General features: G+C 33.3%; 243 protein-coding genes, 12 tRNA genes, 3 rRNA genes, 1 other RNA gene and 2 other annotated features (1 of these 261 cut by a window edge). Of the genes, 59 read left to right on the top strand and 200 right to left on the bottom strand.

The window, feature by feature from the left end; translation table 11 throughout:
• Positions 1-12 precede the first annotated feature (12 nt).
• The 15 genes from BK011_02090 (at position 13) to BK011_02020 (ending at position 17,817) form a co-directional block, all read left to right on the top strand.
• Positions 13-981, top strand: a complete 969-nt coding sequence (locus BK011_02090) for a hypothetical protein (protein AUD64525.1) — start codon at positions 13-15, stop codon at positions 979-981.
• Between the two features lie 72 nt (positions 982-1,053).
• Positions 1,054-2,094 (top strand): hypothetical protein, encoded by a 1,041-nt coding sequence (locus tag BK011_02085; GenBank protein ID AUD64524.1) that lies wholly within the window; start codon positions 1,054-1,056, stop codon positions 2,092-2,094.
• Entirely contained in the window at positions 2,091-3,272 is a 1,182-nt protein-coding gene (locus tag BK011_02080) for a proline/glycine betaine ABC transporter ATP-binding protein (protein ID AUD64523.1), read from the top strand. Before BK011_02085 ends, BK011_02080 begins: the two co-directional genes overlap by 4 nt.
• A gap of 126 nt (positions 3,273-3,398) precedes the next feature.
• Entirely contained in the window at positions 3,399-5,183 is a 1,785-nt protein-coding gene (locus BK011_02075; GenBank protein AUD64522.1) for a glutamine--fructose-6-phosphate aminotransferase, read from the top strand.
• Positions 5,184-5,194: 11 nt separating this feature from the next.
• Positions 5,195-6,505 (top strand): hypothetical protein, encoded by a 1,311-nt coding sequence (locus BK011_02070; protein ID AUD64521.1) that lies wholly within the window; start codon positions 5,195-5,197, stop codon positions 6,503-6,505.
• Entirely contained in the window at positions 6,498-7,883 is a 1,386-nt protein-coding gene (locus BK011_02065; GenBank protein ID AUD64520.1) for a UDP-N-acetylglucosamine diphosphorylase/glucosamine-1-phosphate N-acetyltransferase, read from the top strand. Before BK011_02070 ends, BK011_02065 begins: the two co-directional genes overlap by 8 nt.
• Before the next feature lie 104 nt (positions 7,884-7,987).
• Entirely contained in the window at positions 7,988-8,452 is a 465-nt protein-coding gene (locus BK011_02060; GenBank protein AUD64519.1) for a hypothetical protein, read from the top strand.
• Between the two features lie 35 nt (positions 8,453-8,487).
• Complete coding sequence (locus BK011_02055; protein AUD64518.1) at positions 8,488-10,332, top strand: hypothetical protein; 1,845 nt, start codon at positions 8,488-8,490, stop codon at positions 10,330-10,332.
• Between the two features lie 101 nt (positions 10,333-10,433).
• A complete protein-coding gene (locus BK011_02050) occupies positions 10,434-11,771 on the top strand; it encodes a type I glutamate--ammonia ligase (protein AUD64517.1) in 1,338 nt (445 codons plus the stop codon).
• A gap of 76 nt (positions 11,772-11,847) precedes the next feature.
• Positions 11,848-13,596, top strand: coding sequence for a hypothetical protein (locus BK011_02045; GenBank protein AUD64516.1), 1,749 nt, complete (start codon positions 11,848-11,850; stop codon positions 13,594-13,596).
• Between the two features lie 70 nt (positions 13,597-13,666).
• Positions 13,667-14,380, top strand: coding sequence for a hypothetical protein (locus BK011_02040; protein AUD64515.1), 714 nt, complete (start codon positions 13,667-13,669; stop codon positions 14,378-14,380).
• 1 nt (position 14,381) lies between these two features.
• Positions 14,382-15,131 (top strand): hypothetical protein, encoded by a 750-nt coding sequence (locus BK011_02035; protein ID AUD64514.1) that lies wholly within the window; start codon positions 14,382-14,384, stop codon positions 15,129-15,131.
• The gene (locus BK011_02030) at positions 15,131-15,805 is read left to right on the top strand and encodes a hypothetical protein (protein AUD64513.1); all 675 of its coding nucleotides are present in this window, start codon (positions 15,131-15,133) and stop codon (positions 15,803-15,805) included. Before BK011_02035 ends, BK011_02030 begins: the two co-directional genes overlap by 1 nt.
• Positions 15,806-15,889: 84 nt before the next feature.
• Positions 15,890-16,780 carry a hypothetical protein gene (locus tag BK011_02025; protein ID AUD64512.1) on the top strand — a complete coding sequence of 297 codons (891 nt, stop codon included), beginning with the start codon at positions 15,890-15,892 and terminating at the stop codon, positions 16,778-16,780.
• A gap of 20 nt (positions 16,781-16,800) precedes the next feature.
• Positions 16,801-17,817 (top strand): branched chain amino acid aminotransferase, encoded by a 1,017-nt coding sequence (locus BK011_02020; GenBank protein ID AUD64511.1) that lies wholly within the window; start codon positions 16,801-16,803, stop codon positions 17,815-17,817.
• Between the two features lie 161 nt (positions 17,818-17,978).
• Here BK011_02020 and BK011_02015 read toward each other — a convergent pair whose 3' ends face one another.
• The 4 genes from BK011_02015 to BK011_02000 are packed head-to-tail and all read right to left on the bottom strand — an operon-like array spanning position 17,979 to position 20,539.
• The gene (locus BK011_02015) at positions 17,979-18,974 is read right to left on the bottom strand and encodes a hypothetical protein (protein AUD64510.1); all 996 of its coding nucleotides are present in this window, start codon (positions 18,972-18,974) and stop codon (positions 17,979-17,981) included.
• A complete protein-coding gene (locus tag BK011_02010; GenBank protein AUD64509.1) occupies positions 18,967-19,197 on the bottom strand; it encodes a transcriptional regulator in 231 nt (76 codons plus the stop codon). The genes BK011_02015 and BK011_02010 overlap by 8 nt, the downstream gene beginning before the upstream one ends.
• Positions 19,194-19,739, bottom strand: a complete 546-nt coding sequence (locus tag BK011_02005) for a hypothetical protein (GenBank protein AUD64508.1) — start codon at positions 19,737-19,739, stop codon at positions 19,194-19,196. Before BK011_02005 ends, BK011_02010 begins: the two co-directional genes overlap by 4 nt.
• A complete protein-coding gene (locus tag BK011_02000; protein AUD64507.1) occupies positions 19,736-20,539 on the bottom strand; it encodes a hypothetical protein in 804 nt (267 codons plus the stop codon). The genes BK011_02005 and BK011_02000 overlap by 4 nt, the downstream gene beginning before the upstream one ends.
• A 322-nt stretch (positions 20,540-20,861) precedes the next feature.
• On the opposite strand from BK011_02000, the gene BK011_01995 reads away from it, so the two are divergent.
• On the top strand, positions 20,862-21,908 hold the full coding sequence (locus tag BK011_01995) for a hypothetical protein (GenBank protein AUD64506.1): 1,047 nt from the start codon (positions 20,862-20,864) through the stop codon (positions 21,906-21,908).
• A 67-nt stretch (positions 21,909-21,975) separates the two neighbouring features.
• On the opposite strand, the gene BK011_01990 is transcribed toward BK011_01995, so the two are convergent.
• On the bottom strand, positions 21,976-23,361 hold the full coding sequence (locus BK011_01990; protein AUD64505.1) for a hypothetical protein: 1,386 nt from the start codon (positions 23,359-23,361) through the stop codon (positions 21,976-21,978).
• A gap of 70 nt (positions 23,362-23,431) precedes the next feature.
• Positions 23,432-25,135: a hypothetical protein gene (locus tag BK011_01985; GenBank protein AUD64504.1), complete on the bottom strand. Its 1,704-nt coding sequence runs from the start codon at positions 25,133-25,135 to the stop codon at positions 23,432-23,434.
• Positions 25,136-25,295: 160 nt separating this feature from the next.
• Here BK011_01985 and BK011_01980 point away from each other — a divergent pair, with 160 nt between their 5' ends.
• Positions 25,296-28,109 carry a hypothetical protein gene (locus BK011_01980; protein AUD64503.1) on the top strand — a complete coding sequence of 938 codons (2,814 nt, stop codon included), beginning with the start codon at positions 25,296-25,298 and terminating at the stop codon, positions 28,107-28,109.
• 74 nt (positions 28,110-28,183) lie between these two features.
• Here the strand turns inward: BK011_01980 and BK011_01975 are convergent, their stop codons facing one another.
• The gene (locus BK011_01975) at positions 28,184-29,302 is read right to left on the bottom strand and encodes a hypothetical protein (protein ID AUD64502.1); all 1,119 of its coding nucleotides are present in this window, start codon (positions 29,300-29,302) and stop codon (positions 28,184-28,186) included.
• 159 nt (positions 29,303-29,461) lie between these two features.
• On the opposite strand from BK011_01975, the gene BK011_01970 reads away from it, so the two are divergent.
• From BK011_01970 to BK011_01895, 16 genes are all read left to right on the top strand, one after another.
• Entirely contained in the window at positions 29,462-30,745 is a 1,284-nt protein-coding gene (locus tag BK011_01970) for a trigger factor (protein ID AUD64501.1), read from the top strand.
• A 126-nt stretch (positions 30,746-30,871) separates the two neighbouring features.
• On the top strand, positions 30,872-33,181 hold the full coding sequence (locus BK011_01965) for an endopeptidase La (GenBank protein ID AUD64500.1): 2,310 nt from the start codon (positions 30,872-30,874) through the stop codon (positions 33,179-33,181).
• Between the two features lie 56 nt (positions 33,182-33,237).
• Positions 33,238-33,828 carry a hypothetical protein gene (locus BK011_01960; protein ID AUD64499.1) on the top strand — a complete coding sequence of 197 codons (591 nt, stop codon included), beginning with the start codon at positions 33,238-33,240 and terminating at the stop codon, positions 33,826-33,828.
• The gene (locus BK011_01955) at positions 33,821-34,678 is read left to right on the top strand and encodes a hypothetical protein (GenBank protein ID AUD64498.1); all 858 of its coding nucleotides are present in this window, start codon (positions 33,821-33,823) and stop codon (positions 34,676-34,678) included. The genes BK011_01960 and BK011_01955 overlap by 8 nt, the downstream gene beginning before the upstream one ends.
• 15 nt (positions 34,679-34,693) lie before the next feature.
• Positions 34,694-35,692, top strand: a complete 999-nt coding sequence (locus BK011_01950; protein AUD64497.1) for a UDP-glucose 4-epimerase GalE — start codon at positions 34,694-34,696, stop codon at positions 35,690-35,692.
• A 278-nt stretch (positions 35,693-35,970) separates the two neighbouring features.
• The gene (locus BK011_01945; protein ID AUD64496.1) at positions 35,971-36,531 is read left to right on the top strand and encodes a hypothetical protein; all 561 of its coding nucleotides are present in this window, start codon (positions 35,971-35,973) and stop codon (positions 36,529-36,531) included.
• Positions 36,506-39,082: a valine--tRNA ligase gene (locus BK011_01940; protein ID AUD64495.1), complete on the top strand. Its 2,577-nt coding sequence runs from the start codon at positions 36,506-36,508 to the stop codon at positions 39,080-39,082. The genes BK011_01945 and BK011_01940 overlap by 26 nt, the downstream gene beginning before the upstream one ends.
• Positions 39,075-40,313: a hypothetical protein gene (locus BK011_01935; protein ID AUD64494.1), complete on the top strand. Its 1,239-nt coding sequence runs from the start codon at positions 39,075-39,077 to the stop codon at positions 40,311-40,313. Before BK011_01940 ends, BK011_01935 begins: the two co-directional genes overlap by 8 nt.
• Before the next feature lie 34 nt (positions 40,314-40,347).
• Positions 40,348-41,040: a hypothetical protein gene (locus BK011_01930; protein ID AUD64493.1), complete on the top strand. Its 693-nt coding sequence runs from the start codon at positions 40,348-40,350 to the stop codon at positions 41,038-41,040.
• A 37-nt stretch (positions 41,041-41,077) separates the two neighbouring features.
• Positions 41,078-42,028 (top strand): hypothetical protein, encoded by a 951-nt coding sequence (locus BK011_01925; GenBank protein ID AUD64492.1) that lies wholly within the window; start codon positions 41,078-41,080, stop codon positions 42,026-42,028.
• A 6-nt stretch (positions 42,029-42,034) separates the two neighbouring features.
• Positions 42,035-42,829, top strand: coding sequence for a hypothetical protein (locus tag BK011_01920; protein AUD64491.1), 795 nt, complete (start codon positions 42,035-42,037; stop codon positions 42,827-42,829).
• Positions 42,830-42,974: 145 nt separating this feature from the next.
• Positions 42,975-43,283 carry a 50S ribosomal protein L21 gene (locus tag BK011_01915; GenBank protein AUD64490.1) on the top strand — a complete coding sequence of 103 codons (309 nt, stop codon included), beginning with the start codon at positions 42,975-42,977 and terminating at the stop codon, positions 43,281-43,283.
• A gap of 2 nt (positions 43,284-43,285) precedes the next feature.
• Entirely contained in the window at positions 43,286-43,600 is a 315-nt protein-coding gene (locus BK011_01910; protein AUD64489.1) for a hypothetical protein, read from the top strand.
• A 1-nt stretch (position 43,601) separates the two neighbouring features.
• Positions 43,602-43,880 carry a 50S ribosomal protein L27 gene (locus BK011_01905; GenBank protein AUD64488.1) on the top strand — a complete coding sequence of 93 codons (279 nt, stop codon included), beginning with the start codon at positions 43,602-43,604 and terminating at the stop codon, positions 43,878-43,880.
• Between the two features lie 42 nt (positions 43,881-43,922).
• Positions 43,923-45,179 (top strand): GTPase ObgE, encoded by a 1,257-nt coding sequence (gene obgE / locus BK011_01900; protein ID AUD64487.1) that lies wholly within the window; start codon positions 43,923-43,925, stop codon positions 45,177-45,179.
• Positions 45,180-45,305: 126 nt separating this feature from the next.
• A complete protein-coding gene (locus tag BK011_01895; GenBank protein ID AUD64486.1) occupies positions 45,306-46,286 on the top strand; it encodes an IS30 family transposase in 981 nt (326 codons plus the stop codon).
• Positions 46,287-46,325: 39 nt separating this feature from the next.
• On the opposite strand, the gene BK011_01890 is transcribed toward BK011_01895, so the two are convergent.
• The 17 genes from BK011_01890 to BK011_01810 form a co-directional block, all read right to left on the bottom strand.
• Positions 46,326-46,532, bottom strand: coding sequence for a hypothetical protein (locus tag BK011_01890; GenBank protein ID AUD64485.1), 207 nt, complete (start codon positions 46,530-46,532; stop codon positions 46,326-46,328).
• A gap of 16 nt (positions 46,533-46,548) precedes the next feature.
• Positions 46,549-46,938 carry a hypothetical protein gene (locus BK011_01885; protein AUD64484.1) on the bottom strand — a complete coding sequence of 130 codons (390 nt, stop codon included), beginning with the start codon at positions 46,936-46,938 and terminating at the stop codon, positions 46,549-46,551.
• A complete protein-coding gene (locus BK011_01880; protein ID AUD64483.1) occupies positions 46,935-48,320 on the bottom strand; it encodes a F0F1 ATP synthase subunit beta in 1,386 nt (461 codons plus the stop codon). Before BK011_01880 ends, BK011_01885 begins: the two co-directional genes overlap by 4 nt.
• 10 nt (positions 48,321-48,330) lie before the next feature.
• Positions 48,331-49,173, bottom strand: a complete 843-nt coding sequence (locus tag BK011_01875) for an ATP synthase F1 subunit gamma (protein ID AUD64482.1) — start codon at positions 49,171-49,173, stop codon at positions 48,331-48,333.
• A 1-nt stretch (position 49,174) separates the two neighbouring features.
• Entirely contained in the window at positions 49,175-50,656 is a 1,482-nt protein-coding gene (locus BK011_01870; protein AUD66118.1) for a F0F1 ATP synthase subunit alpha, read from the bottom strand.
• 37 nt (positions 50,657-50,693) lie between these two features.
• Positions 50,694-51,200: an ATP synthase F1 subunit delta gene (locus tag BK011_01865; GenBank protein ID AUD64481.1), complete on the bottom strand. Its 507-nt coding sequence runs from the start codon at positions 51,198-51,200 to the stop codon at positions 50,694-50,696.
• A 3-nt stretch (positions 51,201-51,203) separates the two neighbouring features.
• Positions 51,204-51,737 carry an ATP synthase F0 subunit B gene (locus tag BK011_01860; GenBank protein AUD64480.1) on the bottom strand — a complete coding sequence of 178 codons (534 nt, stop codon included), beginning with the start codon at positions 51,735-51,737 and terminating at the stop codon, positions 51,204-51,206.
• A gap of 20 nt (positions 51,738-51,757) precedes the next feature.
• The gene (locus tag BK011_01855) at positions 51,758-52,003 is read right to left on the bottom strand and encodes an ATP synthase F0 subunit C (GenBank protein AUD66117.1); all 246 of its coding nucleotides are present in this window, start codon (positions 52,001-52,003) and stop codon (positions 51,758-51,760) included.
• 76 nt (positions 52,004-52,079) lie between these two features.
• Positions 52,080-52,766 carry a hypothetical protein gene (locus tag BK011_01850; protein ID AUD64479.1) on the bottom strand — a complete coding sequence of 229 codons (687 nt, stop codon included), beginning with the start codon at positions 52,764-52,766 and terminating at the stop codon, positions 52,080-52,082.
• On the bottom strand, positions 52,750-53,178 hold the full coding sequence (locus tag BK011_01845) for a hypothetical protein (protein ID AUD64478.1): 429 nt from the start codon (positions 53,176-53,178) through the stop codon (positions 52,750-52,752). Before BK011_01845 ends, BK011_01850 begins: the two co-directional genes overlap by 17 nt.
• Positions 53,156-53,404, bottom strand: a complete 249-nt coding sequence (locus tag BK011_01840) for a hypothetical protein (GenBank protein AUD64477.1) — start codon at positions 53,402-53,404, stop codon at positions 53,156-53,158. The genes BK011_01845 and BK011_01840 overlap by 23 nt, the downstream gene beginning before the upstream one ends.
• Positions 53,391-54,017 carry a uracil phosphoribosyltransferase gene (locus BK011_01835; protein AUD64476.1) on the bottom strand — a complete coding sequence of 209 codons (627 nt, stop codon included), beginning with the start codon at positions 54,015-54,017 and terminating at the stop codon, positions 53,391-53,393. Before BK011_01835 ends, BK011_01840 begins: the two co-directional genes overlap by 14 nt.
• On the bottom strand, positions 54,010-54,456 hold the full coding sequence (locus BK011_01830) for a ribose 5-phosphate isomerase B (GenBank protein ID AUD64475.1): 447 nt from the start codon (positions 54,454-54,456) through the stop codon (positions 54,010-54,012). Before BK011_01830 ends, BK011_01835 begins: the two co-directional genes overlap by 8 nt.
• 85 nt (positions 54,457-54,541) lie before the next feature.
• Entirely contained in the window at positions 54,542-56,359 is a 1,818-nt protein-coding gene (locus tag BK011_01825; GenBank protein ID AUD64474.1) for a GTP-binding protein TypA, read from the bottom strand.
• A gap of 120 nt (positions 56,360-56,479) precedes the next feature.
• Complete coding sequence (locus BK011_01820) at positions 56,480-57,049, bottom strand: threonylcarbamoyl-AMP synthase (GenBank protein AUD64473.1); 570 nt, start codon at positions 57,047-57,049, stop codon at positions 56,480-56,482.
• Positions 57,046-57,894, bottom strand: coding sequence for a protein-(glutamine-N5) methyltransferase, release factor-specific (locus tag BK011_01815; protein AUD64472.1), 849 nt, complete (start codon positions 57,892-57,894; stop codon positions 57,046-57,048). The genes BK011_01820 and BK011_01815 overlap by 4 nt, the downstream gene beginning before the upstream one ends.
• Positions 57,891-58,958 carry a peptide chain release factor 1 gene (locus BK011_01810; protein ID AUD64471.1) on the bottom strand — a complete coding sequence of 356 codons (1,068 nt, stop codon included), beginning with the start codon at positions 58,956-58,958 and terminating at the stop codon, positions 57,891-57,893. The genes BK011_01815 and BK011_01810 overlap by 4 nt, the downstream gene beginning before the upstream one ends.
• Before the next feature lie 134 nt (positions 58,959-59,092).
• Here BK011_01810 and BK011_01805 point away from each other — a divergent pair, with 134 nt between their 5' ends.
• A complete protein-coding gene (locus BK011_01805; protein ID AUD64470.1) occupies positions 59,093-59,527 on the top strand; it encodes a DNA starvation/stationary phase protection protein in 435 nt (144 codons plus the stop codon).
• Between the two features lie 54 nt (positions 59,528-59,581).
• Here the strand turns inward: BK011_01805 and BK011_01800 are convergent, their stop codons facing one another.
• From BK011_01800 to BK011_01775, 6 genes are all read right to left on the bottom strand, one after another.
• Entirely contained in the window at positions 59,582-60,433 is an 852-nt protein-coding gene (locus BK011_01800; protein AUD64469.1) for a hypothetical protein, read from the bottom strand.
• Positions 60,430-60,777 carry a hypothetical protein gene (locus BK011_01795; protein AUD64468.1) on the bottom strand — a complete coding sequence of 116 codons (348 nt, stop codon included), beginning with the start codon at positions 60,775-60,777 and terminating at the stop codon, positions 60,430-60,432. The genes BK011_01800 and BK011_01795 overlap by 4 nt, the downstream gene beginning before the upstream one ends.
• 118 nt (positions 60,778-60,895) lie before the next feature.
• Positions 60,896-61,942 (bottom strand): hypothetical protein, encoded by a 1,047-nt coding sequence (locus tag BK011_01790; GenBank protein AUD64467.1) that lies wholly within the window; start codon positions 61,940-61,942, stop codon positions 60,896-60,898.
• Between the two features lie 37 nt (positions 61,943-61,979).
• Entirely contained in the window at positions 61,980-62,492 is a 513-nt protein-coding gene (locus tag BK011_01785; protein AUD64466.1) for a hypothetical protein, read from the bottom strand.
• A 55-nt stretch (positions 62,493-62,547) separates the two neighbouring features.
• Complete coding sequence (locus BK011_01780; GenBank protein AUD64465.1) at positions 62,548-63,000, bottom strand: GNAT family N-acetyltransferase; 453 nt, start codon at positions 62,998-63,000, stop codon at positions 62,548-62,550.
• A gap of 160 nt (positions 63,001-63,160) precedes the next feature.
• The gene (locus BK011_01775) at positions 63,161-63,712 is read right to left on the bottom strand and encodes a hypothetical protein (protein AUD64464.1); all 552 of its coding nucleotides are present in this window, start codon (positions 63,710-63,712) and stop codon (positions 63,161-63,163) included.
• 251 nt (positions 63,713-63,963) lie between these two features.
• Between BK011_01775 and BK011_01770 the strand changes: the two genes are divergently transcribed.
• Positions 63,964-65,130 carry a hypothetical protein gene (locus tag BK011_01770; GenBank protein ID AUD64463.1) on the top strand — a complete coding sequence of 389 codons (1,167 nt, stop codon included), beginning with the start codon at positions 63,964-63,966 and terminating at the stop codon, positions 65,128-65,130.
• Between the two features lie 460 nt (positions 65,131-65,590).
• On the opposite strand, the gene BK011_01765 is transcribed toward BK011_01770, so the two are convergent.
• The 7 genes from BK011_01765 to BK011_01735 all read right to left on the bottom strand — a co-directional run bounded on the left by BK011_01765 (position 65,591) and on the right by BK011_01735 (position 71,031).
• Positions 65,591-66,280 (bottom strand): hypothetical protein, encoded by a 690-nt coding sequence (locus BK011_01765; protein ID AUD64462.1) that lies wholly within the window; start codon positions 66,278-66,280, stop codon positions 65,591-65,593.
• A 302-nt stretch (positions 66,281-66,582) separates the two neighbouring features.
• A complete protein-coding gene (locus tag BK011_01760; protein AUD64461.1) occupies positions 66,583-66,903 on the bottom strand; it encodes a hypothetical protein in 321 nt (106 codons plus the stop codon).
• Positions 66,893-67,219 (bottom strand): hypothetical protein, encoded by a 327-nt coding sequence (locus BK011_01755; GenBank protein ID AUD66116.1) that lies wholly within the window; start codon positions 67,217-67,219, stop codon positions 66,893-66,895. Before BK011_01755 ends, BK011_01760 begins: the two co-directional genes overlap by 11 nt.
• A gap of 883 nt (positions 67,220-68,102) precedes the next feature.
• Complete coding sequence (locus BK011_01750; protein ID AUD64460.1) at positions 68,103-69,335, bottom strand: hypothetical protein; 1,233 nt, start codon at positions 69,333-69,335, stop codon at positions 68,103-68,105.
• Positions 69,328-70,008 (bottom strand): hypothetical protein, encoded by a 681-nt coding sequence (locus BK011_01745; protein ID AUD64459.1) that lies wholly within the window; start codon positions 70,006-70,008, stop codon positions 69,328-69,330. The genes BK011_01750 and BK011_01745 overlap by 8 nt, the downstream gene beginning before the upstream one ends.
• A gap of 80 nt (positions 70,009-70,088) precedes the next feature.
• Complete coding sequence (locus tag BK011_01740) at positions 70,089-70,700, bottom strand: hypothetical protein (protein ID AUD64458.1); 612 nt, start codon at positions 70,698-70,700, stop codon at positions 70,089-70,091.
• 1 nt (position 70,701) lies between these two features.
• Entirely contained in the window at positions 70,702-71,031 is a 330-nt protein-coding gene (locus BK011_01735) for a hypothetical protein (GenBank protein ID AUD64457.1), read from the bottom strand.
• A gap of 168 nt (positions 71,032-71,199) precedes the next feature.
• On the opposite strand from BK011_01735, the gene BK011_01730 reads away from it, so the two are divergent.
• The 3 genes from BK011_01730 to BK011_01720 all read left to right on the top strand — a co-directional run bounded on the left by BK011_01730 (position 71,200) and on the right by BK011_01720 (position 74,162).
• A complete protein-coding gene (locus tag BK011_01730; GenBank protein ID AUD66115.1) occupies positions 71,200-71,457 on the top strand; it encodes a transcriptional regulator in 258 nt (85 codons plus the stop codon).
• Between the two features lie 8 nt (positions 71,458-71,465).
• Positions 71,466-72,023: a hypothetical protein gene (locus BK011_01725; GenBank protein AUD66114.1), complete on the top strand. Its 558-nt coding sequence runs from the start codon at positions 71,466-71,468 to the stop codon at positions 72,021-72,023.
• An 87-nt stretch (positions 72,024-72,110) separates the two neighbouring features.
• Positions 72,111-74,162, top strand: coding sequence for a copper-translocating P-type ATPase (locus tag BK011_01720; protein ID AUD66113.1), 2,052 nt, complete (start codon positions 72,111-72,113; stop codon positions 74,160-74,162).
• A gap of 94 nt (positions 74,163-74,256) precedes the next feature.
• On the opposite strand, the gene BK011_01715 is transcribed toward BK011_01720, so the two are convergent.
• From BK011_01715 to BK011_01675, 9 genes are all read right to left on the bottom strand, one after another.
• On the bottom strand, positions 74,257-75,120 hold the full coding sequence (locus BK011_01715) for a prolipoprotein diacylglyceryl transferase (GenBank protein AUD66112.1): 864 nt from the start codon (positions 75,118-75,120) through the stop codon (positions 74,257-74,259).
• Between the two features lie 49 nt (positions 75,121-75,169).
• Complete coding sequence (locus tag BK011_01710; protein ID AUD64456.1) at positions 75,170-77,644, bottom strand: ATPase; 2,475 nt, start codon at positions 77,642-77,644, stop codon at positions 75,170-75,172.
• A 4-nt stretch (positions 77,645-77,648) separates the two neighbouring features.
• Positions 77,649-77,876, bottom strand: coding sequence for a hypothetical protein (locus tag BK011_01705; GenBank protein AUD64455.1), 228 nt, complete (start codon positions 77,874-77,876; stop codon positions 77,649-77,651).
• Between the two features lie 58 nt (positions 77,877-77,934).
• A complete protein-coding gene (locus tag BK011_01700; GenBank protein AUD64454.1) occupies positions 77,935-78,861 on the bottom strand; it encodes a hypothetical protein in 927 nt (308 codons plus the stop codon).
• A 209-nt stretch (positions 78,862-79,070) separates the two neighbouring features.
• Positions 79,071-79,298, bottom strand: a complete 228-nt coding sequence (locus BK011_01695; protein ID AUD64453.1) for a hypothetical protein — start codon at positions 79,296-79,298, stop codon at positions 79,071-79,073.
• Between the two features lie 139 nt (positions 79,299-79,437).
• Complete coding sequence (locus BK011_01690) at positions 79,438-79,968, bottom strand: hypothetical protein (GenBank protein AUD64452.1); 531 nt, start codon at positions 79,966-79,968, stop codon at positions 79,438-79,440.
• Positions 79,969-80,015: 47 nt separating this feature from the next.
• Positions 80,016-80,600: a hypothetical protein gene (locus tag BK011_01685; GenBank protein AUD64451.1), complete on the bottom strand. Its 585-nt coding sequence runs from the start codon at positions 80,598-80,600 to the stop codon at positions 80,016-80,018.
• Positions 80,601-80,610: 10 nt separating this feature from the next.
• Positions 80,611-80,820, bottom strand: coding sequence for a hypothetical protein (locus BK011_01680; protein AUD64450.1), 210 nt, complete (start codon positions 80,818-80,820; stop codon positions 80,611-80,613).
• Positions 80,821-81,232: 412 nt separating this feature from the next.
• A complete protein-coding gene (locus BK011_01675; protein ID AUD64449.1) occupies positions 81,233-82,390 on the bottom strand; it encodes a hypothetical protein in 1,158 nt (385 codons plus the stop codon).
• A 101-nt stretch (positions 82,391-82,491) separates the two neighbouring features.
• Here BK011_01675 and BK011_01670 point away from each other — a divergent pair, with 101 nt between their 5' ends.
• Positions 82,492-83,832, top strand: a complete 1,341-nt coding sequence (locus BK011_01670) for a hypothetical protein (protein ID AUD64448.1) — start codon at positions 82,492-82,494, stop codon at positions 83,830-83,832.
• A complete protein-coding gene (locus tag BK011_01665; protein ID AUD64447.1) occupies positions 83,825-84,145 on the top strand; it encodes a hypothetical protein in 321 nt (106 codons plus the stop codon). The genes BK011_01670 and BK011_01665 overlap by 8 nt, the downstream gene beginning before the upstream one ends.
• A 611-nt stretch (positions 84,146-84,756) precedes the next feature.
• On the opposite strand, the gene BK011_01660 is transcribed toward BK011_01665, so the two are convergent.
• The 7 genes from BK011_01660 to BK011_01630 all read right to left on the bottom strand — a co-directional run bounded on the left by BK011_01660 (position 84,757) and on the right by BK011_01630 (position 91,778).
• Positions 84,757-85,269, bottom strand: a complete 513-nt coding sequence (locus BK011_01660) for a hypothetical protein (protein AUD64446.1) — start codon at positions 85,267-85,269, stop codon at positions 84,757-84,759.
• 17 nt (positions 85,270-85,286) lie between these two features.
• Positions 85,287-85,499 carry a hypothetical protein gene (locus tag BK011_01655; protein ID AUD64445.1) on the bottom strand — a complete coding sequence of 71 codons (213 nt, stop codon included), beginning with the start codon at positions 85,497-85,499 and terminating at the stop codon, positions 85,287-85,289.
• A 486-nt stretch (positions 85,500-85,985) separates the two neighbouring features.
• On the bottom strand, positions 85,986-86,378 hold the full coding sequence (locus BK011_01650; protein ID AUD64444.1) for a hypothetical protein: 393 nt from the start codon (positions 86,376-86,378) through the stop codon (positions 85,986-85,988).
• 16 nt (positions 86,379-86,394) lie between these two features.
• Positions 86,395-86,616, bottom strand: a complete 222-nt coding sequence (locus tag BK011_01645; GenBank protein ID AUD64443.1) for a hypothetical protein — start codon at positions 86,614-86,616, stop codon at positions 86,395-86,397.
• Between the two features lie 219 nt (positions 86,617-86,835).
• Positions 86,836-87,372, bottom strand: a complete 537-nt coding sequence (locus BK011_01640; GenBank protein AUD64442.1) for a hypothetical protein — start codon at positions 87,370-87,372, stop codon at positions 86,836-86,838.
• Positions 87,373-87,980: 608 nt separating this feature from the next.
• The gene (locus tag BK011_01635) at positions 87,981-89,333 is read right to left on the bottom strand and encodes a replicative DNA helicase (GenBank protein ID AUD64441.1); all 1,353 of its coding nucleotides are present in this window, start codon (positions 89,331-89,333) and stop codon (positions 87,981-87,983) included.
• A 9-nt stretch (positions 89,334-89,342) separates the two neighbouring features.
• Positions 89,343-91,778 (bottom strand): 50S ribosomal protein L9, encoded by a 2,436-nt coding sequence (locus BK011_01630; GenBank protein AUD64440.1) that lies wholly within the window; start codon positions 91,776-91,778, stop codon positions 89,343-89,345.
• Between the two features lie 220 nt (positions 91,779-91,998).
• Here BK011_01630 and BK011_01625 point away from each other — a divergent pair, with 220 nt between their 5' ends.
• Genes BK011_01625 through BK011_01615 form a run of 3 tightly spaced genes read left to right on the top strand, consistent with a single transcriptional unit; the run spans position 91,999 to position 93,395 of the window.
• A complete protein-coding gene (locus BK011_01625; GenBank protein ID AUD64439.1) occupies positions 91,999-92,532 on the top strand; it encodes a hypothetical protein in 534 nt (177 codons plus the stop codon).
• Positions 92,533-92,541: 9 nt separating this feature from the next.
• Positions 92,542-92,988, top strand: coding sequence for a hypothetical protein (locus tag BK011_01620; protein AUD64438.1), 447 nt, complete (start codon positions 92,542-92,544; stop codon positions 92,986-92,988).
• Positions 92,985-93,395, top strand: a complete 411-nt coding sequence (locus BK011_01615; GenBank protein AUD64437.1) for a hypothetical protein — start codon at positions 92,985-92,987, stop codon at positions 93,393-93,395. The genes BK011_01620 and BK011_01615 overlap by 4 nt, the downstream gene beginning before the upstream one ends.
• 37 nt (positions 93,396-93,432) lie before the next feature.
• On the opposite strand, the gene BK011_01610 is transcribed toward BK011_01615, so the two are convergent.
• The 7 genes from BK011_01610 to BK011_01580 form a co-directional block, all read right to left on the bottom strand.
• The gene (locus tag BK011_01610; GenBank protein AUD64436.1) at positions 93,433-93,669 is read right to left on the bottom strand and encodes a 30S ribosomal protein S18; all 237 of its coding nucleotides are present in this window, start codon (positions 93,667-93,669) and stop codon (positions 93,433-93,435) included.
• 11 nt (positions 93,670-93,680) lie between these two features.
• Positions 93,681-94,121 (bottom strand): single-stranded DNA-binding protein, encoded by a 441-nt coding sequence (locus BK011_01605; protein AUD64435.1) that lies wholly within the window; start codon positions 94,119-94,121, stop codon positions 93,681-93,683.
• A gap of 1 nt (position 94,122) precedes the next feature.
• Entirely contained in the window at positions 94,123-94,410 is a 288-nt protein-coding gene (locus BK011_01600; GenBank protein ID AUD64434.1) for a 30S ribosomal protein S6, read from the bottom strand.
• A 110-nt stretch (positions 94,411-94,520) separates the two neighbouring features.
• Positions 94,521-94,982, bottom strand: a complete 462-nt coding sequence (locus tag BK011_01595) for a hypothetical protein (GenBank protein ID AUD64433.1) — start codon at positions 94,980-94,982, stop codon at positions 94,521-94,523.
• Entirely contained in the window at positions 94,979-96,061 is a 1,083-nt protein-coding gene (locus BK011_01590; protein ID AUD64432.1) for a hypothetical protein, read from the bottom strand. Before BK011_01590 ends, BK011_01595 begins: the two co-directional genes overlap by 4 nt.
• Positions 96,051-96,827: a hypothetical protein gene (locus BK011_01585; GenBank protein ID AUD64431.1), complete on the bottom strand. Its 777-nt coding sequence runs from the start codon at positions 96,825-96,827 to the stop codon at positions 96,051-96,053. Before BK011_01585 ends, BK011_01590 begins: the two co-directional genes overlap by 11 nt.
• Before the next feature lie 95 nt (positions 96,828-96,922).
• Positions 96,923-98,113: a hypothetical protein gene (locus tag BK011_01580; GenBank protein AUD64430.1), complete on the bottom strand. Its 1,191-nt coding sequence runs from the start codon at positions 98,111-98,113 to the stop codon at positions 96,923-96,925.
• Positions 98,114-98,226: 113 nt separating this feature from the next.
• Between BK011_01580 and BK011_01575 the strand changes: the two genes are divergently transcribed.
• On the top strand, positions 98,227-99,567 hold the full coding sequence (locus BK011_01575; GenBank protein AUD64429.1) for a hypothetical protein: 1,341 nt from the start codon (positions 98,227-98,229) through the stop codon (positions 99,565-99,567).
• A complete protein-coding gene (locus BK011_01570; GenBank protein ID AUD64428.1) occupies positions 99,560-99,880 on the top strand; it encodes a hypothetical protein in 321 nt (106 codons plus the stop codon). Before BK011_01575 ends, BK011_01570 begins: the two co-directional genes overlap by 8 nt.
• Positions 99,881-100,011: 131 nt before the next feature.
• Here BK011_01570 and BK011_01565 read toward each other — a convergent pair whose 3' ends face one another.
• The 10 genes from BK011_01565 to BK011_01520 form a co-directional block, all read right to left on the bottom strand.
• Positions 100,012-101,196 carry a translation elongation factor Tu gene (locus BK011_01565; protein ID AUD64427.1) on the bottom strand — a complete coding sequence of 395 codons (1,185 nt, stop codon included), beginning with the start codon at positions 101,194-101,196 and terminating at the stop codon, positions 100,012-100,014.
• A gap of 91 nt (positions 101,197-101,287) precedes the next feature.
• On the bottom strand, positions 101,288-103,360 hold the full coding sequence (locus BK011_01560; GenBank protein AUD64426.1) for a translation elongation factor G: 2,073 nt from the start codon (positions 103,358-103,360) through the stop codon (positions 101,288-101,290).
• Positions 103,361-103,378: 18 nt separating this feature from the next.
• Positions 103,379-103,849 carry a 30S ribosomal protein S7 gene (locus BK011_01555; protein ID AUD64425.1) on the bottom strand — a complete coding sequence of 157 codons (471 nt, stop codon included), beginning with the start codon at positions 103,847-103,849 and terminating at the stop codon, positions 103,379-103,381.
• Positions 103,850-103,902: 53 nt separating this feature from the next.
• Complete coding sequence (locus BK011_01550; GenBank protein AUD64424.1) at positions 103,903-104,316, bottom strand: 30S ribosomal protein S12; 414 nt, start codon at positions 104,314-104,316, stop codon at positions 103,903-103,905.
• A gap of 197 nt (positions 104,317-104,513) precedes the next feature.
• The gene (locus tag BK011_01545) at positions 104,514-105,179 is read right to left on the bottom strand and encodes a hypothetical protein (GenBank protein AUD64423.1); all 666 of its coding nucleotides are present in this window, start codon (positions 105,177-105,179) and stop codon (positions 104,514-104,516) included.
• A 93-nt stretch (positions 105,180-105,272) separates the two neighbouring features.
• Positions 105,273-106,124 (bottom strand): hypothetical protein, encoded by an 852-nt coding sequence (locus tag BK011_01540; protein ID AUD64422.1) that lies wholly within the window; start codon positions 106,122-106,124, stop codon positions 105,273-105,275.
• Positions 106,121-106,468 carry a hypothetical protein gene (locus BK011_01535; protein ID AUD64421.1) on the bottom strand — a complete coding sequence of 116 codons (348 nt, stop codon included), beginning with the start codon at positions 106,466-106,468 and terminating at the stop codon, positions 106,121-106,123. Before BK011_01535 ends, BK011_01540 begins: the two co-directional genes overlap by 4 nt.
• Before the next feature lie 97 nt (positions 106,469-106,565).
• Positions 106,566-107,189 (bottom strand): hypothetical protein, encoded by a 624-nt coding sequence (locus BK011_01530; GenBank protein AUD64420.1) that lies wholly within the window; start codon positions 107,187-107,189, stop codon positions 106,566-106,568.
• Between the two features lie 3 nt (positions 107,190-107,192).
• Positions 107,193-107,999, bottom strand: coding sequence for a hypothetical protein (locus BK011_01525; protein AUD64419.1), 807 nt, complete (start codon positions 107,997-107,999; stop codon positions 107,193-107,195).
• Entirely contained in the window at positions 107,992-109,179 is a 1,188-nt protein-coding gene (locus tag BK011_01520; GenBank protein ID AUD64418.1) for an 8-amino-7-oxononanoate synthase, read from the bottom strand. Before BK011_01520 ends, BK011_01525 begins: the two co-directional genes overlap by 8 nt.
• Before the next feature lie 250 nt (positions 109,180-109,429).
• Between BK011_01520 and BK011_01515 the strand changes: the two genes are divergently transcribed.
• A complete protein-coding gene (locus tag BK011_01515) occupies positions 109,430-110,596 on the top strand; it encodes a hypothetical protein (protein ID AUD64417.1) in 1,167 nt (388 codons plus the stop codon).
• Between the two features lie 442 nt (positions 110,597-111,038).
• On the opposite strand, the gene BK011_01510 is transcribed toward BK011_01515, so the two are convergent.
• The 9 genes from BK011_01510 to BK011_01470 all read right to left on the bottom strand — a co-directional run bounded on the left by BK011_01510 (position 111,039) and on the right by BK011_01470 (position 123,377).
• On the bottom strand, positions 111,039-115,211 hold the full coding sequence (locus BK011_01510; GenBank protein ID AUD64416.1) for a DNA-directed RNA polymerase subunit beta': 4,173 nt from the start codon (positions 115,209-115,211) through the stop codon (positions 111,039-111,041).
• Entirely contained in the window at positions 115,211-119,137 is a 3,927-nt protein-coding gene (locus tag BK011_01505; protein AUD64415.1) for a DNA-directed RNA polymerase subunit beta, read from the bottom strand. Before BK011_01505 ends, BK011_01510 begins: the two co-directional genes overlap by 1 nt.
• Positions 119,138-119,252: 115 nt before the next feature.
• Entirely contained in the window at positions 119,253-119,849 is a 597-nt protein-coding gene (locus BK011_01500) for a hypothetical protein (GenBank protein ID AUD64414.1), read from the bottom strand.
• Between the two features lie 66 nt (positions 119,850-119,915).
• Positions 119,916-120,290 (bottom strand): 50S ribosomal protein L7/L12, encoded by a 375-nt coding sequence (locus BK011_01495; GenBank protein AUD64413.1) that lies wholly within the window; start codon positions 120,288-120,290, stop codon positions 119,916-119,918.
• A 24-nt stretch (positions 120,291-120,314) separates the two neighbouring features.
• Entirely contained in the window at positions 120,315-120,803 is a 489-nt protein-coding gene (locus BK011_01490) for a 50S ribosomal protein L10 (GenBank protein AUD64412.1), read from the bottom strand.
• A gap of 143 nt (positions 120,804-120,946) precedes the next feature.
• Entirely contained in the window at positions 120,947-121,636 is a 690-nt protein-coding gene (locus tag BK011_01485) for a 50S ribosomal protein L1 (protein AUD64411.1), read from the bottom strand.
• A gap of 69 nt (positions 121,637-121,705) precedes the next feature.
• Positions 121,706-122,131 carry a 50S ribosomal protein L11 gene (locus BK011_01480; GenBank protein AUD64410.1) on the bottom strand — a complete coding sequence of 142 codons (426 nt, stop codon included), beginning with the start codon at positions 122,129-122,131 and terminating at the stop codon, positions 121,706-121,708.
• Between the two features lie 126 nt (positions 122,132-122,257).
• Positions 122,258-122,614: a hypothetical protein gene (locus tag BK011_01475; protein AUD64409.1), complete on the bottom strand. Its 357-nt coding sequence runs from the start codon at positions 122,612-122,614 to the stop codon at positions 122,258-122,260.
• A gap of 61 nt (positions 122,615-122,675) precedes the next feature.
• Positions 122,676-123,377, bottom strand: coding sequence for a hypothetical protein (locus BK011_01470; protein AUD64408.1), 702 nt, complete (start codon positions 123,375-123,377; stop codon positions 122,676-122,678).
• A gap of 155 nt (positions 123,378-123,532) precedes the next feature.
• On the opposite strand from BK011_01470, the gene BK011_01465 reads away from it, so the two are divergent.
• Genes BK011_01465 through BK011_01455 form a run of 3 tightly spaced genes read left to right on the top strand, consistent with a single transcriptional unit; the run spans position 123,533 to position 126,071 of the window.
• A complete protein-coding gene (locus BK011_01465) occupies positions 123,533-124,366 on the top strand; it encodes a hypothetical protein (protein ID AUD64407.1) in 834 nt (277 codons plus the stop codon).
• 60 nt (positions 124,367-124,426) lie between these two features.
• Complete coding sequence (locus BK011_01460; protein ID AUD64406.1) at positions 124,427-125,734, top strand: hypothetical protein; 1,308 nt, start codon at positions 124,427-124,429, stop codon at positions 125,732-125,734.
• Between the two features lie 4 nt (positions 125,735-125,738).
• Positions 125,739-126,071 carry a hypothetical protein gene (locus tag BK011_01455; protein ID AUD64405.1) on the top strand — a complete coding sequence of 111 codons (333 nt, stop codon included), beginning with the start codon at positions 125,739-125,741 and terminating at the stop codon, positions 126,069-126,071.
• Positions 126,072-126,191: 120 nt separating this feature from the next.
• Here the strand turns inward: BK011_01455 and BK011_01450 are convergent, their stop codons facing one another.
• From BK011_01450 to BK011_01380, 15 genes are all read right to left on the bottom strand, one after another.
• A complete protein-coding gene (locus tag BK011_01450; protein AUD64404.1) occupies positions 126,192-126,731 on the bottom strand; it encodes a transcription termination/antitermination protein NusG in 540 nt (179 codons plus the stop codon).
• Positions 126,728-127,147: a hypothetical protein gene (locus BK011_01445; GenBank protein AUD64403.1), complete on the bottom strand. Its 420-nt coding sequence runs from the start codon at positions 127,145-127,147 to the stop codon at positions 126,728-126,730. Before BK011_01445 ends, BK011_01450 begins: the two co-directional genes overlap by 4 nt.
• Before the next feature lie 237 nt (positions 127,148-127,384).
• Complete coding sequence (locus tag BK011_01440) at positions 127,385-127,900, bottom strand: hypothetical protein (protein ID AUD64402.1); 516 nt, start codon at positions 127,898-127,900, stop codon at positions 127,385-127,387.
• A gap of 4 nt (positions 127,901-127,904) precedes the next feature.
• The gene (locus tag BK011_01435; GenBank protein AUD64401.1) at positions 127,905-128,597 is read right to left on the bottom strand and encodes a 23S rRNA (guanosine(2251)-2'-O)-methyltransferase RlmB; all 693 of its coding nucleotides are present in this window, start codon (positions 128,595-128,597) and stop codon (positions 127,905-127,907) included.
• Positions 128,598-128,696: 99 nt separating this feature from the next.
• Entirely contained in the window at positions 128,697-131,141 is a 2,445-nt protein-coding gene (locus BK011_01430; protein ID AUD66111.1) for a hypothetical protein, read from the bottom strand.
• A gap of 193 nt (positions 131,142-131,334) precedes the next feature.
• The gene (locus tag BK011_01425) at positions 131,335-131,724 is read right to left on the bottom strand and encodes a hypothetical protein (GenBank protein ID AUD64400.1); all 390 of its coding nucleotides are present in this window, start codon (positions 131,722-131,724) and stop codon (positions 131,335-131,337) included.
• On the bottom strand, positions 131,725-133,038 hold the full coding sequence (locus BK011_01420; protein ID AUD66110.1) for a cysteine--tRNA ligase: 1,314 nt from the start codon (positions 133,036-133,038) through the stop codon (positions 131,725-131,727).
• A 135-nt stretch (positions 133,039-133,173) separates the two neighbouring features.
• On the bottom strand, positions 133,174-135,006 hold the full coding sequence (locus BK011_01415) for a hypothetical protein (GenBank protein ID AUD64399.1): 1,833 nt from the start codon (positions 135,004-135,006) through the stop codon (positions 133,174-133,176).
• A 76-nt stretch (positions 135,007-135,082) separates the two neighbouring features.
• A complete protein-coding gene (locus BK011_01410) occupies positions 135,083-136,606 on the bottom strand; it encodes a hypothetical protein (GenBank protein ID AUD64398.1) in 1,524 nt (507 codons plus the stop codon).
• On the bottom strand, positions 136,603-137,946 hold the full coding sequence (locus BK011_01405) for a glutamate--tRNA ligase (GenBank protein ID AUD64397.1): 1,344 nt from the start codon (positions 137,944-137,946) through the stop codon (positions 136,603-136,605). Before BK011_01405 ends, BK011_01410 begins: the two co-directional genes overlap by 4 nt.
• Before the next feature lie 69 nt (positions 137,947-138,015).
• Complete coding sequence (locus tag BK011_01400; GenBank protein AUD64396.1) at positions 138,016-138,543, bottom strand: hypothetical protein; 528 nt, start codon at positions 138,541-138,543, stop codon at positions 138,016-138,018.
• A gap of 1 nt (position 138,544) precedes the next feature.
• The gene (locus BK011_01395) at positions 138,545-140,137 is read right to left on the bottom strand and encodes a hypothetical protein (GenBank protein AUD64395.1); all 1,593 of its coding nucleotides are present in this window, start codon (positions 140,135-140,137) and stop codon (positions 138,545-138,547) included.
• 80 nt (positions 140,138-140,217) lie between these two features.
• On the bottom strand, positions 140,218-140,616 hold the full coding sequence (locus tag BK011_01390) for a 30S ribosomal protein S9 (GenBank protein ID AUD64394.1): 399 nt from the start codon (positions 140,614-140,616) through the stop codon (positions 140,218-140,220).
• A 3-nt stretch (positions 140,617-140,619) separates the two neighbouring features.
• A complete protein-coding gene (locus BK011_01385; protein AUD64393.1) occupies positions 140,620-141,048 on the bottom strand; it encodes a 50S ribosomal protein L13 in 429 nt (142 codons plus the stop codon).
• A 135-nt stretch (positions 141,049-141,183) separates the two neighbouring features.
• Positions 141,184-141,684 carry a bifunctional pyr operon transcriptional regulator/uracil phosphoribosyltransferase gene (locus tag BK011_01380; GenBank protein ID AUD64392.1) on the bottom strand — a complete coding sequence of 167 codons (501 nt, stop codon included), beginning with the start codon at positions 141,682-141,684 and terminating at the stop codon, positions 141,184-141,186.
• 206 nt (positions 141,685-141,890) lie between these two features.
• On the opposite strand from BK011_01380, the gene BK011_01375 reads away from it, so the two are divergent.
• A complete protein-coding gene (locus tag BK011_01375) occupies positions 141,891-143,189 on the top strand; it encodes a uracil permease (protein ID AUD64391.1) in 1,299 nt (432 codons plus the stop codon).
• Positions 143,190-143,220: 31 nt separating this feature from the next.
• On the opposite strand, the gene BK011_01370 is transcribed toward BK011_01375, so the two are convergent.
• Both BK011_01370 and BK011_01365 read right to left on the bottom strand, forming a co-directional pair.
• Positions 143,221-144,558 carry a hypothetical protein gene (locus tag BK011_01370; GenBank protein ID AUD64390.1) on the bottom strand — a complete coding sequence of 446 codons (1,338 nt, stop codon included), beginning with the start codon at positions 144,556-144,558 and terminating at the stop codon, positions 143,221-143,223.
• 124 nt (positions 144,559-144,682) lie between these two features.
• Complete coding sequence (locus BK011_01365; GenBank protein AUD66109.1) at positions 144,683-146,074, bottom strand: guanine permease; 1,392 nt, start codon at positions 146,072-146,074, stop codon at positions 144,683-144,685.
• A gap of 157 nt (positions 146,075-146,231) precedes the next feature.
• On the opposite strand from BK011_01365, the gene BK011_01360 reads away from it, so the two are divergent.
• Together BK011_01360 and BK011_01355 are read left to right on the top strand one after the other, a co-directional pair.
• Positions 146,232-147,572, top strand: a complete 1,341-nt coding sequence (locus BK011_01360) for a hypothetical protein (GenBank protein AUD64389.1) — start codon at positions 146,232-146,234, stop codon at positions 147,570-147,572.
• Positions 147,565-147,885: a hypothetical protein gene (locus BK011_01355; protein AUD64388.1), complete on the top strand. Its 321-nt coding sequence runs from the start codon at positions 147,565-147,567 to the stop codon at positions 147,883-147,885. Before BK011_01360 ends, BK011_01355 begins: the two co-directional genes overlap by 8 nt.
• 131 nt (positions 147,886-148,016) lie before the next feature.
• Positions 148,017-148,118: a binding site (purine riboswitch), on the bottom strand.
• Positions 148,119-148,149: 31 nt separating this feature from the next.
• Here BK011_01355 and BK011_01350 read toward each other — a convergent pair.
• The 15 genes from BK011_01350 to BK011_01280 all read right to left on the bottom strand — a co-directional run bounded on the left by BK011_01350 (position 148,150) and on the right by BK011_01280 (position 160,456).
• On the bottom strand, positions 148,150-149,139 hold the full coding sequence (locus BK011_01350; GenBank protein ID AUD64387.1) for a hypothetical protein: 990 nt from the start codon (positions 149,137-149,139) through the stop codon (positions 148,150-148,152).
• A gap of 2 nt (positions 149,140-149,141) precedes the next feature.
• Positions 149,142-149,456, bottom strand: coding sequence for a PTS fructose transporter subunit IIB (locus tag BK011_01345; GenBank protein ID AUD64386.1), 315 nt, complete (start codon positions 149,454-149,456; stop codon positions 149,142-149,144).
• Positions 149,449-149,919 (bottom strand): hypothetical protein, encoded by a 471-nt coding sequence (locus BK011_01340; GenBank protein ID AUD64385.1) that lies wholly within the window; start codon positions 149,917-149,919, stop codon positions 149,449-149,451. The genes BK011_01345 and BK011_01340 overlap by 8 nt, the downstream gene beginning before the upstream one ends.
• Before the next feature lie 97 nt (positions 149,920-150,016).
• Positions 150,017-150,976 (bottom strand): hypothetical protein, encoded by a 960-nt coding sequence (locus tag BK011_01335; GenBank protein ID AUD64384.1) that lies wholly within the window; start codon positions 150,974-150,976, stop codon positions 150,017-150,019.
• Complete coding sequence (locus tag BK011_01330; protein AUD64383.1) at positions 150,973-152,538, bottom strand: methionine--tRNA ligase; 1,566 nt, start codon at positions 152,536-152,538, stop codon at positions 150,973-150,975. The genes BK011_01335 and BK011_01330 overlap by 4 nt, the downstream gene beginning before the upstream one ends.
• A 286-nt stretch (positions 152,539-152,824) precedes the next feature.
• Positions 152,825-153,664 carry a 16S rRNA (cytidine(1402)-2'-O)-methyltransferase gene (locus BK011_01325; protein AUD64382.1) on the bottom strand — a complete coding sequence of 280 codons (840 nt, stop codon included), beginning with the start codon at positions 153,662-153,664 and terminating at the stop codon, positions 152,825-152,827.
• Positions 153,661-154,071, bottom strand: coding sequence for a hypothetical protein (locus tag BK011_01320; protein ID AUD64381.1), 411 nt, complete (start codon positions 154,069-154,071; stop codon positions 153,661-153,663). The genes BK011_01325 and BK011_01320 overlap by 4 nt, the downstream gene beginning before the upstream one ends.
• Complete coding sequence (locus BK011_01315; GenBank protein AUD64380.1) at positions 154,061-154,780, bottom strand: hypothetical protein; 720 nt, start codon at positions 154,778-154,780, stop codon at positions 154,061-154,063. The genes BK011_01320 and BK011_01315 overlap by 11 nt, the downstream gene beginning before the upstream one ends.
• Positions 154,777-155,571 carry a hypothetical protein gene (locus tag BK011_01310; GenBank protein ID AUD64379.1) on the bottom strand — a complete coding sequence of 265 codons (795 nt, stop codon included), beginning with the start codon at positions 155,569-155,571 and terminating at the stop codon, positions 154,777-154,779. Before BK011_01310 ends, BK011_01315 begins: the two co-directional genes overlap by 4 nt.
• A 4-nt stretch (positions 155,572-155,575) precedes the next feature.
• Positions 155,576-156,520: a hypothetical protein gene (locus BK011_01305; GenBank protein ID AUD64378.1), complete on the bottom strand. Its 945-nt coding sequence runs from the start codon at positions 156,518-156,520 to the stop codon at positions 155,576-155,578.
• Complete coding sequence (locus BK011_01300; GenBank protein AUD64377.1) at positions 156,517-157,119, bottom strand: dTMP kinase; 603 nt, start codon at positions 157,117-157,119, stop codon at positions 156,517-156,519. Before BK011_01300 ends, BK011_01305 begins: the two co-directional genes overlap by 4 nt.
• Before the next feature lie 13 nt (positions 157,120-157,132).
• Positions 157,133-157,855: a tRNA pseudouridine(38-40) synthase TruA gene (locus BK011_01295; protein ID AUD64376.1), complete on the bottom strand. Its 723-nt coding sequence runs from the start codon at positions 157,853-157,855 to the stop codon at positions 157,133-157,135.
• Positions 157,856-158,836: a hypothetical protein gene (locus BK011_01290; protein ID AUD64375.1), complete on the bottom strand. Its 981-nt coding sequence runs from the start codon at positions 158,834-158,836 to the stop codon at positions 157,856-157,858.
• On the bottom strand, positions 158,829-159,677 hold the full coding sequence (locus BK011_01285) for an energy-coupling factor transporter ATPase (GenBank protein ID AUD64374.1): 849 nt from the start codon (positions 159,675-159,677) through the stop codon (positions 158,829-158,831). The genes BK011_01290 and BK011_01285 overlap by 8 nt, the downstream gene beginning before the upstream one ends.
• On the bottom strand, positions 159,653-160,456 hold the full coding sequence (locus tag BK011_01280; GenBank protein ID AUD64373.1) for an energy-coupling factor transporter ATPase: 804 nt from the start codon (positions 160,454-160,456) through the stop codon (positions 159,653-159,655). Before BK011_01280 ends, BK011_01285 begins: the two co-directional genes overlap by 25 nt.
• A 195-nt stretch (positions 160,457-160,651) precedes the next feature.
• Between BK011_01280 and BK011_01275 the strand changes: the two genes are divergently transcribed.
• Positions 160,652-160,963 (top strand): thioredoxin, encoded by a 312-nt coding sequence (locus BK011_01275; protein AUD64372.1) that lies wholly within the window; start codon positions 160,652-160,654, stop codon positions 160,961-160,963.
• Positions 160,960-161,817, top strand: coding sequence for a hypothetical protein (locus tag BK011_01270; protein AUD64371.1), 858 nt, complete (start codon positions 160,960-160,962; stop codon positions 161,815-161,817). The genes BK011_01275 and BK011_01270 overlap by 4 nt, the downstream gene beginning before the upstream one ends.
• A 40-nt stretch (positions 161,818-161,857) precedes the next feature.
• On the opposite strand, the gene BK011_01265 is transcribed toward BK011_01270, so the two are convergent.
• The 5 genes from BK011_01265 to BK011_01245 form a co-directional block, all read right to left on the bottom strand.
• A complete protein-coding gene (locus BK011_01265; GenBank protein AUD64370.1) occupies positions 161,858-163,069 on the bottom strand; it encodes a hypothetical protein in 1,212 nt (403 codons plus the stop codon).
• Between the two features lie 78 nt (positions 163,070-163,147).
• On the bottom strand, positions 163,148-163,528 hold the full coding sequence (locus BK011_01260) for a hypothetical protein (protein AUD64369.1): 381 nt from the start codon (positions 163,526-163,528) through the stop codon (positions 163,148-163,150).
• Positions 163,528-165,219 carry an oligoendopeptidase F gene (locus BK011_01255; GenBank protein ID AUD64368.1) on the bottom strand — a complete coding sequence of 564 codons (1,692 nt, stop codon included), beginning with the start codon at positions 165,217-165,219 and terminating at the stop codon, positions 163,528-163,530. The genes BK011_01260 and BK011_01255 overlap by 1 nt, the downstream gene beginning before the upstream one ends.
• 55 nt (positions 165,220-165,274) lie before the next feature.
• Positions 165,275-166,873, bottom strand: coding sequence for a hypothetical protein (locus BK011_01250; protein ID AUD64367.1), 1,599 nt, complete (start codon positions 166,871-166,873; stop codon positions 165,275-165,277).
• A complete protein-coding gene (locus BK011_01245; protein AUD64366.1) occupies positions 166,870-167,583 on the bottom strand; it encodes an ABC transporter in 714 nt (237 codons plus the stop codon). Before BK011_01245 ends, BK011_01250 begins: the two co-directional genes overlap by 4 nt.
• Positions 167,584-167,720: 137 nt before the next feature.
• On the opposite strand from BK011_01245, the gene BK011_01240 reads away from it, so the two are divergent.
• Positions 167,721-168,314 (top strand): hypothetical protein, encoded by a 594-nt coding sequence (locus BK011_01240; GenBank protein ID AUD64365.1) that lies wholly within the window; start codon positions 167,721-167,723, stop codon positions 168,312-168,314.
• A 54-nt stretch (positions 168,315-168,368) separates the two neighbouring features.
• On the opposite strand, the gene BK011_01235 is transcribed toward BK011_01240, so the two are convergent.
• The 36 genes from BK011_01235 to BK011_01060 all read right to left on the bottom strand — a co-directional run bounded on the left by BK011_01235 (position 168,369) and on the right by BK011_01060 (position 189,532).
• Positions 168,369-169,352 carry an aldo/keto reductase gene (locus tag BK011_01235; GenBank protein ID AUD64364.1) on the bottom strand — a complete coding sequence of 328 codons (984 nt, stop codon included), beginning with the start codon at positions 169,350-169,352 and terminating at the stop codon, positions 168,369-168,371.
• A 32-nt stretch (positions 169,353-169,384) separates the two neighbouring features.
• Entirely contained in the window at positions 169,385-170,902 is a 1,518-nt protein-coding gene (locus tag BK011_01230) for a hypothetical protein (GenBank protein ID AUD64363.1), read from the bottom strand.
• A 110-nt stretch (positions 170,903-171,012) separates the two neighbouring features.
• On the bottom strand, positions 171,013-171,369 hold the full coding sequence (locus BK011_01225; protein AUD64362.1) for a 50S ribosomal protein L17: 357 nt from the start codon (positions 171,367-171,369) through the stop codon (positions 171,013-171,015).
• Positions 171,370-171,372: 3 nt separating this feature from the next.
• Positions 171,373-172,362 (bottom strand): DNA-directed RNA polymerase subunit alpha, encoded by a 990-nt coding sequence (locus tag BK011_01220; protein ID AUD64361.1) that lies wholly within the window; start codon positions 172,360-172,362, stop codon positions 171,373-171,375.
• A 19-nt stretch (positions 172,363-172,381) separates the two neighbouring features.
• Entirely contained in the window at positions 172,382-172,768 is a 387-nt protein-coding gene (locus BK011_01215; GenBank protein AUD64360.1) for a 30S ribosomal protein S11, read from the bottom strand.
• 13 nt (positions 172,769-172,781) lie between these two features.
• Positions 172,782-173,147 (bottom strand): 30S ribosomal protein S13, encoded by a 366-nt coding sequence (locus BK011_01210; GenBank protein AUD64359.1) that lies wholly within the window; start codon positions 173,145-173,147, stop codon positions 172,782-172,784.
• A gap of 12 nt (positions 173,148-173,159) precedes the next feature.
• The gene (locus tag BK011_01205) at positions 173,160-173,276 is read right to left on the bottom strand and encodes a 50S ribosomal protein L36 (protein AUD64358.1); all 117 of its coding nucleotides are present in this window, start codon (positions 173,274-173,276) and stop codon (positions 173,160-173,162) included.
• Positions 173,277-173,287: 11 nt separating this feature from the next.
• The gene (locus tag BK011_01200) at positions 173,288-173,509 is read right to left on the bottom strand and encodes a translation initiation factor IF-1 (protein AUD64357.1); all 222 of its coding nucleotides are present in this window, start codon (positions 173,507-173,509) and stop codon (positions 173,288-173,290) included.
• A 4-nt stretch (positions 173,510-173,513) separates the two neighbouring features.
• Positions 173,514-174,272 carry a type I methionyl aminopeptidase gene (locus BK011_01195; protein ID AUD64356.1) on the bottom strand — a complete coding sequence of 253 codons (759 nt, stop codon included), beginning with the start codon at positions 174,270-174,272 and terminating at the stop codon, positions 173,514-173,516.
• The gene (locus BK011_01190) at positions 174,269-174,919 is read right to left on the bottom strand and encodes an adenylate kinase (GenBank protein ID AUD64355.1); all 651 of its coding nucleotides are present in this window, start codon (positions 174,917-174,919) and stop codon (positions 174,269-174,271) included. The genes BK011_01195 and BK011_01190 overlap by 4 nt, the downstream gene beginning before the upstream one ends.
• Positions 174,920-174,934: 15 nt before the next feature.
• Positions 174,935-176,203, bottom strand: coding sequence for a preprotein translocase subunit SecY (locus BK011_01185; protein AUD66108.1), 1,269 nt, complete (start codon positions 176,201-176,203; stop codon positions 174,935-174,937).
• A 43-nt stretch (positions 176,204-176,246) separates the two neighbouring features.
• The gene (locus BK011_01180) at positions 176,247-176,684 is read right to left on the bottom strand and encodes a 50S ribosomal protein L15 (protein AUD64354.1); all 438 of its coding nucleotides are present in this window, start codon (positions 176,682-176,684) and stop codon (positions 176,247-176,249) included.
• 12 nt (positions 176,685-176,696) lie between these two features.
• Entirely contained in the window at positions 176,697-176,876 is a 180-nt protein-coding gene (locus BK011_01175) for a 50S ribosomal protein L30 (protein ID AUD64353.1), read from the bottom strand.
• A gap of 1 nt (position 176,877) precedes the next feature.
• Positions 176,878-177,387 (bottom strand): 30S ribosomal protein S5, encoded by a 510-nt coding sequence (locus BK011_01170; protein AUD64352.1) that lies wholly within the window; start codon positions 177,385-177,387, stop codon positions 176,878-176,880.
• Positions 177,388-177,401: 14 nt separating this feature from the next.
• Complete coding sequence (locus tag BK011_01165; GenBank protein AUD64351.1) at positions 177,402-177,755, bottom strand: 50S ribosomal protein L18; 354 nt, start codon at positions 177,753-177,755, stop codon at positions 177,402-177,404.
• 14 nt (positions 177,756-177,769) lie between these two features.
• Entirely contained in the window at positions 177,770-178,309 is a 540-nt protein-coding gene (locus tag BK011_01160; protein ID AUD64350.1) for a 50S ribosomal protein L6, read from the bottom strand.
• Between the two features lie 15 nt (positions 178,310-178,324).
• Positions 178,325-178,723, bottom strand: a complete 399-nt coding sequence (locus BK011_01155) for a 30S ribosomal protein S8 (protein AUD64349.1) — start codon at positions 178,721-178,723, stop codon at positions 178,325-178,327.
• Between the two features lie 16 nt (positions 178,724-178,739).
• On the bottom strand, positions 178,740-179,009 hold the full coding sequence (locus BK011_01150) for a 30S ribosomal protein S14 (GenBank protein AUD64348.1): 270 nt from the start codon (positions 179,007-179,009) through the stop codon (positions 178,740-178,742).
• Positions 179,010-179,020: 11 nt separating this feature from the next.
• A complete protein-coding gene (locus BK011_01145) occupies positions 179,021-179,560 on the bottom strand; it encodes a 50S ribosomal protein L5 (GenBank protein AUD64347.1) in 540 nt (179 codons plus the stop codon).
• A gap of 12 nt (positions 179,561-179,572) precedes the next feature.
• A complete protein-coding gene (locus tag BK011_01140; GenBank protein ID AUD64346.1) occupies positions 179,573-179,914 on the bottom strand; it encodes a 50S ribosomal protein L24 in 342 nt (113 codons plus the stop codon).
• A gap of 13 nt (positions 179,915-179,927) precedes the next feature.
• Positions 179,928-180,296: a 50S ribosomal protein L14 gene (locus tag BK011_01135; GenBank protein ID AUD64345.1), complete on the bottom strand. Its 369-nt coding sequence runs from the start codon at positions 180,294-180,296 to the stop codon at positions 179,928-179,930.
• A gap of 13 nt (positions 180,297-180,309) precedes the next feature.
• Positions 180,310-180,570, bottom strand: coding sequence for a 30S ribosomal protein S17 (locus BK011_01130; protein ID AUD64344.1), 261 nt, complete (start codon positions 180,568-180,570; stop codon positions 180,310-180,312).
• 10 nt (positions 180,571-180,580) lie between these two features.
• Positions 180,581-180,769 (bottom strand): 50S ribosomal protein L29, encoded by a 189-nt coding sequence (locus tag BK011_01125; GenBank protein ID AUD64343.1) that lies wholly within the window; start codon positions 180,767-180,769, stop codon positions 180,581-180,583.
• Positions 180,766-181,182: a 50S ribosomal protein L16 gene (locus BK011_01120; GenBank protein ID AUD64342.1), complete on the bottom strand. Its 417-nt coding sequence runs from the start codon at positions 181,180-181,182 to the stop codon at positions 180,766-180,768. The genes BK011_01125 and BK011_01120 overlap by 4 nt, the downstream gene beginning before the upstream one ends.
• Before the next feature lie 2 nt (positions 181,183-181,184).
• On the bottom strand, positions 181,185-181,925 hold the full coding sequence (locus tag BK011_01115; protein ID AUD64341.1) for a 30S ribosomal protein S3: 741 nt from the start codon (positions 181,923-181,925) through the stop codon (positions 181,185-181,187).
• A gap of 12 nt (positions 181,926-181,937) precedes the next feature.
• A complete protein-coding gene (locus BK011_01110) occupies positions 181,938-182,273 on the bottom strand; it encodes a 50S ribosomal protein L22 (protein ID AUD64340.1) in 336 nt (111 codons plus the stop codon).
• A gap of 15 nt (positions 182,274-182,288) precedes the next feature.
• Positions 182,289-182,570 (bottom strand): 30S ribosomal protein S19, encoded by a 282-nt coding sequence (locus BK011_01105; protein ID AUD64339.1) that lies wholly within the window; start codon positions 182,568-182,570, stop codon positions 182,289-182,291.
• 10 nt (positions 182,571-182,580) lie between these two features.
• On the bottom strand, positions 182,581-183,411 hold the full coding sequence (locus BK011_01100; protein ID AUD64338.1) for a 50S ribosomal protein L2: 831 nt from the start codon (positions 183,409-183,411) through the stop codon (positions 182,581-182,583).
• Between the two features lie 27 nt (positions 183,412-183,438).
• Positions 183,439-183,726, bottom strand: coding sequence for a 50S ribosomal protein L23 (locus BK011_01095; GenBank protein ID AUD64337.1), 288 nt, complete (start codon positions 183,724-183,726; stop codon positions 183,439-183,441).
• Positions 183,719-184,348 (bottom strand): 50S ribosomal protein L4, encoded by a 630-nt coding sequence (locus BK011_01090; GenBank protein ID AUD64336.1) that lies wholly within the window; start codon positions 184,346-184,348, stop codon positions 183,719-183,721. The genes BK011_01095 and BK011_01090 overlap by 8 nt, the downstream gene beginning before the upstream one ends.
• Before the next feature lie 11 nt (positions 184,349-184,359).
• Positions 184,360-185,001 (bottom strand): 50S ribosomal protein L3, encoded by a 642-nt coding sequence (locus BK011_01085; protein ID AUD64335.1) that lies wholly within the window; start codon positions 184,999-185,001, stop codon positions 184,360-184,362.
• Between the two features lie 25 nt (positions 185,002-185,026).
• Positions 185,027-185,335: a 30S ribosomal protein S10 gene (locus BK011_01080; GenBank protein ID AUD64334.1), complete on the bottom strand. Its 309-nt coding sequence runs from the start codon at positions 185,333-185,335 to the stop codon at positions 185,027-185,029.
• 188 nt (positions 185,336-185,523) lie between these two features.
• On the bottom strand, positions 185,524-187,143 hold the full coding sequence (locus BK011_01075; GenBank protein AUD64333.1) for a hypothetical protein: 1,620 nt from the start codon (positions 187,141-187,143) through the stop codon (positions 185,524-185,526).
• Positions 187,144-187,190: 47 nt separating this feature from the next.
• The gene (locus BK011_01070) at positions 187,191-188,129 is read right to left on the bottom strand and encodes a hypothetical protein (GenBank protein ID AUD64332.1); all 939 of its coding nucleotides are present in this window, start codon (positions 188,127-188,129) and stop codon (positions 187,191-187,193) included.
• 94 nt (positions 188,130-188,223) lie between these two features.
• Entirely contained in the window at positions 188,224-188,661 is a 438-nt protein-coding gene (locus BK011_01065) for a MarR family transcriptional regulator (GenBank protein ID AUD64331.1), read from the bottom strand.
• A gap of 19 nt (positions 188,662-188,680) precedes the next feature.
• Positions 188,681-189,532 carry a hypothetical protein gene (locus tag BK011_01060; GenBank protein AUD64330.1) on the bottom strand — a complete coding sequence of 284 codons (852 nt, stop codon included), beginning with the start codon at positions 189,530-189,532 and terminating at the stop codon, positions 188,681-188,683.
• A gap of 119 nt (positions 189,533-189,651) precedes the next feature.
• Between BK011_01060 and BK011_01055 the strand changes: the two genes are divergently transcribed.
• Complete coding sequence (locus BK011_01055) at positions 189,652-190,992, top strand: hypothetical protein (protein ID AUD64329.1); 1,341 nt, start codon at positions 189,652-189,654, stop codon at positions 190,990-190,992.
• The gene (locus tag BK011_01050; GenBank protein ID AUD64328.1) at positions 190,985-191,305 is read left to right on the top strand and encodes a hypothetical protein; all 321 of its coding nucleotides are present in this window, start codon (positions 190,985-190,987) and stop codon (positions 191,303-191,305) included. The genes BK011_01055 and BK011_01050 overlap by 8 nt, the downstream gene beginning before the upstream one ends.
• Positions 191,306-191,420: 115 nt before the next feature.
• Here BK011_01050 and BK011_01045 read toward each other — a convergent pair whose 3' ends face one another.
• The 45 genes from BK011_01045 to BK011_00825 all read right to left on the bottom strand — a co-directional run bounded on the left by BK011_01045 (position 191,421) and on the right by BK011_00825 (position 223,937).
• Positions 191,421-192,098, bottom strand: coding sequence for a hypothetical protein (locus tag BK011_01045; protein AUD64327.1), 678 nt, complete (start codon positions 192,096-192,098; stop codon positions 191,421-191,423).
• 97 nt (positions 192,099-192,195) lie between these two features.
• Positions 192,196-192,271, bottom strand: a tRNA-Phe gene (locus tag BK011_01040).
• A gap of 6 nt (positions 192,272-192,277) precedes the next feature.
• A tRNA-Asp gene (locus BK011_01035) sits at positions 192,278-192,353 on the bottom strand.
• Positions 192,354-192,355: 2 nt separating this feature from the next.
• A tRNA-Met gene (locus BK011_01030) sits at positions 192,356-192,432 on the bottom strand.
• A 27-nt stretch (positions 192,433-192,459) separates the two neighbouring features.
• A tRNA-Ser gene (locus BK011_01025) sits at positions 192,460-192,550 on the bottom strand.
• A gap of 39 nt (positions 192,551-192,589) precedes the next feature.
• Positions 192,590-192,666 (bottom strand) — tRNA-Met (locus BK011_01020).
• Between the two features lie 4 nt (positions 192,667-192,670).
• Positions 192,671-192,747, bottom strand: a tRNA-Met gene (locus BK011_01015).
• Between the two features lie 108 nt (positions 192,748-192,855).
• Positions 192,856-192,931, bottom strand: a tRNA-Ala gene (locus tag BK011_01010).
• A gap of 7 nt (positions 192,932-192,938) precedes the next feature.
• A tRNA-Leu gene (locus BK011_01005) sits at positions 192,939-193,026 on the bottom strand.
• An 8-nt stretch (positions 193,027-193,034) separates the two neighbouring features.
• A tRNA-Lys gene (locus BK011_01000) sits at positions 193,035-193,110 on the bottom strand.
• 6 nt (positions 193,111-193,116) lie between these two features.
• Positions 193,117-193,193: transfer RNA gene (locus BK011_00995), tRNA-Thr, on the bottom strand.
• Between the two features lie 7 nt (positions 193,194-193,200).
• Positions 193,201-193,276: transfer RNA gene (locus BK011_00990), tRNA-Val, on the bottom strand.
• Between the two features lie 15 nt (positions 193,277-193,291).
• A 5S ribosomal RNA gene (gene rrf / locus BK011_00985) occupies positions 193,292-193,400 on the bottom strand.
• Positions 193,401-193,447: 47 nt separating this feature from the next.
• A 23S ribosomal RNA gene (locus tag BK011_00980) occupies positions 193,448-196,288 on the bottom strand.
• Between the two features lie 147 nt (positions 196,289-196,435).
• A 16S ribosomal RNA gene (locus BK011_00975) occupies positions 196,436-197,963 on the bottom strand.
• Together the 16S, 23S and 5S rRNA genes with 12 tRNA genes alongside form the textbook arrangement of a ribosomal RNA operon.
• Before the next feature lie 209 nt (positions 197,964-198,172).
• Positions 198,173-198,256: transfer RNA gene (locus BK011_00970), tRNA-Tyr, on the bottom strand.
• A gap of 146 nt (positions 198,257-198,402) precedes the next feature.
• Positions 198,403-198,585, bottom strand: a complete 183-nt coding sequence (locus BK011_00965) for a hypothetical protein (GenBank protein AUD64326.1) — start codon at positions 198,583-198,585, stop codon at positions 198,403-198,405.
• Positions 198,582-199,409, bottom strand: coding sequence for a hypothetical protein (locus tag BK011_00960; GenBank protein AUD64325.1), 828 nt, complete (start codon positions 199,407-199,409; stop codon positions 198,582-198,584). The genes BK011_00965 and BK011_00960 overlap by 4 nt, the downstream gene beginning before the upstream one ends.
• On the bottom strand, positions 199,396-200,172 hold the full coding sequence (locus BK011_00955; protein AUD64324.1) for a sporulation initiation inhibitor Soj: 777 nt from the start codon (positions 200,170-200,172) through the stop codon (positions 199,396-199,398). The genes BK011_00960 and BK011_00955 overlap by 14 nt, the downstream gene beginning before the upstream one ends.
• Before the next feature lie 11 nt (positions 200,173-200,183).
• On the bottom strand, positions 200,184-200,882 hold the full coding sequence (locus BK011_00950; protein AUD64323.1) for a 16S rRNA (guanine(527)-N(7))-methyltransferase RsmG: 699 nt from the start codon (positions 200,880-200,882) through the stop codon (positions 200,184-200,186).
• Positions 200,869-202,740: a tRNA uridine-5-carboxymethylaminomethyl(34) synthesis enzyme MnmG gene (locus tag BK011_00945; protein ID AUD64322.1), complete on the bottom strand. Its 1,872-nt coding sequence runs from the start codon at positions 202,738-202,740 to the stop codon at positions 200,869-200,871. Before BK011_00945 ends, BK011_00950 begins: the two co-directional genes overlap by 14 nt.
• An 18-nt stretch (positions 202,741-202,758) precedes the next feature.
• On the bottom strand, positions 202,759-204,705 hold the full coding sequence (locus BK011_00940; protein AUD64321.1) for a transketolase: 1,947 nt from the start codon (positions 204,703-204,705) through the stop codon (positions 202,759-202,761).
• On the bottom strand, positions 204,705-205,343 hold the full coding sequence (locus BK011_00935) for a hypothetical protein (GenBank protein AUD64320.1): 639 nt from the start codon (positions 205,341-205,343) through the stop codon (positions 204,705-204,707). The genes BK011_00940 and BK011_00935 overlap by 1 nt, the downstream gene beginning before the upstream one ends.
• A 79-nt stretch (positions 205,344-205,422) precedes the next feature.
• Positions 205,423-205,517, bottom strand: an RNA gene (gene ffs / locus BK011_00930) — signal recognition particle sRNA small type.
• 16 nt (positions 205,518-205,533) lie between these two features.
• Entirely contained in the window at positions 205,534-206,025 is a 492-nt protein-coding gene (locus BK011_00925; GenBank protein AUD64319.1) for a tRNA-specific adenosine deaminase, read from the bottom strand.
• Positions 205,970-206,560, bottom strand: a complete 591-nt coding sequence (locus tag BK011_00920) for a thymidine kinase (GenBank protein AUD64318.1) — start codon at positions 206,558-206,560, stop codon at positions 205,970-205,972. Before BK011_00920 ends, BK011_00925 begins: the two co-directional genes overlap by 56 nt.
• Positions 206,561-206,614: 54 nt before the next feature.
• On the bottom strand, positions 206,615-206,839 hold the full coding sequence (locus BK011_00915; GenBank protein ID AUD64317.1) for a 50S ribosomal protein L31: 225 nt from the start codon (positions 206,837-206,839) through the stop codon (positions 206,615-206,617).
• 98 nt (positions 206,840-206,937) lie between these two features.
• The gene (locus BK011_00910; GenBank protein ID AUD64316.1) at positions 206,938-207,450 is read right to left on the bottom strand and encodes a hypothetical protein; all 513 of its coding nucleotides are present in this window, start codon (positions 207,448-207,450) and stop codon (positions 206,938-206,940) included.
• A 2-nt stretch (positions 207,451-207,452) separates the two neighbouring features.
• On the bottom strand, positions 207,453-207,929 hold the full coding sequence (locus BK011_00905) for a hypothetical protein (GenBank protein AUD64315.1): 477 nt from the start codon (positions 207,927-207,929) through the stop codon (positions 207,453-207,455).
• Positions 207,930-207,934: 5 nt separating this feature from the next.
• A complete protein-coding gene (locus tag BK011_00900; protein AUD64314.1) occupies positions 207,935-209,209 on the bottom strand; it encodes a hypothetical protein in 1,275 nt (424 codons plus the stop codon).
• Between the two features lie 70 nt (positions 209,210-209,279).
• Positions 209,280-209,600: a hypothetical protein gene (locus BK011_00895; protein ID AUD64313.1), complete on the bottom strand. Its 321-nt coding sequence runs from the start codon at positions 209,598-209,600 to the stop codon at positions 209,280-209,282.
• A complete protein-coding gene (locus BK011_00890; protein AUD64312.1) occupies positions 209,597-209,812 on the bottom strand; it encodes a hypothetical protein in 216 nt (71 codons plus the stop codon). Before BK011_00890 ends, BK011_00895 begins: the two co-directional genes overlap by 4 nt.
• Entirely contained in the window at positions 209,812-210,390 is a 579-nt protein-coding gene (locus tag BK011_00885; protein AUD64311.1) for an electron transport complex subunit RsxA, read from the bottom strand. Before BK011_00885 ends, BK011_00890 begins: the two co-directional genes overlap by 1 nt.
• Positions 210,390-210,974, bottom strand: a complete 585-nt coding sequence (locus BK011_00880) for a hypothetical protein (protein ID AUD66107.1) — start codon at positions 210,972-210,974, stop codon at positions 210,390-210,392. The genes BK011_00885 and BK011_00880 overlap by 1 nt, the downstream gene beginning before the upstream one ends.
• A 121-nt stretch (positions 210,975-211,095) precedes the next feature.
• On the bottom strand, positions 211,096-212,106 hold the full coding sequence (locus BK011_00875; protein AUD64310.1) for a hypothetical protein: 1,011 nt from the start codon (positions 212,104-212,106) through the stop codon (positions 211,096-211,098).
• Between the two features lies 1 nt (position 212,107).
• A complete protein-coding gene (locus tag BK011_00870) occupies positions 212,108-213,082 on the bottom strand; it encodes a hypothetical protein (protein AUD64309.1) in 975 nt (324 codons plus the stop codon).
• Positions 213,082-214,158 (bottom strand): hypothetical protein, encoded by a 1,077-nt coding sequence (locus tag BK011_00865; GenBank protein ID AUD64308.1) that lies wholly within the window; start codon positions 214,156-214,158, stop codon positions 213,082-213,084. Before BK011_00865 ends, BK011_00870 begins: the two co-directional genes overlap by 1 nt.
• Positions 214,159-214,170: 12 nt before the next feature.
• Positions 214,171-215,469, bottom strand: coding sequence for a hypothetical protein (locus tag BK011_00860; protein AUD64307.1), 1,299 nt, complete (start codon positions 215,467-215,469; stop codon positions 214,171-214,173).
• A gap of 3 nt (positions 215,470-215,472) precedes the next feature.
• The gene (gene glyA, locus BK011_00855; protein ID AUD64306.1) at positions 215,473-216,720 is read right to left on the bottom strand and encodes a serine hydroxymethyltransferase; all 1,248 of its coding nucleotides are present in this window, start codon (positions 216,718-216,720) and stop codon (positions 215,473-215,475) included.
• Positions 216,721-216,847: 127 nt separating this feature from the next.
• Positions 216,848-217,573, bottom strand: coding sequence for a transcriptional regulator (locus BK011_00850; protein ID AUD64305.1), 726 nt, complete (start codon positions 217,571-217,573; stop codon positions 216,848-216,850).
• Positions 217,574-217,584: 11 nt separating this feature from the next.
• The gene (locus BK011_00845; protein AUD64304.1) at positions 217,585-218,115 is read right to left on the bottom strand and encodes an inorganic pyrophosphatase; all 531 of its coding nucleotides are present in this window, start codon (positions 218,113-218,115) and stop codon (positions 217,585-217,587) included.
• A 169-nt stretch (positions 218,116-218,284) separates the two neighbouring features.
• Positions 218,285-218,384, bottom strand: a binding site (purine riboswitch).
• A gap of 45 nt (positions 218,385-218,429) precedes the next feature.
• Positions 218,430-219,281, bottom strand: a complete 852-nt coding sequence (locus BK011_00840) for a bifunctional methylenetetrahydrofolate dehydrogenase/methenyltetrahydrofolate cyclohydrolase (GenBank protein ID AUD64303.1) — start codon at positions 219,279-219,281, stop codon at positions 218,430-218,432.
• Positions 219,282-219,293: 12 nt separating this feature from the next.
• Positions 219,294-220,880 (bottom strand): formate--tetrahydrofolate ligase, encoded by a 1,587-nt coding sequence (locus BK011_00835; GenBank protein ID AUD64302.1) that lies wholly within the window; start codon positions 220,878-220,880, stop codon positions 219,294-219,296.
• Positions 220,881-220,942: 62 nt separating this feature from the next.
• On the bottom strand, positions 220,943-221,695 hold the full coding sequence (locus BK011_00830; GenBank protein AUD64301.1) for a pyruvate formate-lyase 1-activating enzyme: 753 nt from the start codon (positions 221,693-221,695) through the stop codon (positions 220,943-220,945).
• Complete coding sequence (locus BK011_00825; GenBank protein AUD64300.1) at positions 221,682-223,937, bottom strand: formate C-acetyltransferase; 2,256 nt, start codon at positions 223,935-223,937, stop codon at positions 221,682-221,684. The genes BK011_00830 and BK011_00825 overlap by 14 nt, the downstream gene beginning before the upstream one ends.
• A gap of 307 nt (positions 223,938-224,244) precedes the next feature.
• Here BK011_00825 and BK011_00820 point away from each other — a divergent pair, with 307 nt between their 5' ends.
• Complete coding sequence (locus BK011_00820; GenBank protein AUD64299.1) at positions 224,245-225,495, top strand: GTPase HflX; 1,251 nt, start codon at positions 224,245-224,247, stop codon at positions 225,493-225,495.
• A gap of 30 nt (positions 225,496-225,525) precedes the next feature.
• On the opposite strand, the gene BK011_00815 is transcribed toward BK011_00820, so the two are convergent.
• Positions 225,526-226,470 carry a tRNA dihydrouridine synthase DusB gene (locus BK011_00815; GenBank protein AUD66106.1) on the bottom strand — a complete coding sequence of 315 codons (945 nt, stop codon included), beginning with the start codon at positions 226,468-226,470 and terminating at the stop codon, positions 225,526-225,528.
• 135 nt (positions 226,471-226,605) lie between these two features.
• On the opposite strand from BK011_00815, the gene BK011_00810 reads away from it, so the two are divergent.
• The gene (locus BK011_00810) at positions 226,606-227,505 is read left to right on the top strand and encodes a hypothetical protein (protein ID AUD64298.1); all 900 of its coding nucleotides are present in this window, start codon (positions 226,606-226,608) and stop codon (positions 227,503-227,505) included.
• A gap of 10 nt (positions 227,506-227,515) precedes the next feature.
• On the opposite strand, the gene BK011_00805 is transcribed toward BK011_00810, so the two are convergent.
• Positions 227,516-228,991, bottom strand: a complete 1,476-nt coding sequence (locus BK011_00805; protein ID AUD64297.1) for a hypothetical protein — start codon at positions 228,989-228,991, stop codon at positions 227,516-227,518.
• A 2-nt stretch (positions 228,992-228,993) separates the two neighbouring features.
• Positions 228,994-230,686, bottom strand: partial view of a hypothetical protein gene (locus BK011_00800; GenBank protein AUD64296.1) — the 3' portion only. The gene runs 635 nt beyond the window's last position; 1,693 of the gene's 2,328 nt are visible here — the last part of the coding sequence; its start codon lies beyond the right edge, outside the window — the gene reads right to left on this strand; its stop codon occupies positions 228,994-228,996.

Raw genomic sequence — 230,686 nt, 5'->3', positions numbered from 1 at the left:
AGGAGAGATAACATGAAGAAACTATTATTAATATTTACAGTATTGCTTGCAGGAGTGTCACTTGCTGCTTGTCAATATGAATCAAACACGATTGTGATTGGTGAAGGCGACTGGCAATCCAATCAATTTTATAACCAAGTTGCAAAAATCATTATTGAAGAAGGTTATGGCGTTGAAGTTGAAGTAATGCAAGTGGATACACCACTACTCATAGCATCTTTAACAGATGGTTCAATTGATTTAAACTTAGAAACATGGTCTGACAATATGCCTACATATGAAAATGATATTGAAACTGGAAATTATCAAGAATTAGGACTTAATTTTAATGATAATTTTCAAGGTATTTATATACCAACATATTTAGCTGATCAATATGATATCGAATATATTACAGATTTAGTTGATCATAAAGAGTTATTTCCTGATCCAGAAGTAACAAACTGGGATCCAGCAACAGATAAAGCTGTTGTTTATGGTGGACCTTCAGGTTGGCAAGTAACAGCATTTTTAGTCAATAAATTTACCAATGATGAAGTCTATCCAGAGTTAGTAGAACATTTCGATTTTAGACCACTTGAATCAACTGCATTATTAGATGCGACATTAACTGACGCATATAATAGCGAAGAGCCTTGGGCTGGTTATAACTGGGAACCTACAACGATTATGGGTTTATTTGATATGACTTTATTAAAAGATCAAGCGGATTATGATAAAGATACAGGTGCTGGTATGGTGCCTACAAATGATGTAACTGTTGTTGCTTCTAATAATTTTGTAGAAACACATCCAGAAATTGCAGAGTTTTTAGAAAACTTTAGAACATCTGCACAAGTTGCATCTGATGCACTTGCATATATGGCTGAAAATGAATTATCTGCAGCTGACACTGCAGTATGGTGGTTAGCAAACAACAAAGATATGTGGACTGCTTGGGTTCCAGAAGATATTGTTACCAAAGTAGAAGCTTCACTATAAGAACAAAACAACTAATATGTAGTGCCACCGCACTACATATTATTTTTATGAGAAAAAGAGAGGATTGATTTTATGTTAAATTTTCCAGAGTTTTTGAATTTTGGAGATCAACTGGCTAATGCGATTGATGCAGCCTTTAATTGGATTAAAGAAGCTTTTAGCTGGTTGTTTGAATTTGTTAGAGTTGTGATTCTAACATCAATCAATATGATGAGTAATTTGCTAACGCAAACCCCTTGGTGGATTTGGGTGGTTGCAGTACTTGTTTATATTTTAGGAAAGAAAGTATTTAAGATGAAGTATGTTTGGGGTTATATTTTTGGATTATTACTTGTATGGTTACTTTTTTATAACATGGTTATAGAAAATCCAGCAATCGATCTTAATTTAGGAAACTTACAAACCCCTTGGTGGATTTTTGTAGTTTTATTATTTGCGTTTACCAAATACTTATATAATTATAAAACAGCAATTGTATTATCTGCTTTATTAGCATCCATAGGGATCTTTGGTGTATGGGATGAAATGATCTCAACTGTGACGATTATCATCATCGCTGTATTCATCAGTTTTTTAATCGGTATACCTTTTGGTATATGGATGGCAAAATCAGAACGTGTTGAAAGCATTTTAAAACCGATATTAGACATGATGCAAACCATTCCTTCATTTGTTTATTTAATTCCTGCCGTGATGTTATTTAAAGTCGGTAGAGTACCAGCGACGTTTGCAACCATCATTTATGCGGTACCACCTCTGATTAGATTAACATTCTTAGGAATTAGAAATGTTGATAAGGAAATGATTGAAGCAGGTAAATCTTTTGGTTCAACTTCAAAACAATTACTATTTAAGATCGAATTACCACAAGCTTTATCAACGATTGCGACTGGTTTAAATCAAACAACGATGATGGCTGTCGCTATGGTTGTTATTGCATCGATGATTGGTGCAGGTGGATTAGGATCAATCGTTTTAATAGCGAATAGAAACATTGATGTTGGTAGTGGCTTTGTCGGTGGATTTGCAATTGTCTTTTTAGCAATCATATTAGATAGAGTGTTACAAGGTGTTGCGAAGAAACTTGAAGAAAAAAGAGGTGAACAAAAATGAGTGTAGATATTACTGTTAAGAACTTATCTGTTATTTTTGGTACGCCTAAACAAAAAGAAAAAGCTTTAAAGCTGATTGATGAAGGTCTATCAGCTGCAGAAATTAAAAAGAAAACAGGCGCAACAGTTGCTAATAAAAATGTGAACTTTGAAATCAACAAGAATGAACTATTTGTGATTGTTGGTTTATCTGGTAGTGGGAAATCAACATTTATTAGAACGCTAAACCTTTTAAACAAACCGACAAGAGGAGAAATCCTTATCAATGGAAAAGATATTACAAAGTTATCTAAAGAAGAACTAAGAGATTATAGAAGAAAAGATGTTTCAATGGTGTTTCAACACTTTGGACTCTTTTCACATAGAACTGTTTTAGAAAACGTGCAATATCCATTAGAAATCCAAGGTGTTGAAAAAGAAGAAATGGTTAAACAAGCGATGATCGCAACCGAAAAGGTAGGACTTAAAGGTTGGGAGCACTACATGCCTTCTGAACTCTCAGGTGGGATGAGACAACGTGTAGGGCTTGCAAGAGCTTTAACCAATAACCCAGCTTTATTACTCATGGATGAACCTTATAGTGCGTTAGATCCATTAATTAGACGTGATATGCAAAATGAATTATTATCACTTGAAGATGAAGACGAAGATCGTACAATCGTATTTATTACTCACGATATGAATGAAGCATTTAGAATGGGTGATAAAATTGCACTCATGAAAGATGGAGAAGTTGTACAAATTGGAACATTCAATGATTTCTTTAAAACACCAGCAAATGATTATGTGAGAGATTTTATTGCAGATGTCGATCGTTCAAGAATCTTAAAAGTGAGAGGGATTATGCGAAAAGTGAAAAACGCACTTCATCCAACCGCATCGATTGAAGAAGCGAAAACTTTTATGGATGAGAAGGAAATTGATTCTGTTTATGTGACAGACGATAACAACATGCTTTTAGGCGTTGTTTTAAAAGAAGATGTTGAAAAAACAAGAAATAAGACCATTAAAGCATTAATCAAAGACGATACGTATCGTCCAGTCTTAAGAAATAGCTATATTAAAGACGTCTTAAAGGAACTCAAAGAATCAAACCATGATATTCCCGTTATTGATCAAAAAGGGCGTTTACGTGGCGTATTAGGTTATGATGACGTCATTGATGCATTAGCTGAATAGAAAAAAATGAAGATTGTTGTGAAAGTTTTTTTTCAATCAACAATCTTTTTTTCATAATGTATCAAATTTGAAAGAAATCTATTGTATAATAGACATAACACAAAGTGAAGCTGGAGGGAAACGCATATGTGTGGCATAGTTGGATTTATCGGACATAAACATGACGCAAAAGATGTCGTCTTAAATGGACTTACGAAATTAGAATACCGTGGATATGACTCCGCAGGTATTTCTTTATTTAATTCAAAGTTTAGAGCATTTGATATTTATAAAGATTTTGGACGCGTCTCAAAATTAAAAGAACTGACAAAAGATACATTGATTTCAAACATAGGTATTGGCCACACAAGATGGGCAACACATGGGAAAGTTACAAAAGAAAATGCACATCCCCATTATTCACAATCAAAAAGATTTATCATTGTTCATAATGGTGTGATTGAAAATCATGAGGAACTCAAGTCACAATATTTAGCAAACGCACTTTTTTACTCTGAAACAGATACTGAAGTGATTGCACAACTCATCGAATCATTTAGTGAAACTTTAAGTGTTGAAAATGCGATTTTAACAACACTTAAACTTTTAGAAGGATCTTACGCACTTTTAGTCATTGATACAGAATCACCACATACGATTTATGCAGCTAAAAACAAGTCACCACTAGTTTTAGGACAATCCGAAGATGGTGTAACGATTGCATCTGATTTGATGGCTCTAGTGGGGTATAGTGATCAGTATATTGCATTAGCGGATCATACGTTTGTTGTGTGTGAAGCTGATCGAGTAACCATGTATAATTTAAATCATGAACCATTACCGACTTCATTTTTAGACATTGACTTAGACGAAGCTGATGCCGATATTGGAGAATATCAGCATTATATGTTGAAAGAGATTTATGAACAACCATCAGTCGTTAGAAGAATTGTACAAAATTACTTTGAAGATGGAGAGATTAAGATTGCTAAGCAAGTCTTAAAAGATATCAAAGCATCTGATCGGATTTATATACTTGCTGCTGGAACATCCATGCATGCAGGTTATGTTGGAAAATATATTTTAGAAGAACTTGTAGAAATCCCAGTTGAAGTACATATTGCATCAGAATTTGCATATCATACACCACTTTTAACTGAAAAACCATTCTTTTTAATGATTTCACAGTCAGGGGAGACAGCTGATCTTAGAGCATGTCTCATGAAGACTAAAAAGATGAACTATAAAACTTTAACTGTAACAAATGTGAAAACATCAACACTCGCAAGAGAATCTAATTATTACTTAGAACTTTTTGCAGGTCCTGAAATTGCAGTAGCATCGACAAAAGCTTATGTTGCACAAATCGGTGTATTAGCAGTTTTAGCCTATGCTTTATCTGAACAAACCTTTGATTTAAAGAAAGCATTAACTGAAGTTGCATTATCCATTGAAGACTTCTTATCAACTCAAGATGTATCATCTTTGGTTCATAAGATTATCATTAAAAGAAATTGTTTTTATATCGGTAGAACGATCGATTACTATACTGCCTTAGAGGCTGCTTTAAAGTTAAAAGAAATATCATACATTCAAACAGAAGGGTTTGCTGCAGGTGAGTTAAAGCATGGAACGATTGCTTTAATTGAAGATGGAACACCTGTGATTGCTTTAATCTCAAATAAAGAAATATCAAGTAACACAAGATCGAACTTAAATGAAGTGATTGCACGTGGTGCATCAACCATTAAAATTTCATTGAAATCAACATCACATAAAGATGATGACATTATCTTAAAAGATGTACATCCATTGTTAACACCTATGGCGATGGTTGTACCGACACAACTTTTTGCATACTATGCAGCTTTAGAACGTGGTCTTGATATTGATAAACCAAGAAATCTTGCAAAAAGTGTTACGGTAGAATAAGGAGGAGTTAGATGGGAAAATATTTTGGAACAGATGGCGTTAGAGGCGTTGCATTTGAGAAATTGGATGCAAACCTAGCTTACAAAATTGGACAAGGATTATCACATGCAATTGAATCAAAAGAAGTGATTATTGGGTATGATACAAGATTATCATCACCAATGTTAGCTTATATGATTGCAGCTGGTGCATTGTCTGAAGGTTGCCATGTGAGATTTGCTGGTGTGTGTTCAACACCGATGGTGGCATATTATTCAAAAAGAAAAGAAATCATAGGAGTGATGGTGACTGCGTCACATAACCCATATACAGATAACGGTATTAAAGTTTTTAATAAAGGCTTTAAGACTACAGATGACGAAGAAAAAGTCTTAGAAAAGTTTATTGATGAACCTAAAGGAACCATTGAAACCTTTGGGACATTCGAATATGCAATTGATTTTAAAGAAACCTATTTAGAAGTTTATGATCAATTTGAGTTAAAACAAACAGATATTAAACTTGCATACGATAGTGCGAATGGCGCAAACTATCAAATCGCTCATGAACTTATATCTAAAGTTGCACCAAATAGTGTGCAAATTGGTAATGTACCTGATGGCCTAAATATCAATAAGGGTTGTGGATCAACGCATATGGAACTGATTCAAAGTTATGTTAGGGAAAATGAACTTGATTTAGGCTTTAGTTTTGATGGTGATGGAGATCGACTCCTTATTTGTGATAAAGATCGCGTTTATGATGGCGACGAAATCATCTATATCATTTCTAATTACTTAAAGAAAAAAGGATTGCTTGCTAAAAATCATGTTGTCTTAACAAAAATGAGTAATCCTGGTATACTTAAAGCACTTAAATTAAATGGAATTGATTATTCTTTAACCGATGTTGGTGATAAATATGTATCACTGGAACTCACCTCAAATGATTACATCATTGGTGGTGAAAATAGTGGACATATCATTATGAGAAACTTATTACACACTGGTGACGGCTTATTAGTTGCGATGTATCTCTTAGCAATTATCGCAGAAGAAGATAAATCTATTGCTGAGTTAACTGCAGATATTACATTATTTCCTTATCAACTCATTAATATTAAAGATGTTGATAAATCGATTTTAAAAACTGACGAAATGAAACGCTTTTTAGAAGATGTGAAACACTCATTAGGTGAAGATAGTCTACTTTTAGTTAGACCATCAGGCACTGAAAATTTGATTAGAGTGACTGTATCACATCAAAATGAACATATCATGAAACATACTATTTTAAGCATCGTATCAAAAATAAAAAACTGGGGAGATGAAAACTATGCCTAAAACTTATGGACTTGTGCTTGCAGCCGGCAAAGGCACAAGAATGAAAACAGAAATGCCAAAATGTGCGTATCCAATTTTGAAAAAACCAATGATTGAATATATCGTTGAAAAATTGGAAAAAACAAAGATTGAAGAGACAGTTGTTGTTGTGGGACACCAAAAAGAAGTCTTAATGGACATCTTAAAGGATCGTGTTCATTATGCTGAACAAACAGAACAATTAGGCACAGGCCATGCAGCTTTATCTGCAGCGCCGATTTTAGAAGATAAAGAAGGTGTCACTTTTATCTTGCCTGGTGATATGCCTTTAATGGAAATCAAATTAACAGATAAGATTTTAAAAGCACATGAGGAAATGGGTAATGATTTAACTGTGGTTTCCATGGTTTTTGATAATCCAAAATCATACGGTCGTATCGTTAGAGATCAGTATGGTGCGATTGCTGCAATCGTTGAGGATAAAGATTGTACTGGTGAACAAAAGAAAATCCAAGAAGTCAATTCTGGTGTTTATGTCGTTAATAATAAGGCTTTATTTAAAGTATTAAGAACGATTAAGAAAAATGAACGTAAAGGTGAGTATTATTTAACTGATATCGTTGCACTCATGAGGCATGATTACAAAATCGGATCATTTGTTGTGCGTGACGCATATCAAATGATGGGTGTAAATGATTTATATTCTGTAAGTATCGCTGAAAGATATTTAAGAGATGAAATCAATAGAAATCATATGTTAAATGGTGTTGAAATGGTATCACCAAATACCATTACCATTGGTCATAATGTCATTATTGAACCAGGTGTTACCATTTATCCAAATACAACCATCACTGGTGATTCTGTGATAAGAGAACGTGCAGTTATTGGACCAAACACGGAAATTCATAATGGTCGCATTGATGAGCATGCAGAAATTAAGCATTCATTAGTCTATGATTCTATCGTCGGAGCTTATACAACTGTGGGTCCATTCGCCCATTTAAGAAATCATGCAGAGATTGGTACGCATAATAGAATTGGTAACTTCGTTGAGGTTAAAAAATCCTCTACAGGCACAAATACAAAAGCTGCACACCTATCTTATATTGGTGATGCAGAAGTTGGATCGAATGTAAACTTTGGTTGTGGATCAATTACGGTTAACTATGATGGCGTAAATAAGCATAAGACTAAGATTGGTGATGATGTCTTTATTGGTTGTAATGTCAATATGGTTGCACCTCTTACCATCGAAGATGAAGTTTTTATTGCTGCTGGTTCAACAGTGACTACTGATGTTCCTAAAGGATCACTATCGATTGCAAGAAACCAACAAATCAATAAAGCAGATTACTATCATAACTTGATTAAACCAAAACCAAAAGCTGATAAATAATGTAAATAAATTTCAATAATTGTAAGAATGGCTTAAAGATGATTTAAGCCATTTTTTATATGATATAATCAAGGTATAAATATGAAAATAGGGAGATTATTAAAATGGCAAGCGATTCTAAAGATATGTTAGTTGATTTATATCAACCGATCATTAAAGATGTAGAGTGCAAATATGAGATCAAAAGAGTATTATCACCAAACAGTGATAAAGTTTTAAAGTTTATTGAAGAGAACTTCTCAGCAGGATGGGTATCAGAGGCGAAAGCTGGACTATACCAAAACCATCCAACATGCTATATTGCAGTTGATGAAGGTAAAATCATTGGATTTGCTTGTTATGACTCAACTGCTAAAGCATATTTTGGGCCAACAGGTGTAGATCAAACCTATCGTGGGCAAGGCATTGGAAAAGCATTACTCTTAAAGTGCTTAGTGTCAATGAAACATGATGGTTATGGTTATGCAATCATCGGTGGCGTTGAACCAAAGAACTGGGTGTTTTATGAAAAAGCTTCAGGTGCAGTACCTATTGATAACAGCAAAAAAATATATACACGCATGGTTTAGAAATAAGCCATGTTTTTCATTGAAGGGAGAACATTATGCAAATTAAAGAACTAGACATTAAAAAACAATTAGAAATGATTAAAAACTATAGTCAATTTGACTTTAATCAAGTTGATTCTATTCAGTTTGAACAATCAAATGATCAAGATTATCAAATCATTAAAAACAACAAAGACTACCAGGTTTTTTACCACAAAAAAAGAGATATCTTTGCAGCAATCGGTTATATCTTTAGTCATTTAGATGAAAATGATTATCATATCAAAAGAACTCGACAATTAAATGAACTTGGGTATATGATTGACTGTGCTAGAAATGCAGTACCAACCATTGAAACACTCAAAAGACAAATCGTTAATTTATCTTTAATGGGATATACCTATATTGGTTTATATTTAGAAGATTTATTTGAAATCGAGAGTGAACCTAAGTTTGGCTATATGCGCGGACGTTACACAAAAGCCGAAATCAAGGATTTAATCGCTTTTTCTAAACTGTTTGATATCAAGGTTATCCCATATATTCAAACACTCGCACACTTAAATGCAATCTTTAAGCATAAGGAGTACAATCAAATCTTAGATATTAACGATATTATGCTCGTAGATGAACCAAAAACTTATGAACTTGTTGAAAAAATGTTAGTGACAGTTAAAGATTTATTTGAAACACACATCATTAATATTGGTATGGATGAAGCTTGGATGTTAGGTTTAGGTAAATACTTATCGAAACATGGATATCAAAACCGTATGGATATCATGATTAAGCACTTAAATAAGGTGTTAGATATCTGCAAGAAACATGACATCAAACCATCCATGTGGGCAGATATGTTTTTTCATTTAAGAGGTGGACAATATTTTGCTAAAGGTGTCACATCATTTGATGACATCAAAGATATGATACCAAGTGATGTTGAACTTGTCTATTGGGATTATTATCACGTAGATCAAAAAGATTATGATGATAAATTTGATTCATTAAAAACATTAACCTCGAACTATGGGTTTGCTGGTGGTGCTTGGAAATGGGTAGGTTTTGTGCCATTTAACGGTTTTTCAAGAAGAAGTTCTATTCCAGCCATATCTGCATGTAAACGAGCGAACGTCAATCACTTTGTAGTTACATCATGGGGTGATAACGGCGCAGAAGCATCAATGTTTTCTATTTTGCCAAGTCTTTATTTTATTGCAGATCGTTTTTATGGTGATGAACTAGAAAATATGGATCATTTCTTATTAAATTTGACAGGTTATCCTAAACAAGCATGGTTAGATTTGGATTTACCTAATCAAATCTATCCAGCAAAAGAGATTAAAACCGTAAACCCTTCTAAATACTTATTATTTGAAGATGCACTTTTAGGTGATCCAAATATATATATGCATAAATCTTATGAGAAAACTTATCAAAAGATTAAAGATAAACTTAAACCATATACCAAAATTGAGTCAAGTTACCAGTATATCTTTGATACCATTTATAGACTTACTCATATTCTAGAGGATAAAGCATTATTGAGCTTGAAAATTTATGAAGCTTATCATCAAAAAGATGTGAATGTTTTAAAAGAGCTAGCCGAACACAAAATTGTAAAAATCGTTAAAGATATTAAGAAACTACTGTTTGTTTTTAGAAAACAATGGTACTTAGAAAATAAGATGTATGGATTTGAAGTTCAATCTTATCGTTTTGGTGGTCTAATTCAAAGACTAGAAGAAATTAAAGATATTATTTTGAGTTATACTGATGGACATATTTCATCGATTGATATGCTTGATGAACGTCAATTGAATATTGCAAACGACGATGATCCATATCTAGGATGTATTTATTACAATCAATTTATAAAATATGTAACTTATGGTACATTCTAAGCATATTAATGTAAAGAAATGACAATAATTTACATTTAGATTGACATTTTATCTCTTTTGACATACAATTTAATCAAAAAAAGGGGATAAAGTGTAAATTTATGAAAGAATATACAAGATTAGATATCTTAAGAGAAGCCAAAGAAAACAACGTTAAGTATGTAAGACTACAATTTACAGATATGTTAGGGACTGTAAAGAATGTAGAAATACCTGCAACCAACCTTGAACGTGCATTATCAAACGAAATTATGTTTGATGGGTCATCTATTCAAGGTTTTGTGCGTATCGATGAAGCAGATATGTATTTATATCCAGATTTATCGACTTGGTTAATTCTTGAGTGGGAAAGCCTTCCAGAAGGAAAAGTAGCAAGATTGATTTGTGATGTTTATACTACAGATCATGTACCTTTTGAAGGAGATCCAAGATACATTTTAAGAAAGAACTTAGAAAAAATGAAAGAGCTAGGTATTGAGAAGTTTAATGTCGGTGTTGAACCTGAGTTTTTCTTATTTAAACTTGATGAGCACGGAAAACCAACGATGGAATTTTCTGATTTAGGTGGCTATTTTGATTTAGCTCCAATTGATGGATCAGAAGATGTCAGACGTGATATCGTTTTAGAGCTTGAAAAAATGGGTTTTGATATGGAAGTATCGCACCATGAAGTGGCATTTGGCCAACATGAAATTAATTTCCATTTTGATAATGCACTTGAAGCATGTGATAATATTCAAACATTTAAGATTGTTGTCAAAAATGTTGCGAGACGCCACGGGTATCATGCAACATTCATGCCAAAACCTATTCAAGGCATTAATGGCTCAGGGATGCATACAAACTGTTCATTATCAACAGATGGTAAGAATTTATTTTATGATCCAACAACAGAAAACCAACTATCAGAAACCGCACTTAGATTCATTGCTGGTGTGATGAAATATGCTCAAGAATTTGCATTGCTTACAAATCCTACAATTAACTCATATAAACGTTTAGTTCCAGGATATGAAGCGCCATGCTACATCTCATGGAGTGATGCGAATCGTTCAACAATGGTTAGAATTCCAGCTGCAGGAGGTAACGCGACAAGAATTGAAGTGAGATCAGTTGATCCATCAGCTAACCCATATTTAGCAATGTCAGGATTATTGGCTTCAGGGTTAGAGGGATTGAAAAATGAGATGACTCCATTAAGCCCACTTAAGAAAAACTTATTTAAGATGAGTGACTCAGAACGTAAACGTTTGGGCATCAAAAATTTACCCGAATCATTAAAAGAAGCTGTTGAAAACTTTAGTAGTTCTTCACTCATGCGAGAAACAGTTGGAGATTTTCTTTTTACTAAATTGATTGAAGCAAAATCAAGAGAATGGGATGAGTATAAAGTTAGAGTGACAGCATTTGAACTTGAAAAGTACTTACCAATCATCTAAAAGGCGATATTTCGCCTTTTTTTAATATCACATTAGTGATATAATTTAAATAAGATAATCGTTTAGGAGGATTAAAATGAAAAATTGGGATTTAAATGATCTATATCATGGTTTTGATGATGCTTATGAGCGTGATCTAAAAAAACTTGAAGAAAAAATGGATGACCTAAAAAATTACATTCTATATCAAAAACAAGAAAACGATATGCAATATATCGAGGGTTATATTAAAAGAGAAGAAGAAATTGTAAAAACATCAAGATCTTTGGGAGCATTTGCTTCACTCACGATGGCTACTGATGTGAATCATGAGGTTGCACCTAGATATATGGCGAAACTCCAACAAATCTTTAGAAAAGTAACTGCAGAACAAGTCATTTTTCAAAGATACCTAGCATCTGTCGATCTTGACAAGGTAAAAGAACACTCTAGTCTTATTAGAAAATATTTATATCTACTTAAAAAAGATCAAGAAGATGCTACTCATCTTTTATCTGAGAAAGAAGAGGTTTTATATTCAAAGATGAGAGAGTTTGCTTCATCAGGATGGTCTCAACTTCACTCAATCACGACTGCTAACCTTCCAGTAGATTATGAAGGTAAAGAAATCACATTAAGTGAAATTAGAAATATGGCTTACGAAAATGATAAAGACGTAAGAGAAAAAGCATATCATGCTGAACTTAAAGCATACGAAAAAATTGAAGATCAAGTAGCTTTTGCTTTATCAAATATCAAACGTGAAGTCACTACAATGAATGAACTTCGAGGTTATGAATCAGCACTATCTAAAACTTTATCGCAATCTAATATGACAAAAGAAACATTGGATGCGATGATTGAAGCTATGCTGGAATATCGTCCTCATTTTGCGGCTTACTTAAAAGAAAAAGCACATTATCTAGGGCATAAAGGTGCACTACCTTTTTATGATTTGTTTGCGCCAGTTGGAAAACTTGCAAAAACTTATACATACGACGAAGCACAAAAAATCATTAAAGATGCTTTTTATGGATACTCTAAACATTTAGGTGATTTTGCTACAAAAGCATTTGACCATAACTGGATTGATCCATTTCCTAAAAAAGGTAAAAGAGGTGGAGCTTTCTGTTCTAATCAACCACAAATTAAACAATCTAGAATCCTATCTAACTTCACAGGATCGTTATCTGATGTGTTGACATTGGCTCATGAACTTGGTCATGGATATCATGGAGAAATTATTGCTAATAATGATCCTCTACATTGGTCATATCCAATGCCACTTGCTGAGACTGCTTCTATTTTCTGTGAAACGATTGTTAATAATTATTTATTAAAATCACTGACTAAAGATGAAGAAAAATTATCAGTTCTAGAAAATTCTCTTCAAGGAGATACTCAAGTCATTATAGATATATTGTCTAGATATATGTTTGAGTCTAAACTGTTTGAAAATTCAACGGGTCCAATCAATAAGAAACAAATGAAAGAGTGGATGCTTGAAGCTCAAAAAGAAGCATATACCGATGGACTTGATCACGAGGTCTTACATCCTTACATGTGGCTTAATAAAGGCCATTATTATAGTGCTGGTTTAAGTTTTTATAACTTTCCTTATGCATTTGGTCTTCTATTTGGTAAAGGGTTATATGCAACTTATTTAAAAGATCCAGATAAATTCTTACTACATTATGATCACTTACTTGAACTTACAACGAAAACATCAGTAGAAGAAGTTGCGAAAACTATGGATATCGATGTGACATCTAAAGATTTCTGGATTTCTTCACTTGAACAAGTCAAAAAGGATATCGATGAAGTAATCCTATTATTTAAAAAATAATATATGTTGTTTATGGTGATGAAAATGTGCTATAATCTATTTAAACAAATGTCCAAGGGAGGATTAGAAGATGAATGAGCAAAATATGGATATGCAAGAGAATGAAATTAGTTTGTTAGACTTATATTTAATCGTAAGGAAACATATCGTCCTCATCTTGACATTCACAACTCTATTTGCGATGATTGCTGCAGGATATGCATTTTTAATCGTAGATGAGACGTATGCATCCAATGCAGATGTGATGGTTCAAGTTCAAACAGATCAAACTGTTGATGGATCATATGATTACAATACAGCACAAAAGTTGCTTGCAACTATTACTGAGTTTATGAGTAAAGATGTTGTTTTAGATGAAGTGGTTAGAGATTTGGATTTAAGTTATACACCAAAACAAATTAGAAGTAATCTAACGATCACTTCGTCCAATACAAGTTTCTTTATTAACATAAAGTTTGTGGATGAAGATCCAGAACTCGCAAGACAAATCGTCGATGAGGTCATCAATAATGCTATTCAAGTAGCAAACGGAAATGATGCATTTTCTACACTTAAAAATAAAGTGACACGTACATCCTTTGCTGATGTTGGTGTCTATGAAGCACCAAATAAACCACTTTATGTCGTTATCGGTATTATCTTAGGTGGTATTACTGGATTAGGATTTGTGTTTATAAAAGAACTTATGAATAATTCATATAAATCAAAAGAACAACTTGAAGCAGCCTTTAAGATTCAAGTTTTAGGTGTAATTCCTGAGTTTGAAGTAAAGGAGGATTTCTAAGATGGCAAAAAAGAAGAATTTCTCATTAGAGCGTTTAATTAATGGTGAACGCGTTTCAAAATATGATTATTTAGTCACCAAACAAGATCCTCTATCATTTGTTACTGAATCATTTCAAAAAGTGATTATCAATATTGAATATTCTAATGTTGATGGTGATTATAAAGTGATTCAGTTTACATCAACACTTCCTTCAGAAGGTAAATCAACATTCGTATCTAATTTATCTTATTTGATAGGTCAAAAAGGTAAGAAGGTTATTTTACTTGATTTAGACTTAAGAAAACCTAAGATGAATAGAGTGTTTAATGTACCAAATAAGAATGGCTTAACTGATTATCTAGCTGGTAAAATCCCTCTAGATAAAGCAATTAATCATTCAGATGAAATTGGTATTGACTTTATCACTGCAGGTGAAAAAACAAGTGCTGTAGTTAATGTTTTAGAAGCAAAGAAATTAAAAGACTTAATTGCTCAATTAAGAGAAACATATGATTACGTATTACTTGATACACCACCAGTGATTTCTGTATCAGATGCACTTTATATTGCTAATTTAGCTGATGGTATCATTTATATTGTTGCTCAAAACAAAGCGAAAAAAGCACTTGTCAAAGAAGCAATATCTAGTTTAAAGGATCATGGTACACCGATATTGGGTATGGTTTTAACACAATTTGATATGAAATCTGGATATGGTTATAATAAAGATTATTCGTATTATAATTATTCAGAAGAAGATGATGAGTAATGATCGATATTCACACACATATCTTACCTAATGTGGATGATGGTTCTAAAGATTTAGAAACATCCATTCAAATGATTGAAAAAGAAATCGAACAAGGTGTTACTGATATTGTTTTAACACCGCATGTTCAATCAAGAGTAACAAAAGCAAATACAGCAAAGAGAAAAGCACAGTTTGAAATGTTAAAAGCAGAAGTTTCAAATCTAGGCTTAGCAGTGAACTTGCATCTAGGTGCTGAAATCATGTATCATTCACATATTGAAACTGATTTTAGCAAATATCAGTTTGGAGCACATAAATATGTTTTAATCGAGTTTTCAACAAAAGCTGAATCTCCGATTGAAGATGTATGTTATGATGTCATGGCGATGGGATATCAGGTGATTGTTGCCCATATCGAAAGATACAACTATTTAACCATAGAAGATATTGAAAAAATAAAGCTTTCAGGAGCTTTAATCCAAGTCAACGCATCAGCAATTCTAAATATTGATAAACTAGCAAATAAAAAGACTGTAAAAAAACTTATTAAGCTTAATTTAATAGATATCATAGCAACTGATACGCATAATATGGATAAAAGACCGCCTAATTTATTAGAAGCGAAAACCTATCTCAAAAAGTATTATGATCAGGATGCATTAGACTTATTATTCAATCGTATTCAGTTATAAACAACCACGTTTGTGGTTGTTTTTAAATATTTATATTTAAAATAGATTATGGTATAATCGAATTATGAAATGGGGCGAAAAGTTATGGGACAAGTTGGTTTATTTAATTTCTATTATTTTTTATATATAGCACTTGCAGTTGGGGTGACCATACTATCAGTTAAATTTCTAAAAAATAAAACAAATAGATTTAGAAGTCGTTTTATTTTTGGTCTTATTATGTTAAATTTTGTCATCCACTTTCTAAAAGTGATGATCTATCCATATACATTAGTGGATCATGTCTGGACTAAAGTGACATTTGAAAATATTTGTGCAACGAGTGTTTTGTTATTCCCATTATTATATTTTGTTAAAAACAAAACCATTAAAGATTATATGGTCATGGTTGGGATGGCATCTGGTGTGATTACATTTATAGCACCTGTCGATGCGATGAGTTCTATCTTTAATGGAACCATCTCAATTGGTGTAAGACCAGCATTTTTACTTGAGAACATTAGGTTTTATTTTGCACATTACCTGCTATTTTTAATCCCATTTTTAATGATGCATTACAAGATGCATGAAATATCCATTAGAAGAGCTTACCGAGCACCGTTTATGCTATTACTCATCTTCTTAGTTATCTTTATCAATGAGCTTATCATTACTGCTTTAGGATGGGTACCAAAAGAGCATTTATTTGATCCAAATAAAAGAAACCCTTCATTTATCTTTGGCACTAAAGAAGAGTTTACTGGTATAGGCATGATGGTAGGTGCATTAATACCAAGTTTCTTTGTCCTAACACACCCAGTTTATGAGTTCACATTTTTAATGCCAGTGATTTGGTTAATCTTACCAACCATTGTTTATGGTGGCATGATTGCACTGATTTTCTGTTTCATTTACGATAAAGAAGATACAAAATTATTTTTTAAACAAGTATTTAATCCGAGATCGATTAAGTCTGAAGAATCGCAAAAAATATAAGAAAATAACCGGAGGAGATTATGGAAAATAAGGCAAAAGGATTTACTTATGTTAAAACACCATACAACTACATATCCTATTTCAAGGATGGTAATTGGACTGAAGGGATTTTAAGAGAAGAAGACACATTTACAATAGCTGCAACATCGACATCACTTCATTATGGTCAACAAGCATTTGAAGGATTGAAAGCATACAGAAGAAAAGATGGTGACATCAACTTATTTAGAGTCATGGATAATGCAAAAAGGTTTCAGGAATCATGCGAACGCATGATGATGCCTAAAGTACCTTTAGATATATTTGTTGAAGCTGTTAAAATGACTGTTTTAGCAAACCATGAGTATGTACCACCTTATGGTACAGGTGCAACTTTATACATAAGACCATTTATGATTGGTGTAGGAAATAATTTAGGACTTCGTCCAGCGCCAGAATATATATTTAGTGTGATTGTATCACCAGTTGAAAAATATTTTGAAGGACCGATGAAACCTGTGAACATGATTACCTCTGAAATTGATCGAGCAGCACCACACGGGACTGGAGATGTCAAAGTTGGTGGTAATTATGCAGCTAGTCTTTATGCACAAGTAGAAGCTAGAAAAAAGGGATTTGCAGATACTATCTTTTTAGATCCAAAAACACATACTAAAATTGAAGAAGTTGGCGCAGCCAATTTCTTTGCGATTACCAAACAAAAGGCCTATATTACGCCTAAATCACCTTCGATTTTAAATAGTATAACCAATCGTTCATTAAGATATATTGCAAGACATATGTTAAATCTGGACGTTGAAGAAACAGATATATTTATTGAAAAACTTGATCATATTGATGAAGCTGGTGCTTGTGGCACAGCAGCAATCGTAACACCTATCGGATCGATTGAGCATCTTGGTCATGTGCATCAGTTTAAATGCCATAAAGACATGGGTCCTGTAACAAAACAACTCTTAGAGATTATCACAGGTATTCAAGTTGGCGATATTCCTGATCCAAGTAATTGGATCACCATTTTAAAACCTCACGAGTAAATACAAAATAGTTAGAAAAGGATTTAAAGACATGAAGAGAAAACACATTATATTAATTGTTGATTTATTGTTACTTGCTACTGGCTTAATTTACGCATTTGTAGCATAAAAATAGCGGAATTCCTAAGGGAGTTCCGCTTTTATTTTATGAGTGAAAATCTTTAATTGATATATGATTCCCAATCGTTAATATCGATGTTAGAAGTAATCGTTGTTTTATAAGGTCCTCTAATTTTGACGAGGTTTAAATCATTATCTACATAATATAAGCCATCACTAGTGAACTTTAAATAGCCTTCTTTCACATAGGTTTCATCTGTAAAATGATAACTTTTTCTAAACTGAACCCAGCCGCCTTGATATTCTAAATATCCATAATAAGCTTCCCCATAACTATCTTCGTAATAATACAAATCCTCATATAAAATGAAATCTTCAACCCAAGAGGGATCACCGAGTGTATGTGTATGACCAACCATGCCAATCCAATTACCACCCATAGGTTCAGAATGAAAATTCTCATGACTTTCCATTACTGAGTAGTCGTCTGTGTAACTGATATATCTTATATAAGATATTTTTTCTTCATATGGTAAAAACACATTAAATGTTACGATGTTATTGCCTTCTTGAAAACTCGTTAGATCAATCTCATGTCCGATAAGATCATAATGCGTAGTATGAAAGATGAATCCAGTATCTTTATTGATCACAACTAATCTATCGATGTCATCAAATCTTTCAAAATCACCTTGTCTAAATCTCAAATAAGATATGCTTTTATCCTTATTCTTACTAAATATGACAATATAATAGTTATCGATTTCATCCAAATAAATCGGATGCCATGCTTTAAGTATTTTTGGATTGTTGTCATAAAAATCTATGTATAAAGCTTCTTCATTATGATTTGATAGATAGTTACGATCAGCCGTTTCTTCTAGCAGAAGAGATAATCTTTTATCAGTGACTATTTGTGCTGGTACACTTTGATCATTTGAAAAACTAAATATATAAATTATAAAGAAAACGAGAATCAGCACATATCCACCAATGACACTATATCTATAATTTTTATGCTTCCAAAATTTTATTAATGTGACTAAACTTAAGACAAACAGTAAAATGATGACACTGCTTTGGATATTACTAATCATCTAAATCACCCTCTTCTAAATCCCCTTCAATGTATTCAAGAATATCTCCGGGCTGACAATGAAGCGCCTTACAGATACTATCTAATGTAGAAAAGCGAATAGCTTTCGCTTTTCCACTTCTTAATATTGACAAATTTGCTTCTGTGATATCAATAATTTGTGTCAATTCTTTAGATGACATTTGTCTATCTTTTAAAAGTTCTGACAGATTTATCTTTATCATATGGTTAATTGGTTTTCCTCATAAATATGGGTTGCTTTTTTAAGAAGTAGTGATATCACTTCAAGAACTAGAGCAATAATAACATATACAAAAATCGTATTATTTGTCGAAACATTGAAACTTCTAGTTGATGAGAACGTTATAATCGCAAAGAATAACCCGACAACAATTTCTGTGATGGATAAATATAAGAACATTAAGGCAATACGTTTAATAATGCTACTGTTATCTAAAGTGAAAATATGATTAACTTTAAGATTATATAATAATTTTGATGATAGTTGATATATGAAGATATAATAAATCGTTGTAATGATTTGCTTAATAATCATCGCAGTGATGAGTAACTCACTTGTTAAAGAAAAGATTGCAAATCCTGTAATAATCATGGATACAAGGATATATAATAATAGACCAAATTTCACAAAAATTGTAAGTAGTTTTAATATATCTTTGTTTTCTTTATTAATGATGTATGCTAAATAGATAATGAATATCCCAAATCCAAATACTAAAGCTGATATGATGAAAAATAGAGTCATTGGCTTATTTCCTTTCTATATTGAACAGATTTTCTTGTAACCAAGAAGATATGATTTGCTTCTTTAAACTCATTAAAACCAATTTGAACAGCATTGTTTGTATTTGGTTTTGGCATATATATATCAATATCCATACCTAAGTACATATCTATTCCAAGATCATTGTCACTTGTCGGATGAACATTAAAGATATATGTATATATTAACGATGGTTTTATGATTTGATTAATTGGTGTAGTATTCTGATAAATAGGAATCATTTCAAGATGATTATTTGGAAAGAGTGAAGTCGCAGATAAGATATATTCTTTATTATCGTCAACATAAGATATATGAAGACTTGATGATATATAAAAGTTATTAGAGTGTCTAATATCGATATACCCGATTTGATTTTGTGAAGTCGTATAAACATAGGGTATTTCAAATGTAAGTATAATCAAATACTGTTGATCAGATTCAAACAAAGAGATGTCAGTTTCTAGATCTAATGATTGATCCCAATCAACTTTTGAAGCTTCACCCCAGTCACGCATAAAGACTACTGGATTACTGCTTAGACCTGTATATGCTTCTTCATGAAATTTTTTTACATAACTTAAATCTTCTTGATTGTATATAACCCATGTTTGATAGGGTGTATAATCACTTTCATTTGCACCTGTTTTAATCAATGCTTCACTATAAATTTCAGTATCTTCATAGATAGGTAGAAAATTTTCATCATTGTTATTGTATGTCAGCATAAGTGTTAATATAACGAGTATACCGAGTATGATTAAGATCCATGGTCTTTTCATTGGATGTCCCCCTGAATTATTGTTTTTCGATAATATTGTATCTTATTCATCATTTTTAATCAATACTTTTTTTAAAAAATGTATAAAATTATTTTCGAAATAACTGTGTTCAAGATAAATACTGATTTTGTATAACTCATAATTGAATAATAACCTTACGTTTGGTAAAATGATTATGCCAAACAAGAATAGTGAATAGAATACCTTTTAAGTTGATGTCTTTAATCAACCAGCTTGGACACTATTTCTTGTTTGGCGATAAGAAAGTTCCTATTCAAGCTGGTTGCTTAAGGACATTTATCATTTAAGGAGTCTACCAAACATGAATCAAGCTATAACACCAGAAACATTGTACCCAATCATTCAAACTTTATGTGCTGATGATTATAATGAACTGCTTAAGAAAATGCAGCTGAATCAAAAGATAATCAATGATGCTGCGAATGCTCTTCATAAAATCATCTTTAGAGAGCGTCGAGTTCCTAACGGATATGTTAGAAACGGTAAGACACCTACTGGTCGTCAAAAGTATCTCAATCCTCAAACCAGTAGATCTATTTCAGATACCCATCATTCCATCGTTCGTTACTCCAAGAAGTCATATGAACAGTGGTTGATGTTTATCAAATGTATGCTCTATGGTCTATCTTTAAGAAAGAGTGCATCTGAAGTTGGGATTTCAACGACTACTGCCTTTGCGTGGCGTCATAAAGTCATCGAAGCGATGAAAGACTATCAGGAAGTTGTCAAACTGTCTGGGGAAATAGAGATTGATGAAACTTATTTTCTTCTTAACATGAAGGGTCCTTGGAAAGGTAAACAAATGCCAAGATCTGCTAAGAAGAAAGGTGAACCCGCCGTTTTACGTGGTGTTTCTAATGAACATGTTTGTGTTCTTATCGCACTTGATGAAAATGATCAGGTTTTAACGAAGGTCGTTGGTCAAGGAAATCCGTGGAAAGATGATATCTTCGATGCCATTAAAGGTAAGGTTAAAGCGGGTAGTCATATCACATCAGATAGTAAATCATCTTATTTTGATATTGCTCATCAATTAGAATGTTCAGTTACACAAATTCCTTCTGGTGAACACACCAAAGATGAATACAGTTTAGGAGTTATTAATAATTATCATAGTGAATTAAAAACCTGGTTTAGAAGATTTAGAGGCGTATCTACGAAACATTTAGAGGGTTACTTGATGTGGTTTAGGTTCATGAAGTATTTAAAGTATCAATTGGAGTATGACAAGCACTTAAATGCGGCATTAAAATATGTCATATCAAACCATGTTTCAATCAAATCAAGTGATATTCATCAAAGAGATTGGCCTATTGATATTTTTAAGCCATATCAGTATTTATCTTGAACACAGTTTTCGAAATAAAAAACGCATCTAAAGATGCGTATATTTTTCTGTTTTCTAATCAATGCTACTATATCAGTTCATATCTTAAATGTACGATATTAAAATCTGTTTGTTTTTCGCTGTTTTCCCATATTGCAAAGAAGATCACCATAATCAATGAATAAGGTACAGCATATTGAACATTATCGATTAACCCATGAACTTGACTAGCGAAATAACCAATGATAAATAAAGATTTTTCAAGCGTAATGTTTTTAAAGAAGAATAGTACTACTTGAGCGTAATGTATGAATAATGCTGCTAATCCAAATAACCCCATTGTAGCCAAAGACTGAATTGGTGTAGAATGGTACATAAATAGCCTTGAGCCGGGATTTAACTGTTGTAAGGATAACCAGCCACCACCAAAGAGTGGATGTGCTTTAAAGACCTCTAAGCCTTGTTGATAAATGGCGATACGACCTGTAGAAAAATCGTTGATATCATCACCTAGTGAATCTAGGAATATTTCCCACCATTTGATCAGTGCATCTTGATTGGTAAAAAATATAATGCCAATAATAGACAAGAAAACAATCATTTGAATAAACTGTACTCGGTGTCCTTTAACCGTATTAAATGCCAACACACCCAAGAAGCTTACTACAAATCCAATCATGCCACCTCTTGACTTGGTTAGTATAACCATGAGTAGTGGAATGACCATCACTAGCCACAAATACATATTGCGATATGGCTTTTTATAGATAAAGTAGATGTATGAAGGGAATGTTAATGCGATATAAAAACACATATCATTAACGTTTGCCCATCCAAGGTTTCTTCCCCATCCGATAAAAATACGATCGACAAATCCTAATTCAGGGTTATTCATATATCCCTGATAAACATAAAAACCAACTTGTAAAGATAATAAAATATTTGCAAATAACATGATCTTAAAAATATAAGATATGTTGCCTTTAACCGTAGAAGTTAAGAAAAGATAAAACCCAAGATATACAAACCCTAATATGGAAACAGGTATTGCTTGAATATCAAATGGTAGAAACAATAATGATGCAACATATGATATCGCAATCAGTGTTAATCCCAACGTAAAAAAGCCTTTCTTGAACTTAGGCTTATATCTTATGAAATGAATGATTGGACCTAAAAAAATGATGCCTAGTGCGATATAAATCCAACCAAAGGAAACAGTCGTCTCAAAGTTCATATCGCTTTTATTAACGATAAATAAAAAAGACATTAAAATAGGTGTTATATATAACGTGTTTTCAAAAAAAACAAGTATGATAAACATCAAACCAGCTAATATAAAGATGCCATATATATTATAAATATTAAATGCATGTGGTGGTGTTTCCTCGAAATTGGTCCAAGCAATAAAGGTAATTGCAAAGATGATTGCGATGAAAAGACCACTGTTTAAGAACTTTTCAAGTGCTTTCATGTGTGCCTCCTAAGATGACTTAAATCTATTATATTATGTTTTTGCTTGTAAATAAAGAAAAAGAGACTTTTTATATCTCTTTTGTTAAGAATTGTAATAATTTTTTAGCTGCCTCTATGGGCCCATCCATCTCTTTACCTTTAATTGCTAATCTGGTATAAAGCTCACCAACTTTGATGTTTTGATCGAAGAGTTTTGCGAAAACATGGTCAATTAAAAGATCTGTTTTTGCCTGTTCTTGAACTGGTCCAAATGGATTGGCAAAATAACTTTCTACTAAACCAACTTCAGCAGTGGTTCCTTTTGCGTATCTTTTACCAGATTTAAAAATAGCTTTTGCTTCATCTAAAGTATTAAAGTATCTTAATCCCTCGTTTGTATCTATATAATTGTTTGCATATAATAAGACATCGACTTTATGATCTAATGATATGAAATCATAGGTAGATACAGGCAGAATGACTCTAGCATTTGTTTGATCTGGATTTAAGAATATGGCTCTATCCATTTCTTGATATGCATATCCTGCATCTAGATCATCTAATCTTACAAATGCACCAATTTCTGTACCATTGGCATAAACTTCATTGTTCTTTATAAAGAAAGTCCCCATATCGTCAAATATGATGCGCATATCTTTAATATAGTCTTTACCAATGATTCTTAAAGCTTCTAAGGTTTCAGATTTACCTGCACCACTATCACCAATTACAGCAATATTTTTTGAGTTTCCATTGTTAAGGAGTACTCTAACCATTGCTCCATGGATTGGCAGTTGTCCATGATCGATTTGATAGATATTATGCAAAGTCAATAACATTTTCTTTAAATATCCAAAATAATCGTTCTTATCTAGTCTTGATACGATACCAACAATAAAATCAGTATCTTTATAATATGTACAGTCGAACTCATTTTCTCTTACACCATAAATATAAACTAAATTAGGATTTATATGCTCATATTCGCTAAATGCAGCAGGTTCAAATAGATTACTCAAAGCAATCCCATGATGGATAAAGTCTCTATGGATATAAACGAACGCAATGAGTTTACCCACTTTGATGGGATAAACAATATAGTGTAATCTATTGATGTTAAGTTTCTTTAATGGATTTTCTTTGATTTCTCTAAAAAGACCTTCACGTTTATTTGATTTTGAATAGATGATAAAAGGAGGTCTAGTCAGTATATCTTGAATGAAGTGAACATTTTGAATCATCTGATATTTAGGTAAGTTTGAAAATTTATGTGGCATTAAAACCATATTTGCATTTATACCTGCAGGTAGTTGTCTAAACGTTAAAAACTCCCTACCCAAAATGTTTTGAGCGATGGTTCTATATAAAAATAAGATTTTTTGATTAAAATTATCAGATTTAGTTATGAGATCTTGGGCATGTGATTGATAAGGATATCTCCTGTTTTTTAAAATCATCCCAAAACGTTCTAGTTTACGCCATTGATCATAAAACATTTCAGTGAATCGATAAAATGCTTGTCTTTCCTTGAGTAAAACCGAAAGAGAAGTATCTTTTTTTAATAAATGATCATAATCATAGATCAATAATTGTTTATAAGCATCGTGAAAAGTAGAGACTCTTACACCCTTTAGTTTAAGGATGGTTGGGTCTTTTCGTTTTCTTAGGTCTTTAATGTATTGAGCGAGCACCATCTCAAAACTCTTTGATGAAACAATTTGAATCTCGCTATCGCATAAGGATGCGTTAAAGTTGATTAAGACATAATTCTCTGTTAAATGAAATCTTTTCATTGGGCATCATTCCTTTATGTGTTTGGTCTATTTTACCATGTTTATTAAAAAAAATGATAATCGAAAGATGAGTTGAATAATTGTAAGTGTTTACATGATATCTATGTTATAATAGATTTAATATTATTTATAAAAACTATTATCAAGAGGGGATTTTATCATGGTTAAAAAGGGTTTTTTATTTATGACTTTCATTCTTTTTTTTCTATCTGCATGTCAAGATATAGATGATCCAAGTGATGATACACCAGTGGCTCAAACTTATCAACTAGAAACGATCAATTTTGAGAATTTTTATGAAGTTAAGTATCATTTGAGTTATGATGTAGAAGGGGCATATGAAGTCACTATAAACTTTGACACTTACTTTGACTTTGAAGTAGTAGACCTTGATGTCACCGTATATTTAGATGTCATAGAAGTCTATCAAGACAAAGATCGTATGGAACGGTATGAGTTAAACTTAGAGTCTATCAATAATGATGACCATGTTTATAAAAGTGAGCTTATATCTACCATGACAAATGCTTATATTTCAAGGTTCGACTTGTCAGTCAGTTCAGGAACTGTAACTACTACACATCAACTAACTCTAGAAAGTTTTACATATCCAATCAGATTTAACAATGAAGACAATAAACTTATTGATATTCAAGATCCAATAGAAAACAGAAAAAACTATGAACAATTCATGGATTTATTTGAATCTATGGATCTCATAAAATCGAATCACATGCAAGTTCGTACGACTCAAAAAACACGTGTGCTTCAAGATAATCAAACCTATGCAGAAGAAATATATTCACATATGCACATGCAAAATGATCCGTTTTATTTTGGATTTACTCAAAATGGTGCAACAACGCATATCGAACAGTTTGAAGATAGTGAACAATTCATAATTTATGAAACAAGTCATGAGTATATGCACGAAAACCAATATATTGTACATCCTACCCTTATTGATCGACACGCGATGATTAGTTTAATCGAGCAAATGGGAGGGATGAATGAATCTGAAATATCAGATGATTTTTATTATGATCCTGATAAAATGATATTTGATGAGATTGATTATGGCTATAGAGTTAATGCCTTGCTAAAAGATTTCATGCCAGAAGATGCATATCATGAACTTGTCTTGATTTATGAATCTCAAGGATTAGATCCAAGTGTATTAGATACATCACAAGTTACCATGCGACTAACCCAAATCGATAAAATATATGAGTTAACTATAACCATGGCTTTTAATTTTCTTGAACCAATCAAGCAAACGATTCGTTCAACAGTTATTTATAAGATTGATTATAGTGAGTTTACACCTAAACATATACTAGATGATGATCTCTTGATTGCGCCTGCAACATCGATGGAAGATGTTATCTTTGAAACAGATCCTCTTGTTTCAAATACCATTCACTTTTCACCAGAACCCCATGTTTATAAAGTATATTTAGAAGCTGGTCAGTATGTGATGCATATCGATAATGATTATGTTTTAATTGATGTATTAGACCAAGATGGTTTTGAAGGAAACACATTTATCGGATATCAAGATCCAAGCACTTGGGATTTTCAAGATACTTTTTTTATCAAAAATGATGGGTATTATTATTTTGTAGCTCACAGCAATTATTCAATAGATGAGTATACTTTTTATGCAGAAAAATTAGATTATGAAGCTGAAATATACGAACCTAAAACGTTAGTTTATGGAGAAAACCAGATCACAATCAATGAAAGATATGATTTGGATTATTTTGTTTTTGATGCACCAAAAGATATGTTTCTAGAAGTCACTAGCGATCAAACGACACTTCTGTTTTTCCAAAGCAAAACATATAAAAAGAATTATATCCAAAATTATTATCTCTTTGAGTTTGGAGTTGGTAGAAACTGGATCTATGTCGAAGAAGGATTAAATTATATATACTTCAATCATCCTACACCTATAGAAGCGACGATACATGTTAAAGATTATGGAGCATTAGCGCATAAGTCAAGTCAAATAGCTGAGATGGCTTCAATCAGTGATGCCTATTTAGAAGTTCCTATGCTACTTGGGCATCAAATGGGAAAAAGTTATCTGAAATTTGATGCAATCAAAGCAGTATATACATTTAGTTATGAATCTTCTAATCATATATTAACACCGAGCATAAGTATATATCGGGCATCGGATGATGAACTGATTGATTATGTCTATTTTGATCAAAAAGATCATTATGATGTCATTATGGAAGAAGGAACTTATTATATTGTGATTGCTGCTGGTAATTATGTAGAGTTTAATTTAAAAGCTACAGCAGTACCCATTGAAAATCAAGTTATAGATGAAACATTAGGTCATGTTTCAACATTTGATACCGCAATTGATCAGATACCATATGTGGAAGGTATGCTCATCAATTTCTATCATGAACCAAGACATCGATTTACTTTAGATGAACCTTCTACGATTGTTGTCGATACGATTCATTTTGGTCATAGATTATATGACGAACAAGGAAACCTTTTGACATTTAATCATGTCAATTACGGATTTACAAGAACGTTATATTTTTTAGAAGCTGGCACTTATGAAATTTCACCATTTTTGAAACATCCATATGATACATTTGTAGATTATCAGTTACCTGTTGCAATCGTAGATACGCCAGTCATCCAAGATACATATCATATTATTTCACCCATGCTTTATGAAGATATGGTATCTCCAATGACATTTACAACAAATCATTCATATGATTATGAAGTTATCAAATTAACTGTGGATGAAACGACTGATTATTATATTTCTGCAAATAAAACCATTTATATATATGATGCTGAATTAAAGCAAATAGGTGGAGTCTCTAGTAATGTGTCTAAATTTGTATCGTTTGAACCAGGTACTTATTATTTAGTATCTAGTCAGTATCCAATTGGGAATTTACGCATCAGTATTTACCCAAGAAGCTATTTTGAATAGAAATAAAGTAATATCATAAAAAAAATCCCATTATCTTATAACATCATATGTTTAGATAAGGGATTTTTATTTATTTAAATAGCTTTTCTGTAACAACGTCTACGCTTATGTTCTTTATACTCAAATGTTTTCCATTGATTTTGAATGCCTGCATTAAGTTCTAGCTCTGGTCCAGATTCAGCAAATCTAACACCATGTTGGTTACCAATTTTAATACCATCTTCAAACATCATCGCAATTAAGCCTCGTCCTTGATGTTTTGGATCAATAGCAATGAAATACAAATCAATGATATCGTAGTGTTTTAGCCCCCATAATAATCTGATCCAGCCAAATGGGAATAAATGACCATTGTTCTTTTTGTTTACCATTGCTAAACTTGGCATAATGACTGTAAATCCAACAACTTTTTTCTCTTTGTCTAAAACGAACCAAATATAATCAAGTTGAACAAGCGTAATCACTTGTTTGATATAATAATCCATGACTTTATTTGTGATTGGAAAGAAGCCGTAAAGTTCTTCAAATGCTACGTTATACATATCGAATGCTTCATACACATATTTAAATAAATCTTTTTTACGCGTGCATTTAATCAGTTCATAACCATAACGTTCACGAGCGATTTTAGCACCACGTGCCACTTTGTCAGGGACTTCATTCGGCCACTGAATTTGTTTTTCTGTCCAGTCAACATCTTTTAAGAAACCTAGTTTCTCTAAATGTTCCATATAATAGGGATGATTATAAATCGTAATAAACATCGATAACTGATCAAAACCATCAACAAGTAATCCTTGACGGCCTAAATCTGTAAAACCAATCGGTCCGATCATCTCCGTCATACCTTTAGCTTTACCCCAATCTTCAACTGCCTTGATTAATAATTTTGTTACTTCAAAATCATCAATCATATCAATTCTTGTAAATCTAACTTCCTTTTTGTTAAACGCTTCGTTGATTTTGTGGTTAACAATACCAGCGATACGACCTACAATTTTGCCATCTTTGTAAGCTAGAAAGCGAATTGAATCACAATAATCGTGTACAGGGTTTTTCTTTGTATTAAAGACATTTCTTTCATCTAAGGACAGAGCAGGAACGAAAGGATCGACGCCTTTATATAACTTATTTGGAAACTCTGTAAAACGAATACCATCTAACCAACTTTTAACTTCTTTAATTGTAATCATTGCTTGTAACCTCCATCACATAGGATTATTTTATCTCAATTTGGGAAATTGTGCAATCTTTATCTAAATTACTTTATTTAAAAATAATCTATGTTATAATAGAAAAGGTCGAATAAAAAATAGATACATACCAAAAAATATTTAAAGGAGTTATATAACATGAAAGTAGAAAAACTATCAACAAACCGTGTGAAATATACATTTGAAGTCACATCAGATGAATTTGAACATGGACTTGATCATGCATTTGATCATGTACAAAAAGATGTAGAATTAAAAGGATTTAGAAAAGGACATGTACCAAGAAAAGTTTATGAAACAAAATTTGGTGTTGAATCTTTATATGAAGATGCAATCAATCATGTACTTCATCATAAATATCATGAAGCACAACAACATCCTGATTTTGAAATCGTAGGTCAACCAGATGTAAACGTTGATTTTGCAAGTATCAAAAGAGGTGAATCATTTGAAGTTTCATTTGATGCACCAGTAAGACCAGAAGTTAAACTTGGTCAATATAAAGATGTTGAAGTAAAAGATATGAAAACTGATGTTACTGAATCAGAAGTTAACGCTGAAATCAAAGCCTTACTTGGTCAAAAATCTGAGTTAGTCTTAAAAGAAGAAGGATCACTAGAACATGGTGATACTGCAATCTTTGATTTTGAAGGTTTCTTAAAAGGAGAAGCTTTTGAAGGTGGAAAAGCAGAAAACTATCAATTAGAAATCGGATCTGGTCAATTCATTCCAGGATTTGAAGAACAAATGATCGGTATGAATACTGGCGAAGAAAAAGATTTAAATGTAACATTCCCTGAACAATATCAAGCAGAAAACTTAGCTGGTCAAGATGTTGTTTTCAAGGTTAAATTACATGAAATCAAAACTAAAAATTTACCAGAACTAAACGATGAGTTCGTTAAATCACTTGAAAAAGAAAACGTGAATACTGTTGAAGAACTAAAAGCTGTTACTAAACAAGAATTAGAAGACAAGAAGAAAACAGAAGTTCAAAACACAATTACCAATGAAGTCATTAATAAAGTTGTTGATGCTGCAGAGTTAGACATTCCTCAAGTAATGATTGATGATGAAATCAAACAATATAAAGATAACGTAGCGAATCAAGCGAAACAATATGGTTTAGAATACGAAATGTTCTTACAAATGAATGGTATCACACCTGAACAATTTGATGAACAAGTTAAAGTCGAATCAGAAAAAAGAGTACGTACTACATTAGTTATTGAAGAAATCGCTAAGGTTGAAGGTATTACTGCTACTGAAGAAGAATTAACTGAAAAATATGATGAACTTGCTAAGCAATATAAAATGGAAGTTGCAGAGATTAAAAAATATATCCCAGCATCTATTTTAGAAAAAGATGTACTGATTCAAAAAGCTTATCAATTTGTTGTAGATAGCGCAAAAAGAGTTTAATGAAGCAAAGGGGAAATACATTTTCCCCTCTTTTAAAAAAATAAAATTGGCACTCAATCATATTGATTGCAAATCTAAACAATTATGCTATAATAATACTGAAACAAAATAAAGGAAGTGAAGTCTATGGAATTATCAAAAAGTCTTCCGGCAATCGTTGTTCGTGGCACCATGCCAATTCCGAATAATGATTTTAGAATCGAAGTAGGACGTAAGATCTCATTAAAGGCTGTTGAAGAAGCAGAAAAGAACTTTGGATCATACGTGATTATCCTCATTCAAAAAAACCCATTAATCGAAGAGCCAACGACAGAAGATATTGAAACTTATGGTGTTTTAGCTAAGATTCAAATGAAAATTAAATTACCAAATGATGCTTATAAAGTGAAGTTATCCATCCTAAACCGTATTAAAGTTAAGGATTATTTTTTAACTGACCCTTATTATGTCATCGAATATGATGAGCAAGAAACGGTATTATCAAATACTGATGAAGAAGTAACCCTTGTGAAAATGGTTGTATCTGAAATTGCATCTCATCAACAAACTATTCTACAACCAAACAATCAAGTCATGGAAAAAATTCAACAAGGATTGACATCTGAAAAAGTATGTGACATGGTTGCGTTTAATTTAAAATCATCTGAGCAAGAGAAATATAAATACTTAGAAGAAAATGATTTAAACAAACGTTTAAGAATGGTTTTAGAAGATATTAATAAGCAAAAGATGATTGTTAATCTTGAACAAAAGATTAATGATGAAATCAAGAAATCAATTGATGAAAATCAAAAAGAGTATTATTTAAGAGAAAAGATGAGAGCCATTCAAAATGAATTAGGCGATAAAGCGAAAAAAGAAGAAGAAATTGATGAGTTAAGAACTAAAATCTTACAAGCTAAGATGCCTAAAGCAATTGAAGAAAAAGCTTTAGCTGAACTTGCGAGATATCAATCTACACCTTCTGCAATGGCTGAATCATCGATTATTAAAACATATTTAGATTTAATTGTAGACCTCCCATGGAAAAAAGCAAGTAAAGATAACTATGATTTAAAGAAAGTACAAGATAAACTTGATGAAAATCATTACGCTTTAGAAAAAGTTAAAGAGCGTATTATCGAATATTTAGCCGTTAAAATTATGACAAAACGTAATCCACAAACGATTTTGTGTTTGGCAGGGCCTCCAGGTGTTGGTAAAACATCTTTAGCAATTTCGATTGCAGAAGCGCTAAACCGTAAGTTCGTTAAGCAATCTTTAGGTGGTGTACGTGATGAATCAGAAATTAGAGGTCACAGAAGAACCTATATCGGTGCAATGCCAGGTCGTATCATTAAAGGCATGAAAGATGCTAAAACTGTTAATCCAGTCTTCTTATTAGATGAAATCGATAAGATGAGTAGTGATTTTAAAGGTGATCCAGCATCTGCGATGTTAGAAGTGTTAGATCCTGAGCAAAATGCTAAGTTTAGTGATCACTATTTAGAAGAACCATATGATTTATCACAAGTTTTATTCATCACAACAGCTAACTATTTGGAAAATGTTCCTGCGCCACTGCGTGATCGTATGGAAATTGTAGAACTATCTAGTTATACTGAACAAGAAAAATTCCAAATTGCTAGACGTCATTTGATTAAAAAACAATTAAAAGCTCATGGCATTAAGGATAAGGACTTCTCAATCACTGATGAAGCGATTTATTATATCATTAGACACTATACAAGAGAAGCTGGTGTTCGTGAATTAAACCGTTATATTGGTGCATTAATTAGAAAAGGTATTAAGGAGATTCTTCTTAAAAAAGCAGAAACGATTAATATTACTGAAGATAATTTAGTAAATTATATCGGTAAGCAAAAGTTTACACATAACTTAGCAGATGAAAAAGAACAAATCGGTGTAGCAACAGGTCTTGCATATACTGCATTTGGTGGTGACACGCTTCCTGTTGAAGTGACTTACTATAAAGGTAAAGGTCATTTGGTCTTAACAGGTAAATTGGGCGATGTCATGAAAGAATCTGCACAAACTGCACTCTCTTTTGTTAAAGCGAATGCAGATAGTTTGGGACTTGAGCCAAAATTATTTGAAGAAAATGACTTTCACGTCCACGTTCCAGAAGGAGCAGTACCAAAAGATGGACCTTCAGCTGGTATTACGATTGCAACTGCAATTGTATCAGCATGTACTCAAAAATATGTGAAAAAAGAAGTCGGAATGACTGGTGAAATCACACTTCGAGGATATGTCCTTCCTATCGGCGGATTAAAGGAAAAATCAATTGCTGCTCATAGAAGTGGTTTGAAAACAATTTTAATTCCAAAAGAAAACGAAAAAGATGTGGATGACATCCCAGAAGAAGTAAGAAACGCACTAAAAATCATTCCAGTTGAAAATGTGCATGAAGTCTTTAAAATCGCGCTTAAATAAGATATAATGAAAGTAGTCTTCGGACTACTTTTTTTCATGAAAAGGATGTGTCTCGAATGTTTAAAGAAGCAACTTATATCAAAAGTTTAACCGATGTCGTCGGTAATATTGATCCATTACCGCAAATACTACTCTTAGGGCGTAGTAATGTTGGTAAAAGCTCATTTATCAATAGTTTAACCAATAGAAAAAATTTAGCTAGAGTTTCAAAAACACCTGGAAAGACTTTGCTTTTAAATTTCTATTTAATTGATCAAGCCTTTTATTTTGTAGATGCCCCAGGATATGGATATGCGAAAAGATCGAAATCAATGAAAGATGATTTCATCATCATGATTGAAAATTATCTTTTAGATAATCTAGATTTAAAACTTGTTTGCTTGCTCATTGATTTTAAAGTCGGTCCAACCAAAGATGATCTAGATACCTATCAGTTTTTAAAAGAGTTAGGTAAGGACATCGTTGTGGTTGCTACCAAAAAGGATAAAATTCCTAAAACAAAACAATATAAACAAGAAAAGATAATTAAAGAGACCTTAGGTCATCCTAAATTATTTATTTCTGTTTCTAATGTAACCAAAGCCAATATGAATTTGGTTGAAGCTTTATTTAAAGAAAAAATCTATGGAGGGGAATTAGATGCGTGATGTTTTAATTGTTACTGATTCAACAGCTGATTTATCAGTTGAAATGCTTGAAAAGTATCATATTAAATCTGTACCACTTTATGTCTTATTTGGCGATGATGCTTATAAAGATGGTATTGATATTGACACAAGAGCATTATATGACAAAGTCGATAATTTAGGTACATTACCTAAAACACAAGCAGTATCTCCGGGCGATTTCATTGAATTATTTAGCACTTATATCGATAACAATTATGATATTGTCTATATTGGTATTGGATCTAAGATATCTGGAACATTTCAATCTGCAAAAATTGCACAAGAAGAGTTAGGTCATGAACATATTTATTTAGTGGATTCTAAAAACTTAAGTTCAGGGATTGCCCTTCTCGTTTTAAAAGCAAAAGATTTAAGAGCTGATGGCTATTCAGCAAAACAAATCAAAGACGAGATTGATAAACTAGTGCCTTTGGTTAGAAGTCAGTTTGCGATTAAAACGCTTGATTATCTCCATAAAGGGGGTAGAGCATCAGGGACTGCTAAACTTATTGGTGGTATTTTAGGCATTAAGCCGATTATTCAAGTTAGAGATGGAAAACTTGATGTCTATAAAAAACCAGCGGGTAAGATGAGTAGAGCATTAGATATTATGCTTAAAGATTTTTTTGATGAATATGATCGTGATAATCTTGATTTAGATTATGTCATGATTACGCATTCTTTTGCAGATAAACAAGCGATTTATATGAAAGAAAAAGTCAATGAAAAAGTAAAAGTTAAAAATTTAATTGAGTCTTATGCAGGATGCGTAATTAGTGCGCATTGTGGAGCTGGAACGATTGGTATTTTGTATATTGTTAAATCATAAAAGGGGAGAAAATAAATGATAATATTAGTTACTGGAGGTACAGGTTATATTGGGTCACATACAGTGGTTGAACTGATTCATGCTGGTCATGAAGTTGTGATCGTTGATAATCTGGTTAACTCTAAAAAAAGTGTGTTAGATCAAATTAAAACCATAACCGGTGTAAAACCAACATTTTATGAAATTGATTGCACCGATAAAGAAGCTTTAGAACCTGTATTTAAGGCACATCCATTTGATGGTGTGATCCATTTTGCAGGACTAAAAGCCGTTGGGGAATCCGTTTCTAAACCGTTGATGTATTATCATAATAATGTCTTATCAACCATTTATTTAAGTGAACTGGCAATCAAATATAAAGTCAACAAGTTTGTCTTTTCATCGAGTGCTACGGTTTATGGTGACCAAAAAGTACCATTCGTAGAGACAATGAACTTACTTCCAACAACAAATCCTTATGGTGAAACCAAAGCGATGAGTGAACGTATCTTAAAAGATGCAGCGAAGGTTAATGTTAACTTTAAAGTATCGCTTTTAAGATATTTTAATCCAGTAGGTGCACATGAGTCTGGACTTATTGGGGAGTCCCCAAATGGTATTCCAAATAATTTGATGCCATTTGTCTCTAAAGTTGCTAAAGGTCAGTTAGAGATCTTAAGTGTCTTTGGCAATGATTATGACACCCCAGATGGTACGGGCGTTAGAGATTATATCCATGTCGTTGATCTTGCTAAAGGTCATGTCTTAGCGATTGAAAAATTAGAAGATGACGTAGAAATCTATAATTTAGGTACTGGACAAGGCGTTTCTGTTTTAGAAATTGTTTCTGCATTCGAAAAGGCAAATGATGTTAAAGTGCCATACAAAATTGTAGACAGAAGACCTGGCGATTTGCCTGCGTATTGGGCAGACGCTTCCAAGGCTTATGATAAACTTGGTTGGAAAGCAGAAAAAACTATTTTTGATATGTGCAAGGATTCTTGGCGTTTTGAGAAAAATTATAAGGATGAATGACTTGTAAACTGTTAACTTATGTGCTAATATATTGACATAAGCGATGAATAGGAAGAGTAATTAATCAAAGACTTATAGAGACAGATTGGTTGGTGGAAAATCTGAGCGATGATGAATGAAGGTAGCCTAGGAGCTCTTTTGATGAACTTATAGTAGTTAAAAGCGTAGATCTTGCGTTAAAAGATTTGAGGGCTAGAACATGTTTCTAGAACTAAGGTGGTACCGCGATTATATTCGTCCTTAGATTTATTCTAAGGGCGTTTTTTTATAGGTGAAAGATGAAAACATTAGTGACAAAACGATTAGTTTTAAGAGATTTAAGATTAACAGATTTAAAAGCTTTTTACAATTATGCAAAAAAGCCAAACATTGGTCCTATGGCTGGTTGGCCGCCACATAAAGATATCGACCAATCAAGAAAAATCTTAAATATGATGATTGCTGAACAAGAAGTCTGGGGCATCACTTTAAAAGATGATGATTCATTAATTGGAACCATCGGTCTTCATGTAAGGAATCTTGAAAATGCACTTGAAGATATTAGAGAAATAGGCTATGTGATTGATGATACTTATTGGGGTAAAGGCCTGATGGTAGAAGCAGTAAAGAAAGTTTTAGCTTATGGTTTTGTTGGCCTTGAACTCAAAGAGATTACAGTAGGCCACTCTACCCAAAATACACAATCCAAAAGAGTGATTGAAAAATCAGGATTTATATATACACATGATGAGATCAGAAAAGATAGTAAAGGCGCTGATATAACTATCCATATGTATCACATCACAAAAAAACATTATGAGGAGTTGTTAGAAGATGACAAATTTAAAACCGAAGTATGATTTTAAAGAAGTTGAATCAGGCAGATATCAAACCTGGCTAGATAAAGGTTATTTTAAGTCAGGTGTCAATAAAAAAGCCAAACCATTTACGATAGTGATACCACCACCAAATGTCACTGGTAAACTGCATTTAGGGCATGCATGGGATAATACCTTACAAGATATTATCATTAGACGCATGCGTATGAAAGGATATGATGCCTTATATTTACCAGGGATGGATCATGCAGGCATCGCTACGCAAGCGAAAATAGACGCAAGACTTAAAGAACAAGGTATATCAAGATATGATATCGGAAGAGAGTCTTTCTTAGAACATGCTTGGGCATGGAAAGAAGAATATTCTGACTTTATTAGAACTCAGTGGGCTGCACTAGGTAATTCTCTTGACTATGATAAAGAAAGATTTACGTTAGATGATAAACTTAATGAAGCTGTGAATAAAGTCTTTTTAACGCTATATGAAAAAGGGTTAATTTATAGAGGTCACCGCATCATTAACTGGGATGTTGAGGCTAAAACTGCACTTTCTAACATCGAAGTAGAACATGAGGAACAACAAGGAAAACTATATTATTTTAGATATCCACTTGTTGAAGAAGACGGATATATGGTAATCGCAACCACACGTCCAGAAACCATGTTTGCCGATCAAGCCTTAATGGTTCATCCTGATGATCAAAGATATCAATCGTATGTAGGTAAAAATGTTTTTATTCCAGGAACACATGTCATGATTCCAATCATTACAGATGATTATGTTGATATAAAGTTTGGTACGGGTGTTGTTAAGGTTACGCCTGCACATGATGCAAATGACTTTGAAGTAGGTACGAGACATCATCTGAAGATGCCACTATGTATGAACGAAGATGGTACGATGAATGAGATGGCATTTAGATATAAAGGCATGGATCGTTTTGAGTGTAGAAAAGCATTGATCTCCGATTTGAATGAGTTAAACCTTGTTGAAAAAATAGAAGATTACACAAATAACATTGGCTTTAGCGAAAGAACTGGTGTTGTTGTTGAACCACGTCTATCTTTACAGTGGTTTGTTAAGATGGATGAACTATCTAAACAAGCACTCGATGATTCTAAAGCTGAATTTGTTCCAAATCGATTTAAGAAAATATTTGTAAACTGGATGACAGATACCCAAGATTGGTGTATTTCAAGACAATTATGGTGGGGTCACCGTATTCCAGCATGGTATAAAGATAAAGAAGTCAAAGTTCAAGTTGAATCTCCAGGTGAAGGATGGGTTCAAGATGAAGATGTATTAGATACTTGGTTTAGTAGTGCATTATGGCCATTTTCAACACTTGGATGGCCAGAAATCACCGAAGATTTTAAACGCTATTACCCAACTCAAGTGATGGTCACAGGATATGATATTATTTTCTTTTGGGTTGCACGTATGATATTCCAAGGCTTAGAATTTACAGGTCAAGATCCATTTGAAAAGGTTTTAATTCATGGATTAATCAGGGATAGTGAAGGCCGTAAGATGTCGAAATCACTTGGTAATGGCGTTGATCCAATGGACGTCATTGAAACATATGGTGTTGATGCTTTAAGATACTTCTTAACAACGAATTCTGCACCTGGTGCAGATTTAAGATATGAAGAAGAAAAAGTTGAGTCTTCATGGAATTTTATCAACAAACTGTGGAATATTACCCGTTTTATCACGATGAATATCGATGACATAAACGTTAAAAAAGAAAGTGATTATAATTTGGCAGATGAGTGGATCTTATCTAGATTATCTGAAGCGATTAAAGAAGCTGATTATAATTATGATAAGTTTGAGTTTGGTGAAGTCTCTAGAACACTATATCATTTCATATGGGAAGATTTCGCAAACTGGTATGTTGAGTTTGCCAAAGTATCATTAAATGATGAAAAACAAAGAAAAACCACACAATATGTCTTAATCAAAGTCTTAAAGGCGATTCTTAAGATGATGCATCCATTTATTCCATTTGTTACTGAGAAGCTATTCTTAGAAATAACTGATGAAGAAACCATTATGTTATCTGCATGGCCAGAAGCAGAAGAAATCAATCATCAAGCGATTGAATATTTTAAAGATGTTCAAGATGCGATTGTTAAGCTAAGAAATTTAAGAGCTGAACATGATGTAAAACCATCAAAACCTTTGGATATTGAACTTGTGATTGAAAATGATCGTGATTTAGAAGTTTTCAAAGGTTTTGAAGCATATTTCAAAAAGTTCTTAAACACAAACACATTAACATTTAGTCAAAAGCTACAAACCAAAGAAGAAACGATACTACTTGTAGGATCTAAGATTTTAGTTTATGTTTTGAAAGCTGATATTATCGATCCAGAAATGGAGAAACAAACATTACTTAAACAAAAAGCACAACTTGAAGGTGAAATCAAACGCAGTGAAGGTTTATTAAACAATAAAAACTTCGTTGATAAAGCACCGGAACAAAAACTAAAACTAGAAAAAGAAAAGTATGAAGATTATCAAAAACAATATGAAATCGTCGTTGAAAAATTAAAGAAATATGTTTAATAATATTCATGATGCTATCCACTGGATACAAACACAAGTTAAATTTAAACCAAAAACAGATTTAAAAAGAATGTCTAGCGCACTAGATGCTTTAGACATTTCTTTTGACGGTGTTAAACTCATTCATGTTGCTGGTACTAATGGTAAAGGATCGGTTTGTGCTTATTTAACCCATATGTTTTTAGAGATGGGATTATCTGTAGGTACTTATACATCACCTTATTTGATTGTCTTTAACGAACGGGTTAGATTAAATGATCAAAATATTAGTGATGAAGATTTATTAGAAGAGATCAATTATATTTATGATTTCAATCAAGAGTTTACAAAATCTTTTGGTGAAAATCTAGCGTTCTTCGAGCTCATCACATTAATTGCGCTAAATTATTATAAAAAACAAAAAGTTGATGTTATTATCATGGAAGTAGGATTAGGTGGATTATTAGATGCAACAAATGTCTTAAATTATGACTTATCCTTAATAACAAATATTGGATTTGATCATATGAAACAATTAGGTAATACATTAGAATCTATTGCGTCTAATAAGCTCGGTATTTTAAAGCCTGGTAATCACTTAATCACAACAGTTGATGAAAAACTTCACCCATATTTTAAAACCTACATTAAAGACTTAAATGTCACATCAAAATTCATAACATCTGATGACTATAAACTTATCAGTCTAAGACCTTTACGATTCATATATCAAGATTTAGATATTGAGTTATCACTACTTGGTAAACATCAAGTCTTAAATGCCATACTTGCTTTAGAAGGACTTTTATACTTGTATCCTGATACTGATAAGAAAATCCTTAGAAAAGCTTTAAAAAGGGCAATATGGGCAGGAAGACTAGAGAAACTCGAAGAACAAGTTTATATTGATGGCGCACACAACGAACATGCTCTGGTGGCATTAAAAGATACACTTAAAGAAACATTTAAAGATTATAAAATCCATGTGCTCTTCAGTGCACTTGGTGATAAAGATATTAAAAAAATGTTGGAAGTGATCGGAGAGTTTGCTGATAGCATTACCCTCACTTCATTTGATGATTTTAGATTTGTTGATTTAGATGAGTATCAAACCAAAGATATTCCATATATCAAAGGATTTGATCAGGCATATAAACTGTTAAAATCAGAACTAAAAACAAATGAAATAATGATGATTACTGGATCTCTACATTTTGTAGGATATGTGAAATCAAGATTTTCAAACAAGTAAAAGATAGACATCTCCCTTAACATGAATAAAGGAGATGTTTTTTATGTATTTAATTAAAGAAATGCCTACATCAGAACGTCCAAGAGAACGTTTAATGAAATATGGGGCAAAAGCATTATCAAATGAAGAGTTACTCGCCATTTTATTTAGAACTGGATATAAAGAAGCTTCAGTGGTTGAACTATCAAAACAAGTTTTATATACTTTAGATTCTATTGAGGATTTAAAGACTTTAAGCTATGAAGAATTATTGAGTATTAAAGGGATCAAAGCAGCAAAAGCGACGACATTACTTGCAGCTATAGAACTAGGATACCGGTTAGCTTCATATAAACGCACAAAACGTGTAAAAATCACTTCACCAGATGATGTTTATCATTTACTCGTCCACGATATCGGCCATTTGGATCAAGAAAATTTTATTGCGCTATACCTCAATATTAAAAGTGAAGTGATTAAACAAGAAACCATTTATATAGGTACCATCAATCAAATGACCATTCATCCCAGAGAAATCTATAAACAAGCGATTAAATGCTCTGCAGCTGCGATGATTTTTGTTCATAATCACCCTTCAGGTGATAGTGAACCTTCTCATGCAGATATAAGAGCAACCGAACACTTGAAAAAAACATCAGAACTCATGGGTATTGATTTAATTGATCATATCATTATTGGGCATCATGAATTTTATAGTATTAAATCACATCTTAAAACAAAAATGTAAGTTTTCATGATATAATTTTTTTAAAGGATGTGATCATGTGAAGAAAAAAGACTCCACTAAAATATTTTGGTATTTAACAGCAATAGGCTTTATCATATTGTTTTTACTCATGTTATTATCGAGTGTGCTTGATGTTGGTGAGAGGTTAACCAATATTTCTCCATATTTGGCATACGGATTTTATGGACTTGTGGTAATCCTTTTATATGCATTAATCTTTAGACCGATGCATATTATATTGTTTTCACCTACATTTTCTGTTCAAACGACTCTAGATGATGATGAAGTCTCAAGAAAAAATTTTAGATTGTATAAAAGAGTTGTAAAAAGACTTTTGGATGAACCATATCTTCCTGAAGAAGAAAAAGCACAGTTATTAAATACACTTTCAAGTAAAGATGAGCTACAGGCAAGTTTAAATCATGCGTTTAATAAATATGTAAAAAAAGAAATTAATAAACGCATTAAAAAACACGCAAAAACAGTGATGATCTCTACTGCAATATCTCAAAACGGACGACTAGATTTTTTCACAGTGATTGTCGTTAATTTAAGAATGATCAAAGAATTAGTCGAGATGTGTGGATTTAGACCATCGTATAAGAATCTATCAAAATTAACCGTTAACGTTTTTACAACAGCACTGATTGCAGAAGGTTTAGAAAATATTGATATCAGCGATGTCGTTCCTCAATCAACGATGAATACGTTAGGTGAAATACCTTTAATTAAGCCGATTATGGGTAGTGTGACTCAAGGGATATCAAATGCTTTATTAACGCTTAGAATCGGTATTGTTACCCGTAAGTATTTATTTAGTGATGCTAAAGAAATCACTAAAGAAAAAATTAGAAGAGATGCATTATTAGAAGCAGCTAAGATGTTACCATCAGTTGTTGGTGATGCGATGTTAATATTACCTAAAAAGTTTTTAGGATTATTTAAAAAGCAACAAAAACCTGAAGATCTAGATATCGAAAATGTCTAAAAGTGAGTGATACTTATTAAAACAATTGTTGACAAACTAAAATCTTTATATTTTTCAGAAATAGAAGCAACCATATATGTTTATCTACTTCAAAATCCAGGACAAACAATGTACCAAATTACGACTGGTTGTCATTTAACCAAACTTCAAACTGTTGATGCAGTTGAAAATATGGTTAAAAAAGGGATTTTGCTCTTAGAAAATGGTGTCAAAGATCTATACTATTCTGAGAAACCTACGGATCTTTTGAACCAACTTAAAACGCAATATATCAAACAAACGGACATGCTTGTAAATGATTTAACGCATTTATCACAAAATTATCACCAAGAACCTTATTTAAATTATCATGGCTATGATGATATTATTGGACAGGCAAGAACCATGATCTATGAAGCAAAAGAAGATATTTATATCAATACAGATTTAGATATCTCTCTTTTTGATGATGCGTTCACTTTTTTAGAGCAAAAAGGTGTTGATATCTTTATCTTCTCATTTAGAGCACAAACATCAAAAAGAATGAATGTTTCTATATTTTCTCATGAGTATGATGCTATGGAACCTACACGTTTAATGATGGTTGTTGACATGAAGAAAGTTATGATTGCAAATAGACATCCACTAACCCATAAATGGAGCGCAACAACCACGAAAAACGAACTTATGATCAACATAATTACAGAGCATATTCACCATGATATGTACTTATATAAAATTAAGAAAACAGAACAAAAACATTTATTTGAACTATATCCAGATTTATTCGTAGGTACACAGTTTGAAAAACGTAGAAAATAAAGCAATTATCTCAACTTTTTTGTTGACTTTTGCCCCTATCTACGATAAAATATCTATGTTGTACCACATAGGAGAGGTTTTAAACGCATAAAACATGCTACCTTGATAGTGAGTCTTCACAAAAAATAAGGAGGTGTAACAACGTATGTATGCAGTTATTAAAACAGGCGGTAAACAAGTAAGAGTTACTGAAGGTCAAGAAATCTATGTAGAAAAACTTGATGTTGAAGAAGGCGAAAACTTTGAATTTACTGAAGTATTAATGGTTGGCGGAGAAAATCCAGTCATTGGAACTCCAGTCGTTGAAAATGCGAAAGTCGTTGCTAAAGTGTTAAAACATGGTCGTGGTAAAAAAATTATCGTGTTTAAATACAAAGTAAGAAAAAAATATCGCAAAAAACAAGGACACAGACAAGCATATACTAAGTTAGTCGTAGAAAAAATTGTAGCTTAATCATGATTAAAGTACAACAGATTTACGAAAACGAACAATTAAAAACATTAATTGTTGAAGGACATGCCAATTATAAAGCGAAAGGTGAAGATATCGTGTGTGCAGCAGTATCAACTGCAACCATTCTTACCGCAAACGCAATTGAGCATCTGAAACTAAATCAAGCGATTGATTTAGAAGTGAGTGAAGGATATTTTAAAATCAGTCTAAAAGAAAAACAGGACATTGTATTTGGACTTTTAAAAAATTTAGAATATACCTTAAATGAATTAGAAAAACAATATCCGAAATATATTAAAAATCAAAAGGAGGGATAACATGTTAAAGTTAAATATACAGTTATTCGCATCTAAAAAAGGTGTAGGTTCAACTCGTAATGGTCGTGACTCAGCATCTAAGCGTCTAGGATTAAAGTTATCTGACGGACAATATGCATCTGCAGGATCAATCATTTATCGTCAAAGAGGAACTAAAATCCACCCAGGTACAAATGTGGGCCGTGGTGGCGATGATACTTTATTCGCTAAAGTAAGTGGCACCGTTAAATACGAACGTTTAGGTAGAGACAGAAAACAAGTTTCAGTTTACGAAGGATAACCTTAGTTATCCTTTTTTTTCGAAAAAGAAGTTGGTGAAAAAATGTTTATAGATGAAGTAACCGTTGAGGTTTTCGGCGGTAAAGGCGGTAATGGTATGGCTTCATACCGACGCGAAAAATATGTTGAATATGGCGGTCCATGGGGCGGCAATGGTGGAAACGGTGGGTCCGTTGTTTTTATTGGTGATGAAGGTAAACAAAACTTAATTGATCTTCGCTATCAAAGACATATTAGAGCACAAAACGGTGTCAATGGGATGTCTAAAGGCATGCATGGAGCAAATGCAGAGCATCGTTATATTAAAGTGCCTCTAGGCACTGTTGTATATAGTGAAAATAAAGAGTTCTTTTTAGGTGAAATCACAGAACATGGACAAGAGTTGGTCGTTGCTAAAGGTGGTAAAGGTGGACGCGGAAATATGGCATTTGCTACTGCGAGAAACTCAGCACCAAGTTATGCTGAAAATGGGGATCCAGGTGAGGTTAGAAAACTTCATATTGAACTTAAAGTCTTAGCTGATGTCGGATTAATAGGTTATCCAAGCGTTGGGAAATCAACGATTATATCAGTTGTGTCTAACGCGAAACCTAAAATCGCATCATATCCATTTACAACCCTTCAACCCAATTTAGGGATGGTTTATGTAGGTGAAGATTCATTTGTTTTAGCAGATCTTCCTGGTCTGATTGAAAATGCGCATCAAGGCCATGGTTTAGGGATTAGATTCTTAAAGCATATTGAAAGATGTCGTGTCTTTTTACATGTGATTGATATCACTAGAGATGATCCTTATGATGATTATTTAAAAATAAAAGAAGAACTCAGACAATATGATGAATCCTTGACAAAGAGACCACAAATCGTTGTGATCAATAAAATTGATATGCCTGATACAGAAGATAAGATCAAAGATTTGAAATCTAAAATCGCTGAAGAAGTACTATTGATTTCTGCAATTAAACAAGAAAATGTTAAAGATTTAATGTATAAAACATATGATATGCTTAAAAAAGCACCTAAGATTGAAAAACATGAAGATGAAACAGTTAAGCTATATAAATATGAATCTGAAGGACCAGCATTCGAACTTAACATCACTGAAGATAATGTCTTTGAACTTACAGGTACAAAATTAAAACTATTGTTTGAAAGAACTGATTTTACAAAAGATGAAGCAGTTAAACGTTTTGCAAGACAACTTAGAAGTCTAGGTGTTGATGAAGCACTACGTGAAAAGGGTGCACAAAACGGAGATACAGTTAGAATCTTTGATTATGAGTTTGAATTTATAGAATAGACAATCGAGAGATTGTCTTTTTTTTCGGATAATTTATAATTACAAGTGCAACACTAAATAAAAATCAAAAAAGTTCATAGATTCCTTTATAATGTAAGTGACCAAACAAACACAAAAGGAGAAACTATGAACTACATACATCTTACCATAGAAGAAAGAACATGTATATATCAGTTATGGTTATCAGGCGTGAGTATTAGACAGATTAGTAAAGCAGTAAAGAGGAGTCCTAGTACGATATCTAGAGAGTTAAAGAGAAATTCATGTGGATATCGTTACAAATACTTACCTCATGTCGCACAAAAAAAATACAACAAACGTCGAATCAATAGCCATAGAAAGGTAAAAATATCACCAATCATCAAAGAGTATATTGAAAGCAAATTGAATCAACAATGGTCTCCAGAACAAATAGCTATGAGAGATAAAGGACAACCTGAAAAAATCCCCTGTTTTTCAACTATTTATAGATGGATCCATAAGAAATATCTTATCAAAGGAAATATGACAAAATTAAGACGTAAAGGCAAGTTTAAACGACCTGCAGAAACAAGAGGACGATTCAATATTGGTAAACCGATAAAAAAACGGCCTAAAGAAGTTTATAAAAGACAATCCATAGGTCACTGGGAAGCTGATACAGTTGAATCAGGAAGATTTAATCATCAGCGCAAAAGTAAATACTGTTTTGTCACATTAGTTGAACGTAAATCAAGACTGTATCTTGTTAAACTGTTGCCCGATAGGACAAGTGAGAATGTCACGGCTGCGATGATTGAATTATTATCACAGTTTCCATCGGAACTTGTAAAAACAATAACATGTGACCGTGGAAAAGAATTTTCTAGATATCAAGAGATTGAAGAGAAGTTAAATTGTCAGATGTATTTCGCTGATCCTTATTGTGCATGGCAAAAAGGAACTAATGAAAATACAAATGGTTTATTAAGAGAATATTATCCAAAAGGAATGGATTTGTCACAAACTGATCATCATGAAGTTAATGAAGTATTAAATCGTTTGAATAATAGACCAAGAAAATGTATCAACTTTAAAACTCCATTAGAAGTAATCAATGAGCACTATGATGCGTTGCACTTGAATTGACAAATTATCATTGCTAAAAAAAAGACGTATCTCTACGTCTTATAAGAAATCTAAAAAGTTAGAAAATTTAACCATGATTTCTGCAAGTAAATGGGCTAATCCTAAACTGACTAAAAAGTAAGCAGCTTTTATTTCCCATATCTTGAATTTCTCAAACTTATTTTCGATATGAAGTGCTCTTAAAATTCTTAGATTAATCGCAAAGAAAATAAATAATGATGAGAAATAAATGAGTTGTTCTAACATATAAACACCTCTTTTTTTATAATTGACCTGCTTTTGATTTCATGATGTTTTCTTTTAATTCACGTTCTTGTTTAGAAAAATCAATATTCTCTTTTTTGGTGAGTTCTAATTTTTCTTTTTTCATGTTATCAAAAGCTTCTCTAGCCTTTTCTAACGTTTGACCAATTTGTGCTTCAAGCGCTAAAACCGTCAAAAGATTATCTTTAAATTCAACAACAGCTTGTTCAACAACTAAAAATGTTTCATTTTTATCTTGAACGAATCTAAGATATCCATCTAAAACATGTAAGATGATTGGAATGTGATCTTTTAAAATCGCAAGTTCACCTTCCTGATTTTTAACAATCACATATTCGATTTCATCTTGATAAGTTTTACCTTGCTGTGTTAAGACTTTAAACCTCATAATGATTTCGCCTTCTTAATGGCATCATCAATCGTACCAACCATTTGGAATGCTTCTTCTGGAAGATCGTCATGACGGCCTTCAATAATTTCTTTAAATCCACGAATCGTTTCTTTGAGTGGCACAAATGAACCTTCTACCCCTGTAAACTGTGCAGCAACGTGCATGTTTTGTGATAAGAACACTTGAATACGTCTTGCTCTGTGGACAAGTTGTTTATCTTCATCAGTTAATTCATCCATACCTAGGATTGCGATGATATCTAATAGTTCATGATATCTTTGAATCATTTGTTGAACTTTACGAGCAACATCATAATGTTCTTGACCAACGATATGCGGAGCAAGTGCTCTTGATGTTGATGCAAGTGGGTCAACTGCTGGATAAATACCGATTTCAGTTAATTTTCTTGATAAGTTGGTAGTTGCATCTAGATGCGAGAAAACTGTTGCTGGTGCAGGGTCTGTATAGTCATCTGCTGGCACATAAACTGCTTGAATTGATGTAATCGATCCTTGTTTCGTTGATGTAATTCTTTCTTGTAAACGTCCCATTTCAGTCGCTAGTGTTGGTTGGTAACCAACCGCTGAAGGCATTCTACCTAAAAGCGCAGAAACCTCACTACCCGCTTGAATAAATCTAAAGATATTATCAATAAATAATAATACATCTTGTTTTTCTGTATCTCTAAAATGCTCTGCCATCGTTAATCCTGTTAACGCAACGCGCATTCTAGCTCCTGGTGGCTCATTCATTTGTCCAAAGACTAGTGCTGTTTTATTGATAACCCCGGATTCTGTCATTTCTTGGTAGAGTTCTGAACCTTCTCTAGTTCTTTCCCCAACACCTGCAAACACAGAAATCCCTTCTCTTTCTTGAGCAATATTATTTATTAACTCTTGGATCAGGACGGTTTTACCAACACCAGCACCACCAAATAGACCAACTTTACCACCTTTAATATAAGGTGCTAGTAAGTCAATGACTTTAATCCCTGTTTCTAGAATTTCAACTTCACTTGATAATTCATGGAATTCAGGAGATGGGCGGTGAATACTTGTTTTTTCTACGTCATCTAATGGTTGTCCACCATCAATAGGTTCTCCTAATACATTAAAGATACGTCCTAATACAGCCTTACCAACTGGCACTTTAACTGATGAACCCGTTGATGTAACTTCAACATCACGTTTTAAACCTTCTGTTGGTTCTAACGCAATCGTTCTTACGACATGATCTCCTAAATGAAGTGCAACCTCTAGTGTAACTGTTTGTCCTTCTTCGTTTTTGACAATGAGTGCATCATATATACTTGGCAATTCATTTTCAAAACGGACATCAACTACAGGTCCGATGACTTGTGTAACTTTACCTTTCATCATAACTTCCTTCCTAAACGTTCGCACCATTGACGACGTCAATGATCTCGTTTGTAATTTCTCGTTGTCTTTCTCTGTGATAAACAATTTCTAATTGACTGACGATATCATTTGCATTATCAGTCGCATTTTTCATCGCAATCATTCTTGCAGCATGTTCTGATAATTTCGCATCAGCAATCGCTTCAAAAATTCTGCTTTCGACATAGACATTCATTGTTTTATCAAGGACAACTTCAGGACTTTCATCATAGATATATGGCTCATTCTTTTCTTCTTTTTCATCGAAAAGCAGTGGCAATATCATTTCTTGATGAACTTCTTGTGTTGCAGTATTGATATAGTGATTATGTAGGATATAAACCTCATCGACATAACCTTTTAAAAATACATCTTTAATCAGCGCTGCATAATGTCTAAAATACATCGTTGAAATATCATCTCTATTGTAAATGATTTCTTGATTGACCATGGGGAGTTTATGTTTTTGTGCGAAATAGAACCCTTTTTTACCAATGACAAAGACTTGATAATCATCTTTAGACATATCCTTAACTTCTGATAAGAATGCTTTAAAAAGCTGATTATGATAACTACCTGCTAGGCCTCTATCGCTTGTAACTAATATATATAGTTTCTTACTTCCGCCATTATGCATGGTTAATCTATTTTTCCCCTCAAGGTTTTTATTTGCATAATACACAACATGATGGATATTTTTCATAAAATCTTTAGAATGTTCTAGAAGCTCAGTTGATTTTTTTATTTTGGATAGTGCAATATTGTGCATTGCTTGAGTGATGGAAGCCGTTTTTTTGATGGCTTGCATCCGCATTTTAATATCCTTTAATCCCATCTTATATCAACCTCTTTAATCCGTTGATAAATTGTTCTAGATCCTTATCTTCTGGTAATTTCTTTGTTTCATCAAGATGCTTTTTAATCTTTTGCCCTAAATCATTCATGCGTAAACCTTGCATGATTTCTTTTTCAAGTGCTTTAACTTGATCAAGATTTAAGTCATCGATCATCCCTTTAGAAAGTGCATATATAATCACAATTTGTGTAGGCATATCGACAAGTTCATGAACATCTTGTTTAAGCATTTCAACTGTTTTTCTACCTCTTTCAAGACGACGCTTAGCAGATTGGTCTAAATCAGAACCAAATTGTGCAAATGATTCTAATTCACGGTAGTTTGCTAAGTTAATTCTTAGTGTACCAGCAACTTTCTTCATGGCATTCCATTGTGCAGCCCCACCAACACGTGATACTGATAACCCAGCGTTAATCGCAGGGCGAATACCTGAATAGAATAATTCTGCTTCTAAGAAGATTTGACCGTCTGTAATTGAAATAACGTTTGTTGAAATGTATGCTGAGATATCTCCAGCTTTTGTTTCAATAATTGGTAATGCTGTAATAGATCCTCCACCAAGTTCTTTATTTAACTTCGCAGAACGTTCTAATAATCTTGAATGAAGATAGAATACATCTCCAGGGTAAGCCTCTCTTCCTGGTGGACGTCTAAGGAGTAATGATAACTCACGATAAGCAACCGCATGTTTAGATAAATCATCGTAAACGATTAATACATCTTTGCCTTTTTCCATGAAGTATTCTGCCATCGTTACCCCAGAGAATGGTGCAAGATATTGGAGTGTACCTTCTTTAGATGCACCAGCATTTACAACAATGGTGTAATCCATTGCCTGATGTTTTTTAAACAATTCAACAAGTGCAGTTACACTTGAATCTTTTTGACCAATCGCAACATAGATACATAGAACATCTTTACCTTTTTGGTTCAGAATTGCATCAACTGCAATTGTTGTTTTACCAGTTTGTCTATCGCCAATAATTAACTCTCTTTGTCCACGTCCAATCGGAACAAGGGCATCGATTACTTTAATACCGGTTTCCATAGATGCATTAATAGACCCTCTATCAATAACACCTCTTGCCTTTTTTTCAACAGGCATTTTCTTTTCTGGTTTAATTGAACCAAGTGCATCAAGTGGCTCACCTAATGGATTAACAACTCTACCTAATAATGCTTCACCAACTGGTACTTCAAAAATACGTTTAGTTGTTTTAACCATGTCGCCTTCTTTAATAAGGTTTGATTCACCTAAAAGAATAACACCAACGTTATGTTCTTCTAAGTTAAACACCAATCCCTTAACACCATGAGGGAATTCTAAAAGTTCACCCATCATCGCTTGTTGAAGACCATAAACAATCGCAATCCCATCACCTACTGATAATACTTTACCAATATTCTCAAGTTTGACGTCTTGTTCAAATGATTCGATTTGCTTTTTAATGACCTCAGTCATTTCTTTGATTTTTATTTTTGACAATGTTGTCACCACCTTAAATCGTTGTAAACAATTCTTCTAGTTCACGAGCAACTGATCGGTCTAGCGCTTGTCCTTGATGGGTAATTTTTATACCACCAATTAAAGAAGGATCAATTGTTTTATGTAGAGAAATTGTCTGATTTTTAAATCTTGGTTTTAATGTTTGCATGAGTTTTTCTTCTTGTGTTTTTGTCAAAGGTTTTGCCAAATAAACATGAAGATGTGCAATCTTTTGAGTTGTTCTTACTAAGTGTATCCATTCATCATATATTTCATCAATATATTGCATGTAATGTTTACTTGATAAAACTTTAATAAAAGCCAAAAATGTTGGATCAAATCCGAGTTCATCAATTTTAGCTTCTTTTTCTTCGTTAGATAACATCGGGGAATCCACCATTTTTAACCATGTTGGATGTTCCTTAATGAGATCTCTAAGTTCATCAAACTGATAACTTAAGACATCTAATTTGTTTTTTTCTAGCGCAATATGATGCAGTGCTTTAGCAAACTGTCTCATAAATTATACGTCGCTTTCTTTTAAAATCTCATCGATGATATCTTGATGAACGGATTCGTCGATTTCTCTTTTTACAATCTTAGATGCAGCAGAAAATGCAACCGATTTAATCGATTGTTTGATGTCTTCATTTGCTTGAGCAATTTCATACTCAATATCTTTTTCAGCTTGTTCAAGACGTCTTTTCGCCTCTTCTTTAGCGCTTGTAATCAGTTTTTCTTGCTCTTTATAAGCTTCTTGAGTCAGTTTTTCTTTTAACTGTCTTGTTTCTTCTTTCATGCCTTCATATTCTTTAATTGCTTTTTCTTGTAAAGATTTTGCAACTCTTCTTTCTTCGTCAGCTTGATCCATTGCTTCAGATAAAGCTTCTTGTCTCTTTTCTAAATATAAACTTACCTTTTTCCAAAGGAACGTTCTCACGAAAAACAATAAAACGAGTAAGGCAAGTATATTTAAGACGACGATTTCAGGAGTATTTTGAATAGAATACAATCCACTTTCGACGATTTCAGTTATTTGATCAAATACTTCATTCACAAATCATCAATCCTTTTTTATTATTTTCCTGTTAATATGAACGCAATGATTAATCCGTATAAACCTGTTGTTTCAGCAACCGCTTGTCCAATAAGCATGGTTGATGTAATTTTACCTGCAGCTTCTGGTTGACGCCCAACAGCTTCAACAGCTTTTGCAGCAGCAATCCCTTGACCGATACCAGTACCAAAACCAGTTGTTACCGCAATACCAGCACCAATATAAGCCATACCGCTTCTGAAGAACTCATTCGCTACAACTTCCATGATATTTGGAATTAACACATTAAATATTTCGAACATAATATAATCTCCTTTATTTTTTATATTTTATATATTATTTTTAATTTTCAAAATTTAGATCATCTTCATTAATTTTAGTTGATGCGAAGATAATCGTTAATAAAACTAACACAAGTGTCTGAACCAGTCCAAATCCAATATCAAAGATCACATGGAATGCTGGTGCAATCAACACTGAAGCCCATCCTGTGAGTTTATAGACGAGTAATAAAATCACTGATCCACTGACAATATTACCGAATAAACGCAGTGCCATTGACAAGATTGGTGTAAATTCACTAACGATGTTTAATGGAAATAAAACCCAAATCGGTTGGAAAATCCCTAAGAAATGCTTCCAACTTTGTGATATAAACCCTGTAATCTGAACTACAAAAAATGAAATGATCGATAAACTAAATGTAATTGCAGTAAATTTTGTTGGTGCTTCTAATCCAAAAATACCGCTCATATTAGATATCGCTACATATAATGCTAGTGTTAAAGCAATTGGTGTTACAAACTTCCAATGTTTACCAATATAACTTTTAACATATGAGTTAAAGAAATCAATAAATTGTATAATCACTGTTACAAATTTATTTGGTTTATCTCTAACATCTAACTTAGAAACATAATTTCCAACCCATATACTCAAAATGATTAAGAACAAAATGATACCTAAAGATGTTACAAAATATACAGGTAAATTTAAAATATAATCTATGATATTATCGATCATCTTCATCATCCTCCTCTTCATCATCATAAGGCACAATATTATCAGTATCATCTTTTAACCTGTGTGCTTTAAACGGTGGCGTTGCATAAATCAATATACCGATTCTAATCGATGAGAAACCTAAAAGTAAAAAGATAAATACTCTTGTAAGTTCATCTGTGCCGTTTGCTCTTTGATCAAAATATGCAAATGCAATCATGATGACATACATTACAAATCTTAGCACCAAATGGTAAGCGAGTTTCACAGGATTAAATTTTTGCTTGGTTAGTCTAATCGTTAATGAATGGTTAAATAGTGCTGTTGCACTACCTAAGACGGCCCATACAGCATATTCTCTAAAAAAGATGAATGATACCAAAGCCAGACATAGTGAATATCCAAGTGCGATTAAATTAATGACGCTTACGTCTTTCATATCTTTCCTCACTTTTTATAAATTGTAATAAAGTCATAAATCCGACAAAAACTCCTAAAAACAATCCTAAAGCTGCTAAATAAGTAGCTAAATCGCCTTCAGGATCTAGTTTTCTTCCGATATATATCCCTAATACAGATAATCCAATCACAGAGAAGATGAGTTGCATGACGATTGTATAAGTCATCATGATTCTTCTTCTTTTTTCAAATTTATTTCGTTCCAAACAAACGATCCCCACAATCTCCAAGACCAGGAACAATATAACCGACTTCATTTAAATGAGAGTCCATTGCTGCTAAATAAATTGGAACATCTGGATGATCCTCTTGAATGCGTTTAACACCTTCAGGACATCCAACAAGACCAACATATCTGATATCGGTTGCGCCTGTCTTTTTTATAATTTCAATGGCTTTAGATGCTGAACCACCAGTTGCAAGCATAGGGTCTACAACTAATACAACACTATCTTTGATGACTTCAGGAAATTTCGCATAATACACTTGAGGTTCTAAACTTTCTTCATCTCTATAAAGACCGATATGACCAATTTTAGCTGTAGGGATGATATTATGAATGCCTTCAACCATACCTAAACCAGCTCTTAAAATTGGAACAATCACGATTTGTTTTTCTAACTCTTTTGCAGTCATTTCACAAATCGGTGTTTCAATCTTCTTTTCTACGGTTTGAAAATCTCTTGTAATTTCATAAGTGATGAGTCCACCAACTTCTGAAACTGATTCTCTAAACTCTTTTGTACCAGTGTTCTTGTCTCTAATTCTTGCCATCTTATGGTCAATTAAAGGATGATTTAATACAACTAATTTACTCATGTGAAGCACCCTCGATTTCGCTAATTTTATCTAATCTTTTTTGATGTCTTTCTTCGAAGACTGCTTTCATATAAGCATTTACAATGTTAACTGCTTCATCATTTGATGTTGTTCTTCCACCAAGCGCAATAATGTTTGCGTTATTGTGTTCTTTAGCAAGTCTTGCAGTTTCTTCGTTATAGACGAGCGCTGCTCTAATGCCTTTAACTTTATTCGCTGCAATCGATATACCAATACCTGTTCCACAAATGACAATCCCAAAATCATAAGCGTTTGATAAGACTGCATGTGCAACTTTTTTTCCAAAATCAGGATAATCTACGGACTGATCAGAATCAGTTCCATAATCATCAAATGCTACGTTATTTTCTTTGAAATATGACTTTAAAAATTCTTTTAATTCATATCCTCCATGATCACTGCCAATGGCTATTTTCATAGAAACCTCCTTAGTTTTGACTCAATATATATTATAACATAATATATGTTATATCCTTTTAAAAACGATGAAATCACATAAGTTGTTAAGCTTTAGTAGTACCGTAAGACGCTTTTTTTCTTTCGTTTGCTTTCAAAATCTGTTTTCTTAAGCGAATCGTCTTTGGTGTGATCTCTATAAGCTCATCATCGTTGATGTATGCAAGACATGCCTCAAGGTTCATTTGTTTAGGTTTTTTTAAGACGACTGTTGAATCTTTACCAGCAGATCTCATGTTTGATAACTGCTTTTCTTGCGTCACATTTACAACCATATCACTATCTTTATTGGCTTCTCCAATAATCATACCTTCGTATACTTTTTCTCGTGGTTCAACAAACATAATACCTCTATCTTCAAGTCTACCAATCGCATAAGCAGTTGTCATACCTTGATTTAGAGAAACTAATGATCCACTTCTTCTGTTACCTACTGTTTCATAAACCATCGGACGGTAGTCTAAGAAGATGTGTGATAAAATACCGTAACCTTTGGTTGCGGTTAAAAATTGTGTCATAAATCCGATGAGTCCTCTTGATGGCATGATGTACTGGATACGTGCATAATCTCCAAGCTGATTCATGGATACCAACTCACCTTTACGATCTCCCATCATTTCAATGACTGTACCCATCGATTCTTGAGGACAATCGATTTGAACTTCTTCGTATGGTTCATGATTAATACCATCAATTTCTTTAACAATAACTCTTGGTCTTGAAACTTGAAATTCAAAACCTTCTCTTCTCATATTTTCAATCAAAATACCTAAATGAAGTTCTCCTCTACCAGAGACAATCCATTGTTCGGTATTACCAATACGATTTGCTTTTAAACTGACATCTTTTTGTGTTTCTTTAAATAGACGATCTTCTATTTTTGAAGCTGTTACATGTTTACCTTCTTGACCTGCAAAAGGCGAGTTATTTGTTAAGAAAGTCATTTGCACGGTTGGTTCATCGATATGCAAATGTGGTAGTGGTTGATGATGTCCAAGCTCTGTAAAGGTTTCTCCTACATGAACATCTGGAAGTCCTGCAATAGAGACAATATCTCCAGCATATGCTGTATCAACTTCAACTTTTTCTAATCCCATAGATTGGAAGATTTTTTGAACTCTAAACTCAATGATTGTATCATCTAATCTTAAACAATTGATTGTATCATTTACCGATACTTGTCCTTGGTATATCTTACCAATACCCATACGACCAACATAGTCATTATAATCAATTAATGCTGGTTGAAATAAAAATGGTGTTGTTGTATCTTGGTTAGGTTCTGGTATCTCTTTGATGATGGTATCTAAAATAGGTTCCATACGAATATGTGCCTGTAAGATTGGTTCATAACTTGCTAACCCCTGCAAACCTGACGCATATAAAACTGGGAACTCTAATTGATGTTCATCCGCACCTAAATCGATAAATAAGTCATAAACTTCATTGACTGTACGACTGATGTCAGCAAATTGACGGTCAATTTTATTGACAACAACAATCGGTAATAATTTAGCTTCTAAAGCCTTTTTTAAAACAAATCTTGTTTGTGGCATAACACCTTCATAAGCATCTACAAGTAAAAGCACACCATCAACCATATGCATGATGCGTTCAACTTCTCCACCAAAATCTGCATGTCCTGGTGTATCTAAGATATTAATGCGATAATCCTTATAAATAATCGCTGTATTTTTTGCAAGAATCGTAATCCCACGTTCTCTTTCAATATCGTTACTATCTAAAACACGGTCGTTTAACACTTGATGCATGTCATATTTTTCACTTTCTTTTAAAAGTTGATTAACCAGTGTTGTTTTACCATGATCAACGTGTGCGATAATTGCTATATTTCTTATTTTCATATTTTTCCTCATTTCATAACCTTTTATATTATATATCATTTTTTATATTTTTATATAAAAAAAGTCCCATAAACATGGAACTTTTTGATAATGTTGTCGTTTTTAACAATGAAAATGTTATCATCGCTTAAGACTGTCTTTAAAAGCCTCTATATCTTCTAGGGTGATTTCACCCTTTCTGATCAATTTAATCGATCTAGATGTCAAATCAATAACTGTTGATGAAATATCGCTTTTTGGGATATGCCCTTGAGGATAAATATCTTTAACTTTAGCTTTGAAGTTTTTTTCAATAAGTCTAATGCTTTCAATAGGCTTACCTTCTTCATCAGTTAAACTCGTAACCTTTAAAGGACCATAAGTATCTAAAAGTTTTAAAGCAACTGGATGTTTAGGCATACGTACAGCTAATGTTTCTTCCTTTGTTTTTTCAAAGTATTCTGGTGTAGTTTTTAAAACCATAGTCAGTGCTCCAGGCCAGTATTTTTTCATGAGTTCCAACGAGAACTTACTCATGATGCAAATATCTTTGAGTTGGTCGACCGAAGAGATTAAAACAGGAATCTGTTTTGATTGTTTTTTACCTTTAATTTTATAGATTTTGTCTAATGCTTTTTCATCGTATAACTTCGCAGCTAGACCATAAACAGTATCTGTAGGTAATATGATTAAATCACCTTCATACATCATGATAAAACACCTCCTAAACCAATAAAAGTAAATCTATCTTTTTGTTGCAAATCCTTTTTTTGCAAGATGATTGCTTCTGGTAAATATGTTTCTACAAATGTTTTGATATCTTCTTTTTGTAGATACCCATGTTCAAATGCGATCAAAGCTTTTTTCTTTAAAAAAGGCTTAATGTTTTCTAATATTTTTTCATAAAAATCAGTACCTAAAACACCACCAAAAAGTGCGACATTTGGTTCTTTTTTTACAATATTTTCTAACGCTTCTTCATTAGGAATATAAGGTGGATTTGACACGATGATATCAAATACTCCTGTGATGTTATCAAATAAATCACTATGGAGATATTTATCGTCTGATCCTAATTTTTTGATGTTGCTTTTAGCAACTTCTAAAGCCTTTAAACTAATGTCACTAATGGTGACATCCATATGCTTTTCTTCTAATGATAAAGTTACACCAATACAACCACTACCCGTACCTAAGTCTAGCACTTTAACATCTTTACCTTCAAAGTAGTCATCATATAAGTATAAGACTTCTTCTACAAGCTGTTCAGTTTCACTTCTAGGAATTAAAACATCATGTGATACATTAAATTTATATCCATAAAAATAAGAATAACCAATCAAGTGTTGAACTGGTATATCTTCTTTTAAATATTTATACAACTTATCTATAAAAAAGTCATAAAACTTTTGGTCAACATCTGTTTTCAAGTTTAAAAAGAACTCATGTGGATCAAGTCCAGAAAGTTCCATTAAAAGAAGCTTGACAGCTTCTACTTCTTTATCATATTTTAACGCTTCCTTTTCAGAAAACCTTAAGAGTTTTTCATATGTCACTTAGTTAATTCTCCAGTTAATTGACGTTTTTGAAATTCATTTAATAATGGCTCTAAAATCAAATCTAAGCGCCCTTCCATAATTGCATCTAGTCTTTGTAGCGTTAAGCCAATACGATGGTCAGAAACTCTATTTTGAGGGTAATTATAGGTTCTAATCTTCTCGCTTCTATCGCCTCTACCAACTAACGCTTGTCTTTCTGCATCTTCTTTTGCTGCTTGTTCAGCTAAGAATTGATCATAGATTCTTGTTTTAAGTAATCTAAATGCTTTATCCTTGTTTTCGTGTTGAGATTTACCTTCTTGACAACTTACAGCAATCCCTGTTGGAATGTGTGTAAGTCTTACGGCTGATTTTGTAGTATTCACAGATTGTCCACCTGGACCACTTGAGTTAAATGTATCAAAACGGATATCATTCCAACTAATATCAACTTCAACTTCTTCGGCTTCTGGCATAACAAGAACGGTTGCTGTTGAGGTATGGATTCGACCTTGAGATTCTGTTTCTGGTACTCTTTGCACACGGTGTGTGCCTGATTCATATTTCATAAATGAATACACAAGTTTACCAGATATCATAAATTCAATGGATGTATAACCACCCATTGCACCTTCCATAGCATTTAAGATTTCAATCTTCCAGTTTTTTGATTCAGCATATTTTGTATACATTCTAAATAAATCACCTGCAAAGATATTACCTTCATCACCACCAGCAGCCCCTTTGATTTCAAAAATAACGTTTTTATCATCATTAGGATCTTTTGGAAGTAGTAAAATTTTCAATCGCTCTTCGGTTTTTTCTAAAAATGCTTCAAGTTTTTCGATTTCTTTTTCTGCCATTTGAATAAGATCATCATCTTCTTCTAACTCGAGCATTTCTTTTAAATCATTTAATTCATTTTCTTTTTCTTGATAGGTTTGAAAAGTTTCTACAGTTTCTTGAATACTGGCAGACTCTTTTAGAAGTCCTGTCATTTCTTTAACTTCTAAAGTGCCGCTCGCTAATTTATCTTGTATCTCTTTATATTGTTTTTCTATCAATTTTAGTCTATCAAACATATTATCACCTGCTAATTATATTACCATAAATTTAGTTTTTTTTCTACTAGAAAAGATAGAGCACATGGTTTGTTATTTATTATAAATAGTGTTATAATTTATATAGATAAAGAAAGGAAAGGTGTAAACTTATTATGGAAAAACTTTATAAGGTTTTAAACAAACAAGTTGCAAACTTAAGTGTATTTTTTACGAAACTACATCACTATCATTGGTATGTAGAAGGACCACAATTTTATCAATTACATGAAAAATTCGAAGGCTTATATGACGAAATGAACGAGTTATATGATGCATTTGCTGAAAGATTATTAATGATTGGTGGCAAGCCACTATCAAACATGAAGGCATATTTAGAAGCTACTTCATTAAAAGAAGCTAGTGGTAAAGAAGATGCTATGGATATGGTTAAACATGTTTTAGATGACATCAAATTAATCCATGCTGAATTAAAAGAAGTTCTAGAAATTGCTCAAAGTTTAGGCGATGAAGTTACTGCTGACTTAGTTATCGGTACAATGTCAAGTTTTGAAAAACACGTTTGGATGCTTTCTGCAACAATTAGATAATAATTTCAAAAATAAAAAGTCTACTCGAAACTGTTTGCTAAATATGGACAGTAATTAAAAAAGGCTAGGAAGAGTTGACATTCTCAATTGTAGAGGTGTCAACTCTTTTATTATTTTACTTTGTCTATCTTCATTGTAATATGTGATGTAAGAATCGACAAGTGTTTTCATTTGTTTTATTGTGATTTGATGATGAAGATGCATACATTCACTTTTAAATTGACTGAAGAAAGATTCTATTGGACAATTATCTACGCAGCTGCCTTTTGCTGATACACTATGTTTTATCCAATGTCTTTTCAACCACCTATGGTAAGTTTGTCCAACAAATGCGGTACCTTGATCAGAATGCAGTATTAATCCTTTGCGATAATTTCTGGGTACGGTTCTTGTTGCTTGTTTTAAAGTATCCATGACTAGTTTCAAATCATTTCTTTCGGAAACTTTGTAACTGACAATATATTTATCATAGAGATCTTTTATCGCACACAAATAGATGGTTCCTTGTGTTGTGGGCAAATAAGAAACATCTATACTCCACTTTTGATTTGACATTTTTGTGGTAAAATCTCTTTGAAGGAGATTAGGAATGCGATGATGGTTGACCTTGCTATATCTTTTTCTCTTTCGTCTGATAATAGACTGAATACCATTCAGTTTCATGTATCGATACACGGTGCTCTTCGTGGTAAAGACGCCGTGTATTTTCTTTAATTTCATTTGAATTGTTTCTATGCCCCATCTTTTATCTTTATGGTAGAGACTAACAATCTGATGGTTAAGCAATTCATTGAACGCTTTATATTTTGGCCTACCTAAGCGAATCCATTCATAGTAACCGCTTCTTGAACATGACATCCTCATGCAGAGATAGATGATAGAATAACGATCCTTTAATTGGTCTATGACTTGGTATTTTTCTCGCGCGTTCTTAGGTAGGCTACCGCTTTTTTTATGTCTTCACCACTTTTGATATATTTTAACAGTTCTTCTTTACTCATGATGTCCAAGTTAAGCTTCTTAGGTCTACCTTTGTTTGGTATATCTTTTTTCGTACCTTTTCCTCTACGATCTACACAAGTGCCATGCTTTCGATACTGTTTTACCCATAAATCTAATTGACTATGAACAATATCAAAACTTCTAAGTATTTGACGCTGTGTTTTCTCTTTGCTTAAATACAGTTCTACAATCTTGTTTTTCTCATCAATTGTATACGATGGATGCTTTCTTGTTTTTCTTTCATTCATTCTAACGACTCCTTTATATTCATTCTAACAAAAAAAGCTAGAACACTATACTATGTCCTAGCCTTTTTTTAAGTTGTCCGTTTTAATCAAATAGTTTCCTCCGGTAGACTTTTTTTTATTATTTAATACTATCTAAATAGAATTGATTGATATCCATCATCAAAGATTCATTTAACTCTTGAACTTGAAAACGATCGACACCATTATAGAAATCTTGTTTGATTTCATATGGAATTTCTCCATCATATTGATCAAATAAAGCTCTATAGGTTACATTGATTTGCTCTATATAGTTAATAGCGTCATCAGATCGAAATAAGTTATCATGTCCGCTTCTTTTTTCATCCTCTATGAGTTTATAAATTACATGATCAGATGTAATCTCATCTTTTTGAGCATAAATCGATGATTTATCATAAGTAACCATTTCATCGTTTTTTCCTTGAATGATCATCACAGGCCCAGCATAACCGTTGATTGCTTTGATACCATCAAGATTTGCATACTCTTTAAATAATATATTTTGATAGATTTGAACAAATGGTTTTTGCGTATATGCAAGAAATCCTACCATGTTTTTGATTTGTGATGTCACAAAGTCATCAGCTTTACTTGGTGCAGCAATGCTTACAACTGCTTTGATGTTGTCGTGTAAATGAAGTGCATTGACTACTGCATATCCACCCCAACTATGTCCAAACAAGACAATATCAAGTGTGTTAAGTGATTCATTTGTTTTGATGTATTTAAGTGCATGATCAATATCTATAATCGATTGTGGAAAACCTTTTGTACCTTCACCTTCACTATCAAAACTGCCAGTAGCATCATACATAAAAATTGACCATCCTTGGTCATAAAACCACTTCATATATGATAAGTAACTATCTGCACCTCCACCTAAACCATGCGCGATGACGATAAGTCCATGTGAGTTATCTTGAAGATAGATATATCCTTTCAGAGTATTTTCTTGAGATTTAAACTCTACGACTTCTCTTGGATATGAACCCTCTAAGTCTTCATATCTTACATATGCATTGATTGAAGTGTCATGCCTCTCAAATCTTGGAAATGATTGATCATAAATGATTTTTGTAGCAATCGCAGATATGACTACAAAAACCAAAATGATCGAAAATGTGATGATTAGTGTCTTTTTCATTTTTACCTCTTTTTTTATAAGTTCAATTATACAAGCATTATTTTGCGTTTTTCATTCTACACATCGACCAATTAAATGATGTGTTTATGATTTGGTCTCTTAAAGTAAAGAGTTCTGGAAGTATACGAAGTTCAATATTTCTTTCAATAAGTTCATCGATAATATGTTTAACTTTATACTTTCCAATTGGCACTTCTATTTCTTTACTTACATAATATCCAGCAATTTCATCCTGTAATTCAAAATGTTTAGGATCAAATTCGTAAATGGTTAATTCGGTGTTTAATAATACATTTAACCAACGATGTTCAATGGCAACACAATGTGATGCTGAAGGAGATGAAAGATAACGTTTTATATCTTCATCTGTCGTATCAGGACTAACATGGTATGTTACTCTTGGGCAATCTCTTGGTGTTAAAAAATTAGGCAAAGTTCTTTCTGATAATGCCCAAACAACACCAACTGATTGATCCATATCTTTTCGGTAAGGTATGATTGGATTAAAGACCTCTATATTAGGATCTTCGCTAACATGAAATAATCGCATAATATTTCTCCTTGTGTTGTTAGTCAAAAATATTAATCTATATTTTATTCTTTATTCATAACTTATAAATAAGTTTTGGTGTTTGATTGCCCGTTGATATTAATGAATCTACATGCGTATGAATTATTGCTCCCATTTTAGAATAAAATCCTCTTGCATCTGGACTTGTTATGATTGTAAACTCTTTAATTTTTAGTTTTTTACATGTTTGAATGATGTGCTTCCATAATATTCTACCATATCCTTTACCGATATACCTAGAGTCTATAAAAAAATACTCTAAAGAATTTTCATCATCTTTTTGCAGCAACCCATAAAAACCGATGATATGATCATCTTCTTTGAGAATATACGTTGGATTATTTATGATAAATGCTTCTGTTATTAAATATATTTCTTTGAATTTCTCCATGAACTTTGAGCTGTAACCCCAATATGATTCGGATCTAATTTCTAGATCAGCTAATATCTCAAAATCATTTGGTGTAGCTTTTACTATTGTGATCATTTATTAGTCTCCATGTAACTGTTTCATCATATCTCTTCATCTCATCATCAATCAACTTATTCTATAAATTTTATCTATACATATATCCTAAGTTTATAGAACATTTATTTATGACAATACTTATATCATCAAAAAAATGTTCAATCTATCATTTCCAACATTAAAATTTAAAATAGTCACATATCATCCGTGCAACTTCTTCAGCACTTTTGTTCGTATTATCGATTTGTAAAAATCTCGGATGCTTTACTTCACCAGGTTTTGAAATAAATCGATACTTATTTGACGCATTTAACAATCGTCTTTCTGATATTTCTAGATCTCTTTTTGATGCCTTATGCTTGAGTCTATTTTCTGTTTTATTTCTACGCAGTCTTTCTTCTAATGTTGCATCGAGCTCAACAATATATGATTCAACATCTCTAGACTCAAAATAATCAATTAAATTTTCTAGATAAAGAACTTCTTCTTGAATGTCAAAAGGTAACTGTAAAGTTAGAATAAGTCCCGGCAAATCTGTTTTGATAAACTCTTCGAAAATCGTAAATCTTAGTGCTTCAATCGCAGGAATATGAAATGATTTAAAAACATCAAGAACGAGCTCAATGGTCATATGATTGTGAAAAAGAGAAAAACCTGTTAATGCTTCAAGTTTTTGTCCAACAGTCATTTTGCCAACAGCACTATCTCCAAGTATGCAAACAAATTTCATAATATTCTTGTATACTCAAAACTGTAATAATAGTTAGAGTATAACTTCCTTTCTTTCTATTGTTATAATTAAATTAAGCACTGTGGATTTGTGTCATTTATATATAGCTTTGACTATTGGAGGAGACTCTTACCACAGTTCTTATTTTTAATGTCAATCAGTAAGTTAGCGCTTGACGCTTCATCACAAGACTACATAAATAAGAAATCTGTGACTTACCCAGTGCTAAAACTTATATTGGAGGTGTTTTTATGTACTTAATCGGAATTGATATCTCTAAGTACAAACACGACTGCTTCATAGCTACTGAAGCAGGTATTCAAATCAAAGCATTCAGCTTTGATAACAATCGTTTAGGTTTCGATTTATTTCTTGAGGTCTTAAAATCTTTAGATCAGTCAAAAGAAATAAGAATAGGTCTTGAGTCAACAGGACACTATGGATCAAACCTTAAACAGTTTATCACGGCATCTGGTTATACTTATCTGGAATTTAACCCTTACTTAACGCACATGTTTTCCAAGGCATTATCGTTACGTAAGACAAAGACAGATAAAGTTGACGCCAAAACGATTTCAAGTATGCTAGGTTCTGTTGACTACAAGACCTTACATACTAAATTTTACCACATCAACGAATTAAAACAACTGGTAAGGTATCGTCATGTTCAAATGGTCAATCGTTCTAAAACACTCATTGAACTGACAAACATCCTTGATCGTATCTTTCCTGAGTTTAAACCTTTTTTTAACGAAAGACTCTCTAGTAGTGCGATGTTCATCCTTAAAAAGTTCAAATCCAGAGCAAGAATTTCGAAACTTTCTAACAATGACTATGAATCCATTAGAAGTCACTCTAAAGGCAGATTATCTTATGTTAGAGTTCAAAAACTTAAATCTTTAGCTAAATCATCAGTTGGATATGAAACTCAGTCTGATCTGTTACTTCTTAAACACTCCATAAAACACTATGAGACGTTAACTGAAATCATTGAATCTGTTGAACATGAAATCATCCATCTCATGGAAAATATCAATCAAACACTGACAACCATTCCAGGTCTCAACATCATCTCTGCAGCAATTATCATCGCCGAACTTGGTGATTTTAAAAACTTTACAAATCCAGCTCAAATTGTTTCATTTGCTGGACTGGATACATCTGTCAATCAATCAGGAACAATAGAAACCAGAGGACATATCGTCAAACGTGGATCCGGATTACTTAGAATGACTTTTTGGCAAATCACTTTTGCGGGCTTAAGATTGAATCCTAAACTCTATGATTATTACCTTAAGAAACGTGCTGAAGGTAAACATCATAAAGTCGCCATGGTTCACTCTGTTAGAAAACTAATACGCACGATATACTATTTAGGTGTCAACCAACTGACATTTGATCATTCACATTTCAAATAATCAAATGAGGGTGTAGCTACCTCTTATTTGTTCATAAAACTTATATAGGCTTCCATGTGAGGTCTTTTACTATTTTTTATCATTTATTGCTTGACTTATTATAGTAAGTCTCCTCAAAGTGTTATATGATTGATTTTTTATCGTTTTCATTGTCGTTATCGTAAAAGCACATGTAAACTCAAAATCAAACTAATTATAATAATTATACTATAATATCAATGATATCTGCATAGGCCAAATAGATTTTAATATTTTTATATAGCTATTTATGTTCATTTATAGCGACAAATTGGTTAACTTAAGAAACTTGTTCATTGTTATGTGTCTGCTAATTCTATGAAGTCAACTAAGGAAAAAATTTAGATGGATAAGCGTATTTATAACTTTTGATCAGATCTTGATTAATCTGGTTATGATGACCATTTTTAGATTGCTATCGAAATAAATGATAAGACTTAGTCTAATCTTTTAAATTGATAACAGGCAATAGGTATATAGATTCTTTGAAAAATGTCTTGATGGCATCTATAGTATATGCTCTGTGATCTATACCCATAACAAAAACCATTCTTTTGTTTGGGTTTGCTTGGATAATCTCGATAATGTTTTGTGCAATACGATGATCTCTTGAAGCATAGAAATCTGATAGTTCTCTATAAACTGTATTTTCAAACAAGAACTTCATTTGCTTATAGTAAATATTACTTATCAAGTCATACATGCCATTATTGATTGATTGAGCATTATAATCCATAATGAGATCTAGTCTAGTTTGATTGATGATATCGAAAAGTGTTTTTGCTTGAACAACATCATTATCATGCTCAAACTGTTTTTCCAATAGCGTTTTCTTATGATTCTCGAAATAATTATTAGGAATTAACTTATCTATCAGGTCATGACCTAAAAAATCAAAGCCATAAACCTCCATAGAATGGTTGAATCGAGATTTAAGTTCAATCATTTCATATGGATAAAACTCACTTAAGTATTCAAGTGGTTGGTTCATATCTTCTTTTCTTATTTCTACACCTAAAACATCTGGATTATAAAAGGTAACTAAATCAAAGATATCTTCATAACTATATTTTTTATGATCTTTGTGGAGTCCGTGTAGTGTTCCCAATATGATTACTTCAGTTTTACTCATTTTAAATGACTCCTTTATGTACTTATTTATTTAACTTTTTTTAAATACATGAATCGTTTTATAACATATATTGCTATTTCTTCTTATCTCTATGATACCGACAAAAATAAAGACCGAATGGTCTTTACTTATAAAACTATTATTTACTAACATCAAATTCCGACATATTGAAGAATTGATATTACATGATAATTAAAAAATGTCAATATAGTAAATATACATTTTAAACATGTGTTTTGTCTTTATGGACTTTACTACTACCTCTTAACGGAATTTATCACTTATGATGCTAAAAGTTCATCTTATTTATCTAGTTTAGATAACAACTCTGGTATATTTACTGTAGCAATGTCATAAATGATATTTAGTCTAATACCTTCGTATTCATGTGATATCATATTTCTTAAGCCAATAATGCTTGGCCAATGAATAGAATTAAAATTTTGTTTTGTCTTATCTGAAAGTTTCTTAGCTGTTTCACCAATTTGTTCTAGGTTTAATATAACTGCATCGACTTTTTCGTCGTTGTTCTCAAAGTCTGTAAATGTATCGACCTCTTCCATATATTTGCCTATTTTCTTTGCATACTTATTGATACGCTCAATATATATCTCATCTTTCATAAATCAGTATCCCCGTCTTTTTAATCTCTTGATCTATTTTTGAGTGTTCTATAATTGTTTTATTACTTAGCACTTCAACTTTCTTCTTCAGTTTTTCTCTTAGTTCTTCAACAAATTCATAATACTCCAATCCGAATAAATTAGATTCCATATATAGATCAATATCACTATTTTCTGTGGCTTGTCCTTTGGCATATGATCCAAATAAATAAATACGCTCAATATCATACTTCGCTGCAATTTTAGCAACATTTTTTTTAATAGTTAAAAAAGACAAAATACCAGTTTCTTCATCAACAACAGTGTGCTGTTCAATTGATTCTCTTAATATTCTATCTATTAATAAGTTGAGTGCCCATTCACTTGGCGTTCTAATTTCTTGTTCCCAGTTTCTAATTGTATTTATTGGAATATCAATCAATTTAGATACTTCTAATTGTGTAAGTCCAAGATTCTCTCTCACTGCCTTTAGTGATTGATTCATATAAATCACCTCTACTTATATTTTATACCTCATTGAAGTAGTTGTCAACTGTTTAATACCTCATCGGGGTGTTTAATTATTTTCTTTTGAATTAGTGATGATTAAATAGAAAAGACTATTGACAAATACAATATCTTTTTTTAACTGTCTTGTCTTTTTGGACTTTATCTGTATTTTGTATAACCTCTTTATGAACTTTACTGCAACCTCTTTATGGACTTTATCTGTTTTTGTGCTAAAAGTTCATATTTTGATAAGTCATAAAACAAGAACTGTTTATTACAATTATACTATAAAAACAATATAATTGTTTGTCCAATAAGGTTTGTCCATTTTCCGTCACTTTTAATAATATGTTGTCTCATTCAATCTGCGTTGAGTGCACCATATTGCTCGAAAATGGGGTGTTGTGTGTACTCAAATAACATCAAAATGACCATTTTATGTTTACACTAACAAGCAACGATAATACCAAAGAAACATATTTTGGTCATAATTCAATGTTATATGACTAGTTTTACTCTGCGTGGAGTATATCTAATTGCTCGAAAATTTGTCGTTTCGTGTACGTCGGAAACATATTTTTGGCCATTTTATGTTTCCCCATTCCAGACTTTTTCCAGTGTGGAACATATAAGCAATACATTTCATTATAGATTGTGAAAACAAGTTCGATACCGCACATTCATTTGCACCGATGAATTTCTGCTTTTTATTAAGAAAATTGAATACTTATTTTGCTTCCATGTCCTACAACACTGTCAATTTGCAAATTTGCTTCCAATTTTCGAACAATATCTTTTACAAATTGAAGACCCAATCCACTACCTTTTTCGTTAAATTTCATTGCCTCTTCTGAACGATAAGGACCTTTTAAGATATTTATAATTGTTTCACTTGTCATACCAATCCCTTCATCACTAACTACCAGTCTTCTTGTTTTATTTTGAACTGAGATTGTAATATTTGATTGTGGATTAGAATAATAAAAAGCATTGAATAAAAGGTGTTCAATTAATCTTTCTAAATCTTTATCTGAAATATTTACAAGTAAAGTCTCTAATTCGAGTGTTATAGAAATCTGTTTACTTTCGAATATTTCTTTGTACTTATGTGCGTATTTGTTAATAAATAAAGAGATATTTTGAAGATATGGTATTTCAACATAATCGAGCTCAATAAACTTAGGAATTAAGTTCATTATTTTAATAGTTTCTACTTGAATATCCAAAAAAACATCTTTAGTTGGATTAAGTTTTTCATTGACTAATGAATCTGCATAGATTCGTATTACTGAAAGAGGGGTTTTGATATCGTGTGCAATACTCTTGATATGAGACTCATAAACAGATCTTTGTTTTTCTCTTTGAACTTGGTTAGTCATGAGTTGAAAGTGCAATTGTTTCATTTCTTTATATGCGAAAGTCGAACTTTCTGTCTCAATATGTTTTAAGTCCAACCTTATCTTAGTATTTTCATTTCTAAGAAATTTATATAAAATATACATCCCAAAAGCGAACAATGTAATAGAGACTAAATTTAACCCAACAAAGCCGTAAAGAATATCTTTACTTAATTTAGAAGATTCAAAGTCGACTGCTAAATAACCAAGCAGAGCATTATCATAATATATAGCTTCAAACTTTATTAATATATCATCAAAATCATTGGTGAAAACGGTTTGTTCTGTAACATTTTTGAAATGAATTGTTACATCATTATTATGTGTATAATGCTCCAAATATACGATTAAAGTTTCGAAGTTTTCTTCAGTGGATAGATGAGCAGTCATATTGTATAGTTCATCATATTGTCTTGCAATTTCTTTTTGGAATTGGTTATTTGTAAAAAAATAAAAAGCAATATTCAATAAAAAAATGGTTGATAGAAAAATGATGAGCACTATTTTAAAGATTTGTGATATAAGGAGGTTCTTTATACTATTCATCTTTTACCCCCACAAACTGATATCCAATACCATAATGCGTTTTAATGTATGACTTTTCAGAAGAAAAATTAATTTTTTTTCTGATGTTTTTTATGAAAACATCAATAACGCGGTCATAAGCATCACTATTTGAAAAACACTGCTCAATAATCATATCTCTAGAAAAAACAATGTTAGGATGCGAAAGCAGATGCAATAAAATATCATATTCGTATTGTGTTAAATTGATCAATTGATTGTGAACAAAAACCTCTCTACTTAAGGGTAGAACTTTTAGATGTGAATGATTAAATGTATAGATTGTTGGATGATTAACAACAAGTCTTTTTTCAACATTTTTGAGTTTTGCCATGACCTCCTCAATTGAAAAAGGTTTAATCATGTAATCATCAGCTCCAAGTGTGATGACATCGACACGATCTTTGATATCAATTTTTGCTGATAATACAACAATATAAACATCTGACACTTTGCGTATTTGTTTGATTAGTTCTTCTCCTTGTATTCCAGGAAGCATTAAATCTAAGAGAATAATATCAAACTTTTCATGATGAACTGCTGCAAGTGCTTCCTCACCGTTATATACTTGTTTGACTTCATGTCCATCATTACGCGCATACATCGCTAATAACTGATTGATCTTCGGATAATCTTCAACAATTAATGTTTTCATTCAAATCACTTCCTATGTGAATATTATACAACAACAACAACAAAAATATGGGTGAGTATGTTTACCCACCCACAACTTCTTTATTCATTCGGCTGAACCAGATTTGATAGTTGATTAACTAAATTTGTCTTAATTTCATTTATGCTTTCAACTAGTTCTTGAACTGATAGATTTGACAAATCCAAATTCATAATAGCTTCCGCAAATGATAAGTCCAAACTATCTCTTTGGGCATCACTCGAATGAATATACAACCATTCATAAGTACTAGCATTATTCTGGTAACCACAATTTGCATATGGATCATTTCCACCATACCCCATCATGTTACCGCCCATCATGCCAAATCGTTGGGTAGAATACTCAATCTGAACATCATCTATGATATCCGATTTAATCTGCTCAATGATTTCAACAACCTCTACAACAGTTTTTTGTTGAATATCTGTGGTTATTAACTCATTAGCAAAACCAGAATCTAATTTTTCTTGATTATCAGTAGATAGATGAAGATATATTCTTTCAAAACTATAAAGACTGTAATTTGATCCCATCATGCCATGTTGGCTTAAATTTAACTCAAGAATATCATTACCATTATCGCGTGAATATGCATTTACAGCCCCCATTGATAACATGCCTAAAAATGCAACTGTGATGGTTAGTCCGAAAGCAATCAAACCTTTTCTCATATTATTTATCCCTCAATTTTTCTATTAGTTTTTCATATTCATCAATTGTAATCTCACCTTTTGCAAGTCGTGATTTTAATACCTCAATTGCTTGATCGTGTCTGCATTCACTGCGATAACTAAAACCATTTAATGCGAAGTAAATCACACCAATCCAAAATATACCCATAGCTAACATACCAAATGGCATACCCCAACCTCCCACAATATGACCATAATATGGATAATCACTATTGTCTGCCCACTGTGGTGAAAAATACCAGAATGCGATAGCAACTATAACCATTAATGCAATAAAAATTCCTAAAAAGATACCTTGTTTTTTATTCATCTTATTCACCTCGACTATATAATACCAAACAATTATGAATATAAAATGAATGTAAAAATATTATTGCATTTTTATATTACCATGATATAATGTACTTGTATACCCCTCCCGTGGTGGGGTTTAAGGAGGAAAACTATGAGTCAATCGCATCAACATAACACAAAACACATGAATGAGGAAAAAATCAAGCAGTTACTAAAAACTGGACGAGGTCAAATGGAAGGCATACTCAAAATGTATGAAGAAGGAAGATACTGTGTAGATATCTCAAAACAGATACTATCAGTTATTGCTATGCTTCAAAATGCTAATGCATTAATATTAAACGATCATATTAGTACATGCGTTACAGAAGCTATTTTCGAACAAAAAGGTAAAGAAAAAATTGATGAAATCACTGAAATTTTAGTGAAATACTTGAGGTGAGGTCTATGATGAAAAAGAAATTACTAATCAGTTTTTCCATATTTATAGCATTTATTGGACTTATTGCTTTTGTAGCAGCAAATTCACCAAATCGAAATGATTTCTTGGCAAAATATGATCTAGATGGTATGACAGTAAAAGATATAGTGACCTATTTAGAGAATGATTTAAATGAACCTACAAATTTTAGTGCAGCGATTACTGGAACAAAATTGCTTTTAGGTGATGCGACACATCAGATGGAGTTAGAACTACCTAAAGGTCAGTTTTATCTCTCATTTGCACCCTATGTCAATCAGACTCATCCTTGTGCTAATCATAATTTAGTCACCTGTCGTGGAGAGTTAAAAAATAAATCTTTTGAAGTTAAGATTGTTGATTCTCAAACAAATACTGTCATCATAGAAAAAACTATTATAAGCAGTTCGAATGGATTTGCCGGTATTTGGTTACCAATAAATAAACGATATCAGATTAATGTTTCATATGAGAATTTTTCGGCAACTGACGAAGTTTCAACTTTTACTACATCAAATACATGTCTTACAACACTTAAACTAGCCTAAAGGAGGCAAATTATGGACAAACATAAACACAATCATCATCATCACAAAGTAGATAAGGATGAGCATATCGACCACAATAAAAAAGCCATGAATCACGAAACGCATGATGACCACATACACCATCATGAAGAAATTCACAACCATAGTCACGGTGATAGTTACAAAGGTGCAGAGCATCAAAGTCATGAAGGGCATCACGATCACCATACTATGATGGTTAAAGATTTTAAAAGAAGGTTTTTGATTTCACTAGTATTATTAGTTCCAATTTTAACTCTCTCACCTATGATTCAGGAATTTTTCGATTTGAATCTAAGATTTTCTGGAGACTTATACATTCTTTTGACACTCAGCACTTTGTTATTTATATATGGCGGATTACCATTTTTTAAAGGTACTTTTGAAGAGATGAAGCAAAAAGCACCAGCTATGATGTCTCTCATTGGCCTTGCTATTGTCGTCGCATATATCTATAGTGCATATACCGTCATATTCCAAACCGGTCAAGACTTTTTCTGGGAGTTATCTTCACTCATCTCAATCATGCTACTCGGTCACTGGATTGAAATGAAGTCTGTATTAGGTGCATCAAGAGCTTTAGAAGAACTCTTAAAACTGATGCCTGAAGAAGCTCACGTCATTGACCAAGAAGGTCACATTAATGATATATCAGTCACTCAAGTTAAAGCAGGTATGATTTTATTAGTCAGACCTGGAGAAAAAGTTCCGATTGATGGTAAAGTTATCGAGGGAAAGTCATCAGTCAATGAATCCATGTTAACTGGTGAGTCAGTTCCTGTAGATAAATCACCTGGCGACGAATTAATAGGTGGTTCAATTAACGCTGAAGGTTCACTAAAGTATGAGGTGACACGTATTGGTGATGAGACATTCCTCTCACAAGTCATTAAACTTGTCAGAGACGCTCAAAAAACACGTTCAAAAACTCAAAGACTAGCCGATGTTGCTGCGAAATACTTATTCTATGTTGCATTATTAGGCGGTATATCAACATTTGTTATATGGATGTTACTCGGTAAAGATATTGGATTTGCTATGGAAAGAGCTGTAACTGTTGTCATTATTTCATGCCCTCATGCACTTGGATTAGCAACACCACTTGTTACTGCTGTTTCATCAAGCATAGGTGCAAAACACGGGTTACTCATTCGCAATAGAGCTAACTTTGAAAATGCACGCAAAATCAATACCATTGTATTCGATAAAACCGGCACACTCACCAAAGGAGAATTTGGTATTTCAAAAATTGAAGGCCTTAGTCTAAGTGAAAACGAACTTCTCTCTTTAGCATATGCCATCGAAAATGAATCAGAGCATCCCATTGCAAAAGCAATCGTAAGTGCCGCTAAAGATAAAAAAGTTCAACTACTTAAAGCTAAAGATATTAAAGCAATCCCAGGAAAGGGGCTTGTCGGTGTCATTGATCAATCAACCATTGAAATTGTGAGTCCTGGATATATCAAAACACTCGATATCTCCTTTGATCAAACGTCTTATGAAGCATTAGCTTCCCAAGGTAACACGGTCGTTTTTGTACTCAAAGATAAACAATTGATGGGTTATATTGCTTTAAACGATATGATTAGAGAAACCTCAAAAGAGGCTATTGAAACACTGAAAGATATGGGCATTGATTCATATATGCTGACAGGAGATAATCAAAAAGTTGCTGATGAAGTTGCTAAAAAGATTGGTATTCAACATGTATTTGCAGAGGTTTTACCTGATCAAAAATCAGATAAGATTGAATCACTTACAAAAGAAGGGCGTCTTGTAGCCATGACAGGTGATGGCATCAATGATGCACCAGCACTAGCTAAAGCACACCTTGGTATTGCAATTGGTGCAGGTACAGATGTCGCGATTGAAACTGCAGATGTCATCCTTGTTAAGAGTAATCCAATGGATGTCGTAAATATCATAAAACTTTCTAAATCAACCTATAAGAAAATGATTCAAAACCTCATATGGGCAACAGGATATAATATTATAGCTATTCCTTTAGCTGCTGGTGTATTAAGTTCTATTGGTATTCTATTGAGTCCTGCAGTTGGAGCAGTATTAATGTCACTAAGTACAGTCATTGTAGCTATTAACGCTCGATTGCTAAAAATCTAAATTTATTACACAAAAGCGAGTTGACTAAACTCGCTTTTCTCTATATAAAAATGCCAGAGAATAATTTTGATCTCTGGCATTTCGTTATTGATTGTTATGATGTTACATTAACTAAATCTACTTGATAGGGAAGATTTTTCATCTTTAGTCTGCTAAAAAACAAATACACTACACCTAGAGCAACAAAAACGAGTGACATTATTATGTTTACCGGAATATCCATAATCATCAGTGCATCTCCATATGCACCATTGACTCTCATCGGCTCAATGATTATTCCTCTACCTAAACCGTACCATATCAAATAAAGTCCAAGATTTTCACCTACTTTGAGCAAACGTTTCTTCTTTAAAATGATCAGTGTGACAAGCATAGATAGGTTCCATAAACCTTCATATAAAAAGGTAGGATGATGAACAACACTACCTAGAGTCATTTGTTCAACAATGAATTTAGGCAATATGTCAATAACCCAGGCTGATTGAATTGCTGGTCCGTAGGCTTCATGGTTCATGAAATTTCCAAATCTACCAACGATTTGTCCAATGAGAAATCCTATCATCAACGTATCTATAAGTGGCAATAATTTAATTTTTTTGATCTTACAAAAAATAGGGACAAAAACTAGAGTGGTAATGATTGCTCCATGAATTGCTAATCCACCTTTTGAGATATTCATTATGTCCAGAAAAGTCTTATAATGTGGAATCGGATCAAAGAGCACATAATAAAGTCTAGCTCCTAAAAGTGCTAAAGGTAACCCAATTAAGAGACCGTCATAGATAATATCCTTAGGATAATTTAAACGATTGAGTTCATTCTGACTATAATATGCCGCTATAAATACTCCTGTCAAAATGAAAATTGCATACCAATAGATTTGAATGCTACCAAAATCAATTGCTACTCTTGAATAGGGGGCGCTACTCTGGCTTCCTATCGCAAGAAACAAGACCATCAAAAAGACGTGAATCATGATCATATACTGATGATGTTGATGTTTTGTATTATGATGAGTGTGCATGGACTAACTCCTTATCAACCTTTAAGAATGACTGTTTTTTTAATCTCAATGAATTATAGATTACATTAAGAGAACTAATTGACATTGCAGCAGCACCAATCATAGGATGTAATAAACCTAACATCGCAAATGGGATTGCAATCGCATTATAGAACCATGCCCAGAAGTAGTTTTGCTTAATTTTTCTAAAGATAGCTTTCGATAACTGAATCGAAGTGAGTAATGTATGCAACTCACCAGATACTAAAGTAACATCAGCTGCTTCTTTTGCAATATCTGTACCTGTTCCAATGGCAATACCTACATTAGCTTGCTTAAGCGCTGGTGCATCATTAATACCGTCACCGACCATTGCGACTAATCCAAATTCGCTCTGGAGTTTCGAAATTTCGTTTACTTTTCCTTCAGGTAAAACATCAGAGATAATTCTTGTTATACCAGCTTTTTTTGCGATTGCTTGAGCAGTTCTTGAATTGTCTCCAGTAATCATAGCTGTCGTTATACCAAGGTTTTCGATTGCCCGAATAACATGTACTGCATCAGGTTTTAATGCATCTGCAACAGCAATGATACCAAGTATCTCTATATCATCTGCTAGAATCATCACCGTTTTAGCTTCATTTTCAAGTTGTTGCATCATTGATTCTAATCCATCATAAGAATGACCAATCGATTTGATTAGTTTTCTGTTACCAAAATAATACGTCTTATTATCTAGAATACCTTTAATACCCATGCCAGATATGGCTTCAAAATCTGTAGGATTTAAAAGCTTTTGATTATTATTTTTTACATCTTCGATAATTGCCATTGCTAATGGATGCTCTGATCCTGTTTCAAGAGATCCAGCGATAAGCATCAACTGGTGTTCATCGATACTCACAGCATGCTTGTCAGTCACTACGGGTTTACCATATGTGAGTGTGCCAGTTTTATCAAAGGCAATCGCTTTGATATCTTTAAGTGTTTGTACCGCTTCGCCATTTCGTATTAGAATGCCTTTTTCTGCACCAACACCACTACCCACCATTAATGCTGTAGGTGTTCCCAATCCAAGCGCACATGGACATGCGATAACTAATACTGCTGTTGCTGTAATAAATGCTAAAGTTAATGGAGTTTGATCTGTGTTAATCCATGGTAAAATAGGTTCCATATATTCTAAAATACCCAAATGGAAATTTGTGAAAATTAAAAAAGAACTGAATGTGAGCAATGTTAGAACCATGATAGCGGGCACAAAATAGGATGTAATTCTGTCTGCAAATTCTTGTATAGGCACTTTGGATCCCTGACAAGATTCAACCATCTCTATAACTTGAGATAAGAATGTTTCTTTACCGATTTTAGTAACTTCTACTTTGAGCAAACCATCTTTATTAATGGTTGCTCCGATTACATTGTCACCCACATGCTTTTTGACCGGCATCGATTCACCTGTTGCAATCGATTCATCAATTAAACTTTTACCTTCAATAATCATTCCGTCTGTTGGTATTTTTTCGCCTGGTCTAATAATCATGATATCTTTAACACTGAGTTCATTCGTTAAAACTTCGATCTCATTGCCATCGACTAAAATGCGTGCAGTTTTCGCTCCTAGTTCCATTAATTTTTTGATGGCTTGGGATGCTTTTCCTTTAGCCTTACTTTCCAGGAATTTTCCAATCAAGTGAAATGTCATAATTGTTGTTGCCATTTCGATAAATGTTGTGATTGGGAAAAACAATCCTGTGAGACCGATGAGATAGGGTGGAATAGATCCGAGTGACACAAGGACATCCATATTCGGTTTCAATGATTTAAGAGAGTAATAACTTCCTCTGTGCACGTGACGGCCAATGATAAATATGACTGGGAAACCCAGTATGGCAATGATCCAAGTGTATAATGGAATTTCAACAACAAACATGTGAATCAGCATGAGTGACATCATCAAAATAGTTATTGTTGAACTCAATTGAACTCTTTTTTTAGCGGAAATCATCTTGAGTGTATCAGGATCAACCGATTCATCATTTGTTACTTCGAGGCTAATCTTATATCCAATGCTTTGGATGCGGTGTTTGATATCACTAAAACGAATGACGCGATCGTCATATTGAATGGTAACTTTCTCCGTAGCGAGATTAACATGAGCATCAATAATCCCATCCATCTTCAACAGTGTATTATCAATACTGTTTGCGCATGTTGCACAACTCATTCCATCAACTTTGGCAGTCACAGTCTTATGATTGTTTTCGATAGTAATGAGTTCATATCCTATCCCCTTAACAGCATTCATTGCAAGGTTTGAACTAAAACTGTTATCATCAAATTGAATTGTTGCAGTTTCAGTTGCTAAATTCACAGAAACATCAATTATCCCTTCAACTTTTCTTAATGCTTTTTCAACATGGTTGACACACGAAGCACAAGTCATACCATTCACTCGATATTTAATATTACTCGACATTTTATTATTCCTCTTCGATGGTCGTTAAGTATTCGACTTGATATCCTGTTTGAACAATTGCCTCAAGATACATATTTGAATTGGGTTTTTCCTCTTCAGTCAATACTTTTGCAATATGTGTTGAAAAATTAATATCAACATTGATTGCTCCCGCTGATTCTAAAGCTGAAGTAATGCGATTGATGCATCCGATGCAATGGATATCTCCGATTCTATAAATTAGCGTTGCCATAAGTAATTCCTCCTTTTTTACCCCTCCCGTGGTGGGGTGTCATCTATACTATATCAAACTATTCATTAGATGTCAATCCTTCATCTTCTAAATAGTAGATGTGTCTAATTCCATCTGTGTTTTCTACATAAGCAGTAATATATGTATCCTTTGATAAGATAAGATCATTAACAGTTGTTACAAAACCATTATCATTTAGGGTTTTTGGATAGTTTTTATCTGAACTATTCTTACTTAACCCATATCTGTATGAACGACTTATAAAATCAGTACAGTAGAATTTGTTTTTTGTGTCCATAATGAAAAGGAAATTATATAATGAACGATTTTCTAAATGTTCATTGGCATATGACATAGTTTGATCCAGTTTTTCTTCATCTATATTTTTTACTCTCAATACTACGAATTTTTCTCTGTAATAAGAACCATAATAAGGATATGAAAAGTCGTTTTCTCCTCTAAAATATGGCAACATCCAATAATTAGTAGAAGATTGTCTTACACCAACTGAATAATCATGTGTACCATCTGAAGGGTCTTTGATTATATCAAAGATACTTTCATCATCTTTTGGGAAGCCTACAGCTTCAATGAATTGATTGTTACCATTATTCAGTGCAGCGTGTCCTCCAACAAAAAAACTCATCAATTGATGAAAACCGAATATGTTTGGAAAAGGTGATTCCTGAGTCACAAATATATCCCCTTTTTTCCCAATAAATGGTTCATCTTTGGTTGTATAAAAAAGGCTACGTGTATCCGCTTTCTCATATTCATTGATTCTTTCGACTGGGTGATACATTCTTATTTCTTCCATCCCATTATCAAAATAGATGGTTACTGTCTCTCCCTCTATACCTCGTTCTTTAAAATCTCTTATTAACTGATTGACTTTTATATTTTGATTAAGTCCTTGCAAGAATATTGAAACGGATAAAATAAGTACAATTAGAAAAAACCTTTTACGTATTTTTTTTACTTTCATGTTGAATACCTCATAATCAATATACAATAATAATGTGAACGAATTATGAATAAATAATAGTACTTCGAATGTGACAAAGCTGTTAACCAGAAGTTGTTTTAACAAAGCTATCAAATTAATATTTCAGATTTGAAATGAATTATTAGGATAACAAAAAAAGACAGTTCAATAGCAGAACCGTCATCTACGGGATGATCGAGTTTAAATTTCTATAAATTGTTTTTTTGATAATTCAACGCCATATCTTTGATAGAATTTGGAATAATAGTCTTGACTCCAAAGAACTCATTAATCTTGTGATGTGTAAATCCAATCGCATCTATTTCTATCGATTGATTTAAATAATCATGATCATCAACTTCATTATTCTTTCTAATAGAACGAATATAATTCAGAGTTTCATATTCCCATTTGTCTAGAGTATCTTTTGACTCCATCGTTCTGTTTCTAATACAATACCCTTGGTAAGCGTGTCTAGTTTCATGGAAAGCAGTCACGATAACTTCAATCCATGGTGATTTTTCGATCCATACTTCATTAAATATGATTTCATCAGACTCGATTTTTAGATTATATTCACATGTAAACTTTAGTCTTTATTTGACTTAGCAAATATAATCTATAATAAAAATCCCCATAATTTTGTGATGTGTTAACATTTAGAATCTTTGAAATATCTTCGCTCACCATCTGGAATATATCCGTATATCTGATATCACCAATTATGTACATCGCACATTTTTCTCTATAATAATGATGCCCTATTGAGTCCATAATATTGCTATAGAATTTGTCAAAGTAGAACAATTCTTCATTACCGCATGTTGAAACAATAGAATGAATTTCATTTAGAGAAATATCAATGTCCTCAACAAACTTATTATTGTATGTTTCGTAGCCTGCAATAGGATTATGTAAAAGTATTCGCTCTAAAGTGATTGTCGCATCAAGTAAATAGTGATAATCATCAAATGAATATCTTTTGCATATTTCCGATTGTAATTCCTTTATTTTCGCTGGAATAGATAACTTTTCAAAGCCAGCAATTTCTCCAGGACAATTATCTACAATATAACCATCAACTATGCCGCTTATGTTGATAATCATTTCTCCAATGCTTTCAAGTACCTGATTAATGAATGATGCAACTTCATCTAAAACAAATGAAATCTTATGCCCCAGCCTTGTCTACTTAGGTCAAAATAGACATTAGTGTATAAATCACATCCACTTTTTTGCAATATGCTGTCATGGAATGGCCATGAACTAAACGCTCTCTTGCTTTCGCCATTCTCTTTATATTCTAAATTTGATGGGTGTTGACCAAAGACTGCTCTAATATGTTTGAAATATTGAAAATCATTAAGTTTTTGATATCCGAAAAATTTATCGTGTTCAGTATTCGTTTTTCTACTTTTTATAAATGCATTAGTATTCAATTCATATTTGTTATCTTGCATATCATTTAGAATTTTGTTTAATCCAATGTAAGTATCAACAATTCCGTTACATGAAGATAAGTAGTTCATAACTAAAACACTATCTTCATCTATATCACCTTTTAATATAGATTTTGAGTTATATTTTGAAAATTCTTTAACAAAAATGTTAATCCATTGATTAAGCGAATGAAGCTTTTCGATATATATATGATAATTTAGTCCTTTTTTAATCAATGTAAATCTTAATTTATTTTCTTCATCTTGAACCAATAAAGACAGTTTTTCTAAATCAACCATGTTCTACTCCCTACTTGACATCTAGTTCAATGTATTCTAGTCTTAAGTTCCCTTGCGGGTTTGAAAACATTTTATACACAGGAACTCTCTTACTTTTTAACACCGCTATTAGCCTTCTCTCATCTTCAATTGAGATTTTTTCTCCTAAATATACAGCTTTTGGTTTTAGTTTAATCATCTTAAAATAATCATTCGAATCTGAGTGTTGGGCAAGTATCATTCTCCACTCTTTCTCATAACTCCATTCTGAATTTTTTGCAGTACCTATAGAAATCAGCAATTTTGAAAAAAGATTATCATCGCTACCAAAAGTATTATCTGTGTATAGTACAGGATTATATAATCTTTTATAGTTTAATCCTTCACTTTCTGCGATTTTAACTAATGAAATCCAATAATCTAGTTCATTTATAATAAAGTTGGTGACATCTGGTTTCTGATTGTCTTGTCATTATGGACTTTATCACTGTTTTTGATAACCTCTAGACTAACTTTACTACAACCTCTATACTAACTTTACTATAAATAATGCTATAAGTTCATATTTAAAAAACTTATCTCTATTACTCTGGCACTCCAAATATATTGAGTAAATGAAACGACAGAATATATAGAATGTTAATCAAATTGAATCATTTAAGGTTATTTAATTCTTCTACAGAGTATTTTAAAATATACGATTGATGTGATCCAAATAAAAATTTCTCTAAATCAGACTCAAACATATTTGCAATCAAATATACAGAATCATTGAAGTAGTATATATCATATAAGTACATTCTTTGATTAAATTCTAAAACTATTTCTTCATTATCATTTTGATCTAAAACTCTAATGATTTGTTGTTGCAAATCTGAATCTCTTTGTTTATGGATAAATCTTGAATCATCAATACTTAAAATGTGGAATTCGTCATTAATAGATGACTCTATAAGTGTCCCCTCTTCATTAAAATAATCAATTATAATGTTTTCGTTTTCTACGTGATGAATACTATATATAATACTGTCCAGGTTAATGTATTGAATCTGAATACCATAAGAGTCACTATCTTCTATAACATCCATAGTTTGAGTTAATATATTGTATCTACTAATTGTTTTCCATGAAAAAGTATTTGAAGTTAAGTTCCCTTGAACAAATACATAATTAGAATTTACTAGTGGTTTTTGATAGACATGGTCAATATGCCCAAGTACGACTTCAAGTGCAACATTGAATGTTTTTGAGATCTCATAGTAAGTGATTTCATACATGTCATTAGAAATATCAAATTTTGAACTTACCCCTACAATAACTTCGTTTTCAATAATAAATGTATTTAAGAACATAATTGTCTCAGTTAAATTATATGTATTGGTCTGTGTATCAAATATAACCATATAGTTTTTTTCATACAGAGAAATGCTAATATATATTTCGTCACCATCTTGATATGAATAAACTTCTAACTCAGTACTTTTGATACCATTACCATCATTTTCTAATGTTTTTGTTTCTACTATTTCTACAAGTTCTATCAAATTAAAGTCTTCATCAATAATAGCAATATTCAACATATCATCTACACAGTTATCATCATCAAGTGCATCAAATGTTATTTCATTATTTCTAACTAAAGCGTATATTTGATTGTTTGATTCATACATTGTTAAAATTTGATTATTCTTATAGTAACCTCCCAAATCATATAAAAAGTTATCAGGATATTTAGTTGATTGATAGATAATAAACATTGTAGATAAAAGCAATAGAACAAAACCCAATACTAGATAAATGTATTTTTTCATGAAACCCTCCATTAAAATCGTTATCGTCATTATACCAAAGAACAAAAGTGAATAAATTCACTAGGGGCGATAAAAATCGCCTTTTTCTTTTTAAAGTCACATTGTATAATAGATTTATGGAACCTATAGTGATTAAGTATAAATTTAAAGATCAATTAGAACTTGCTCTTAAACATGGTGAACATGTCTTTAACAATGAGCTTGTTAAACTATCTAATTTAAAAGTATATAGAGATAACTCCATTTCCATTCAATCTATATTTGCTACCTATTGGGATTCATTTAAACTTCATTTTGAAGATAAACTACGTCCCTCAATTATCGAAAATGTTGAAAAAATGATACATTGTCGTGATTTCAAATATGGCTACTTCTTCTATGAATGCCCAACTTGTGATAACTTTCATATCCAAGGTCTTTCTTGTCATTCAAGGTTTTGTCCTTCTTGTAATCAAAGATATCGAGAAGCTCGAACACTTGCGATTGAATCCAAATTACTTAAGTGCCCTCATAGACATTTTGTCTTTTCAGTTGCTAAAGAGATGCGTAAATTCTTTTGGCTTTATAGAGACTTATTTGATATCTTATTTCAAACTGTAAATGAAGTTCTTCATAAAGCTGTTAAGAAAACGAAGGCTGACCACCAATTAGATAGAAGACTTGGCATCATTTGTTTTCTTCACACCTATGGCAGAGATATGAAGACCAATCCTCATATCCATGCTTTAGTTGCTGAACGCTTTATTGATGCTCATGGTCATCTATCCAACATGTCTTTCTTTCCTTTTGAGAGACTGCGTATGTTTTGGCAATATAGACTCTTAAGTAACATCTCAGCCTATTTGAAAACCCATGCGACAAATTCTATCTATAATGAGTTTAATCGCTTAAGAAGTTATCTCATTCATAAGTATAAAAAAGGCTTTTACACTTACGGGCCTCAATTAAAGAGAAAATCTAGCTTGTCTACAGCCAAAAAGATTGCTAAATACATCGCCAGATATGCTTCTCATCCAGCCATCTCTGAATCTAGAATTGATGACTTCGATGATATCAATCACCAAGTCACTTGGCATTTTGATCCTCATGAAGATGATCAAATTTCAGATAAACATCATAAACGAGGTACTCAAATCATCACTGATCATGTCTTTAAATTTATTGCACGTCTCATTAAACACATCCCTGATAAAGGATTTCATCTGATTCGTTATTACGGTTTTTATTCAAATCGGACAAAACGAAAAATTGCCTCTGAGTTAAAGTTAGTTAACCCTAAATCTTTGACTTATCTTAAACATCAACTTCACTTTCGAACTTTGTTGCTTAAGACTTATCACTATGACATCTTTAAATGTCAGTGTGGTTCTACTATGGTTTTAAATCTTGATGCTTCATATCTACCAAATCACCGAAAAGAGAGGTTATTTAGCGATGCCTAAACTATTTAAAACTAAATCTGTGCATATGTCTTTTGTTCAAAAAAAGAATTTGTATGCTGAATATAAATCAGCTGTTAAGCAGGGATTCATTGCTGGCCCTGCCGCTTCATTTAATGCATTTATATCGATGCCTAATTTTGATATCATGGTTGATATGAAATGTCTGCACTGTGGATTTGAACTTACTGTCAATTTTTCTGGTTATGCTCACTTTATGGAGACTGAAGGTGCTGCTTTTCCCGTTGATGTTTGTAGTCATTGTGGTAAGTTGCAGTTTGTGCCTTTAGATATTTATCATAAACTTATTGATTAATTTGTTGACTCGTTTTACAGACTCATTTTAGATGAGTTTTTTCTGTTTGTTTTTATTTAAATGATCAATTAGAATTTCCTAGTTAATAAAAAAAAGATTTGAAAGAATATTTCAAATCTCTAAAATTCTATGTCTTGTCATTATGGACTTTATCACTGTTTTTGATAACCTCTAGACTAACTTTACTACAACCTCTATACTAAGTTTACTATAAATAATGCTAAAAGTTCATATTTTGACAAGTCATAAAGATATAACAGATTATTACAATTAGGTTTGTCCATTTTCCGTCACTTTTAATAGTATGTTCTCACATTCAATCTGCGTTGAGTGCACCATATTGCTCGAAAACAGGGTCTTGTGTGTACTCTAGAAATATAAAAATGGCACTTTTTATGTTTACTCACACAAGCACAGAAAAACCAAAGAAACATATTTATAAGTGTTTATATATATATTTATGCCTTGTTTTAAGTGCTTCATTCTATTTTTTCAGTAGACGTTTATATTTTTCTAAGCAATAAAGTAATAATTGATTGTCTGTCATTATATTATTTAAGAGCTATACTTAATAATGGAGGGTTTGCATTTGCAGACCCTCCATTACTACGTTATTTCTTATTCATATTTTTTTGATATATTTCCATGTTTGGTTCTAGCTTCTTTGAAAGTGCATACCAATTAGGTGATAAAGCAGATATTCTTAAAATGCACTTCTTACCATGATAAATATCAACCCTTGCTGATTTAGTTACGCTCGTACATTTGACATAATCATATTCTTTTACTTTCCCAAAAAAGTTTCTGTAAGCAAAGGTTAGTCTATCTAATTTCACTTCCCAAACGACATAATACCACACAAACATCATACTAAAAATCATCAATATTGAAAACACTATAGCTACTCCAAGCATTGTTTCACTATTACTCTGAGTTGGAAGCAAAGGTCCCACAATAACAATTAATGCAAATAAAAGTGCTGAGAGTATTCCACCCCAAAAGTACAAGAAAGGTTGTTTAATAAGATTTTCATGTGAAATTCTCTTGTTCTTATAGCCTAATCTAATTAATCCAATTAATACTATAGTTAATCCAATTGTAACATATCTTAAAACGTGCTCCATAATAATATTCTCCTATTCTAAATTAAACTGTCAATAGTTGATGAGATTACATCCCAAACCATACTGCCTTTAATATCTTTCATTGCGGATCTATATAACCTTGTTGTATACTTGTCCATTTGTTTATCTAAATTTTTAATATGTCGAGCTTTATTACCTTTATCTTTTTGTCTAATTTTTATCTTTTGGCGATTAGTTAACTTGCCGTGTTGAGCATCAGGACCACTCATGAATCCGAATAAAGCACCTATAGTTCCTGCTCCAATAATAGCACCTATGTTTACAGGTCCACCTGAGACAAGCTGAGATGCTAATTAAATATAATATGATTATTCTACTATAAGCATTGTCACTTTGATTGTTTGAATTAGTGTATGATTTATTTTTTGAGAGACATATTTTCGCTCTTTTATGTTAATCCACACTTTAGGTTTTTTTACATGTGAAACATACTTAACTAAAAAAATGCAATCTAAATCAATAATTATAGATAACATTGAACTACTTTGACAAAAAATGCTGACCGTATGCATGACATAATTGGATAGCAAATAGATTTGACACAGTTTAGAACCAGCATTTCTTTTAATGACATTATTGGAATAAATATTTCATATATAAAAATGAGAGTTGACTCGTATAGACTAGTCAATTCTCTATTTCAGTAAATTCTATTACTATATCAAAATCGTATAATTCTTATAACATTTTTTCATTTAATGAGATCCGTTGTCAATTATTAGCAAATCATTTTCAGTTTCATATAAGATTAATTCATGATAGCCAAAAAAATTGGGTTTATTCATCCACTTCTTACATTCTAATACCATCTCAACCAATCTAGAATGCAATTTATCCATATTGATTTTTCTATCTTGACTAACTAAATATTGGTACATATATGGTGGATCTTCTTTCAGTTTTTCTGTCTTTTGGTTATAAATTAGCGAACAAATATAGTTATGCTTACCGATTCCATATCTACTCATTTCTCTAGGATTTCCTTTTTCATTATAGCTTCCTCGAATTGACCTTAATACTACCCCTAAATCAGGAGCTCCTGTTGAATTGAATACTTTTTTTGTGATAATATGCTTTACTTTTGACATAAATCTAACTCCTTTGTTATTGATCACCGTCATGTATATTTCTAATCATTTCACTGATAATCAGTATTATTGAACGAATTTTATTTTTCATGGGCTTCTTTTTATTACCGGAATGTCTACTGTGTCTAAACCCATGATATTTTTGAAATCTTTTAATTGCTTGCCATCTTCCGACTTGTCCTTTTGCGCGTGCTTTGTCATATTCATCTTTAAGCTTACTTTCACCCCATCCGGACATTTCATTATCTCCTGGAATATCCCAAGTTTTAGGATCAGATGTTGACATCATTATGTGTCTTGTCTTTATGGACTTTATCACTGTTTTTGATAACCTCTAGACCAACTTTACTACAACCTCTATACTAACTTTACTATAAATGATGTTAAAAGTTCATATTAATTATCTAGTTTAAATAACAATTCTAGTATATTTACTGCAGCAATGTTTTAAATGATATTACTCTAAGATATAGTATTCCTGAATAATTGGAATATGTGTTTCAGCCATCTTTATGCGTATGATTTCATCTTTTGAAAAGAATTTCAATTCTTTAGATTCTAAACTTGTTTTTAATATAGGAAAATCAAATAGTTTTATATGATACACAACAGTGATTACGCGCAGAACGTTCCCGTCCGGATAATGAGCTATTCTTGAAGGATCGTCATATATGTTAAAATACTGCAATTGATTTTTATTGATTTTTAGTCCGGTTTCTTCAAAAACCTCTCGTATTGCACAGGAAACCAAATCTTCATTTACATTTAAGCCTCCACCAATTATAGCCCATCTATCACTATCTACTCTATGTTCTAGTAAGATTTTATTCTCATATTGAATAATTACTGCTACCCCTATATGATTTGGTTTATTCGGTTTTGGTGCAAATACATTCTTATAATAGAATTCAGTATTTTTCATCATTTTTACCCTCAAATAAAACACATTATTTTTTTTAAATATCGAGTCTACAGATTTGATCACCATCATCATCGATATTACCTGTATCTGTAAATCCTATTGACTTGTAAAGAGCATATGCCGTCTCGTTTTCTTTCGATACACACAAAATAAACGCTTCAGCTTTTCCAAACTGGTGGAGGAAAGGGGATTTGAACCCTATTAATCCATCATTATTTCAAGTATTTCCCCACCTGATTTTTCATCATTCTTTTCTATATTATAGCATAATCAAATCCTAATATGACAACAATCCAAAATTCCAACTCTTTTTGTCTCAAATCTAAACCTTATTTTTCATCTAAAAACATATATTTGTAGCTATTTATGCCCATTTTCATATAATTTGATATAAAAATGCACCATGAAATTGGACAGAGATTACTTAAATAATCTAATAAATTTCCAAATTTTCCCCTTAATAAAGCCATGAAACTTGCTTTAAAATGTTAGACAATTATTTTGGAAAATTGGAATTATATCTGTTTTTTATTTTTATCTTATTTTATATTTCATATCAAATTGAAAATATATGAAAAACTAAAAACTAATTAAATTGAAGTACTCTCCGCAATTTTTATCGTCATGATCTAAGTATAAAAAAATGATGTAAATTTTTACACCATTTTTACTGAATGAGCTTAATCTCTATAAAGTTCTTCTTCTCTTTCTTCTTTAGCAGTAAATCTAGAATACTCAGTATCAAATCTAAAGCTTAATCTAATCCCTGCCATACCTTGTCTATTCTTCGCAATGCTTAATTCAACATCACCTGTTTTCTTTTCAGGATCATGGATATAATAGTCACCACGATATAAGAACATAACGATATCGGCATCCTGTTCAATAGATCCAGATTCTCTTAAATCTGCAAGTACAGGTCTTTTATCTTCACGTTTTTCAACTTCACGTGATAATTGTGATAATGCTAGAATTGGAATCTTTAATTCTCTAGCCATTTGCTTTAAACTTCTTGAGATTTTCGCGACTTCTTCTTGTCTATTTCCAGAACGATCATCGCCTTTAATTAATTGTAAGTAGTCAATAATGACGAAATCAAGTTTACCTTCTTGTGATAACTTTCTACATTTTGCTCTAATTTCAGCAACATTCACACCTGCAGAATCATCAAATGAAATATTTAAAAGTGATAAAGATTGAATACCACCTTCTAAGTGTTGCCACTCTTTAGAAGTTAAATTCCCGGTTTTTATTTTATTGTTTTCAACGTTTGCTTCTGTTGAAAGCATTCTTGCAGCTAACTGTTCGTTACTCATTTCAAGCGAGAAAATTGCAACACCAGCTTTACCCTCTTTATTATGCTTAGCGATATTTAAAGCTAGATTCATCGCAAATGCAGATTTACCCATAGATGGTCTTGCTGCTAGAATAATGAGCTCTTCTGGTTGAAGTCCAGCTGTTAATCTGTCTAAATTTTCAAATCCAGTATGAAGGCCGGTAATACCGCCTTTTTTATTTCTATTTCTTTCAGTTTTTTCTTTAACTTCTTTAATAACTTCAGACATAATCGCAAAAGCGGATGTCTTTCTTTTTTGAGCAAGCGCAAAAACTTTCTCTTCTGCCATCGTGATATAATCGGTTGCTTCTGTATCACCTTTATATCCTTCTTCTAATATTTCTCCAGCAAGATGGATGACTTGTCTTTTTAATGATCCATCTTTAACTAAATCAATATAGGTTTCAATATGTGCAGTCGATGGTACAAAATCAGCTAAATCAATGATATATTTCATACCACCTGCTTTTGCAAGATTTTGAGATTGTTCAAGTTTAGATGCCACACTCGCAAAATCGATTTTATGATTGTCTTTATAAAGATCTTTCATTGCTTGATAAATCATAATATGTGGTTGCTCAAAAAAATCCTCATTATCTAAGTGATCCATCACTGATACAATAATTTTTGGATCTAAGAAAATAGCACCTAATACTGATTGCTCAGCTTCCTTATGATAGGGTAAACTTTTTGCCATAATTAAATCCTACTTTTCTACGATATGGACTTCAAATTGTGCCTTAATATCCTTATGGAGTGTAACAAATGCAGTATAAATCCCTACAGAGTTAATTTCAGATTGAAGTTCTACTTTTTTCTTATCGATTAAGATATGGTGTTCCTGTTCAAATGCTTCAACAATTTGTTTTGTTGTAATTGCACCAAACATTTTACCATCTTGTCCGATTTGAATACTTAACTTAACTTTCTTTCCATCAATCTCACCTTTAAGTGATTTCATTAATGCGATATGTCTTTGATTTTCTTCTAATGCTTCTTGTTTTTGTTTTTCTAAAACTGCAAGGTTTTCATCAGTTGCAAGCAATGCTTTCTTTTGATTGACCAGAAATTGACCATATCCGTTTGCAACATCGATCACTTGATCTTTTTTACCCTTACCTTTTACATCCTCTAATAATATGACCTTCACGAGATCTCCTCCTTGTGCGTATTCTAATTCTATGATGTTCTTCAACTCGTCCACCACTTGTTTGATAGACTTATTTTTAACTTGTGCAGCAGCAACACTAAAGTGTCCACCACCACCGATATTTTCTAATAAAACTTGTACATTGACTTTTTGGAAACTTCTAGCACTAACCCCTACGGTGTCATCATCCATTCTAGAAATTGCGAATGCTGCATCAATATCATTGATTTGAAGTGCTGCATCAGCAACTTGCGCTAGTAATATTCTATCATCATATATGTCTTTGGTTATCACAAACGCAAAATGATCCATAAAAATTTCGACATCATTTAAGAGTTTGTTAATTTCCATGGTTCTTAAATAATCTTTTCTAAGCCATGTTTTAACCTCTGAAGTATCTGCACCTAAATCTTTAAGCTGTGCTGCAACTTCAAATGTTCTTGATCCTGTACGATAGGTAAAATTATTTGTATCAACAATTAACCCTGCATACATCATGGTTGCTTCTAAAGGCGATATATGGATTTCTTCATTCATGTTATAGAACCCTAATAGTTCCATCACAAGCTCGATGGTTGATGATGCTGATGGTTCAATGATTGAAAACATCGCGTTAAATCCTTCATCACCAACTCTATGATGGTCAATAACGATGATTTGTTCTGTTTTTGATAATACTTGATCATTCATAATGATTTTTGGTGATTGTGTATCTAATATCATTAAGACTGATTGATCATCAAACAATTCTAATGAATCTTCTGATGAAATCATATGCTCCATTAAATCCTTAACATCATTTTTAACGATATCTACAACTTTTTGTGTCGTTCGATCTAACTTATCATGATCAATAATGAGATAGGTTGGTTTATTAGATGCTTTTGCCATATGATAACATGCAATCATCGATCCAAATGCATCCATGTCTGCTTGATTATGTCCCATGATAAATACTTTACTTGAGTTATCAATAAAATCCTTAATCGTTTGGGCATTGATTCTAACACCAACTCTAGAACTTTTCGCTGATGTATCATTTCTTGCTCCAAAATAAATAATTTTTTGATCTTGAATATTGACAACTACTTGGTCTCCACCTCGTTTTTCAGCAAGTTCTACTGCATTTTGTGCATAAACACCAAGTGATTCATAATCAATATTCCACGATGCAATCCCCATAGAGATAGATACTCTAACTTTATTTTGATTAGAAATATCTCTAATCTTTTCTAATATCTCAAACTTATTTTCTATCATTTTTTCTAAATCTTTTCGATAACACATTAAAAAGATGCGCTCATCAGCATATGGTTTTAAATATCCATCATATAGATGTGCCCAATCATTGATTGCTGCTAAATATTCACCTTTTAAGGATGATTGCTCAGAAACATCAAGTGCTGCTAAAGCCTCATCCAAGTTATCTAAATAGATTATACCTAAAGCAGGAATTTGATCGATATATTTTTTAGATATACGTTCTCTTTCAGTAACATTAAATAAATAAAAGAAATTGAAATCTGGTCGGTATGTAACATCATAAATGTCAGAGCCGACTTCAACCATAAATTTAATTTTATTATTTGTAGCTTGGGTATATAGTTTTTCATTTAAATCTTTTAATTGTCGACCTGCAATTTTTTGATCAAATATTTGCGTTGCATGCGGATTTGCCCATTTAATTTCAAATGTCTCATCACATGCAAGAATACCAATAGGAAGTTCATTGAAAACTTCATCTCCAACTTGGTTTACATGATATGATAACTTTGTCCACATCGACAATCTATTTTGAAGTGTTCTTATTTTTTGTCTAGTTTGCTGATTTAAACTGATATATATTCCAGTAAAGACTAAAATCACACTAATGAATAGGAATATAAACTTTAATATGTGTTGTGCTGATTCAAAAGAAAAATAAGGCCAGTAAAGATAAATACTGAATCCTAAAATAATCACCACGCCTGTTAATAAAATCCAACGTTTCATATGGATCACCTACTTTATCATATTATACCAATAATGCATGTGTTTTTCAATCAATAATAAAGCCATTAACACACGAAAATTAAAAAAACATATTCCCTTAATTTTTGTGATAAAATATAGGAAAATACATCTTACGTATCATTTTTTACATCTTATGAATGCTTTTGTGACTCCAAGATATAGATTTGTTATCATGAAGACATCAAAGGAGGATATAAAAATGAAATTAAAATTAATGTATGTAGGTATTGTTATTTTAGGTATTGGAAGTATCATTTGGTTTACTCAAGATTTCAATAAAGAAGTTGAAACTGATATTAATCAAGTGACTGGTGAGATTATACTTTTATCAAATGAACTAAATGAAACTGATATTGAAACACCAGTAGGCGATCTTGAGTCTTTAAAACAAGAAATTGATGATTATAAAGCTTTGATTCAAGATGAAGTATCATCAATTAAGACTTTAAAAGAATCGTTTGAAGGAGATTATTCAACTCTCTCAGAACAAGAAAAAATATATTTAAGAATCTCTTTGTTAGAGGTTAGAAAATATAGAGAAGCATATCAAGATACCATAGGTTCTATAGAAGCATTGATTGAACCTTACTATGGAGCATTTGATCAAATATCAGATGAAGAAATTGAAACCTTAAAAACCGAAATAAAAACCATCATGACTTATAGACTCGTCTTGCTTGAAAAAGCATATGATGAACTCATCACTATAAAAAATATACTCTTAAACACTTAAGGATGATTTATGAAAATCCATGTAGAAAAACACCCAGAAATAAATGAAACTGAAATCATCATCAAATGCAAGGATGAAGACGAAGAGGTTAAAGCAATTAAAAATGCTTTAACCTATTTCGATATGGTTTTGATATGTAGAAAAGATGATCAGCAATTTAAAGTGCCTTCAAAAGATGTTTTTTATATAGATGCTTATGGACATGAGGTTTTTGTTTATACAAAAGAACAAACATATAGTATTGACTTAAAACTTTATCAGTTAGAAGAAATACTATCACAAACGCCTTTTATTCGAATCCATAAATCAGTTATAGTAAATACCAAAAAGATTAAAAGCTTTAAGTCTCACATCAACGGTCGCATGGAAGCGATTCTACTTAATGATATTCATTTAATCGTTTCAAGAATGTATGTAAAATCACTAAAAGAAAAACTAGGAGGAAAATCATCATGAAAAGATATTTCAATATTTATTTAAAAGTCTTCTTCTTCATGAGCGTTTTGTTCCTTATGCTTTCGTTAATTGTTGTTAGAAGATTTGATGTCACATTACCTTTTGCAAGAATCTCATATGGTATCTTTGTCGTATCAGCCTTTGTGAGTCTAACCTTATGGTTATTTAAACTTGAAAAAGGAAACAGCATCATCAATGTTATCCTCGGATATTTCATGCTTATACCAGGTATACTTGTGATTAGAAATGTATACGGGAATTATTTATTTCGATTGTCGAGTTTAATCTACATTATCATGATTGCTATAGGAATCATCTACGGCATTGTCTTATGGATCGTCTCCAAAAAATATAAACAACAAGTAGATGACTTAAATAAACTCATCGAAAAACAAAATAAGTCATAAAAAAAATGCTGCGGATTGCAGCATTTTTGTTTATTGATTAGTCTTTTACATATGGTAGTAATGCCATATGACGTGCTCTTTTAATAGCTACTGCTAATGGACGTTGCCATTTAGCTGATGTGCCAGTTACACGTCTTGGTAAAATCTTACCACGGTCAGTAATAAATCGTCTAAGTAATTCTACATCTTTAAAATCTATATGTTCAACTTTATTTTGTGTAAAATAACAAACTTTACGACGTCTTTTAAAACCGCCACGTCTATTGTTTTGCATAGTTCTCCTCCTTAAAATGGTAGATCTTCTTCAGCAGCAAGTTGTTTTGATGTTTCATAAAACTCATCGCTGTCATCATTGCTATAATCTACTTCAGGTGCTTGTTGTTCCATGTAATCAGCAGGTGATTGATCACCCTTATTTTCTAAAAACTGTACGGAATCACAAACAACTTCTGTGATATAGCGTGTGCCATTGTCTGCTTCATACGTTCTTGTTTGAATGCGACCTTCGACACCAAGTAATGCACCTTTTTTAATAAAGCGTGCTAAATTTTCTGCTTGTCGTCTCCATACGATACATTGAATAAAATCAGCTTGTCTTTCGCCTGATTGATCCGTAAATTGACGATTTACAGCAATTGTAAAGTTTACGAAGTTAATATTTGATTGTGTAGATTTAAGTTCAGGATCCTTGGTAATTCTTCCTACTAAAATCACTTTATTAATCATATTACTCGCCTTCCTTTACAACAATGAAGCGAATAACTTCTTCAGTTATTCTTACGACACGGTTAAATTCAGCAATTGCTTCTGGAGTTGCGTTAGCAAGCAACCAAACGTAATAGCCTTTTTTGTGATGTTCTATCTCATAAGCTAAGTCTTTTAGCCCCAACTCTTTAAGCTCTTGAACTTCACTATTGTAGTTTACAAAAATTTCGTTAAAGTTATTGACGATCTTTTTGATGTTCTCGCTTTCTACAGTTGGACGGATGATATACATAATTTCGTATTTTTTCATCAGTTCCACCTCCTTCTGGTCTATGGTCTTTGATAAGACAAGGATTATCTTACGCCAAGTTATTATATCATAATATATCATTTATTACAATGATTAAAACTATCTTTTTTCTATAGTAATTCCTCTATTTTTTGATACACAAATGTTGTTGCATCTTCAATGTTTTTCATTCGGTCATTTGCATCAAAATTAACATGATACTGATAAAGTTTTTCTTGAAATAATATCGCAATAAAAGCTTCTTTTTTTGTAGTGTTTGTATCTAGTGTTGGTCCTGCATTACCAGTTATTGAAACACAAATACTTGCATGAGTCAAATCAAAAATGCCACGTGCCATTTGATCTGCAACTTGTTGACTAACAACTGAAAAATCATCGATGATCTGTTTATGAACACCTAATGGTTTTTCTTTTAGATCTGTATGATATGCAACAACACTACCAATTAAAACTTTTGATGCTCCTTCATTATATATCATTTGATAGGATAAATTACCACCTGTCATACTTTCTGAGAATGCTATAGTTAAGCCTTTATCTAGACATTTATCAAATACTTTTTTTGAGATCATGATAATGTGATTGTTACACTAATTTCTTCAAATACATTGTTCACTTTTCTGATCACCGTTAATTGGTGTGTATCTCCAAACTCTGCATCTTGAAGCTCAGCAGCAAGATCAGCAATCGATGTAATTGGGTTTCCATTCATCTCAATAATCAAGTCATATTCTTCTAATACAAGATGTGCATTTCTAGTTAAATCAAATCCAATAACGACAACACCCACTGGATTATTTGGGAGTAATGATGGATCATTTTCTAATAAGAAAATATCAACTTCTTGTACAGTCACACCTAACTTAGGTGAACGCACAACCTCTATATAGTTAGCTTCTTGAAACCCTCTAATGATTGGTGCAAGTTTATTGATATTAAGTGCATAATTTAAACCATCAGCAGCAATCAGACCATCTGATGTTTGTACATCAGTAATCTTGGCAACGTTTAACCCAATGACTTCACCGTTTAAATTAAATAAAGGTCCGCCACTGTTTCCGGGATTTAAATCCGCATCATGCATCAGCGATAATCCGTTGATACCTTCATATGCAAAGGTAGGTATGCTGACTACACCAGTAGTAACATAATTAAAAAACGCTAAATCTCGTGGTGTACCAATCGCAATGACTTCTTGTCCTTTGACGATTTCAGTAATTACATTATCATCAATTGGTGCAATTGCATGTACTCTTAAATTACGATCGGTTTCTATTCTTACTACTGCAACATCAAATAATGGATATGTTTGATAATCTTTAACAGCAATATCATCTTGTCCTGGTCCAAAATGAACTTTCATTTCGCCACCATCTTCAACAACATGATTGTTAGTCATAATGTAATATCGATCTACATTTGTTTCTCCTTCAACTGGCTCAGACTTATAAATAATCCCTGATCCATGTCCTGTTTCAGTTACAACCGCAACCACAGAAGGAGATACTTCCGCGATCATATCTATTCTTAGTTGTTCTTCAGTTGATGGTGAAACGTAAGTTTCCACCGCTCTTGTCTCAATTGTACATCCAATTAAGGTAAGTGATATTAAAACTGTTAAAATCGATAATATAAGTTTTTTAGTCTTCATGATTCATGCCTCCTAATTTAAATAATTGATGTGCATTTCTTGTTGTAATCTCTTTGACTTCTTCTTCTGTCATGTTTCTAATTTCAGCTATTTTTTTAACAACTTCTACTAAATACTTTGGTTCATTTCTTTTTCCTCTAAACGGAGAGGGAGCTAAATAAGGACTATCTGTTTCAATTAAAATATGTTTTAAATCTATGTTTTTAACTATAGGTAATAGATCTTTTGGATTCTTGAAAGTAATCGGTCCATCGATACCAATATAAAAACCTAAATCAATCGCTTTTTTAGCATCTTTTTCATCTGATGAAAAACAATGAAATACACCGAATGCTTTTCCTTCATATGGTTTTAATAAATCATATGCTTCTTGAAAAGAATTTCTTGTGTGTATCACTAAAGGTAGATGATATTTAATAGATAACTCAATCTGTTCAACAAACCTTTTCATTTGAAGATCTTTATTTTCTTTTGTCCAATAAAAATCTAACCCAGTCTCACCAATCGCAACCACCTTAGGATGACTGATATACTCGTTAATGAACACTGGATCATCGCCTTCATCAACATACCCAGGATGAAGACCAACAGATGCATAAACACCTTCATATCTTTCTGCGATTTCTATCGCTTGTTTGCTAGTTTCATGATCCATACCGATGACAATGAGTTTTTTTACTCCAGCTTCAAATGCCTGTTTAATCACTTGATCTAGATCATCTTTATAATCTTCTGTATTTAAATGTAAATGCGTATCTACAATCATCTTATCATTCCTTTTTGATACTATATATTTTAACATATTTCATGAGAAAAAGAGGAAAAATACCTCTTTAACATATTTTCTTGAAATTGTGATATTTATGCATTAATTTTTAGCTTTTGAATCATTAAGAAAAGAGTGTATGCAACGCCTAATAGAATTGTTGCAGTCACGGTTAAAATTGCTTGTGTACCAAGGATAAAAGCTAAGGTCGTCATCAAAATCCCACTTAAAATTTGACCGATGCCATCGATTTGACCAAAAGTGGACATGACAGTCGCTTTAATGTTTGAAGGTGTTTGTCTAGCCATAACACTCGTGTATAAAGGATCTATACCTTGCCTTGTCATTCTAAAGAAGAAAAAGCCTAATAAAGATACATATGCATTACCCATATATGCAAATACAAGTAAACCTAGACTCATGAAAAGAATGAGTACAAAAAACCATTGATATGTTTTTATACCTTCCTTGACATATCTTTTTACAATGAGTAACATGATGACCCCTAAAATAGCCATCATCATATGCATCATGGATACGATATAAATAGAAGGCAGATCCTTTAAGAATGTCATGTCAACCTTATCTAAGATAATAAATTCTTCTAAACGGTCAATCCCTTCGCTATATAATCCTAATAAAAATGCTGTTACAACAAATATCTTTAACATTGGATGTCTAAATATATGTTTTAATCCTAATCTAAACTGATGAACCATAGAATGGTCCATTTTTTTTCTAAAGGCATGTTCCTTCATAAAAACCATTAAAAAGAAACTTAAAAGTATATATAAAATACCACTGACAAGCATCGGAAGTCTTACATCGATAATCCCTAATCCAAAAGCACCAATAATCCCAATGATCGTCATGACTTTGCTTATTGTATTGGCTTTAATAAACGTGTATTCTATATCTTGATTATCAGTTTCATCAGAAACCCATGCATCTAGTGCACCACTAATAAACGTATATCCAAAGCACCAAATGATTTGTGCAACAAAGATCCAAATGAAATCTAATGTTAGAAGTTCAACAAAAAAGCCAAGACCTATAATGATATAACCAATCACAACACTTAACTTTCTTGAATATTTATCCGCAACAACACCCGTGGGTACCTCAAAAAAAATCACTGCAATCTCCAGTGCTGTTCCTAATAAGATTAACTGATATGGTTCAAGCTTTGCTAAATCAATCCGATAAACAATAGCTGCAGTCATCATCATCGTCATTGCAAGATTTAAAATAGCAACTTGAAATATGTATAGTTTTCTTGCGTCCATGATTCATCCTTCAGTGTTTTTTATACTCTCTTTATTTTACATGAAAAAACAGAACAAAAGTGAATAAATTCACTAGGGGCGATAAAAATCGCCTTTTTCTTTTTAAAGTCACATTGTATAATAGATTTATGGAACCTATAGTGATTAAGTATAAATTTAAAGATCAATTAGAACTTGCTCTTAAACATGGTGAACATGTCTTTAACAATGAGCTTGTTAAACTATCTAATTTAAAAGTATATAGAGATAACTCCATTTCCATTCAATCTATATTTGCTACCTATTGGGATTCATTTAAACTTCATTTTGAAGATAAACTACGTCCCTCAATTATCGAAAATGTTGAAAAAATGATACATTGTCGTGATTTCAAATATGGCTACTTCTTCTATGAATGCCCAACTTGTGATAACTTTCATATCCAAGGTCTTTCTTGTCATTCAAGGTTTTGTCCTTCTTGTAATCAAAGATATCGAGAAGCTCGAACACTTGCGATTGAATCCAAATTACTTAAGTGCCCTCATAGACATTTTGTCTTTTCAGTTGCTAAAGAGATGCGTAAATTCTTTTGGCTTTATAGAGACTTATTTGATATCTTATTTCAAACTGTAAATGAAGTTCTTCATAAAGCTGTTAAGAAAACGAAGGCTGACCACCAATTAGATAGAAGACTTGGCATCATTTGTTTTCTTCACACCTATGGCAGAGATATGAAGACCAATCCTCATATCCATGCTTTAGTTGCTGAACGCTTTATTGATGCTCATGGTCATCTATCCAACATGTCTTTCTTTCCTTTTGAGAGACTGCGTATGTTTTGGCAATATAGACTCTTAAGTAACATCTCAGCCTATTTGAAAACCCATGCGACAAATTCTATCTATAATGAGTTTAATCGCTTAAGAAGTTATCTCATTCATAAGTATAAAAAAGGCTTTTACACTTACGGGCCTCAATTAAAGAGAAAATCTAGCTTGTCTACAGCCAAAAAGATTGCTAAATACATCGCCAGATATGCTTCTCATCCAGCCATCTCTGAATCTAGAATTGATGACTTCGATGATATCAATCACCAAGTCACTTGGCATTTTGATCCTCATGAAGATGATCAAATTTCAGATAAACATCATAAACGAGGTACTCAAATCATCACTGATCATGTCTTTAAATTTATTGCACGTCTCATTAAACACATCCCTGATAAAGGATTTCATCTGATTCGTTATTACGGTTTTTATTCAAATCGGACAAAACGAAAAATTGCCTCTGAGTTAAAGTTAGTTAACCCTAAATCTTTGACTTATCTTAAACATCAACTTCACTTTCGAACTTTGTTGCTTAAGACTTATCACTATGACATCTTTAAATGTCAGTGTGGTTCTACTATGGTTTTAAATCTTGATGCTTCATATCTACCAAATCACCGAAAAGAGAGGTTATTTAGCGATGCCTAAACTATTTAAAACTAAATCTGTGCATATGTCTTTTGTTCAAAAAAAGAATTTGTATGCTGAATATAAATCAGCTGTTAAGCAGGGATTCATTGCTGGCCCTGCCGCTTCATTTAATGCATTTATATCGATGCCTAATTTTGATATCATGGTTGATATGAAATGTCTGCACTGTGGATTTGAACTTACTGTCAATTTTTCTGGTTATGCTCACTTTATGGAGACTGAAGGTGCTGCTTTTCCCGTTGATGTTTGTAGTCATTGTGGTAAGTTGCAGTTTGTGCCTTTAGATATTTATCATAAACTTATTGATTAATTTGTTGACTCGTTTTACAGACTCATTTTAGATGAGTTTTTTCTGTTTGTTTTTATTTAAATTATCAATTAGAATTTCCTAGTTAAGTACAAAAAAAGAGGCAAGAGCCTCTTTTAAATGTTTGTCAATAACTATTCAATAATTTTAACTACTGAACCAGCACCAACTGTACGTCCACCTTCACGAATTGAGAACTTAGTTCCTTCTTCGATAGCGATTGGGTGAATCAATTCTACAGTCATCACTGTGTTATCACCAGGCATAACCATTTCTGTACCTTCTTGAAGTGTAATTACACCTGTAACGTCAGTTGTACGGAAATAGAATTGTGGGCGATAGTTTGAGAAGAATGCAGTATGACGTCCACCTTCTTCTTTTGATAATACGTAAACTTGTGCTTCGAACTTGAAGTGTGGGTTTACTGATTTTGGTTTAGCTAATACTTGACCACGTTCAACTTGATCACGGCTCACACCTCTAAGTAATGCACCGATGTTATCTCCAGCTTCTGCGTAATCTAATAATTTTCTAAACATTTCAACACCAGTTACAACTGTTGATTTAGTATCTGTTAAACCAACGATTTCAACTGTGTCACCAACTTTAACTTGTCCACGTTCAACACGTCCAGTAGCAACTGTACCACGACCTGTAATTGTAAACACGTCTTCAACTGGCATTAAGAATGGTTTGTCAGTTTGACGTTCTGGAGTATCGATATAAGTATCAACAGCTTCCATTAATTCTTCGATAGCGCCAATCCATTTTGCATCACCGTTTAATGCACCAAGTGCAGATCCACGGATTACAGGAATGTCATCACCTGGGAAGTCATATTCTGATAATAATTCACGAACTTCCATTTCTACTAAGTCTAATAATTCTTCATCATCAACCATATCAGCTTTGTTTAAGAAAACAACTAGCTTAGGTACACCAACTTGACGTGATAATAAGATATGTTCACGAGTTTGTGGCATAGGGCCGTCTGCAGCTGATACAACTAAGATACCGCCGTCCATTTGTGCAGCACCTGTAATCATGTTCTTAACGTAGTCAGCATGTCCTGGGCAGTCTACGTGAGCGTAGTGACGATTTTCTGTTTGATATTCTACGTGTGCTGTATTAATTGTAATACCGCGTTCTTTTTCTTCTGGAGCACTATCAATTGATGCATAATCTTTAATTTCTGCTAAACCTTTTCCTGATAATACAGTTGTAATAGCAGCTGTTAAAGTAGTCTTACCATGGTCAACGTGGCCGATTGTACCAATGTTAACATGTGGTTTTGTTCTTTCAAATTTTTGTTTTGCCATTTTAATGGTTCCTCCTATTTTTAATTGATTTTTTTATTTATTTCATCATACTTATTGTATATTAAATCCATTTATTTTGCAAGCAAGTGAATTAATTCACACCGCGCTTTTTCATGATTTCTTCCATAATTGATTTTGGAGTACGTTCATAATGACTAAATTGCATTACGAAGTTTGCACGACCTTGCGTATTTGAACGAAGTGATGTTGCATAACCAAACATTTCTGAAAGTGGTACGAATGAACGGATTGCTGCTGCATTTCCTCTCGTTTCTTGAGATTCCATACGTCCACGTCTTGATGTAATATCACCAATAACGTTACCTACATACTCATTTGGAACAACAACTTCAACGTCCATGATTGGTTCTAATAAGACAGGTGAAGCTTTTGTTTTTGTATCTTTTAAAGCCATAGAAGCTGCGATTTTAAATGCCATTTCTGATGAGTCGACTTCATGGTATGAACCATAATGTAGAGTCGCTTTAATATCGATTGCTGGATAACCGGCAATAATACCATTTGGAAGAGCTTCTTCTAAACCTTTAAGTACTGATGGAATGTATTCTCTAGGAATAACCCCACCAACAATTTTATCAACGAATTCAAATCCTTTTCCAGGGTTTGGTTCGAACTTGATTACAACATGTCCGTATTGTCCACGACCACCTGATTGTCTAACAAATTTAGCTTCGATATCAGCTTCTTCACTAATTGTTTCACGATATGATACCTGAGGTTCAGCAACGTTTGCTTCCACTTTAAACTCACGCTTCATACGATCTACAATAATATCTAAGTGAAGTTCACCCATACCAGCAATAATCGTTTGACCTGTTTCATGGTCTGTAAATGTCTTAAATGTTGGATCTTCTTCAGCAAGTTTAACTAACGCAACATTCATCTTTTCTTGATCTTGTTTTGTCTTAGGCTCGATAGCAACGTTAATAACTGGCTCTGGGAACACCATAGATTCTAAGATGATATCATCTTTTTCCATAGCTAGTGTGTCACCAGTTGTCGTATTTTTAAGACCTACTACTGCAGCGATGTCACCAGCGAATACTTCTGCGATTTCTTCACGGTGGTTCGCATGCATTTGAAGGATACGACCAAATCTTTCTTTGTTATCTTTATTTGTGTTTTGAACGTATGATCCAGCTTTAATAGAACCTGAATATACTCTAAAGAATGTTAAGCGTCCTACATATGGGTCAGTCATAACCTTAAATGCTAATGCAGTAAACGGTTCATCATCACTTGATTTACGTTTAATTTCATTACCATTAGAATCTTGACCTAAGATTGCAGGTACATCTGTTGGAGCTGGTAAATAATCAATAACAGCATCTAACATTAATTTAACACCTTTATTTTTAAATGAAGTTCCACAGATAACTGGGAAGAACTTAACTGCTAAAGTTCCTTTTCTGATTGCTGCTTTGATTTGTTCAACTGTGACTTCTTCACCTTCAAGGTAATTCATCATCAATTCTTCATCAAAATCAGCAACTGCTTCAATCAGTTCAATTCTTTTTTCTTCTACGATGTCAGCTAAATGTGCAGGTATCTCAATTTCTGTAGCGATTTCTTCTGCATTACCGTCATAATGATATGCTTTCATTTCAAGTAAGTCGATAATACCATCGAATTCTGCTTCAGCACCAATCGGCCACTGGATAGGGACTGCTTTCACACCTAAACGATTATGAATCGTTTTGATTGCTCTAGCAAAATCCGCTCCTATTTTGTCCATTTTGTTTACATAAACAATTCTTGGTACCTTATATTCTGTCGCTTGTCTCCAAACGGTTTCTGTTTGAGGTTCAACCCCTGCTTGTGCATCAAGTACTGTTACGGCACCATCAAGCACGCGAAGTGATCTAGATACTTCTACTGTAAAGTCAACGTGACCTGGAGTGTCGATGATATTAACTTTATGATCTTTCCAGAATGCTGTTGTAGCAGCTGAAGTAATCGTAATACCGCGCTCTTGTTCTTGAGCCATCCAGTCCATTGTAGCTGCACCATCGTGAACTTCACCTAGTTTATGAATTCTACCAGTGTGGAATAGAATACGTTCAGTCGTTGTTGTTTTTCCGGCGTCAATATGGGCCATAATGCCGATATTACGCACTTTATTTAATGGGAATACACGAGGCATAATTTTAAATCTCCTTTATTACCAGCGATAGTGAGCAAATGCTTTATTTGCTTCAGCCATGCGGTGTACATCTTCACGTTTCTTCACAGCAGCACCTAATCCTTGTGATGCGTCTATGATTTCTTTCGCTAATCTTTCTTCCATAGTTTTCTCATTACGTAATCTTGCGTAATTGATTAACCATCTTAATCCTAATGTTGTTTTTCTTGAAGGTCTAACTTCTGTTGGTACCTGATAGTTTTGTCCACCGATACGGCGTGAACGAACTTCTAATACCGGCATGATGTTATTTAATGCTTCATTAAATACTTCAATTGGCTCGCGTCCTGTTACTTCTTTAACGCGGTTGAACGCTCCGTATAAAATACTTTGAGCTGTTCCTTTTTTACCGTCAACCATAATTGTATTCACGATACGTGTTACTAATTTTGATTGGTAAATTGGATCTGGTAAAACGTCTCGTTTTACGATATGTCCTTTACGTGGCATTTAGTTCACCTACTTCCTTTCTTTCGATTCTTAATGTTTGAATTTTTTATTTATTATTTCTTTGGGCGTTTTGCTCCATACTTAGAGCGTGCTTGCATACGATTTGCTACACCTGAAGCATCAAGTGTACCACGTACGATGTGGTAACGTACACCAGGTAAGTCTTTAACACGACCACCACGGATTAGAACCACACTATGCTCTTGTAAAGAGTGTCCAATTCCTGGAATATAAGCTGTAACTTCTGTTTGGTTACTTAAACGAACACGTGCATATTTACGTAAAGCTGAGTTAGGTTTCTTAGGTGTCATTGTCGTAACACGAGTACATACCCCACGTTTTTGTGGTGAAGTGTAATCACTTTCGCTCTTTTGTAAACTGTTATATCCATAACCTAGAGCAGGTGATTTTGATTTGTACTTTTTAGATGTTCTTCCTTTTTTTACAAGTTGCTGAATTGTAGGCATTGCTTGTTCTCCTTTCCTTAACACATATCCATGTGTTTCATTTTTTCTTCTAAAAAATATTTTTGGCTTAATAGAGCCAAAATATATAGTCGTTCTTTGTGTATTTCACACAGCGTTTTAATTATATAATAAGTTAAGTTAATTGTCAATGATTTTGTCATGATTTTCTTCAATTTTTTAAGATTTTTACATATATTTTAGGATTGATCACCTGAATGTTGTTTCTTTGGACATAAAGGTGTTTTTTTAGATTTATATGAGATAGTTTTTTTACCCTTTTTATCTATATAAGGTATAAAATATGCATCATTATTAGCAATCACATACTCATCATATAAAATATTTAAGTTTTTTTGGACTCTATAATTATACCATCTGACATATAAATTGATTAATGGTAGGTTTATGCCATCATATTGTGTTTGATATGTCCATGTCTTTTCATGATGCATAAAGATAAAAAACTTGTTCGCAAAAATATGATCTACCATGTCCATTGAAATAAGACCATTGGCGATTAAATACTCCATGATTTGAAAGAACATCACGTAGTCCCCCATTTTTCTTCCATCTTCTTGAGTAAACTTGTATGCCTCATCACGATCTTTTTTTAATTTATTATAAATGTCTTCGATGTTTTTATTCTCAGAAAAAGACTGATTTAAGTTATAAATAAACTCAGCTTTTGTGATTTGATGATCTTTACTCAGTTGATAAATCACTAAAGCGGCACCAATAACAGCAATCGCTATTTCAAGTGAATCACCATAAATGGAATCCATTGTTCTCTTTACAACAAATATTGAGACAATGACAACGACAACAATCACCAAAAGCGATAATGTAGATCTTCTAATTCTCATGTAACCCTCCGTGGTTATATTTTGATTTAAATATACCACTTTATAGAAAAAATAAAAAGCACTTAGAAACTGTTTGCTAAATATGGACAGTAATTAAAAAAGGCTAGGAAGAGTTGACATTCTCAATTGTAGAGGTGTCAACTCTTTTATTATTTTACTTTGTCTATCTTCATTGTAATATGTGATGTAAGAATCGACAAGTGTTTTCATTTGTTTTATTGTGATTTGATGATGAAGATGCATACATTCACTTTTAAATTGACTGAAGAAAGATTCTATTGGACAATTATCTACGCAGCTGCCTTTTGCTGATACACTATGTTTTATCCAATGTCTTTTCAACCACCTATGGTAAGTTTGTCCAACAAATGCGGTACCTTGATCAGAATGCAGTATTAATCCTTTGCGATAATTTCTGGGTACGGTTCTTGTTGCTTGTTTTAAAGTATCCATGACTAGTTTCAAATCATTTCTTTCGGAAACTTTGTAACTGACAATATATTTATCATAGAGATCTTTTATCGCACACAAATAGATGGTTCCTTGTGTTGTGGGCAAATAAGAAACATCTATACTCCACTTTTGATTTGACATTTTTGTGGTAAAATCTCTTTGAAGGAGATTAGGAATGCGATGATGGTTGACCTTGCTATATCTTTTTCTCTTTCGTCTGATAATAGACTGAATACCATTCAGTTTCATGTATCGATACACGGTGCTCTTCGTGGTAAAGACGCCGTGTATTTTCTTTAATTTCATTTGAATTGTTTCTATGCCCCATCTTTTATCTTTATGGTAGAGACTAACAATCTGATGGTTAAGCAATTCATTGAACGCTTTATATTTTGGCCTACCTAAGCGAATCCATTCATAGTAACCGCTTCTTGAACATGACATCCTCATGCAGAGATAGATGATAGAATAACGATCCTTTAATTGGTCTATGACTTGGTATTTTTCTCGCGCGTTCTTAGGTAGGCTACCGCTTTTTTTATGTCTTCACCACTTTTGATATATTTTAACAGTTCTTCTTTACTCATGATGTCCAAGTTAAGCTTCTTAGGTCTACCTTTGTTTGGTATATCTTTTTTCGTACCTTTTCCTCTACGATCTACACAAGTGCCATGCTTTCGATACTGTTTTACCCATAAATCTAATTGACTATGAACAATATCAAAACTTCTAAGTATTTGACGCTGTGTTTTCTCTTTGCTTAAATACAGTTCTACAATCTTGTTTTTCTCATCAATTGTATACGATGGATGCTTTCTTGTTTTTCTTTCATTCATTCTAACGACTCCTTTATATTCATTCTAACAAAAAAAGCTAGAACACTATACTATGTCCTAGCCTTTTTTTAAGTTGTCCGTTTTAATCAAATAGTTTCTATGCGCTTTTTATGTAGTGGTTAAGCAAGTTTAGGATGACTGCACCAATCATATTGCCTGTTAATACAATTAATATGAACAAGAATGCTTCTAATGTGAATGTCTTTGATAACACTAAATAAGACATATCTGTAATACTATGTTCAAAGCCAGCAACAATAAATATCGAAACTGCAAAGATGACAACTAATAATGATGCTCCTGGGTTTTTAAACTTATGGTAGCTATCAACAGCTAAGTACATCATAAATCCACAGAATATAGCTAAAACTAAAGTTTCATACCACATTTGCGTTAACTTATAATCGAATATTTCTGCTGCATGTGTGATTGCTCCATCTTTACCTGATAATAAGAATAACCCTGCTGCAAACAATATACCAACCATGTTTCCTAAAAGTGTTTGCATCAGCAATTTAAAATGACCTTTTTTATAAGGTAATAAATATCCTACTTTTCCTGTAAAAAGGTTATATCCTCTTTCTAAAATAAGGATTAACGCAAAACTAAACAGCACAGATGCAACGATTTGGCTAGATGAACTTACATACAAAATCCCACCGATGCCTACTAAGATACCGGATAGGATTGCTTTTACAATTTGAATTAAATTTTCTTTCACTTTTTACCCCTTTTTAAAACCATAAATCATGCCGACGATGTTATTTACAAACTTAGATGGTAATACTTTTTGTAATAACACAAATACTTTATACTTAAAGCCAATCGTTTTATATAATGGTAATTTCTTTCTATTGATTAATTTATTAATTACTTTTGCTGCTAAAATAGGATCCATACCATTTTGTTCATCTTTTTCCATGACACCAACGGATTTATCCACTCTTTTTTGATAATCATCGCCTTCATATGGATTTTTCTTTCTATTTTTAGTAAATCCAGTACGAATATCTCCAGGCATGACACTACACACCTCTATATCAAAAGGTGCTAATTCTATACGTAAGCTTTCTGTAAAAGCATTGATTGCAGCTTTTGAGCTGCTATAAAATGCTTGAAATGGGATGGATAATTTTGCTGCTACACTACTGATATTGATGAGTTTTGAATTTTTAGTTTTTTTCAAATAAGGCAGAATCGCCTTTGTTGAATAAAAAACACCCATGAAATTAACATCCATTAAATATTTAGCATCTGTAATGTCTGTATATTCAATAGATCCAGATATACCCATACCTGCATTATTGATTAAACAATCAATTTTGCTCTCAATATCGTATATATCTTGATATGCTTGTTTTAATTGTTCATAATCAGTCACATCAGCCTGAATACTTCTAATGTATTTATCATGTATTTTTGATCTTGCAACACCGTATACGCGATGTCCCTTTTCGGTTAAATATTTAGCCACTTCAAGACCAATACCTGATGATGCTCCTGTGATGACAATGACTTTTGATTTACTCATTAAAATCTTCCAATCCTTTTAATACTTCTACAATTTTATCTATGGCTTCATCCATTTGTTCTTTAGTATGTGTTGCAGTATAGCTTGTTCTAATTAAACATTCGCCAATTGGTGTTGCAGGTGGAACGACTGGGTTTACATAAACACCATGTTCAAATAACTGATTACATGCAACCATAGTTCTAACTGGCATATAAGTATAAATAGGAATGATTGGTGTTCTTGATGGTCTAAGTTCTAATCCACGCTTTTTTAAGCCTTCTCTCATATAATCAGAGATATCACTTAAAGCTTTTACACGTTCTGGTTCTCTTTTTAAGATTCTAAGTGCTGTGAGAGCTGCTGCAGCGTTTGCAGCAGGAATTGCAGCAGAGAAGATATATGGTCTTGATTTATGTCTTATAAAATCAACAACATCCCTTTCAGCAGCAACATATCCACCTAAACTTGCAAGTGATTTAGAGAAAGTACCCATAATAATATCGACTTCTTTTTCTAATCCAAAATGTTCTGCAGTTCCTCTACCATGTTCACCCATCACACCTAAACCGTGTGCATCATCAACCATGACTCTTGAGCCATATTGTTTTGCAAGTCTTACGATTTCAGGTAGGTTTGCGATATCACCACTCATTGAAAAGACGCCATCTGTTAAGATGAGTTTTCCTTTATTAGGATCAGCTTTAGCTAACTTCTTTTCTAAGTCTTCCATATCGTTATGGTTATATCTTACTACTTCTGCATATGATAATCTTGTACCATCATAGATGGATGCATGATTTTCTTTATCAGAGAAAATAATATCATTTCTTCCAGCGATTGCTGAAATGATACCTAAGTTTGATTGGAATCCCGTTGAAAAAATGGTAGCATCTTCTTTATTTAAGAATTCTGCTAATTCTTTTTCAAATTGGATATGTAGATCAAGCGTTCCATTGAGGAATCTAGATCCTGATACACCAGTTCCATATTGTTCAGTAGCTTTAACAGCCGCTTCAATCACTTCTGGGTGTGATGCAAGTCCAAGGTAGTTATTAGAGCCAATCATAATCATCTCTTTACCTTCCATCACAACTCTTGTATCTTGTTTTGTATTTAAAACATGAAAATAAGGATAATATCCATGTTCCCTAGCTTTTTTTGCGTCATCGTAATCATAACATTTTTTAAATAAATCCATATATTCTTGTATACTCAAAACTGTAATAATAGTTAGAGTATAACTTCCTTTCTTTCTATTGTTATAATTAAATTAAGCACTGTGGATTTGTGTCATTTATATATAGCTTTGACTATTGGAGGAGACTCTTACCACAGTTCTTATTTTTAATGTCAATCAGTAAGTTAGCGCTTGACGCTTCATCACAAGACTACATAAATAAGAAATCTGTGACTTACCCAGTGCTAAAACTTATATTGGAGGTGTTTTTATGTACTTAATCGGAATTGATATCTCTAAGTACAAACACGACTGCTTCATAGCTACTGAAGCAGGTATTCAAATCAAAGCATTCAGCTTTGATAACAATCGTTTAGGTTTCGATTTATTTCTTGAGGTCTTAAAATCTTTAGATCAGTCAAAAGAAATAAGAATAGGTCTTGAGTCAACAGGACACTATGGATCAAACCTTAAACAGTTTATCACGGCATCTGGTTATACTTATCTGGAATTTAACCCTTACTTAACGCACATGTTTTCCAAGGCATTATCGTTACGTAAGACAAAGACAGATAAAGTTGACGCCAAAACGATTTCAAGTATGCTAGGTTCTGTTGACTACAAGACCTTACATACTAAATTTTACCACATCAACGAATTAAAACAACTGGTAAGGTATCGTCATGTTCAAATGGTCAATCGTTCTAAAACACTCATTGAACTGACAAACATCCTTGATCGTATCTTTCCTGAGTTTAAACCTTTTTTTAACGAAAGACTCTCTAGTAGTGCGATGTTCATCCTTAAAAAGTTCAAATCCAGAGCAAGAATTTCGAAACTTTCTAACAATGACTATGAATCCATTAGAAGTCACTCTAAAGGCAGATTATCTTATGTTAGAGTTCAAAAACTTAAATCTTTAGCTAAATCATCAGTTGGATATGAAACTCAGTCTGATCTGTTACTTCTTAAACACTCCATAAAACACTATGAGACGTTAACTGAAATCATTGAATCTGTTGAACATGAAATCATCCATCTCATGGAAAATATCAATCAAACACTGACAACCATTCCAGGTCTCAACATCATCTCTGCAGCAATTATCATCGCCGAACTTGGTGATTTTAAAAACTTTACAAATCCAGCTCAAATTGTTTCATTTGCTGGACTGGATACATCTGTCAATCAATCAGGAACAATAGAAACCAGAGGACATATCGTCAAACGTGGATCCGGATTACTTAGAATGACTTTTTGGCAAATCACTTTTGCGGGCTTAAGATTGAATCCTAAACTCTATGATTATTACCTTAAGAAACGTGCTGAAGGTAAACATCATAAAGTCGCCATGGTTCACTCTGTTAGAAAACTAATACGCACGATATACTATTTAGGTGTCAACCAACTGACATTTGATCATTCACATTTCAAATAATCAAATGAGGGTGTAGCTACCTCTTATTTGTTCATAAAACTTATATAGGCTTCCATGTGAGGTCTTTTACTATTTTTTATCATTTATTGCTTGACTTATTATAGTAAGTCTCCTCATTTCAAAAAGCACTTAAATCTATTATATTATAAAACACCTTATTATTGATTGTTTTATCATGTTTTTAAAATGTTCATTTTAATGAACATATACCATTGTAAACAAAAATCGCTATTAAGTCAATATGCAACGTGCATGTCTAGCGTTTTCATTACATAAATAATTAAAATATAGCGATTATTTATCCATAATATCTTTTTACTTAAATGATATGAATATGAATTAGATAAAACATAAATTATGTTCATTAACAAAAAAAGATGCACTTGAGTATAGCTCAAATGCACCTTTTGATTTATTTTTTTATCTGCCTTAAAAGGACTGTTTAAAACTCGAAATCGTCATCTTCTTCTTCGTAAGAAGTATTTGAGCGATCATAATCGAAGTATTTATCTCTTAAAATACCTGTACCAGCAGGGATTAATCCACCGATGATCACATTTTCTTTTAAGCCGTGTAATTCATCAGTCTTACCCTTAATTGCTGCATCAGTTAAGATTCTAGTTGTTTCTTGGAATGATGCTGCTGATAAGAATGAGTCACTTCTTAGTGATGCTCTTGTAATACCTAATAAGATTGGACGACCAACAGCTGGACGTTTCATCGCTGCAAATGCTTTTTTATTCTCACGTTTGAATTCAGAAACAGAAACTTCAGTACCTGGAAGTAAATCTGTATCTCCTTCTGTAACAACCGTGATTCTTCTTAACATTTGTCTGATGATGAGTTCAATATGCTTATCTGAAATTTCTACACCTTGTGCACGATAAACTTTTTGAACTTCTTCTAAGATGTAAGTTTGCGCTGCTTCAGTTGACTTAATACGTAACAATTCTTTAGGATTGATTGAACCAAGTGTTAATCGTTGACCAGCTTTTACGCTCGCATTTTTTCTAACAAGTGATTCAACGTTTGGATCAATGGTGTATTTATGTTCTTTATCTTGCGAATCGACAATGGTAATGATCGATGATCCACCACGTTGACGATCAACAGACTTAACTTTTCCATCAACTTCTGTTAATATTGCTTTCCCTTTAGGGTTTCTAGCTTCAAATAACTCTTGAATACGTGGAAGACCTTGGGTAATATCTGATGCAGAGGCAACCCCACCGGTATGGAAGGTTCTCATGGTTAACTGAGTTCCTGGTTCACCAATAGATTGTGCTGCAACAACCCCAACAGCTTCACCAACTTCAACTTTTGTATTGGTTGCTAGGTTTCTACCATAACATTTCGCACATACACCATTTTCAGAGTTACATGTTAGGTTAGATCTAATCTCTAACGCTTCGATGCCTGCTTTAATGATTTCTGCGCCAATTTCTTCTGTAATTAAATCATTTCTAGATACTAATAACGCTTTTGTTTTTGGATGATGTACATCTTTAGATGCATAACGTCCAACAATACGGTCGTATAAAGGAACGATTTCTTTTGTATCATCCATCACAGCACTCATCACAACACCACGTTCAGTACCACAGTCTTCATCAACAACGATCACATCTTGTGAAACGTCAACTAGACGACGTGTTAAATATCCTGATTCCGCAGTCTTAAGCGCTGTATCGGTAGATCCTTTTCTCGCACCATGGGTAGAGATAAAGAATTCAGATACGGTTAGACCTTCTCTAAACGATGCTTGTACTGGAACTTCAATAATTTCACCTTTAGGGTTATTCATCAGTCCACGCATACCAGCAAGTTGCGAGAAGTTTGAAGCATTACCACGCGCACCAGAGTCACTCATCATGTAGATGTTGTTATCATCATCAAATTCAGCCATTAAGCCAGTTTGAATCTCATCACGAGCATCTTGCCATTCTTTAATAACTAAGTCACGACGTTCGTTATCTGTAAGCATACCATCTTCATACCACTCTGTGATTTGTTCGATTTGAGCATTCGCTTGCTCAATACGTTCTTGTTTCTTAGAATAGACGTTAATATCAGCAAACGATACGGTAATACCTGCAACTGTAGAATACTTAAATCCTAAATCCTTAAGTCTATCTAGCATCTTAGATGTTTCAGAAATTTGTAATTGCTTGAAGACTTGAGCGATAATTTGTGATAAGAATTTTTTCTTAAATGGTGATGGAACGATTGCGTTTAACAAGAAGTCTTTAGGGTTAGTTCCTTTTTCCATAAAATACTTATCCGGTGTTTTTTCTTCTAAGTTTTCTAACGTTGGTTCATTTAAATATGGGAACGTTGGAGGTAATATTCTGTTAAAAATAAGTTTTCCTAACGTTGTTAGTAAATATTTGTTTAATTGTTCTGCAGTGAATTTTTGATTGATTGATCTTGGATCCACAAAAATTCTTGTGTGAAGACCAATTTCTTCGTGTTGATATGCGAGATATGCTTCATCAAAGTCCATGAAGAAATGTCCTTCATTTCTATGTTTTTGATGATGTTCTTCTAATCTAATATCGGCACGATATCCTTTAAATTCACGTTCGAATTTTTCTTCAATGGTTAAGTAGTAGTTACCTAGTACCATATCTTGTGATGGGGTAACAACTGGTTTACCATCTTTAGGGTTTAAGATGTTGTTAGATGCAAGCATTAAAAGTCTAGCTTCTGCTTGTGCTTCATTCGATAGTGGTACGTGGACAGCCATTTGGTCACCGTCAAAGTCAGCGTTAAACGCAACGGTTACAAGTGGGTGAAGACGAATCGCTTTACCATCAATAAGTTTTGGTTCAAACGCTTGGATACCAAGTCTATGAAGTGTAGGTGCACGATTTAGAAGTACTGGATGTTCTCTAACGACCTTATCTAAAGCTGCCCATACATCATCATCCATCTTTTCATATTTTGAATTTGCATTCTTCTTAGAGTTTTGATCATCGCCTTGCATGCGTTGAAGTTCTCTTAAGACGAATGGTTTAAATAAGGTGATTGCCATTTCTCTTGGAATACCACATTGATACATCTCTAAGTCTGGTCCAACAATAATAACTGAACGACCTGAGTAATCCACACGTTTACCAAGAAGGTTTTGTCTGAATCGACCTTGTTTACCACGAAGCATGTCTGATAGTGATTTTAAGTGTCTGTTTCTTTCAACAGCTGCTTTTTTACCACGTTTTGCATTATCAAATAATGCGTCAACAGCTTCTTGTAACATACGTTTTTCATTTTTTGTAATTAATCTAGGTGCCATTTGTTCTTTTTGTTTTTTCAAACGGTTGTTACGGTTAAGAATACGACGGTATAAGTCATTTAAGTCAGTTGTCGCGAAACGTCCACCATCAAGTGCAACCATTGGTCTTAAATCTGGTGGAATGACTGGAATGACATCCATAACCATCCATTCTGGTTTATTATCAGAGTTGTTAAATGCTTCAACAACTTCTAAACGTTTAATGATACGATCACGTTTTTGTTTAGATGCTGTTTTAAGTTTTCTTCTTAATGATTTAACTTCTTTATCTAAATCTAATTCTTGTAATAATTTTTTAACAGCTTCAGCCCCTGTTAACGCTTGGAATTTAGATCCGTATTGTTCTGTTAACATAGAGTAATCTTGTTCTGTTAAGATTTGTTTTTTCGTCAATGGTGCAGTCCCTGGGTCTGTAACGATATATGCAGCATGATAAACAACTTCTTCTAGTGACTTCGCTTTAATGCCTAAAAGGATAGCTAGTCTTGAAGGTGAGTTTTTTAAATACCAAGTATGAACAACCGGAGCTTCAAGTTCGATATGACCCATACGTTCACGTCTTACTTTAGATTCCGTAATTTCAATACCACATTTTTGACAGATTTGGCCTTTATTACCACTTTGTTTTTTACCACAAGCACATTGATAATCTCTTGTAGGTCCAAAGATTCTCTCGCAGAACAATCCACCTTCTTCAGGTTTAGAAGTTCTATAGTTAATGGTTTCATGTGTTTTAACTTCACCATATGACCATTGTCTAATTTCATCAGGAGATGCGATACGAATCTTTAAATGAGAAAATGTTCTTGAACCATAACCTTTACGGATCGGTTGTACATGACGTCCGATACGTTCAGTTAAGTCCATATCTAGAGCACTAAACTCGTCTGTTTCTAATTCAAAATCTTCTTCTATTTCGACTTTTTCTTCATGTTCATGTGCATGTTCTTTAAGTGCATCAAATCCGTATAATTCTAAGATGCCATTAATTTCTTGACGCAAAATTAAATCATCTTCAAATAAATGATATAAACTGTGACGATTAAACTCTAAAAACTCAACTGTATCATGAATACCAGCTTGTTCTAAGATTTCTACAGTTTCATCACTTAAATTTAAGTTTTCAAGTTGTCTTGGTAAAGTGTAACGACGTAAGATGGATTTAATTTCTTCGAAACTATCTCCAAGTAACATAGATAATTCTTTTAAGTTGAATGTATTAAAATCTTCAAGTTGATCAATCCCTGCAAGTTTTAAAGCATTGAGAGCATCTTCTGAAAGTTTTAAGGATTCAACATGTAATGTTAACTTTTCTTTAGCCATTAGCGATACCCTCCTTTAGTAAACGTTGTTTTCGTATGATCAACAAGTGATTTGGTTGCTTCATTTTCTCCAGTGTTCGCATCGATTAACTCAACGTATAACCCTAATGCTTGAAGTTCTCTTGTAAGCACTCTAAATGATTCTGGAATTGAAGCTTGTGGAATTGGTTTATCATGTGTAATTGAGCTGTAGACTTTATTTCTACCAATCATATCATCTGATTTAACCGTTAACATTTCTTGAAGTGTATGTGCAGCACCATAAGCATATAATGCCCAAACTTCCATTTCACCGAAACGTTGTCCACCGTTTTGTGCTTTACCACCCATTGGTTGTTGTGTTACAAGTGTGTAAGGTCCTACGGATCTTGCATGCAATTTGTCATCAACCATGTGTGATAGTTTAATCATGTACATGACACCAACAGATACTCTATTTTCAAATGGCTCTCCGGTACGTCCATCATATAATGTGACTTTACCATCTTCACCAAATTCTGCAAGCATCTTTTTGTCAAGTTCATAGTTATATTTTTCAAGTTCATCCATCTCTTCGATTGGTTTAGAAGGTTTGATAGAATCATATGCTTTATCTCTTGCCTCTTTCATGATCGACTTTAAGTCATGATCATTTAACCCATCAAATACTGGAGTTGCAATCTTAATACCTAAATTCTTCGCTGCGATACCTAAATGGATTTCTAGGATCTGACCGATGTTCATACGTGATGGAACCCCTAGTGGGTTTAACATGATGTCAATTGGTGTACCATCAGCCATGTATGGCATATCTTCTCTTGGTAATATTCTAGAGATAACCCCTTTATTACCGTGACGACCTGCCATTTTATCCCCTTCAGAAATCTTACGTTTCTTAGCGACATAAACTGTAATTGATTCATTAACTCCACTTGGAAGTACATCTCCATTTTTCTTAGAGAAGTATTGGATCGATACAACGGTACCGCCTCCACCATGTGGAACTCTTAATGATGAATCTCTATATTCTCTTGATTTTTCACCGATAACTGCATGAATTAACTTTTCAGATGGACTTGGTTCAAACACACCTTTTGGAGTGATCTTACCAACTAAGATATCGCCTTCTTTTACTTCACTACCTGGAATAACGATACCACGTTCATCTAAGTTCTTTAACGCTTCATAACCAGCATTTGGTACTTCACGTGTAATTTCTTCACGTCCACTACCTGTTTTTAGTTCACGTGTTTCAATTTCGTATTCATCAATATGGATTGATGTATAAACGTCATTTTTAACAAGATCTTCTGACATGATGACAGCATCTTCATAGTTGTAACCTTCCCATGTCATAAATGCCACGGTAACGTTTCTACCAAGTGCAAGTTCACCGTTGTCTGTTGATTGACCATCTGCTAAGATATCACCTTTTTCAACGTACTCTCCTTCTTTTACTAAAGGTCGTTGTAAGATGTTTGTATCTTGGTTTGATCTAAAGAAATTAATCAATTCAAATGTTTTGGTTTCACCCATACCATAATCTTTAAGTGTTTTTGCACTTTGATAATTAAACTCAACTGTTGGATCGTAGATCACATTATTACCAACAACGATTTTCTCGTCTGGTTTTTGGGTAATCATCACTTTTTTACCATCAGCGTATGTAACAAATCCACTAACATCTGATACGACTACAGCACCAGAGTCTTTAGCAGCACGATGTTCAATACCTGTACCAACAATAGGTGAATCTGGTTTTAGCAAAGGTACAGCTTGACGTTGCATGTTCGCACCCATTAGTGCACGTGATGCATCATCATGCTCTAAGAATGGAATGGTTGAAGTTGCAACTGATACAATTTGCTTAGGACTAACGTCCATGTAAGTCACTTCATCGATGTCAAACATAGATGTTTCACCACGATGACGACCAATCACTTTTTCTTCAACAATAACGCCATCTTCATCAAGTGTTGTTGCAGCTGATGCAATGACTTCATGATATTCTTCATCTGCTGTTAAATAATGCATATCTTGAATAACTACAGGTTTACCGCTTGAACGGTCAACTTTTAAGTATGGTGTTTGAATAAATCCATATTGATCAACTTTACCGTAAGTTGCAAGTGATGAAATCAGACCAATTGATGGACCTTCTGGTGTTTCAATTGGACAAATTCTACCGTAGTGAGAGTTGTGAACGTCACGCACTTCAACGCCGGCACGATCTCTTGCAAGACCACCCGTACCAAGTGCAGAAACTCTACGCTTTTGCGTTAACTCAGCAAGTGGGTTAATTTGATCCATGAATTGTGATAACTGTGAGCTACCAAAGAATGTCTTAATTGCGCCAGCAAGTGGTGTCATATTAATGATATTAGATGGCGTTGCATCAGCAAATGTCGTTGTAGACATCTTATCTTTAATGTTCTTTTCAGCTCTTGCTAGACCAATTCTAAATTGATTCTTTAATAATTCTCCAATAAGTCTTAAACGACGGTTACCTAAGTGGTCAATATCATCTATTTGTCCTAAACCATCATATAAGTTTAAATAATAACTCATTGAAGCAACGATATCTGATAATGTAATGTGTTCTCTGTCTTCTCTTTGATCATTACCAATGACTTTAACTGGATAAATACGTTCTGTTTCTTTATCTTTTACAGTCACTTCGATCATTTCGACAATAACACCACTACGTTCTAATTCTTTTTCATAAATATCTTTTGTACCAAAGAAATACTTAATAACCTTTTCGTCAAGTGATTGACGGTTTCTTCTTAGTACAGCAAACACTTCGTCATTAACTAATGTGTTTTTAGCAACTAAAACTTCACCAGTTCTAAGGTTAATGATATTTTCTTTTGTATATAACTCATCGCCTCCATCAGGAAGTCTTTGAGCTAAGATTTCATCAGGTGTTTCATTTTGTAAAGATTCTTCTTTTGGAATAACTTCCTTGCGAAGCACATGACGATGTTCTCTTAAGACATCAATGATGCCTTTAGTGATTTTTGTTTCTTTAGGAACAATGACTTCACCAGTTTCAGGATTAATGATATCTGTTGCAGTGTATTGTCCTTCAATTCTTGATAAAACGTCTAATTTTTTGTTAAATTTATAACGTCCAACTGCAGCTAAATCATAGCGGCGACGTTCAAAAAGACGCATACGAACAAATTCTCTAGCAGCATCTGCAGGAACTTTTTCGCCTTGTCTTAATTTAGAATATAAGTCGATGATTGCTTCATCGCTATTTTTTGTTTCATCTTTATCAAAAGTTGCATCCATGTAAAGTGATTTTCCAAACACTTCATAAATATCTTTTTTCTTAGAGAAACCTAAAGCACGCATCATTGTTGTCATTGGAACTTTCTTTGAACGGTCTAACTTAGCGTACATAATGTTTTTTGAACCAAGTTCGTATTCAATCCAAGCACCACGCGTTGGGATAACTTGAGCTGAATATTTGGTTTGATTTAATTTTTTATCGAGTTCACTCGTAAAATAAGCACCAGATGAACGAATAATTTGTGAAACGACAACGCGTTCAGCACCATTAATGACAAAAGTCCCTGATGGGGTCATAAATGGAATTTCACACATTAAAACGACGTTTTCACGCACTTCTCCAGTGATTGCATTTTCTAATTTTACACGAGCAGAGAGTTGTTTCGCATAATTGACATCTCTAATTTTTGATTCTTGAATACCATATTTTGGTTCACTTAAATAATGTTCCTCAAAGTATAGTTTTAAATCGCCATTATGTCCTTCAATGGGCGAAATATCTTCTAACAGTTCTTTAATGCCCTCATCGATAAACCACTTAAATGATTTGGTTTGTATTTCGATCAGGTCTGGTAAATCAATGTCATAACGCATTTTTGAATAATTTCTGCGCTTTGCTTTTTTACCATATTTGACGTCACGATATTCCATATTCCACACTCCTATCGTCTTTGGAAATCACGTATTTTCATTGTTTTTACATACAAAAAAACAATATTATGCATTTAAATATATTATCATATATTTTGTAAATAGTCAATCAAAATTATTGCTTAATCGATAAAAGAATCCAATACCCTTTTTCTTTTTCTAGAACTTCGCAGTTAGAAAATAGATCAAGCAATTTCTTATATGTTGACGGAGCACCTTGTTTCTTTTGTATAACGCAATAAAAATGCCCACCATCGTTTAAATGTTCATATGCTTGTTCATAAAGTTTGAACACGGTTTGTTTGCCTGCACGAATGGGTGGATTTGTTACTATCAAGTCTGCGGTAATGTCACAATTGTCGAATAGATTACTTACCATTATTTGAGCATTAGAAATTTGATTGAGTTTTTTGTTTTCTTTTGCAAGATCAATCGCTCTTTCATTAACATCATACATATAGATATTTTTATCAGCATGAGCTTTTGCGAGATATAAACCGATAGGTCCATATCCACAGCCCATATCAACGATGTTTTTCATATCATTTGTGACTTCAATATTTTTGAGTAAAACATGCGTTCCAAAATCTAGATGTTCTTTACTAAATACACCTCGATCAGTTAGCATAACAAGTTTGATGTTATTGATATAAAAATCTTTTTTTCTAATGTCATGTTCTAGTTGATTATCTTCTTTAAAATAGTGACTCATGAGACCCCCTGAAACAGCGAAAAAACCCGAGAACTATTCTCAGGTTACTTTTCACTTTTTTAGAAATTATTTAACTTCAACAGTTGCACCAGCATCTTGTAATTGAGTCTTTAATGCTTCTGCGTCTTCTTTCTTGATCTTTTCTTTGATCACTGCGTCTGCAGTTTCAGTTAATTTCTTAGCATCTGCTAATCCTAAACCTGTAACTTCACGTACAACTTTGATCACTGCGATCTTGTTTGTTCCAAAGTTCTTAAGGATTACATCAAATTCTGTTTGTTCTTCAACAGCTGCTGCACCTGCACCTGCTGCTGGAGCTGCTGCTACTGCAGTTGGGTCAATACCGAATTCTTCTTTTAAACCATCTACTAATTCTTTGATTTCTAATAATGTCATTTCTTTTAAAGCTTCAATAAAAGCTGCTTTTGTTAATTTAGCCATTTTTTAATTTCCTCCTATTTTTTCTTATGCTTCTTCGCTTATCATGTTAAGACCAATTGCTAATTCTCTAATTGGGGTTAACATACCAACTGCTAACATTGTTAACATCGTTTCTCTTGATGGCAATGTAGCTAATTCATTTAACATATCTAAGTCTGCAAATTTACCTTCTACGATACCTGACGCCATTTTAACAACTTTGTTATCTTTAGCGAAATCGTAAACAATTTTTGCAGGAGCAACAACATCATCATAGCTGATTGCTAAAGCTTTAGGTCCAACAAAAGTGTCAGCTAATGCTTCGTATCCAGCAGCAATCGATGCTCTTCTAGTAATGTTGTTTTTGTAAACAGTAACTTCACAGTTTGCTTCTCTTAATTGTCCACGTAACTTAGTGAATTGTTCCACTGTTAATCCTGGATAATCAAAAGCAACAACTGTTGCAGCGCGCCCTAGCTTGTCTGTTAACTCGCGTACGGCTTCTGCTTTACGTTCAATACTTGCTTTTTGCATGAAATGCCTCCTTTTATAAAATAAAATCTCTCAAATGCCAAAAGACAAAAGAGAGAGTAAATGTATAATCTCACCTCGGTAGGATATTAAGTCTTTTGACCCCTACTGTCTTTGGCATCATTTAATTGTTTAATACTTTAGTGTTATTTTAAAGAATCTACTGAAACTTTAACACCAGGTGCCATACTTGAAGTAATTGTGATATTCTTCATGTAAACACCTTTAACCGTTGCTGGTTTGATTCTAGCAAGTGTGTTGTATAAAGTTTTGAAGTTTTCAACTAATTTTTCGTTATCAAATGATATACGACCAATTGGTGCATGAATGTTTCCAACTTTGTCAACACGGTACTCAATCTTACCATTTTTGATTTCATTCACAGCTTTAGTCACATCCATAGTAACAGTTCCTGTCTTAGGGTTTGGCATTAAGCCTTTAGGTCCTAAGATACGACCAAGTTTACCAAGTTGAGCCATCATATCTGGAGTGGCAACCATGACATCAAAGTCAAACCATCCACCAGCGATTTTTTGAATTAATTCAGCATCACCGACATGATCTGCACCAGCTGCTTCAGCTTCTTTAGCTTTTTCACCTTGTGCAATTACAACAACTCTGGAAACTTTACCTGTACCATGAGGTAATACAATAGCGCCTCTTAAGTTTTGTTCAGCTTTTCTTGGATCAAGATTTAAGCGGAATGCTGCTTCTACAGTAGCGTCAAACTTAACAAATGAGGTTTTCTTGACTAACTCAACAGCTTCGTTAACATCATACTTTTGAGTTTTGTCAATAAGCTTTGCTGCTTCTAGGTATTTCTTTCCTCTTTTCATATTCTTCCTCCTAAAATGTGGTCTAGCGGGATATCCTCCCACAATTTAGATAGCTAATCATCTAAATTTTTAATCTACTACTACGATACCCATATTGCGTGCAGTACCTTCAATAATTTTCATTGCTGCTTCTACAGTGTACGCATTTAAGTCAGGCATCTTCTTTTCTGCAATTTCTTTGACTTGAGCTTTTGTGATTGTTGCAACTTTATCTTTCTTAGCGTTACCTGATCCAGATTTAATGTTTGCAGCTTTCTTTAATAAGTCGCTTGCAGGTGGGGTTTTTGTAACAAATGTGAATGTACGATCATCGTAAACTGAAATCACAACTGGAACAACAAATCCCATTGAATCTTTGGTTGCTTCGTTAAATTGTGAACAAAATGCTGGAATGTTAACTTGTGCTTGACCAAGTGCTGGACCGACTGGTGGAGCTGGGTTAGCTTTTCCTGCTGGAATTTGTAATTTAACTACTTTTACAACTTTTTTTGCCATGAGACACAACCTCCTTCTTTACATAAGTATGTGGTATGAATTTCATTCTTCCACTATGGTGTGTTTTCACACGCGATATAATTCTATCATTAAGTGGGGTAAAAGTCAACAAAAAACTTACTTTAATTATTTAATTCTTGCCCCAAATGGAAAGAGTGCTAATTTAGCCAGTTTAATCCATTGTAAAGCAAACGGAATACCAATAATTGTGATTGCAAAAAATGCTGCAATCGTTACATATCCAATTGCCATTTCCCAACCAATAATGACTGCCCACAATATATTAGCAATCGGGTGTTTATCTATATTAAGTTCTGCATCTTTTCCAAAAGGTGTTAGAACAAGTTCTGCAAATTTAAAACATTGTCTTGCAAACGGAATACCGATAATCGTTATCGCTAATAAAATACCTAATATAACCCATAAAATACTCGCGATAAATCCTCCAAAAATAAACCATATAATATTACCTAAAAATCTCAAGATATCCCTTCTTTCTTAAAGATATTATAGCACGAAATAAAAATATAAAAAAGGACGCAGTTTAGAAACTACATCCTTCATCTCCACATGATTGATCATCATCTTGCCCACCAAGTGTTTTTACTGGATTATCTTCAAGCCATATTTGATTTAAAGCTTGTAAGAAGTATTCAGTTTGTTGCGCACCTGACACGCCATATTTTCGATTGATTACAAAGAATGGAACGCCTTGGACGCCCACTTGTCTGGCTTCTGTGATTTGTGCATTAACTTCATCTGCATAAGTATTCTCTTCAAGAATTTTTCTTGATTCTTTTTCATCTAAACCAACTTCTGATGCTAGTTCAACTAAAGTATCTATATCACTTAAGTTCTTACCATCAGTAAAATAAGCTTTCATTAATCTAGAAGTTAGTTTTTCTTCTAAAGTTTTGGTATTTGCATACTTAGCTAAACGATGTGCATCAAATGTATTTGTCATTTGAATGATATCGTAATTATAAGTTAGCCCAACTGATTTCGCGTTTTGTTCAAACATTTTAAATCTGTCTTTGGCTTGGCTAACAGTCATGTTATGACCTTTAGCAAACGCCTCATAAGCTGTTTTATCCATTGTTTTAGGCGCATAAGGATTCAGTTGATAAGCCTTATAAATAACCTCTACATCATTTTTGTGTTCAAATTTTTCTAGTGCTTGCTCAAATCTTGTTTTTCCGATATAACAGAAAGGACAAGCAAAGTCTGACCAAATTTCTATTTTCATAATATTACCTCCATCTCACTTCGATATTATAACAAATATTTTTAAAAAGAAAAGGTATTTTGCTTAAATTTTTTTATTTTTTTAAGTATTTGAGTAAATCACAATATTTACTTTATCTTCCATGATAAACTTTTAAATGAAAGTAGGTATGTTATATGAAAAATTATCACAATCATCAATCAATGCACTTTAAACATATATCATTGGTTGTTAACAATTTAAAACAATCACTTCATTTTTATCATGAAGTTCTAGGATTCTCTTATCACATCAAAGACAACAAAGCTGAACTTTATGCAGGTCAAAACGATTTAGTCACATTAATCGAAGATCCACACGTTAAAAAGACAATGGATGTTTATGGTCTGTATCATGTTGCGTTTCTACTTCCATCAAAAAAAGCATTCGCTAATCTTTTAAATAGATTGTTTATGCATCAATATCAAGCATCAAGCTTGACTGATCACGGGGTCAGCGTAGCAATTTATCTTGATGATCCAGATGGTAACGGTATAGAAATCTATATCGATAAAGATGAGACTTTATGGCCAAGAATAGATGGAAGTCTTCAAATGTATACTAAAGGATATCCATTAGATGATATTATGAACCATAAAGATGAATCCACTATAGAAACCATTGACACTCATACAATTATTGGACATCTTCATTTTTATGTACCATCCATAGATGAAGCTAGAAGTTTTTATGTAGATCTTCTAGGATTTACTGAAACTCAACTGTTTATGAACTCAGCATTATTCATCTCTGATAACGGATATCACCATCATCTAGGGCTCAATACATGGTTAAGACAGGCTAGATTAAGAGCTGAACATGAGCCCGGATTACAATCTTATAGCTTATATTTACCTAAAGTGGCATTTGAAAGATTATCTCTAAAATTGAAGGGAAAAATGCTGGACATCAATCATCTTAAAGACCCTTTAGGTCATTCTATCGATATAATTACGAACAAAAGTGAATAAATTCACTCAGGGCGATAAAATCGCCTTTTCTTTTTTTATCTTTCTTTTTATAATAGAATCATGGACCCTATCTTACTCAAATATAAGTTTAGAGATCTCTTAGCCTTCGCTGCGATGCAGGGTAAGGATGTCTATGAAAATGAACTGAATAAACTTTCAAATTTGAAAGCCTATCGAAAGCCAAAACTAACCATTCAATCCATCTTTCAAACATACTGGCCCATATTTAAACCTTTGTTTATCGATAGACTAAGACCTGCCATCATTTCTAATGTTGAAAAAATGATTGACTGTAAAAATTTATCTAAAGGACATCTTTTTTTCGAGTGTCCTTCTTGTGATAACTTTCATCTCCAAGGTTTATCTTGTCATTCTAGATTTTGTGTTTCTTGTAACCAGAACTATCGTGAGAAAAGAACGATTGCTGTTCAATCAAAACTTTTAGATGTCCCTCACCGTCACTTCGTCTTTTCTATCGCTAGAGAACTTAGAGATTACTTTAGAATTTATCGGGGGCTTTTTGATGTCTTTTTCTCATCTGTTAATGAAGCGCTTCAAGCACTTGTCTTTTCATCAAAGATTGCAGTTAAAGAAGATCGTAGACTTGGTCTCATTGCTTTTCTTCATACCTTTGGGCGTGATCTTAAGTTTAATCCTCATATTCACGTTTTGGTTGCTGAAAGAACGCTCGATCTCAATCAAAACTTGCGAAAGTTTTCTTACTTTCATTTTGAAAAACTTAGACTTTACTTCCAACTTGCTTTACTTAGAAATATCTCAAATTACTTAAAGGTCCACGCGAGTAAGGACATCTATAACCGCTTCAATCGTTTGAGATCTTCTCTCATCTCAAAATATAAGAAAGGCTTTTATGCACATGGTCCAAAACTTAAAGATTATGGTTTTCTGAATGCTGCGAAAAAAGTTTCTGATTATATCACACGTTATGCTTCACGTCCTGCAATTTCTGAAGAACGTATTTTGAATCTCGATACTTCTACCCATATGATCACTTGGACCTATGATCCTCATGAAGATGATGATAAATCAGAAGATGATCCTTCATTTCTTGGTAGACAAACCATCACTGAACATGTCTTTAGGTTTATTGCCAAACTCATCGTTCACATTCCAGATGAGCACTTTCACACCATTCGCTATTTTGGTTTCTATGCAAATAAATCAAAGAAATCGGTCGCTACTTTCAAAAAACTACTTTCAAATGCTTCTATTAAACTCAAACGTTCTCGCTCAAATTGGATACATATGCTAAAATCAATTTATAAGTATCATCCCATCTTATGTTCATGTGGCCACATCATGAAACTTAATCTAGATTATTCTTTACTAAGAGACCCCGGAGGTTAAACCTATGCCAAAATATTTTAATACCATCAAATTGAAAATTTCTGATGAAGAGAAAAAACTTCGCTTAGAAGACTATCGCTATGCCCTTCAAAACGGCTTTTACTTTGGACCACCTGTTGATATCCACGATTTTATGAATAAAGATATCTTTGATGAATTCGTTCGTTTTAAATGTCTTGTTTGTGGCACTGAACATGTTGAGGAATATGATATCTTACTAGAAATTTGGGATGAATCTATTTCTGATTATCCTAAAATATACTGTGAAAACTGTGGGAAAGAATCTTCTGTACCACTTGATGTTTATCATAAACAAACCTTAAAGGTTTTTAGATAATTGTTTTGACTTATATCTTACTCACCCACATAACTGTGGGGTTTTTGTCTATTTTGATTTTTAGATTTGAAAATAGAATTTCCTATTAAGAGAAAAATAAAAAAGCCTTTCGGCTTTTTTTTATAGTTCTTTAACTTCGTTTGCGTCAAGTTCAGTTGGAGTTGCTCTACCAAATAAATCGATATCTACTACCACTTTTTCTTGATCGTTATCTACAGATTCAACTTCACCTTTAAGGCCAATATATGCACCTGCGATAATTTCAACTTTTTTACCAATTAAATGATCATATGTTGGTTTTTGAATAATACCAACCTTAAGTAGGATTTGGTTAATTTCATCTGGTTGAAGTGGTACTGGTTTTGTACCTCCACCTGATGAACCTAAAAACCCTGTAACACGTGGCGTGTTTCTTACAACGAACCATGATTCGTCAGTAACAATCATTTCAACAAATACATATCCTGGAAAAAGTTGTCTTACTTTTTCTTTTTCCTTACCGTCAGCTTTCTTTTCTATAACTGTTTCTTCAGGTACAACGATTCTAAAGATATAATCGCTCATACCCATACTTTCTACACGTCTTTCTAAGTCAAGTTTGACAGCATTCTCATACCCTGAATAGGTTTGAATAATATACCATCTGACCTTTTGACTCATAGAATCCCACCTAATAAGCGGATGATTAAGATATTATATAGAAGAATAACGCCAGTTAATATGAATAAGAAAATTAAAACTCTAGTTGCATTATCTAAGAACTTAGGCCATCTTGCCCATGTAATTTTTTTAAGTTCTGGTAATGCTGGTATAAAGAATGGGTAAATAACAAGTGCTAAACCAAATAATGAAATGACGAATAATACCCATGCAAAGATTAGGCCGTTATTGCCTTCACCTAAAATAGGGAAACCTTCTCTAATTTGTAACAAAGTATTACCACTAATAATCATTAATGCTAAAGCAGCTGAAATGATTGCGAGTACACCTAATAACAAATTCTCCCATTTATATTCTGTAGTTAGAACTTCTATTAATTTACTTTTTTGTTCTTCATTTTTTTGTTTGATTGCCATATAAGCCTCCTATTTACTTTCTTTATGTAGTGTATGCTTATTACATCTTGGACAAAACTTTTTGATTTCAATTCGCTCTTTTTGTGTTTGTTTATTTTTTGTCGATGTGTAATTTCTGCTCAAGCATTCAGAGCACACTAATATAATCTTTTCACGCATTAAAAAACCACTCCTTGTGGTCATTTATAGCAAGTGTATTTTAACACTTATAAATGACTTAGTCAACACTATTATTTATTATATCATATTTTTATATTTTTCTTTGATACGAAAAATTGCATTATATATTTTTTTTGGTTCACATGACATTTGTTTTGATATTCTTTTTACAGCTTGTTTTTCGATAAAATAATACTGAAAGATTTCTTTTTCAAAATCAGAGCATAAATCAATCATTTCATCGTGTGATGTTGATTCATGATATGAAAAACATTCCATAAAATTAGAGTCTTCGTATAATTGATACTTTGGAAGTTTTGAAATCATTTGATAAAAATGTCTTTTTAAAATTAATTCAAAATATCGAGTGAAAGTTTTGTTTTTAGATTCATCAAAGGTCAGTGCTGCTTTATAAAGCATTTGAATCCCTTCTTGGAAAAAATCATCGTGCTCTTTTTGATCGATATGCATCAAATGAACACACTTCCAAATGAATTTTTGATATTTTTGATAGAGGAAATCAAAAGCGATTGTGTCAGCTTGTGTTTTAATTAAATAAACAAGCTCATAATCGTTCATGATTTTGTAGTACATAAATCTATAGAATCTTATACATCATCAGTGCGGCTGCAACACTAACGTTTAATGAATTGATTTTCCCATACATTGGAATTTTCACGAGTAAATCACAATGTTTTTTAACAAGCGGTCTCATACCCGAACCTTCATTACCCATAACAACAGCAATCGATTGATCTTTTGGTATGTCATCATAGGTTTGGTTAGTATTTCCATCAGTTCCGACAACTAATACACGGTGCTGTTTTAAGATCTCGATGGCTTGATTGATATTAGAAACTAAAATGACTTTAACGTGTTCAATCGCACCTGATGAAACTTTTGCAACAGTCTGATTCAAAGGCACTTGCCCTTTTTTACTCATAATAATACCTGTAAGATTGGTTGCTTCTGCTGTTCTCATGATTGCGCCTAAATTATGAGGATCTTCAATACCATCTAAAATGATAAATTTTTGTCTTTGGCTTTGATCTAAAATAGGTTTAAGTTCGTATGTCTCATAATCTTTAACATTTGCGACAATGCCTTGGTGAACAGTACTTCCAGCAAGCGAGGATAATTTTTCCTTAGATACTTTCTCGTATCTAATACCTTTATCCTCCAAAAATGTTAAAAACTTATAGTCACTAAATTTTTGATCAATATAAAGATTGAAAATTGGTCTTGAAGAAAAAACAGCTTCTTTAATTACATTTTTTCCATATACAATCATCTTGATATCCCTCCAGGGTTATTATGATTTGAAAAGATTTATTAAGCCGTTAAATCTTTGAAAAAAACGGGAATGAAAAGGCGCAAAATGCGCCTTTTTTTATTGCATATCTGCTAATTTGTTTATAATTGTCTTTACGAATGTTTTTACCCAACCATACATATTCGTTAACACATACATCATTGGGAATGTTGCTTGTGCTAATACAATGAGTAATAGTATCTGTGGAACAGTTAGCGGTGCAGCAAACATAATATCTTGTTTAAAGAATGGTGCGAAATCAAAGAAGTGTGGTGTTAACAAGACTAGGAATAAGAAAATGCTGACCATTAAGAAGAATAGAGTTCTTCTCATCTTATTAAATGGTGTTGAAACTCGGTACAACACAGTTAATGAAGTTACTGTAGCTGAGATAACAATCAATGTTGACATGACGATTGTATCCATGTTGAGTGCATGTTCAAATCCAAATATAATTAAACTATTGATCATAACAACAAGTGCTCCAGGTAAAGCCGCTTTGATAATATTAGCTAGGAACTTACCTTTAACCTGTTTGTTATTAGGTTCTAATGCTAAGAAAAATGATGGAATACCAATAACCAAATAATCGATTAACACAAGTTGTGATGGACTAATTGGATAATAGCCAGATCTTACGATTGCTACAATAGCAAGCAAGAACGAAAATATCGTTTTTGTTAAGAATAATGTTGATACCCTTTGAACGTTATTAATCACTCGTCTACCTTCACTAACAACCTTAGGCATAGATGAGAAATTTGAATCTAGTAACACAAGGTGAGAAACGTTTCTAGCTGCTTCACTACCAGATGCCATCGCAATTGAGGTATCCGCTTCTTTTAAGGCTAAGATGTCATTAACGCCATCACCAGTCATCGCAACCGTACGGCCGTTATTTTTAAGAGATTCGATCAGTAATTTCTTTTGATGTGGAGATACACGTCCAAAGACTGTATATCTTGCGGCAGCTCTAACGACTTCTTTGTCGTGCATGCCTTCTAATGAAATAAACTTATCTGCATTTTCTATATTTGCTCTTTGTGATATACGTGATACTGTTTGTGGATTATCACCAGAGATTACTTTAACATCTACGTTATGAGATCTAAAGTATTCAATCGTTTCAATTGCATCTGGTCTAATGGTATCTTCAATCATAATCAGTGCTATAGGTTTCATTTTAGCTGGTATTTTATGATCAGCAATGTCTTCTTGGCTATGTGCAACAACTAATACACGATATCCTTCACCTGATTGCTTGTCAACATCTGAAGCAATTTGACTAAATTGTTCTTTGACAACAAACTCAGGTGCACCTATCGCAAACGTTCCATAGCGATCAAACTGTACTGCACTATATTTTCTAGAACTTGAAAATGGAATTAAATCTTTAAATCGATAACGTTTTGCAGTTCCAAAGCGCTCTTTTAATGCTTCAGTTGTTAAGTTTGTATCATTTTGAGCATTGATCATTGCTGATACAACGTTTTTAAGTGTAAGTCCAGTATCATTTTTATACTCAATAATACTTTTAACTGTCATCGTACCATCAGTGATGGTTCCTGTTTTATCAAGACATAATGTGTCAACTCTAGCAAGCATTTCAATACAGTATAGTTCTTGAACAAGTGTGTTGTTTTGTGCAAGTCTAATAACACCAACAGCCAAAGCCATAGATGTTAACAGGAATAATCCAGAAGGAATCATTCCAATCATTGCTCCTGCGGTCTTAATAACAATTTGTTGATACTCAACGCTTGTAATTTGTTCAGCAAATGTAATGCCAGGTGTCCAATCGACTTGAGACCACATAAGATAGAATAGTGTTGCTGCTAAAGGTAGTATTAATGCACCAACTGTACGAATAATAATCTTAAGTGATCCTAATAAATCAGATTCTGGTTTTTTATATTTTTTAGCTTGTGAAGTTAATTTTTGAATATAAATATCTTTACCAACTGCAGTGACTTGAGCATGGCATGAACCTGAGATGACATAAGATCCAGAATAAAGGGTATCACCTTTATGTTTAATGATCGGATCAGACTCACCTGTCAATAACGATTCATTAACTTCTAAAGTTCCATCTCTAACCACTGCATCTGCAGGAATTTGCTTTCCAGAACTCAAGAATAAGATATCGTCAATCACTACATCAGATACACCAATTTCTACATCATCGCTATCTCTAATAACGATAGCTGTTGGAGCCGATAATAATGATAGTTTATCAATAGTTTTTTTAGCTCTAATCTCTTGAATAATACCGATGGTAATATTTGCAGTAATAACGCCCATAAATAGAATATTTGTGACACTCGCGCCTACTGATATTAACCATCCAGCAATACCAAAGTTTAAAAAGTTAAAGAATGTAACGATGTTTGACGTGATAATGGTTGGGATACTTTTCGAACTACCAGTGTCACTAATATTTGCAAGACCTGCCATTTGTCTAAGTTCAACTTCTTCTAGTGTTAAACCTAATGTGACATCTGGATTATATCTTTCAACAACAATCTCATCTTTACTCTTTATCTTTTCGTCAACTTTAAGACTTTCTTTAGGCTCATCATCTAAAGGTACATGAAGTCCTAAAGGGTCCCCCTTCATTTTGATTAAATCTTCTTTAATCACTGTTTTGGGACCTTTTTGTTTCTTTTTATCATCAAGCAAAGCATCTAAGTCTTGCGATTGATTTTTATTTAGTTTTTTATCTACTGTTTTTTCCATTGGAATCTCCGCCCTCAATGTATATCATGGCTTTGGCGATAAGTTCATCGCATCTTTTTATATCGCTTAAATATAATCCACCAATCAGTGATTCAAATCCGGTAGCTTGATGATATACTTTTGCATCAATGTTTTTTCTACCGGGCCCACTTTGGTTTCTGCCCCTTTTATATAAAGTCATTTCTTCTTCATTTAACATTTCTTCTTCAATAAAATAAGTAATGATGTTTGACTGTGCTTCACCTTTGGTAAATTTAATCGCTTGTTTATGAAGCTGATTGACGTTGGTCAACCCTTTTGACAATAAATAATCTCTGATTTTAAGTTCATAATAAGCATCACCAATATAGGCAAGTGTTAATCCGTTCAATTACATCCATCCTCGTTTGTTTAATTCTTCTCTTAGGTGATCTGCTAATTGGAAATCTCTTTGATTACGTGCTTGTTCCCAATCGCGATACATCACTAACACTTCATCTTCAAGTGTAAATAGCGGCATAACACCTAATATATCTAAAATTCTTTCTACACTTTTGTAAAGAACTCCTAAACGTTCATTGTTTTTCTCTTTATTCATTTGTTTTAACACATCGTAAATGAGTGTCATCACATTTGGAATATTGAAATCATCATTCATGATGTTCTCAAAAGATGTCATGATATCCTTGTCTACATCATTCAGCTTAATATGTTCTAAATTCAGCATTAAAAATGCTTTTTTAAGTGTTCGTTTTATTTTATCATATTCTCTTGCAAATTGTACCATCAAATCTTCACTATAATTAATGGGTTGACGATAGTGATGATTAACCATAAGTAATCTAAATGCATATGGTTCATATACTTCAAGTAAATCTTTAACAAGTGTAATATTTCCTAATGATTTACTCATTTTCTCTTGATTGACATCAAGTCTGCCAACATGCATCCAGTATTTTGATAAATGATGATGATCATGTGCAACTGTTTGGGCAATTTCGTTTTCATGATGAGGAAACTTTAAATCTGTCCCACCACCATGAATATCAATTTCATGACCAAAAATCTCATGATTCATAACGGCACATTCAGTATGCCACCCTGGTCTACCTTTACCCCATGGGCTTTCATAGTTTAATCCATCATCCGTGTTTTTCCAAACACTAAAATCTCTTGGATCTTCTTTATCTTGATCAAGCTCAACCCTAACACCTTCATCAAGTTGTTCTAAGTTTTGCTTACTTAAGATACCATAATCTTTTACTTTATTTACTCTAAAATAAACCCCGCTTGGTGTTTGATATGCCATGCCCGCTTTTACCAAATCATCAATATACTCAATCATTGATGGCACGAAATCTGTAGCTTTAGGTAGTTCATCAGGGATAACACTCCCTAAAAGCAGTGTCATATCTAAAAATCTTTTTGTATATGTATCCGTGATCTCTTCTTCAGATACTTTTAGCTGTTTTGCCTTTTCGATAATCTTATCATCTACATCTGTGATATTTGAAACAAATTTCACTTGATACCCCAAATAAGTAAGATATCTTTTAACAACATCAAAAAAGATAATCGGCCTAGCGTTTCCTAAGTGGATATCTCCATAAACAGTAGGACCACAGACATACATGTTTACCTTTTGTTCTTGATGTGGTTTAAATGCTTCGATTTGATTGGAAAGTGTATTATAAATATTCAACATATGCATGCGTCCTCCTCTTTGTTTTATTATAATAAAAATATTGAAAAATAACAAGAAATCCACAAATAATCACATATTTTTGTGTATTGGCTTTATAAAAGAATAAACCACACATTTTGATGTGTGGTCAAAAGCCTATAAAACCTGCTTTCGCAAAGCTTCTAAAATCTCTACCATTGCCCATGTATCTTGTTTACAATACTCGAGCAACTCTTGATATTTTTGCTTAAAAGTCTTTTCATCCATATAAGGGAAATTAGCGTATGCAACCAATGCTTCAGTTCCATTTTTAATTGGCATACCGTCATATTTTAAGTTAGAGAAAATCGGTAAAACTTTCTTAATTGAGTAAGACCCATTCAAATCATTATGATAATAAAGTATGCCGTCCGCTTCGTCTTTATCAATGCCTAAATTGATAAAGAATTTTTTATTCCCTCGAACAAAATGCATCAAATCGACAAGTCTATCAACCATATCTAACAATCTTTCTTTATGCTCTGGAAATAGTTCTGCCATTTCTTTAAGTCTTGTTTGTTCAAAAGATTGATTATAGACCATAATTGATCCTCCATCAGGTTTGATAACATCTAACATACCTTCAACAAGTGCTCTTCTTTGGTCGTCGTGTGTTTTTGCGATAAATCCATAATTATCTAAATCTTTATCACAGACACCAGGTTCGTGTTCAATATGAATCGAATATTGGAATAGTGATTGCGTATATGGCTTCTCACCTTTGAATCTTGGAAGTGGACAAGGAAATGTTTCAAAATCCAAATGATAAATCGGGTAATTCAAAGATATGATGGCTTCCTTGATGAGATTTTTCTTCATATACGGAGTGTTCGTTTCAATCACTTCTCTTTGGACTTTATTTTTATCTCGATTAAGCCATGAATATGGTAAATCTGTAGCATGCACATAACCTTCATTGATTAGATCGTATAGTTCGTGTTTTTCACCAAACTCATCTTTAAATCCATGATGTCTATCAAAATAAGTAAATATTGAGTTTTTATCAGGAATATGACCAAAACAAATCGGATAAAAGATGCATTCTCTTGAATCTTTTTTTTGACAATGCTTTCCAAGTGGTACTGGATTGGCATCAAGTGTGTTTAACCTATTAATAACGATATCTGTATCCATCTCAAGTGTTGGAATCATTTTTTCTGTCAGTGATGTCACATCAATAAATGTGATGATATCATCACCATAAATCGGATGATTTTTTTCATCTACTTGTCCATCAAATATATACTCACTATTGAGCACACCTAAATAATACTTGACTTTCTTGTCCGACTTAATTGCAGCATCTAAAACATATCTTTGATATGAAATATCATAAACATATCTGCCTTCTTTAGAAAAACGATCCATAAGCTTAGCTATCTTGTCGTCATATGCTTTATTTGTTGGTAATCCTAGATCTTCTCTAAGCATGAGAATTCCTTCCGGTGATATCTCAAAAATAGATACTTTCTCATCGTCTATTTTGAACTGCATGTCTAAAAACTTCTTTGAAGTGGTTGCTTTAACTTCAAAAATACGAATGGCATCTTCATCTTCTTGATATCCATCTAAGAAACAGTATAAATGGAACCCTTCTTTTTCAAAAGAGAATCTTTTTTGCTTATATGTATCAAGTGCATATACAGTCTGACCTTTAAATCTCTTTTCAATGATCTGCCCACTGATGATTTCTATCTCATTATAATATTTAAGCATGGTTTCCATTTGTGGATCTGATTTTTCAAGTAAGTCTTCATCAGTTTCAGTATCATAAATTTGATCCAAAATCGGCATGATTTTTTCCTTATTTTCTATACTCATCAACTCATCAAGGTCAGCGTCCTTTGAAAAAGACACAATCGCTTGACTTTTTTCTCTATGAATTTCATCCAATGCAGCAAAACGATTGCATCTTAGATAATTGATAAATTTAGTTTTTGATATCAACATAAAACCACGCTCCTTTTATTCATTATAGCATGATTTTTATTAAAAAAAATGCGACATTGATTGTCGCATTCGTAAATTATTCAATATATCCTAATATCCATTCACTATCAAAAAGTGTAGATAAATCAGTAATGATCTCAACTGTATCTTCTGATACAACTGAAACATCATTAACATCTAAATGTTCAGTACCAAAGACACCATAATTAGTGCTCTTCATATAGCGATCAAAGCCAAATACTTGAGAAGCATCTAGTCTAATATCATCTGAAACATGAATATTAATCTCTGATCCACCAATTCTTACGATTTGGCTAGATGCTTTATTAGACTCATACAATCCAACTAATCCACCAACTCTGAATTGTTTAGTCACAACATCTTCATATGTATTCTTTTCATGAGTAACAGTGATTGCGCCACTGAAGTAACCTTTTTGTAGATCATCATTCGCACGCCCAATCAGCCCACCAACAAACAATGTGTAAACACCTTTTACAGTATCCGGTAAAGTATTATAGTCAATATCAACACTAATATCGCCTTCATTGATAATCTCAGAAACATCAGCACCTGAAACATGTTGACCAATAATACCACCAATCATTTGACTGACATCATCATCTCTAACATTTGTTCCTGCCATTTCAAAATGAATGTTCGCATTGCTATAGGCTCTAGTAACTTCAGAAAATTCACCTAATAAACCTACAACACCACCAATCTTAATTCTTCCAAATGATAATGCTTTAACTGAAATAATCGTATCTGAAACTTCTACATCTTCTATAACACCTTTATACTCAGCACTAACCGCACCTACATATGCTTGAATGGTTGATGATGTGTTAAATGAAATAACTGAATTTTTAATGGTAACATTTTCAATTCTAGCCGTTTGTGATGTACCATATCCAACCAATATGCCCACTCTAGATGAGGTTGCTGCTTCAAGTGGTGTCTCAAGTGTACCAATAGATGCTCCATCGATAGTTACATTTTTAATAACGCCAGATGAAACATATCCAAAAATCCCAGTATACATTGAAATTTTTGACATATTTATGTTTTTTAAACTATATCCATTACCATCAAATGTTCCACCAAATGCTAAGTTTGAAGCTCTAAATGGTGTCTCGTATGGTTCATTTTCAAAATCAATATCTTGACCTAAAATATAACGTCCATTACGGTTTTCATCCATCGCCATGAACTCTTCTACGGTGTTGATGATAATTTCTTGATTTGTGAGTGTTGTAAACTCATAAACCCCAACTTCAACAGCATCACGATCGATGGTTACGATGACTTTGATCGTAAATGTAGTTTCAGTTTCAAGCCCATAAAAATAAATATCCTCTAACTCTGTTTCGCTTTCAATCGTTTGTTGATTTCTAACATTACCTTGGTCGTTATACAAATAAACCACTGTAGATCCAGTGATTTCATTTTCTGGATCGTTGATTTCAACATCAAAACGAATAGATGTTTGTTCAATTTCTGGGTTAATTATTTCTGCTGTTACACTTGTTTTAACACCACATGATACTAAAACAACTGAAAATAATGCGATAAGTAAAATGATACTGTATTTTCTCATAAGTCACCTCTAAGTCTATTCATTGTTTGTTCAAGTCTTTTTATAACTAAATCTTTGCCTAAAAGTGCAAGTGCAACTGGTAAACTTGGTCCATGCATATCCCCAGTAGTTGCAATTCTAAGTCCCATAAATAATGGCTTACCTTTTGTTCCTGTGTCTTTTCCTACTTGCTTAATCAGTTCTTGAATTTCATCAGCTTCAAATGAAGAATTCTCTAGCAACGCTTTAAATGCTTCCAATAACTCAAGACTTTGATTTTCAACTAAGAATTGATAAGCTTCATCAGCAATTTCAAAGTGTTCATGGAAGAACGATTGATATAGTTCAACAATCTGTCCGATATAACTCATGCGATCTTGGAATAAGCCAACAAGTGTCTTTAACCAAGCATCGTCTTTAATTTCAACATTTGCTTTTTCTAAAAATGGTCTAGCTTTTTCTGCTAAAGCTTCAACATCTAACATTTTCACATATCTACTGTTGATATATGCTAACTTATCTTTATCAAACATCGCTGGTGCTTTCGATAATCTTTTTGGATCAAATTGTTCAATAATTGCCTTTTGATCCAATATTTCTTCGTTTTCAGATGGAGACCATCCTAAAAGTGAAATAAAATTGAACATCGCCTCTGGTAGATATCCCATTTGTGCATATTCTGATATGAATTGAATCACATTTTTATCTCGCTTAGATAATTTCTTCTTCTCTTCATTAACAATAATCGTCATATGTCCAAATTGTGGTGCTTCCCACCCAAACGCATCATAAATCATGAGTTGCTTTGGTGTATTAGTGATATGTTCCTCACCTCTTAAGACATGAGAAATTTCCATAAAGTGATCATCAATAACAACCGCAAAGTTATACGTTGGAATACCATTATCTTTCATAATAATCCAATCTTCTACATCTTTACTTTCAAATTTTAAAGTCCCTCTAACTAAATCATCAAATTGATATGTTACATCACTTGGCACTTTAAAACGAATTGCATATGCTTCACTATCTTCTCTAAAATCTTTATATGCTAAGCCTTTTTCTAATAGTTCTTCAGCATATTTTGTATATAAATCTAATCTTTCTAATTGACGATATGGACCAAAATTACCACCTTTATCTGGTGACTCATCCCATGAAAGTCCTAACCAACTTAAATAATTTAATTGTGATGCTTCTCCGCCTTCAACATTTCTTAATACATCTGTATCTTCAATCCTAACAATAAAATCGCCGCCAAAATGACGTGCGAATACATAATTAAATAATGCGCTTCTCGCATTACCGATATGAAGTAATCCTGTTGGGCTTGGTGCATATCTTACTCTAACTTTTTTCATTTTCATCCCATCCTTACATGCAAGTATTATTATACGATAACTATAGTATTTTAACAATACTATAGGTTATTATTCATATTTTAATGAACCTTGATATCCAATTGATTCTAAGTATTTATTAACCTGTTTTCTATTTTTAAAAACAATGGTTTTGTCTTTATATTTTTCTTTATAGAGTTTCATTAACGCTTTTGACTCTTTTGTACGACCACTAAATAGGATCCACCAAACAAATCCAAAATTCAATCTTTCTTTACATCCTTCAGCAATCGTATCACGGTTTTGATTATGATATTTGATTCTCCTTACAATCGCACCATAAAGACATTTAAAACGATTGAAATCAAATAAAAATAACTGATCACATTCATCATATCTTTCTGTTGCTAGTTTTCGATATTGTCCGTCGATAATCCACTTATCTCTTTTCATAAATTCAGTAATTTCTGCTTCAACTTGATCATGATCTCTTTTCACCCAATTTGGTCCAAAAAAGATTGTATCTATGTGTAACACATCAATACCATAATGTCTTGAAAGTCTTTTTGAAAATGTTGATTTACCTGAACTAGAATACCCTGCGACTAAAATTTTCATATTACACCTTCTTCTTGAAAAGATTTTTCCAATCTATTTTTTGTGATTCACCATGTTTAACAAATATCATGGTTACAAATGCCAACCCCATAAATATAGTAGCATATGGGAACAGTATAATTCTACCAAAACGGTCCATTAAAATACCAGATAAAATGGGTGTAAATATTTGTGCACCCATGGATGCTGCATAATAATATCCTGTATATTGTCCAACATTTCTACCTTTAGATAATTCGACAACCATCGGATAAATATTAACACCTGTAAATGTCCAACCAAATCCTGAAATCATGATGATTGCTGCTGTTAATATGATTTGATTTTGTTCAATGAACACAATCGATGCCATTGCTATAATCAACATGAATATACCAATAAGCATTGAGGTTTTTCGACCTAATTTAATACTTAATAGACCTATTGGATAAATAGCTGCAATCACGATACCTTGAACGATAATAAATGGCAATTGATAAAACTCCATATTTAACACTTTAGGCAAGTAGTCAGCAATCTTGCTCATGACTGCGTTATACCCAAAAAATAGAAAGAAAACTGTCGTTAATAATAAGTATAGTGAAATTCTTTTTTTCGTATTAAAGGATTTTTCAGGATTTTCATATGGATCCGTTTCTTTGACGTTAAATTTTTCCTCTAATTGTTCCTTTTCTTCAACCAATTTAGGTTCTTTGACTTTCCATAAGAAAATGCCTAAAGATACAAGCATAATCAATCCAATAATGATATAGACACTCACATGATGATGATAAGCATTTTGATTAAGTCCACTAAATAAAATAATGAATACTGCAAGTACACCACCTATAGCACCTAAAAAAGTAATAAATGCATTTGCATTCGTACGCAGTGGTTTAATCGTTACATCTGGCATTAAAGCAATCGCTGGAGTTCTATATATAGCCATCGAAACCAAAGAAATAAATAAAATCGCAATAAATGTATAAAATATATCTGGATCGCTTGCTGTCAACTCCCAAGCTCTTAGACTTAAGTATTGAAAATACAAATCTCTAACTCTTGTTTGATCTCTAACCGATAACACATCAGATCCTTGATCTAATATTTCAGTCATTGGTTCATAGATTGAATTTTCCCAATCCCAATACTCTTTTAAACTAATATCTCCAGATACATAAACACTAGATCGCTCGTTTTTCATGATATCTGAAACCATATACCAATGAGACTTTAACGTAATGTCTTTTTCTTCATCAAAAGCGACATCATAATGAGCTTCAACTAAATCTATAGTTTCGATACGTTCTGTTTGTTTATAATCAGCATAAGACAAAGTCATAAAAGATAAAGCTGCTAATACAGTTCCAACGATAATATATGGTGTTCTTCTACCTAATTTATGTTGACTCTTATCTGATAACGCACCAAAAAGTGGAAGTAAGATAACCGCCATGATGTTATCAAACGCCATCACCAATCCTGATTCAAATTGGTTTAATCCAAATTTATCAATCAAGGTTTTAGCAATCAACATGTCATAAGCTTGCCAGAACATCGATATACTAAAAAATATCAGTCCGACATAAAATGTAGTTTTGTAATTGAGCTTCATAATACTCCTTATATTTTATAAAAACTTACATAAAAATTATAACACAAAAAAGAAAAAGGACCCATAAGGTCCTTGTAAAATTAACGTTTTGAGAATTGTGAAGCTTTTCTTGCTTTTTTCAATCCGTATTTTTTACGTTCTTTACTACGAGAGTCTCTTGTAACTAAACCAGCAGGTTTTAAAGTCTTACGTAAATCAGGATTGATTTCCATAAGTGCACGTGTAATACCTAAACGGATTGCACCTGCTTGACCTGTAAGTCCACCACCGTTAACATTAACAGTGATATCATATTTACCTTCAGTTTCAGTTAATACTAATGGTTGTGTAACATCTAAACGAGTTGCTGCTGATGGAATGTATTCTTCAAATGGGCGACCATTAATTATGAATTCACCTTTACCATTTGATAAGATCACTCTAGCAACTGAACTCTTACGACGTCCTGTACCAAAATATTGTACTTTATTGTTTGCCATGTGTTATACCTCCAATGTTTCTGGTTGTTGTGCAGCATGCTTGTGCTCAGGACCAGCATAAACGAATAATTTCTTTGCCATCTTCGCACCTAATTTAGTATGTGGTAACATACCAACAATTGCTTTTTCAACCATACGTGTTGGAAATTTTGCCATAACGTCTTTAGCAGCTGTAACTTTGAGACCGCCATTATAACCTGAGTGGCTATAATACATTTTTTTGTCCCATTTTTTACCAGTTAAATTAATTTTTTCTGCATTGATTACGATCACATAATCACCTGAGTCTACATGAGGAGTGTAGGTAGGTTTATGTTTACCTTTTAATACAGATGCAACTTCAGTCGCTAAGCGTCCTAAAGTCTTGTTTTCAGCATCAACTACAAACCATTTGCGTGTAATTGTGCTTTCATTTGCCATAAATGTTTTCATTTACAAATTCTCCTTATATTCTTATTTCATGAAATAAGGGCTTTCGTGGAAATTCTTTTTTTTTAATGTACCTTTGTTATAATACTATATTGTATGGAAAAAGTCAACAGTTTTAACGTTTAATCACAAAAAATATCAATCAATCGTTACACTTTTTTTATCAATGTCTACAACAACTTTTTCTTCAAGTGCAGTTGGTATATTTTTTCCAATAAAATCGGCTCTAATAGGCAATTCTCTATGCCCTCTATCAATTAATATAGCTAAAGATATTTTCTTTGGTCTTCCATGAAAATTAATAGCATCTAGTGCAGCTCTTACCGTTCTTCCCGTATATAAAACATCATCAACCAAGATGACTGTTTTATCTTTTGCATCAAATCCTTGATGTACTTTATCTATATCTTCATTTAAATCATCACGATATGCTCTAATATCCAATGGATATACAGGGACATCAACGCCTGCGAAGTCTTGTAAGTTCTGCTTAATGATTTTTGCGATTGGGAAACCCTTATGCAATACTCCAAGTAAAATGACATCATCTAATCGATGATATCTCTCAATGATTTCATGTGTCATTCTTTTTAATGTTCTTATCAATTGATCTTGACTCATAATTTCCTTCATTTTCATCACCACAAAACTATTATAACTTTTTTTACAAAAAAATGTATTGTATTTCAAAAAATATATGATATACTCTTTTATAGTAAAGGTCCTTTAAGTTATGCCTGTGAGCATAATAAGGTACATGTTTTATAATGAGCCGAATTCTTAAAGGACACCACTAGGTGTCTTTTTTTGTAAGCGACCTTTAAAAAAAATTAAAGGAGAAACTCATGACTCAAAATGGATTAACAGTTGGTATTAATGAAAAGCCAAAAAGCATTGGCAGTTGGATTATTTTAAGCTTACAGCACGTTTTCGCTATGTTTGGAGCCACAGTACTTGTTCCAATGTTAACAGGCTTAGATGTAGGTGTTGCACTTGTAGCAAGTGGTATCGGTACACTGATTTATATCTTGTGTACAAAAGGAAAAGTTCCAGTTTATTTAGGCAGTAGTTTTGCATATATGACGACGATATCTGCAGCAATTATTGCAACAGGAAGCGCATCAGCTGCTTATCTAGGTTTAATGGTAGTTGGTATCATTTATGTAATCATCGCACTCATCATCTTCTTTGTAGGTAGCGGATGGTTAAAAAAATTATTACCTCCTGTAGTCATAGGACCTATGATTATCATCATTGGTTTAACACTAGCTCCAGTTGCTGTTTTAAACTTTGGGTTACTTGGTATGCAACCATTATATGATAATGGATTATATATTGGGTTAGCAGGTGCAGCATGGAAAGTACCATTAATCGCGTTTATTACGTTTGCAACAGTTGTAGTCTTAACGACAAAAGCTAAAGGATTCTTAAAAATCGTACCGTTCATTATTGCAATTCTGGTTGGTTACATTTTCTCTGTCATCTTTGGTGTTGTCAACTTAAGTGAAGCTTTTGCAAATGTATCATTTTTCCAAGTTCCAAATTTTACTATTATTGGAACATATGACTTCAATTTTTCTCAAGTTTTAGTGTTCGCACCCTTAGCATTCGTAACGATTGCAGAACATATTGGTGATCATGTGGTATTAGGAGAAATCACAGGAAATGATTTTATAGAAAACCCTGGTCTTCATAGAACATTATTAGGAGATGGAATTGCGACTTTTGTGTCTGCATCATTAGGTGGACCAGCAAATACAACATATGGTGAAAACACAGGTGTTATCGCTTTAACAAAGGTTGGTTCAGTGTTCGTGATTGGTTTAGCAGCAATCTTTGCGATTCTTCTAGGGTTCTTAGGCTACATCCAAGCATTCATTATGAGCATCCCATGGGCAGTCATTGGTGGTATGACAATTGTCTTATACGGACTTATTGCAGCAAATGGTGTTAAAGTGCTTATCAAAGATAAAACAGATCTTTCAAAAATGAAAAATCTAATTATTGTTTCTACAATGTTAGTCATTGGATTAGGTGGAGCATTCATTAATATCACTGCGTCTACTACACTTCAAGGTATGAGCTTAGCAGCAATCGTTGGTATCGTACTTAATCAAGTATTATCATTACTAGAAGAAAAATAATAAATAAATCAGATCAAATAAAAAGGCGAAATCATTCGCCTTTTTTCATTTTCTTTTCGATGATAAATGTATAAACTAAGTATGCGACTCCTAAGACACCAAGACCAATTAATGAAGGTACTAAATCCTCAACAAGCGTCGCTATAAACAGTCCTATCATACCAACAATCGCAATCGCTGGAACATATGGATATCCCCATACTTTATAAGGTCTAGGGTGATCTGGTTGTCTTTTCCTAAACAAGAATACTGAAATAAAAATAAGTGTATTGAAAATCAAACCTGTAAACACAACAAACGTTAATAATGATCCCACATCAAATAGTAATAACGCTAAACTCATCACCATTGATCCAAATATTGCAACACTTGGTGTTTTATATTTTTTATCAACTTTTTCAAATGATTTGAAAAATGTTTGATCTTTTGCCATTGCATAATAAACTCTAGGGAAAACCATGACACTACCATTAAGTGCACCGAAAACTGAAATGAGTACTGCAACAAAAACAATATACATACCAGTATTACCAAAAACTGCCATCATTGCTGGGATTGGTAGTACTGCACCTTGTTCAGATAAAGCAATTAAATCATTATAAGGAATTAAACGATAAATCGCAAATGTGAAAAGCACATAAATTAATGTTACTCCTGATATCGCAAAAATAATAGCCTTTGGTAAATCTTTTGAGACATTTTTCATCTCTCCAGATACTGTATTTAAATTTGTCCATCCTTCATAAGCCCAAAGTGTACCTACAACACCAAAACCGATCATTGTAAATACTTTAGTTAGTGGCTCTCCACCTTGTGGTACAAAATCTAAAACAACACTTTCAGTTCCTAAAAACACACCGATTATGATAATCCCAATCATAGGAATTAATTTGGCTACTAAAAATATTTTTTGCACCAGTGATCCAAACTTAACACCTAAATAATTTATAATAGACAGTAAAATAATCGTTAGTGCAGCAATCCATTTCACATAACTTGTTACTCCTGGAAAAATATAAGTTAGTATATCGCCAAATACTAATGCTAACAGTGCAATAGATCCACTAGATGCTAAAATAAAATTCATTGTTCCGCTTAAGAAAGCCATTTTTTTACCATAGGCTTTCCTTAAATAAACATAATATCCGCCTGTCTCTGGAAACATCGTTCCAAGTTCAGCATATGTTAAACCTGAAAATAAAGTAATAATCCCACCTAGTAACCAAACCAATAAAGATAAGCCTAATGCATATCCTACTCTCGTTAAAATTAAACTTCCAAATACAAATATACCAGACCCAATCATGATACCAGCAATAACTGCAATACCACCAAATAGACCTATCTCTTTTTTGAGTTGCATCAACATTTCCTCCTATATCTTAGAACAACATAAAGATATCATGAAAGACTATTGAAGTTCAAATTAAATGCAAAAAAAAACTGCATAAGCAAATGCTTATACAGCTTTTCAAGAAATGAAAGTTTATATATTATACAGCAAATTTTAATATGAAATATAAAATAAATACTAATGATAAACCAAACATCACTGGACTAACTTTCTTAGCTTTCCCTTGTGCAACCATAATGATTGGATAGAATACAAATCCAACTGCAATACCTTCTGCGATTGAAAAAGATAAGATCATAACAATGATTGTAAAAAATCCGGTAATAACGATTGCTGTGTCTTCCCAATCAATATCTTTTAATTGTGCAAACATTAAAGTACCTACCATGATTAACGCCATTGCAGTAACAGGGCTAAATACAATTGCATCACCAAACCCATTTACTCCAACAACAACACCATTAAATATTGACAATACTGGGTATAAGAAGATTGATAAAATAAATAATATAGCAACAACAACACTTGCTAAACCAGTTCTTGCGCCTTGTTCAATCCCAGTAGATGATTCAATGTAACTTGTAACGTTTGAAGTTCCTAACATTGCTCCTGCAATTGTACCAATTGAATCAGCAATAAGCGCATGATCTCCACCTTCAATCACACCTTCTTCGTTAATCAAACCAGCTTGATTACCAACTGCCATAAGCGTACCAGCAGTATCAAAGAAGTCAACAAATAGTAATGAGAAAATGACAGCTAAAGCTTCCCAACTAGAGAAGAGTTCAGAAAATCCACCAAATGCTGCAAATAATGTTTCACTTGCTCCTGTCCAAACACCAGCCATACCTTGTGGATCATATGCAGGCATCATATCAACACCAAGAGCACCTAAAATTAATCCCACAACTGCAGTTGAAACGATTGCAGTAATTAATGCAAATCTAAACTTAAAAGCATATAAAACAACAACTAAGATTAAACCAAATAAACCTAATAATACAGTTGGATGTGCTAAGTTTCCAAGTGTAACTAATGTAGCACCATCACCTTCAATAATACCAGCATTCTTAAAGCCAATAAATGCAATAAAGAAACCAATACCTGCACCAACTGATAATTTTAATCCTTTAGGAATTGCATTGATAATGGTTTTTCTTAAACCTGTTAATGAGATGATTAAGAATAAGATCCCTGATACTAATACAGCTGCCAAAGCTGCTTCAGGACTATAACCTAATCCAAAATTGACAAGTGTATAAGTGAAAAATGCATTTAATCCCATACCAGGAGCAAGTGCAACTGGAAGGTTTGCAAAAATCCCCATAATCAGTGTTGCGATTGCTGCAGATACTGCAGTTGCAAAGAACACACCACCAACAGGCAATCCTGTTGCAGCTAGCATGAAACTATTGACTGGCAAAATGTATGCCATAGCTAAGAAAATAGTTATACCCGCCAAAAACTCTTTTGTTAATGTTGAACCTCTTTGCTCAACTTTGAAAAACTTTCTAAGTTTTTCTCCTACCATAATGAAGAAAGCTACGATTTTCTTCCATACTAATTTGATTTTTCCCATCTTCGTTCTCCTTTTTTATTTTGTATTCAATATGCATATTTAAAAAAGAACAAAAGTGAATAAATTCACTAGGGGCGATAAAAATCGCCTTTTTCTTTTTAAAGTCACATTGTATAATAGATTTATGGAACCTATAGTGATTAAGTATAAATTTAAAGATCAATTAGAACTTGCTCTTAAACATGGTGAACATGTCTTTAACAATGAGCTTGTTAAACTATCTAATTTAAAAGTATATAGAGATAACTCCATTTCCATTCAATCTATATTTGCTACCTATTGGGATTCATTTAAACTTCATTTTGAAGATAAACTACGTCCCTCAATTATCGAAAATGTTGAAAAAATGATACATTGTCGTGATTTCAAATATGGCTACTTCTTCTATGAATGCCCAACTTGTGATAACTTTCATATCCAAGGTCTTTCTTGTCATTCAAGGTTTTGTCCTTCTTGTAATCAAAGATATCGAGAAGCTCGAACACTTGCGATTGAATCCAAATTACTTAAGTGCCCTCATAGACATTTTGTCTTTTCAGTTGCTAAAGAGATGCGTAAATTCTTTTGGCTTTATAGAGACTTATTTGATATCTTATTTCAAACTGTAAATGAAGTTCTTCATAAAGCTGTTAAGAAAACGAAGGCTGACCACCAATTAGATAGAAGACTTGGCATCATTTGTTTTCTTCACACCTATGGCAGAGATATGAAGACCAATCCTCATATCCATGCTTTAGTTGCTGAACGCTTTATTGATGCTCATGGTCATCTATCCAACATGTCTTTCTTTCCTTTTGAGAGACTGCGTATGTTTTGGCAATATAGACTCTTAAGTAACATCTCAGCCTATTTGAAAACCCATGCGACAAATTCTATCTATAATGAGTTTAATCGCTTAAGAAGTTATCTCATTCATAAGTATAAAAAAGGCTTTTACACTTACGGGCCTCAATTAAAGAGAAAATCTAGCTTGTCTACAGCCAAAAAGATTGCTAAATACATCGCCAGATATGCTTCTCATCCAGCCATCTCTGAATCTAGAATTGATGACTTCGATGATATCAATCACCAAGTCACTTGGCATTTTGATCCTCATGAAGATGATCAAATTTCAGATAAACATCATAAACGAGGTACTCAAATCATCACTGATCATGTCTTTAAATTTATTGCACGTCTCATTAAACACATCCCTGATAAAGGATTTCATCTGATTCGTTATTACGGTTTTTATTCAAATCGGACAAAACGAAAAATTGCCTCTGAGTTAAAGTTAGTTAACCCTAAATCTTTGACTTATCTTAAACATCAACTTCACTTTCGAACTTTGTTGCTTAAGACTTATCACTATGACATCTTTAAATGTCAGTGTGGTTCTACTATGGTTTTAAATCTTGATGCTTCATATCTACCAAATCACCGAAAAGAGAGGTTATTTAGCGATGCCTAAACTATTTAAAACTAAATCTGTGCATATGTCTTTTGTTCAAAAAAAGAATTTGTATGCTGAATATAAATCAGCTGTTAAGCAGGGATTCATTGCTGGCCCTGCCGCTTCATTTAATGCATTTATATCGATGCCTAATTTTGATATCATGGTTGATATGAAATGTCTGCACTGTGGATTTGAACTTACTGTCAATTTTTCTGGTTATGCTCACTTTATGGAGACTGAAGGTGCTGCTTTTCCCGTTGATGTTTGTAGTCATTGTGGTAAGTTGCAGTTTGTGCCTTTAGATATTTATCATAAACTTATTGATTAATTTGTTGACTCGTTTTACAGACTCATTTTAGATGAGTTTTTTCTGTTTGTTTTTATTTAAATGATCAATTAGAATTTCCTAGTTAATAAAAAAACCACAAAATATGTGGTTTCTACATATGAAAACAATAAAAAAAGATGCTTTCATATCGTAGTCGTGAACTTTACGGCTTCACGGTAGAAACTTGACCACCACATTAGGTCGATTATACGATATATTGAATACTTAATCATTATAACAAAGCTTATATCAGAAGTAAAGATTTCACGATGAAATTTTTACATTTTTTTTCATTTTCAAAATTAGTAATACAAACCATGCGCTTACTAAGCTACTAACAAGCAATATAACTACAAATTCAATCCATCCATTGATGAAAAAAACTGACAATATACCACCATGTGCGATTCGAGATTCAACTTGAAAAATAAACACAAACACACTTGATAATAGTCCACCTAAAATAAACGCAAGAACTAATTCCTTATCTTTTTTTACAAAAGCAATTGCACCTTCACTAATAAATGCTAATCCCATCCAAATGTTTTTTCTTGCCAAACTACGATTTTCTTCTTCAAATGCACGTTTGTGAAATATAGATGCGATAAATATGGATAAGGGTGGAATCATACCTGCAATCATAACTTGTGCCATATACATGGTTGATGTTCCATTTAAAATAGTAGAAATCCCTACGATATATGCAACCTTATTAACAGGCCCACCCAAATCATAGACCATCATAGTCGATAATATCATTAACAATAAAACGACTCCTATATCACCAGTAAACGCAAAAACATCCCTGATAAAACCATTAAAAAATGGAAATAAAGCATCTATACCTAAATAAACGAAAATCACAAACATAGAACCTATCACAGGATAAAGAAATACTGGAATCAGTCCTTTAATTGCAATCGGAAACTTCTTAAATAAAAAGTGAAGCAACAAAATAATATATCCAGACATGAAACCCATAAACACCACACCAAGAAAGCCACTATCACTAGAGGTTAAAAGTGCACCACCTAAAAGACCGACTATAAATCCTGGTTTATCACTTATTGCATAAGCAATAAATGCAGAGATAATTGGATATACTAAAAACAATGCGGTTGAACCTACATTAAAAAATACATTTTGATCAAATCTGTCATATAAAGTTAAAAACACTCCACCAATAACAACTAGTGGAATGATATATGTAAAACCGTGCATAAATTGTTTATAAAGTTTGGTTCTTACATTCATTTTTATAACCCTTGATTCAGTTTAATGATCTCTTTAATTAGTTTTTCAGGATTCTTAATCGCTTCTTGTGTTGTTACTTCAATGATATGCTTACCTTCAAACCGTGTTAATTCTAGTGAAACATCAGATGCAATAATCACACCAATAGCCTCTTCGATGTCTTTCTTTGATAACTTATGTTCAACACCGATGGCTCCATTTGTCTCAACTTTCATCGTATAGCCAAGTTTTTTACCCGTATGTTCCAACATTTCAGCAGCAATATATGTATGAGCTATCCCTGTTGGACATGCGGTTACACATACGATCTTAGGCACTTTTTTCTTCCTGATCAATCGCCTTAATAATGTTTAAGACTTCTTCTTCATTCTCTGCTTTCTCGAGTGCTAGTCTGAACTCTTCATGAATGAGTTGTCTTGATAATGCAGTAAGTGCTTTTAGATGTAAATTACCCGCATTTTCAGGCATACATATTAAAAAGAATAGGTGGGCATTATCTCCATCCATTGAATCATATTCTATGCCCTGACTAGATCTTCCAAACGCAATCGCCGGTTCTTTTATGTGTTTACTCTTTGCATGAGGAATCGCAATTTTAAATCCAATACCTGTCGTCGATAATGATTCTCTAATTCTAACATCATTTAAAAGTTTTTCAAAATCTGTCACGATCCCTGCATGATCGAGGATTTTTACGAGTTCTTCCAAAACTTGACCTTTTGAATCAGATTTTAAATCAAGATTCATATAAGCCTTCTTAATCATTTTTGCTATTTCCATAATTTAGATCCTTTCAAGTTTATCATCTATCAACTCGATTATACCAAAAAAATATTATTTGTTAAGTATTTCAGAAAAAAAGACCTAAATAAGGTCTTTAAGCAATTGTTTTTCTAGCAAAATTACCATGAACGTTTTTCGTTGGCTTAACCACCATAAACGCATGGGGATCTATTCTTTTAACTAAAGTTGTTATGGCATGAAGTTCATAAGAAGAGATGATGACATAAATCAAAGTTTTTTCATGATGCGAATAGGCTCCTTCAACTTTCATTAAAGTTACACCTCTATAAATTCTATGTAAGATTTCATCGACTAGTGCCTGTGGTGTTGCAGTGATGATATCAACAGCTAAGTATTGATAAGCAGTATGCATACGGTCGGTTAAAATTGTTGAGACGATGACTCTGATGACCGTGTAGGAAATAATAATGCCACCAGCGATTACCTCTCCTCCAGGACCAACTTTACCACCAACGATTAATCCACCTAATATTGCGATTGCCAAATTCATAGCCATAGAAAAGAAACCGACTGATTTTCCTTTTCTGAACGCTAAATACTGTGCAACAATATCAAGGCCACCAGTTGATGTACCATATCTTAGTGCTCCACCAGCTCCTATACCAATAAGTAGCCCACCTAAAACTGCTGCTGTAAATGCGTGTTCTACTTCACCAAGTCCCATATCAAGTATAGGCATCCAGCTTAAAATGAATGCTTGAATTAAAATCGAAATAATACTATAAATCGTAAATCTATGAGATACGCCAAACCATCCCAAAATAAGGATTGGTATATTAGCGATAATAACGAATAAACCTAAGAAGCTAGTTCCAACTTCAATATCTAAAAACACGTAAAATGCGTCTCTGACAAGTTGTGCAACCCCTGGAATACCACCAGTATAAAGAGGGACTACAGATGCTTCTAAGAACCAAGATACGCCTATACCATAGATGAACGTGAAAACAATAACAAAAATAACACGTTTAATCTCTGGATAAACTTTATCTATAAAGGTTTCTGACTGAAACCATGATAATAAATTTTTCATGCTTGGTCTTTTAATATCTCCTCAATCTTTTTATTCATATCAAATCTTTCAAATAACACATATGGTTTGTTTAAAGTTTGTGCTTCATACTTACCAAAGTCTTTTAATGACTCAAAACTACTATCTTTTGAACCAATTTGTTCTAAAATCTTAGTTGCTGTTTCTGGCATGAAAGGTTGTAATAAAACACCAACAAAACGAATTGTCTCCAATAATTGATATAAAACATGATCTAGAACGTCTTGTTTGTTCTCATCTTTATTTAACACCCATGGTTCCGAAACATCAATATATTTATTCGCAAATCTTGCCAGTTTAACAACTTCTTCTAATGCATCACTTACTTTGAGTTCATCCATATATTTATGCATTTCTGGAAGAGCTTCTAATGCTTTTTCTTTTAAACTTAGTTCAAATGGTTCATCTAACATAACTTTTTTTACATCACCATTTCTATATTTATGAACCATACCAATCGTACGATTCACTAAGTTTCCAATCGTGTTTGCTAAATCCGTATTATTTCTTTCAATTAATAATTCGTATGTAATATTACCATCTTGTGCAAATGGAATCTCGTGAAGCACGTAATATCTCAATGTATCCACACCAAAATATTTAACGATATCATCTGTATACATCACATTACCTGTTGATTTACTCATTTTGTTTTTATTAAACAATACCCATGGATGACCAAAAACCTGTTTAGGTAGTTCAACACCGATAGCCATTAAAATGATTGGCCAGTATATCGTATGAAATCTTAAAATATCTTTACCAATCAAATGGACATTAGCTGGCCAATATTTCTTAAACTTGTCTGGTTGCTCATCTAAATCAGGATGATATCCCAAACCAGTAATATAATTTGATAATGCATCAATCCAAACATAAACTACATGACCTTCATCAAACTCTACAGGTATGCCCCATTTGAATGATGTTCTTGATACAGATAGATCAGGAAGTGGTTCTTTTAAAAAGTTTTGAATCATTTCATTTCTTCTTGATTCTGGCTCAATAAATTCCGGATGTTTTTCAATATGTTCAATTAATCTTTCTTGATATTTAGATAATTTTAAAAAATATGCATCTTCAGATGTCCATATAGGTGTATCTCCACTTGGTGCTTTACCATCAACAATATCCTTTTCTAAGATAAAAGCCTCTTCGCTTAGAGAGTACCATCCTTCATATTTGCCTAAATAAATATCGCCTTGATCATAGAGTTTTTTAAAGATTGCTTGAACAGATTTAACATGGTCATCATCTGTTGTTCTTACGAACTGATCATAGCTGATATTAACTTTATCATAGATTCTTTTTATTTCTGACGAAATTAAATCCACATATGCCTTAGGTGATAATTCATTATCTTGAGCTTTAGTTTCAATCTTTTGCCCATGTTCATCAGTTCCTGTTTGAAATAGCACGTCATAGCCTGACAAACGTTTAAATCTTGCAATCGCATCTGCAAGTATAGCTTCATACACATTTCCTACATGCGGAATTGCAGAACTATATGCGATTGCAGTTGTAATATAATACTTTTCTTTCATTTTTCTTCCTCCTTATGCAAATAAAAAGCGCCCAAAGAAAACTCTAAGGACGACATAATCGCGGTACCACCTTAGTTCTAGATCTAAAATCTAGCCCTCAACTCTTTATCGCAGAGATACGTTTAAGCCTACATATCGACTTAAAAGCTCGAAAACCATGTTCATATCTTTTAGGATTCGTTTTCACCAACCACGAACTCTCTACACCTCTAAAATAGATATTACTCTTTTTCTCATAGCCTATTACCATTATATTATATTATAAATAACTAAAAATGCAAGTTATTTATCCATTAATTTTGTATGCTTTATAAACATCACTTTTTGTGATTCTTCTTTTTTTAGCAACCAATTTCATGGCTTCTTTTTCTTCATAACCCTCTTTTAAAACTTGCAATACATGATCTTTAATTGAAAGTGAATCATCATAACTCTCTTTTGAGCCATCAACAATAAGCACATACTCACCTCTTGTGTCTATATCTAAAGATAATGATGCCTTTAAAGTGGTTCTTGTAATTGTTTCAAACATTTTTGTAAGTTCTCTTGCTAACACAAGTTTTCTATCCCCTAATACTTGATATAAATCTTCTAAAGTTTTTTTTACTCTTAAAGGAGATTCATAGATAACAAGTGTTTCAGTCCTTGTGAAATAACTTTCAATGACTTCTTTTTTATGCGATTGCTTTCTAGGTAAAAACCCAATAAATGTGAATGGTTGGATAAGACATCCTGAAACGACTAATGCAGCTAATATTGCACTAGCACCAGGTATAGAAACCACGTAAAATCCTTTTTCTATGACTTCACTTATAAGTTCATATCCAGGATCATTAATGCCAGGAGTCCCTGCATCACTAATGATAGCTAAGTTTTTACCATCCTCTAAATAAGAAATAATATCTGAGGATTTATCTGCTTTATTATGATCATGAAAACTTATTAAAGGTTTATGGATATCATACGTGTTTAATAAAGTTTTGGATGTTCTTGTGTCTTCACACAAAATCAAATCGACTTGATTTAACACTTCTACAGCACGATAAGTGATATCTTTTAAATTTCCTATTGGCGTAGAAACGACGAACAAAGTTGGTTTCTCATCTTGAAAACTGCGCTGAATCAATGTGAGACAACTCTTTTCGCACGTTCTCTTAAATCACGTTCGTTATAAACGAGTCGCATGAGTTGTTTTTTCTTAAAATCAGTGATGCCAAATTCTTTTCTAATGTCTTCTAAGAAAAAATGCTCTGCAGTATTATAAAAATCATCAATCATTGTAACTTTAAGCAAATTTAAATAGACAATATTCTTGACTGAAGGACTAGCTTCTCTAAAATAATCAATCGTCTCATCTAAATCCTTACTTAATGTGAAAGTATACTCTTTAACAATGCCATCTCCAACTTCAGCTAGCATAATATTTAAAAGTCTTTGCTCGATTGCAGTAGGTTCTCCATCAACGGATACCATATGCATCACTAAATCTAAAAATTTGAGTTTTTCTTTTCTTGTTAATAAACTAAGTAACATTAAAATCGCCTCCTAATATTTTTTTTGCTTGTTCAGTCATGAGATGCTTATCTTTATATAAGATGAGCGGTGGTTCTAAAGTCATATCTCTTCCACCTTGTTTTACACATTCGACAAGTACATGGTTTGCAGTTTTATCGATATATGGATGAACAAATTTCATTCGTTTAATTTCTAGTTGATATTTTCGGGTATACTCGTAGATTTCTGATAAGCGATCAGGGCGATGAATCATGAAAAATTTGCCGCCAAATTTAAGTTGTTCACTAACTTTTCTAATTAGATTTTCTAAATCAAGTGTGATTTCATGTCTTGCGATCATAATAGATTCATCTTCATTAACAATCGACTTTTCATTAAGTTTGAAAAAAGGTGGATTGCAGATGATAGCATCAACATATTGATACTTTGTTTGCAAGTAATCTTGGTGGACAACATCGATTTGCTTTTCTAATCGATTTAATTGAACATTTTTAACTGCTTTATGATATCGAGACTCTTGGATTTCAATAGCGGTTATTTTAGCTTTCGTTTTTTCCGATAGATATAAGGCGATAGTTCCATTACCAGTTCCCACATCAATGACATGCTTTATTCGATATGTCAACTTTACAAAATCGGCTAATAACACGGTATCCAAATTAAACGCATGTCCTCTATCTTGATCAACTACAAGCTTTGATCCGATTAATGCTCTTTTCAATGTTATACCCTTTTAAACTGATCTAAAGATAACCATTCAACAATATCTTCTTGTTGGTATCTTACCTTAACTTTTTGTCCTAAAATATTTACGTCTATCACAAGTGCCAGCCCTTTTTCTGTTTCAACCTTGTCATGATAATCAGGTAATTTAGCTTTAAGTTCTGTATATGCATCATCTTCATATTTTATACAACATAAAAGCTTGCCACATACACCAGAGATTTTCTGTGGATTCAATGCTAAATTTTGATTCTTAGCCATCTTGATAGAAACAGTATCAAACTCTCCAATAAAAGTTGTACAACAAAGGATAAGTCCACAAGGTCCAATACCACCAATCATCTTTGCAGCATCTCTAGGACCTATTTGTCTAAGTTCGATACGTGTATGATACACTTCGCTTAAATCCTTAACTAATCCTCTAAAATCTACACGACTTTCTGACTCAAAATATATAAGTAGTCTTTTACGGTCCAACGTGTATTCCGCACCAAGAACTTTAATTTCCAACTCATTTTTAACTGCTAATTTTTTTGCAGTTTCTAGAACACCTGGTTCTAGTGATTGATTATAATCTTCTTCTTTGATATCGCCTTCGGTTGCGACTCTTAAAATCGGTTTTAATTCACTTGTAAGTTCAGATGCTTCAATTTCTTTTAACATGTATACTTTACCGATTTCAACACCTCTTGATGTTTCAACAACAACAAGATCTTCTTGATTAATCGTTAAGTTCTCATATGAAAAGAAGTATTTTTTTCCTGCTTCTTTAAACTGTACTAAAGCAACATTCATGTCGTTACCTCTTTTTTTCTAGTATGTAACTTAATTCATCCAGTGCTAACTCAGTATTGATGAAATAAGTTTGTTTTTTAATGATAGTTTGAATTGCATCAATGAGCTCATTAATTTCATTGACCTTCATTTGATCACTTTGCTTTTGAATATATTCTTTTAAATAAAGATATGTAATTGGTTGATTTGCTCGATAATGGATTAAATCAACAAAATATAATAATAGCAATTCTAAAAAATTTTGAAAAACATCCCGATCTTGTAAGATCAATCCAGCCTTTTTGTGGATAAACACTGGAAAAGATATATTTCGATTATTCCAATTTTTTACAATTTCTTCAATGAATTCTACCATTGCGATAAAATTGGGATCTTCAGCTAACAATAAGGCTTTCTCGAAATCTTTTGTTAAATATGGTGCTAGTGTCGCAACATCCTCTTCTAGCCCTTCTTCAATTAAAGTTTCTTTTAAAGTATTCTCATCAACTTCTTTTAAATGTAACATCTGACTTCTAGATTTAATTGTTTGGATGACATCTTGAAGATTATCTGTTAGCAAAAATCCATAGACTTCACGATTTTGTGGTTCTTCCATGAATTTCAGTAACGAGTTTGCAGCACTTTGACTCATCTTCTCCACATGATTAATCACATAAATTCTTGGTCCTTTAACCAAAGCAGTTTTTGAAAATTCTTGTTGTAAATCTAATATTTGATCTTTTTTGAGTGTCAATCCATCTGGTTCGATAAACATGACATTTGAGTGTTGATGTTGTTTGATTTGATTTCTTAAATGTTTATTCTCTGGTTTGTTTTGGTTCAAAATCAAATAACTCACTTCATCTGCAAGTTTAACTTTACCGCTTCCACTTGGACCACTAATCAAATACAAGTGAGAAAGTCTATTCTTTTTGATAGCTTGTTCAAAAAAGTGTAAAGCACGTTTCATAATTTTTCCTTTATGATTCTTATAATTTCAGCTGATATTTCTTCAACTGTCTGATTACCATCTATTTTTATCATTCGATTTGGATATTTGTCTAAAACTTCTAAATATCCTTTTCTTACTTCTAAATGGAAATTTTTGGATTCTTGATCCAATCGATCAAACTTTGATCTTCCTTCGATTCGACTCATACCAATTTCAGGATCTAAATCGATATAAAAAGTTAAATCAGGCATATTTAAGGTTGCATATCTGTTAATGCTTAAAACAAAATCAAACCCTAGATTTCTTGCATATCCTTGATATGCCAAAGAACTATCAATATATCTATCACATAAAACGATAGCGCCTTTTTTTAAAGAAGGAAGGATAACTTCATCAAGATGTTGTGCTCTTGATGCAGCTAAAAGAAGCGCTTCTGTATATGGCGTAACACCTTCATATTTAGGATTTAAGATGATGTCCCTAATGGCTTCTGCAATCATGCTACCGCCTGGTTCTCTCGTTTTAATCACATGATGTGTTGCTTTTAGTTGTTCATATATAGTTTCAATGAGTGTCGTTTTTCCGGTGCCTTCTCCACCTTCAAATGTGATAAACATGATATGTCTCCTTTTATTTGTAATATATTTTAAGTAAATATAATCCTCTAGATTCAGCTGTTTTACCAGCTAAATGTCGGTCTTTTGTCTCTAAGATTTCTTTAATGATTTCTGGCTTTTTTCGATGAAGTCCAATTTGAATGAGTGTACCCATCATTGATCTCACCATGTATTTTAGAAAACTGTTGCCGTGAAATGTAAAAATATAGTGTTTCTTAGTTTCCTTTAAGTCAATACTATATATTGTCTTTACGGTTGGTTTGCCTTTTACGAGTTGGCAAAACCCACGATAATCATGTGTACCTAAAAAATATGGAATTGCTTTTTTAATAGGTTCAATATCTAGGTTTCTTATATAAACTTCGTAATTTGCATCAAAAACTGAACTTGGCTCTTTAGCGATTATATATTTATACTTTTTAGATACAGAGCTATGTCTAGCGTGAAAATCTTCATTGACTTTAACAACTGACTTCACTCGTATATCTAAAGGTAGGCGATCATTGATTCTTAACCAACTATCCGTATCAATATTTAAATCGCTATCAAAATGAAATACTTGGGCTATCGCATGAACGCCTTTATCTGTTCTTCCTGCACTATGGATCTTGATTTCTGTTTGTGTCATGAGTCTAAATGATTTTTCAATCACTTGTTGGATGCCTAGTGCGTTTTTTTGGCTTTGAAACCCGTGGTATCTTGTGCCATCATAACTTACAACTGCTTTATATCTCATTTACATCACTCTCGTATAAATAATTGCACCTAAAATCATTATTGATATAATTATTGTTAAAATATCTCTTAAAGATATGATATATTCATCAATTCTTGTTCGTTTTTGACCAATTACATATCCTCTAACTTCCATAGCGTTTCCTAAATCTTCTGAGCGTTTAAAGGAAATGACAAATACCGGGATTAACAATGAAATGACTTGACTGATTTTTTCTTTAAAAGTACTTTCTTTAAAATCAACACCTCTTGATGCTTGAGCTTTCATAATCTTTTCAGTCTCAATCAAGAGTGTTGGGATGTATCTTAGTGTTAATGATAACATCATCGCAATCATATCTACTGGAACTTTTACAATTTTTAACGGTTTTAATAAAGCTTCTATGCCGTAGTTTAAATCAGTTGTCATTGTTGTAAAGGTTAGTAATGAAGTTAATATGATGACATTAGTGATTCTTAAAAAGATAAATCCAGCTCTTCTCAATCCGTCATCGTATATTTCTAAGGTATAAGATGTACTTATACCATAAGGTAGTATTGCTTGAAGTAAAAATATAACAAATACTGCAAAAAAGAAATATAGTATTCTAAACTTGATATGTTTTTTTGTTATATTATAAAATACTATAAATAAGAGAATAGCACCTATACTAGAAATTGAAATATGCATCTCAATGGGATCTATAACAAGATTTCCACTCTTTACGTAAAATAGTTGGATCACAAATGTGAATGTTAATAAGAATACAATTGGTTTAAGTCCATTTAATACTTTTCTAAGTGGTATCTTTGTGGAAATTGTTAGTATTATGATAAGTACTAACATACCTGTCATTGATAAAATTGGAATTAATTTTGCTGATACTGGAACTAAAAAAGTAGCTACTAATAAAATGATTAAACTAAACAATTTTATTCTTGGATCCAGTTTATGTAACCAAGAGTCACCTGAAATATATTGACCTATTGTAATATTATTCATAGTTTACCTCCTTCAAATATGAAAGAAGGCTCTTAAAATCATATTTTGGTTGATATGGCAATCCAATTTCTTTTTCTAAATGCTTCAATATTTTCAAGGATGTTGGTAACTCTAAATGGAATGTATCAAAATCTGGATGTTCAAATAAATCTTCTTTTTTTCCATCAAAGACAATCTTCCCTTGATCCATAACTATAACTCTTTTGGCATATTCAGAAACAACATCCATATCATGGGAAATAAGAATTATTGATTTATGCTCAATTTCATGTAAATCTTTAAAGATTTTCATCAAATCTTTACGACCTTTTGGATCTAACCCTCGAGTTGGTTCATCTAATACGAGAATTTTTGGTTCCATTGCTAAAATACCAGCTACTGCAACTCTTCGCATTTGACCACCACTGATTCTAAAAGGTGATTGTTCATAAAGTTCTGGATCTATACCTACAATGGTTGCTGCTTTCTTTGCTTTTTCTAAAGCTTCTTCTTCAGTCGATTTAAAATTCTTTGGTCCAAACATTATATCTTTTAGTATAGTTTCTTCAAATAATTGATACTCAGGAAATTGAAAAACAAGACCTACTTTTTGTCTTAAATGATTGATTTTTTCTTTTTTATGAGGAGGAAGCTCTTGCCCTAAGACATTAACTTTTCCACTTGTTGGAAGCAATAATGCATTCATATGTTGAACGAGTGTAGATTTACCACTGCCTGTGTGTCCAATGATTGCTATAAACTCTCCATCCTCTTCGATATTTAAATTGATATGGCTTAACGCATCATAATTTTCTTTGATGCCTTGGTACATAAAGCTTACATCTTTGAATTGAATGCCCATAATGCGTCCACAACCTTTTTACTAATTTTCTTATCTTTAAGTGCTTCATTATAAATGCCTAACTCAAATGGAAGCTCTAAATGAGAAGATTTTAATATGTCCTCTTCTTTAAAAACTTCTTTTGGTGTCCCTTTTAAAATCATTTCTCCACCTTTTAAGACGATGAGCTCATCGCTTTGAGTGGCGAACGATAAATCATGTGTAATTGTGATGATCGTTTTATGATAAGTTTTATTAAGCTTTTTAATTAAGTTAATAATTTCTAAAGTACCTTCTGGATCTAGCATGGAAGTCGCTTCATCTAGAATGAGTACATCCTGTTCCATCGCTAATGCTCCGGCTATTGCAACTCGTTGTTTTTGCCCACCAGAAAGTTGATGTGGTTCTTTGTTTAAAAAGTCTTGCATACCTACAAGATTTGCATAATAATCAATTTTCTTTTTCATTTCTTCATGAGGTATTTGTTGATTTTCTAGACCAAAAGCGATGTCATGTTTGACAGTGACACCGACAAATTGATTATCTGGATTTTGAAAAACAATACCTATTTTTTTTCTTATATCAAATAGATTATCATCATTTAATAATAAGCCATCAATTTCGATATATCCTTTAGATGGCGTTAGTAATCCAACCATCAACTTAGACAAAGTAGATTTCCCAGAACCATTGTGTCCTAGTATGGAAATCCAGCTACCTTTTTCTATATCAAAAGTAACGTCTTTTAAAGCTTCGTCATGACCATTGTATGAAAAGCTTAAATCTTTTACTTTAATCATATTTTCACCTACATTTCATTCTAATATATTATACCATGCAGCATAAACTTTATAAAGATAAACATCGAAGTTAGAATGTTTTTTTTCTATAAAATAGATTAATAAAAAATTATGGCTTTACTTTATTAAGTAAAAGTCTTTTGTTTTTTATACATTTTCTTTATAATGGATATGAGAAATTAGAGGTGACATGCTATGGTAAAACAATTAAAAACTAAAGATTTTAAAAAGGAAGTTCTTGAAAGTGATGTTCCTGTACTTGTTGATTTTTGGGCAAAATGGTGCAGCCCTTGTTTAAGAGTTGCTCCAATATTAGATGAACTAAGTAAGGAAGTCGAAGGTAAAGCAAAGATTTGTAAACTAGAAGTCGATGAAGAGTATGAAATTGCCGATGAATACGAAATCATGAGTATACCAACTATTGTTGTATTCGTTAATGGAGAGATTAAAGAGCAAGTGATCGGTGTTCAATCGAAACAATCACTACTAAAATTACTAGGCCTATGAAAGATGTCATTATAATCGGTATGGGACCGGCTGGTATTTCAGCTGCGATTTATTTAAAAAGAGCAGGTCTAAATCCTGTTGTTATTGGTAAAGACTATGGTGCATTAAGTGACTATCCAGAAAAAGTGGAAAACTATTATGGATTTGCAAAACCTATTTTAGGTGAAGACTTGATTAAAGAAGGTATTAATCAAGCAAAAGGTCTTGATATAGAGATTATCCATGATTCAGTCATTGCACTGGATCAAATAGATAATCATTTTAAAGTGAAATCCGTTAACCATAGATTGCAATCAAAAGTTGTTATTCTTGCTACAGGTAAAAAGCGTATGACTCTATCTATACCTGGTTTTAATAAGCTAAAGGGTAAAGGGATTAGTCTATGTGCTGCATGTGATGGTTATTTCTTTAGAAGAAAACGAATTGGTGTTATTGGATGTGGACCTTATATGCTACATGAACTAGAAGTCTTAAAAGAGATTAATCAGAATATCACTGTATTTACCGATGCAAATGAACTGAAGGAAGACGTTGACTTTCCTATTGTTCATTCAAAAATTACTAAGTTTTTAGGTGTTGATAGACTCGAAGGCATTGAAACAGAAGACGGGAAAACCCATGATATACAAGGTGCCTTTATTGCTGTTGGCGCTCCGAGTTCAATTGATTTTGCTACTAAATTAGGCGTTGTTGTTGAAAAAAATAGTCTTGTTGTAGATCAAAAGTATCAAACCAATGTTCCTGGATTATTTGCTATCGGTGATGTCATTGGTGGAAAACTTCAAATTGCAAAAGCTGTATATGATGGCATGATGGTTGCTGACCATGTCAAATCATATTTGAAAGCAAACTAAAAGACCATCACTTTTTTGAGAGTGATGGTCTTTATTTATTCTATATTTTTTTAGCTGCATACTTTCCTGCTACATATCCACTTGACCATGCCCATTGTAAGTTATAGCCCCCACATAATGCATCAATATCTAATACTTCACCTGTGATATACAATCCACGCTGTATCTTAGATTCTAATGTCATTGAATCTATGTCAACAATATCTATACCACCTGCTGTGACTTGAGCATCATCATAATCTTTACTTCCAACAATTAAGAATCTCCAATCCAATAATAAATGAATGAGCCTCATTAAACTTTTTCTCTCTATTTGATGAACTACTTCAAGAAATTTATGAATACCCGCTTCTTTCAGCAATGGATGAATCAATTTTTTATGCACAAGTCCAATCAGTGCCATTTCTATGGGTTTATCTCTTAACTTCTTAAACCTTTCAATAAGGTCCTTTATTTCTAAATGATCGATTAATGTCACTTTGATATAAATTTCTTCTTTTTCAATTAGTAACTCGTTTGCTTTTCTAGATATTTGTAAAATAGTCGGTCCTGAAATCCCATATTTTGTAAATAAAACATCACCATATTCATAATGTATACTTACACCTTTATGCATTAACTCTGCACTAGCTTTTATCTTAACACCATCCATTTGTTTTAAATATGGATAATCCAATTTAAGTTTTACAAGAGCTGGAAATATAGGTGTGATTTTATGCCCTAAGTTTTTAGCAATATCGTATCCATGACCATCACTCCCACTTTTTGGTAGTGCTTTTCCACCGGTTGCTAGAATGACTCGATCAGAGATGAATGTTTGATGATTTGTCTTTATATGAAATTTTTGATTTTTGAAAGAAACCTTATCAACAAATGACTCATAAAAAACCTTAATTGATAATCTGTCAAGTTCATACTCTAGTACATCAACAATACTTGAAGCTTGCTCAGATAAAGGATATGTTTTGCCTTGATCTTCGATCTTAGGTTCGATACCTAATCCTTCAAAAAAGTTTATTGTTTTATCTGGTCCAAACTGTTCAAATATGGGTTTAACAAAACTCGGGTGATTATAGTGATTATGGGTAGCATCAACATTTGTAAAGTTACATCTACCATTTCCAGTCGCTAGTATTTTTCTTCCGATTTTCGTATTTCTCTCAAGTATAAAAACATCAGCTCCCTGTTCTTTAGCTGAAATGGCTGCTAGTAATCCACTTGCTCCTGCACCTATAACACATATTTTCATCATAAACCTCCATCGCCAAAACTATTATAACATATAGAAAAATGCTTATGTATCATCACATAAGCATTTATAATTTTAAATCTATGATTTTAATAAAAATTTATATCTGATGAGTGCAGAAAGCACCATCAGTAAAACGCATAACCAAGCAATCACATTCGACATCAATCCTAAAAACGTGATCATCAGTAAGCCAAAGAGTAAACCTACACTTACAATGCCGTTTGCAATCTCATCTAAGTTTTTTGCCTTAGGAAACATTTGATAAATCATATAAGTTAAATGAAGCACTGATGTGATTACAATGACAATCATAATGATGTTACCAAATAGCATGATCTCACTATTGATCATAGCTTCAAATCCAGTAATTTGAATATCATCTATATTAAACATTGGTGATAAAAGTGTTGCTATTAAGCCAAATAACACAAGTAACTGTAGAACTTTATATTTCATCATTATAGTTTCATATCATCGATTTGATCTAAGTAGGCTTTAATTGGTTCAGCAATTTTTTTAACTGTTCCTTTTTTAAATGGATTATCCAATTCTGCTGATTCAATAAGTTCAACGAAACTCTTTGATCCGCCAAGCTTACATAGTTTTAAATAGCTTTCTAAAGCCGTTTCTTGGTTTTCTCTACTCATCACCCAATACTGGAATGCACATACTTGAGCAAGTGTATAATCGATATAATAGAAAGGTGCTTCAAATATATGAGACTGTCTAAACCAGAATGTTCCTTTATCCATAAAATGATCATCATCATAATCCTTAAATGGGGTATATTTCTTTTCTAGTTTTCGCCACAATGCTTTTCTTTCATTAGGGGTCATTTCTGGATGTTCATAAATACCGTGTTGGAACTCATCGACCAATACGCCATAAGGTAAGAATGTTAAAGCTCCAGCTAAGTGATTAAACTTATATTTTTCAGTGTCTTCTAAAAAGAATTTATCTATCCAAGGCCAAGCTAAAAACTCCATACTCATAGAGTGGATCTCAGCTGCTTCCATCGTTGGCCATCTATATTCAGGTAATAAATCTCTACTTGAGTACACTTGGAAAGCGTGTCCTGCTTCGTGTGTTAATACATCCACATCGTGTGCTGTTCCATTGAAGTTTGCAAAAATAAATGGTGATCTATAGTTCGGAATATATGTACAATATCCCCCGCCATGTTTTCCAGCTTTACTATCCAGATCTAGTAGATCATGTTCTAGCATGAATGTAAAGAATTCATCAGTTTCTTTGCTCATTTCATGATACATTGTCTTTGCTCTATCTAAAAGCCAGTCTCTTCCACCCTTAGGTGTTGGGTTTCCAGATAAGAATGAGAGTGCTAAATCGTATGATTTAGGTTTATCTATCCCTAACCTTTTTGCTTTTCTTTCTGTGAGCTCACAAACAATTGGTACTATGTCTTCATATATTTGATCTCTATATGCTTTAACGTCTTTGTAGTCATAATCTGTACGACCAAATCTATCATATCCAAGTTGTACGAAATTATCATACCCAAGTTTTTTGGCAATTTCAGTTCTTACTTTAACCATTTCATCATAAATGCGATCGATTTCTGATTCATTTTCCTCAAAAAATTTTGATACAGCTAACTGAGCTTGATGTCTAGTTTCTCTATCTTTATCTTGAATAAATGGCGCCATTTGGCTTAAGTTATAGATACCATCTTTAAACTTAATTTCTGCCGAAGCAACTATTTTCCCGTACTCAGTCGATAATTTGTTCTCTTTTTGCATGTCGGGAATTATTTCTGGTTTAAATGTTTTTTGAGCAAGTTCAGCACGTTTAAAGATTAAACTTCCAAGATCTTTTTCGTGTTTATCTCGATGTTCTGAATGTAATAATTTAAGATTAAACTCATACTCATACTGTTGCAACAGCGGTCCATTCTCATCAAAGAACTCTTTTTCTTTTTCATAAAAATCATCCTTTGCGTTTAAACTATTTCTTATTGAAACCAACGTTGCAAGTGTCCCAACTCTATCATTAACTTCAAAAACATTCTTGATAGCTTCTTTCTCTTCTTCATAAGATTTACCAGATCCAATTTTTTTGATCTCGTTTTCTAAATCAATCTTAACTTTTTCTAAGTCTGGTCTTTCGTATTTATAGTCAGCAAACTTCATATCATATCCTCTTTCTCTAAGTCTTAGTACTAATTATATCATGTTACACGATAAGTTAAAATTTAATAAATATTTTGTCTGATTTTTCTTTAATGATCCATACAAATGGTATACATAAAAGCCCAGATATAGCAACTAAAATCAACATATTGACTTCTAGAGATACATGACTACTCATGAAATAGTACACAAACCCAAGGGTCACTAGTAATGCAAATGCTCCAAAAATACCGAATAGAGCTGCTACACTTTGCTTAATCACTTCTACCTCATTGTTATAATCAAACTTCGGGAAATACAAGTTAATTACTGCATCCATGCATGATACTAGTATAGCAAACACTAAAATGAGTAACAATAAGATAAGTACACTCACTAAACCTATAGATAATGAAATACCTATCATGACTAAACTAACATATGCAATCGGAACGATTAAAACCAAATTGAATAATATCTTAGAAAAAACAATTGTTGACGGTTTGATTGGCAAGCTCTTTAATATCCAAAGTTGTTTTCCTTCTAGGGATAAGCTAATAGCCGGTGTATATGTCATACCAATTGTGAATCCAAAGATAACTAGTATCATCATTTCAAGATCCATACTAAACCCAATTTCTTGGGATAAAATTGCTTGGATATCTGCTTTAAAAAATAAACTTGCAACAGACATTATAATTAATAAAACCATGCCTATCCCTGAATTTAAGGCGTATAAAGTACTATCAAAAAACTTCTTGAACTCTTTTTCCACAAGTGATTGAACAACTGGTTTTTCTTGGTACTTAAGCGTTTTTTGCTTATATTTAATTTGAGTTCTGATGCCTCTTTTATTTGTATAAGAAGCTAACTTCTCAATAAAGAAAACATAAATACCAAATAAAACGAGATGAGAACCAACAAGATATATTAGACTTAAAAATGAAGTCTGATCTACTGCTTGATTAAACCATTTAAATGGTAAATAGTAAGTTGTGATATCTGTAAATAAATCAATTTGCCCAGTTAAAGGATTTACAGTCGTATTGTTCATCGAAAAAGATAAAAATAAGAATCCAACAAGAATACCAATCATCAAAATAATGTTAATGATTTTGCTATAGCGCATCTTTGAAGTCAATAAAGAAATACCTAATGACAACATAGACACGATCATAAAGGGTACCAAAGGTAACATAAAGAAACCTATGATATAAATTAGTAATCCAATAATAGAGAATCCATTCCAATAAAAATATGAAAACATCATAGGAACTGTAATCAAGAAAATCATAACATAAATCATAATGAGTAAAACCATCAACTTAGAAATAAATAATTTTCTTGAATGAATAGGTAATGGTGCTAATATTTCATAATCCTTATAATAGAAAAGATATCCACTAGCTCTAAGTAAAACTGTAAACATAGTGAAACCTAAGCCATATATTGCAGCAAAATTTAGCAATAAATGTACTTGATTCATTTCTTTTAATACTTTACCAAAATCAAAGAACATATATCCAAATGTTCCGAGTAAAGCAACTAATGCATAAAGAATTGCAACTACCATTAAAATGGTTTTAGCCTTATTCTTCTTTACATCAAATCCAAAAAATCGCTTGAATGAAAAATTATTTTTTAGTTGTAATCTAATTAATCCTGACAGTTTCATGATTCTTTTGCAATCTCCATAAAGATATTTTCAAGCGATTGATCAGATATAATTTCACCTGTTAAACCATTAGCAACAATTTTACCTTGTTTAATGATTGCTACTTTGTTACATAGTTTCTCAACGACTTCAAGCACGTGAGTTGAGAAAAAAATGGCAGAACCTTGGTTAACCAAATCTTTGAACACTTCTTTTAATAAGAAACTCGCCTTCGGATCAAGACCAACAAATGGTTCGTCTAATAACATTAACTTTGGTTCATGTATTAAAGCACTGATTAAAACAATTTTTTGCTTCATCCCATGAGAATATGATTGAATCGGGTTTTGCAAAACATTTTGTATTTCGAACATGTTTGCATATTTTTCAATCAGTTCTTTTCTTCTATTCTGACTTACTGCAAAGACATCAGCAATAAACTCCAAATATTGAATACCTGTTAAAGATTCATATACATCCGGATTATCGGGAATGTATGCAATCATTTTTTTTACTTCTAAGGCATCAGACTTAACAGATTTGTGATCAACCTCTATAACACCTTCATCAAAATCGATAATACCTGCAATTGACTTTAATAAGGTGGTTTTACCTGCACCGTTGTGACCGACAAAACCATAAATATCGCCTGATTCAATATTCAAGCTGATGTCACTACAAGCCTTCTTAATTCCGTCATAACTTTTTGACATATTTTTTATTACTAGCATAAAATTTCTCCTATCGTCTTATATACATACATTTTACCATATTTTATTATATTTGTGAATAATTTATTATAATTTTATATAATAGTGTATCTTTTTATAGGTTTTTTTGATAGAATTAACGTGATAGGAGGGATTATATGTTTTTAAATAGTAAAGGCTATCGCCAAAAATCCTGGAACCAATTAAGAAAATCTTATTGGTCTGTGTTTGTTGCGGTACTTATCGTTATGGCAGTTACAACAGCTAGTGCTCCACTCATTTTTATTTTAGTAGGTCCATTACTTGTAGGTCAAGCTTACTACTTGATGGATGTTTCAATTAATGAAAACGAGGGTAAAAACTTTGAACTATTAGTTGAAGGATTTAAGAAGAGTTTAGTGAACTCAATTGTAGCGCATATACTTGTGGGCATTTTTACTTTCTTATGGTCACTATTGTTCATTATTCCAGGCATCATTAAATTTTATGCTTATAGCATGACTTCATTTATCATTGCAGATGAACCAGAAATAGATTTTATGGAAGCCATTAGAAAGAGTCAAGAAATGATGCGCGGTCATAAATTTAGACTGTTTAAGTTACAACTTAGTTTCATTGGCTGGTTTATTCTAGGTGCGCTAGCATTTGGAATTGGATTATTCTTTGTTTATCCATATTATCAACTAGCACATGCAAACTTTTATCTAGATATTCGAGGTGACAAACCTAAGAAGCTAGAAATCGAGTATTAATCATCTAGATAAATGAAAGAGCACATCGACGATGTGCTCTTTTTCTATGTGATTTTACCAAATATAATGTACTGGATCTTTTATATACTTCTCATAAATATCTTCGACAGCTTTCATTTGCTCTTTTGTAAGTGGTGGTAACAATGTTGCATTCACATTTTCATAGACATATTCAGGTTTGCTTGCTCCAGGAATAACAGTAGACACCGCATCAAACATAAGTATCCATCTAAGAGCAATCGCAGTCAAGTTTTGTGTCTGAAAAAGTTTTTTCAGTGCTTCTACAGCATCTAAGCCATTTTCATAATCCACACCAGAAAACGTTTCTCCTTTGTCAAAAGCTTCACCATTTCTATTAAATGCTCTATGATCATCTTTTTCAAATGTTGATTGCCTATGAAACTTTCCTGTTAAAAGCCCACTAGCAAGAGGAACTCTTACGATGACTCCGACCTTTTTCTCTTGTGCTTTATTGAAAAAATATTCAGTTGGTCTTAATCTAAACATATTGAAAATAATCTCAATAGCATCTACACCTTCATAGTCCATTGCTTTTAAGCCTTCTTCAACACGCTCAACACTTACTCCATAATGCTTAATTTTACCTTCTAGCTTCAATTGATCTAAGAGCTTAAAAACATCTGGCATATAATAGACATCAGTAGGTGGGCAGTGGAGAAAAACCATATCTAGAGTTTTAACATTTAAGTTAGTTCTACTATCGTCAATGAAATTTCTAATATTTTTCTCTGAATATCCTTGTTTTGTGTGTTTTTCTAATCGTCTACCTATTTTTGTAATTACAAAAGGTTTTTGCTCTAAGTTTTTAATGTATTTTCCAATGACTTTTTCGCTCATACCACCTTGATATACGTCGGCTGTATCGAATAAATTGATATCTGTCTTAATTGCTGCATCCAAAGTTTTTATAGCAACTTCTTCATTAAATGGATCTCCCCATTTTGAACCTAATTGCCATGTACCAAGTGAAATTTCTGATACTTTAATCCCCGTTTTTCCAAATGTTCTAAATCTCATATGCTTTCACTCCTAAATTGTCTCTATAGGTATTATACAATATAAATTGTTTCAATCATGCTTCCAAATACTTTGCTGACATCAATCATTGAAACAGAACTCGTACTTCCATATACTTTATCAACAAACTCTGGATGATCTATAAAAGGATTTCTATTATATTGATATCCATAAATCATATCATTTCTATATATTTCAAAGTCATCTACAGGATCAAGAACATGCCATTCTAGGAGAATATCTAAATTACCCATCTCATATGTATTTCCTTCGTTTGCTGAAATTAAGCTTAACTCATCGTACATAACATCCATGTAAAACAAAATACGTGCTATGTCACCTTTTACAGCATCTCTAGGCTCATAAGTTTGGCTATTTGTAGTATTGCCATAGTATTTGTTGCTTCTAGATGAATTTTCACTAGGATCACTAGGCTTTAGATTGTGTAAATCAGAAGCAGCGTTCACTGTTGAATTATCTGCACTTACACCAAGAAAAGACCGTGGCCATACATGTTCACGATTCCAAGTATTACCAAAATCCCAAGCACCAGAAACGCTTGTTCCTAAATAAACAAGAATGAGATTGCCTGGTTGATTTGGATCTTTATCGGTGTCATCTAGCATATAGCGTGCATCACCATAATCCACGCCCTGATAGGTATTATTAAGTAACTCATTCAAAAACAACACTAAATTTTGTCCTTCTAAACCATCAGCACCAGCGTAATACCCTTCATATGTATAATCATCATCTAAGGCTTTAAAAACTGCGCTAAGTCTTAGATTAGATGTAATTGGTGTTGAAAAGTCAAATTTTTGAGTTGTTTGATAAACTAGCCATTCTAAAAAAATGTAATCTTCTTTTAAAGGATCTTCCAAAGATAGCACATGACCGTGTTTAACAGTCACGGTATCAAGTATATCTACACCATCATAAAGTGTAACTGTATATGTTTTTCTTAAGTAGTAAATAGATAATTCTGTTGATCCATCTTCTTTTACCGTTCCTGTTGTTACGCTTTGTTCATTACTGATATCAAATCCATCTTCTTTTTCTGGATTGATATAAACATATGCCCCAACAACACCTTCATATGATTCTGATTCAACTAACGTAAAATCTTCGTCATATATGTTTTCAAAATAATAATTAATGGTATATGATTTGATAACTTCTATAGGTTCATCGTCTTCTTCAGCTAAGACATTAAATGTTATAAGTCCTGAAAATTTAGTACCGTAGTTATCAACTGTGTAGGATACATTTACTAGAGTATCTACATCTGGTCTATTAACTGTACCAAAATTGTCGATGATTGATGGTTGATCACTCATCCAAGATATTTTTATCTTTTGATCTAGCGATGATGTTAGAGGAAAAACCATACTTCCTGTTACACTGTCTTTTGAGTCTCCCTCTTGATATTCAATTTCTAGTGCATTTATGATCTCTTGAGCACTATGTGTCGGCAACTCACGAGTTTCTTCACAACCCATAAGTGTGACTATACTAAGTAGAATTGTTGCTATCCATAATATTTTCTTCATGTGTTTATTACTCCCTTTTTTCATCTTGCATATCTATTGTATTAAACTTTTTTAAAAATAACAAGTAAATTTAATACTAGAAAAAAAACAAGCCGAAGCTTGTTTGATTTTTATACAAATTCAATAATTGCCATAGGCGCAGCATCGCCACGTCTAGGTACTGTTTTAATGATTCTTGTATAGCCACCATTTCTATCTTGGTATCTTGGTCCAAGTTCAGAAAATAGCTTTTGAACCGCATTTTGTCCTTCTTTAACTTCTTCAAAACGAACGGTTTCAGCTGCTTGTCTTCTTGCACTTAGAGAACCATCTTTAGCTAAAGTAATCATTTTATCAGCAAGTTTTTTTAATTCTTTTGCTTTTGCTTCTGTAGTAACAATTCTTTCATTAATAATAATGTCTGTTACTAAGTCACGTAATAAAGCTTTTCTTTGATCGCTATTGCGTCTTAATCTACTATAAGCCATGATTTACTCCTTCTCTTCATCTTCTAAATGAAATTTTGATTCTTTGTTAGAAGAATTTTTAAATTCTAGACCATGTTCTAGTAGTTTTTCTTTTAATTCTTTAAAAGATTTTCTACCTAATGATCTAAATCTCATTACATCTTCTTCAGTTTGACTAACAATTTGTGCAACTGTAGAAATACCTGAACGTTTTAAACTATTATATAGTCTTACAGATAAGTCTAGTTTGTCAATTGTTAATTCTAGTTTCTTATTAACTGGTTCTTCTTCTTGTTCATAAATGAAGTCAGATTCCTGAGCTTGTTCACTGATTTCTACGATGACATTGAAGTAGTCAATAAGCATTTTTGATGCTAAAGCTAAAGCGTCTTTAGCTTCAATTGCACCATTCGTTTCTATGTCTAACGCTAACTCATCTTGATCTCTCAATGTTTTTTCAACATGATAAGATACACGAGTTACTGGTGTGTAGATTGAGTCAATTGGGATAACGCTTTTTTCATTTCTGCTATATACTTTATTTCGTTCTGCACTCACATAGCCAACACCTCTTCTTACAGTAACTTCCATAGAAAGTCTACCTGTATCAGATAGGTTAGCAATTTCTTGATCTGGATTGACAATTTCAACACCATCAACATGGTTAAAATCAGCTGCTGTAATCTTTCCGGCACCGACCATGTATAATTCAAGTTTTTGTTCAAATTCAGGATCTGTTGAGTCTACCTTGAAAATTACTTTTTTCAAGTTTAATACAATACCCATCACATCTTCGTATACACCTTCGATTGTTGAGAACTCATGTTCTACACCATCAATTTTAATGTTTACAATTGCTGCGCCAGGTAGTGATGATAATAAAACTCTACGAAGTGCATTACCTAAAGTAATACCATAACCACGATCTAATGGTTTAATGACGAAACGTCCTTTATGTCCATCTTTTGATATTTCTTCAACTGCGGTTGGTTTTTCAAATTTTAAATCTCTCACTAGTTACCCCTCCTTAAGATTATCCACGTGGACGTTTTGGTGGTCTACATCCATTGTGTGGTACTGGTGTTACATCCTTGATTGCTGTAATTTCTAACCCTGCTGCTTGCAATGAACGAATAGCCGCTTCACGTCCAGGACCAGGTCCTTTAACAGAAACTTCTACTCTTAACATGCCATTATCCATTGCTGATTTAGCTGCAGCTTCTGCAGACATTTGTGCAGCGAATGGTGTTGATTTTTTACTACCCTTGAAGCCTAATGCACCTGCACTGCTCCAAGCAATAGCATTTCCGTCAACATCTGTTATTGTTACAATCGTATTGTTGAAAGTTGTATGAATGTGTGCAACACCAAGGGGAATATTCTTTCTAACTTTACGTTTAGTTGTTCTTTTACGTGCCATGATTTATTCCTCCTTATTTCTTCTTACCAGCAATTGCCTTTGGTTTACCTTTTCTAGTACGCGCATTATTTCTAGTGTTTTGTCCACGAACTGGTAATCCTCTACGATGGCGAATGCCTCTGTAAGAACCAATTTCCATTAAACGTTTGATGTTTAATGTTGTCTCTCTACGTAAATCACCTTCAACTACGAAATTACCAATTTCAGTACGAATGCGATTTAGCTCATCTTCTGTTAATGCTTTTACACGAGTATCTTCATTAACGTTGGCATTTTTTAGGATTTCTTTCGATGTTGAATGTCCAATCCCGTATATATAAGTCAACGAAACCACGACGCGCTTGTCGCGTGGAATGTCAACGCCTGCTATTCTTGCCATAGTTCCTCCTTATTAACCTTGTCTTTGGTTATGTCTTCTATTTTTTTTATTGATAACGTAAACTTTACCTTTACGTCTTACGATAATATCGTCTTCACTTCTTTTTTTAACTGATGCTCTTACTTTCATAAGTAATCCTCCTATTTACGGCGGTATGTGATTCTACCGCGAGTTAAATCGTATGGTGACAATTCTACTGTTACTTTATCACCAGGTAAAATGCGTATGTTATGCATGCGGATTTTACCAGATACATGTGCCAACACAATGTGGCCGTTTTGAATAAGTTCAACTTTAAATTTTGTATTAGGTAATACTTCGATTACTCTTGCTTCTACTTCGATTAAATCTTCTCTTGCCATAGGCTCACTCCTTTTTTAATGATGTTAAAATGTCATATCCAGTTTCCGTAATCACAATCATGTGTTCAAAATGAGCACTTGGCTTGCGATCTAATGTAACGGTTGTCCAATTATCTTTTAAGACTTTTACACGTTTAGTTCCTAGATTAACCATAGGTTCTACACAAAATGTCATGCCTGGTTTTAATAATGGTCCTTGATGAGGCTGTCCAAAATTAGGAACATAGGGTTCTTCATGCAATTCTCTACCAATACCATGACCTGTGAATTCTTCAACAATGCCATATCCATAAGGTTTCACATAACTTTCTATCGCATAGGATATATCAGAAACATGATTACCTGGTTTAGCTTGTTCTAGTCCAATATATAAAGATTTTTCAGTAACTTCTAAGAGTTTTAAGATGTCGTCATCAACTTTTCCAACTGGATAGGTTGTTGCTGAATCTGCATGATATCCTTTATAATTGACACCAAAATCTAATGTAATGATATCTCCTTCTTTTAAAACCTTAGTTTTAGAAGGTATACCGTGAACAACAACTTCATTTACTGAAGCACATATGGATCCTGGAAAGCCATGATAACCCTTAAACGATGGGATAGCTCCAAGACTTTTGATATAATTTTCGGCGAGCTGATCGAGATAATGCGTGCTTACACCTGGTTTAATATGCTCTTTAAGCATTTCTCTAGTTTGATCTAAGATGCGACCAGCTTCTCGCATTAACTCGATTTCGCGTTTTGACTTGATTTGAATCAATTCATCTCACCTAATACTTTCATAATATCAGCATTTGTCTTTTCGATGGTTTGTGAACCATCAATATTCACAATTAATCCTGAATCTTTATAATAGCCAATGACAGGTTCAGTTTGATCATAATAGATTCTTAATCTTCTTAAGACCGTTTCTTGTTTGTCATCGTCTCTTTGAATAAGTTGTCCACCACATTGATCACAAACACCTTCAGCTTTTGGAGGTTTGTTGTGAATGTGATAAACAGCTCCACACTTTTTACATACTCTACGTCCACTGATGCGTTCAATGATCAGTTCATCAGTTGCCTGGAAATTAATAACTGCATCTAGCTTCCAATTTTTTTCTTCGAGCATTTTATCTAAAGCTTCTGCTTGAGCAATGTTTCTTGGATATCCATCAAATAAGAATCCATCTTTAACATCATCCTTAGCTAATCGTTGGTGAACAATCTCATTTGTTATGTCATCAGGTACAAGTTCACCACGATCAATATAAGATTTAGCGATTTTACCGATTTCGGTATCCTCGTGAAATAATTCTCTAAAAATATTACCCGTAGAAATATGTGGGATTTTAAAATGTTTAACTAAAATAACTGCCTCTGTACCCTTACCTACACCAGGAGGGCCCATCATAATAATTCTCATAATGGATGACCTATCTTAGTTAAAGATGCCGGCATAATCTGTTTGAGAAGCGTCTGTTTCAATTTGTTGAGTCGTTTCAATCGCAACACCGACAATAATCAATAAGCTTGTACCACCTAAAGTGATTGCTTGAGCTTCATTACCTTGGAATCCGAAAATCACTGATGTAAGAATTGGTAATACAGCTAATATCACTAAATAAGTAGTTCCAATAACGGTGATCTTAAATAACAATTTAGCGACAAAGTCTTGAGTATCTTGACCTGGTCTTACACCTGGAACATAAGCATTTGATTTTGATAAATTGTTTGCAATCTTCTCTGGGTTGATTTGCATAAATGAATAGAAGAATGTAAACACAATAATTAATAAAACATAGATAATAAAACCAATTGGTTTTTGTGAACTAAATATGTTGTTTAGCCAAGTATTTCCAGTTGATCCACCAGCTAAGCTAGCAAATGTTAATGGAATACTCATAATGGTTTGTGCAAAGATGACAGGAATAACGCCTGCACTGTTTAACTTCATTGGAATGTTAGAATCTGATTTTCCTTGACGGTTTGCATACTGTACAGGAATTTTTCTTGTTGCAATTTGCATGTAAACGACGCCTAATAGGATACCAAAGTATAATAACATAATCACAATAAACCAAACAATTGACCAACCTGATGTACCATTCGTGATGTATTTTGTCCAAAGTGTTGTCCACATCGTTGGTAAACTTGTTACAATACCTGCGACGATTAATAATGATGTACCATTACCTACGCCTTTTTTAGTAATTAATCCAGCTAACCAGATCATAAGTGCCGTACCACCAGCCATCACTAATGCCATATAAATATAGAATAAATATCTTACACCACTTGATGTAATTGATGCTTCTAAACTTGGAATAAGCACAGTACCTGGACCAGTTGATACACCGATGATTAATGCATATCCTTGAAGGAATGCTAAACCAACAGCTAAATATCTAGTTAATTGATTTGTTTTTTGTTTTCCAGTTTCACCTTGTTCACTCCACTCTTTTAATTGTGGAATAACCATTTGTAATAACTGTATAGCGATTGATGCAGTAATGTATGGTGATATCCCTAAAGCTAGAATCGAAAATCTTTCTAGTGATTGACCACTAAAATTATTCAAAATAGCTACGAAACTACCACTATTTGCCATAAATTCGACAATTGCATCTGTGTTGAAAAGTGGGACCGTGATATGACTACCAATTCTAACAACTAATAAGATTGCTAATGTAAATGCTAATCTTAGCATTACAGTTTTGTTACTTAGAATTCTTTTTATACGTAACCACACCTTAGATCACCTCGACTGTTCCACCGGCTTTGACGATTGCTACTTCAGCAGATTTTGAGAATGCATGAGCTTTAACAGTCAATTTTTTCTCTAAGTTACCATTCGCCAATACTTTAACGCCTGATTTTAGTTTCTTTAAAACATTTTTAGCGATTAATGCTTCTGGTGTCACAACATCGCCATCATTAAATAAATTTAAATCAGACATATTGATAACAGCGAATTCTTTACGGTTAACATTTTTAAAACCTCTTTTAGGAAGTCTTTGGAAGAATGGAAGTTGTCCCCCTTCAAAACCTGGACGAACTCCACCACCTGAGCGAGCAAGTTGACCTTTGTCACCTTTACCAGAAGTTCCTCCGGTACCACTGCCTGGTCCTCTACCTAAACGCTTACGTTTTTTTCGAGCACCTTCTACGGGTCTTAATTCATTTAACATGGTTCTACCTCCTTACTCTACTTCGTTAACAGAAACCAAGTGAGAAATCGTTTTAATCATGCCTTCGACTGCATCATTAGCTTCTTTAACTACAACTTGATTAACTTTTTTTAATCCTAATGCATGTGCTGTTTTAACTTGATTAGGCTTTCTACCAATTAATGATCTTGTTAATTTGATTTCTAATTTCATATTATACCAACTCCGATACGTCAACGCCACGTAGTTTAGCCACTTGTTCAGCTGTTCTTAATTCTTTAAGTCCAGCAAATGTTGCTCTTACCATGTTAATTGGTGTTGAAGAACCAATAGATTTTGATAAAATGTCATTAATACCAGCGAGCTCGAATACAGCACGAACGGCACCACCGGCAATAATCCCAGTACCTGCAGAAGCTGGTTTCAAGAATACTTTACCTGCTCCATACACGCCTGTTACTTCATGTGGAATTGTAGTTCCAACAAATGGAACTTTCATTAAATTAGTTTTAGCACTTTCAATGGCTTTTTTAATTGCATCAGGTACTTCAGAAGCTTTACCAGTACCAAATCCAACTTGTCCATTTTTATCACCGATAACAACTAAGGCTGCAAAACGGAAACGACGTCCACCTTTAACAACTTTGGTTACACGGTTTATTGCAACAACACGTTCTTCGAATTGATTTTCTTGTTGTTCTTGTCTTACTCTATCTCTAGCCATGTACGTTTACCTCCTTAGAACTTAAGGCCTGCTTCACGTGCTGCATCAGCAAGAGCTTTAATACGTCCATGGTATAAATAACCACTTCTGTCAAATACTACTTGAACTACACCACCGGCAAGCGCTTTTTCAGCGATTAACTTTCCAACTGCCTTTGCAGATTCTAAATTAGAATGTGCAAGACCTGCTTCTTGACTGCGAGCACTAAATAAAGTCGTTTGATTTACATCATCGATTAATTGAGCGTAAACAGCTTTATTCGAACGATAGACACTTAGTCTTGGACGTTCAGCTGTACCTTTTACGATTTTTCTAATACGAAGATGACGTTTTGTTCTAGATTCATTCTTAGATATTTTTTTAATCATATTGATGTCCTCCCTTACTTAGCAGTCTTTCCAGCTTTACGAGGTACATATTCCCCAACATAACGAATACCTTTTCCAAGATATGGTTCTGGTTTTTTAACACTTCTAATCTTAGCAGCAAACTCGCCTACAGCTTGTTTGTCAGCACCTTCGATTGTTACTTCAGTGTTTTTAGGAATAGTGACTGTAACGCCTTCTGGTATCTCTAATTCTACTGGGTGAGAAAAGCCCATGCTTAATACAACGGTGTTGCCTTGTAATTGTGCTCTATAACCAACACCTTTGATTTCTAATTGCTTTTTAAATCCTTCTTTAACACCTGTGACCATATTTTGAATAAGGGCACGTGTTGTTCCGTGGATTTTTCTTGAAAATATTTCATCATTAGGACGTGTAACTGATAATTCGCTACCTTCCAATTTGATGGTTAAATTTTGATTGAATTGAAATTCAAGTTGACCTTTTGGACCTTTAACTACGACGTAGTTTTCAGGGCTAACTGTTACAGTAACGTCAGCAGGAACTTGAATCACTTTATTACCTATACGTGACATAATTTCCTCCTTATTTTACCAAACGTAAGCAAGCACTTCGCCGCCAACTTGAGCTAAACGCGCTTCACGATCTGTCATGATACCCTTTGAAGTCGAGATTAATGCAACCCCTAAACCATTTAATACTTTAGGTAATTCATCTACAGATGCATATACACGAAGTCCTGGTTTCGATATCCTTTTTAAGCCTTTAATTACACGTTCTTTTGAACTAGTGTATTTTAAAGTTACAACAATTTTGCCTTGTACGCCATCTTTAACTACTGTATAGTCAACGATGAAACCTTCTTTTTTCATTACTGATAAAATATCAGACTTTAAACGAGAAGCAGGCATTTCTACTTTTTCATGACGCATTCTATTTGCGTTACGAATACGCGTTAGCATATCCGCAATCGGATCAGTCATAACCATGTTTCTTCCTCCTTAATTACCAGCTTGCTTTTTTAACACCAGGGAGTTCTCCCTTATGTGCTAATTCACGAAATTTTAAACGTGACAAGCCAAACTTGCGCATATAGCCGCGTGGACGACCATCAATTGAATCACGATTTCTAATACGAGTTGCAGATGCATTTCTAGGAAGTTTTTGTAATGCTTCATAGTCGCCTTTTTCTTTTAACTCTTGTACTTTATCACGATAGCGCTCAACAATCACACGACGTTTTTCATTTTTAATGATTTTTGATTTTTTTGCCATAATACGCCTCCTTACTTCTTAAACGGCATACCAAGTTGACTTAGTAATGCGCGTCCTTCTTGGTCTGTTTTTGCCGTTGTGACAATAACTATGTCCATACCACGAACTTTTTTAACTTTATCCAAACTAATTTCAGGGAAAATAATTTGTTCTCTAACACCTACAGTGTAGTTACCGCGTCCATCAAAAGAATTTGCTGAAATCCCTCTAAAGTCACGAACACGTGGAAGTGCGATTGAAATTAATTTTTCTAAGAAGTAATACATTCTTTCACCACGAAGGGTTACTTTTGCCCCAATTGGCATACCTTCTCTTAATTTGAAGTTCGAAATTGACTTTTTAGCTTTAGTAACTACTGGTTTTTGACCAGTTAACAATTGTAATTCTTCAACTGCATCGTCTAAAACTTTTGGATTGAATACGGCATCACCGATACCCATATTCACTACAATTTTTTCAATTTTTGGAACTTCCATAACTGATGTGTAGTTGAATGCCTTAATCAGTTCGGGTTTGACAACATTTTCGTATTTATCTCTAATTACACTCATTGTTCAAACTCCTTATTTATCAAGGCTTTCGCCTGATTTTTTCGCATAACGTACTTTCTTGCCTTCAACTTCACGGTAACCAACACGTGTTGGTTTGTTAGTCTTTGGATCAAGAATAGCTACGTTAGAAACATGAATTGGTGCTTCTTTTTCAATAATGCCGCCTTTATCATTCGCTTGAGTTGGACGTTGGTGTTTTTTAACCATATTAACACCTTCAACCAATACGCGATCTGTTTTTGGGTAAACACGAAGTACGCGACCTGTCTTACGTGTCTTATTTCCTTTTTTATCGGTTACAAATTGATCGCGCCCAGCAATCACTGCAACTGTGTCTCCAGCTTTAATGTACATAGACGAGACCTCCTTATAATACTTCTGGAGCTAAAGATACGATCTTCATGAAGTTCTTATCTCTTAACTCTCTTGCCACTGGCCCGAAAATACGAGTTCCACGTGGATTTAAATCATCTTTAATTATAACTGCTGCATTTTCATCAAATTTGATGTATGAGCCATCTGCGCGACGAAGACCTTTAACTGTACGTACGATAACTGCTTTTAATACTTCACCTTTTTTAACCATACCTGCAGGTGCAGCTTTTTTAACAGTAACAACGACAATATCACCGATATTAGCATAACGACGACGGGTTCCCCCTAAAACTTTAATCACAAGGACTTCTTTAGCGCCACTGTTGTCAGCAACAACTAATCTACTTTCTTGTTGAATCATGTTTTCTTCCTCCTTATACTAAATCAGCTTTAGCAACGACTTCTAAGAGACGGAATCTCTTTGTCTTAGATAATGGGCGAGTTTCCATGATAGTCACTTTATCACCAATACCTGCTAAACCTTCTTCATCATGTGCATGAAATTTCTTTGAAACCTTTACACGTTTGCCATATAAAGGATCCTTCTTGTATGTATCGACAACCACGGTAATCGTCTTATCCATTTTGTCAGATACAACAATTCCCGTATATACTTTTCTTTGTTTACGTTCCATGGTATCCTCCTTATTCAGTACGTTCACTGATGATTGTCTTCATTTGTGCAATCGTCTTTTTTACTTGACTAATTCGAGCTGTATTTTCAAGTTGTCCTACTGCAAGTTGAAAGCGTAGGTTAAATAATTCTGCTTTAAGCTCGACAATACGTTTTTCTAAATCAGTTGTGCTGATTTTTCTAATTTCTGCCGCTTTCACGCTTGCTCACCTCTTTTAACAATTTTCGTTTTAATTGGTAATTTGTGTGATGCTAAACGTAATGCTTCTCTTGCTACTGCTTCTGAAACTCCGTTTATTTCAAACATAATCTTACCTTGTTTAACAACCGCTACCCAGTGATCTGGAGCTCCTTTACCAGAACCCATACGCACTTCAAGTGGTTTTTTAGTTTTTGCTAGATGCGGGAAGATGTTAATCCATACTTTCCCTAATCTTTTCATGTGTCTTGTCATCGCGATACGAGCCGCTTCGATTTGACGGTTTGTTATCCATGCCCCTTCTAAAGCTACTAATGCAAAGTCTCCGTTTAGAATTTCATTTCTACCTTTTGCTTTACCTTCATAACTTACTCTATGTGGGCGACGGAACTTAGTTCTTTTAGGCATTAACATAATTATTTGCCTCCCTTGTTGTTACGATTGTTTCTACCACCGCGTCTAGGACGTGGAGTTCTTTCATCTAACTTTCTTAGGTTTTCTTCTCTTGTTTGGCCTGGTAAAATTTCACCATTATAAATCCAAACTTTTATACCTAATACACCATAAGTTGTGTGTGCTTCTGCTGTTGCATAATCGATATCTGCACGAAGTGTATGTAAAGGTACTTGACCTTCTGAATATCCTTCGCTTCTTGCCATTTCAGCACCACCTAAACGACCTGAAACTAGTGTTTTAACACCTTTAGCTCCGGCTTTAAGTGCACGTTGCATAGCAATTTTTTGAACACGTCTAAATGATGCACGATTTTCTAATTGTTCTGCAATGCTTTGAGCAACTAGAGTCGCAACTCTTTCTGGACGTTTCACTTCTACTACGTTAAATACGATTTCTTTGTTAGTGATTTTTTCAAGTTGAGCAACTGCTTTTTTCTTAGTTTCAGCATCACGACCAATAACGATACCTGGTTTAGCAGTATGAAGTGTAATTTTTACACGATCTTTTCCGCCTCTACCTTTAACGCGTTCTATTTCGATGTGAGAAACAGCGGCTTTTTTATAAAAATCATTAAGATATGAACGAATGCTTGCATCTTCTTTAACTAGTGTTGGAACAGCATTTTTATCTGCGTACCATTTTGATTCCCAGTTACGAATGATCCCAAGTCGCATACCGACTGGATTAACTTTTTGACCCATGTTTCTTCACCCCTATTCTTTTTCTGCCACTACAACTGTAATGTGGCTTGTTCTCTTCTTAATGATGTCCCCTTGACCTTTAGCTCTTGGTAAAAGTCTTTTTAGGCGAACACCCTCATTAACATATGCTTCTTTTACATATAAGTCATCAATGTTTGCATTATTGTTATGCTCTGCGTTAGCTATTGCGCTGTTAAGCACTTTAAGAATAATTGGTGAGGCGCCACGTGGTGTAAACATTAAAATTGCTTGCGCTTCTTTAACATTTTTGCCACGAATTAAGTCGATAACCAATCTAGCCTTACGTGGAGCAATGCGAACTGTTTTAGCTATAGCTTTACTTTCCATCATTTTCTCCTCCAATTATTTCTTCTTAGCTTTCTTATCTTCTTTGTTATGTCCATGATATGTACGTGTTGGTGCAAATTCACCGAACTTGTGTCCAACCATATCTTCAGTTACATAAACTGGAACATGTGATTTACCATTATAAACTGCGATCGTATGTCCAACGAAATCAGGGAAAACCGTTGAACGACGTGACCATGTTTGGATCACTTTCTTTTCGTTTGCTGCATTTTGCTTTTGAACTTTATTTAATAAGTGCAAGTCACAAAATGGTCCTTTTTTGACTGAACGTGCCATAAATTTCCTCCTACTTCGTACGACGACGAACGATTAAGTCGTTTGACGCTTTTTTACTGTCGCGAGTCTTGACACCGCGAGCCTTCTTACCCCAAGGGGTCATTGGTGATTTTCTACCAATTGGTGTTCTACCTTCACCACCACCATGTGGGTGATCGTTAGGGTTCATAACTGAACCACGAACTGTCGGCTTAATGCCCATGTGTCTTACTCTACCAGCTTTACCTAAATTGACTAATTCCCATGATTCATTTCCAACTGTACCAATTGTAGCACGGCAAGTACCTAAAATCTTACGTACTTCACCTGATTGCAAACGCACTAGAACGTATTTTTCTTCACGCCCTAATATTTGAGCAGATGCTCCAGCACTTCTTGCAATTTGTCCACCTCTACCAGGACTAAGTTCAATGTTATGAACAACAGTACCAACTGGAATATTCATAATTGGTAATGCATTTCCTGTTTTGATATCTACATGTTCTCCAGAAAGGATTTCCATACCTACTACTAATCCTTTTGGAGCTAAGATATATCTTTTTTCACCATCTACATAATGAATTAAAGCAATATTTGCTGTACGGTTTGGATCGTACTCAATTGTAGCAACCTTACCGATAATATTGTCTTTGTTTCTTTTAAAATCAATTACACGATATTTTCTTTTCGCACCGCCGCCGATATGTCTTACGGTAATCTTACCTTGACTATTACGACCGCCTGTACGAGAGAATGGCTCAAGTAGTGATTTTTCAGGAGTAGATGTTGTGATTTCATCATATGTTAAAACACTCATGTTACGACGACCGTTTGTGGTCGCTTTGTATTTTTTAACCGCCATTTGGTTAAACCTCCTCTAATATTTCACTTATAATGTGAAGGCGTCTATTTTTTGGCCTTCAGCAATTTTTACTACAGCTTTTTTATAAGCTGGTTTGTACCCTTCATATTTACCCATTCTTTTGAATTTAGGTAAAACATTAACTGTATTAACTGAAAGAACTTTTACATTAAAGATTGCTTCAATTGCTTTTTTGATTTCAACTTTGTTTGCACTCTTTTCAACCTTGAATGTATATCTATTTTGACTTTCAATAAGTTGTGTACTTTGTTCAGTAATAATTGGGGCTTTGATAATTTCATAATACTTAGTCATTACCTAATACCTCCTCTAATGCTTCAACAGCATCTTTAGTGATTACTAAATTTTTGCAATTTAGAATATCATATACGCTTACATGACTTACTAATGAGAATTGAACAGTCGGGATGTTTCTTGCTGCTAATACTTCATTTTCTTCAAATGTTTTCGCAACTACTAAAGTTTTGCCTTGAACTTCTAGACTGTTTAAAAACTCTCTAAATAATTTTGTTTTTGGCGCTTCTAATCCAATAGATTCAACCACTTTTAATTGACCATTAGCTTGATGATAAGACAACGCTGACCTCAAAGCTAATTGACGAACTTTTTGATTCAATTTAACTGCATAACTTCTTGGTGTTGGACCAAAAACTACACCACCATGACGCCATTGAGGAGATCTAGTTGACCCTTGACGAGCTCTACCAGTTCCTTTTTGTCTCCATGGTTTTCTACCGCCACCTGATACTTCACCACGATTTTTAACATCATGAGTACCTTGTCTCATTGCTGCTCTTTGAGCATTGACAACATCGAATAATGCTTGTTGATGTGGTTCAATACCGAAAACGTAATCTGATAAGGTTAGGTCAGCAACTTTTTTACCTGTTTGATTTAATATGTCTACTTTTGGCATGATAACCCTCCTTATTTACCACTCTTAACAGCAGTTCTAACAATTACAAGTCCTTTTTTAGGTCCTGGAACGCTACCACTGATAAGCAATAATTGGTTTTCAACATCAACACCAACAACCTTTAAGTTTTGGATTGTTACTCTTTCATGTCCCATATGTCCTGGTAAATTCTTACCTTTCATGTTCCCTTTGATAGGTCCCATAGAACCTGGACCACGATGGTATCTAGAACCATGTGTCATAGGTCCACGATGTTGATTGTGTCTCTTAATACTTCCTGCAAAACCTTTACCTTTAGATGTTCCTGTAACATCTACAGTTTCGCCTACTTCAAATAATTCTGTTTTAACAAGGTCTCCTACAGCTAAATCCAACAACTCATTCTTAAGCTCTTCATTGAAACGGATTTCTCTAACGAAGCGCTTAGGTGCTGTATTAGCTTTTTTCACGTGCCCTTGTTCAGGCTTGTTACTTAATTTGTCGCGTTTAGTTTCAAACCCAATTTGAGTTGCTACATAACCGTCAGTTTCAACAGTCTTTTGTTGAAGAACTACATTATCGGCTACATCTATAACGCTAACTGGTACTAGAACACCATTTTCATCGAAAATTTGTGTCATACCAAGTTTTCTACCTAAGATTCCTTTGGCCATACTCTTACCTCTTTCTTTTTTTTAGTTATTTTTTAAGTACGATATCAATACCTGATGGTAAATCTATATCCATCAATGCACTAATTGTTTTAGGGTTTGGATCAACGATTTGAATTAATCTCTTGTGCGTTCTACGTTCAAATTGTTCACGTGAATCTTTATTAACGTGTGGTGAACGTAAGATTGTAAAGATTTCCTTTTCTGTTGGAAGAGGAATTGGACCTTGAACTGAAGCTCCAGTTCTTAAAGCACTATCCACAATCTTTTTAGCAGCTTGATCTAATAATCTGTGATCGTAAGCCTTCAAACGAATTTTAATTACATCTTTTGCCATTTTGTATAGCTCCTTTCGCCTATAATCTTGTATAGACTTGCTCCATGGAAAAACCCAACCACATAGACAACGGGTATCCGTGTGTCGGCAACCTCCCATTTCACAGCCTTTTCTCGTATACACACGAGCGTTACTATTATATATTAAAAAGAAGATAAAAGCAACCTTTTTTACCCTCTTTTTAAACTTTATTTATTTAATTTTGCACTTTTTCTTTTAGCATGAACTCCAACATACTTCCCTCTTGTAGATTCATACGTATATAATACGTCTTCCGCCATTTTTAATGTGCTTAAAGGGATAATAAAATGCTTAAATCCTTTATTGAAGAATTTCCTTAGAAAGAATGGATCCCTGAGTATGACACCATACATTATTTGCAACATCCTAATTCCATTTTTTCTGTAAAACTGATGAGCTAAGTGCATGTCAGGCCACGCAGCACTCATAAAATATTTTTTATCAATTTCATCATATCTAGATATTTCCAAAGCTTCTTCTATATAGTTATCCATACCGAAGATGATAGAACTCACTTCTTTATAATCTTCAAAATATTCGATTGCCGACTCTGTTTCCATCGTAATCCCAAACTTAGGTCCAGTTTCAACAGAACGATCAATACCTAAGAAACAATCTATTTTATCTTTCCAGTGATAAACCTCAGATCCTACACGTAAAGAAGGAATGACTAGAGTAACTTTTTTATGAGCAATGTTTGAAGCTTCGTATAAAGCATTAACTGTTCTAAAAAATACTCTATGGTATATACTAACTAAATCTACTTCAGTATATATTTCATCATCTATCTCGTAATCTACCTGTTTGAAATGATTAAATTCAGGTAACTGTACTTGAATTTCTCTATCATGAAAAGCATTCATTAAGTTTGTAAAAATACCTACTAGTTCATCATATCTAGGAAAAAAACCCTTCGATAGGAAAATATATTCAGTTCTAAAAAAGACTCCACCTTTATACCACCCATTATTTTTCACAAGATCTAAGTATCTTAAATCTACTAAAGATGCATAATATTTAATTATTTCTGAATCATATCTAGGTTTATCTTGACTACAAATGGTTGTTTTTCTTTGTAATTCATAAGACTTATTTAGATTGAGCTCATTTGGATCAATGAGTAATTTTTTATTAACATTATCAATCACAATTAATTTCGAATCAAAAACGCTTTTTGTTGTTATAACAATAGGGATCTCATAAGCATATGCCATATCTTTGATTAACATTTCATTATCAACTGAGCGACAAACAAACCCTTTAACATTAATTGGGAGTTCGTAGAAATACTCTTTTTCAATTTTTGAAATTGAAACTATGACATCTTCATCAGTTTCACTAGCCAGCTTCTGGATAAAGTATCTATTGAGAAACTTAATCACCCTTTCTTTGATTCTTATCGTTTGTTCATCCATTTTCTCTTTTTTATCTTCTTTTGCATAATTAGTAAATAAATTAAACTTTTGATTTTTCATAAACCAATTAACAGCTTTATTAAAGGCTTCTACAAAAGAAATATCACTTGTGTAAGTTAGTTCCTTCATCATTTCAAAAGTTTTTGACGCAAAAAAAGGTGCAAAAACATATGGATACTCGTTCACACCTTTTAACTTGTTTACTTCAACCATCTCATCATATATTTCACCAATATAATTCTTAATTATTTGAATAATTTCGTTTGTTGCTGTTTTTAGATCCTTTTTTGAGTACTGAATATTCCTCTTTTTTATGTCTACGTGGATGTTCTTGCCTATTGCTATAAAATCCCCCAAATACTTATTACTCATTTCATCTTCTTCCTTTACCTATAATTGTAGTGTCTTATATTTATTTTTTATATATAACTTTTAACTAATAGAGCTGATCCTATCATACCAGCATCATTACCTGTATGTGCTAATTTAAACGGGATCTTCCCTGTCGAAAACCTAGCATTTTCTCTATAATATCTTTCAACTAAATCTATCAAAAATGGACCAGCTTTAGATATTCCTCCACCAATAATGTAAACTTCTGGCTCAACTGTCATAGAAATAATACTAGCTGCAATTCCAATATATTTTGCAACGCGATGGACCGTCATTAATGCAACTTCATCATTTTGCTTAGCAGCATCAAAGATTGCTTTAACTGTCAAGTTGTTTTTATTTAAAACTGATGGTTTGCTTTCGAGTTGTTCTATTGTAAAATCCAGAATTCCTTTTGTGCCACAAATTTGTTCAAGACACCCCATAGATCCACATCCGCATACTTTATCTTCTTCATTATAAACACGAATATGCCCTATTTCGCCTCCAAAACCTGTAGAACCTTCTATAATTTTACCATCAAGTATAATACCACCGCCAACACCAGTTCCTAATGTAATTAATACTGCATTCTTATAAGGTTTTTCTAATGAAGCATTTTCACCATATGCAGCTATTGTCGCATCATTGGCAATAGCAATCTTGATGTGGCTATCCACATACTTATTCATCTCAGCGATTAAATCAATATCATTTAAATGTAAATTAGCGCAACTTTCCACATACCCATTTTTAATTGGACAAGGTACATCAATACCTATACCAAGCAATTGTTTTATGTCAATATTATTTCTTTTATTGCATTCCAAGATCGATTCATAGATTTTTTTAAAAATAAAACTACCATTTTCCAAAGACGGTGTAGGTATTTCATAACTATCAATTGTTTTCATATCATCCACAGTGAACAATCCCATCTTGATGGTCGTTCCACCCACATCTATTCCATAAATATAATCCTTCATAATTACCTCCTAAACCTATATTATTATAACATTTTTAAACAGTAAATAATAATTTTTTTTGAACTTCATTAAAAAAACACTCACGTAGAGTGTTTTAATATCTTTGCTTGAAATAATTGCTGATATTTTCTAACGACTTTAAAAGGATTTCATCTTTTTCCAACTCCAAATCTTTTAATAAGGATGAAACCATTTCTTCATGAAAATCATCGTGAATCCTTAATACTTCCTTGGCAGATTCCTTAAGCTCTAAATAAACTTTTCTTCTATCGTTTTCATCACGATATCCATTAACAAAATTTTTTCTGACTAGAACATTGATTGAAGTTGTTAAAGTACCCATTGTAATTCTAAGTTTGTTTGCGACATTACCCATCGTTGGCTCAGAAGTGTTCTTAATTGCTTCAAGAACATGAACCTCTGTCATAGAGAGTTTCACTCCTCGTTCTCTAAGCACTTCAGCTTCTATACTCAAAATATGGTTAAAAACATCGACTAACAACTCATTGATTACTTCTTTAGCAGAAACCACTAATTATCACCTACATTTATTATATTTCTATATATCCTACACCCAAAGTTCCAGGACCAGCGTGTGCTCCAACAACAGGTGTTAACGGTACTAACTCTACTATAATATCTTTTCTCTTCTTTAAAAATATTTCTTTCAGTTCTTCAGCTTTTTCTAAATTATTCGTATATGCTATAAACATTATAACATTTTTTTCATGAATTTTTTCTTCAATAATTTCAATTAATCTACTTTGCGCTTTGTGTGTAGTTCTAATTTTTTCTAGTGGAACCAATCTGCCATCTTTTTGAACATGGAGCAATGGCTTAATTTTTAGTAGTGTTCCTAAAAATCCACTAGTTACAGATAGTCTACCGTTTTTCACTAAGAACTTTAATGTATCAACCAATACATAGATATAAATATGATCTCTAATTTTTTCCAAGTGATTGATAATATCAACGGTCTTTTTACCCTCTTTAATAAGTCTTATTGCTTCTAATATCAAATATGCTTCACCATATGATACACTTCTAGAATCCAAAACAAAAACGTTAAGGTCCTTGACTAGTTCTTTAGCTAAAATAGCTCCTTGATAAGTCCCACTTAATTTAGATGATATAACTACTACAATAACATCCGTATAACCTTCTGCTTTTAATTCTTCATATACACTAGCAATTTTCCCTGTAGATGTTTGAGATGTAGAAACATCTATGTTCGGATTTTCTTCTACCATTTTATAAAAATCTTTAGCTTGAATATCTACATAGTCTTCATATTCTTTGCCATCAACATTTAGAGTCGATCTAATTACCTTTACTGGATAATTTAAAGACATGTAATCAATACCAGAGTTTCCACAAACTACTAATCCAATTTTTTCTGACATTTGTTTTCTCCTTCAAATATTTTGAATATCAAATTTTAATTCAATAATATAATAACAGAACAAAAGTGAATAAATTCACTAGGGGCGATAAAAATCGCCTTTTTCTTTTTAAAGTCACATTGTATAATAGATTTATGGAACCTATAGTGATTAAGTATAAATTTAAAGATCAATTAGAACTTGCTCTTAAACATGGTGAACATGTCTTTAACAATGAGCTTGTTAAACTATCTAATTTAAAAGTATATAGAGATAACTCCATTTCCATTCAATCTATATTTGCTACCTATTGGGATTCATTTAAACTTCATTTTGAAGATAAACTACGTCCCTCAATTATCGAAAATGTTGAAAAAATGATACATTGTCGTGATTTCAAATATGGCTACTTCTTCTATGAATGCCCAACTTGTGATAACTTTCATATCCAAGGTCTTTCTTGTCATTCAAGGTTTTGTCCTTCTTGTAATCAAAGATATCGAGAAGCTCGAACACTTGCGATTGAATCCAAATTACTTAAGTGCCCTCATAGACATTTTGTCTTTTCAGTTGCTAAAGAGATGCGTAAATTCTTTTGGCTTTATAGAGACTTATTTGATATCTTATTTCAAACTGTAAATGAAGTTCTTCATAAAGCTGTTAAGAAAACGAAGGCTGACCACCAATTAGATAGAAGACTTGGCATCATTTGTTTTCTTCACACCTATGGCAGAGATATGAAGACCAATCCTCATATCCATGCTTTAGTTGCTGAACGCTTTATTGATGCTCATGGTCATCTATCCAACATGTCTTTCTTTCCTTTTGAGAGACTGCGTATGTTTTGGCAATATAGACTCTTAAGTAACATCTCAGCCTATTTGAAAACCCATGCGACAAATTCTATCTATAATGAGTTTAATCGCTTAAGAAGTTATCTCATTCATAAGTATAAAAAAGGCTTTTACACTTACGGGCCTCAATTAAAGAGAAAATCTAGCTTGTCTACAGCCAAAAAGATTGCTAAATACATCGCCAGATATGCTTCTCATCCAGCCATCTCTGAATCTAGAATTGATGACTTCGATGATATCAATCACCAAGTCACTTGGCATTTTGATCCTCATGAAGATGATCAAATTTCAGATAAACATCATAAACGAGGTACTCAAATCATCACTGATCATGTCTTTAAATTTATTGCACGTCTCATTAAACACATCCCTGATAAAGGATTTCATCTGATTCGTTATTACGGTTTTTATTCAAATCGGACAAAACGAAAAATTGCCTCTGAGTTAAAGTTAGTTAACCCTAAATCTTTGACTTATCTTAAACATCAACTTCACTTTCGAACTTTGTTGCTTAAGACTTATCACTATGACATCTTTAAATGTCAGTGTGGTTCTACTATGGTTTTAAATCTTGATGCTTCATATCTACCAAATCACCGAAAAGAGAGGTTATTTAGCGATGCCTAAACTATTTAAAACTAAATCTGTGCATATGTCTTTTGTTCAAAAAAAGAATTTGTATGCTGAATATAAATCAGCTGTTAAGCAGGGATTCATTGCTGGCCCTGCCGCTTCATTTAATGCATTTATATCGATGCCTAATTTTGATATCATGGTTGATATGAAATGTCTGCACTGTGGATTTGAACTTACTGTCAATTTTTCTGGTTATGCTCACTTTATGGAGACTGAAGGTGCTGCTTTTCCCGTTGATGTTTGTAGTCATTGTGGTAAGTTGCAGTTTGTGCCTTTAGATATTTATCATAAACTTATTGATTAATTTGTTGACTCGTTTTACAGACTCATTTTAGATGAGTTTTTTCTGTTTGTTTTTATTTAAATTATCAATTAGAATTTCCTAGTTAATAAAAAACATTAATGTCAAACAAATTAAATTACAATATACTTTCTAAGTACTCAAGTTGATACAAAGGAGCACAGTTATCTTGTAATTTCACAAGATGTTTTATAAAGTTTGTTAATTTTTGAAGTTCTAATTGATTATACTCAATGTTTGAAATAATTTTAGAATTACTAACTTTTGAAAACTCTGGTCTATAAATCATAACATAGTTGACTACATCAACTCCAGGTTTTAATAAATTGTCGATAATTTGTCGATAACTATTTGACTCTTGTAATTTCTTAGTATATCTCTCTTCACTTCTCTTTTCATCTTGATTAAACATCCCAAATTCTAGAACAATAATAAGTCGATCATAGATAAGTAAATAATCGGTTCGCATATGATTACCAAAAACAATTGGATATTCCATAACTAATGATATTTTATTTGTCTGAACACCACTTTTAAAAAGCTGTAGCATCACTCTACTTACAAGAGTTAAAGTATCCATCCATGTAATCACTTCTTCATCTTTTAAAGGCCAAATAGAGAGTTTTTTTAATAGGAAGTCACTTTTTAATTTCTTGAATAAAACTGTTTTACTATAAAAACTAACTCTGTCCTTCAAATATTCTTTTTCTATTTTCCAGTTCATTTCATCTAGGATGTTAATAAGGGAAGATATTTCTGTTATATCTTTAAAAATATACAGGCATTTTATAGCCATGTCACACCTCCATAAATCTACTTAATATTAGTAGATTTATGAAGATTTTACTTTATAATAAAAAAAAAGACCTCTAATTGGTCTACCACCATACAAATGGTGGCTCCGGGCAGAATCGAACTGCCGACACAAGGATTTTCAGTCCTTTGCTCTACCGACTGAGCTACAGAGCCTAATAATGGCGGTCCGGACGGGATTTGAACCCGCGATCTCCTGCGTGACAGGCAGGCATGTTGACCCCTACACCACCGGACCATTGGTTGCGGGAGAAGGATTTGAACCTACGACCTCCGGGTTATGAGCCCGACGAGCTACCTGACTGCTCTATCCCGCGATATATTAAAAATTATTAAACATCTGATGGCGGAGGAAGAGGGATTCGAACCCCCGCGCCTTTTACAGCCTGTCGGTTTTCAAGACCGATCCCTTCAGCCAGACTTGGGTATTCCTCCACTATTATAACATATTTTTTTGATTTTAAAAGATTTTTTTGGTGGACCCGGTAGGACTCGAACCTACGGCCGACCGGTTATGAGCCGGTAGCTCTAACCAACTGAGCTACGGGTCCAAACTGGTAGCGGCGGGGGGAATCGAACCCTCGACCTCACGGGTATGAGCCGTGCACTCTAACCAGCTGAGCTACGCCGCCAAAACATAAAACTATCTATAACAATAGTATTAAATATAACTACCATTTAAGACCCAAACTTAATACTTTATAGTCGTTTTTGCTTGGAGGACAAATATTACTATAAATTGGTGGAGCCTAGGGGGCTCGAACCCCTGACCTCCTGCGTGCAAGGCAGGCGCTCTCCCAACTGAGCTAAGGCCCCACAACCATGGTACCTCGAGCCGGACTTGAACCGGCACGGATTCATCATCCATGGGATTTTAAGTCCCACGTGTCTACCAATTTCACCATCGAGGCATAAGTAGTGGTGACCCGTGAAGGAATCGAACCTTCGACACCTTGATTAAAAGTCAAGTGCTCTACCGACTGAGCTAACGGGTCAAATAGTGGTGCCGAAAACAGGAATTGAACCCGCAACCTACTGATTACAAGTCAGTTGCTCTACCAGATTGAGCTATTTCGGCATAATAATGGTGGGAGTTAACGGGCTCGAACCGCTGACCCTCTGCTTGTAAGGCAGATGCTCTCCCAACTGAGCTAAACTCCCATTATTAGAGATACTGCCTGGCAACGTCCTATCTTCGCTCCTTAGAACTATTTTCGGCGCTGAAGTGCTTAACTTCTGTGTTCGGTATGGGAACAGGTGTGACCACTTCGCCATCGTCACCAGACATCTCTCAAAACTAGATAAATTCTGTATATATTTCAAATGAAAGTAAAGGTTAAGTCCTCGATCTATTAGTACTGGTCAGCTTCACATGTCACCATGCTTCCACACCCAGCCTATCAACCTCATCGTCTATAAGGGATCTTACTAAATTGGGAGATCTCATCTTAAGGTGGGCTTCACGCTTAGATGCTTTCAGCGTTTATCCCTTCCATACTTAGCTACCCAGCTGTGGCCTTGGCAAGCCAACTGGTGCACCAGTGGTATGTCCACCCCGGTCTTCTCATACTAGGGGCAGCTCCCTTCAAATCTCCAACGCCCACGACGGATAGAGACCGAACTGTCTCACGACGTTCTGAACCCAGCTCGCGTGCCGCTTTAATGGGCGAACAGCCCAACCCTTGGAACCTTCTCCAGCTCCAGGATGCGACGAGCCGACATCGAGGTGCCAAACCGCTTCGTCGCTGTGAACGCTTGGAAGCGATAAGCCTGTTATCCCCAGGGTAGCTTTTATCCGTTGAGTCTCTGCCCTTCCATGCGGTACAGAGAGATCACTAAACCCGACTTTCGTCCCTGCTCGACTTGTTTGTCTCGCAGTCAAGCACCCTTATGCTTTTGCACTCTACGAATGATTTCCAACCATTCTGAGGGTACCTTCGGGCGCCTCCGTTACTCTTTGGGAGGCGACCGCCCCAGTCAAACTGCCCACCAGACACTGTCCCCCCGAATCCACTTCGGCGGGTTAGACATCAGATGCACGAAGGGTGGTATCCAAAGGTCGACTCCTCCAAGACTAGCGTCCTAGGTTCTCAGTCTCCCACCTATCCTGTACATCTTACACCCAATGTCAATATCAAGCTACAGTAAAGCTCCATGGGGTCTTTTCGTCCTGTCGCGGGTAGCCGGCGTTTTCACCGGCAGCTTGATTTCACCGAGTCCCTTGTTGAGACAGTGCCCAAATCGTTACGCCTTTCGTGCGGGTCGGAACTTACCCGACAAGGAATTTCGCTACCTTAGGACCGTTATAGTTACGGCCGCCGTTTACTGGGACTTCAATTCAATGCTTCGTTGCCTAACATCTCCTCTTAATCTTCCAGCACCGGGCAGGCGTCAGCCCCTATACATCACCTTACGGTTTAGCAGAGACCTATGTTTTTGATAAACAGTCGCTTGGGCCTATTCTCTGCGACTTCTTTTTTTCATTAAAAGTCCTCCTTATCCCGAAGTTACGGAGTCATTTTGCCGAGTTCCTTAACAAGGGTTTTCTCGCGCGTCTTAGTATACTCTACCTTCCCACCTGTGTCGGTTTACGGTACGGGTAGTCTATAAATTAGCCCTAGAAGCTTTTCTTGAAAGTTTGACGTCATCATCCTTTACCTACCGAAACTCACTCTTATATAGTGTGCGGATTTGCCTACACACTAAGCTCGTTTCCTTGTCCCAAATCCAATCATGGGCGGATGTTAGCCTCCTTTGTCACTCCATCAGTTCATAAACTAGTGCAGGAATCTCTACCTGCTATCCATCGGCTACGCTTTTCAGCCTCACCTTAGGCCCCGACTTACCCAGGGCGGACGAACCTTCCCCTGGAAACCTTGGGTTTTCGACGGATAGGATTCTCACCTATCTTTTCGTTACTTACACCGGCATTCTCACTTCTAACCACTCCACATGTCCTTCCGATCATGCTTCTCCGCTGTTAGAACGCTCCCCTACCACTTGACATTTGTCAAATCCGTAGATTCGGTATGATGCTTAGCCCCGGTACATTTTCGGCGCAGAGTCACTCGACTAGTGAGCTTTTACGCACTCTTTAAAGGATGGCTGCTTCTAAGCCAACCTCCTAGTTGTTTGTGCATCTTCACTTCCTTTTCCACTTAGCATCAATTTTGGGACCTTATCTGACGGTCTGGGCTCTTTCCCTTTTGACCATGAACCTTATCACCCACAGTCTGACTGCTAGCTACTTTTTATGACATTCGTAGTTTGATTGGGCTCAGTACCCCGAGGTGGGGCCATCACACATTCAGTGCTCTACCTTCATAAAAACTATTGCTAACGCTAGCCCTAAAGCTATTTCGGGGAGAACCAGCTATCTCTGGGTTCGATTGGAATTTCACCCCTAGCCACAAGTCATCCAAACACTTTTTAACGTGTCCTGGTTCGGTCCTCCATTTGGTCTTACCCAAACTTCAACCTGCTCATGGCTAGCTCACCCAGTTTCGGGTCTACAGCACCTAACTTAACGCCCTATTCAGACTCGCTTTCGCTTTGGCTCCACTCCTTAAAGCTTAACCTTGCTAGATACCGTAACTCGCCGGTTCATTCTACAAAAGGCATGCCATCACCCATTAACGGGCTCTGACTAATTGTAAGCACACAGTTTCAGGTTCTCTTTCACTCCCCTCCCGGGGTTCTTTTCACCTTTCCCTCACGGTACTGGTTCACTATCGGTCACTAAGTAGTATTTAGCCTTATGAGATGGTCCTCACATCTTCCGACAAGATTCCTCGTGTCTCGCCGTACTTCTCAACACCCTAGTCCGCACACTTTCAAATACAGGACTCTCACCTTCTTCGGTCGGCTTTCCCACGCCGTTCTTTTAGTGTGTGGTTTTGTAACTATTATGGTGTTAGGCTCCTCCGCGTTCGCTCGTCGCTACTAGCGGAATCGTTTTTACTTTCTTTTCCTACAGGTACTTAGATATTTCAGTTCCCTGCGTTTTCCCTCTGCTTGCGCAGATGTCATATCTTCCATATGACGGGTTTCCCCATTCGGATTCCCACGGATCGTCGCGTACTTACTGCTCCCCGTGGCGTTTCGCCGTTAGTTGCGTCCTTCATCGGCTCTTAGTGCCTAGGCATCCACTGTGCGCCCTTTTTTCCTTAACCTTTTTTTATTCTTTCATTTTCTTTACGACAGAATTTATCTACTTTTCAAAGATCAAACTTATTAAAACTTGAAAGATCTAATCTTTCAAAACTGAATATGATGAGTGTATATTGGAAATTTTTATATACGTTTATGTATATGCCTTTCTCCTTAGAAAGGAGGTGATCCATCCCCACGTTCCCGTAGGGATACCTTGTTACGACTTAACCCCAATCATCAACCCTACCTTAAACGGCTCCCTCTCCGAAGAGTTAGGCCACCGGCTTTGGGTATTGTCGACTTTCGTGGTTTGACGGGCGGTGTGTACAAACCCCGAGAACGTATTCACCGCGACATTCTGATTCGCGATTACTAGCGATTCCGACTTCATGAAGTCGAGTTGCAGACTTCAATCCGAACTGAGACTGCTTTTTTGGGTTTCGCTTCACATCACTGCTTCGCTGCCCTTTGTTTCAGCCATTGTATCACGTTTGTAGCCCAGGTCATAAGGGGCATGATGATTTGACGTCATCCCCACCTTCCTCCAGTTTATCACTGGCAGTCTCGCTAGAGTCCCCAACTTAATGATGGTAACTAGCAATAAGGGTTGCGCTCGTTGCGGGACTTAACCCAACATCTCACGACACGAGCTGACGACAACCATGCACCACCTGTCTCCATGATAACCTCCACTTAATCTCTTAAGCTTTGCATGGGATGTCAAGACCTGGTAAGGTTTTTCGCGTATCATCGAATTAAACAACATGATCCACCGCTTGTGCGGGGTCCCGTCAATTCCTTTGAGTTTCATACTTGCGTACGTACTACTCAGGCGGAGTACTTATTGCGTTAACTACAGCACTGAATTTCTCCAACACTTAGTACTCATCGTTTACGGCGTGGACTACCAGGGTATCTAATCCTGTTTGCTCCCCACGCTTTCGTGCCTCAGCGTCAGTTGTGACCCAGTAAGCCGCCTTCGCCACTGGTGTTCCTCCATATATTTACGCATTTTACCGCTACACATGGAATTCCACTTACCTCTATCACACTCAAGTCATCCAGTTTCCTTAGCATCACAAGGTTGAGCCTTGCACTTACACCAAAGACTTAAATGACCGCCTACGCACCCTTTACGCCCAATAATTCCGGATAACGCTTGCCCCCTATGTATTACCGCGGCTGCTGGCACATAGTTAGCCGGGGCTTATTCATCAAGTACCGTCACTCTCGTTTTTCCACGAGTCATTCTTCCTTGATAAAAGAACTTTACATACCGAAGTACTTCGTCATTCACGCGGCGTTGCTCGGTCAGAGTTTCCTCCATTGCCGAAAATTCCCTACTGCTGCCTCCCGTAGGAGTTTGGGCCGTTTCTCAGTCCCAATGTGGCCGTTCAACCTCTCAGTCCGGCTACGCATCATCGTCTTGGTGAGCTCTCACCTCACCAACTAACTAATGCGCCGCAGGCCCCTCCTTAAGCATACCTATTGCTAGGTCTTTTAAAATATTTAAGATGCCTCAAATATTCCTATCCAGTCTTAGCCATCGTTTCCAATGGTTATCCTCGTCTTAAGGGCAGGTTACCTACGTGTTACTCACCCGTTCGCCACTCACTAGTAAACTAGTGCGTTCGACTTGCATGTATTAGGCACGCCGCCAGCGTTCATCCTGAGCCAGGATCAAACTCTCCATAAATTATAGTTTGTTTGTTAATAGCTCTTATTTTTGTTACTCTTGATACACTCATCATCATTCAGTTTTCAAAGACCTTTTGCCTTACAGCACTCTTCACGTGCTTATACATTCTATCATTATAAAAGAACCTTGTCAATATCTAAGTTGTATTTTTTTCTTCGAGTCTTTCTAAGGTGATTATCATATGCTTATACAAGGTATAAATAGAATGGTGGAGGGGGGCAGATTCGAACTGCCGAACCGTTAGGAACAGATTTACAGTCTGCCGCGTTTAGCCACTTCGCTACCCCTCCATTTTTGGGCTTGCTTTAATATTCTAACTTATCATTTTGAAAAAATCAACACTTTTAATATATTTTTTTAATTTTTATGAAATAATATCATTTTAATTAGAATATAGCCCGTTTTTCTACTATTTAGTCTAAATTTTAAGTAACTTTTACGTTTGACTTTTTATCATTTTGATTTTTCTATCTAAATCTCTTTTGAATATCATGATTTCTCGATTGCATTTTACACACTGAATTTTGATTTCAGCACCAGTTCTTATAACTAACCAGTCATAGGACCCACAAACATGCTGTTTCTTTAAAGTTAATATATCATTTACTTTGTAATTCATTTCTTTAGCAACCTACTTATAATTTCAGCCAAATCATCCTCATGATGATATATTGTTATTTTCTTTTCATCTATTTTAACTTTATGATTTAGGTAAGAAGATAAATATTTTTCTTCTTTTATATATTTTGTCTTAGGCTTTCTTTTTATCTTATTTGTTTTGTCTTCAGTTTTTGTTAATTCTTCTACTTGTCTAACACTTAATTGTTTTCTAACAATCATGTTCGCTAACTTGTTAATCTGATCTCTATTTTCAAGTTTACTCAATGCTCTTGCATGGCCCATACTAATTTGGTTGGTCAATAATAGATTTTGGGTATCTTCTGGTAAATTTAACAAGCCTAGCATATTAGTCACATGGGATCTACTTTTGCCTATTTTTTGGGCAAGCTCAGTTTGAGTTAAACTTAGATGATTCATTACAACTTTATATGCTTCTGCTTCTTCAATCGGTGTAAGATTTTCTCTTTGAAGATTTTCAGCTAATGCAATTTCAGCTACTTTAGATTCTTCATATTGTCTAACAATAGATGGGATAGTTTTCAAACCAACTTGTTGAGCTGCTCGATATCTTCTTTCACCTGAGACAATAATGTATCCTTTAGCAATTTTCTTTATAATAATGGGTTGAAAAATACCGTGTTCTCTAATTGATTGTGCTAATTCATCAATCTTATCTTGATCAAATATCCTTCTAGGTTGGAAAGGATTAGCTTTTATCTCCGATAATGAAATCTCATCAATTACTTCACCTTCTAACACATCATCTACATGGTGCTCTTGTAATAAGTCTGCTAAAGTTCTTGGTTTCTTATCTTGATTCATTATTCTTTACAACCTCCTTGGCTAAAGATTTATATAATCTAGATGCAGGTGATTTAGGTGCAAAAGTTGTTACTGGCAATCCATAGGTTGGAGCAACTTGTGCTGCTACATTACTTGTAATGATAGTATCGAATACACCCTCTTTAAAGTAATCCTTGATTTCATGCACAATCTCCCATCCTGCTTTTGTTCTTTTATCTAACATTGTTAATAATACACCTTCAATTTCAAGTCTTTTGTTATTAACTTTTAATTGCTTCTGCACGACTCTTATTGTGTTTAATAATTGAGTCAAGCCATCTATTGCTAAATACTGACATTGAACAGGAATTAAAACCGAGTTTGATGCATAAAGTGCATTTAATGTTAACAACCCTAAAGAAGGCGGACAATCTATAATAATATAGTCATAAACTTGTGAAAGATTATGGATTTTTTTGTTTAATATGTATTCTCTATCATCGATTTCCAATTTTATCTCTAAATGTGCCAGTTCAATAGTAGCGGGTATAACATCAACATTTAAATCATCTAAATGAATTATACTATCTTCAACATTGACTTGATCTAGTAAAACATCCATGATAGTCGAATATAATAAACTTCTATTAATGCCTAAGCTAGTTGTTGTGCTTGCTTGTGGGTCTAGATCGATTAGTAGAACTTTTTTATTCAATTCTCCAAGTGCAGCTGACAAATTAACACTAGTCGTTGTTTTGCCAACACCACCTTTTTGATTGGACACTGCAATAATTTTTCCCATAAAATCTCCTTTTACAAGCTTTTCTTTTTAATGGCAGAAAAAGACCTTGGATAAGTATTGGGGGTTTTTTTATACTTTTCGATAACTATATGTACCCTATCTCCATAATGATGCGGTATTTCAAAAGCAACCACTTTTTCCAATTTCCCACCCAATAGACTTAGTGCATTTAAAGAATCGTTTAATTCTTCTTCATAATTTTTCGACTTATAAGCAACAAAATAACTATCAGTCTTACTCATTGGCAGCCCTAATTCTAAAATGAGTGGTAATTTGCCTAAAGCTCTTGCTGTCACTAAATCAAATTGATTATGATGGTTTTTAGCATAATTCTCTATACGATCATAAACCAAAAAAACATTATCTAAACTTAATTTTTCAATGAGTTGCTTTAAAAATGTAATTCTTTTACCTAACGAATCTATAATAGTAATGTGCAAATGGGGATAGATGATTTTCAGCGGAATACTTGGAAACCCTGCTCCCGCACCCATATCACATAAAGTTTTTATTTTGTTAAAGTCTACACTTTTAACAATCGTTAAAGAATCATAAAAATGTTTAAAATAAACTTCATTCTCCTCGGTTATTCTCGTAAGGTTTGTTATTTTATTGTATTCAAGTAGAAATTTATAATATACATCAAACTGATCAAGTTGTAATTGTGATAACTCAACTTGTAAGTTGTTCTTAACATCATCTTTGAACATCTGTTTTATGGCTCTCCGATTCTAAATATATAAGGATAAGTGAAATATCTGCTGGGTTTACACCTGAAATTCTTGAAGCTTGGCCTAAAGTTTTAGGTCTTATTTTCTCGAGTTTTTCTCTGCTTTCTGAAGATATATTTTTGATATTTTGATATTTAATATCATCAGGAATTTTTTTGTGTTCTAATCTTTGCATTTTCTCTGCTTCTTTAATCGCTTTTTGTATGTATCCTTCATATTTTATTTTTATTTCAAGTTGTTCATAAATTTCTTCTTCAAATTCATGATCTAAAAAATATTTAATATCCTCTTTATTTATTTCTGGTCTTTTCAATAAATCAGTTAGCATGATAGCTTCATATAATTTCGCTGAATTTTTTTGATTTAAATAACTGTTATTATCTCTTGTTGGCATAACTTTATATGTCGATGCTTTATCATATAACTCTATCAATTTCTTTTCTTTATCAAGAAATTTTTTATATGTGATTTCATCTACTAGACCAATTTGATATCCATAGTTTCTTAATCTAAAATCAGCATTGTCATGTCTTAATAAAAGGCGATGTTCTGCTCTAGATGTAAGTAATCGATATGGATCTAGTACACCTTTAGTAACCAAGTCATCTATTAATACACCAATGTATGCTTCATGTCGTTGTAAGATAAGAGGTTCTTTTTGGTCCAATTTAAGTGCGGCGTTTATCCCAGCCATTAAACCTTGGCCTGCTGCTTCTTCGTAGCCACTAGTCCCATTAATTTGACCAGCACAAAATAAGTTCGAAACCTTTTTGGTTTCTAGTGTTGGATAAAGTTGAATGGGATTAATAGCATCATACTCTATAGCATAAGCATATCTCACAATTTCTGCATTTTCAAGTCCAGGAATTGTTCTAATCATTTCTTCCTGAACATATTTGGGTAAACTTGTGGAAAAACCCTGGATATACATTTCATCAATTTCTAGACTCTCAGGTTCAATAAAAATTTGATGTCTATCTTTATCGTTAAATCTAACAACCTTATCTTCAATTGATGGACAATATCTTGGACCTACACCTTCAACAACTCCACTATACATTGCGGATTCATCTAAATGCTGGTTTATAATTTCATGTGTTTCTTTTGAAGTATGTGTTAAATAACAAAACTCTTGTGGATTATCTTCATAATATTTATTATCAAAACTAAAAGTATATGACTTTCCATCGCCAGGTTGGACTGTAGTTTTTAAGTAATTGATACTATCTCTTTTAACCCTTGGTGGTGTACCTGTTTTAAGTCTGATCACTTCAAACCCTAAATCTTTTAGTTGTTTACTAATACCAAAAGTTGTTGGTTCATTTTGTGGTCCTGATAATGTTTTGTCTTTACCAATAAGTATATTACTATTTAGGTATGTACCAGTAGTAATAATGACCATTTTTGACTCAATTATTGTCCCGTCTTCCAGAATAACTCCTGAAGCTTTGTTATTTTCAATGAACAGCTTATCCACTAATGCTTCTTTAAGTTCCAAATGTTCTGTTTCTTTCAAAACTTTTAAAATGATTTTTGGATATTTTAATTTATCGATTTGTGCTCTTAAGGCTCTCACTGCAGGGCCTTTTGATGCATTCAACATTTTCATTTGAATTTGCCCTTGATCTGCGCTCTTCGCCATTTGTCCGCCCAAAGCGTCTATCTCTCTAACGACGATGCCCTTAGCTGGTCCACCAATTGATGGATTACATGGCAAAGAAGCAACCTTACTCAGGTTGCCTGTTACTAACATAGTCTTTTTTTTCATTCTAGCAGTAGCAAGCGCAGCTTCTATACCTGCATGTCCACCACCAACGACGATAACATCATATATCATGTAATCACTTCTTCTTTGCTATAATTTTAAGAACGCCTCAACAATTTTATCGACTGTAAAATTAAAATGGTTTAAAACTTCTTCCATAGGACCGCTGGCCCCAAAAGTATCTATACCATATACATCTTTAGTGTATTTATACCACGACATAGTGCTTCCCATTTCAATTGCAAGTGTCTTTTTGCGTTTTGGCAATACTTCTTTTTGATATTTCTTTGTTTGTTTTTCGAACATATAATGTGATGGCATACTCACTACCCTAACATCAACATCTTTGTTTTTTAAAATTTCTTTAGCACGCATAGCTAATTCAACCTCAGATCCTGATGCCAGTAATATACCATCCAATTGATTAGTCTCTTTTGAAACAATATATGCTCCTTTAGATACACCTAGAACACTTGTTTCTTGATAATTCTTTACATTTTGTCTAGTTAATATGATTACTGTAGGCGTGTGTTTAGATTCCATTGCAATTTTCCATGCTGCAATAGTTTCATGAGCATCTGCAGGTCTAATAACATTTAAGTTGGGAACACTTCTAAGTCCAGTTAATTGCTCGATAGGCTGATGCGTTGGTCCATCTTCACCAACAGCTATTGAATCATGTGAGAAAACAAAAATTGATGGAATATTCATAATCGCAGCAAGTCTAATTGCAGGTTTCATATAATCGCTAAATACAAAGAATGCACCTCCAAAAACTTTCAATCCACCATGAAGAGTCATCCCATTAACGATTGCACCCATCGCGTGTTCTCTAACACCAAAATTTATATTTCTTCCTAATCTATGATCTTTAGCATAATGCCCATCTGCACCTTTTGCTTTTGTTGAAGACGTTAAGTCAGCAGATCCGCCAATAATGTTTAAATATTTTTCTGATAATCTTTGAATAATTTTACCGCTCACACCTCTAGTAGCTTCATCGTTTGCTTTAGCAAGGTCTTCAAAATCATTTTCATTGATAAAAATATCATCATTTAAAAATTGATTCAACAATTTTGCATCATCAGCATATTCTACTTGATAAGCCTCTAGTAGTTTTTTCCAATTTTTATGTGCTCTTTGACCTCTTAACATTACCTTTCTTCTAAATAACTGATATACATCTTCTGGTACTTCAAATGGTTTATATGGCCAATTTAAGACCTCGCGTAGTTTTTCAGCCTCGTCTTTACCAATTGGTGAACCGTGAACTTTAGATGTACCTTGTAACGATGTACCATATCCAATTGTTGTTTTGACTTCTATGATTGATGGTTTATTTCCTTCTTTTTTAGCTTTATTGATTGCTTTATTAATTGATAGTAGATCATTTCCATCTTCAACTAGAATATGTTGCCATCCCATAGCTTCGAATTTTTTCTTTGTATTCTCACTGTATGCTAAGGATACTTCACCATCTAACTGAATATCATTCGAATCAAATAGCACAATAAGCTTTCCTAATCCTAAATGCCCTGCTAAACTCACTGATTCTAGAGCTACACCTTCTTGTAAATCACCATCACCACAAATAACATATGTGTAATGATCAATCAAGTTATAATTAGGTTTGTTAAATCTAGCTGCTAAGTGTGTTTCAGCAATCGCCATACCTACTGCATTTGATATACCTTGACCTAATGGTCCTGATGTTGTTTCAACACCCTCTGTGTGTCCGTATTCTGGATGTCCAGGAGTATTTCCAATTTGTCTAAAATTTTTTATATCATCCATCGAGATTTTATACCCAGATAAATGATTGATAGCATATAACAACATGGATCCGTGTCCAGCACTTAAAATGAATCGGTCTCTGTTAATCCAATTAGGTTTCTTAACATCAATATTCATATGTGTGGTAAAAAGCTTATACGCCATAGGGGCAGCTCCTAAAACAATTCCCGGATGCCCAGAATTTGCCTTATTGATTGCATCTACACCTAAAAAACGGATAGTGTTAATTGCTTTTTGATCCATTATTTGTCACTCTCCTCTTTTTCTTCTTCAACAGGTTTTGCTTCAACTTCTTGATCTGCCACTTCGCTTGTTTCTTCTACCTCTTCAAAACTAAAATATTTTTGATAATGCTCTTCTTGAGCTTTTACTAACTCATCGAAATTTGCCTGTCCTATATGTTTTCTAATTAAGTCTTGTGTCTTTTGGTTTTCAGCTCTAACTTTACTATTAACTACTTTGCTTTGCACCATATTGCTAATAAAAACAATAATGATTAAGCCTAATAAAATCTGTAATGTGTATGCTTCAAAAAATACAAATGTCAATATTGCACCAATTGCATACAATAATAAAGTTGGAATTATAAATAGCATATTAATTTTTTTGCTTATTATAGATACATTATCTAAAAAACTCAACCATATAACATTGACATCATATTCATAAAATGGTTTTAATGCCTCATAGTAGGTACTTTCAATAAGTACTTTATAATCTTTTCCATCTGATGTCCATACTGCAAATCTACCTCGTGATGCAAATTGAGTTAGAAATGGCGTGTCATCCATATAATGAAATTCAACAGTTTTTCCATTGATTTCATGTTTTTCAAACGGTTCGTTAGTCAGTTGTTTATACACTTTTGAATTTAATTTCATATTTCATTCCTCCATTGGTTTTATTATAACATTACATATTATTTTTATTCATAATTATGTTAAATCATCTAAAAATCCCCATCAAGCATCATCACCCACATAGTAAACATGCTTATGGCTGCTTCGATCAAGACCTGACCAGGTTCACAAGTTACTATTGAATGATGATGCTTGATAGGGACTTCATTTATTATCTTTCTCTTAATTTTTGAAAAAATGACTTTAATATTTTTTCGCTTTCTTTATGCATGATAAGTCCTTCGGTTTCAACTTTATGATTGAAAGGTAAATCAAATAAATGACATATGCTTGTTGCTACTCCAGACTTTTTGTCAGCAACTCCATAATATACTTTTTTTATTCTTGATTGAATCATTGCTCCTGCACACATTGGACACGGTTCCATTGTAACATAAATTTCGCAATCTTCCAATCTCCAAGACTTCATTTTTTTTTGAGCTTTCATCATCGCTAAAAACTCCGCATGCCCGTGAAATATTTGCTTGTTTTCACGCATGTTATGAGCTCTTGCTATAATTTTATCTTGATAAACAACAACTGCACCAACTGGCACTTCTTCTTTATCTGCAGCTTTTTGTGCTTCCTTTAAAGCCGCTTTCATAAATTTATACTTTTTTTGGTTTTCCTGGGACTTCATGGTAATGTCTAGATCTTGGCTCATAAGATTCATTTGCTCCTACTAAAATGGTCGGATCAGAATAATTAGCTGGTTTACCATCGATGATGCGTTGAGTTCTTGTTGCAGGCAACCCACTTTTAACACAAATCGCAGTTAATTTTGTTACAAACTCTGCTCTTGCCAACAAGGCAGGCATAGGGCCAAAAGGCTCTCCTCTAAAATCGCGGTCTAGTCCACCGACTATAACCCTAATACCACGATCAGCTAAGTCTTCTGCGATCTCTACAATATCATGATCAAAAAATTGCACTTCATCAATAACTACCGCATCTGTATCCTCTTTAATATAGGAAAGAACTTCTTTACTTTGATCGATGATTATTGACGGTTTTTTGCTCATGTTGTGTGATACAATTTCTTCTTTTTCATATCTTGTATCAATCTTAGGTTTAAAAACTAAAACATTTTGCTTTGCATATTCTAATCTTTTAATACGTCTTATGAGTTCCTCAGTTTTTCCCGCAAACATTGGACCGCATACAACTTCAATAAACCCATTTTTATATGTATGATACATGTTTTTATCCCCTTTTTTATATCGTTTTAATAAAAAACGTGATTTAACATCACGTTATTCATTGTCTTGTTTTTTACTATTGATACCATAGCGTTTATTGAATTTTTCAACACGACCCGCTGCTTGCACGAATGTTTGTTGTCCTGTGTAGAATGGGTGGCAATTTGAGCATGTGTCAATTCTAAAGTCTTTTGCTGTTGTCCCTACTTCATGTTCGAATCCGCAAGTTGAGCATTTAACTTTAATAACGTTATAGTTTGGATGAATACCTTGTTTCATAATTAATCTCCTTCCGCCATGGCTTATGCCATAGTAAGTTTTTGCTAATTCATTATATCATTACTATTTTATTTTATCAAGTCATATTTTTCATTTTTTTAATTCTCAAATTTATTGTGCCAAGTGTCCCATACAGATATAAATCTTTTACCGATAAGACCTGTGATAACACCAGCAGGAATACTGAGTAATAACATCAGCGGCATCCAATAAATAATGGCTGTACTACCAATGACAAAAATCCCAGCACCTATTTGTCCAAACACATGGAAAATAGATCCAACAACACTTACTCCTAGGATACCAAAAAAATTCGTTTTTTTGAGTACTCCCATAGCAATAATAGATGCAGCAGCTCCACTCAAACTCATATAAAAAGTAGGTCCTAGTAATCTTCCACTTAAGAGTCCTACCAAGACAACCCTTAATAATGTCAGTGCAGTGCTATCTTTAAAGGTGTATACATAAAGAATGATCAGTGTAATCACGTTTGCAAATCCTAGTTTAGCACCTGGTACCGGTGTTAATGCTAATGCTGATTCTATTAAGTTTAAAACGATTGCGATTGCCAAAAAATTTGCTAGCAATATCATCTTTCTTGTTTGTTTCATATCTATACTGTGAAATCAGCATCATCATTTGTTTCAAACTCGACTCTAACTCTGTTTGGTAAGCAGATTAAAGGTTTACCTGTAGATATGCCTTCTCTACTACAAATATGATTCGGACTTTCTTCCTCTATAATTTGAACGGTTTTTAGACCAAAGTCATATTCTATAACAACTATTTGTCTAATTCCGTTGATTTCGTAATCTCCGAGCAATGTAACAGTTCTTTGACCTTCATCAATGATTGGAAAAGTGCCATATGAATCCGGCACTTGTTGATCATTGTATTTTACAACTTCATTTTTTACAAAATCTATTGTCACAATTGGATCATCAGAAGTACCATAATAAATATGTGCATAATTTGCCTCTCCTGAAGTCTGGAAAACTTGAAAATACAGGAAAAGGCCGCCTACAATAAGTAGAAGGATAGCAATTAATAAAATATCTCTTTTATTAGTACTATTTCTTGTTCCTGTCATTTGAATCAGTGCTCCTCAAATTCAGTATCATATAAGAAGGTATCAACTGTTAAATCTTGATTAAATCTTATCACTTCAATATTCAATGATTCTTGATAATCTGCCAACCAGTTTTCCATAACCTCTGGCGACATTGAGAACAATGCAGTAGATAAAGCGTCTAGTAGCCCTGCATCTTCACCCAATATAGTTACAGTATGATAATATTGTACAGGCATTTTTTCAAAAGGTGAAACAATATGATGGTATCTATAACCTTGATATAAAACATATTGTTCGTAATTACCACTTGTTGTCACACTCATATTTTTAACTTTAACAGTTCCATAAGTATCTTTATCCAATATTTCTGTTTGATATGGATTTGCTAGTGCAACATAGAAAACAAAATCTTCATCAGCTCTATTTTGATTTTCACCTAAAATAATGGAACTAGTTCCTGATGATATTGAAAAGTTTCTAATCTGTAATGATTCTATATATTCATATACTTTTTGTGTTGCATAGCCTTTTGAAATTGCTCCTAAATCAACTTTGATATCATCACCGGATAAAGTAACAAAATATTTCCCTTGTTCTTCTTCTAACACGATTGCATTTTCACTAAAATCTAAAGCGTTTATATTTTCAATGGCTTGATCATATAAAGATTTAGAAATCTCTTTTTTATATGCATCATCTTTGTCTATGGTAATCGTCTGATCACCAACACTAAGTGTAACACTTAATACAATTGATTCATCTTCTTCATCAGTTTCAATTGATTCAATTACACCTGTTTGATTTACTAAAATTTTATTATCTTCTTTTTTGTCGCCATCATAGTAATGATAAACATAAATATTGTCGCCTATTTTAAAGCCATCAACCTGATTATCCATAACATCTTTCCATACGTCAACAGCTTTACCAATAGTTATATCAAAATAGCCATTAGTCATATCTTTAATTTCTTCTGCATAAACCAATAAGTCATATAATGCTTGATCTATTTCTAGGCGTTGACCAATATTTTGGTTCATTGAAAACACATTTTCTAGATATTCTGAATCATCATCTAGAGGTTCATATGAAGTTGATAAATCATGATACATGCTAAAAATAGCATCGATATCATCATGATATTGATTCGCATCAGATTCACTTGAAGCCATCATTTGAACTCTTATATATGTATCCATATAATCATAAAAATTAAATGTATACATTTTTTTAGATTGACATCCTGATAGCATGAAAATGCTAATTAATATTAGCCCCACACTTATTATTTTTTTCATGTAAATCACCCGTTTCTTTGTCCTTTAATATTATAACACATCAGTTAAAGAAAAGGACATATAATATGTCCTAAATCTTTACCCCAATAGTAGATCCATCTGAATTTGGATGATCTTTAATATACTCTAAAATAGGATTGAAGTGCTTATCAGCTTTTCCCGGTTTACATCTTGCCAAATTTTTAACTTCGCCATTAACAATGCCTTCCGCAAATGCATGACATCCTGGCGTACCACATGCACCACAATTGTAATTAGGTAACAATTTTTCTATCTCATTAATTCTAGGGTCTTCCACCACTGTTAAATATTTATTTGCAAGTGATAATGTTACACCCATAAGCGCACCAAGTACGCCTAAAACCATGAATGGATATAATGCTTCTATCATAGTTTGACCTCCTTCATGAATTCAAGTGCATCACTAAATCCACAACTTCCACCGTCTCTTGAAGCACACGATTCGCAAGATTGCGCCTCTAAATATGCTTCTCTACACTCTTCAGGTATTTCAACTTTATTGTTTAACCACATTGTGCCAACGTAGATACCAATAATTCCAATTAAAATACCCATTAAAATTAATAATTGAGTAATAGGCATTAGATAATACCTGAAAGGCCCATAAAAGCTAACGCCATAAGCCCTGCAGTAACCAATGCGATTGGCATACCTTTTAGTGCTTTAGGCACATTTGCACTATCTAATCTTAAACGGATTGCAGTAAATGTGATAATAATAAATGCAAATCCTAACCCAGATCCTAATGCATACATAAGTGCTTCAGGATAAGTTGTATTTTGAATATCAGACACGTTATTTAAAGCTACACCTAATACAGCACAGTTAGTTGCAATCAAAGGTAGGTAAACACCTAGAGCTTTATATAAACTCTTACTTACACGTTTGATGACAAGCTCTGTTAATTGCACAAGTGATGCAATTACTAAAATAAATGCAATCGTATCAATATAAGTGATATTAAGCTCAACTAAAACATATTTGTAAATTGGATATGTGATCAACGCTGCTAAAAATATAACTACAATAACCGCTAATCCCATACCTACAACAGACTTCATCTTTGTAGAAACCCCAAAGAAAGAACATAAACCTAAGAATTGCATGAGTACAATGTTATTGATTAACATTGATGATATTAATATTGCTAATAATTCCATTATTTCTTAGCTCCCTTCTTTGATTGTCTAAATGCTGTAATGATTGCAAGTAAGAATCCAATCACTAAGAATGCTCCTGGAGGTTGAACCAATACTGAATAAGCATATGATTCTAATCCTAAACCACTAAACAATGTATATTCAAACCCTAAAGGTAATACTTGTCCAAGTTGAATAGTTCCTGTTCCAAATAGCTCTCTTACAAAACCGATCAGCGATAAAGAGATTGCAAATCCTAAAGCAACACCTAATCCATCTAGCATCGATGGGATCACTTTATTTTTAGATGCAAATGCTTCTGCTCTACCAAAAACAACACAGTTAACTGTAATCAATGCAATAAACACACCAAGTTCAGCTGCAAGTGCAGGAGCAAACGCGTCAACAACCATCTTTAATACTGTAACTTCTGTCGCAATAATAATAACATAAGATGGAATTCTAACTGTATTAGGAACAAATTTTCTTATAGATGACACAGTTGTATTGGTTAAGGTTAAGATAATCATAACCAAAATACCCATACCAAATGCACCTTCAAATGTTGAAGTGACCGCTAGTGCAGGACACATCCCTAACACCATAACAAAGATACCATTTTCTTTCCAAATACCTTTTGTAAAAATATCTGTTAATGATGCTTCTTTTTCTTTAGCCTTCTTCGGAGGTATCTTCTTTACTGGAACTTTTTTTGCTTCTGTCACTTTAATTCACCTCGCTTACGAATGCTTCTAAGAGTTCGTCAATTAACGCTCTTGTATTTGAAGCACCACTTGTTACATCAGTTGAATTTCCAGCATCAACTTCTGCTTGAATTTCACTAATTAATAAACCAATATAATTTTCTAAGTATTCTTCATTTTTAGACTTGAATGATCCACCTGAATGATTATATGTTTCCTCTGGTAGAACAAATCCTAAAATTGTATCATCAGAACCAAACACAATCTCAATGACAATGCTAGCATCGTCACCACCTTGATATTCACCACTACCAGTTAGACTATAAACATAACCAATTTGATTTGTTCCATCAGTAACAATTCTCTTATCTGTTACATGTTCAGTAACAACAAATGTTGCATCATCTTCAAATTGATAATTCTCAATCCCAAATAATTCTTCATAAGGATTAACTTCTTCTAACTCTGGATATTCAAGAATTAAAGCTTTCATAACGATTTCTTTAATTTGATCAGTTGAAACATTTGCAGGATTTTCTGTAGCCCCTGCAACGATATCTGCATCAAAACTTGGGATACCTTGTATCGATAAAATATCTACACCATTATAATAATCTTGAATATATTTTTGAATACCAACAATTGCCCATTGTGACTGATAAACACCTATGTACTCAACATAAACTTTATCATCTTCACTAAAACCTATAAGTAATTCAATGAGTCCATAATCAAGACCAGATCCAGATAATGTAAAACTATTCTTGATGACTGCATGATAGACAGTACCAACTTTTTCATCGTTTTTGTCAACAGCGTTCCATTTCATATCAACCATCGAAAAATTTGATGAGTTCTCTGACATTTGTGGTAATGTAGCTAACTTAGTACCATCAACAAGTTCAACTTTTTGGTTAAACAATTGGTCCTCAACATCGATCATTACATTACTTTGATATATCAAAATAAATACAAGACCAATCAGTGCCATAATTGAGAAATTAATAAGTAATAATAAATTTTCTCTTTTCATATTATGCCACCTCACTTAAGAATGCTTCTAAAAGTTCTACAATTAATGCGTTAGTATTTGAAGCTCCAGCAGTGATATCTGAATCAGCACCATCAATTGTTGCTTGAATATCTGCTTTTTCTAAACCAATAAATAATTCTAAGTATGCAATATTTTTATTTTTAAATCCTCCGCCTGTGTGATTGTAACTATCTGCTGGAAGATCGATTTTAACAATTTTATCATCTGCATCAAAATAGATGTTCATCACAATACTATCAGATTCACCATCTTGATAATCGCCACTGCCGGTTAAACTATACACATAACCAACAACATTTGATCCTTGGAGTACATTTGATTTAGATGTTACATAGTCAGTTGAAACAAAACTATTATCAACTTCTAATGTATAACCTTCGCCATATGCCTCATCAAGTGGATCAACAATCACTTCACCACCAGTTAAAGCATGAGCGGTTGCAACATCTGCAAGTAGCCCTTGCACTGTTGATAAACTACCTGTTGCACCTGAAATAAAATCGCCACTAGGCTCAAGAGCAGTGATGTTAGAGCCAACATATAAAGATAGATTTGTTCTCGTTCCAGGAACGTTCAATGTTTGTTCAATAGTAACAAATTGAGCACCGATAATTTTACCATCTAAACCTACACTCACAACTATCGTCATTTTTCCGTAGCTATTTGTTCCATAAACTTCATAAATATGGCCTAAGACATCATTACCTACATTATATCCTTTAGCAATACTTTGTATGCTTGTTGGATAATCCTCGGTAACTTCAATCTCATCAAAAGTATCAATACCTGGTAATACTTCTTCATATGCTTCAACTTTTGCTTTTAATAAATTGTCTGCAATGACTGGAGCCGTTACTGCATTTACACCACCAATGACAATACCACATGCAATAGAGATGACCATTAGTACAAACGTGTAATGAAGCATTGGTTTCTTTTCAAATAATTTTTTCATTATACAGCACCTCCTACACCAAAGTATACAATGAGGGCTAATGCGACAAATGCGACACCATAACCAATAAAGAAACTCGGTTTAAACTTATTGGTTGCCCATTGTGGGTAATCAATGAGTGGCACAAACATATTTGAGAATAGTAATGCAAAGGCAACTCCCTCTGGATAAGCACCGAACAATCTAATAATTACAACAAGTGAAGCAACTAATAAACCATAAATCCATCTACCTGGTCTTGTAACTGGAGATGTTACTGGATCGGTAATCATGAATACAGCTCCAAATAGAATACCACCTGAGAATAAGTGGAATAACATATAATCCATTGCTTGATCAGGATATAGTTTTAGTCCTGCAATAAGCATCAGCACTACAAATGTAACTAAAGATGAAACAATGACTCTATAGTCAGCAGATCTTCTAATTAATAAATAAACCATACCAATTAAAATAGCTAACGCACTAATTTCACCCATAGATCCTGGGATATTTCCCAAAAACATATCTAATAGCGGATAACTGTTCAGTGTATATGGAAATCCAGCGCCAGTTCTAATTGCGGTTAAAGCTGTACCACCAGCAATCATATCCACACCGACATATTTGCCAGTAAACATATCAGCTAAAGCAAGACCGATAAAAATACGTCCAGCAGCAGCAATATTGAAGATGTTTGAACCCATACCACCAAATAGCATTTTAGCAACAATAATACCGAATGCAGCACCCATAACTACCGCATAAATTGGTAACTTAGATGGAATGATCATTGCAAATATAATTGCACTTACAGCAGGAGCTGTTATGTTATTGATTGTATATTTTTCGTATCTTGATTTTAATCTTTCTATCCACTTATCTGCTTTTTTTGGTTTTTGCATCATACCAAAAGCAACAGCTTCTAAACCTATCATCACAACTAATGATACTAAAATTCTAACTACCGCATCCCAGCCAAATCGATAAATCGAAAAGATTACTACTGGCATTAGGGCAATCAAAACATCAGTCATCATACGTTTTGTACTTATGTCTTTACGAATATAAGGACTTGTTTGTTTTATTGCTTGCATCATCTCATCCTCCTATTTACTAGCAAAGCTTTTTGCTTTGCGCATATGATCAGTTAAATGTATCTTAGAAGGACATACAAAGGAACAAAGCCCACATTCAATACATTTATTAACTTCTAACTTCTTGAGCATATCTTTATCTCTAACCTTATATGCATTCATGATTTGAACTGGTTGAATTTCAACCGGACAAGAATAAACACACGATGCACAATGAACACATGGTTCTTCAATAAGTTTTTCTTCATTTTGAACAATAAGTGATGTTGTTGTGTGTGTCATTACAATATCATCTGCTGTAACATTAACACCCATCATTGGTCCACCTAAAATTAGAACTTTAGGTGTTTCAACATCTTTATAACCACCTGCTGATGCAATAAGTTCAGTCATGAGTGTACCAATTCTTGCTCTAAAGTTTTTGTTATGAATACCATTGCCACTTAAAGAGATGTATCTCTCAAGAACAGGTAAACGATGTCTAACAGCAGCATGAATGCTTGCTAAAGTTGAGACATTGAAGTTAAGTACCCCGTATTTAGAAAGAAGTTCTCCTTGTGGAATTTTTATACCTAAAGCATTTTTAATTGTCATTATTTCCCAACCTTGAGGATAGAAATTTCCGACAACTTGTACTTTAATGTCATACTGAGAAAACTCATGTAAACAGAACTCTAAACGCTCGCGAATTTCTTTATATTTTTTCTTGACTGCAATGACGCCTTTTTTAGCACCTGATGCTTTCATCGCAAAAATCAAACCTTCAATAACAGCTTTTGGATCTGTCATCATAAGTCCATAATCGCTTATTAGATTAGGTTCACATTCAACACCATTTGCTAGAACAACATCAATTTGATCTTTAGTGCCTAACTTGATGTATGATGGAAAAGCACTTCCTCCTAACCCAACTAACCCTGCCTCTTTAACAATCTCTACAAAATCCTCTTTTGTAAGTTGATCAATTTCAGCATCAGTACGATCTTTAATAGATTCATGGAGTTCATACTTAAAGTCGTTTTTAACGATTAAGCAGTCCACCATTTTGCCACTTTGATCGATATGTTTTTCGTTACCTAAAACTTCACCACTCACTGTTGCGTGCATGGGTTGTTCAAAAAACGCACCTTTTCTAGTTCCAATCACTTCTCCGATTTTAACAAACTGTCCACCGCGAACACATGTTTCACCTTCTGGACATCTCGCACTAGTCACAGGATAATATAAATATTTTGCTTCAGTATAATGTTCTATAGGAAGCTTTTTTAATTCTTTTTTACCATCAGGAATACATCTTGTCTTTGCTATCATTCCTTATTCTCCCTTCGTATATAATGGATATTTTTTTGTAAGTTTCAATACATCTTCATGTGCTTCACTTAATATTTTTTCATCATCATAATTGCTCAAAACATTGTCAATGATTTTCGCGATAATGTTCATATCTTCTTCTTTAAATCCTCTTGTCGTTACAGCTGGTGTACCAAGCCTAATTCCACTTGCATAATGTGGTTTTTCTGTATCAAATGGTAATCCATTCTTGTTACATGTGATTCCAATTTCATGAAGAACTGTTTCAGCTTTTAACCCTGTAACTCCATAATGAGATTTTACATCTACAAGGAGTAGGTGATTATCAGTTCCACCACTGACAACACGACATCCCAAATCAGTCAATGCTTTAGATAATGCTTTAGCATTTTTAACAACTTGTTTTTGATATTCTGTAAAACTTTCATCAAGTGCTTCTAAAAATGCAACACCTTTAGCTGCAATCACATGCATCAGTGGTCCACCCTGCATGCCCGGAAACACTGATTTATCGATTTTTTTAGCGACATCCTCATCATTTGTAAGAATAATACCACCACGTGGTCCTCTTAATGTTTTATGTGTTGTTGAAGTAACAACATGTGCATAAGGCATTGGTGATGGATGGATACCTGCTGCGACCAATCCAGCGATATGTGCCATATCAACATGTAGGTAGGCACCTACTTCATCAGCGATATCTCTAAACTTGCTAAAATCAATGATTCTAGAATATGAGCTAGCTCCTGCTATAATCAGTTTAGGTTTAACTTCTAAAGCAATACGTCTAACTTTATCATAATCTATCATTTCACTATCTTTATCAACACCGTAGAAATGACTCTTATAAAGCTTCCCAGAAAAATTTAAATGGAATCCATGAGTCAAATGCCCGCCTTCAGATAAAGACATACCTAAAATGACATCGCCTGGTTCCAACAGTGCTTGGTAAACTGCCATATTTGCTTGTGATCCAGAATGCGGTTGCACATTAACAAATTTAGCATCAAATAATCTTTTTAATCTTCTTTTTGTTTCAATTTCGATTTCATCAACAAATTCACAACCACCATAATATCTCTTTTTTGGATATCCTTCAGCATATTTATTTGTCAAAATCGACCCTTGCGCTTCTAATACTGCATCAGAAACAAAGTTTTCAGATGCGATTAACTCAATATTTTTTTCTTGTCTATTTTTCTCCTTTTCTATCACTTGATAGATTAAAGGATCAATGGTATTGAGGTTCATATTTTCCTCCTAGCGTAGTCTTCGACTTATTATAACATAATAAGAATTAAAAAAAAAGACAGTCTAAAGCATTTTCAGCTGACTATCTTTTGCGTTTATTAGGCCTATTTTATATCTTTTATAAGTATTACTTACCTTGTTTAACATTATAATAAACATCTTGTACATCATCGAGTTCATTTAGCATATCCATCAGTCTGTTAAACTGTTGTTCTTCATCTTCATTTGAAAGCTCTGTTTCCATTAAAGGAAGCCACATAATTTCTTCTGTGATAAAGTCTATATCAGGATTATGCTCTTGAAAAGCTGTTCTAATTTGATTAAAGTCTTTAGCTTCACCTAAAATTGTAACACCTTCTTCATCTGTTTCGATATCTGTAACATCGACATCATTTAAAACGAGTATTTCTAAGACTTCATCTTCAGATAATCCAGGTACTGTAAATACAGCTTGATGATTAAACTGATGTAATACAGAACCAGAAACACCTAACTTGCCACCTGTTTTAGTAAAACAGTTTCTTACCTCTGCGATGGTGCGATTCACATTGTCTGTTAAACATTCAACGATAAACATTGAATTTCCAGGTCCAAACCCTTCATATCTTGCTTCGGCATAACTATCTTCAGAACCACCTTTTGCTTTATCAATAGCTCTTTTGATAACGTCCGCACTGACTTGATCTTTTTTCGCTTTTTCGATCACACGTTTTAAAGATTGATTGAGTTCAGGATCAGGAACCCCATTCTTTGCTGCCATATAAATTTCTTTGCCATATTTAGCATATAATTTTGATTTTTGTGCTGCGGTCTTACCCATAGCAACCTTACGAACTTCAAACGCTCTTCCCATGTTTTTAAACCTTACTTTCCAAATTTTTTGTCGTATGTCTTTATGCTTTCAACGATAATTTTTTTTGCTGCTTCTTTACCTTCGATATCTAGAATATATGTTTTTTTACCTTCAAGTGATTTATACACCTCAAAGAAGTGTCCCATTTCTGTGAGTAAATGTGCAGGTAACTCGCTGATATCTTTGTATTGTGTTAATGATGGATCTCCAAATGGAATGGCAATGATCTTCTCATCGATTTCATCTGAATCAATCATCTTCATTACTCCAATAGGGTAACATTCAACAATTGATAAAGGTTCAATATCTTCTTGACAAAGAACTAAAACATCAAGTGGGTCATTATCTCCAGCATATGTTCTAGGAATAAATCCATAGTTTGCAGGATAATGCGTTGATGTGAACAATATACGATCTAAAATAATCATGCCTGTTTCCTTATCAAGTTCGTATTTTTTCTTTGATCCTTTAGAAATTTCAATACACGCAATAAACTTATCAGGTGTAATTCGTGACTTGCTTATGTCATGCCAAATATTCATATCATCCGTCTCCTTTTTAACACATTATTATTTTAGCATTATATTTAGAAAAAAAACACCCCAAAAAAGTGAAGGTGTTTTTTAGAAATATAGACGATGTTACTTATCCCACTATATCCCGCTTGTATGATAATTATCCGCATATCAATGCTACGTTAGCAAAACAACCCCTAAATGTTTATACAATCGTAGTCGAAATGTTAGGCATTTCGGTAGAAACGTTATCTCCATCTCAGATAACTTATACGAAAATCATATACAAAAACATTATAGCAATATCTTTATTCATTTGTAAAGCATATTTATGTAAAGAATCAATCTTCCTTAACGTGGTCTAGATAGAGTTCAAAAGTGTTTTCTAGCAAACTATGTATCGTCATTGGTCCAACACCTCCGGGTACTGGAGTCATGAAAGATACAAGATCTTTTAACGCTTCAAAATCTACATCTCCAACAAGTTTACCCTCTACTCGATTGACACCAACATCGATGATGATTGCGTCTTTTTTGACCATATCTTTTTTCACAATTTTCGGCTTGCCTACGGCAGCAACAATCAGATCAGCTTGTCTAGTATGATACCCTAAATCCTTAGTTTTAGAATGACAGACTGTGATCGTTGCTCCACGATCCATCAATAGCCTAGCGACTGGAAATCCCACAATATTAGACCTACCAATAATAACCGCATGCATACCTTTTGGATCAATAGCATACGTGTCTAAAAGGGTCATTATACCCTTAGGTGTAGCAGGATAAATGGTCTTCTTTTTTTGATATAAATATCCTTGATTAACGACATGAAAACCATCAGCATCTTTTTCTCTTGAGATCAAATCGATAAACATATCCTCATCCAAATGTTTCGGAATCGGTAATTGAAGTAAAATACCATCAACATTTTTGTCATGATTAAGCTGTTCTATCAATGTCTTTAATTCTTTTTCTGATACCATTTCATCAAGATGATACATTTCATTTTCAATTCCAACCAATTTACAAGCCTTATTTTTACCTTTTACATAGGAAAGACTTGCAGGATTGTTACCTACTAAAATAATCGCTAGCTTAGGCGGTCTCTTATAAGTGTCAATTGCTTTTTCGATATCTTCTTTTAATTTCAAGTTTCTTTCTTTACTTATTTTTTTTCCGTCTAATAAAATCAAATCTTTTCACCTCTAATCAATGAGGTTTCCCTCTTCATCTAATTCCATATCAAGTGCACGTGGTGTTTTATTTAATCCTGGCATTACCATAATACCTTTGGTTAAAGCAACTAAGAACCCAGCACCCATAGATGGTCTAATTTCTTTGATTTCTAGCGTGAAATCTTTAACAAGTCCGACTTTTTTTGAATCTCCTGAAATAGATAGTGGAGTTTTTGCCATACATACAGGTAAATTCCATCCCAATTTTTCATAAGTTTCAAGTTGTCTTAACGCTTTATCTGAAAAATCTACATTTTTAGCACCATAGATGTTTTTAGCAATTTTTTCAATCTTAACTTTAGGTAAATCATTTTCTTCATAAGCATGTTTTAAAACTGATGATTTTTGTGTGATTTTAACGATTTTTTCTGCCAAATCAACCATACCTAATCCACCTTCTGCAAACCCTTTACATAATGCAACTTCGTGATTGTTTTCTTTAGCCCAGTTCATTACAACTTCTATCTCTTCATCTGTGTCGTTATAGAAATGATTTAGAGCAATCACATAATTCATACCATATGCTTTTACATTTTCTAGATGCTTAGCCAATAAAGGTAATCCTTTTTGTAGAGCTTCAACGTCTTTTTCATTAAAATTTTTAGCATTGCCATGAGATTTTAATGCTCTTATGGTTGCTACCACAACAACCGCATCAGGTGATTTTGAGATATGTGGTACTTTTAAATCTAAGAATTTTTGCATGCCTAAATCAGCACCAAAACCAGCTTCTGTAACTGCGTAATCACCTAGTTTTAAAGCCATTTTTGTTGCAACCACACTGTTACATCCATGTGCAATGTTGGCAAAAGGGCCAGCATGTATAAATGTTGGAACACCATCAATTGTTTGAACTAAATTTGGATTCATCGCTTCTTTTAATAAAAGCGTCATAGCATCTGCTCCACCCAAATCTTTTACAAAAATTGGTTCCTGGTCTTCGTTATACCCAATCAAGATTTCATTTATTCGTCTTTTTAAGTCATTCAAATCTGTAGCAAGTGCCAAAATCGCCATCACTTCACTAGCTGCTGTAATCACGAATCCATCTTTTCTAATTGGTGTATCAATTGTTCTTAAACTACGATCATTCATGTCCATCGCACGTTTCCAAGTTACAGTCTTAATTCTTAACTCGTTCCCGTGATGCATATGGTTATCAATCAATGCACTTAAAAGATTATTTGCAGCAGTAATCGCATGCAAATCTCCCGTAAAATGCAAATTAATATCATCGATAGGTACAACACTTGATTTTCCTCCACCTGTCGCCCCACCTTTAAGTCCGAATACCGGTCCCAAACTTGGTTCCCTAAGTGCTAAAAACGGACGTTTACCAATCTCTTTTAATCCTTGTGCTAACCCAATAGAAATTGTTGTTTTTCCTTCTCCTGCTGGTGTCGGATTGATTGCTGTAACTAAAACAAGTTTGCCATCTTCTTTTTGTTTTAGTCTATTCATTATTTTTAAGTCAATTTTGGCTTTATAAAAACCAAAAGGTATACACTCTTCAGATTGTACACCTATCTTTGCACATAACTCAGTAATCTTTTGCATAATAAGCCTCCCTAAATAAAAAAGTATCTTTGCTCTAAGATACTTTTATTATAACATAGATTTTATTTTGCGAAATGATAGTTGTTTGTCAAAATCATTTGTGCTTTTTTTACCATTTGATCAGTCGGTTCTTCGATGTGTTCAAGTTCGTATTTCAAACCCATAGCTTTCCATTTTGCAATACCTTTTTTATGATACGCTAATACTTCTATTTTTTTTATATTGCTAAGTTGATCTAAGAAGTCTCTCAATCTTTTTAAGTAAATCTCTTGATCGTTTATTGTCGGTAATAACACATGTCTGATAACCGTTTCTACTTTTAAATCACTTAGTAACTTTGCAAATTTTAATACATTTTGATTACTGCTTTTTGTAAGTTTTATGTGCTCATCTTCATCAATGTGCTTGATATCTAAGAGGACCAAATCTGTATGAGCTAATAAATTTTTATACGCTTCTATTTGCTTATCACTATAACACCCTGCTGATGTATCTAAACATGTATGAATGTTTCTCTCTTTAGCTTTTTTAAATAATTCAGTAATAAATCCGATTTGTAATAAAGCTTCTCCACCACTTACAGTAATACCTCCATTTTTATAAAAATGGCTGTATCTCTCGAAATCATGTAAAACTTCATCAACTGTCATACGTTTATTTTCTTCTGTGCTCCATGTATCTCTATTATGACAATATTGACATTGAAATGGGCATCCTTGTAGAAAAAGTACGTATCTAACACCAGGACCGTCAAATGTCCCAAATGTTTCAATAGAGTGAATATTTCCTGTAAATAAATTTTTATACAGATTCATGGAATGTTCTTGAAATAACCTCACGTTTTTGTTCATCTGTTAAATTCGAGAAGTTAACAGCGTAACCAGAAACTCTAATCGTAAGATTAGGGTATTTCTCTGGGTGTTTATATGCATCTTCTAACATTTCTCTATTGAAGATGTTTACATTCAAGTGATATCCACCACTTCTAAAGTATCCATCTAATATTTGCACTAAGTTTTCTACTTTTATATCGCCTTCATATGTGAACCCATCAGAACTCTCTAAGCTCTTACCTAGAGCATCAGGAATCATCGTGAATGTGTTAGAGATTCCGTCTTGGCAACTTTCACAAGGGATTTTTGAGACACTTAATAATGATTTTAATGCCCCTGATTTATCTCTTCCATGCATTGGATTAGCTCCTGGAGCAAAAGCTTCACCTTTTCTTCTACCATCAGGTGTATTACCTGTTTTTTTACCATATACTACATTAGAGGTAATCGTTAAAATACTCATTGTTGGTACTGATTCTCTATATGTATATTCTTTTCTTAACTTACTCATGAAACGCTCAACAATATCAACTGCTAAATGATCTACTCGATCATCATTGTTTCCGTAATATGGGAACTCACCTTGAATATCAAAATCAGTGATGATACCTCGATCGTCATAAATTGGTTTTACTTGAGCATACTTGATTGCTGATAGTGAATCTGCAACTACTGAAAGTCCAGCGATACCTGTTGCAAAGTTTCTTTTAACTTCTGCATCATGAAGCGCCATTTGCAATCTTTCATATGCATATTTATCATGCATGTAATGAATAATGTTAAGTGCACTCACATACGTTTTTGATAACCAATCTAGCATGATATCAAATTTTTCCATCACTTGATCAAAATCTAACACTTCAGCTTTAATAGGTTCAAATGCTGGAGAAACTTGGTCACCCGTAATTTCATCTTTCCCACCATTTAGTGCATAAAGTAGAGCTTTTGCTAAGTTAGCTCTAGCCCCGAAGAATTGCATTTCTTTTCCTAATGCCATCGGAGATACACAACATGCAATACCATAATCATCTCCATGATTTGGTCTCATTTGATCATCGTTCTCATATTGAATAGAACTTGTGTCAATACTTACTTTACCACAGAACTTTTTGAAATTTTCTGGTAAATCGTTATGCCATAACACAGTTAAATTAGGTTCTGCAGAAGTGCCTAAATTATATAAAGTTTGTAAATATCTATATGTGTTTTTTGTAACCCATGATCTACCGTCATTATTCATACCAGCCAAACTTTCAGTGACCCATGTTGGATCCCCTGTGAATAATTCATTATACTCAGGTGTTCTAGCAAATCTAATCATACGTAGTTTCATGATGAAATGGTCAATCAACTCTTGTGCTTCAACTTCAGTTAAAACACCTTCTTCTAAATCTCTTTCAATATAAATATCTAAGAAAGATGCTGTTCTACCTAAACTCATAGCAGCACCATTTTGCTCTTTAACAGCTCCTAAATAAGCAAAGTACGTCCATTGAACAGCTTCTGTAGCATTAGCAGCAGGCTTAGAAATATCAAAACCATATGATAAAGCCATTGCTTTCAACATATCTAATGCTTTAATTTGATCTTGAATTTCTTCTCTTAATCTAATGTTTTTTTCATTTAATGGGTATGCATAACGTGTTTTTTCTTTTTTCTTTGCTTCAATGAGTCGATCAACACCATATAAAGCAACACGTCGATAATCACCAATAATACGACCTCTACCATATCCATCAGGAAGTCCTGTTACAATTCCAGAACGACGCGCACGTCTAATATCAGCATTGTAAACATCAAAAACACCTTGATTATGTGTTTTTCTATATTCACTAAAAATGAATTTAGTTTCATCATCAACATGATAACCATATGATTCTGCAGCTTTCACTGCAACATTAATACCACCAAATGGGTGGAACGCTCTTTTAAATGGCTTATCCGTTTGTAAACCTACAATCTTTTCTAAATCTTTATCGATATAACCAGGACCGTGGGATGTTAGCGTAGCTGCAACTTTTGTATCAAGTTCAATCACGCCACCCTTTTGTTTTTCTTCTTCTAAAAAGCCATAAAACATTTCATTTAATTTTAAACTACTTTGTGTTGGACCTTGTAAAAAAGATGAATCTCCTAAATATTCTTTATAATTTAAAGACATAAAGTCTCTAACATTGATTTCTTCATTCCATGTGCCTTGCACAAACTTTCTCCAAGCAGACATAAAAAATACCTCCTATATTATTGAATTTTTATCGCTTTAAGATACTTCTATTATATATGTATATATATACATATTTTATTGAAAACGTTTTCGAATTTCAATGAAAACGTTTTTGAATATTTAAATAGGCGATTGCCTTTGTCTTAAGAAAAAGATATAATACAAGCGTATGCGCACGCATACTTAAGGAGGTATACCCATGAACATTTCTAAATTAAGAAAAATATTATCAATTTAAAGCTCATACGATTATTTAGAAAATAACCGCTACGAGCAGTTTGCTTTAGAATATAAAAGAGGTACATATATGGATCAAGCAATACTCGTCGGTTTAAATGTTGATCAAAATGAAAAAAGTGTTCATAAGTCACTTGATGAACTCGAACACTTAGCACTCGCTCTGGGTATAAAAACAAAAGAAAAAGTTGTACAAAATGCTAAACACATCACACCTAAGTACTATATAGGCAGTGGAAAAGTTCAAGAAATCAAAAAGATGATAGAAATCTTGAATGCCGATATGGTCATTTTCGATGATACTTTATCACCAGCTCAGCTAAAACATCTAGAAAAAGATCTAGATACACAAATTATGGATCGTAGTTTTCTTATCATGTCTATTTTCGCACTTCGTGCACAAACCAAAGAAGCAAAACTCGAAGTGGCACTTGCACAAAAAAACTATATGCTCCCTAGACTTATAGGTCTTGGTAATACGTTATCAAGACAAGGCGGTGGAACATTTAATGCAAAAGGACCTGGTGAAACAAAACTTGAATTAGATCGTAGAAAATTATTAAGAGAAATCTATCAAATCAAACAAGAATTAGAAAAAATTAAACAAGAAAAGGCAGTCTCCAGAAAAAAACGTGTTCAAAATCAAATCCCAGTTGTTGCACTTGTAGGGTATACAAATGCTGGTAAGTCTTCACTTATGAATAGTTTAAGTGAGCTGTTAGGACATGATTCTGATAAAGTTTTAGAAAAAGATATGTTGTTTGCGACATTATCTACAAAGGCCAAAAAATTACAAAAGGAAAACATGCCACCATTTATTTTAATTGACACAGTAGGGTTTGTTAACAAACTACCTCATGAGTTAATTCGATCATTTGAATCCACGTTAAGTGACGTGATTCATGCTGATTTACTCATTCATGTTGTCGATGGTGCATATTTTGATCCAATGCAGATTGATGTAACAAAAGATGTACTTCAATCCATTGGAGCAGATGAAATAGAGAGACTTTTGGTACTTACAAAAAAAGAAATCGCACCATATTATCCATCTGTTGATGATGACTATATCTTTGTTTCTAATAGAACCAAAGAAAATATCGATATCCTTATCGATGCAATTTATGGACATCTTTATAAAGAAAGCCGTATTCAATATTTACATATCCCATTTGATGATGGACATATTTTCTCACAATTAAAAGATAATAATACAATCTTAGAAACCAGATTTGAAGCTGATGGTACTTACGTCAAAACAATTTTAACTCCAGAGCAAGTTAAACTATATAAAAAATATCTATTTGATAACAAAAAGTAAACCAAATATAAAAACAAGCACAAGTGATAATCAATCTTGTGCTTTTTCTTTATCTTTAATTTCTTTAAAATATGTCTTAACGTCTGATATAAACTCTTCTTTTGTGTGAATGTGAGAAAGTTTTTTTCTTAAGTGCGAAGCATTAGGAATGCCTTTTAAATACCAAGGACCATGACTTCTCATTTCTAAACAAGCAACGTGTTCACCTTTGAGTTCGACTAAAGATTCAAAATGATAAATCATCATTTCTTCTATTTCATCAAATGTTGGTTTATCCAATACAGTTCCATCTTTAAGATAAGCTTCAACTTCTCTAAAAATCCACGGGTTTCCCAAAGCAGCTCTTCCTATCATCACTGCATCACAGCCTGTATAATCGAGCATGTATTTAGCAGATGGACCATCAACGACATCACCATTGCCAATGACAGGAATACTCACAGCTTCTTTTACAGCTTTGATCACATCTAAATCTGCTTTACCAGAATATCCTTGAGATCTAGTCCTAGCGTGCACAGTGATTAAAGATGCTCCAGCATCTTCAATTTTTTTAGCAACTTCAACTGCATTTACGCTATTAAAGTCCCAACCACTTCTAATTTTTACAGATACAGGTTTCTTTACTTTTTTTACGATTTCACTCACGATATCATAAATTTTATCTGGATTTTTCATCAGTGATGCCCCGGCTTGAGCTTTGACTGCAACTTTTGGAACCGGACACCCCATATTAATGTCAATGATGTCACAATTTGAATATTGATCGATATACATAGCTGCATCAACCATTGTTTCTAAATCAGAACCAAAAACTTGTTGAGCCATTGGCTTTTCATAGTCAGTCATATATAGTAAATTTAGTGTTTTTTCATTTTTATGAAGCAACCCTTTATCAGATACCATTTCAGCAAAAACAAGTCCTGCACCATATTTTCTTGCAAGGACTCTAAACGCACTATTGGATACACCTGCCATAGGTGCCAATATGATTTTGTTTTTAATTTCTAAATCTTTTATTTTAAATGCCACAAAAATCACCTGATTTATTGTATCATATATAAAGATTAGTTTCAATTATGCTACAATAACTATGAAAAGGAATGATATAACATGAATGATTATGCTTTAATCGCTACAGCTTATAACAAATCTGTAAGAATATATGTATCAACAACAACTGAACTCGTTGAAGAGGCTCGAAAAATTCACAAAACATGGCCAACAGCTACTGCTGCATTTGGGCGTTTTTTAACCGTATCTGCCATGATGGGCCTGATGTATAAGAAGGGTGAACGCATTACTTTAAAAATAAAAAGTGATGGTCCGATCTCGAACATGCTTGTAGAAGCAAATCCAGAAGGAGAAGTTAGAGGAGAAATCAACAATCCCGAAGTTTATATCAAATATGAAGACGGACCTAAAAAAGGAAAGCTTAATGTAGGTTCTGCAGTAGGTCCTGGGTTCTTATATGTCACCAAAGATTTAAACATGAAAGAATACTTCACTTCTTCATCCCAACTTCAAACAGGTGAAATAGGTGATGATTTTACTTACTACTTCGCATTAAGTGAACAAGTGCCTTCTTCTGTAGGGTTAGGTGTATTAGTCAATGTCGATCAAACTGTCTTAGCAAGTGGTGGTTATATTTTACAGCTCATGCCAAATGTTAGTGAAGACACCATTCAACATCTAGAAAGAGTTATAAGCACTCTACCTCCAATCACAACACTTATTCATGACGGCAAAACACCTGAAGAAATATTAACGATGCTGTCAGATAATACACATCAAATATTAGATAAAAAAACTTTGAGTTACGCATGTCATTGTAGTAAAGAAGGATTTAGTAAGTCATTATCTGCATTAGATGAAGACACCATGCATGATTTAATACATGAAGATGAAGGTGCAGAAATTATTTGTCATTTCTGTCATAAAAAATATCATTTTTCAAAAGAAGAACTCGAAGTCATCAACACTTCAAGAAAAAGTAAAGGGGTCAAATCATGACCCCTTTTGTTTAGAACTCGATTGGTTTTTCTTCTGATATAATTCTTGTCATTAAATCGTCTGTAATTTTTTGATACATTTTAGCATCAATTTTATAATACATACGATAAATGATATATGATAGTAAAATTAAAATAAGTGGGATAACTATCATTGATGTTCTAAGTCCTAATAACATATCATCATTAACTAGACTCGCAATTAAAGTTCTAACTTCTGATGTTTCCATATCTGGATTTGCGTTGACTGTATCAGTTACAGGTTTGATCACTTTTTCATTTAAACCCGAAAAAGCTAAAGTCATCGTAACGATAATATTTTGAAAAGCTGTAGCTAGTTTTGTAACAAATGGATTAATTGAAAAGACAACGCTATCGTTTCTTGTACCTAGTTTCCATTGTCCATACTCAATGGTATCAGCTAACATAACTAAAACTAAAACTTGAATAAATCCTTGTCCACTAAACAACACCAATCCAGCAATGCCTATAAAAAGCATATTCATTGGTAAGACATATTTTACACTCATAAATAATATATAGCCTATAACAACTAAAATAATACCAAGTGTGAATACTTTTTTTCTTCCAATTTTTCTTGCAAGTACCGGAAATAAACCGATAGCTGTTAATTGGCTTACTGCAAGGATTCCCGAGAATAACATGAACTCTATACCGCCATATCGATTAAAATCATAATCGAAGAAATAAATACCCAAAGCAGTGGTGATAAAGTATCCTGTATTAAACAAAAGGATCGCAATAATTATGACAACTAATTGATCATTTTTAAAGATTATTTTTAACAAATCTTTAAAAGGAGTTTTTTGTTGTTCTACATGTGTAATCGCATTCTTAGGCTCTTTTACACCAAAGAAGACCATGACTTGTGAACCGATAAAGATGAGTCCTATAACGATAGCTAAAATCGTAAAAGCTTCTTTTGGACCCCCACCATAGTTCTGATAAAAAATAGGTACGAATGCAATCACAATAAACATCCCAAGACTAGCAAAAATTCTTGCTAATGCACCAATGCTTTCTCTTTCTTTTGGATCTGTCGTAAAACTTGGATACATGGACCAATAACTAATATCATTCATTGTAAAGGTCATGCCTGATAAAACATAAAGAACTGCAAATACTAAAACAAATAGCCACCCTGTAATCCCATAATCTTGAAACAATAGAAAGAACACAACAGCTGAACTGATTGCTCCAATCAAGAGCCAGGGTTTAAACTTTCCAAACCGGCTTCTGGTATTGTCAATGATAATTCCCATGAAAGTATCATTGATTGCGTCCCATACTCTTGCAACTGCAATAACAATACCCACTGCTACTAATTCCCAATCAGGAAGACCTACTGCATTTGTTAAAAACACTAATAAATATGTACTATATAAAGCATACATCATGTCTCTTCCAATAGCTGCAGTTGTATATCTATATTTCGAACCTTTATCAAATTTTTGTATGACTGCCATCTCTAATTCTCCCTATTTTTTCTAAGTTTTTTTAACCCTTTAATCACTTTTAAATTCAATATATCTACAATACCTAATGCTTGATACAATGAAATCTTTTGGTTACTAAATAATGCAAGCATTCGTATTGGTGTTTCTAGTAAAGATTTTCTAATGACTTCTCTCATGGCAGGATCTGCTGTTTTTTTAGCTTCCTTAGATGCCATATTCAATAAAATTTTACTGAGAATTTTACCAATCAAAGTATGATTGGTTTCTTTTAATGTTGTAGAAAGTGTGTAAGGTCTTTTTTTCTTCACATGCTTTAAAGGTAAATCATCTTGATATATTTTTTGAAAATCTGAGGGGTTGTATTCATATTGATTATATGAGTTCAACATATGTTTAATTTCTTTGCCATCGATGTGAACATCTACTTGATCAATGACGAGTCCTGCATGTTTACATAGTTCAATTTGATAATCTCCAGTTTCAACAATAAATCTTTTTTGATAGATGTCATAAAAACTGAAATCTTTTTGACTTAAGTGAAATTTAACTTCTTTAACTTCATCAGGCTTAAGTTCAATTTTCTCAAACGCTCTTAACTCTCGTTTAGCTCTGAAAACACTTGACTCTTGACCAGAGGTGAATATCATTACCACTTCTTTTCCAACCATTTTACCTTTGTTTTTTACTGAAACGGAAATATCATATCCTTCATCTGTCTCTACAACTTTAAAGTCTTTATATCCAAAAGAAGTGTAGCTTAATCCATGTCCAAAATGATATCTCACTGGTTTTCTAAATGTCTCATAATATCGATATCCTACATAAATCGATTCATCATAATAAGTTGCATGATTATCATCTGATATCTGAACGTTGCACATTGACTTATCATCTATCCATGTTTCAGCCAATCGACCCGATGGATTTACTCTACCATATAATATATCCATGATTGCAAGTGCAGATGCTTGTCCACCAAGATAACTAATTAAACATGCTTTTGAATCCTCAAAAGGTTTTAAATTAACAACTGAACCACTTAAAACAACTACAACTACATTTTGGTTTATAGATATTATTTTTTTAAATAAATCAACTTGATTCTTAGGTAAGTCAAGATGATCTCTGTCAAATCCTTCTGTTTCCAGTTGTTCAGGTACTCCAATAATATAAACAACTTTTCTAACTTGGTTTGCTAACTCAAGTGCTTCTTTTTCTAGTTTGAGATCTATGCGATCATGATCTATACTAAACCCTTTAGCACATTTAACTAAACTTGAATAATTACTTGCGATATCTTTAATTTCAGCAACCTCATATGCATTGACATGTGAACTCCCTCCACCTTGATACCTCATGTGATCATAAAAGCCAGATATAATTGCAACATTTTCTTTTTCACTTAATGGCAATATACCTTCATTTTTTGCTAATACCATAGATTCTCTAGCTATATATCTCGCTTGTTCGTTTTGCTTTTTGAAATCAATGTCATATGCATCAACTTTTTTATATTTTTTCACCAAGTTTGTGATACGATTTGCAGATGCTTCTATTTCATTTCTTAAAACCTCATCATCTACGCTATCTTTTCTTAATTGATTTGTCCAAAATCCTCGACTTGATGGCATTTCTAAATCTAGTGTTTGTTTAACACTAGCTGTTCTATCGTTGATAGCACCCCAGTCGCTAACGATTACACCT

It is taken from the genome of Tenericutes bacterium MZ-XQ, assembly GCA_002838205.1.
Classification (GTDB): Bacteria; Bacillota_I; Bacilli_A; order Acholeplasmatales; family Acholeplasmataceae; genus Mariniplasma.
Note: the sequence above shows the minus strand (reverse complement) of the source record. Positions and strands in the feature narration are given on the sequence as shown.

What these genes read in the sequence shown, in the direction of transcription:
- BK011_02090 (AUD64525.1), top strand. Translation starts at nt 13, where the DNA reads ATGAAGAAACTATTATTAATATTTACAGTATTGCTTGCAGGAGTGTCA.
- BK011_02085 (AUD64524.1), top strand. Translation starts at nt 1,054, where the DNA reads ATGTTAAATTTTCCAGAGTTTTTGAATTTTGGAGATCAACTGGCTAAT.
- BK011_02080 (AUD64523.1), top strand. Translation starts at nt 2,091, where the DNA reads ATGAGTGTAGATATTACTGTTAAGAACTTATCTGTTATTTTTGGTACG.
- BK011_02075 (AUD64522.1), top strand. Translation starts at nt 3,399, where the DNA reads ATGTGTGGCATAGTTGGATTTATCGGACATAAACATGACGCAAAAGAT.
- BK011_02070 (AUD64521.1), top strand. Translation starts at nt 5,195, where the DNA reads ATGGGAAAATATTTTGGAACAGATGGCGTTAGAGGCGTTGCATTTGAG.
- BK011_02065 (AUD64520.1), top strand. Translation starts at nt 6,498, where the DNA reads ATGCCTAAAACTTATGGACTTGTGCTTGCAGCCGGCAAAGGCACAAGA.
- BK011_02060 (AUD64519.1), top strand. Translation starts at nt 7,988, where the DNA reads ATGGCAAGCGATTCTAAAGATATGTTAGTTGATTTATATCAACCGATC.
- BK011_02055 (AUD64518.1), top strand. Translation starts at nt 8,488, where the DNA reads ATGCAAATTAAAGAACTAGACATTAAAAAACAATTAGAAATGATTAAA.
- BK011_02050 (AUD64517.1), top strand. Translation starts at nt 10,434, where the DNA reads ATGAAAGAATATACAAGATTAGATATCTTAAGAGAAGCCAAAGAAAAC.
- BK011_02045 (AUD64516.1), top strand. Translation starts at nt 11,848, where the DNA reads ATGAAAAATTGGGATTTAAATGATCTATATCATGGTTTTGATGATGCT.
- BK011_02040 (AUD64515.1), top strand. Translation starts at nt 13,667, where the DNA reads ATGAATGAGCAAAATATGGATATGCAAGAGAATGAAATTAGTTTGTTA.
- BK011_02035 (AUD64514.1), top strand. Translation starts at nt 14,382, where the DNA reads ATGGCAAAAAAGAAGAATTTCTCATTAGAGCGTTTAATTAATGGTGAA.
- BK011_02030 (AUD64513.1), top strand. Translation starts at nt 15,131, where the DNA reads ATGATCGATATTCACACACATATCTTACCTAATGTGGATGATGGTTCT.
- BK011_02025 (AUD64512.1), top strand. Translation starts at nt 15,890, where the DNA reads ATGGGACAAGTTGGTTTATTTAATTTCTATTATTTTTTATATATAGCA.
- BK011_02020 (AUD64511.1), top strand. Translation starts at nt 16,801, where the DNA reads ATGGAAAATAAGGCAAAAGGATTTACTTATGTTAAAACACCATACAAC.
- BK011_02015 (AUD64510.1), bottom strand. Translation starts at nt 18,974, where the DNA reads ATGATTAGTAATATCCAAAGCAGTGTCATCATTTTACTGTTTGTCTTA.
- BK011_02010 (AUD64509.1), bottom strand. Translation starts at nt 19,197, where the DNA reads ATGATAAAGATAAATCTGTCAGAACTTTTAAAAGATAGACAAATGTCA.
- BK011_02005 (AUD64508.1), bottom strand. Translation starts at nt 19,739, where the DNA reads ATGACTCTATTTTTCATCATATCAGCTTTAGTATTTGGATTTGGGATA.
- BK011_02000 (AUD64507.1), bottom strand. Translation starts at nt 20,539, where the DNA reads ATGAAAAGACCATGGATCTTAATCATACTCGGTATACTCGTTATATTA.
- BK011_01995 (AUD64506.1), top strand. Translation starts at nt 20,862, where the DNA reads ATGAATCAAGCTATAACACCAGAAACATTGTACCCAATCATTCAAACT.
- BK011_01990 (AUD64505.1), bottom strand. Translation starts at nt 23,361, where the DNA reads ATGAAAGCACTTGAAAAGTTCTTAAACAGTGGTCTTTTCATCGCAATC.
- BK011_01985 (AUD64504.1), bottom strand. Translation starts at nt 25,135, where the DNA reads ATGAAAAGATTTCATTTAACAGAGAATTATGTCTTAATCAACTTTAAC.
- BK011_01980 (AUD64503.1), top strand. Translation starts at nt 25,296, where the DNA reads ATGGTTAAAAAGGGTTTTTTATTTATGACTTTCATTCTTTTTTTTCTA.
- BK011_01975 (AUD64502.1), bottom strand. Translation starts at nt 29,302, where the DNA reads ATGATTACAATTAAAGAAGTTAAAAGTTGGTTAGATGGTATTCGTTTT.
- BK011_01970 (AUD64501.1), top strand. Translation starts at nt 29,462, where the DNA reads ATGAAAGTAGAAAAACTATCAACAAACCGTGTGAAATATACATTTGAA.
- BK011_01965 (AUD64500.1), top strand. Translation starts at nt 30,872, where the DNA reads ATGGAATTATCAAAAAGTCTTCCGGCAATCGTTGTTCGTGGCACCATG.
- BK011_01960 (AUD64499.1), top strand. Translation starts at nt 33,238, where the DNA reads ATGTTTAAAGAAGCAACTTATATCAAAAGTTTAACCGATGTCGTCGGT.
- BK011_01955 (AUD64498.1), top strand. Translation starts at nt 33,821, where the DNA reads ATGCGTGATGTTTTAATTGTTACTGATTCAACAGCTGATTTATCAGTT.
- BK011_01950 (AUD64497.1), top strand. Translation starts at nt 34,694, where the DNA reads ATGATAATATTAGTTACTGGAGGTACAGGTTATATTGGGTCACATACA.
- BK011_01945 (AUD64496.1), top strand. Translation starts at nt 35,971, where the DNA reads ATGAAAACATTAGTGACAAAACGATTAGTTTTAAGAGATTTAAGATTA.
- BK011_01940 (AUD64495.1), top strand. Translation starts at nt 36,506, where the DNA reads ATGACAAATTTAAAACCGAAGTATGATTTTAAAGAAGTTGAATCAGGC.
- BK011_01935 (AUD64494.1), top strand. Translation starts at nt 39,075, where the DNA reads ATGTTTAATAATATTCATGATGCTATCCACTGGATACAAACACAAGTT.
- BK011_01930 (AUD64493.1), top strand. Translation starts at nt 40,348, where the DNA reads ATGTTTTTTATGTATTTAATTAAAGAAATGCCTACATCAGAACGTCCA.
- BK011_01915 (AUD64490.1), top strand. Translation starts at nt 42,975, where the DNA reads ATGTATGCAGTTATTAAAACAGGCGGTAAACAAGTAAGAGTTACTGAA.
- BK011_01910 (AUD64489.1), top strand. Translation starts at nt 43,286, where the DNA reads ATGATTAAAGTACAACAGATTTACGAAAACGAACAATTAAAAACATTA.
- BK011_01905 (AUD64488.1), top strand. Translation starts at nt 43,602, where the DNA reads ATGTTAAAGTTAAATATACAGTTATTCGCATCTAAAAAAGGTGTAGGT.
- obgE (AUD64487.1), top strand. Translation starts at nt 43,923, where the DNA reads ATGTTTATAGATGAAGTAACCGTTGAGGTTTTCGGCGGTAAAGGCGGT.
- BK011_01895 (AUD64486.1), top strand. Translation starts at nt 45,306, where the DNA reads ATGAACTACATACATCTTACCATAGAAGAAAGAACATGTATATATCAG.
- BK011_01890 (AUD64485.1), bottom strand. Translation starts at nt 46,532, where the DNA reads ATGTTAGAACAACTCATTTATTTCTCATCATTATTTATTTTCTTTGCG.
- BK011_01885 (AUD64484.1), bottom strand. Translation starts at nt 46,938, where the DNA reads ATGAGGTTTAAAGTCTTAACACAGCAAGGTAAAACTTATCAAGATGAA.
- BK011_01880 (AUD64483.1), bottom strand. Translation starts at nt 48,320, where the DNA reads ATGATGAAAGGTAAAGTTACACAAGTCATCGGACCTGTAGTTGATGTC.
- BK011_01875 (AUD64482.1), bottom strand. Translation starts at nt 49,173, where the DNA reads ATGGGATTAAAGGATATTAAAATGCGGATGCAAGCCATCAAAAAAACG.
- BK011_01870 (AUD66118.1), bottom strand. Translation starts at nt 50,656, where the DNA reads ATGACTGAGGTCATTAAAAAGCAAATCGAATCATTTGAACAAGACGTC.
- BK011_01865 (AUD64481.1), bottom strand. Translation starts at nt 51,200, where the DNA reads ATGAGACAGTTTGCTAAAGCACTGCATCATATTGCGCTAGAAAAAAAC.
- BK011_01855 (AUD66117.1), bottom strand. Translation starts at nt 52,003, where the DNA reads ATGGAAGTTGTAGCGAATGAGTTCTTCAGAAGCGGTATGGCTTATATT.
- BK011_01850 (AUD64479.1), bottom strand. Translation starts at nt 52,766, where the DNA reads ATGAAGATGATCGATAATATCATAGATTATATTTTAAATTTACCTGTA.
- BK011_01845 (AUD64478.1), bottom strand. Translation starts at nt 53,178, where the DNA reads ATGAAAGACGTAAGCGTCATTAATTTAATCGCACTTGGATATTCACTA.
- BK011_01835 (AUD64476.1), bottom strand. Translation starts at nt 54,017, where the DNA reads ATGAGTAAATTAGTTGTATTAAATCATCCTTTAATTGACCATAAGATG.
- BK011_01830 (AUD64475.1), bottom strand. Translation starts at nt 54,456, where the DNA reads ATGAAAATAGCCATTGGCAGTGATCATGGAGGATATGAATTAAAAGAA.
- BK011_01825 (AUD64474.1), bottom strand. Translation starts at nt 56,359, where the DNA reads ATGAAAATAAGAAATATAGCAATTATCGCACACGTTGATCATGGTAAA.
- BK011_01820 (AUD64473.1), bottom strand. Translation starts at nt 57,049, where the DNA reads ATGATGTATGAAGGTGATTTAATCATATTACCTACAGATACTGTTTAT.
- BK011_01810 (AUD64471.1), bottom strand. Translation starts at nt 58,958, where the DNA reads ATGTTTGATAGACTAAAATTGATAGAAAAACAATATAAAGAGATACAA.
- BK011_01805 (AUD64470.1), top strand. Translation starts at nt 59,093, where the DNA reads ATGGAAAAACTTTATAAGGTTTTAAACAAACAAGTTGCAAACTTAAGT.
- BK011_01795 (AUD64468.1), bottom strand. Translation starts at nt 60,777, where the DNA reads ATGAATGAAAGAAAAACAAGAAAGCATCCATCGTATACAATTGATGAG.
- BK011_01790 (AUD64467.1), bottom strand. Translation starts at nt 61,942, where the DNA reads ATGAAAAAGACACTAATCATCACATTTTCGATCATTTTGGTTTTTGTA.
- BK011_01785 (AUD64466.1), bottom strand. Translation starts at nt 62,492, where the DNA reads ATGCGATTATTTCATGTTAGCGAAGATCCTAATATAGAGGTCTTTAAT.
- BK011_01780 (AUD64465.1), bottom strand. Translation starts at nt 63,000, where the DNA reads ATGATCACAATAGTAAAAGCTACACCAAATGATTTTGAGATATTAGCT.
- BK011_01775 (AUD64464.1), bottom strand. Translation starts at nt 63,712, where the DNA reads ATGAAATTTGTTTGCATACTTGGAGATAGTGCTGTTGGCAAAATGACT.
- BK011_01770 (AUD64463.1), top strand. Translation starts at nt 63,964, where the DNA reads ATGTACTTAATCGGAATTGATATCTCTAAGTACAAACACGACTGCTTC.
- BK011_01765 (AUD64462.1), bottom strand. Translation starts at nt 66,280, where the DNA reads ATGAGTAAAACTGAAGTAATCATATTGGGAACACTACACGGACTCCAC.
- BK011_01760 (AUD64461.1), bottom strand. Translation starts at nt 66,903, where the DNA reads ATGAAAGATGAGATATATATTGAGCGTATCAATAAGTATGCAAAGAAA.
- BK011_01750 (AUD64460.1), bottom strand. Translation starts at nt 69,335, where the DNA reads ATGAATAGTATAAAGAACCTCCTTATATCACAAATCTTTAAAATAGTG.
- BK011_01745 (AUD64459.1), bottom strand. Translation starts at nt 70,008, where the DNA reads ATGAAAACATTAATTGTTGAAGATTATCCGAAGATCAATCAGTTATTA.
- BK011_01740 (AUD64458.1), bottom strand. Translation starts at nt 70,700, where the DNA reads ATGAGAAAAGGTTTGATTGCTTTCGGACTAACCATCACAGTTGCATTT.
- BK011_01735 (AUD64457.1), bottom strand. Translation starts at nt 71,031, where the DNA reads ATGAATAAAAAACAAGGTATCTTTTTAGGAATTTTTATTGCATTAATG.
- BK011_01730 (AUD66115.1), top strand. Translation starts at nt 71,200, where the DNA reads ATGAATGAGGAAAAAATCAAGCAGTTACTAAAAACTGGACGAGGTCAA.
- BK011_01725 (AUD66114.1), top strand. Translation starts at nt 71,466, where the DNA reads ATGAAAAAGAAATTACTAATCAGTTTTTCCATATTTATAGCATTTATT.
- BK011_01720 (AUD66113.1), top strand. Translation starts at nt 72,111, where the DNA reads ATGAATCACGAAACGCATGATGACCACATACACCATCATGAAGAAATT.
- BK011_01715 (AUD66112.1), bottom strand. Translation starts at nt 75,120, where the DNA reads ATGGTCTTGTTTCTTGCGATAGGAAGCCAGAGTAGCGCCCCCTATTCA.
- BK011_01710 (AUD64456.1), bottom strand. Translation starts at nt 77,644, where the DNA reads ATGTCGAGTAATATTAAATATCGAGTGAATGGTATGACTTGTGCTTCG.
- BK011_01705 (AUD64455.1), bottom strand. Translation starts at nt 77,876, where the DNA reads ATGGCAACGCTAATTTATAGAATCGGAGATATCCATTGCATCGGATGC.
- BK011_01700 (AUD64454.1), bottom strand. Translation starts at nt 78,861, where the DNA reads ATGAAAGTAAAAAAAATACGTAAAAGGTTTTTTCTAATTGTACTTATT.
- BK011_01695 (AUD64453.1), bottom strand. Translation starts at nt 79,298, where the DNA reads ATGGAGTCAAAAGATACTCTAGACAAATGGGAATATGAAACTCTGAAT.
- BK011_01690 (AUD64452.1), bottom strand. Translation starts at nt 79,968, where the DNA reads ATGATTATCAACATAAGCGGCATAGTTGATGGTTATATTGTAGATAAT.
- BK011_01685 (AUD64451.1), bottom strand. Translation starts at nt 80,600, where the DNA reads ATGGTTGATTTAGAAAAACTGTCTTTATTGGTTCAAGATGAAGAAAAT.
- BK011_01680 (AUD64450.1), bottom strand. Translation starts at nt 80,820, where the DNA reads ATGATACTTGCCCAACACTCAGATTCGAATGATTATTTTAAGATGATT.
- BK011_01675 (AUD64449.1), bottom strand. Translation starts at nt 82,390, where the DNA reads ATGAAAAAATACATTTATCTAGTATTGGGTTTTGTTCTATTGCTTTTA.
- BK011_01665 (AUD64447.1), top strand. Translation starts at nt 83,825, where the DNA reads ATGCCTAAACTATTTAAAACTAAATCTGTGCATATGTCTTTTGTTCAA.
- BK011_01660 (AUD64446.1), bottom strand. Translation starts at nt 85,269, where the DNA reads ATGGAGCACGTTTTAAGATATGTTACAATTGGATTAACTATAGTATTA.
- BK011_01655 (AUD64445.1), bottom strand. Translation starts at nt 85,499, where the DNA reads ATGAGTGGTCCTGATGCTCAACACGGCAAGTTAACTAATCGCCAAAAG.
- BK011_01650 (AUD64444.1), bottom strand. Translation starts at nt 86,378, where the DNA reads ATGTCAAAAGTAAAGCATATTATCACAAAAAAAGTATTCAATTCAACA.
- BK011_01645 (AUD64443.1), bottom strand. Translation starts at nt 86,616, where the DNA reads ATGTCCGGATGGGGTGAAAGTAAGCTTAAAGATGAATATGACAAAGCA.
- BK011_01640 (AUD64442.1), bottom strand. Translation starts at nt 87,372, where the DNA reads ATGATGATGGTGATCAAATCTGTAGACTCGATATTTAAAAAAAATAAT.
- BK011_01635 (AUD64441.1), bottom strand. Translation starts at nt 89,333, where the DNA reads ATGGCAAAAAGTTTACCCTATCATAAGGAAGCTGAGCAATCAGTATTA.
- BK011_01630 (AUD64440.1), bottom strand. Translation starts at nt 91,778, where the DNA reads ATGAAACGTTGGATTTTATTAACAGGCGTGGTGATTATTTTAGGATTC.
- BK011_01625 (AUD64439.1), top strand. Translation starts at nt 91,999, where the DNA reads ATGAAATTAAAATTAATGTATGTAGGTATTGTTATTTTAGGTATTGGA.
- BK011_01620 (AUD64438.1), top strand. Translation starts at nt 92,542, where the DNA reads ATGAAAATCCATGTAGAAAAACACCCAGAAATAAATGAAACTGAAATC.
- BK011_01615 (AUD64437.1), top strand. Translation starts at nt 92,985, where the DNA reads ATGAAAAGATATTTCAATATTTATTTAAAAGTCTTCTTCTTCATGAGC.
- BK011_01610 (AUD64436.1), bottom strand. Translation starts at nt 93,669, where the DNA reads ATGCAAAACAATAGACGTGGCGGTTTTAAAAGACGTCGTAAAGTTTGT.
- BK011_01605 (AUD64435.1), bottom strand. Translation starts at nt 94,121, where the DNA reads ATGATTAATAAAGTGATTTTAGTAGGAAGAATTACCAAGGATCCTGAA.
- BK011_01600 (AUD64434.1), bottom strand. Translation starts at nt 94,410, where the DNA reads ATGAAAAAATACGAAATTATGTATATCATCCGTCCAACTGTAGAAAGC.
- BK011_01595 (AUD64433.1), bottom strand. Translation starts at nt 94,982, where the DNA reads ATGATCTCAAAAAAAGTATTTGATAAATGTCTAGATAAAGGCTTAACT.
- BK011_01590 (AUD64432.1), bottom strand. Translation starts at nt 96,061, where the DNA reads ATGAAGACTAAAAAACTTATATTATCGATTTTAACAGTTTTAATATCA.
- BK011_01585 (AUD64431.1), bottom strand. Translation starts at nt 96,827, where the DNA reads ATGATTGTAGATACGCATTTACATTTAAATACAGAAGATTATAAAGAT.
- BK011_01580 (AUD64430.1), bottom strand. Translation starts at nt 98,113, where the DNA reads ATGGACGCAAGAAAACTATACATATTTCAAGTTGCTATTTTAAATCTT.
- BK011_01570 (AUD64428.1), top strand. Translation starts at nt 99,560, where the DNA reads ATGCCTAAACTATTTAAAACTAAATCTGTGCATATGTCTTTTGTTCAA.
- BK011_01565 (AUD64427.1), bottom strand. Translation starts at nt 101,196, where the DNA reads ATGGCAAAACAAAAATTTGAAAGAACAAAACCACATGTTAACATTGGT.
- BK011_01560 (AUD64426.1), bottom strand. Translation starts at nt 103,360, where the DNA reads ATGCCTCGTGTATTCCCATTAAATAAAGTGCGTAATATCGGCATTATG.
- BK011_01555 (AUD64425.1), bottom strand. Translation starts at nt 103,849, where the DNA reads ATGCCACGTAAAGGACATATCGTAAAACGAGACGTTTTACCAGATCCA.
- BK011_01550 (AUD64424.1), bottom strand. Translation starts at nt 104,316, where the DNA reads ATGCCTACAATTCAGCAACTTGTAAAAAAAGGAAGAACATCTAAAAAG.
- BK011_01545 (AUD64423.1), bottom strand. Translation starts at nt 105,179, where the DNA reads ATGAGAATTAGAAGATCTACATTATCGCTTTTGGTGATTGTTGTCGTT.
- BK011_01535 (AUD64421.1), bottom strand. Translation starts at nt 106,468, where the DNA reads ATGAATGAAAGAAAAACAAGAAAGCATCCATCGTATACAATTGATGAG.
- BK011_01525 (AUD64419.1), bottom strand. Translation starts at nt 107,999, where the DNA reads ATGAGTAAATCAAAAGTCATTGTCATCACAGGAGCATCATCAGGTATT.
- BK011_01520 (AUD64418.1), bottom strand. Translation starts at nt 109,179, where the DNA reads ATGGATTTATTTAAAAAATGTTATGATTACGATGACGCAAAAAAAGCT.
- BK011_01515 (AUD64417.1), top strand. Translation starts at nt 109,430, where the DNA reads ATGTACTTAATCGGAATTGATATCTCTAAGTACAAACACGACTGCTTC.
- BK011_01510 (AUD64416.1), bottom strand. Translation starts at nt 115,211, where the DNA reads ATGGCTAAAGAAAAGTTAACATTACATGTTGAATCCTTAAAACTTTCA.
- BK011_01505 (AUD64415.1), bottom strand. Translation starts at nt 119,137, where the DNA reads ATGGAATATCGTGACGTCAAATATGGTAAAAAAGCAAAGCGCAGAAAT.
- BK011_01500 (AUD64414.1), bottom strand. Translation starts at nt 119,849, where the DNA reads ATGAGTCACTATTTTAAAGAAGATAATCAACTAGAACATGACATTAGA.
- BK011_01495 (AUD64413.1), bottom strand. Translation starts at nt 120,290, where the DNA reads ATGGCTAAATTAACAAAAGCAGCTTTTATTGAAGCTTTAAAAGAAATG.
- BK011_01490 (AUD64412.1), bottom strand. Translation starts at nt 120,803, where the DNA reads ATGCAAAAAGCAAGTATTGAACGTAAAGCAGAAGCCGTACGCGAGTTA.
- BK011_01485 (AUD64411.1), bottom strand. Translation starts at nt 121,636, where the DNA reads ATGAAAAGAGGAAAGAAATACCTAGAAGCAGCAAAGCTTATTGACAAA.
- BK011_01480 (AUD64410.1), bottom strand. Translation starts at nt 122,131, where the DNA reads ATGGCAAAAAAAGTTGTAAAAGTAGTTAAATTACAAATTCCAGCAGGA.
- BK011_01470 (AUD64408.1), bottom strand. Translation starts at nt 123,377, where the DNA reads ATGAAAATAGAAATTTGGTCAGACTTTGCTTGTCCTTTCTGTTATATC.
- BK011_01465 (AUD64407.1), top strand. Translation starts at nt 123,533, where the DNA reads ATGAAAAATTATCACAATCATCAATCAATGCACTTTAAACATATATCA.
- BK011_01460 (AUD64406.1), top strand. Translation starts at nt 124,427, where the DNA reads ATGGACCCTATCTTACTCAAATATAAGTTTAGAGATCTCTTAGCCTTC.
- BK011_01455 (AUD64405.1), top strand. Translation starts at nt 125,739, where the DNA reads ATGCCAAAATATTTTAATACCATCAAATTGAAAATTTCTGATGAAGAG.
- BK011_01450 (AUD64404.1), bottom strand. Translation starts at nt 126,731, where the DNA reads ATGAGTCAAAAGGTCAGATGGTATATTATTCAAACCTATTCAGGGTAT.
- BK011_01445 (AUD64403.1), bottom strand. Translation starts at nt 127,147, where the DNA reads ATGGCAATCAAACAAAAAAATGAAGAACAAAAAAGTAAATTAATAGAA.
- BK011_01440 (AUD64402.1), bottom strand. Translation starts at nt 127,900, where the DNA reads ATGTACTACAAAATCATGAACGATTATGAGCTTGTTTATTTAATTAAA.
- BK011_01435 (AUD64401.1), bottom strand. Translation starts at nt 128,597, where the DNA reads ATGATTGTATATGGAAAAAATGTAATTAAAGAAGCTGTTTTTTCTTCA.
- BK011_01420 (AUD66110.1), bottom strand. Translation starts at nt 133,038, where the DNA reads ATGTTGAATATTTATAATACACTTTCCAATCAAATCGAAGCATTTAAA.
- BK011_01415 (AUD64399.1), bottom strand. Translation starts at nt 135,006, where the DNA reads ATGTTGATATCAAAAACTAAATTTATCAATTATCTAAGATGCAATCGT.
- BK011_01410 (AUD64398.1), bottom strand. Translation starts at nt 136,606, where the DNA reads ATGAGAAAATACAGTATCATTTTACTTATCGCATTATTTTCAGTTGTT.
- BK011_01405 (AUD64397.1), bottom strand. Translation starts at nt 137,946, where the DNA reads ATGAAAAAAGTTAGAGTAAGATATGCACCAAGCCCAACAGGATTACTT.
- BK011_01400 (AUD64396.1), bottom strand. Translation starts at nt 138,543, where the DNA reads ATGAAAATTTTAGTCGCAGGGTATTCTAGTTCAGGTAAATCAACATTT.
- BK011_01395 (AUD64395.1), bottom strand. Translation starts at nt 140,137, where the DNA reads ATGAAGCTCAATTACAAAACTACATTTTATGTCGGACTGATATTTTTT.
- BK011_01390 (AUD64394.1), bottom strand. Translation starts at nt 140,616, where the DNA reads ATGGCAAACAATAAAGTACAATATTTTGGTACAGGACGTCGTAAGAGT.
- BK011_01385 (AUD64393.1), bottom strand. Translation starts at nt 141,048, where the DNA reads ATGAAAACATTTATGGCAAATGAAAGCACAATTACACGCAAATGGTTT.
- BK011_01380 (AUD64392.1), bottom strand. Translation starts at nt 141,684, where the DNA reads ATGAAAATGAAGGAAATTATGAGTCAAGATCAATTGATAAGAACATTA.
- BK011_01375 (AUD64391.1), top strand. Translation starts at nt 141,891, where the DNA reads ATGACTCAAAATGGATTAACAGTTGGTATTAATGAAAAGCCAAAAAGC.
- BK011_01370 (AUD64390.1), bottom strand. Translation starts at nt 144,558, where the DNA reads ATGTTGATGCAACTCAAAAAAGAGATAGGTCTATTTGGTGGTATTGCA.
- BK011_01365 (AUD66109.1), bottom strand. Translation starts at nt 146,074, where the DNA reads ATGGTAGGAGAAAAACTTAGAAAGTTTTTCAAAGTTGAGCAAAGAGGT.
- BK011_01355 (AUD64388.1), top strand. Translation starts at nt 147,565, where the DNA reads ATGCCTAAACTATTTAAAACTAAATCTGTGCATATGTCTTTTGTTCAA.
- BK011_01350 (AUD64387.1), bottom strand. Translation starts at nt 149,139, where the DNA reads ATGAATGTAAGAACCAAACTTTATAAACAATTTATGCACGGTTTTACA.
- BK011_01340 (AUD64385.1), bottom strand. Translation starts at nt 149,919, where the DNA reads ATGGAAATAGCAAAAATGATTAAGAAGGCTTATATGAATCTTGATTTA.
- BK011_01335 (AUD64384.1), bottom strand. Translation starts at nt 150,976, where the DNA reads ATGAAAAATTTATTATCATGGTTTCAGTCAGAAACCTTTATAGATAAA.
- BK011_01330 (AUD64383.1), bottom strand. Translation starts at nt 152,538, where the DNA reads ATGAAAGAAAAGTATTATATTACAACTGCAATCGCATATAGTTCTGCA.
- BK011_01320 (AUD64381.1), bottom strand. Translation starts at nt 154,071, where the DNA reads ATGTTACTTAGTTTATTAACAAGAAAAGAAAAACTCAAATTTTTAGAT.
- BK011_01310 (AUD64379.1), bottom strand. Translation starts at nt 155,571, where the DNA reads ATGAATGTTGCTTTAGTACAGTTTAAAGAAGCAGGAAAAAAATACTTC.
- BK011_01305 (AUD64378.1), bottom strand. Translation starts at nt 156,520, where the DNA reads ATGAAACGTGCTTTACACTTTTTTGAACAAGCTATCAAAAAGAATAGA.
- BK011_01300 (AUD64377.1), bottom strand. Translation starts at nt 157,119, where the DNA reads ATGTTTATCACATTTGAAGGTGGAGAAGGCACCGGAAAAACGACACTC.
- BK011_01295 (AUD64376.1), bottom strand. Translation starts at nt 157,855, where the DNA reads ATGAGATATAAAGCAGTTGTAAGTTATGATGGCACAAGATACCACGGG.
- BK011_01290 (AUD64375.1), bottom strand. Translation starts at nt 158,836, where the DNA reads ATGAATAATATTACAATAGGTCAATATATTTCAGGTGACTCTTGGTTA.
- BK011_01285 (AUD64374.1), bottom strand. Translation starts at nt 159,677, where the DNA reads ATGGGCATTCAATTCAAAGATGTAAGCTTTATGTACCAAGGCATCAAA.
- BK011_01280 (AUD64373.1), bottom strand. Translation starts at nt 160,456, where the DNA reads ATGATTAAAGTAAAAGATTTAAGCTTTTCATACAATGGTCATGACGAA.
- BK011_01275 (AUD64372.1), top strand. Translation starts at nt 160,652, where the DNA reads ATGGTAAAACAATTAAAAACTAAAGATTTTAAAAAGGAAGTTCTTGAA.
- BK011_01270 (AUD64371.1), top strand. Translation starts at nt 160,960, where the DNA reads ATGAAAGATGTCATTATAATCGGTATGGGACCGGCTGGTATTTCAGCT.
- BK011_01265 (AUD64370.1), bottom strand. Translation starts at nt 163,069, where the DNA reads ATGATGAAAATATGTGTTATAGGTGCAGGAGCAAGTGGATTACTAGCA.
- BK011_01260 (AUD64369.1), bottom strand. Translation starts at nt 163,528, where the DNA reads ATGATGAAATATAAAGTTCTACAGTTACTTGTGTTATTTGGCTTAATA.
- BK011_01255 (AUD64368.1), bottom strand. Translation starts at nt 165,219, where the DNA reads ATGAAGTTTGCTGACTATAAATACGAAAGACCAGACTTAGAAAAAGTT.
- BK011_01250 (AUD64367.1), bottom strand. Translation starts at nt 166,873, where the DNA reads ATGAAACTGTCAGGATTAATTAGATTACAACTAAAAAATAATTTTTCA.
- BK011_01245 (AUD64366.1), bottom strand. Translation starts at nt 167,583, where the DNA reads ATGCTAGTAATAAAAAATATGTCAAAAAGTTATGACGGAATTAAGAAG.
- BK011_01240 (AUD64365.1), top strand. Translation starts at nt 167,721, where the DNA reads ATGTTTTTAAATAGTAAAGGCTATCGCCAAAAATCCTGGAACCAATTA.
- BK011_01235 (AUD64364.1), bottom strand. Translation starts at nt 169,352, where the DNA reads ATGAGATTTAGAACATTTGGAAAAACGGGGATTAAAGTATCAGAAATT.
- BK011_01230 (AUD64363.1), bottom strand. Translation starts at nt 170,902, where the DNA reads ATGAAGAAAATATTATGGATAGCAACAATTCTACTTAGTATAGTCACA.
- BK011_01225 (AUD64362.1), bottom strand. Translation starts at nt 171,369, where the DNA reads ATGGCTTATAGTAGATTAAGACGCAATAGCGATCAAAGAAAAGCTTTA.
- BK011_01215 (AUD64360.1), bottom strand. Translation starts at nt 172,768, where the DNA reads ATGGCACGTAAAAGAACAACTAAACGTAAAGTTAGAAAGAATATTCCC.
- BK011_01210 (AUD64359.1), bottom strand. Translation starts at nt 173,147, where the DNA reads ATGGCAAGAATAGCAGGCGTTGACATTCCACGCGACAAGCGCGTCGTG.
- BK011_01205 (AUD64358.1), bottom strand. Translation starts at nt 173,276, where the DNA reads ATGAAAGTAAGAGCATCAGTTAAAAAAAGAAGTGAAGACGATATTATC.
- BK011_01200 (AUD64357.1), bottom strand. Translation starts at nt 173,509, where the DNA reads ATGGCAAGAGAAGATTTAATCGAAGTAGAAGCAAGAGTAATCGAAGTA.
- BK011_01190 (AUD64355.1), bottom strand. Translation starts at nt 174,919, where the DNA reads ATGAGAATTATTATGATGGGCCCTCCTGGTGTAGGTAAGGGTACAGAG.
- BK011_01185 (AUD66108.1), bottom strand. Translation starts at nt 176,203, where the DNA reads ATGCTAAGATTAGCATTTACATTAGCAATCTTATTAGTTGTTAGAATT.
- BK011_01180 (AUD64354.1), bottom strand. Translation starts at nt 176,684, where the DNA reads ATGTTAAATGAATTAAGACCCGTAGAAGGTGCTCGAAAAAAACGTAAG.
- BK011_01175 (AUD64353.1), bottom strand. Translation starts at nt 176,876, where the DNA reads ATGAAATTAGAAATCAAATTAACAAGATCATTAATTGGTAGAAAGCCT.
- BK011_01170 (AUD64352.1), bottom strand. Translation starts at nt 177,387, where the DNA reads ATGGCTAGAGATAGAGTAAGACAAGAACAACAAGAAAATCAATTCGAA.
- BK011_01165 (AUD64351.1), bottom strand. Translation starts at nt 177,755, where the DNA reads ATGATTAAAAAAATATCTAAGAATGAATCTAGAACAAAACGTCATCTT.
- BK011_01160 (AUD64350.1), bottom strand. Translation starts at nt 178,309, where the DNA reads ATGTCACGTATAGGTAATAAAGTGATTCAAGTTCCTGCTGACGTTACT.
- BK011_01155 (AUD64349.1), bottom strand. Translation starts at nt 178,723, where the DNA reads ATGGTTATGACTGATCCGATTGCGGATATGCTAACGCGTATTCGTAAC.
- BK011_01150 (AUD64348.1), bottom strand. Translation starts at nt 179,009, where the DNA reads ATGGCAAAAAAATCAAAAATCATTAAAAATGAAAAACGTCGTGTGATT.
- BK011_01145 (AUD64347.1), bottom strand. Translation starts at nt 179,560, where the DNA reads ATGAGTGTAATTAGAGATAAATACGAAAATGTTGTCAAACCCGAACTG.
- BK011_01140 (AUD64346.1), bottom strand. Translation starts at nt 179,914, where the DNA reads ATGTACATTAAAGCTGGAGACACAGTTGCAGTGATTGCTGGGCGCGAT.
- BK011_01135 (AUD64345.1), bottom strand. Translation starts at nt 180,296, where the DNA reads ATGATTCAACAAGAAAGTAGATTAGTTGTTGCTGACAACAGTGGCGCT.
- BK011_01130 (AUD64344.1), bottom strand. Translation starts at nt 180,570, where the DNA reads ATGGAACGTAAACAAAGAAAAGTATATACGGGAATTGTTGTATCTGAC.
- BK011_01120 (AUD64342.1), bottom strand. Translation starts at nt 181,182, where the DNA reads ATGTTAATGCCTAAAAGAACTAAGTTCCGTCGCCCACATAGAGTAAGT.
- BK011_01115 (AUD64341.1), bottom strand. Translation starts at nt 181,925, where the DNA reads ATGGGTCAAAAAGTTAATCCAGTCGGTATGCGACTTGGGATCATTCGT.
- BK011_01110 (AUD64340.1), bottom strand. Translation starts at nt 182,273, where the DNA reads ATGGAAAGTAAAGCTATAGCTAAAACAGTTCGCATTGCTCCACGTAAG.
- BK011_01105 (AUD64339.1), bottom strand. Translation starts at nt 182,570, where the DNA reads ATGGCACGTTCAGTCAAAAAAGGACCATTTTGTGACTTGCACTTATTA.
- BK011_01100 (AUD64338.1), bottom strand. Translation starts at nt 183,411, where the DNA reads ATGGCGGTTAAAAAATACAAAGCGACCACAAACGGTCGTCGTAACATG.
- BK011_01095 (AUD64337.1), bottom strand. Translation starts at nt 183,726, where the DNA reads ATGACTAAGTATTATGAAATTATCAAAGCCCCAATTATTACTGAACAA.
- BK011_01090 (AUD64336.1), bottom strand. Translation starts at nt 184,348, where the DNA reads ATGCCAAAAGTAGACATATTAAATCAAACAGGTAAAAAAGTTGCTGAC.
- BK011_01085 (AUD64335.1), bottom strand. Translation starts at nt 185,001, where the DNA reads ATGGCCAAAGGAATCTTAGGTAGAAAACTTGGTATGACACAAATTTTC.
- BK011_01080 (AUD64334.1), bottom strand. Translation starts at nt 185,335, where the DNA reads ATGGCAAAAGATGTAATTAAAATTCGTTTGAAGGCTTACGATCACAGA.
- BK011_01075 (AUD64333.1), bottom strand. Translation starts at nt 187,143, where the DNA reads ATGAGTAATAAGTATTTGGGGGATTTTATAGCAATAGGCAAGAACATC.
- BK011_01070 (AUD64332.1), bottom strand. Translation starts at nt 188,129, where the DNA reads ATGAAGGATTATATTTATGGAATAGATGTGGGTGGAACGACCATCAAG.
- BK011_01060 (AUD64330.1), bottom strand. Translation starts at nt 189,532, where the DNA reads ATGTCAGAAAAAATTGGATTAGTAGTTTGTGGAAACTCTGGTATTGAT.
- BK011_01050 (AUD64328.1), top strand. Translation starts at nt 190,985, where the DNA reads ATGCCTAAACTATTTAAAACTAAATCTGTGCATATGTCTTTTGTTCAA.
- BK011_01045 (AUD64327.1), bottom strand. Translation starts at nt 192,098, where the DNA reads ATGGCTATAAAATGCCTGTATATTTTTAAAGATATAACAGAAATATCT.
- BK011_00965 (AUD64326.1), bottom strand. Translation starts at nt 198,585, where the DNA reads ATGAATTACAAAGTAAATGATATATTAACTTTAAAGAAACAGCATGTT.
- BK011_00960 (AUD64325.1), bottom strand. Translation starts at nt 199,409, where the DNA reads ATGAATCAAGATAAGAAACCAAGAACTTTAGCAGACTTATTACAAGAG.
- BK011_00955 (AUD64324.1), bottom strand. Translation starts at nt 200,172, where the DNA reads ATGGGAAAAATTATTGCAGTGTCCAATCAAAAAGGTGGTGTTGGCAAA.
- BK011_00950 (AUD64323.1), bottom strand. Translation starts at nt 200,882, where the DNA reads ATGTTCAAAGATGATGTTAAGAACAACTTACAAGTTGAGTTATCACAA.
- BK011_00945 (AUD64322.1), bottom strand. Translation starts at nt 202,740, where the DNA reads ATGATATATGATGTTATCGTCGTTGGTGGTGGACATGCAGGTATAGAA.
- BK011_00940 (AUD64321.1), bottom strand. Translation starts at nt 204,705, where the DNA reads ATGGATCAAAAAGCAATTAACACTATCCGTTTTTTAGGTGTAGATGCA.
- BK011_00935 (AUD64320.1), bottom strand. Translation starts at nt 205,343, where the DNA reads ATGAAATTAAATTCAAAAGTGTATAAACAACTGACTAACGAACCGTTT.
- BK011_00925 (AUD64319.1), bottom strand. Translation starts at nt 206,025, where the DNA reads ATGAGCCAAGATCTAGACATTACCATGAAGTCCCAGGAAAACCAAAAA.
- BK011_00920 (AUD64318.1), bottom strand. Translation starts at nt 206,560, where the DNA reads ATGTATCATACATATAAAAATGGGTTTATTGAAGTTGTATGCGGTCCA.
- BK011_00915 (AUD64317.1), bottom strand. Translation starts at nt 206,839, where the DNA reads ATGAAACAAGGTATTCATCCAAACTATAACGTTATTAAAGTTAAATGC.
- BK011_00910 (AUD64316.1), bottom strand. Translation starts at nt 207,450, where the DNA reads ATGAAACAAACAAGAAAGATGATATTGCTAGCAAATTTTTTGGCAATC.
- BK011_00905 (AUD64315.1), bottom strand. Translation starts at nt 207,929, where the DNA reads ATGACAGGAACAAGAAATAGTACTAATAAAAGAGATATTTTATTAATT.
- BK011_00900 (AUD64314.1), bottom strand. Translation starts at nt 209,209, where the DNA reads ATGAAAAAAATAATAAGTGTGGGGCTAATATTAATTAGCATTTTCATG.
- BK011_00895 (AUD64313.1), bottom strand. Translation starts at nt 209,600, where the DNA reads ATGATAGAAGCATTATATCCATTCATGGTTTTAGGCGTACTTGGTGCG.
- BK011_00890 (AUD64312.1), bottom strand. Translation starts at nt 209,812, where the DNA reads ATGCCTATTACTCAATTATTAATTTTAATGGGTATTTTAATTGGAATT.
- BK011_00885 (AUD64311.1), bottom strand. Translation starts at nt 210,390, where the DNA reads ATGGAATTATTAGCAATATTAATATCATCAATGTTAATCAATAACATT.
- BK011_00880 (AUD66107.1), bottom strand. Translation starts at nt 210,974, where the DNA reads ATGGTGTTAGGGATGTGTCCTGCACTAGCGGTCACTTCAACATTTGAA.
- BK011_00875 (AUD64310.1), bottom strand. Translation starts at nt 212,106, where the DNA reads ATGAAAAGAGAAAATTTATTATTACTTATTAATTTCTCAATTATGGCA.
- BK011_00870 (AUD64309.1), bottom strand. Translation starts at nt 213,082, where the DNA reads ATGAAAAAATTATTTGAAAAGAAACCAATGCTTCATTACACGTTTGTA.
- BK011_00865 (AUD64308.1), bottom strand. Translation starts at nt 214,158, where the DNA reads ATGCAAGCAATAAAACAAACAAGTCCTTATATTCGTAAAGACATAAGT.
- BK011_00860 (AUD64307.1), bottom strand. Translation starts at nt 215,469, where the DNA reads ATGATAGCAAAGACAAGATGTATTCCTGATGGTAAAAAAGAATTAAAA.
- glyA (AUD64306.1), bottom strand. Translation starts at nt 216,720, where the DNA reads ATGAACCTCAATACCATTGATCCTTTAATCTATCAAGTGATAGAAAAG.
- BK011_00850 (AUD64305.1), bottom strand. Translation starts at nt 217,573, where the DNA reads ATGGGAAGAGCGTTTGAAGTTCGTAAGGTTGCTATGGGTAAGACCGCA.
- BK011_00845 (AUD64304.1), bottom strand. Translation starts at nt 218,115, where the DNA reads ATGAATATTTGGCATGACATAAGCAAGTCACGAATTACACCTGATAAG.
- BK011_00835 (AUD64302.1), bottom strand. Translation starts at nt 220,880, where the DNA reads ATGCAAAAGATTACTGAGTTATGTGCAAAGATAGGTGTACAATCTGAA.
- BK011_00830 (AUD64301.1), bottom strand. Translation starts at nt 221,695, where the DNA reads ATGAATCTGTATAAAAATTTATTTACAGGAAATATTCACTCTATTGAA.
- BK011_00825 (AUD64300.1), bottom strand. Translation starts at nt 223,937, where the DNA reads ATGTCTGCTTGGAGAAAGTTTGTGCAAGGCACATGGAATGAAGAAATC.
- BK011_00820 (AUD64299.1), top strand. Translation starts at nt 224,245, where the DNA reads ATGGATCAAGCAATACTCGTCGGTTTAAATGTTGATCAAAATGAAAAA.
- BK011_00815 (AUD66106.1), bottom strand. Translation starts at nt 226,470, where the DNA reads ATGGCAGGTGTATCCAATAGTGCGTTTAGAGTCCTTGCAAGAAAATAT.
- BK011_00810 (AUD64298.1), top strand. Translation starts at nt 226,606, where the DNA reads ATGAATGATTATGCTTTAATCGCTACAGCTTATAACAAATCTGTAAGA.
- BK011_00805 (AUD64297.1), bottom strand. Translation starts at nt 228,991, where the DNA reads ATGGCAGTCATACAAAAATTTGATAAAGGTTCGAAATATAGATATACA.